This window comes from Citrobacter sp. BIDMC107, assembly GCF_001037575.1.
GTDB lineage: Bacteria > Pseudomonadota > Gammaproteobacteria > Enterobacterales > Enterobacteriaceae > Citrobacter > Citrobacter freundii.
The window spans coordinates 1-230,686 of the sequence record NZ_KQ089848.1 but is presented as its reverse complement, the minus strand read 5'-3'; the positions used below and the strand labels follow the sequence as shown (position 1 = coordinate 230,686).

General features: G+C 50.3%; 218 protein-coding genes, 2 tRNA genes and 5 pseudogenes (1 of these 225 cut by a window edge). 106 read left to right on the top strand and 119 right to left on the bottom strand.

Annotation, left to right across the window (positions count from 1 at the left end; all coding sequences use genetic code 11):
• Window positions 1-131 carry the 5' portion of a hypothetical protein gene (locus tag SK39_RS27020; protein ID WP_003832695.1) on the bottom strand. The gene continues 10 nt to the left of window position 1, outside the view, so the window shows 131 of its 141 coding nt (coding positions 1-131); the start codon lies at window positions 129-131; its stop codon lies off the left edge, out of view.
• 332 nt (window positions 132-463) lie between these two features.
• Here SK39_RS27020 and SK39_RS01105 point away from each other — a divergent pair, with 332 nt between their 5' ends.
• Window positions 464-1,945 (top strand): APC family permease, encoded by a 1,482-nt coding sequence (locus SK39_RS01105; RefSeq protein ID WP_032935886.1) that lies wholly within the window; start codon window positions 464-466, stop codon window positions 1,943-1,945.
• 21 nt (window positions 1,946-1,966) lie between these two features.
• Here SK39_RS01105 and SK39_RS01100 read toward each other — a convergent pair whose 3' ends face one another.
• Window positions 1,967-2,665, bottom strand: coding sequence for a cache domain-containing protein (locus SK39_RS01100; RefSeq protein WP_048216512.1), 699 nt, complete (start codon window positions 2,663-2,665; stop codon window positions 1,967-1,969).
• A 24-nt stretch (window positions 2,666-2,689) separates the two neighbouring features.
• Complete coding sequence (locus tag SK39_RS01095) at window positions 2,690-3,415, bottom strand: FadR/GntR family transcriptional regulator (protein WP_003029304.1); 726 nt, start codon at window positions 3,413-3,415, stop codon at window positions 2,690-2,692.
• Between the two features lie 315 nt (window positions 3,416-3,730).
• Here SK39_RS01095 and SK39_RS01090 point away from each other — a divergent pair, with 315 nt between their 5' ends.
• The 4 genes from SK39_RS01090 (at window position 3,731) to SK39_RS01075 (ending at window position 8,837) form a co-directional block, all read left to right on the top strand.
• Entirely contained in the window at window positions 3,731-5,158 is a 1,428-nt protein-coding gene (locus SK39_RS01090) for a gamma-aminobutyraldehyde dehydrogenase (protein WP_048216511.1), read from the top strand.
• Between the two features lie 11 nt (window positions 5,159-5,169).
• On the top strand, window positions 5,170-5,643 hold the full coding sequence (locus SK39_RS01085; RefSeq protein WP_053069592.1) for an ester cyclase: 474 nt from the start codon (window positions 5,170-5,172) through the stop codon (window positions 5,641-5,643).
• Between the two features lie 89 nt (window positions 5,644-5,732).
• Window positions 5,733-7,625, top strand: a complete 1,893-nt coding sequence (locus SK39_RS01080; protein WP_003843507.1) for an NAD(P)-binding protein — start codon at window positions 5,733-5,735, stop codon at window positions 7,623-7,625.
• Between the two features lie 3 nt (window positions 7,626-7,628).
• Complete coding sequence (locus tag SK39_RS01075; protein WP_016150165.1) at window positions 7,629-8,837, top strand: c-type cytochrome; 1,209 nt, start codon at window positions 7,629-7,631, stop codon at window positions 8,835-8,837.
• 43 nt (window positions 8,838-8,880) lie between these two features.
• On the opposite strand, the gene pdxR is transcribed toward SK39_RS01075, so the two are convergent.
• A complete protein-coding gene (gene pdxR, locus SK39_RS01070; protein WP_003843510.1) occupies window positions 8,881-10,356 on the bottom strand; it encodes a MocR-like pyridoxine biosynthesis transcription factor PdxR in 1,476 nt (491 codons plus the stop codon).
• A gap of 106 nt (window positions 10,357-10,462) precedes the next feature.
• Between pdxR and puuE the strand changes: the two genes are divergently transcribed.
• From puuE to SK39_RS01050, 4 genes are all read left to right on the top strand, one after another.
• On the top strand, window positions 10,463-11,725 hold the full coding sequence (gene puuE, locus SK39_RS01065; RefSeq protein ID WP_032935874.1) for a 4-aminobutyrate transaminase: 1,263 nt from the start codon (window positions 10,463-10,465) through the stop codon (window positions 11,723-11,725).
• A gap of 180 nt (window positions 11,726-11,905) precedes the next feature.
• Window positions 11,906-12,961 carry an ABC transporter substrate-binding protein gene (locus SK39_RS01060; RefSeq protein ID WP_003029285.1) on the top strand — a complete coding sequence of 352 codons (1,056 nt, stop codon included), beginning with the start codon at window positions 11,906-11,908 and terminating at the stop codon, window positions 12,959-12,961.
• On the top strand, window positions 12,948-13,952 hold the full coding sequence (locus SK39_RS01055; protein ID WP_048216510.1) for a FecCD family ABC transporter permease: 1,005 nt from the start codon (window positions 12,948-12,950) through the stop codon (window positions 13,950-13,952). The genes SK39_RS01060 and SK39_RS01055 overlap by 14 nt, the downstream gene beginning before the upstream one ends.
• Window positions 13,949-14,701, top strand: a complete 753-nt coding sequence (locus SK39_RS01050) for an ABC transporter ATP-binding protein (RefSeq protein ID WP_003836510.1) — start codon at window positions 13,949-13,951, stop codon at window positions 14,699-14,701. The genes SK39_RS01055 and SK39_RS01050 overlap by 4 nt, the downstream gene beginning before the upstream one ends.
• Here SK39_RS01050 and SK39_RS01045 read toward each other — a convergent pair.
• The 12 genes and pseudogenes from SK39_RS01045 to SK39_RS00985 all read right to left on the bottom strand — a co-directional run bounded on the left by SK39_RS01045 (window position 14,688) and on the right by SK39_RS00985 (window position 24,679).
• A complete protein-coding gene (locus SK39_RS01045; RefSeq protein WP_044712324.1) occupies window positions 14,688-15,410 on the bottom strand; it encodes a substrate-binding domain-containing protein in 723 nt (240 codons plus the stop codon). The two genes, SK39_RS01050 and SK39_RS01045, sit on opposite strands and share 14 nt — an antisense overlap.
• 169 nt (window positions 15,411-15,579) lie before the next feature.
• Window positions 15,580-15,656: transfer RNA gene (locus SK39_RS01040), tRNA-Val, on the bottom strand.
• 4 nt (window positions 15,657-15,660) lie between these two features.
• Window positions 15,661-15,737: transfer RNA gene (locus tag SK39_RS01035), tRNA-Val, on the bottom strand.
• Window positions 15,738-15,936: 199 nt separating this feature from the next.
• A pseudogene (locus SK39_RS27015) lies at window positions 15,937-16,414 on the bottom strand (glutathione peroxidase).
• 212 nt (window positions 16,415-16,626) lie between these two features.
• Window positions 16,627-17,637 carry a type I glyceraldehyde-3-phosphate dehydrogenase gene (gap, locus tag SK39_RS01020; RefSeq protein WP_016150174.1) on the bottom strand — a complete coding sequence of 337 codons (1,011 nt, stop codon included), beginning with the start codon at window positions 17,635-17,637 and terminating at the stop codon, window positions 16,627-16,629.
• A 78-nt stretch (window positions 17,638-17,715) separates the two neighbouring features.
• Complete coding sequence (locus SK39_RS01015; protein WP_003029273.1) at window positions 17,716-18,696, bottom strand: GlxA family transcriptional regulator; 981 nt, start codon at window positions 18,694-18,696, stop codon at window positions 17,716-17,718.
• Window positions 18,697-18,768: 72 nt separating this feature from the next.
• Entirely contained in the window at window positions 18,769-19,551 is a 783-nt protein-coding gene (locus SK39_RS01010) for a DUF1120 domain-containing protein (RefSeq protein ID WP_032941311.1), read from the bottom strand.
• Window positions 19,552-19,555: 4 nt separating this feature from the next.
• A complete protein-coding gene (locus tag SK39_RS01005) occupies window positions 19,556-20,107 on the bottom strand; it encodes a DUF1120 domain-containing protein (protein WP_044699932.1) in 552 nt (183 codons plus the stop codon).
• Entirely contained in the window at window positions 20,104-22,518 is a 2,415-nt protein-coding gene (locus SK39_RS01000) for a fimbrial biogenesis usher protein (protein WP_048216509.1), read from the bottom strand. The genes SK39_RS01005 and SK39_RS01000 overlap by 4 nt, the downstream gene beginning before the upstream one ends.
• A 121-nt stretch (window positions 22,519-22,639) precedes the next feature.
• The gene (locus SK39_RS00995) at window positions 22,640-23,344 is read right to left on the bottom strand and encodes a fimbria/pilus chaperone family protein (RefSeq protein WP_003029264.1); all 705 of its coding nucleotides are present in this window, start codon (window positions 23,342-23,344) and stop codon (window positions 22,640-22,642) included.
• Window positions 23,345-23,443: 99 nt separating this feature from the next.
• Window positions 23,444-24,148 (bottom strand): DUF1120 domain-containing protein, encoded by a 705-nt coding sequence (locus tag SK39_RS00990; protein WP_032949206.1) that lies wholly within the window; start codon window positions 24,146-24,148, stop codon window positions 23,444-23,446.
• Window positions 24,149-24,373: 225 nt separating this feature from the next.
• The gene (locus tag SK39_RS00985) at window positions 24,374-24,679 is read right to left on the bottom strand and encodes a helix-turn-helix domain-containing protein (RefSeq protein ID WP_032935865.1); all 306 of its coding nucleotides are present in this window, start codon (window positions 24,677-24,679) and stop codon (window positions 24,374-24,376) included.
• Between the two features lie 659 nt (window positions 24,680-25,338).
• Here SK39_RS00985 and SK39_RS27745 point away from each other — a divergent pair.
• From SK39_RS27745 to SK39_RS00975, 3 genes and pseudogenes are all read left to right on the top strand, one after another.
• Window positions 25,339-25,512: pseudogene (locus SK39_RS27745) on the top strand (DNA methylase); the annotation flags it as partial.
• 134 nt (window positions 25,513-25,646) lie between these two features.
• A complete protein-coding gene (locus SK39_RS00980) occupies window positions 25,647-26,336 on the top strand; it encodes a helix-turn-helix transcriptional regulator (protein WP_003836487.1) in 690 nt (229 codons plus the stop codon).
• A gap of 70 nt (window positions 26,337-26,406) precedes the next feature.
• The gene (locus SK39_RS00975) at window positions 26,407-27,153 is read left to right on the top strand and encodes an SDR family NAD(P)-dependent oxidoreductase (protein ID WP_048216508.1); all 747 of its coding nucleotides are present in this window, start codon (window positions 26,407-26,409) and stop codon (window positions 27,151-27,153) included.
• Window positions 27,154-27,573: 420 nt separating this feature from the next.
• On the opposite strand, the gene trpS is transcribed toward SK39_RS00975, so the two are convergent.
• The 11 genes and pseudogenes from trpS to SK39_RS00920 form a co-directional block, all read right to left on the bottom strand.
• Window positions 27,574-28,578, bottom strand: a complete 1,005-nt coding sequence (trpS, locus tag SK39_RS00970) for a tryptophan--tRNA ligase (protein ID WP_032935863.1) — start codon at window positions 28,576-28,578, stop codon at window positions 27,574-27,576.
• A gap of 201 nt (window positions 28,579-28,779) precedes the next feature.
• Window positions 28,780-30,564, bottom strand: a complete 1,785-nt coding sequence (locus tag SK39_RS00965; RefSeq protein WP_048216507.1) for a diguanylate cyclase — start codon at window positions 30,562-30,564, stop codon at window positions 28,780-28,782.
• Window positions 30,565-30,683: 119 nt separating this feature from the next.
• Entirely contained in the window at window positions 30,684-31,793 is a 1,110-nt protein-coding gene (locus SK39_RS00960; protein ID WP_044712332.1) for an AI-2E family transporter, read from the bottom strand.
• Between the two features lie 165 nt (window positions 31,794-31,958).
• Window positions 31,959-32,441, bottom strand: a complete 483-nt coding sequence (locus SK39_RS00955) for a glutathione peroxidase (protein WP_048216506.1) — start codon at window positions 32,439-32,441, stop codon at window positions 31,959-31,961.
• Window positions 32,442-32,525: 84 nt separating this feature from the next.
• A pseudogene (locus tag SK39_RS00950) lies at window positions 32,526-34,477 on the bottom strand (putative bifunctional diguanylate cyclase/phosphodiesterase).
• Between the two features lie 17 nt (window positions 34,478-34,494).
• Window positions 34,495-34,989 carry a putative pterin-binding protein gene (locus SK39_RS00945; RefSeq protein WP_003029241.1) on the bottom strand — a complete coding sequence of 165 codons (495 nt, stop codon included), beginning with the start codon at window positions 34,987-34,989 and terminating at the stop codon, window positions 34,495-34,497.
• A 409-nt stretch (window positions 34,990-35,398) separates the two neighbouring features.
• Window positions 35,399-36,040, bottom strand: coding sequence for a helix-turn-helix transcriptional regulator (locus SK39_RS00940; protein ID WP_003029239.1), 642 nt, complete (start codon window positions 36,038-36,040; stop codon window positions 35,399-35,401).
• 127 nt (window positions 36,041-36,167) lie between these two features.
• The gene (locus SK39_RS00935; protein ID WP_048216505.1) at window positions 36,168-37,136 is read right to left on the bottom strand and encodes a threo-3-hydroxy-L-aspartate ammonia-lyase; all 969 of its coding nucleotides are present in this window, start codon (window positions 37,134-37,136) and stop codon (window positions 36,168-36,170) included.
• Between the two features lie 27 nt (window positions 37,137-37,163).
• Window positions 37,164-37,559, bottom strand: coding sequence for a RidA family protein (locus SK39_RS00930; RefSeq protein WP_003029233.1), 396 nt, complete (start codon window positions 37,557-37,559; stop codon window positions 37,164-37,166).
• 222 nt (window positions 37,560-37,781) lie between these two features.
• A complete protein-coding gene (locus tag SK39_RS00925) occupies window positions 37,782-38,090 on the bottom strand; it encodes a monooxygenase (protein WP_003836470.1) in 309 nt (102 codons plus the stop codon).
• Between the two features lie 36 nt (window positions 38,091-38,126).
• Window positions 38,127-38,918 carry a PhzF family phenazine biosynthesis protein gene (locus tag SK39_RS00920; RefSeq protein WP_048216504.1) on the bottom strand — a complete coding sequence of 264 codons (792 nt, stop codon included), beginning with the start codon at window positions 38,916-38,918 and terminating at the stop codon, window positions 38,127-38,129.
• A 129-nt stretch (window positions 38,919-39,047) separates the two neighbouring features.
• Between SK39_RS00920 and SK39_RS00915 the strand changes: the two genes are divergently transcribed.
• Window positions 39,048-39,746: an RluA family pseudouridine synthase gene (locus SK39_RS00915; protein ID WP_048216503.1), complete on the top strand. Its 699-nt coding sequence runs from the start codon at window positions 39,048-39,050 to the stop codon at window positions 39,744-39,746.
• A gap of 39 nt (window positions 39,747-39,785) precedes the next feature.
• Here the strand turns inward: SK39_RS00915 and mdtK are convergent, their stop codons facing one another.
• Entirely contained in the window at window positions 39,786-41,159 is a 1,374-nt protein-coding gene (gene mdtK, locus SK39_RS00910) for a multidrug efflux MATE transporter MdtK (RefSeq protein WP_048216502.1), read from the bottom strand.
• Between the two features lie 217 nt (window positions 41,160-41,376).
• Here mdtK and SK39_RS00905 point away from each other — a divergent pair, with 217 nt between their 5' ends.
• Entirely contained in the window at window positions 41,377-42,024 is a 648-nt protein-coding gene (locus SK39_RS00905; RefSeq protein ID WP_003832752.1) for a riboflavin synthase, read from the top strand.
• A 41-nt stretch (window positions 42,025-42,065) separates the two neighbouring features.
• Here SK39_RS00905 and cfa read toward each other — a convergent pair whose 3' ends face one another.
• Together cfa and punC are read right to left on the bottom strand one after the other, a co-directional pair.
• The gene (gene cfa / locus SK39_RS00900; RefSeq protein WP_048216501.1) at window positions 42,066-43,214 is read right to left on the bottom strand and encodes a cyclopropane fatty acyl phospholipid synthase; all 1,149 of its coding nucleotides are present in this window, start codon (window positions 43,212-43,214) and stop codon (window positions 42,066-42,068) included.
• Between the two features lie 290 nt (window positions 43,215-43,504).
• Complete coding sequence (gene punC, locus SK39_RS00895; RefSeq protein ID WP_003836456.1) at window positions 43,505-44,710, bottom strand: purine nucleoside transporter PunC; 1,206 nt, start codon at window positions 44,708-44,710, stop codon at window positions 43,505-43,507.
• A 113-nt stretch (window positions 44,711-44,823) separates the two neighbouring features.
• Here punC and punR point away from each other — a divergent pair, with 113 nt between their 5' ends.
• The gene (punR, locus tag SK39_RS00890; protein WP_003029215.1) at window positions 44,824-45,756 is read left to right on the top strand and encodes a DNA-binding transcriptional activator PunR; all 933 of its coding nucleotides are present in this window, start codon (window positions 44,824-44,826) and stop codon (window positions 45,754-45,756) included.
• Here the strand turns inward: punR and purR are convergent.
• Window positions 45,753-46,778 (bottom strand): HTH-type transcriptional repressor PurR, encoded by a 1,026-nt coding sequence (purR, locus tag SK39_RS00885; protein ID WP_003029211.1) that lies wholly within the window; start codon window positions 46,776-46,778, stop codon window positions 45,753-45,755. The two genes, punR and purR, sit on opposite strands and share 4 nt — an antisense overlap.
• 297 nt (window positions 46,779-47,075) lie before the next feature.
• On the opposite strand from purR, the gene cydH reads away from it, so the two are divergent.
• Window positions 47,076-47,165, top strand: coding sequence for a cytochrome bd-I accessory subunit CydH (gene cydH, locus SK39_RS27010; protein ID WP_003029209.1), 90 nt, complete (start codon window positions 47,076-47,078; stop codon window positions 47,163-47,165).
• 176 nt (window positions 47,166-47,341) lie between these two features.
• Complete coding sequence (locus SK39_RS00880) at window positions 47,342-48,511, top strand: MFS transporter (protein WP_048216500.1); 1,170 nt, start codon at window positions 47,342-47,344, stop codon at window positions 48,509-48,511.
• A 39-nt stretch (window positions 48,512-48,550) separates the two neighbouring features.
• Here the strand turns inward: SK39_RS00880 and sodB are convergent, their stop codons facing one another.
• Window positions 48,551-49,132 carry a superoxide dismutase [Fe] gene (sodB, locus tag SK39_RS00875; protein WP_003029205.1) on the bottom strand — a complete coding sequence of 194 codons (582 nt, stop codon included), beginning with the start codon at window positions 49,130-49,132 and terminating at the stop codon, window positions 48,551-48,553.
• Between the two features lie 127 nt (window positions 49,133-49,259).
• Window positions 49,260-50,090, bottom strand: coding sequence for a C40 family peptidase (locus tag SK39_RS00870; RefSeq protein WP_003843531.1), 831 nt, complete (start codon window positions 50,088-50,090; stop codon window positions 49,260-49,262).
• Between the two features lie 334 nt (window positions 50,091-50,424).
• Here SK39_RS00870 and grxD point away from each other — a divergent pair, with 334 nt between their 5' ends.
• On the top strand, window positions 50,425-50,772 hold the full coding sequence (grxD, locus tag SK39_RS00865) for a monothiol glutaredoxin 4 (RefSeq protein ID WP_003832760.1): 348 nt from the start codon (window positions 50,425-50,427) through the stop codon (window positions 50,770-50,772).
• 53 nt (window positions 50,773-50,825) lie between these two features.
• Here grxD and rnt read toward each other — a convergent pair whose 3' ends face one another.
• From rnt to SK39_RS00845, 4 genes are all read right to left on the bottom strand, one after another.
• Window positions 50,826-51,473, bottom strand: coding sequence for a ribonuclease T (gene rnt, locus SK39_RS00860; protein WP_048216499.1), 648 nt, complete (start codon window positions 51,471-51,473; stop codon window positions 50,826-50,828).
• A gap of 95 nt (window positions 51,474-51,568) precedes the next feature.
• On the bottom strand, window positions 51,569-51,976 hold the full coding sequence (gene gloA / locus SK39_RS00855; protein ID WP_003029198.1) for a lactoylglutathione lyase: 408 nt from the start codon (window positions 51,974-51,976) through the stop codon (window positions 51,569-51,571).
• Between the two features lie 97 nt (window positions 51,977-52,073).
• On the bottom strand, window positions 52,074-53,171 hold the full coding sequence (gene nemA, locus SK39_RS00850; protein WP_003029197.1) for an alkene reductase: 1,098 nt from the start codon (window positions 53,169-53,171) through the stop codon (window positions 52,074-52,076).
• A 54-nt stretch (window positions 53,172-53,225) separates the two neighbouring features.
• The gene (locus SK39_RS00845; RefSeq protein WP_003836447.1) at window positions 53,226-53,825 is read right to left on the bottom strand and encodes a TetR/AcrR family transcriptional regulator; all 600 of its coding nucleotides are present in this window, start codon (window positions 53,823-53,825) and stop codon (window positions 53,226-53,228) included.
• A gap of 101 nt (window positions 53,826-53,926) precedes the next feature.
• Between SK39_RS00845 and SK39_RS00840 the strand changes: the two genes are divergently transcribed.
• From SK39_RS00840 to sodC, 3 genes are all read left to right on the top strand, one after another.
• Complete coding sequence (locus SK39_RS00840) at window positions 53,927-54,166, top strand: DUF1289 domain-containing protein (RefSeq protein WP_003029191.1); 240 nt, start codon at window positions 53,927-53,929, stop codon at window positions 54,164-54,166.
• Between the two features lie 49 nt (window positions 54,167-54,215).
• Entirely contained in the window at window positions 54,216-55,112 is an 897-nt protein-coding gene (locus tag SK39_RS00835) for an aldo/keto reductase (protein ID WP_003029189.1), read from the top strand.
• Between the two features lie 81 nt (window positions 55,113-55,193).
• Window positions 55,194-55,718, top strand: coding sequence for a superoxide dismutase [Cu-Zn] SodC (gene sodC / locus SK39_RS00830; protein WP_048216498.1), 525 nt, complete (start codon window positions 55,194-55,196; stop codon window positions 55,716-55,718).
• Here the strand turns inward: sodC and SK39_RS00825 are convergent.
• From SK39_RS00825 to SK39_RS00815, 3 genes and pseudogenes are all read right to left on the bottom strand, one after another.
• Window positions 55,694-57,734: pseudogene (locus tag SK39_RS00825) on the bottom strand (FUSC family protein). The gene sodC and the pseudogene SK39_RS00825 sit on opposite strands and share 25 nt — an antisense overlap.
• Window positions 57,731-58,594 carry an efflux RND transporter periplasmic adaptor subunit gene (locus SK39_RS00820; RefSeq protein WP_003836440.1) on the bottom strand — a complete coding sequence of 288 codons (864 nt, stop codon included), beginning with the start codon at window positions 58,592-58,594 and terminating at the stop codon, window positions 57,731-57,733. Before SK39_RS00820 ends, SK39_RS00825 begins: the two are co-directional and overlap by 4 nt.
• A 2-nt stretch (window positions 58,595-58,596) precedes the next feature.
• Complete coding sequence (locus tag SK39_RS00815; protein WP_003029180.1) at window positions 58,597-58,833, bottom strand: DUF1656 domain-containing protein; 237 nt, start codon at window positions 58,831-58,833, stop codon at window positions 58,597-58,599.
• Between the two features lie 192 nt (window positions 58,834-59,025).
• Here SK39_RS00815 and slyA point away from each other — a divergent pair, with 192 nt between their 5' ends.
• Window positions 59,026-59,466 (top strand): transcriptional regulator SlyA, encoded by a 441-nt coding sequence (gene slyA, locus SK39_RS00810; RefSeq protein WP_019076732.1) that lies wholly within the window; start codon window positions 59,026-59,028, stop codon window positions 59,464-59,466.
• 46 nt (window positions 59,467-59,512) lie between these two features.
• On the opposite strand, the gene slyB is transcribed toward slyA, so the two are convergent.
• Window positions 59,513-59,980: an outer membrane lipoprotein SlyB gene (gene slyB, locus SK39_RS00805; protein ID WP_003029175.1), complete on the bottom strand. Its 468-nt coding sequence runs from the start codon at window positions 59,978-59,980 to the stop codon at window positions 59,513-59,515.
• Window positions 59,981-60,254: 274 nt separating this feature from the next.
• Here slyB and anmK point away from each other — a divergent pair, with 274 nt between their 5' ends.
• The 5 genes from anmK (at window position 60,255) to pdxY (ending at window position 64,835) form a co-directional block, all read left to right on the top strand.
• The gene (anmK, locus tag SK39_RS00800; protein ID WP_048216496.1) at window positions 60,255-61,376 is read left to right on the top strand and encodes an anhydro-N-acetylmuramic acid kinase; all 1,122 of its coding nucleotides are present in this window, start codon (window positions 60,255-60,257) and stop codon (window positions 61,374-61,376) included.
• Between the two features lie 87 nt (window positions 61,377-61,463).
• Window positions 61,464-61,793 (top strand): C-type lysozyme inhibitor, encoded by a 330-nt coding sequence (mliC, locus tag SK39_RS00795; RefSeq protein ID WP_003029170.1) that lies wholly within the window; start codon window positions 61,464-61,466, stop codon window positions 61,791-61,793.
• 59 nt (window positions 61,794-61,852) lie between these two features.
• Complete coding sequence (gene pdxH, locus SK39_RS00790; RefSeq protein ID WP_003029169.1) at window positions 61,853-62,509, top strand: pyridoxamine 5'-phosphate oxidase; 657 nt, start codon at window positions 61,853-61,855, stop codon at window positions 62,507-62,509.
• Window positions 62,510-62,635: 126 nt separating this feature from the next.
• Window positions 62,636-63,910: a tyrosine--tRNA ligase gene (gene tyrS / locus SK39_RS00785; RefSeq protein WP_003029168.1), complete on the top strand. Its 1,275-nt coding sequence runs from the start codon at window positions 62,636-62,638 to the stop codon at window positions 63,908-63,910.
• Between the two features lie 64 nt (window positions 63,911-63,974).
• Window positions 63,975-64,835, top strand: a complete 861-nt coding sequence (gene pdxY / locus SK39_RS00780) for a pyridoxal kinase PdxY (RefSeq protein ID WP_003029165.1) — start codon at window positions 63,975-63,977, stop codon at window positions 64,833-64,835.
• Between the two features lie 83 nt (window positions 64,836-64,918).
• Here the strand turns inward: pdxY and gstA are convergent, their stop codons facing one another.
• The 12 genes from gstA to blr all read right to left on the bottom strand — a co-directional run bounded on the left by gstA (window position 64,919) and on the right by blr (window position 75,180).
• A complete protein-coding gene (gstA, locus tag SK39_RS00775; RefSeq protein ID WP_048216495.1) occupies window positions 64,919-65,524 on the bottom strand; it encodes a glutathione transferase GstA in 606 nt (201 codons plus the stop codon).
• 104 nt (window positions 65,525-65,628) lie between these two features.
• The gene (gene dtpA / locus SK39_RS00770; RefSeq protein ID WP_003029162.1) at window positions 65,629-67,134 is read right to left on the bottom strand and encodes a dipeptide/tripeptide permease DtpA; all 1,506 of its coding nucleotides are present in this window, start codon (window positions 67,132-67,134) and stop codon (window positions 65,629-65,631) included.
• A gap of 614 nt (window positions 67,135-67,748) precedes the next feature.
• On the bottom strand, window positions 67,749-68,384 hold the full coding sequence (gene nth / locus SK39_RS00765; protein WP_003029161.1) for an endonuclease III: 636 nt from the start codon (window positions 68,382-68,384) through the stop codon (window positions 67,749-67,751).
• Window positions 68,381-69,076: an electron transport complex subunit E gene (locus SK39_RS00760; RefSeq protein WP_003029158.1), complete on the bottom strand. Its 696-nt coding sequence runs from the start codon at window positions 69,074-69,076 to the stop codon at window positions 68,381-68,383. The genes nth and SK39_RS00760 overlap by 4 nt, the downstream gene beginning before the upstream one ends.
• A gap of 3 nt (window positions 69,077-69,079) precedes the next feature.
• Complete coding sequence (gene rsxG, locus SK39_RS00755; protein WP_032935825.1) at window positions 69,080-69,700, bottom strand: electron transport complex subunit RsxG; 621 nt, start codon at window positions 69,698-69,700, stop codon at window positions 69,080-69,082.
• 9 nt (window positions 69,701-69,709) lie between these two features.
• Window positions 69,710-70,762 carry an electron transport complex subunit RsxD gene (gene rsxD / locus SK39_RS00750; protein ID WP_032935823.1) on the bottom strand — a complete coding sequence of 351 codons (1,053 nt, stop codon included), beginning with the start codon at window positions 70,760-70,762 and terminating at the stop codon, window positions 69,710-69,712.
• The gene (gene rsxC / locus SK39_RS00745) at window positions 70,763-72,787 is read right to left on the bottom strand and encodes an electron transport complex subunit RsxC (RefSeq protein ID WP_048216494.1); all 2,025 of its coding nucleotides are present in this window, start codon (window positions 72,785-72,787) and stop codon (window positions 70,763-70,765) included.
• The gene (rsxB, locus tag SK39_RS00740) at window positions 72,780-73,358 is read right to left on the bottom strand and encodes an electron transport complex subunit RsxB (RefSeq protein WP_003029148.1); all 579 of its coding nucleotides are present in this window, start codon (window positions 73,356-73,358) and stop codon (window positions 72,780-72,782) included. The genes rsxC and rsxB overlap by 8 nt, the downstream gene beginning before the upstream one ends.
• A complete protein-coding gene (gene rsxA, locus SK39_RS00735) occupies window positions 73,358-73,939 on the bottom strand; it encodes an electron transport complex subunit RsxA (RefSeq protein ID WP_003029144.1) in 582 nt (193 codons plus the stop codon). The genes rsxB and rsxA overlap by 1 nt, the downstream gene beginning before the upstream one ends.
• A 76-nt stretch (window positions 73,940-74,015) precedes the next feature.
• Complete coding sequence (locus SK39_RS00730; protein ID WP_003832803.1) at window positions 74,016-74,456, bottom strand: DUF2569 domain-containing protein; 441 nt, start codon at window positions 74,454-74,456, stop codon at window positions 74,016-74,018.
• A gap of 91 nt (window positions 74,457-74,547) precedes the next feature.
• Window positions 74,548-74,763, bottom strand: coding sequence for a transcription modulator YdgT (ydgT, locus tag SK39_RS00725; RefSeq protein ID WP_003029138.1), 216 nt, complete (start codon window positions 74,761-74,763; stop codon window positions 74,548-74,550).
• Between the two features lie 291 nt (window positions 74,764-75,054).
• Window positions 75,055-75,180, bottom strand: a complete 126-nt coding sequence (blr, locus tag SK39_RS00720; protein WP_003029134.1) for a division septum protein Blr — start codon at window positions 75,178-75,180, stop codon at window positions 75,055-75,057.
• Window positions 75,181-75,420: 240 nt separating this feature from the next.
• On the opposite strand from blr, the gene SK39_RS00715 reads away from it, so the two are divergent.
• The gene (locus tag SK39_RS00715) at window positions 75,421-76,461 is read left to right on the top strand and encodes an oxidoreductase (protein ID WP_032935818.1); all 1,041 of its coding nucleotides are present in this window, start codon (window positions 75,421-75,423) and stop codon (window positions 76,459-76,461) included.
• Between the two features lie 101 nt (window positions 76,462-76,562).
• On the opposite strand, the gene add is transcribed toward SK39_RS00715, so the two are convergent.
• From add to malX, 3 genes are all read right to left on the bottom strand, one after another.
• On the bottom strand, window positions 76,563-77,564 hold the full coding sequence (add, locus tag SK39_RS00710) for an adenosine deaminase (protein WP_048216493.1): 1,002 nt from the start codon (window positions 77,562-77,564) through the stop codon (window positions 76,563-76,565).
• Between the two features lie 100 nt (window positions 77,565-77,664).
• Window positions 77,665-78,837, bottom strand: coding sequence for a MalY/PatB family protein (locus SK39_RS00705; RefSeq protein WP_048216492.1), 1,173 nt, complete (start codon window positions 78,835-78,837; stop codon window positions 77,665-77,667).
• A gap of 10 nt (window positions 78,838-78,847) precedes the next feature.
• Window positions 78,848-80,440 (bottom strand): maltose/glucose-specific PTS transporter subunit IIBC, encoded by a 1,593-nt coding sequence (gene malX / locus SK39_RS00700; RefSeq protein WP_003843555.1) that lies wholly within the window; start codon window positions 80,438-80,440, stop codon window positions 78,848-78,850.
• A gap of 169 nt (window positions 80,441-80,609) precedes the next feature.
• On the opposite strand from malX, the gene SK39_RS00695 reads away from it, so the two are divergent.
• Entirely contained in the window at window positions 80,610-81,638 is a 1,029-nt protein-coding gene (locus SK39_RS00695; protein ID WP_003843556.1) for a Mal regulon transcriptional regulator MalI, read from the top strand.
• 47 nt (window positions 81,639-81,685) lie between these two features.
• Here SK39_RS00695 and SK39_RS00690 read toward each other — a convergent pair whose 3' ends face one another.
• Both SK39_RS00690 and manA read right to left on the bottom strand, forming a co-directional pair.
• The gene (locus tag SK39_RS00690; protein WP_003028973.1) at window positions 81,686-83,194 is read right to left on the bottom strand and encodes a YdgA family protein; all 1,509 of its coding nucleotides are present in this window, start codon (window positions 83,192-83,194) and stop codon (window positions 81,686-81,688) included.
• A gap of 106 nt (window positions 83,195-83,300) precedes the next feature.
• Complete coding sequence (manA, locus tag SK39_RS00685; protein WP_032949235.1) at window positions 83,301-84,476, bottom strand: mannose-6-phosphate isomerase; 1,176 nt, start codon at window positions 84,474-84,476, stop codon at window positions 83,301-83,303.
• A 262-nt stretch (window positions 84,477-84,738) separates the two neighbouring features.
• On the opposite strand from manA, the gene fumB reads away from it, so the two are divergent.
• Both fumB and fumC read left to right on the top strand, forming a co-directional pair.
• Entirely contained in the window at window positions 84,739-86,385 is a 1,647-nt protein-coding gene (gene fumB, locus SK39_RS00680) for a class I fumarate hydratase (RefSeq protein WP_003028969.1), read from the top strand.
• A 141-nt stretch (window positions 86,386-86,526) separates the two neighbouring features.
• A complete protein-coding gene (gene fumC, locus SK39_RS00675) occupies window positions 86,527-87,930 on the top strand; it encodes a class II fumarate hydratase (RefSeq protein WP_048216491.1) in 1,404 nt (467 codons plus the stop codon).
• Here the strand turns inward: fumC and tus are convergent.
• The 3 genes from tus to SK39_RS27740 all read right to left on the bottom strand — a co-directional run bounded on the left by tus (window position 87,927) and on the right by SK39_RS27740 (window position 90,978).
• On the bottom strand, window positions 87,927-88,856 hold the full coding sequence (tus, locus tag SK39_RS00670) for a DNA replication terminus site-binding protein (RefSeq protein WP_048216490.1): 930 nt from the start codon (window positions 88,854-88,856) through the stop codon (window positions 87,927-87,929). The genes fumC and tus overlap by 4 nt on opposite strands.
• A 73-nt stretch (window positions 88,857-88,929) precedes the next feature.
• Window positions 88,930-90,231: a two-component system sensor histidine kinase RstB gene (rstB, locus tag SK39_RS00665; protein ID WP_003028962.1), complete on the bottom strand. Its 1,302-nt coding sequence runs from the start codon at window positions 90,229-90,231 to the stop codon at window positions 88,930-88,932.
• A gap of 228 nt (window positions 90,232-90,459) precedes the next feature.
• Window positions 90,460-90,978 (bottom strand): membrane protein, encoded by a 519-nt coding sequence (locus SK39_RS27740; RefSeq protein WP_048216489.1) that lies wholly within the window; start codon window positions 90,976-90,978, stop codon window positions 90,460-90,462.
• A gap of 234 nt (window positions 90,979-91,212) precedes the next feature.
• On the opposite strand from SK39_RS27740, the gene SK39_RS00655 reads away from it, so the two are divergent.
• On the top strand, window positions 91,213-91,557 hold the full coding sequence (locus SK39_RS00655) for a DUF1294 domain-containing protein (protein WP_003028959.1): 345 nt from the start codon (window positions 91,213-91,215) through the stop codon (window positions 91,555-91,557).
• Window positions 91,558-91,583: 26 nt separating this feature from the next.
• On the opposite strand, the gene SK39_RS00650 is transcribed toward SK39_RS00655, so the two are convergent.
• Window positions 91,584-92,375 (bottom strand): MBL fold metallo-hydrolase, encoded by a 792-nt coding sequence (locus tag SK39_RS00650; protein ID WP_003028958.1) that lies wholly within the window; start codon window positions 92,373-92,375, stop codon window positions 91,584-91,586.
• Between the two features lie 190 nt (window positions 92,376-92,565).
• Between SK39_RS00650 and SK39_RS00645 the strand changes: the two genes are divergently transcribed.
• Window positions 92,566-93,408, top strand: coding sequence for an aminoglycoside phosphotransferase family protein (locus tag SK39_RS00645; RefSeq protein ID WP_016150204.1), 843 nt, complete (start codon window positions 92,566-92,568; stop codon window positions 93,406-93,408).
• A 115-nt stretch (window positions 93,409-93,523) separates the two neighbouring features.
• The gene (locus SK39_RS00640) at window positions 93,524-94,552 is read left to right on the top strand and encodes a HoxN/HupN/NixA family nickel/cobalt transporter (RefSeq protein WP_032935803.1); all 1,029 of its coding nucleotides are present in this window, start codon (window positions 93,524-93,526) and stop codon (window positions 94,550-94,552) included.
• Window positions 94,553-94,604: 52 nt separating this feature from the next.
• On the opposite strand, the gene SK39_RS00635 is transcribed toward SK39_RS00640, so the two are convergent.
• Entirely contained in the window at window positions 94,605-95,945 is a 1,341-nt protein-coding gene (locus SK39_RS00635; RefSeq protein WP_003836391.1) for an L-cystine transporter, read from the bottom strand.
• Window positions 95,946-96,191: 246 nt separating this feature from the next.
• The gene (rstA, locus tag SK39_RS00630) at window positions 96,192-96,935 is read right to left on the bottom strand and encodes a two-component system response regulator RstA (RefSeq protein WP_170926231.1); all 744 of its coding nucleotides are present in this window, start codon (window positions 96,933-96,935) and stop codon (window positions 96,192-96,194) included.
• A 118-nt stretch (window positions 96,936-97,053) separates the two neighbouring features.
• On the opposite strand from rstA, the gene SK39_RS00625 reads away from it, so the two are divergent.
• On the top strand, window positions 97,054-97,389 hold the full coding sequence (locus tag SK39_RS00625; RefSeq protein WP_003028950.1) for a GlpM family protein: 336 nt from the start codon (window positions 97,054-97,056) through the stop codon (window positions 97,387-97,389).
• Here SK39_RS00625 and folM read toward each other — a convergent pair.
• The 3 genes from folM to ydgH all read right to left on the bottom strand — a co-directional run bounded on the left by folM (window position 97,386) and on the right by ydgH (window position 100,717).
• Window positions 97,386-98,108 (bottom strand): dihydromonapterin reductase, encoded by a 723-nt coding sequence (folM, locus tag SK39_RS00620; RefSeq protein WP_016150208.1) that lies wholly within the window; start codon window positions 98,106-98,108, stop codon window positions 97,386-97,388. The genes SK39_RS00625 and folM overlap by 4 nt on opposite strands.
• 36 nt (window positions 98,109-98,144) lie before the next feature.
• Window positions 98,145-99,527: an amino acid permease gene (locus tag SK39_RS00615; protein ID WP_003843569.1), complete on the bottom strand. Its 1,383-nt coding sequence runs from the start codon at window positions 99,525-99,527 to the stop codon at window positions 98,145-98,147.
• A 245-nt stretch (window positions 99,528-99,772) separates the two neighbouring features.
• Window positions 99,773-100,717, bottom strand: a complete 945-nt coding sequence (ydgH, locus tag SK39_RS00610; protein ID WP_003028946.1) for a DUF1471 family protein YdgH — start codon at window positions 100,715-100,717, stop codon at window positions 99,773-99,775.
• A 525-nt stretch (window positions 100,718-101,242) separates the two neighbouring features.
• On the opposite strand from ydgH, the gene pntA reads away from it, so the two are divergent.
• Both pntA and pntB read left to right on the top strand, forming a co-directional pair.
• Complete coding sequence (pntA, locus tag SK39_RS00605; protein ID WP_016150210.1) at window positions 101,243-102,772, top strand: Re/Si-specific NAD(P)(+) transhydrogenase subunit alpha; 1,530 nt, start codon at window positions 101,243-101,245, stop codon at window positions 102,770-102,772.
• A 10-nt stretch (window positions 102,773-102,782) separates the two neighbouring features.
• The gene (gene pntB / locus SK39_RS00600) at window positions 102,783-104,177 is read left to right on the top strand and encodes a Re/Si-specific NAD(P)(+) transhydrogenase subunit beta (protein WP_048216488.1); all 1,395 of its coding nucleotides are present in this window, start codon (window positions 102,783-102,785) and stop codon (window positions 104,175-104,177) included.
• Window positions 104,178-104,223: 46 nt separating this feature from the next.
• On the opposite strand, the gene SK39_RS00595 is transcribed toward pntB, so the two are convergent.
• Window positions 104,224-105,258, bottom strand: a complete 1,035-nt coding sequence (locus SK39_RS00595; protein ID WP_003028941.1) for an AI-2E family transporter — start codon at window positions 105,256-105,258, stop codon at window positions 104,224-104,226.
• A gap of 138 nt (window positions 105,259-105,396) precedes the next feature.
• Here SK39_RS00595 and SK39_RS27735 point away from each other — a divergent pair, with 138 nt between their 5' ends.
• The 3 genes from SK39_RS27735 to mdtI all read left to right on the top strand — a co-directional run bounded on the left by SK39_RS27735 (window position 105,397) and on the right by mdtI (window position 106,356).
• Window positions 105,397-105,567 carry a protein YdgV gene (locus tag SK39_RS27735; protein WP_085951052.1) on the top strand — a complete coding sequence of 57 codons (171 nt, stop codon included), beginning with the start codon at window positions 105,397-105,399 and terminating at the stop codon, window positions 105,565-105,567.
• A 107-nt stretch (window positions 105,568-105,674) separates the two neighbouring features.
• A complete protein-coding gene (gene mdtJ / locus SK39_RS00590; RefSeq protein ID WP_161799268.1) occupies window positions 105,675-106,040 on the top strand; it encodes a multidrug/spermidine efflux SMR transporter subunit MdtJ in 366 nt (121 codons plus the stop codon).
• On the top strand, window positions 106,027-106,356 hold the full coding sequence (gene mdtI, locus SK39_RS00585; protein WP_003028939.1) for a multidrug/spermidine efflux SMR transporter subunit MdtI: 330 nt from the start codon (window positions 106,027-106,029) through the stop codon (window positions 106,354-106,356). The genes mdtJ and mdtI overlap by 14 nt, the downstream gene beginning before the upstream one ends.
• A gap of 34 nt (window positions 106,357-106,390) precedes the next feature.
• On the opposite strand, the gene SK39_RS00580 is transcribed toward mdtI, so the two are convergent.
• The 4 genes from SK39_RS00580 to SK39_RS00570 all read right to left on the bottom strand — a co-directional run bounded on the left by SK39_RS00580 (window position 106,391) and on the right by SK39_RS00570 (window position 109,503).
• Window positions 106,391-107,212: a trypsin-like serine peptidase gene (locus SK39_RS00580; protein WP_003836367.1), complete on the bottom strand. Its 822-nt coding sequence runs from the start codon at window positions 107,210-107,212 to the stop codon at window positions 106,391-106,393.
• A gap of 100 nt (window positions 107,213-107,312) precedes the next feature.
• Complete coding sequence (ydgU, locus tag SK39_RS27730; RefSeq protein WP_085954017.1) at window positions 107,313-107,396, bottom strand: small membrane protein YdgU; 84 nt, start codon at window positions 107,394-107,396, stop codon at window positions 107,313-107,315.
• Window positions 107,397-107,482: 86 nt separating this feature from the next.
• Window positions 107,483-107,878 (bottom strand): acid resistance repetitive basic protein Asr, encoded by a 396-nt coding sequence (gene asr, locus SK39_RS00575; RefSeq protein ID WP_003028934.1) that lies wholly within the window; start codon window positions 107,876-107,878, stop codon window positions 107,483-107,485.
• A gap of 137 nt (window positions 107,879-108,015) precedes the next feature.
• Window positions 108,016-109,503, bottom strand: coding sequence for a carboxypeptidase M32 (locus tag SK39_RS00570; RefSeq protein WP_048216487.1), 1,488 nt, complete (start codon window positions 109,501-109,503; stop codon window positions 108,016-108,018).
• Window positions 109,504-109,546: 43 nt separating this feature from the next.
• On the opposite strand from SK39_RS00570, the gene SK39_RS00565 reads away from it, so the two are divergent.
• Complete coding sequence (locus tag SK39_RS00565) at window positions 109,547-110,731, top strand: site-specific integrase (RefSeq protein ID WP_156182972.1); 1,185 nt, start codon at window positions 109,547-109,549, stop codon at window positions 110,729-110,731.
• Window positions 110,732-110,754: 23 nt separating this feature from the next.
• Here the strand turns inward: SK39_RS00565 and SK39_RS00560 are convergent, their stop codons facing one another.
• Window positions 110,755-111,684 carry a hypothetical protein gene (locus tag SK39_RS00560; protein ID WP_048214233.1) on the bottom strand — a complete coding sequence of 310 codons (930 nt, stop codon included), beginning with the start codon at window positions 111,682-111,684 and terminating at the stop codon, window positions 110,755-110,757.
• 590 nt (window positions 111,685-112,274) lie between these two features.
• Here SK39_RS00560 and SK39_RS00555 point away from each other — a divergent pair.
• Complete coding sequence (locus SK39_RS00555; protein ID WP_156182971.1) at window positions 112,275-112,979, top strand: hypothetical protein; 705 nt, start codon at window positions 112,275-112,277, stop codon at window positions 112,977-112,979.
• On the opposite strand, the gene SK39_RS00550 is transcribed toward SK39_RS00555, so the two are convergent.
• Window positions 112,980-113,525, bottom strand: a complete 546-nt coding sequence (locus tag SK39_RS00550) for a recombinase family protein (protein ID WP_048214231.1) — start codon at window positions 113,523-113,525, stop codon at window positions 112,980-112,982.
• 326 nt (window positions 113,526-113,851) lie between these two features.
• Entirely contained in the window at window positions 113,852-114,244 is a 393-nt protein-coding gene (locus SK39_RS00545; RefSeq protein WP_231593806.1) for a hypothetical protein, read from the bottom strand.
• 481 nt (window positions 114,245-114,725) lie between these two features.
• Here SK39_RS00545 and SK39_RS00540 point away from each other — a divergent pair, with 481 nt between their 5' ends.
• From SK39_RS00540 to SK39_RS00530, 3 genes are all read left to right on the top strand, one after another.
• A complete protein-coding gene (locus SK39_RS00540; RefSeq protein WP_048216484.1) occupies window positions 114,726-115,676 on the top strand; it encodes a helix-turn-helix domain-containing protein in 951 nt (316 codons plus the stop codon).
• Window positions 115,676-115,966: a hypothetical protein gene (locus SK39_RS00535; protein WP_048214229.1), complete on the top strand. Its 291-nt coding sequence runs from the start codon at window positions 115,676-115,678 to the stop codon at window positions 115,964-115,966. The genes SK39_RS00540 and SK39_RS00535 overlap by 1 nt, the downstream gene beginning before the upstream one ends.
• A gap of 240 nt (window positions 115,967-116,206) precedes the next feature.
• Window positions 116,207-116,386, top strand: coding sequence for a hypothetical protein (locus tag SK39_RS00530; RefSeq protein ID WP_048214228.1), 180 nt, complete (start codon window positions 116,207-116,209; stop codon window positions 116,384-116,386).
• Window positions 116,387-116,641: 255 nt separating this feature from the next.
• Here the strand turns inward: SK39_RS00530 and msrQ are convergent, their stop codons facing one another.
• Together msrQ and msrP are read right to left on the bottom strand one after the other, a co-directional pair.
• A complete protein-coding gene (gene msrQ, locus SK39_RS00525) occupies window positions 116,642-117,268 on the bottom strand; it encodes a protein-methionine-sulfoxide reductase heme-binding subunit MsrQ (RefSeq protein ID WP_016150213.1) in 627 nt (208 codons plus the stop codon).
• Window positions 117,268-118,272, bottom strand: coding sequence for a protein-methionine-sulfoxide reductase catalytic subunit MsrP (msrP, locus tag SK39_RS00520; RefSeq protein WP_048216483.1), 1,005 nt, complete (start codon window positions 118,270-118,272; stop codon window positions 117,268-117,270). Before msrP ends, msrQ begins: the two co-directional genes overlap by 1 nt.
• A gap of 189 nt (window positions 118,273-118,461) precedes the next feature.
• Between msrP and SK39_RS00515 the strand changes: the two genes are divergently transcribed.
• The 3 genes from SK39_RS00515 (at window position 118,462) to SK39_RS00505 (ending at window position 121,504) form a co-directional block, all read left to right on the top strand.
• Window positions 118,462-119,184, top strand: coding sequence for a response regulator transcription factor (locus SK39_RS00515; RefSeq protein ID WP_003028928.1), 723 nt, complete (start codon window positions 118,462-118,464; stop codon window positions 119,182-119,184).
• Complete coding sequence (locus SK39_RS00510) at window positions 119,181-120,671, top strand: sensor histidine kinase (RefSeq protein ID WP_048216482.1); 1,491 nt, start codon at window positions 119,181-119,183, stop codon at window positions 120,669-120,671. Before SK39_RS00515 ends, SK39_RS00510 begins: the two co-directional genes overlap by 4 nt.
• Window positions 120,672-120,814: 143 nt before the next feature.
• Window positions 120,815-121,504, top strand: a complete 690-nt coding sequence (locus SK39_RS00505; protein ID WP_003028926.1) for a CPBP family intramembrane glutamic endopeptidase — start codon at window positions 120,815-120,817, stop codon at window positions 121,502-121,504.
• 30 nt (window positions 121,505-121,534) lie between these two features.
• Here the strand turns inward: SK39_RS00505 and SK39_RS00500 are convergent, their stop codons facing one another.
• The gene (locus SK39_RS00500; protein ID WP_003836350.1) at window positions 121,535-122,788 is read right to left on the bottom strand and encodes an MFS transporter; all 1,254 of its coding nucleotides are present in this window, start codon (window positions 122,786-122,788) and stop codon (window positions 121,535-121,537) included.
• Window positions 122,789-122,895: 107 nt separating this feature from the next.
• Between SK39_RS00500 and SK39_RS00495 the strand changes: the two genes are divergently transcribed.
• The 3 genes from SK39_RS00495 to bioD all read left to right on the top strand — a co-directional run bounded on the left by SK39_RS00495 (window position 122,896) and on the right by bioD (window position 125,964).
• Window positions 122,896-123,804, top strand: coding sequence for a LysR family transcriptional regulator (locus SK39_RS00495; RefSeq protein ID WP_003836337.1), 909 nt, complete (start codon window positions 122,896-122,898; stop codon window positions 123,802-123,804).
• A gap of 118 nt (window positions 123,805-123,922) precedes the next feature.
• Window positions 123,923-125,143, top strand: coding sequence for a sugar metabolism global transcriptional regulator Mlc (gene mlc / locus SK39_RS00490; protein WP_003028923.1), 1,221 nt, complete (start codon window positions 123,923-123,925; stop codon window positions 125,141-125,143).
• A 125-nt stretch (window positions 125,144-125,268) separates the two neighbouring features.
• Window positions 125,269-125,964 carry a dethiobiotin synthase gene (gene bioD / locus SK39_RS00485; RefSeq protein ID WP_003028922.1) on the top strand — a complete coding sequence of 232 codons (696 nt, stop codon included), beginning with the start codon at window positions 125,269-125,271 and terminating at the stop codon, window positions 125,962-125,964.
• On the opposite strand, the gene clcB is transcribed toward bioD, so the two are convergent.
• The 6 genes from clcB to SK39_RS00455 all read right to left on the bottom strand — a co-directional run bounded on the left by clcB (window position 125,920) and on the right by SK39_RS00455 (window position 132,365).
• A complete protein-coding gene (gene clcB, locus SK39_RS00480) occupies window positions 125,920-127,209 on the bottom strand; it encodes a voltage-gated ClC-type chloride channel ClcB (protein WP_048217384.1) in 1,290 nt (429 codons plus the stop codon). The two genes, bioD and clcB, sit on opposite strands and share 45 nt — an antisense overlap.
• A 119-nt stretch (window positions 127,210-127,328) precedes the next feature.
• On the bottom strand, window positions 127,329-127,943 hold the full coding sequence (dmsD, locus tag SK39_RS00475; RefSeq protein WP_003028918.1) for a Tat proofreading chaperone DmsD: 615 nt from the start codon (window positions 127,941-127,943) through the stop codon (window positions 127,329-127,331).
• A 42-nt stretch (window positions 127,944-127,985) separates the two neighbouring features.
• A complete protein-coding gene (locus SK39_RS00470) occupies window positions 127,986-128,840 on the bottom strand; it encodes a dimethyl sulfoxide reductase anchor subunit family protein (protein ID WP_048216481.1) in 855 nt (284 codons plus the stop codon).
• A gap of 1 nt (window position 128,841) precedes the next feature.
• Window positions 128,842-129,459 carry a DMSO/selenate family reductase complex B subunit gene (locus SK39_RS00465; RefSeq protein ID WP_048216480.1) on the bottom strand — a complete coding sequence of 206 codons (618 nt, stop codon included), beginning with the start codon at window positions 129,457-129,459 and terminating at the stop codon, window positions 128,842-128,844.
• A gap of 10 nt (window positions 129,460-129,469) precedes the next feature.
• Window positions 129,470-131,908, bottom strand: coding sequence for a selenate/tellurate reductase subunit YnfE (gene ynfE / locus SK39_RS00460; protein ID WP_048216479.1), 2,439 nt, complete (start codon window positions 131,906-131,908; stop codon window positions 129,470-129,472).
• A gap of 148 nt (window positions 131,909-132,056) precedes the next feature.
• On the bottom strand, window positions 132,057-132,365 hold the full coding sequence (locus tag SK39_RS00455; protein WP_096890173.1) for a DUF1161 domain-containing protein: 309 nt from the start codon (window positions 132,363-132,365) through the stop codon (window positions 132,057-132,059).
• Between the two features lie 102 nt (window positions 132,366-132,467).
• Here SK39_RS00455 and SK39_RS00450 point away from each other — a divergent pair, with 102 nt between their 5' ends.
• Window positions 132,468-133,178, top strand: a complete 711-nt coding sequence (locus tag SK39_RS00450) for a YnfC family lipoprotein (protein ID WP_080971890.1) — start codon at window positions 132,468-132,470, stop codon at window positions 133,176-133,178.
• A 7-nt stretch (window positions 133,179-133,185) separates the two neighbouring features.
• Here the strand turns inward: SK39_RS00450 and speG are convergent, their stop codons facing one another.
• Both speG and SK39_RS00440 read right to left on the bottom strand, forming a co-directional pair.
• Window positions 133,186-133,746 carry a spermidine N1-acetyltransferase gene (gene speG / locus SK39_RS00445; RefSeq protein ID WP_003032379.1) on the bottom strand — a complete coding sequence of 187 codons (561 nt, stop codon included), beginning with the start codon at window positions 133,744-133,746 and terminating at the stop codon, window positions 133,186-133,188.
• Between the two features lie 35 nt (window positions 133,747-133,781).
• On the bottom strand, window positions 133,782-134,123 hold the full coding sequence (locus tag SK39_RS00440) for a DUF1283 family protein (protein ID WP_003032382.1): 342 nt from the start codon (window positions 134,121-134,123) through the stop codon (window positions 133,782-133,784).
• Window positions 134,124-134,276: 153 nt separating this feature from the next.
• On the opposite strand from SK39_RS00440, the gene SK39_RS00435 reads away from it, so the two are divergent.
• From SK39_RS00435 to SK39_RS00420, 4 genes are all read left to right on the top strand, one after another.
• Window positions 134,277-134,603, top strand: coding sequence for a YnfA family protein (locus SK39_RS00435; protein WP_003032384.1), 327 nt, complete (start codon window positions 134,277-134,279; stop codon window positions 134,601-134,603).
• A gap of 108 nt (window positions 134,604-134,711) precedes the next feature.
• Window positions 134,712-135,926, top strand: a complete 1,215-nt coding sequence (gene rspA, locus SK39_RS00430) for a starvation-sensing protein RspA (protein ID WP_003032386.1) — start codon at window positions 134,712-134,714, stop codon at window positions 135,924-135,926.
• Window positions 135,927-135,986: 60 nt separating this feature from the next.
• The gene (locus tag SK39_RS00425; protein WP_003836325.1) at window positions 135,987-137,321 is read left to right on the top strand and encodes an MFS transporter; all 1,335 of its coding nucleotides are present in this window, start codon (window positions 135,987-135,989) and stop codon (window positions 137,319-137,321) included.
• 163 nt (window positions 137,322-137,484) lie between these two features.
• Window positions 137,485-138,951: a mannitol dehydrogenase family protein gene (locus SK39_RS00420; RefSeq protein WP_016150223.1), complete on the top strand. Its 1,467-nt coding sequence runs from the start codon at window positions 137,485-137,487 to the stop codon at window positions 138,949-138,951.
• Window positions 138,952-139,026: 75 nt separating this feature from the next.
• On the opposite strand, the gene ydfZ is transcribed toward SK39_RS00420, so the two are convergent.
• The 3 genes from ydfZ to ydfG form a co-directional block, all read right to left on the bottom strand.
• The gene (ydfZ, locus tag SK39_RS00415) at window positions 139,027-139,230 is read right to left on the bottom strand and encodes a putative selenium delivery protein YdfZ (protein ID WP_003032393.1); all 204 of its coding nucleotides are present in this window, start codon (window positions 139,228-139,230) and stop codon (window positions 139,027-139,029) included.
• Window positions 139,231-139,421: 191 nt separating this feature from the next.
• Complete coding sequence (locus tag SK39_RS00410) at window positions 139,422-140,108, bottom strand: GntR family transcriptional regulator (protein WP_003032396.1); 687 nt, start codon at window positions 140,106-140,108, stop codon at window positions 139,422-139,424.
• A gap of 86 nt (window positions 140,109-140,194) precedes the next feature.
• The gene (gene ydfG / locus SK39_RS00405) at window positions 140,195-140,941 is read right to left on the bottom strand and encodes a bifunctional NADP-dependent 3-hydroxy acid dehydrogenase/3-hydroxypropionate dehydrogenase YdfG (RefSeq protein ID WP_003032398.1); all 747 of its coding nucleotides are present in this window, start codon (window positions 140,939-140,941) and stop codon (window positions 140,195-140,197) included.
• A gap of 137 nt (window positions 140,942-141,078) precedes the next feature.
• Between ydfG and dcp the strand changes: the two genes are divergently transcribed.
• The 3 genes from dcp to SK39_RS00390 all read left to right on the top strand — a co-directional run bounded on the left by dcp (window position 141,079) and on the right by SK39_RS00390 (window position 144,755).
• On the top strand, window positions 141,079-143,124 hold the full coding sequence (gene dcp / locus SK39_RS00400; protein ID WP_016150224.1) for a peptidyl-dipeptidase Dcp: 2,046 nt from the start codon (window positions 141,079-141,081) through the stop codon (window positions 143,122-143,124).
• Window positions 143,125-143,412: 288 nt separating this feature from the next.
• Window positions 143,413-143,631: a hypothetical protein gene (locus tag SK39_RS00395; protein WP_003836310.1), complete on the top strand. Its 219-nt coding sequence runs from the start codon at window positions 143,413-143,415 to the stop codon at window positions 143,629-143,631.
• A 197-nt stretch (window positions 143,632-143,828) separates the two neighbouring features.
• Window positions 143,829-144,755 (top strand): diguanylate cyclase, encoded by a 927-nt coding sequence (locus tag SK39_RS00390; protein ID WP_016150225.1) that lies wholly within the window; start codon window positions 143,829-143,831, stop codon window positions 144,753-144,755.
• Between the two features lie 283 nt (window positions 144,756-145,038).
• Here the strand turns inward: SK39_RS00390 and mgtS are convergent, their stop codons facing one another.
• Window positions 145,039-145,134 (bottom strand): protein MgtS, encoded by a 96-nt coding sequence (mgtS, locus tag SK39_RS27000; RefSeq protein WP_003032406.1) that lies wholly within the window; start codon window positions 145,132-145,134, stop codon window positions 145,039-145,041.
• Between the two features lie 486 nt (window positions 145,135-145,620).
• Between mgtS and urtA the strand changes: the two genes are divergently transcribed.
• The 5 genes from urtA to urtE are packed head-to-tail and all read left to right on the top strand — an operon-like array spanning window position 145,621 to window position 151,088.
• Window positions 145,621-146,892, top strand: a complete 1,272-nt coding sequence (gene urtA / locus SK39_RS00380; protein ID WP_032935773.1) for an urea ABC transporter substrate-binding protein — start codon at window positions 145,621-145,623, stop codon at window positions 146,890-146,892.
• A 43-nt stretch (window positions 146,893-146,935) separates the two neighbouring features.
• Entirely contained in the window at window positions 146,936-148,510 is a 1,575-nt protein-coding gene (urtB, locus tag SK39_RS00375) for an urea ABC transporter permease subunit UrtB (RefSeq protein WP_048216477.1), read from the top strand.
• Window positions 148,510-149,583: an urea ABC transporter permease subunit UrtC gene (gene urtC, locus SK39_RS00370; RefSeq protein WP_016150227.1), complete on the top strand. Its 1,074-nt coding sequence runs from the start codon at window positions 148,510-148,512 to the stop codon at window positions 149,581-149,583. Before urtB ends, urtC begins: the two co-directional genes overlap by 1 nt.
• Window positions 149,583-150,380 (top strand): urea ABC transporter ATP-binding protein UrtD, encoded by a 798-nt coding sequence (urtD, locus tag SK39_RS00365; protein WP_032935768.1) that lies wholly within the window; start codon window positions 149,583-149,585, stop codon window positions 150,378-150,380. The genes urtC and urtD overlap by 1 nt, the downstream gene beginning before the upstream one ends.
• A 9-nt stretch (window positions 150,381-150,389) precedes the next feature.
• Window positions 150,390-151,088: an urea ABC transporter ATP-binding subunit UrtE gene (gene urtE / locus SK39_RS00360; RefSeq protein WP_003836305.1), complete on the top strand. Its 699-nt coding sequence runs from the start codon at window positions 150,390-150,392 to the stop codon at window positions 151,086-151,088.
• Window positions 151,089-151,131: 43 nt separating this feature from the next.
• Here urtE and ydeE read toward each other — a convergent pair whose 3' ends face one another.
• A complete protein-coding gene (ydeE, locus tag SK39_RS00355; protein WP_003843627.1) occupies window positions 151,132-152,319 on the bottom strand; it encodes an efflux MFS transporter YdeE in 1,188 nt (395 codons plus the stop codon).
• Between the two features lie 198 nt (window positions 152,320-152,517).
• On the opposite strand from ydeE, the gene eamA reads away from it, so the two are divergent.
• A complete protein-coding gene (gene eamA, locus SK39_RS00350) occupies window positions 152,518-153,417 on the top strand; it encodes an O-acetylserine/cysteine exporter (protein WP_048216476.1) in 900 nt (299 codons plus the stop codon).
• 30 nt (window positions 153,418-153,447) lie between these two features.
• Here the strand turns inward: eamA and marB are convergent, their stop codons facing one another.
• Genes marB through marR form a run of 3 tightly spaced genes read right to left on the bottom strand, consistent with a single transcriptional unit; the run spans window position 153,448 to window position 154,533 of the window.
• Window positions 153,448-153,666: a multiple antibiotic resistance protein MarB gene (gene marB / locus SK39_RS00345; RefSeq protein WP_003032422.1), complete on the bottom strand. Its 219-nt coding sequence runs from the start codon at window positions 153,664-153,666 to the stop codon at window positions 153,448-153,450.
• 30 nt (window positions 153,667-153,696) lie between these two features.
• Window positions 153,697-154,080: an MDR efflux pump AcrAB transcriptional activator MarA gene (marA, locus tag SK39_RS00340; protein ID WP_003032424.1), complete on the bottom strand. Its 384-nt coding sequence runs from the start codon at window positions 154,078-154,080 to the stop codon at window positions 153,697-153,699.
• An 18-nt stretch (window positions 154,081-154,098) separates the two neighbouring features.
• Window positions 154,099-154,533: a multiple antibiotic resistance transcriptional regulator MarR gene (gene marR / locus SK39_RS00335; protein ID WP_003032426.1), complete on the bottom strand. Its 435-nt coding sequence runs from the start codon at window positions 154,531-154,533 to the stop codon at window positions 154,099-154,101.
• Between the two features lie 257 nt (window positions 154,534-154,790).
• Here marR and SK39_RS00330 point away from each other — a divergent pair, with 257 nt between their 5' ends.
• Window positions 154,791-155,456 (top strand): MarC family NAAT transporter, encoded by a 666-nt coding sequence (locus SK39_RS00330; RefSeq protein WP_003032428.1) that lies wholly within the window; start codon window positions 154,791-154,793, stop codon window positions 155,454-155,456.
• Window positions 155,457-155,492: 36 nt separating this feature from the next.
• On the opposite strand, the gene SK39_RS00325 is transcribed toward SK39_RS00330, so the two are convergent.
• Together SK39_RS00325 and ptrR are read right to left on the bottom strand one after the other, a co-directional pair.
• Window positions 155,493-156,689 (bottom strand): sugar transporter, encoded by a 1,197-nt coding sequence (locus SK39_RS00325; RefSeq protein WP_003032430.1) that lies wholly within the window; start codon window positions 156,687-156,689, stop codon window positions 155,493-155,495.
• Window positions 156,690-156,911: 222 nt separating this feature from the next.
• A complete protein-coding gene (ptrR, locus tag SK39_RS00320) occupies window positions 156,912-157,787 on the bottom strand; it encodes a putrescine utilization regulator PtrR (RefSeq protein ID WP_003032431.1) in 876 nt (291 codons plus the stop codon).
• 103 nt (window positions 157,788-157,890) lie between these two features.
• Here ptrR and sad point away from each other — a divergent pair, with 103 nt between their 5' ends.
• The 7 genes from sad to SK39_RS00285 all read left to right on the top strand — a co-directional run bounded on the left by sad (window position 157,891) and on the right by SK39_RS00285 (window position 165,604).
• Window positions 157,891-159,279 carry a succinate-semialdehyde dehydrogenase gene (sad, locus tag SK39_RS00315; protein WP_048216475.1) on the top strand — a complete coding sequence of 463 codons (1,389 nt, stop codon included), beginning with the start codon at window positions 157,891-157,893 and terminating at the stop codon, window positions 159,277-159,279.
• A gap of 103 nt (window positions 159,280-159,382) precedes the next feature.
• A complete protein-coding gene (locus SK39_RS00310) occupies window positions 159,383-160,960 on the top strand; it encodes a methyl-accepting chemotaxis protein (RefSeq protein ID WP_048216474.1) in 1,578 nt (525 codons plus the stop codon).
• A 62-nt stretch (window positions 160,961-161,022) separates the two neighbouring features.
• Window positions 161,023-161,949: a glutaminase B gene (gene glsB, locus SK39_RS00305; protein ID WP_003032436.1), complete on the top strand. Its 927-nt coding sequence runs from the start codon at window positions 161,023-161,025 to the stop codon at window positions 161,947-161,949.
• Window positions 161,949-162,308, top strand: a complete 360-nt coding sequence (locus tag SK39_RS00300; protein ID WP_003836300.1) for a DUF4186 domain-containing protein — start codon at window positions 161,949-161,951, stop codon at window positions 162,306-162,308. The genes glsB and SK39_RS00300 overlap by 1 nt, the downstream gene beginning before the upstream one ends.
• A gap of 80 nt (window positions 162,309-162,388) precedes the next feature.
• Window positions 162,389-162,916, top strand: a complete 528-nt coding sequence (locus SK39_RS00295) for a GNAT family N-acetyltransferase (protein WP_032935758.1) — start codon at window positions 162,389-162,391, stop codon at window positions 162,914-162,916.
• Between the two features lie 106 nt (window positions 162,917-163,022).
• The gene (locus SK39_RS00290) at window positions 163,023-164,474 is read left to right on the top strand and encodes a tagaturonate reductase (protein ID WP_048216473.1); all 1,452 of its coding nucleotides are present in this window, start codon (window positions 163,023-163,025) and stop codon (window positions 164,472-164,474) included.
• Between the two features lie 215 nt (window positions 164,475-164,689).
• Window positions 164,690-165,604 carry a bestrophin family protein gene (locus tag SK39_RS00285; RefSeq protein ID WP_046670674.1) on the top strand — a complete coding sequence of 305 codons (915 nt, stop codon included), beginning with the start codon at window positions 164,690-164,692 and terminating at the stop codon, window positions 165,602-165,604.
• Here SK39_RS00285 and SK39_RS00280 read toward each other — a convergent pair.
• A complete protein-coding gene (locus SK39_RS00280) occupies window positions 165,601-165,978 on the bottom strand; it encodes a GFA family protein (protein WP_003836296.1) in 378 nt (125 codons plus the stop codon). The genes SK39_RS00285 and SK39_RS00280 overlap by 4 nt on opposite strands.
• A gap of 131 nt (window positions 165,979-166,109) precedes the next feature.
• Entirely contained in the window at window positions 166,110-166,868 is a 759-nt protein-coding gene (gene tam / locus SK39_RS00275) for a trans-aconitate 2-methyltransferase (RefSeq protein WP_003836295.1), read from the bottom strand.
• Window positions 166,869-166,978: 110 nt separating this feature from the next.
• Here tam and SK39_RS00270 point away from each other — a divergent pair, with 110 nt between their 5' ends.
• Window positions 166,979-167,512 (top strand): GNAT family N-acetyltransferase, encoded by a 534-nt coding sequence (locus SK39_RS00270; RefSeq protein ID WP_016150236.1) that lies wholly within the window; start codon window positions 166,979-166,981, stop codon window positions 167,510-167,512.
• 272 nt (window positions 167,513-167,784) lie between these two features.
• On the opposite strand, the gene SK39_RS00265 is transcribed toward SK39_RS00270, so the two are convergent.
• From SK39_RS00265 to SK39_RS00235, 7 genes are read right to left on the bottom strand one after another with little or no spacing between them, the layout of a single operon-like run.
• Entirely contained in the window at window positions 167,785-168,255 is a 471-nt protein-coding gene (locus SK39_RS00265; protein ID WP_016150237.1) for a hypothetical protein, read from the bottom strand.
• Window positions 168,242-169,006, bottom strand: coding sequence for a winged helix-turn-helix domain-containing protein (locus SK39_RS00260; protein ID WP_016150238.1), 765 nt, complete (start codon window positions 169,004-169,006; stop codon window positions 168,242-168,244). Before SK39_RS00260 ends, SK39_RS00265 begins: the two co-directional genes overlap by 14 nt.
• Window positions 169,007-169,061: 55 nt before the next feature.
• Window positions 169,062-169,718, bottom strand: a complete 657-nt coding sequence (locus SK39_RS00255) for a fimbrial biogenesis chaperone (protein ID WP_048216472.1) — start codon at window positions 169,716-169,718, stop codon at window positions 169,062-169,064.
• Window positions 169,719-169,725: 7 nt separating this feature from the next.
• Window positions 169,726-171,069 (bottom strand): fimbrial protein, encoded by a 1,344-nt coding sequence (locus SK39_RS00250; protein WP_048216471.1) that lies wholly within the window; start codon window positions 171,067-171,069, stop codon window positions 169,726-169,728.
• Window positions 171,066-173,543, bottom strand: a complete 2,478-nt coding sequence (locus SK39_RS00245) for a fimbria/pilus outer membrane usher protein (protein ID WP_048216470.1) — start codon at window positions 173,541-173,543, stop codon at window positions 171,066-171,068. The genes SK39_RS00250 and SK39_RS00245 overlap by 4 nt, the downstream gene beginning before the upstream one ends.
• Entirely contained in the window at window positions 173,530-174,243 is a 714-nt protein-coding gene (locus SK39_RS00240; protein WP_231593824.1) for a fimbrial biogenesis chaperone, read from the bottom strand. The genes SK39_RS00245 and SK39_RS00240 overlap by 14 nt, the downstream gene beginning before the upstream one ends.
• A gap of 14 nt (window positions 174,244-174,257) precedes the next feature.
• On the bottom strand, window positions 174,258-174,812 hold the full coding sequence (locus tag SK39_RS00235; RefSeq protein WP_016150243.1) for a fimbrial protein: 555 nt from the start codon (window positions 174,810-174,812) through the stop codon (window positions 174,258-174,260).
• 1,002 nt (window positions 174,813-175,814) lie between these two features.
• Between SK39_RS00235 and SK39_RS00230 the strand changes: the two genes are divergently transcribed.
• The 5 genes from SK39_RS00230 (at window position 175,815) to SK39_RS00210 (ending at window position 186,025) form a co-directional block, all read left to right on the top strand.
• Entirely contained in the window at window positions 175,815-181,145 is a 5,331-nt protein-coding gene (locus tag SK39_RS00230) for a peroxidase family protein (RefSeq protein WP_048216468.1), read from the top strand.
• A gap of 10 nt (window positions 181,146-181,155) precedes the next feature.
• Complete coding sequence (locus SK39_RS00225; RefSeq protein WP_048216467.1) at window positions 181,156-182,895, top strand: type I secretion system permease/ATPase; 1,740 nt, start codon at window positions 181,156-181,158, stop codon at window positions 182,893-182,895.
• Window positions 182,895-184,223 carry an HlyD family type I secretion periplasmic adaptor subunit gene (locus tag SK39_RS00220; RefSeq protein WP_170926215.1) on the top strand — a complete coding sequence of 443 codons (1,329 nt, stop codon included), beginning with the start codon at window positions 182,895-182,897 and terminating at the stop codon, window positions 184,221-184,223. The genes SK39_RS00225 and SK39_RS00220 overlap by 1 nt, the downstream gene beginning before the upstream one ends.
• 134 nt (window positions 184,224-184,357) lie before the next feature.
• Window positions 184,358-184,645, top strand: coding sequence for a VF530 family protein (locus tag SK39_RS00215; RefSeq protein WP_003843672.1), 288 nt, complete (start codon window positions 184,358-184,360; stop codon window positions 184,643-184,645).
• A 12-nt stretch (window positions 184,646-184,657) separates the two neighbouring features.
• Window positions 184,658-186,025: a glycoside hydrolase family 10-like protein gene (locus tag SK39_RS00210; RefSeq protein ID WP_003843674.1), complete on the top strand. Its 1,368-nt coding sequence runs from the start codon at window positions 184,658-184,660 to the stop codon at window positions 186,023-186,025.
• On the opposite strand, the gene SK39_RS00205 is transcribed toward SK39_RS00210, so the two are convergent.
• From SK39_RS00205 to hdeB, 5 genes are all read right to left on the bottom strand, one after another.
• On the bottom strand, window positions 186,022-186,540 hold the full coding sequence (locus tag SK39_RS00205) for a hypothetical protein (protein ID WP_003836260.1): 519 nt from the start codon (window positions 186,538-186,540) through the stop codon (window positions 186,022-186,024). The two genes, SK39_RS00210 and SK39_RS00205, sit on opposite strands and share 4 nt — an antisense overlap.
• A 54-nt stretch (window positions 186,541-186,594) precedes the next feature.
• Window positions 186,595-187,866, bottom strand: a complete 1,272-nt coding sequence (locus SK39_RS00200; protein WP_032935745.1) for a type II toxin-antitoxin system HipA family toxin — start codon at window positions 187,864-187,866, stop codon at window positions 186,595-186,597.
• Window positions 187,859-188,173, bottom strand: coding sequence for a helix-turn-helix domain-containing protein (locus tag SK39_RS00195; protein ID WP_003836258.1), 315 nt, complete (start codon window positions 188,171-188,173; stop codon window positions 187,859-187,861). The genes SK39_RS00200 and SK39_RS00195 overlap by 8 nt, the downstream gene beginning before the upstream one ends.
• A 179-nt stretch (window positions 188,174-188,352) precedes the next feature.
• Entirely contained in the window at window positions 188,353-190,296 is a 1,944-nt protein-coding gene (locus SK39_RS00190; RefSeq protein ID WP_032935743.1) for a methyl-accepting chemotaxis protein, read from the bottom strand.
• A 155-nt stretch (window positions 190,297-190,451) separates the two neighbouring features.
• Entirely contained in the window at window positions 190,452-190,781 is a 330-nt protein-coding gene (gene hdeB, locus SK39_RS00185) for an acid-activated periplasmic chaperone HdeB (RefSeq protein ID WP_003019999.1), read from the bottom strand.
• A gap of 401 nt (window positions 190,782-191,182) precedes the next feature.
• On the opposite strand from hdeB, the gene SK39_RS00180 reads away from it, so the two are divergent.
• Genes SK39_RS00180 through SK39_RS00150 form a run of 7 tightly spaced genes read left to right on the top strand, consistent with a single transcriptional unit; the run spans window position 191,183 to window position 198,100 of the window.
• Window positions 191,183-192,049, top strand: a complete 867-nt coding sequence (locus SK39_RS00180; protein WP_003020002.1) for a MurR/RpiR family transcriptional regulator — start codon at window positions 191,183-191,185, stop codon at window positions 192,047-192,049.
• A 14-nt stretch (window positions 192,050-192,063) separates the two neighbouring features.
• On the top strand, window positions 192,064-192,651 hold the full coding sequence (ddpX, locus tag SK39_RS00175; RefSeq protein ID WP_032935741.1) for a D-alanyl-D-alanine dipeptidase: 588 nt from the start codon (window positions 192,064-192,066) through the stop codon (window positions 192,649-192,651).
• A 15-nt stretch (window positions 192,652-192,666) separates the two neighbouring features.
• On the top strand, window positions 192,667-194,229 hold the full coding sequence (locus tag SK39_RS00170) for an ABC transporter substrate-binding protein (protein WP_003843680.1): 1,563 nt from the start codon (window positions 192,667-192,669) through the stop codon (window positions 194,227-194,229).
• Between the two features lie 44 nt (window positions 194,230-194,273).
• Entirely contained in the window at window positions 194,274-195,296 is a 1,023-nt protein-coding gene (locus SK39_RS00165) for an ABC transporter permease (protein WP_032935738.1), read from the top strand.
• Window positions 195,293-196,189, top strand: coding sequence for a D,D-dipeptide ABC transporter permease (ddpC, locus tag SK39_RS00160; protein ID WP_003020010.1), 897 nt, complete (start codon window positions 195,293-195,295; stop codon window positions 196,187-196,189). The genes SK39_RS00165 and ddpC overlap by 4 nt, the downstream gene beginning before the upstream one ends.
• Complete coding sequence (locus tag SK39_RS00155; RefSeq protein ID WP_003836252.1) at window positions 196,186-197,172, top strand: ABC transporter ATP-binding protein; 987 nt, start codon at window positions 196,186-196,188, stop codon at window positions 197,170-197,172. The genes ddpC and SK39_RS00155 overlap by 4 nt, the downstream gene beginning before the upstream one ends.
• On the top strand, window positions 197,165-198,100 hold the full coding sequence (locus SK39_RS00150) for an ABC transporter ATP-binding protein (RefSeq protein WP_048216466.1): 936 nt from the start codon (window positions 197,165-197,167) through the stop codon (window positions 198,098-198,100). Before SK39_RS00155 ends, SK39_RS00150 begins: the two co-directional genes overlap by 8 nt.
• 19 nt (window positions 198,101-198,119) lie before the next feature.
• Here SK39_RS00150 and SK39_RS00145 read toward each other — a convergent pair whose 3' ends face one another.
• Window positions 198,120-199,010, bottom strand: coding sequence for a LysR family transcriptional regulator (locus tag SK39_RS00145; RefSeq protein ID WP_003020016.1), 891 nt, complete (start codon window positions 199,008-199,010; stop codon window positions 198,120-198,122).
• A 142-nt stretch (window positions 199,011-199,152) separates the two neighbouring features.
• On the opposite strand from SK39_RS00145, the gene SK39_RS00140 reads away from it, so the two are divergent.
• The 6 genes from SK39_RS00140 to SK39_RS00115 are packed head-to-tail and all read left to right on the top strand — an operon-like array spanning window position 199,153 to window position 204,862.
• Complete coding sequence (locus SK39_RS00140; protein WP_003020020.1) at window positions 199,153-199,860, top strand: CoA transferase subunit A; 708 nt, start codon at window positions 199,153-199,155, stop codon at window positions 199,858-199,860.
• Window positions 199,861-199,862: 2 nt separating this feature from the next.
• A complete protein-coding gene (locus SK39_RS00135; RefSeq protein ID WP_003020022.1) occupies window positions 199,863-200,519 on the top strand; it encodes a CoA transferase subunit B in 657 nt (218 codons plus the stop codon).
• A gap of 10 nt (window positions 200,520-200,529) precedes the next feature.
• Window positions 200,530-201,735, top strand: a complete 1,206-nt coding sequence (locus SK39_RS00130; RefSeq protein ID WP_032935735.1) for an acetyl-CoA C-acetyltransferase — start codon at window positions 200,530-200,532, stop codon at window positions 201,733-201,735.
• Window positions 201,725-202,648: a 3-hydroxyacyl-CoA dehydrogenase family protein gene (locus SK39_RS00125; protein ID WP_048216465.1), complete on the top strand. Its 924-nt coding sequence runs from the start codon at window positions 201,725-201,727 to the stop codon at window positions 202,646-202,648. Before SK39_RS00130 ends, SK39_RS00125 begins: the two co-directional genes overlap by 11 nt.
• Window positions 202,649-202,685: 37 nt before the next feature.
• Window positions 202,686-204,080, top strand: coding sequence for a GntP family permease (locus SK39_RS00120; protein WP_196491835.1), 1,395 nt, complete (start codon window positions 202,686-202,688; stop codon window positions 204,078-204,080).
• Between the two features lie 11 nt (window positions 204,081-204,091).
• Window positions 204,092-204,862 carry a 3-hydroxybutyrate dehydrogenase gene (locus SK39_RS00115; protein WP_003843689.1) on the top strand — a complete coding sequence of 257 codons (771 nt, stop codon included), beginning with the start codon at window positions 204,092-204,094 and terminating at the stop codon, window positions 204,860-204,862.
• 47 nt (window positions 204,863-204,909) lie between these two features.
• Here SK39_RS00115 and osmC read toward each other — a convergent pair whose 3' ends face one another.
• Window positions 204,910-205,341, bottom strand: coding sequence for a peroxiredoxin OsmC (osmC, locus tag SK39_RS00110; protein ID WP_003020036.1), 432 nt, complete (start codon window positions 205,339-205,341; stop codon window positions 204,910-204,912).
• A gap of 227 nt (window positions 205,342-205,568) precedes the next feature.
• Here osmC and sra point away from each other — a divergent pair, with 227 nt between their 5' ends.
• The 5 genes from sra to SK39_RS00085 all read left to right on the top strand — a co-directional run bounded on the left by sra (window position 205,569) and on the right by SK39_RS00085 (window position 210,394).
• Window positions 205,569-205,709, top strand: coding sequence for a stationary-phase-induced ribosome-associated protein (gene sra, locus SK39_RS00105; RefSeq protein ID WP_003020039.1), 141 nt, complete (start codon window positions 205,569-205,571; stop codon window positions 205,707-205,709).
• A 179-nt stretch (window positions 205,710-205,888) separates the two neighbouring features.
• The gene (gene maeA, locus SK39_RS00100; protein ID WP_003020042.1) at window positions 205,889-207,586 is read left to right on the top strand and encodes a malate dehydrogenase; all 1,698 of its coding nucleotides are present in this window, start codon (window positions 205,889-205,891) and stop codon (window positions 207,584-207,586) included.
• Window positions 207,587-207,895: 309 nt separating this feature from the next.
• Complete coding sequence (locus SK39_RS00095; protein WP_032935731.1) at window positions 207,896-209,611, top strand: ABC-F family ATP-binding cassette domain-containing protein; 1,716 nt, start codon at window positions 207,896-207,898, stop codon at window positions 209,609-209,611.
• 220 nt (window positions 209,612-209,831) lie between these two features.
• Window positions 209,832-210,110 carry a type II toxin-antitoxin system RelE/ParE family toxin gene (locus SK39_RS00090; RefSeq protein ID WP_032936429.1) on the top strand — a complete coding sequence of 93 codons (279 nt, stop codon included), beginning with the start codon at window positions 209,832-209,834 and terminating at the stop codon, window positions 210,108-210,110.
• A complete protein-coding gene (locus SK39_RS00085) occupies window positions 210,110-210,394 on the top strand; it encodes a HigA family addiction module antitoxin (protein WP_003836231.1) in 285 nt (94 codons plus the stop codon). The genes SK39_RS00090 and SK39_RS00085 overlap by 1 nt, the downstream gene beginning before the upstream one ends.
• A gap of 43 nt (window positions 210,395-210,437) precedes the next feature.
• On the opposite strand, the gene SK39_RS00080 is transcribed toward SK39_RS00085, so the two are convergent.
• From SK39_RS00080 to fdnG, 4 genes are all read right to left on the bottom strand, one after another.
• Entirely contained in the window at window positions 210,438-211,040 is a 603-nt protein-coding gene (locus tag SK39_RS00080; RefSeq protein WP_032935729.1) for an inorganic diphosphatase, read from the bottom strand.
• Between the two features lie 129 nt (window positions 211,041-211,169).
• Window positions 211,170-211,826, bottom strand: a complete 657-nt coding sequence (fdnI, locus tag SK39_RS00075) for a formate dehydrogenase-N subunit gamma (protein ID WP_003020054.1) — start codon at window positions 211,824-211,826, stop codon at window positions 211,170-211,172.
• A complete protein-coding gene (fdnH, locus tag SK39_RS00070) occupies window positions 211,819-212,703 on the bottom strand; it encodes a formate dehydrogenase N subunit beta (RefSeq protein ID WP_003833024.1) in 885 nt (294 codons plus the stop codon). The genes fdnI and fdnH overlap by 8 nt, the downstream gene beginning before the upstream one ends.
• Window positions 212,704-212,716: 13 nt before the next feature.
• Entirely contained in the window at window positions 212,717-215,764 is a 3,048-nt protein-coding gene (fdnG, locus tag SK39_RS00065) for a formate dehydrogenase-N subunit alpha (RefSeq protein ID WP_096890184.1), read from the bottom strand.
• A gap of 287 nt (window positions 215,765-216,051) precedes the next feature.
• Here fdnG and yddG point away from each other — a divergent pair, with 287 nt between their 5' ends.
• The 3 genes from yddG (at window position 216,052) to SK39_RS00045 (ending at window position 219,000) form a co-directional block, all read left to right on the top strand.
• A complete protein-coding gene (gene yddG / locus SK39_RS00055; RefSeq protein WP_003020082.1) occupies window positions 216,052-216,933 on the top strand; it encodes an aromatic amino acid efflux DMT transporter YddG in 882 nt (293 codons plus the stop codon).
• Between the two features lie 460 nt (window positions 216,934-217,393).
• Window positions 217,394-218,476 carry a porin OmpD gene (gene ompD, locus SK39_RS00050; RefSeq protein WP_003836220.1) on the top strand — a complete coding sequence of 361 codons (1,083 nt, stop codon included), beginning with the start codon at window positions 217,394-217,396 and terminating at the stop codon, window positions 218,474-218,476.
• A gap of 83 nt (window positions 218,477-218,559) precedes the next feature.
• Window positions 218,560-219,000 carry a GFA family protein gene (locus tag SK39_RS00045; protein ID WP_003836219.1) on the top strand — a complete coding sequence of 147 codons (441 nt, stop codon included), beginning with the start codon at window positions 218,560-218,562 and terminating at the stop codon, window positions 218,998-219,000.
• Window positions 219,001-219,003: 3 nt separating this feature from the next.
• On the opposite strand, the gene SK39_RS00040 is transcribed toward SK39_RS00045, so the two are convergent.
• The gene (locus SK39_RS00040; protein ID WP_003836218.1) at window positions 219,004-220,488 is read right to left on the bottom strand and encodes an MFS transporter; all 1,485 of its coding nucleotides are present in this window, start codon (window positions 220,486-220,488) and stop codon (window positions 219,004-219,006) included.
• Window positions 220,489-220,604: 116 nt separating this feature from the next.
• Between SK39_RS00040 and SK39_RS00035 the strand changes: the two genes are divergently transcribed.
• Both SK39_RS00035 and SK39_RS00030 read left to right on the top strand, forming a co-directional pair.
• Window positions 220,605-221,183 (top strand): TetR family transcriptional regulator, encoded by a 579-nt coding sequence (locus SK39_RS00035; protein ID WP_016150258.1) that lies wholly within the window; start codon window positions 220,605-220,607, stop codon window positions 221,181-221,183.
• A gap of 211 nt (window positions 221,184-221,394) precedes the next feature.
• Window positions 221,395-222,141: pseudogene (locus SK39_RS00030) on the top strand (MFS transporter); the annotation flags it as partial.
• 288 nt (window positions 222,142-222,429) lie between these two features.
• Here the strand turns inward: SK39_RS00030 and SK39_RS00025 are convergent.
• Together SK39_RS00025 and SK39_RS00020 are read right to left on the bottom strand one after the other, a co-directional pair.
• Window positions 222,430-223,452 (bottom strand): IS110 family RNA-guided transposase, encoded by a 1,023-nt coding sequence (locus tag SK39_RS00025; RefSeq protein ID WP_009652586.1) that lies wholly within the window; start codon window positions 223,450-223,452, stop codon window positions 222,430-222,432.
• Window positions 223,453-223,536: 84 nt separating this feature from the next.
• Entirely contained in the window at window positions 223,537-226,551 is a 3,015-nt protein-coding gene (locus tag SK39_RS00020) for a Tn3 family transposase (protein ID WP_046051740.1), read from the bottom strand.
• A gap of 159 nt (window positions 226,552-226,710) precedes the next feature.
• Between SK39_RS00020 and SK39_RS00015 the strand changes: the two genes are divergently transcribed.
• The 4 genes from SK39_RS00015 (at window position 226,711) to SK39_RS25175 (ending at window position 230,533) form a co-directional block, all read left to right on the top strand.
• A complete protein-coding gene (locus SK39_RS00015) occupies window positions 226,711-227,277 on the top strand; it encodes a recombinase family protein (RefSeq protein ID WP_046051739.1) in 567 nt (188 codons plus the stop codon).
• A gap of 84 nt (window positions 227,278-227,361) precedes the next feature.
• Entirely contained in the window at window positions 227,362-228,555 is a 1,194-nt protein-coding gene (locus SK39_RS00010; protein ID WP_048216464.1) for an SIR2 family protein, read from the top strand.
• Window positions 228,545-230,305 (top strand): ATP-binding protein, encoded by a 1,761-nt coding sequence (locus SK39_RS00005; RefSeq protein ID WP_046051737.1) that lies wholly within the window; start codon window positions 228,545-228,547, stop codon window positions 230,303-230,305. Before SK39_RS00010 ends, SK39_RS00005 begins: the two co-directional genes overlap by 11 nt.
• A 15-nt stretch (window positions 230,306-230,320) precedes the next feature.
• Window positions 230,321-230,533: a KTSC domain-containing protein gene (locus SK39_RS25175; protein ID WP_075261940.1), complete on the top strand. Its 213-nt coding sequence runs from the start codon at window positions 230,321-230,323 to the stop codon at window positions 230,531-230,533.
• Window positions 230,534-230,686 lie beyond the last annotated feature (153 nt).

Genomic DNA, 230,686 nt, shown 5'->3' with positions numbered 1-230,686 from the left:
CAGGCGTCACCGCAATCATTATCAGCAATAATTTCTTGCGCTTTCTTGTCTGCATCTTCCAGACGTTCAGCGTTACGCTCTTGCGCTTCTTCTAGTCCATCAAAGACCAGATTATCGAGATCAATTTCCATCATTCACCTGCTCAGGTTCAGCGTTTAACATCACGTTATTATATTGCAAAAATGTTGCTTAACAGCAGCGATTCTTGCTACTTAGCATCGAACGCAATCCGCTGTGCGTATTTATCCGCCAAAGTGGCCCACGGTTCGCAATTGCTAAAGAATTGTTGGTTGTAAATACCGCAAAATTCTCGCTCTCTCTACCGTTTTATTCCCACTTTTTCATTAACGTGATGCGCGATCATTTTTAACAAATCTGCGACAAAATCACTATACATATAACTTAATATCTTTTATACATTAATTGTTCAACCCTGCGACTATTCCACAAAAGAGAAAGCTATATGGAACAGACACCTGATAAGAAAAACGATAATTTTCAAAAAGATGGCAAAGAACAGTTCAATAGATCGATCGGTTTAATTTCAAACTTTGCGTTGGGTTTTACCTACCTGTCGCCGCTTACCGCCGTCTACTCGCTGTTTGCGCTGGCCGTAACGCTGGCGGGGCCGCCTGCAGTATGGTGGATTTTAATCGTCGCATGTGGGCAACTTTTGGTGGCGCTGGTGTTTGGTGAGGTCGCTTCCCAGTATCCGATAACCGGCGGGCTTTACCCTTGGGCCAGAAGGTTGTGGGGCAAGAAATATGCGTGGATCGCCGCCTGGATCTACCTGTGGGCACTGGTGGTCACCATTACGTCGATCGCGGAATATACATCAACGTTTGTTGAATCACTCTTCCATTATGGTCAGACTCCAGCCACGATGTTGGTGACTTCCGTTCTGCTGCTGCTGTTGATGATGGCGGTTAATTTGTCCGGGACTAAAAATCTGGCCCGGGTGGCGAAAATTGGTTTCTGGTGTGAAATTGTCAGCGTGATCGCGCTGGGGATTTATCTGCTGATTTTCCACCGTTCGCAGCCGTTCTCTGTAATTTTTGACTCGATGGGTGTGCTGGCTCATGACGGCAGCTATTCCACCGCATTTATGTCTGCTGCGCTGATGGGACTGTTTATGTTCTTTGGCTTTGAGGCCTGCGGTAACGTTGCGGAAGAGGTGCAGAATCCCAGTAAAAAGATCCCAGTGGCGATGATTTTAAGCATCGTATTCGGCGCGATTTCCGCCATTATTTCTGTTATGGGTTATCTGTTGGCTTCACCGAATCTGGTCAGCATCGTGAATGGCAAAACGTCCGATCCGATCCCGGCAATCCTTAATGAAGCTCTGGGTGAAACCGGCGCGACTGTCTTTATCGTCGTCGCGATTATCGCCATGTTGTCGTGCATTTTGTCTCTCCAGGCTGCGTTAAGCCGTCTTATCTTTTCTTTCTCCCGCGACAGAATGCTGCCGGGAAGTGAATGGATGGCCAAAATCTCTAAAAATGGTGTTCCGGATAATGCCATGGTCGTCAGTTGCCTACTGCCAGTGATCATCTGTGTTTGGGTTTATTTCCAGCCAGATAACCTGTCGCGTATCACCGCGTTTGCTGTTATCGGGATTTACATCTCGTTCCAGATGGTTGTGCTGGCCGCGCTGCGTCAGCGCCTGAAAGGCTGGAAACCGGCGGGGGAGTGGACCATTGGCGGTTGGGGCGTAATCGTGAATGTGTTGGCGTTAGCTTACGGATTGTGCGGGATCTGGTTACTGGCGCAACCGGCGGACAGCAGCGACTTCATTGACCGTTGGACGGTCCTGTTCGGCCTGGCGATTGTCGTTGGCTCGGGACTTATTTATATGTTCCTGACCCGTCCGTTTGGTCGTTCAGCGGCACCGGAAAACGACGCCATTGCGTACGCCAGTAAGCTCAATATGGGGCAGGATAACTAAAAACTAAGGGCCTTCGGGCCCTTAGTTTTGATAGTGATAAAGGATAAAGTAGTCGCTCTGATACATCACGGTACTATTTGCAGGTGACAGCAATTCACCCACGCGAAAACGTGGCCAACTGGAGAAAATGATCCTGTTTTCCAGATTGGTCAGAATCACATAATTAGGATGAGCGCAGGAGAGCAGTTCGGCTTCTATCTGACTGACCAGCAAATCGACCGCGGCAACACCGAGAAACTGGTCGTTGTAGTAGACCGGGACGGCTGACGTTAGGGTATAGGAGATATTGCAAATATAGTCGACGTAGGGACCGTGGATATAGGCTTTGCCAGCCGGAGGAGAATGCTTAAACCACTCAAAGGTTCTGAAATCCAGTCGTTGTTGCGTGGCCTGATCCAAATCCAGATGCGCCTGGCTCAAACCGTTATCTTTCTTATACCACCACTCCAGCAACCAGTACTCTTTTGTGTTTGCGGTGCTCTCAATATGGCTGGCGAATCCCGCCCCTGAACAGTAATGGTTGTCACTGAGCGTGCGCTTGATGTGCTGTTGAACGGTGGATCTTACTGATGGGTCGAGAACGACCTCGGCTGAGGCCTTTTGTACCCCTGAAATCGCCTCATGGATGCTCCTCGCTAGCGCAACGGTAGAATCTACGGTAGAAACAGTTATGTCATCAATTTTACGGATTAATGCGCTTAGGGATGTCGAAGAGCTCATTGTCTGTCCTGCCTTCACTGATTGTCAGTTCGAGTTATATTTCAGCTTTTTTTCAATAAGGTAGTAGGTAAACGTGTCGATGATCCGTGTAGCAAACTGTACTGACTCTGCCTCGTTGTGAGCAGCCAGTGCATCGGCCAGCGCTGAATAAAGCGCGATAATTTCCGCATGAATACTGTCTGTGCGATAAAGTATCGCCACAAGTGATGCCCATTCAGCCTGAACTTGCAGCTCCTGATTGGCCAGTCGCGCTGAATGCGAACTGGCGGCAATCGCCAGCAGACAACGCATATCGGCCTGGGTCATCAGCTCAGGTGAGTTTGCCTTTCTGAGTACCTCGACAAACTCGCGAAATTTGGCGATATCCGCACCGGTCATCCGTCGGGAAGCCAGCCTCGCGCTATGGCTAATAATGGCACAATGCATTTCACCCAGATCAGACAGATAATCCGTACTGATCGCTTTGAACGGGTGCAGGGCGCTATTTTTGCCATCGATATTTTCGCAAACGAAGCTCCCGCCATTACGACCACGAACCGTATGGATAAGATTATTAGCCCGAAGCGTGTTTAGCGCTTCTCTGATAGTGATATGTGAGACACCCATCATTTTTGCCAAATCAGTTTCGTTGGGAAGCTGTTCTTTTGGCTCCAGCAACCCTGTGATAATGGCATTTGAAAGGCGCTGGACTATCTGGTCTGAACGACTGACCTGCCCGATAGGCGCAAATATGACCGCGTGAGTAATCATAATCTTTTCTGTACTCAATTCCCTGAAACAACGACCATTTTTAACACATGCCCGTCGGGCAAGGAAGGTAAGAATGGCCGAGTTATTTTACATGCCTGGGCGCAACGTCACTGCACAAGCGGATGTGTGTCCCGATAACCTCATGATGAGCTGAGCATAACGCGTCAACTGGCAATGAAAAGCCTTACCTTGCAAATGTGAAAATTAAGTTAAAAATGCGAGGCTTATCATAGTGTCAATGTTGCGCATTTGAAAAAAATTTACAATATATATAATACATAAGATTCTTTATGTATTAATTGGCAGGAGACAAGCATGAAAACCCTGAAGCATTTTATTAATGGGCACTATGTAGCAGGCAGCAGCGAAGATAGCTTCGAACTGGTGAGTCCGGTTGACGGTGAAACATACGCAATTTCTCCCAACGCTAACGAGGTGGAGGTAGAGCAAGCCTACTCAGCAGCGGAGGCGGCGTTTAGAATCTGGAGAAAATCGACGCCAGCACAGCGGCAAAAGGCGTTATTGCTGCTGGCTGATGAGATTGAACGCAACGTTGAGCGACTGATAACCGCGCAGAGTCAGGAAACCGGTCAGCTTCGCCATTTTATTGAGAAAGAGGAGATTGCGGCATCCTGCGATGCCATCCGCTTTTTTGCCGGCGCGGCGCGCTGTCTTGAAGGGAAGGCGGCCGGAGAATATTCCGCCGGGTTTACATCGACCATCCGTCGTGAACCGTTGGGTATCGTTGGGCAAGTTACGCCGTGGAACTACCCGTTCATGATGGCGGTGTGGAAGATTGCACCAGCGCTGGCGGCAGGCAACACGGTCGTGTTAAAGCCAAGCGACACCACACCAGTGAGTACGCTGCTGTTGGCTGAACTGGCAGCACCATTGTTCCCGAGAGGGGCGTTTAACGTCGTGTTGGGCAAAGCCAGCACTGGTTCGCTGGTGGTTTCAAATCCGAAGGCTTCACTGGTTTCGATTACCGGTTCGGTCCGCGCGGGCTTGCAGGTTGCGGCATCAGCAGCGGCGAATCTGACTAAAGCACATCTGGAATTGGGCGGGAAAGCGCCTGCAGTCGTGTTCGCCGATGCGGATATGGACAAGGCGATTGCGACAATCACTACGGCAGGCTTTTTCAATGCCGGGCAGGATTGCACAGCGGCTACGCGGATCCTGGTAGAGCAATCCATCTATGCTGAGTTTCTGGAAAAACTGATCCAGAAAACAAAAAGTATCAAATTTGGGCCGCCAGAAGATCAGAATGCGCTGTACGGCGCATTGAATAGCCGGAATCAACTGGAGCAGGTGAAAGGTTTTATTGAGCGTTTACCGGCACATGCAAAAATTGAAACCGGTGGGCGCGCCGGGCCAGGTCCGGGCTTCTATTTTGAGCCGACGATTGTCTCCGGATTGCATCAAAATGATGAAGCTATTCAGCATGAAGTATTTGGTCCGGTAATGACCATTCAGTCGTTTTCTACTGACGAAGAGGCACTACACAAAGCGAATGATGTGGAGTATGGTCTTGCCGCCAGCGTCTGGACCCGTAACCATGGTCGCGCGCAGCGCTTCAGCATTGACCTCGATTTTGGCACGGTGTGGATTAACAATCACATTCCTCTGTGTGCCGAAATGCCGCACGGCGGGTTCAAAAAATCGGGTTATGGCAAAGATCTCTCATCCTATTCACTCGAAGAATATACTCGGGTGAAACATATCATGTGTGACATTTCTGAATAGAGAGGATTACGATGAAAACAGTAAAAATTGCGGTGCTTTCATTAGTGATGCTCTCGGGCTATAGCCTTGCAGAAAGTACATCGCTGAATACCGTAAAAGAATATATGGCGGCGTGGAATGCGCATGATGCTTCAAGAGCCGCTCAATATCTTGCGGATGATGCTGTTTATTATGATGCCGCCGCGGGCGAACCGATAAACGGCAGAGAAAAAGCGGAAAAAGAGGTTATCGGCGCTTTTATTAAGGCGGTGCCAGATCTGAACTGGAAAATGGTTGGCAAACCCGTCTACGACGAAGACACCGTGGCCTTTCGTTGGGAATTTTCAGGCAAAAATAGTGGTGAATGGGCAGGGAGTCCGCCGACAAATAATCCGATCAAATTTGAAGGCGTAAGCTATATTCATGTTAAAGCAGGAAAAATCACCTGGCAGGGTGATTATTATGATTCTAAAAAACTGGATGAAGAGTTAAAGCCAGTGAAGTAGTCGGTTGTACCCCTTTATAAATAAGAAGGGGGTATTTCTCTTATTTGTGTCGTATTAAAGGCAGTGTGTAGCAATAAGGAAAAAAGTTAATGGCAATTACCAGACGTGATTTTCTCAACGGCGTCGCGGTGACTATTGCGGCGGGACTTACCCCGCTGGAGTGGGTCAGGGCGACAGGAAAGGGAAACGCATTTATAGATGGAAATTATTATCCTCCTGCGCTGACAGGGCTGCGGGGTAATCATCCTGGATCATTTGAAATGGCGCATGCGCTAGGCCGCGAGCAGAAGCATTTTGATTTAAACGCTCTGCCCGTTGAGGAAGAATACGATCTAGTGATTGTTGGGGGCGGGATTAGCGGGTTAGCTGCCGGTTGTTTTTGGCGTCAAGTTGCCGGGCAAAATAGCCGGGTCCTGATCCTCGATAACCATGACGATTTTGGCGGACACGCCAAACGTAATGAATTTACCAGCTCGGGCAAGAAATTACTCGGTTATGGCGGCAGCGAAGCATTCCAGTCACCCGCGCATAATTTCAGCCCTGAAGTACAAAAACTGATGGAAACCGTGGGCGTCAGCGTCACGCGGTTAAAAGAGAGTTTTGACGTAAACTTCTACCCCGACTGGCAGCTCAGTCGCGGGGTTTTTTTCGACAAGAAGAATTTTGGCGTAACAAAAATCGTCAGCGGCGATCCGGGCCGCGCGGTATCTGATGATATTCCGCCGGACAGGCTCAATGGCCGTAAAATTGAAGACTTTATCAATGATTTTCCGCTAGGTGAGAACGACAGAAAAGCGCTGATCGACCTGCATGTGCGCCCTGGCGATTACCTTCCGGGGATGACGGTTGATGAGAAAATGGAATGGCTGGATACCCACAGCTACAGTGAATTTTTAGCAACAAAAGTGGGTTTGAGCAAAATGGCGCTGCTCTATTTTCAGCAGCGTTCCAATGACTTCTTTGCCATCGGCATTGAAGGCATCTCCTGCAGCGATGCCAGGGCGTGCGCCTTACCCGGCATGGAAGGGATGGGGTTACCGCCGTTGGACGGAGAGTCGCTGGCCGACCTCGAAGAGCCGTATGTTTACCATTTCCCGGACGGTAACGCCGGTCTGGCCCGACTGTTAGTCAGGTATATGCTGCCGGATGCGCTACCGGGTAACACGATGGAAGACTCTGTTCTCGCCAGATTACATTATGAAAAGCTGGATCTACCAGAAAACACCACGCGCCTGCGCCTGAACAGCACAGTGATTAATGCGGCTAACGTGCAGGATGGCGTTGTGGTGACCTATCTGCGTGACGGTAAAATGCACCGTGTGCGCGGTAAGAACACCATCATGGCAGGCTATAACATGATGATCCCGTATCTGGTGCCTGAGATGCCGGAACAGCAGCAGGCGGATCTCAAACTGAACGTCAAGGCTCCGCTGGTGTACACCAACGTGGTGGTAAAAAACTGGCAGGCGTTCAAACAGCTTGGCGTACATGAATTTTATTCTCCAGCGGCACCTTACAGCCGGGTTAAGCTCGACTATCCGGTCAGTATTGGTGGGTATCAGCATCCGGCCTCCCCGGACGATCCGATGGTCATTCACATGGTCTATGTGCCGACCTACCCGGGCAGTAACCTATCGGCCAGAGAGCAGTTCCGCCTGGGACGAGCCTATTTGCTGGGGACCACTTTTGCGGCGCATGAGGAGATGATTCGCTCCCAGTTGCAGGAGATGTTTGGCTCAACAGGCTTTGATAATCAACGCGATATCTCCGCCATTACCGTTAACCGCTGGGCGCATGGCTATGCGTACTACGCCAATTCACTGTTCGATGATATGGATAAAATGCCAGAAATTATCGAGCGGGCGCGTCAGCCAGTCGGTCGCATTGCCATCGCTAACTCCGATTCTGACTGGAGTGCTTATGCCCACACAGCAATCGATCAGGCATGGCGTGCGGTTAATGAACTCAAGGATATGGGGTGATCTATGCGTAACGTAACCATTCTCGCCGCCTGTTTATTTACCGCTTCGGTAAGCGCTGCTGAATCTAACGGTGAATACATCGCGCGAATTTCAGACTGCGTCGCCTGTCATACCGCTGAAGGTGGTGCAGCGATGGCGGGGGGCAAAAAGTTTCCTACTCCGGTGGGGGATATTTATTCGACCAACATTACCCCGGACAAGGCACAGGGTATTGGTAATTACTCATACGAGGATTTTGAAAAGGCGGTACGCCAGGGAATTGCCAAAGACGGTCATCCGCTCTATCCGGCCATGCCTTATCCCTCTTATGCAAAACTTTCTGACGAGGATGTTCAGGCGCTGTATCGCTATTTTATGCATGATGTCACACCGTCTGCGCAACCCAATAAAGAGAATGCCATTCCGTGGCTACTCTCCGCCCGCTGGCCACTGCATATCTGGAACTGGCTGTTTACCGACGCGCCAGCGACGACAGTAGATAGCGCGAAACCAGATGACAACACAGCTCTGATAAAACGGGGCGCTTATCTGGTGGAAGGTCCCGGGCACTGCGGTTCTTGCCATACACCGAGAGGCATGGCGATGAATGAAAAAGCCTATACTCATGCAGATGCCGAGTACCTGAGCGGAGCGATGATTGACGGCTGGTATGCACCTTCGCTGCGGGGCAGCGGAATGTCTGAGCAGGCGTTAAAATCGCTGTTGCTGACCGGTAAGAGCAAGCATGCTGCGGTTTCAGGTTCGATGGCTGAAGTCGTCACGCAGAGCACACAGTATCTGACCGACGAAGATGCCACGGCGATCGCCCAATATCTGCTGAGTCTGAAAAGCGCGAAGCCTGAAACGGTGCGTGCTGCTGCGACTACAGCATCCTGGTCGAATTCACCTGAGGCGGGAAAAGTGACCTATAACCGTTACTGTTCAACTTGTCACGGTCTGGAAGGGAAAGGTACGGATGATAACGCACCTTCTTTGGTCAACAATCCGCTGGTCATGGTTGATGACCCGACGCCGCTGTTCAGAGTGATTGCCCACGGCGCAGAAACACCGACAACGCGTGGCAGCGTCTCCTTCAAGATGCCCGCTTACGGAGGCATGTTAAGTGACAACGAAATGCGCGACGTGATTAATTACGTGCGTAAGACCTGGGGTGAAGGGAATGGCGAAGTAAGCCATGAAGATCTGGCTGGGATTAAAAAAGCATCACATTAAACAGTATGCCGGATAAGGTGCTTGCACCACCATCCGGCAGTGCTTACACGGTGTTTACCCTGATAATATCCGCGAGTCGGGTAAACGCCGCCGACATTTCATGCTCTTCAATACTTGCAAACCCCAGCAACAGGCCGCTGCGTTTCTCTTCATTCACGTAATAGCGTGATAACGGGCGCACCAACAACCCTTGCGCATTCGCTTGTTGGGCAATGACCGCGTCATCGCTCCCTGCGGGTAACTGTAAGATCATATGCAGCCCGGCGTTGCTGCTGAAGGAACCAAGATAATGTTCACCAAGCTGGCGGCTGATAAGCTCTACCAGCATCTGGCGACGACGACTGTATAGTTGGCGCATTTTCCGAATGTGCGCTGCGTAATAACCCTCGCGAATAAACTCCGCCAGCGCGGCCTGAATCAACAGATGTCCACCACGATAGAGGTCGTTATGAACCTTTTTCAGCGGAGCGGCTAACGATTTAGGTAGCACGACATACCCGAGTCGCAGTGCGGGATAGAGTGTTTTACTGAATGTCCCGATGTAGATGACCGGTGTCTCTTCTTCCAGCCCCTGCAAAGAGGGGATCGGCTGGCCGGAAAAGCGGAACTCACTGTCGTAATCATCTTCCACTATCCAACTTCGCGTTTCACGTGCGCGAAAGATAAGTTGCCGGCGGCGACTGAGGCTCATCACCGAACCGAGAGGGTATTGATGTGACGGTGTCACAAAAATCAGTTTTGGCGGTGTTTCGCCTGCATCCGGCGGGACCATACCTTGTTCATCAACAGGAATAGCCGAAAAATTTACCGCATTGATACGCAGAATATTTTTGATTCCCCAGTAGCCCGGCTCCTCAATCCAGGCGTGATCGCCCGGGTTGCATAACGTTCGGGTCACCAGATCCAGCGCCTGGTGAATACCTTCGGTAATCAGAATTTGCTCCGGCGAACACCGCACGCCGCGAGCGGTGCGCAGATAGTCCGCCAGCGCTTCTTTCAGCTCATTCACACCGCCTGCGGCATCGTAAGTGAGAAACTCCGGGCGCAATCGTCTTGCCAGCCTGTCCTGAATTTTTTTGAGCACCCGGTGTGGGAAATGCTCTACATCAGGTACGCCTGGAATAAACGCGCCCCACTGACGGGGACTGGCGCTGGCATTACCTAACAGCTCAAGGCAGCGGGCAGATAAGCGGGTGTGATCCTCCAGAGCCGCAGCAACAGGTTCTTTATTGGGACGCAGGTTGAGATTGTCCAGCACGCTGTCAGTGACAAATGTGCCGCTACTGGTACGCGCAGAAATATAACCTTCGGCCTGCAACTGCTCGTAAACCCGCAGGACGGTATTGCGCGATAGCATCAGCTCTCCTGCCAGGTCACGCGACGGAGGCATTCGGGTAGCCGGTTTCAGGCTACCTTCGAGGATGCAACTACAAATGGCGGCATACAGGCGGCGATGTAGTTTTTCGTCAGTCTGCTGACTAAATGCATGCTTGATCACATCTCCGGCAAGTGAACGCATTTGGATCCTTAAAATAAAACGATTTGGCTCTCGATTAAAGTACCAGACGGCGTCTAAATTTAAAGGGTAATTCAACCGAAATGTATTAATGGACAAGGTGTAGAGAATGAACAATAAAAACCTGCAACAACGTCGTCTGGATGCCACCCCGCGTGGCGTGGGTGTGATGTGTGATTTTTATGCCCAGTCGGCAGAAAACAGCACGATTACCGATATCGAAGGCAATCAGTACATTGATTTTGCCGCCGGGATTGCTGTGCTGAACACCGGACACCGCCATCCTCGCCTGGTGCAGGCAGTCGAAGCGCAACTTCAGGCTTTTACCCATACGGCTTATCAGATTGTCCCGTACGAAAGCTATGTGTCTTTGGCTGAGAAAATCAACGCCGTCGCGCCAATCGATGGCAAGCGTAAAACCACATTCTTCACCACCGGGGCTGAAGCGGTAGAAAACGCGGTGAAAATTGCGCGCGCACATACCGGGCGTCCTGGCGTTATCGCATTTGGCGGTGGTTTTCATGGTCGTACTTACATGACGATGGCGTTAACTGGCAAGGTGGCACCTTATAAAAAAGGTTTCGGTCCGTTCCCTGGCTCTGTTTACCATGCTCCGTATCCTTCTGAATTGCAGGGTATTTCCACGGCGGATTCCCTAAAAGCGATTGAGCGTCTGTTTAAAGCCGATATCGATCCAACCCAGGTTGCGGCGATTATCTTCGAACCCGTCCAGGGCGAAGGGGGCTTCGTGGTGGCACCGCCGGAATTTGTGGCTGCCATCCGCCGTATTTGCGACGAGCATGGCATCGTGATGATCGCCGATGAAGTACAAAGCGGGTTTGCCCGTACGGGCCAGCTGTTTGCGATGGATCATTACGCCGATAAAGCGGACCTGATGACCATGGCGAAAAGCCTCGCGGGCGGTATGCCGCTATCTGGCGTCGTGGGCAAAGCCGAAATCATGGATGCACCTGCGCCGGGTGGTCTGGGTGGAACTTACGCCGGGAACCCGCTGTCGATCGCGGCGGCCCATGCAGTACTGGACATTATTCATGATGAACAGCTGTGCCAGCGTGCGGCGGCCCTCGGCGAACAGCTGCGCGCCGCTCTGACAGATGCGCAAGCAGGGTGTCCTGAACTGGCCGAAGTGCGTGGTTTAGGTTCTATGATTGCTGCTGAATTCTGTGATCCAGCGACAGGGGAACCCAACGCTTCCGCCGCACAACGCGTGCAGAAGAAAGCCCTTGAGCAAGGACTGCTGCTGCTGACCTGCGGTCAGTATGGCAACGTTATTCGTTTCCTTTACCCGCTGACGATTCCGCAGGATCAGTTCGCCAAAGCGCTTCAGATCATCAAAGCGGCGACGAAATAGTCCCGTATACCGCAGAAAAGACATAAAGCCGACGGTTGTCATCACCGTCGGCTTTATTATTGCCGGCATAAATTGATCTTCCTCGTGTGTAGCGCGGTATTTATCGCGAATGGGTTGCCAGTCATTACGTTATATAATTTAATGCATATCGTTTTTACTCCTCTATTCAGATGGTATCCCATGTTAACTTTCCGCTCTTTTGTGCTGGTATGCGCCAGCATGTTGTTTGCGTTTTCTGCGCAGGCCGACCGTACGATCACCGATCAGCTTGGTCGTCAGGTCACGATTCCTGACCATGTGGACAAAGTGGTCGTGCTGCAACACCAGACGTTGAATATTCTGGTCCAGCTCAATGCGCAGCAGGACATTGTTGGCGTGATGTCGAGCTGGAAAAAACAGCTCGGGCCTGAATTTGCGCGCTTTATGCCGACGATTACTACATTGCCGACGCCGGGTGATCTCACCAGCGTGAACATCGAAAGCCTGCTGGCAATTCATCCACAGGTGGTGTTTGTCGCCAACTATGCGCCCGCGGAGATGATCCAGCAGATTCAGAACGCCGGTATTCCGGTCGTGGCTATCTCATTGCGCAAAGATGCCGACGGGCAACAGAATAAAATGAACCCGACTATGGCCGATGAAGAGCAGGTCTACAACGAAGGGTTAAAGCAGGGTATTCGCCTGATTGCGGATGTCGTGGGGCGCAAACCGCAGGCTGAAACGTTAATCGACTACGTTTTTGCGGCACGAGCAAAATTCAATGCGCCGGTTGCAAACATCCCGGATGCGCAAAAAGTCCGTATTTATATGGCTAACCCCGACCTGATGACTTACGGCTCCGGTAAGTACACCGGACTGATGATGCAGCACGCGGGGGGATTGAACGTGGCGGCTGCCAGTGTGAAAGGGGCCCGTCAGGTTGCGCTGGAACAGGTATTAGCGTGGAACCCGCAGGTGATTTTTGTCCAGGATCGCTATCCGCAGGTGGTAACTCAGATCCAAAACGATCCGAACTGGCAGGGGATTGATGCGGTGAAAAATCATCGTGTCTGGTTGATGCCTGAATACGCCAAAGCCTGGGGCTATCCGATGCCGGAGGCGTTGGCGATCGGTGAACTGTGGATGGCCAAAAAACTGTATCCGGATGCCTATAAAGATGTGGACGTTGATGCGCAGGCGCAAGATTACTATCAGCGTTTTTATCGTGTGAACTGGCAGTCTGATGCAGCTAAGTAACCGTTTTTTGCCCCAGCAACCGCTCTTAATCGTTGTGGTCCTGTTGCTGGGCGTCAGTTCGCTATGCCTCGGACAATATCCGCTGTCGTTAAGCGAGGTGTTTTACCACCTGACGCACTATAGCGACGCTGAGGGAATAGCCAGCCAGGTGATCTGGACGGTCAGATTACCGCGTATTCTGATGGCGCTGCTGGCGGGGGGCGCGCTGGGGTTATGCGGGGCGACGTTGCAAGGAGTATTTCATAATCCGCTGGTCGACCCGCATATTATCGGTGTGACGTCGGGGGCGGCCTTTGGAGGAACGCTGGCCATCCTGCTCGGTCTTTCGCCCTTGCTGATGATGGGGTCAACGTTTTTCTTCGGTCTGACGGCATTGATCCTGGTGTATGCCATTGTTGCGTTACAGGGGCTGGAGAATACGCTGGTGTTGATCCTGTCAGGTATCATTTTGAGCGGCTTTTTTGCCGCGCTGGTGAGCCTGATCCAATATCAGGCTGATACCGAAGAGACGTTACCTAATATTGTGTTCTGGCTGCTGGGGAGCTTCGCGACGGCCAACTGGCATAAAGTACTGCTATTGGCGGTTCCAGTCGGTATCGCCGCGACGGTTTTGTTCCAGCTACGCTGGCGGATAAACCTGTTATCGCTCAATGACAAAGATGCCAGAGCACTGGGGGTGGCGGTGGTTCCTCTGCGACGCAGCGTTTTGGTGTGCTGCGCATTTTTGGTCGCCGCTCAGGTGGCGGTCAGCGGCAGTATTGCCTGGGTTGGGTTGGTTATTCCGCATCTGGCGCGTTTGCTGGTGGGCGTTGATCATCGTCGTCTACTGCCGTGTGCCTTCTGGTTGGGGGGCGGTTTTATGATTGTCGTGGATGATATTGCCCGCACCCTGATGCACGCGGAGATACCGCTGGGGATCATCACCGCATTGTTCGGTGCGCCGTTGTTTGCTTTCTTGCTCATTCGTACCAGCCGTCGGGAGAAATCATGATACCTGCCGCACTGCGCGTAAATCAGCTTTCTTATGGGTATCGCGCGCCGCTATTTGAGCCGCTAACGTTCTGTTGCCAGAAAGGTGATATCTGGGCCGTGCTTGGACGTAACGGTCTGGGTAAAAGTACGCTGCTTGATACGCTAACCGGCACGCTGCCTGCTTTAGGCGGGAGTATTGAAAATAACGGTGGGATAGGAATTGTGGCACAGCATAGCCATCTACCGTTTCCTTATACGGTCAGCGATGTGGTGCTGATGGGGCGAGCACAGCACGTGAAGCTTTTTGCGCAACCCAGCCAGCAGGATCAACAAAGAGCAATGCAGGCATTAGAGCAGTTGAGTATTGCGCATCTTGCCTCCAGCTCATTTGGCTCACTTTCTGGCGGGCAGCAACAGTTAGTGATGATTGCCCGGGCTCTGGTGACTGAGTGTCAAACGTTGTTACTTGATGAACCGTGTTCCGCGCTGGATCTCGCCAATCAGCAGGTGGTGCTCCAGCTCATCAGCGATTTGGCCCATCAACAGGGATGCAGCATTCTCTTTTCGACCCACGATCCGCTTCATGCGTTGCAGGTTGCTTCCCATACTTTGCTGCTACTCCCTGAAGGTAAATGGCGGGCAGGGCCAACGGACAGCATTGTGACCGAAGAGAATCTGTTTCTGGCCTATGGCTTACCGCTGCGAAAACTTAGCGTGGAGAATCACCCTACGCCGTTTATCGCACCGTTGTTTTCTATTCGGCGTTAAGCGGTAAGAATCCTGCGGCGGTAAGGAACGCCTGACCGCTGCGGGAAAGTATGAATTCAACCAGCGCCATGACTTCTTTGGATGCATCAAGCACCGCCAGTTGGTATTCGCAGCAAATATTGTGCTCGTCCGGAATAGCCACGTAATGTACGTCGGTCATCGCGTGCAGCGCGTGTGCGTAATGCGCGTAACCGATAAACAGATCGGCCAGCCCCTGGCGCAGGATCCAGGCGCTCGCCAGTTCTCCTTGCGGGATTTTTACCGTATCACGGCCACCAACCAGTGGGATAGCGCGCGCCCGAAGTTGCCGCCCGAGTCCTGGTTCCAGTACATCCATATTGTCGAAAAATGCCCAGGTATAGTCTCCGGAAGGGTCGCAGCCGGGCGTTGATGTCCCTGGTCGCAGCGTTGGGTCGCGGAGTAAATCCAGCCAAGTTCCGATTCGGTTGCTGACAAGGCTCAGTTTGTTCCAGCAAAAGGTGTGCGTTGAGACGGCTTTATTACGTACCAGCAGGTTTTGCGGATGTTCCCGGTTGGCGGAGGCAAAGAGCGCACACGGTTCACCCGTTTCAATACGCTCGCGCAGTAAACCGGCCGGACCATATTCAATCTTGACGTCTATTCCACTCATGCGCGTGAACTGGCTTATCAGCGGGGTAAATGCTGGGCGTAAACTGCCCGCGGCGAACAGGAGAATGGAAGAGGGCATGGTATCCGGGCTCTGACGAAAGACATTATACGAAGAAGATGAATGATACGCGTTGAGCATGGAATTTAGAATGATTTAACGCATTGCTATTGTAGCAACGTAGGAAATGATAAAACTGAAGATAAACGATAGTTTTGAGGGGAAATAGCACCAAATCGAAGAGATGATTTGGTGCGTCCGAGTGGACTCGAACCACCGACCCCCACCATGTCAAGGTGGTGCTCTAACCAACTGAGCTACGGACGCAAGATGGTGCGTTCAATTGGACTCGAACCAACGACCCCCACCATGTCAAGGTGGTGCTCTAACCAACTGAGCTATGAACGCAACGTTGTAGGTGACAACGGGGACGAATATTAGCGGCACAGACCGAATGAGGCAAGAGGGAAATGGCATTTTTCTTCCTGATCTCACGCGATTGCAGAGTAATTAAGCAAGTTGATTATATTTTGTTGATTTTGCAGCGTGTTTTTTATTCAGGCAGCAGGCAGGGGCATAATGGGAACGGTTTGAATGACATGAGCACTCAGTCTTTTAGCGTTGCAAGGATCGTGGCTTCTATTTTCTCTTGAGTCGTGTAGGGGGCAAAACGCTTAAGCGGCTTACCGTCGCGCCCGATCAGGAATTTAGTGAAGTTCCACTTGATCCACCCAGCACGCCGGGTAATTCATCTTTCAGGAAACGAAACACCGGATGCGTCCCAGCGCCGTTGACGTCCACTTTCTCAAACATCGGGAAGCTCACACCGTAGTTGATGTGACAGGTTTGTGCGATTTCATCGGCTCCACCAGGTTCCTGTTTACCGAACTGGTTGCAGGTGAAACCCAGCACCGCCAGACCCTGTGCGGCGTACTTCTTATAGAGCACTTTGAGGCCTGCTATTGTGGCGTGAATCCACAATGACTGGCGGTATTAACCACCAGCACCAGTTTGCCAGCGTAATCGGCCATCGTGATGGGTTGGCCATTGAGACTGGTGGCAGTAAGTTGATGAAAGGTGGTCATACCGGAATCCTCAATTAAGTTCACATTACTCATATTGCCTGCGGGTTATAGGCTTCGCTTAGTGACTTTTTATTATGGTAGCAACCGTAAGATTAATAAAATGACTAAGTTGAGAGGAATTGCTCCGCCATCAAACTCACATTTAATCTGCCGTGGCAGAGTTAAAAAATCCACGCCAGGCGTGGATTTTAAGAGGGCGTGGGAAGCAGGAGTTAGCGCTCGTTTTTTGCCATTAACAGCGCCAGGTCGACGAGCCGATTGGAGAATCCCCATTCGTTATCGTACCAGGCGAGAATTTTGACCATATTGCCACCAATTACCAACGTTGACAGGCCGTCGATAATGGATGAACGCGGGTCACCCTGGTAGTCGCTTGAAACGAGCGGTTCATCGCTATAGCCCAGGATCCCTTTCAGCGGCCCCGTCGCGGCGGCGTTACGAAATGCATTATTGACTTCTTCTTCCGTTACATCCCGCTCAAGCGTGACGGTCAGGTCGACAATTGACACTACCGGAACTGGTACGCGCAGCGAATAACCGGTTAAGCGACCATCCAGCTCAGGGATGACTTTGCCAAGCGCCTTTGCAGCACCGCTTGAGTAGGGCACTATCGACAATGCAGCGGCGCGGGCGCCACGAAGATCTTTTTCCGGTTGGTCGTGCAGCGCCTGGCTGTTGGTGTAGGCATGGGTGGTGTTCATCAGACCATGCTTAATACCGAAATGTTGGTGCAAAACCTGCGCGGCAGGTGCCAGACCGTTGGTGGTGCAGCTACCGTTGCTGACGACAAAGTGTTTATCCGCCGAGTAGAGATGATCGTTAACGCCCATCACGATGGTTAAATCATCGTTTTTACCTGGAGCAGAGATAATTACGCGCTTTGCGCCACCGCTGTGGATATGTACTGCCGCCTTGTCTCGTTCAGTGAAGAAGCCGGTTGCTTCAATGACAATATCGACTTCACGTTGACGCCAGGGGATTTTGGCTGGGTCGCGTTCGCTAAAAACAGTAATGGAATTACCGTTAACGACCAGTTGCCCCTCACTGGCGGCGACGTCGGCATCGAGTTTACCCAGCAGCGAATCGTATTTCAGCAGGTGCGCCAATGTTTTACTGTCAGTCAGATCGTTGATTGCCACAATCTGAATATCCGAGTTACCCAGTGCAGCACGCAGTACGTTACGTCCGATACGGCCAAAACCGTTAATACCGACCTTTACCATGATCAACTCCTTATCTGTTGTCTCTGGCATAAATTTAGGCCGATCACTGCTTGGCGTAAACGACAAAAAATGATCACTTTAGGCCATTTTACGACAATGAAAACGCTGGCGATATTCGCCCGGGGTCAGGTGAAGCTGTTTTTCGAATAGTCGTCGCAGGTTGATGCTGCTGCCGAATCCCGTTTGTTCGGCAATACGCTCCAGCGTCTCGTTGGTCTGCTCCAGACGCTGCCGGGCGGCGGCCAGACGAGCTTCAGCTACATAGCGCGCCGGTGAAGCTCCTGTTTCCCGGGTAAACACGCGGGTGAAGTTACGTGGACTCATGGCGACTTTTTCCGCCAGTTTATCCACGCTGAGGTCGGCGGTGAGGTTCTCAAGCAGCCAGACCAGCAGATCGTTAATCGGGCCCAGAGTACTGGTATGCTGAAGGTTGTAGCGGCTAAACTGCAGCTGGCCCCCAGGACGGCGCAGGTACATGACGAAGTCTTGAGCGACGTCGCGCGCCAGACTGAAACCATAATCCTCTTCAACCAGCGCTAGCGTTAGATCAAAGCCGGAGCTCACGCCACCCGATGTCCAGATGTGTTCGTCCTGAATATAAAGCGGACCGCTTTCGACGCGCACCTGAGGGAATTCTGCCTGCATGGTTTCAAGTAGTTTCCAGTGGGTGGTGGCTCGTCTGCCGTCCAGCAGCCCGGTTTGTGCCAGCAGCATCGCACCGCCGCAAATGGATGCAATGCGGCGGGCGTGGGGAGCGGCAAGGCGCAGCCAGTCAACCACAGCAATTCCTTCCTGCGGATTTTGACCTCTGCCGGTGATAATGATGGTATCGAGAGGTTCGCGAGGATCTATCTCATGCAGGCGATGATCTGCCAGTAGGTTCAGGCCGGACTGACCATGGATCACCTGATGTGGTTGCGTTGTGGCTAACTGAACCTGATAACAGGTTTCCGTAGCGCTTTTGGGATGCAGGCGGTTGGCCTGCATCATGATGTCGGCAATACCGGCGGATTCAAACAGCATGCCGCCATCGGGAACAATGATGAGTATCTTCTTCATGTCCTGAAAAGTAGTCTTTTTACAAAATAAGTCAACAGACATGTGTTGCGGGATACTATTCTTGTCCCAATATTACAAATAAATCAGGCTGATTGTGGCCTCGCCCTGTAACTCAGTCTCATCCTGTAAGCTCAGGCCATCGGAGGCAATGGCGGCAGAGATCCTGAGGGGGATTGTCAACTGACGAATTGCCACGGGATTATTTTTCGCATCCACCGGAGTCAGTCTCATGATGCCTGAAATCAGTGTTAGTGCTGTCCCGGCTGATTGCCACATGCTCCGTTCTTGTTCCCCCGTCTGATACCCCCATGACGCGATATCGCCTTCCACGGCGCTCTCCCCGGCTAATGCGGTTATCAGGTAACCACCAATCGGTTTTTGACCTGAGGTAACACCCAGTCCAAAGAGGGTGTCAGATGAATGCCGACCAGATGTCTTATCATCGTGAGAGTCAATTATCAGGTTACGGACCCGGGTTTCCGCTTTTTCATCATTGACCATCCATGCCACCTGTCGCAGGCTCTCGCACTGTATATGCAAGCCGATAACACGTGGCGTCAACAGATAGGGAGATGAAGAACGGATCGATGAGAGACTCAGCGTACCGTAATCCACAGTGCCGCCATTATCCAGCGATACCCGGCATGCCGCCGGGATCATTTCAGCTGAAAAGCTCACATCCACCGTATTTTCCGCATACGCCTTCGTAATCAACAGGCAAAATATCCCCCCGGCACAACAAAGCCACCGATGTATCCGGCTTTTAATAAGCGAAATCAGGCGCATCTTTCCTGTAACACTTGACTGGTGGTATATAACACGCTGAAAAATTTCCTTGAACCAAAATGAAATCATCGAGTTATTCTCTCTCTGGTACGGTCATACGTAATGACAATGTTGACGCCTGCTGATCTGAAACCTGAAAGCTGCGGGCCTGTACACGGGGAATAACCGTAAGCAGGAAAGTGGCCGACATCCCGTTCACGGGCTGATGATGCTGCTGGAGCTCAACTGTGTCTCCGTTGAGAACAGCAATAGGGGTCTGCGACCGTGATTCAGACGATTTATTAAGCTCGTGGTGAACAACGAACTGGCTGCTCTTATTATCGACAAACGCTTCACTGAACATCACCGTTGCCCGTCCCTCCTCACCGAAACTGAAGTCGAGTCCTCGACGGTCATTGTCATCAAACCGGATATGTATGGGTTGAGGAACATCACACCGCACCTGTACCTGTACCTGACGGGCGGGCAACTGCTGCCATTGTACCTGCCCGGTGGGCTCAGTATCCTGAAACCGGACTTTGCCGTATTCGTGGCGCAACTGGCTGGCAATAATATTGCACTGCGCTTGAACGACCGGACTGACAATAAAATAGATGCCGCAACATAATGATATTAAACGAATCATTCGCATACTCCCGTTAACTCTTCATATAAACCATCCTGAGGTGGTGTTGGGGGCAGGGAATACTGTAGCTGGCACATGGGGCTACCGTTGTCATCCCCCACAAAGAACGACTCACCGGGCTGCAGGTTGCTAAAGAAAACCAGGCCTTTTTCCAGAGAATTCGTCACGTACTGCCCATCGCTGTCTACGATCCCTTTTCCTTTAGACAGAAGCTTTCCGTCAATACGTCTGACTGTCATGAGTACCCTGCGGGTGTCTGATACCCTGAATTGTGTGAATGCGACGGCTCCTCGCGAAACGGTAAGCTCCGCGGCACCATTGGTTAAGTCGACATGTCTGGGCAACGTTTTAACATCAATATTGAGACGAGAGGGCTGCCACGGTGTTAAGCCGGGAACCAGCGCTTTGCCGCGATAATCAGTCCAGACGGGGCCCTGCGGGGTAGATACTTTGATCCCGGAAAGCGGAGAATTTAATGAAAGCGCGCCGTATGATTCCTGAATCGCATAAGGTGAAAAAAGTATCCCTTCCTGATTAACGGAAATCCCACCGCTTAGCGAACCGCCATACCCCCAATAATTGGCGGTCTGGCTGGCATACCCACTCATCTGGGCATAATGCAAATTCTGCCCAAAACTGCCGCTGATGGTATTTTGTGCATTTTGCCAGTCCCGTCCTGCCGATAGCGAATATGACATATCGTCCCATTGTCCGCTGGTCTGAACATCGTTATAAGTCCGGGAGCCCTGTCGACGAAGGGACAGATTTACGCGATCGTGTCCCAGAGGCAGCCCAAGTCGGATGTAAAAAACATCATCGTCACGTTGCGTACTCGTCCGGGAGCCAGAAACACGTTGCCATGTGGCCGAAAGGTTAATCTGACCATGTCCAGCCCAGCGCCAGTTTTTTGACCATGAGGCATACCATGATTTCGGTGTGGCGGCATGGTCACGCGCGGAGGAGGTCGAGTAACTCAGCGAAAACAGACCTAAATGTTCATGAGCCCAGTTACCTCCCACATTGTAGTAACTGTTCGCTGTGGAAGTCGTATGATTTACAGCGTCGCTGAGCTCACGAAATCCCGCAGATGTTGTGGTCCAGGCCGCCTGAATACTGGCGGAAGGGTTAAGCTGGTAGCGGAGACTGAGGCTTTCCTTGCTGCCCGCATGATGCGTGTACTGTTCCTGTGCCATCGTGGTTTGCAGCGACAGTGACCATGCCGGTATCGGAATAAAACTCAGGGATGCCGCCGCGGATTGATACTGTGCTGAGGCCAGAGCGCTACCGCTTAGCGTTGCCTGTCGGGAAATCCGCATTCCCTGACTTCCGGTAATGAGCCAGGGGGCCGATTCATCGCTGGCAACTGTCTCGCGCACTTTACCGAGTGCCACAGAACCATAAAGGGGAGCGTCGGCCGGAGTTTGTAAGGCCGTGACAGGTACTGAAAACGTTGTTAACTGACCATCCTGTTCCGTCACTTTCACATCCAGCGGAAACTGCGCGCTGAGCATGGAAATGTTATCTAATGAAAACGGTCCTTCAGGAACCTGTGTTGCCTCGATTAACTGTCCGTTTTGATAAACCTCAACACGAGCTTGCGCGGAACGCGCTATTCCCTGAACAGAAACGCCGCTACGAGCAGGACGCAGTGCACTATCAGGAAACAGTTGAAGCCCCGTTAATCCAGGAATGGCGAGTAGCGTCTGACGAGCGTATATCTCTCCTGCCTGAAAGGTCTGTTGTAGCGACTGAAACGTCTTCTGGACATAAGTATATAGTCGCTGAGAACGACGTGTTCCGTCACTGTACGATACCGTATGACGACTGCGAAGCAGCCAGTCATTCAGATTCAGTCCCGATTCAAATAGTCCCAGTTGATAAGTTTCGTGCTTTCCGGACTGAACTGTGGTTGACGACTGCAGATTATAATTAAGCAGCCCCGATGTGCCTCCCTGAATAATATCCTTCCGTAATAAGATGCTTTCTGGCGTCAGCGCAGATGTCGGAACTGTAATACTAATCTGATTTTTATACGGGTCTGCCGTTAACTGTGCTGCGGGATAAAGCGTCTGATAATCCAGACATCCTTGATTAAACTCATACGCAAGTCCGAGATTTCGGGATGTTTCAGGGGTTATACAGGGTTCGCCCTGCGCATTAAATCGCGTCATAAGCTGACGTTTATTGCGCCCGTTAATCATCCAACTAACAGGATATTCGCCTGGTGAAAAACGTGCGGCGTGAGAAAAATAATGACTCAGACCAGCATCCAGTCCGCGGTTTTTTAATCTTCCGTCATCAAATAGTAAAGGTTCGGCGGATAACATCATACTGTAACTACCAAGTAGACCGAGAAATAAATAATATGCATACCTGTGAACAGGCAATGTTCTGATTAAATTAAAGGGCATTTATTAACCTTATAGCTATCCTTGCAGGAGCTCGGATATAAATCGTTCTGATGCGAAATAGGTTTTTATAATAAATATTCAGCGTTGAAACCTGACATCCGGTCTGGCGCTAAAGTTTCTTTCAATTTAGCGAAGCAATAAACTCCGACACCTGAACACCGTAACGGCTGACTGGAACAAAACGTACTTCGTTATCAGCCGTAAGCGAGGATGCTGATGATAAGGTTATATGCTGGCCCGGCAGTAAATACGTTCTCCCGAGGTCAAATTGTGTCTTCGACGGTAGTGTGACAAACTGCTGGGCCAGGCGGACGACATAGGGGCCTGGATTAGTAACTTTCAGCTGATTGCCTTCTTTATGCCATGTAAGTAACGTCCAGGGATCTTTTCGTTCCGGTAATCCTTCTGGATGAATAAGTACGGGTAAATTCTGACGTATGGTAATACCAATTTTGTTACTACCGGGAATTTTTGGGGGGATACCTTCGAAAATGACACGTTTAAGATGCTCAGTAATTAGCGGCTTTTCCGTTTTAAGAATAAATCGAACTTGCTGAGTCTTACCTCCTTCAACCCGGACTACCGGCTGAGTCGGCAGGAGTTTAATCGTGTCATCCTCACCGTCAACATTAATGACCTGTGTGTAAAGCAGGGAAGGGATATTGTCTGTATTGGTGACATTCATGCTGCCTCCGCTTTCCTTTTCCTGGATCAGTAAAAGGGAACTGTCAGGCTGCATTCCGGTGGCCATACTAACCTGTGGGACGCATATCAGGAAAAGTGAAAGAATGAAAAGAACTTTCCAGAAGAAAAATGGCTGACGCATTGTAGTTATTCCAGTATATTTACCGGGCCATTAGAACATGGCCCGGTAATAAACAGAGTCGATAAAATTGATTTTATCGTATTAATTTACGGGATATTATTAAAGATAAACCAGAGAAATCGTTGCCTCACCGTCGAGATTCGTTTCATCCGTAATCTTAAGGTCTTCCCCTTTGCGAAGAACTCCTTTAATAGATAATGGAATTTTCAATTCAGAGAAAGCTGCCGGGGTTAATGTATCAGGATTTCCTAAGGTGTGTAATCTGGCCGCAACATCCACGCCGTTTACGGTGCTGCCAGAAGTCGTGCGTGACCAGTCGTCGCTGTTACCTTTACTTCCGATAAACACCAGATTGTCAGCGCTACCCGAGTAAGTCATATCAGGGAACCAGTTAATAACAGTATATGCCCCCAGTCTTGCTTCACCGTCGTTCGTAAGCCCCAGACCAAATTGATTGCTGCTCGCGGGTATATCGCCGCCATCAACGGTGGCATTTTTAATCACACCATTATAGAGAGAATCTCTACGTTCATCATGAAGGGTATACGCAACGAGTCGATCGGAATTGCATTTAATACCCATATTAATACGTTTTTCCGGCAGTTGATTGTCTTCAGTTGCAGACAGGTTCGTCATTAACATTGTTCCGTAGTCAACAACACCGGCGTTATCCAAATTGACGGTACATGCGCCAGGCACTAATTTGCCGGTGACTTTAAGCGTGGCCGTGTCTCCACCTGCCGCAAGGGCTGAGCCGGAAATAAAAGTAAGTGATAAAGCAACCAGTAGTTTATTTAATTTCATTTAAGTAATATTCCTAATTATGGATTTAAAAATACAACGCCTGTGCAGCGCCATGTTCACTTTATTCAAGTAAACATGGCGATGCGGAGCATGACTTTCTTCACGTAGCAGGTTTTAGATATTCACACCCGGTAAAAATTAGAGAAATACAAAAGCAATATGTTGTATTTAGTTTCTCTTGAAGAATATTGTCCAGTAAATGCTGTTTTTAAAAAATCAAGCTCGTTAATTAATGGTCTTAGTCATTGAATTGTTTTGGATAATGTTTCTGGCCTTGCTAAATACCTGTGAATCCTCATAGAAAACTTCACTGACAAGATGACTCAGTCTTATGTTAAAAACGTTCAGAATTCGCAGAATAAACTCTAACGTAAAAGCGCACTGCCCCCGTTCAAACCGTGATACATGCTGCTGACATATATTTAACTCAACAGCTAACTCTTCTGCGCTCATATTCATTCTTTGTCGGTTGCTACGAACGAATCGACCGATTCTGGCGTTAACGTTAGATATATTGTATTTCAAGTGCATTAGCGACTCCGTTTACTATTTGTTTATGTTGATTTATTTGTTGACATATATTTCGGCCATAAAAGTATTGCAAACATCCTTTACTCTTAAAACAAGTTAATATCGATCGGTCAGTAAATCATCAATAGAATAAAGCTATCAAAACAGGTTAAACGATTGTTTCAATAAATTAAATGAATTTGAGGTTTGGTTGTATATTCATGAAAAATAAAGATAATATATGATAACGATCTACTTATCTCACAGTCATGAATACACTAATAGTTTCACGAGCAATCATAATTACTATTATTTGGTTACTCCGTGAAATATATAGTTACACGTTACACCAATAAGGAGTAAATTACAGATGTGTTCTATAAATATCAGCGGGTATCTGGTGCTGAAAATTAGAAATAAAGCCTGTAATGACCATTGTCAGGCCTCAACAATAATGTTGGCGAGTAAACAGGAACTCGTAATTTATAGTTCAGAGTAAAAGTTGCGGTGATATCTGCCCGTTGCCTGAATTCACTCACACCCACAGCACGATATACTATCCGAACAGCTTTACGAATGTTTTGTAATGACGCCTTGCGGTTCCATGTCCATATCGCGTGATGCGTAAGGATATCCATTGTTGGCTCCAGTGTACCGCGCCTGAGTGGACACAGGACGGGCTGCTTTTCCGCTTCTTTCCGGATCGTGCCGTTGATTTCATCCCCCACAGATCCCCCGCAGTTGGTCGGAGTCCGTGGCCTTTCCGACACAGCATTGCCGGCGACAAAAGCGATGAATGGCTACAACCCACCTGCAATGAGATGAAATGTGTCCTCAAAACAGACGCACTGATGAACGCATTACGAACTTAGCGCGGTATCAGACCTTGGGGCAGTTCAACTTAGCCATCTACACTTGCTTTGTACTAAGATGCTTATCTAATAGATGCTTTAAGAAATCGTCTCAGGATCATGATGGATTTATCACTATGACTAGAACAGAAAGGCTTCTCGAATTACTACAGATATTAAGGGCACAAAGATATCCGATCACTGCATCCACACTCTCAGAAAGATTAGGGATAAGTGTGCGTTCCCTTTACAGAGATATAAAAACGCTGCAGCATCAAGGGGTATGCATTGAAGGTGGTGCTGGAATTGGTTATATCGTTAAATCTGATTTTCATTTGCCACCCTTAAACCTGTCTCATGAAGAAGTCAATGCTATTACGCTTGGATTGAATTGGGTCTCTCATAATACGGACCATGATTTCAAAATTATCGCTAAGAATGCACTTGCCAAAATACATACCGTCATTTCCGGTGAGTTGAAAAATCTTATTGAAAGCCAATCCTATCTGATTGGTCCTTCAGAAAAAAATGAGATGTTTTTTGAAGATATTCGCAATGCTATTAAAAAGCGAAAGAGAATCAAAATAAAGTATTGTGATAAGAAAGACTCTTACTCTTCTCGAGTCATATGGCCCATTGGGTTGGTATACATGGAGTCATGTTGGCTTTTGGTTGCATGGTGTGAGATGAGAAATGATTTTCGCCACTTTAGGACTGACAAAATTAAGGAAATTGAGCAACTGGATTCCTTTTATAGTGAAAGCAGGGCGGTTTTATTGAAAAAATGGAGAGTAAAAGAAGGGATTAGCGAGGAGAAAGAGTACTGACAAAAACTGTCACAGCTCATTTGTATACTAACCCAGATGAAAGGTTCAATTCTACATCTTTGGGGGGAGTATGAATTTCCAAAATAAAATTGCTGTGATAACAGGAAGCACTACAGGAATAGGTGAGGCCGTCGCAAAGCAATTACACATACATGGTGCTAAGGTCATTATTGTCGCCCGTTCGTCAGAGCAGGCTAAACAAAAAGCGAAACAATTATCTTCACAGGGTCAACAAGCGATGGGGATCGGATGTGATGTATCACAGCCCGAACAAGTACGACAAATGATCGATGAGGTTATCGAACGCTTCGGCAGACCTGATTATGCTGTAAATAATGCAGGCTTAACAGGTGATCATGGTAAAAACATAACAGAGCAAACAGTTGAGAACTGGGATAAGGTTATTGCCACCTCATTGAGCGGAGTTTTTTACTGCCTAAAATATGAAATACCTCAGATGATGAAGTTTGGTGGCTCAATAGTGAATTTATCTGCCGTAAATGGCCTGGTTGGCATTCCTGGATTAGCGCCTTACACCGTGGCTAAGCATGGTATAATTGGTTTAACCCAAACCGCAGCGCTAGAATTTGCATGTCAAGGAATTCGAGTAAATGCAGTCGCTCCTGGTTATGTCCAGACCCCGCGAATGAGTGCACTTCCTGAAAATATCGTACATAGTTTCGCCAATAGCCACCCTATGAAAAGGATGGCAAAAATGCAAGAAATAGCAGACTTCATATTGTTTTTGCTATCAGACAAATCCGCATTCTGTACCGGAGGAGTTTATCCAATTGATGGTGGATATTTAGCCGAGTAAATTTCTCTAACGTTTTAAACTATAAGCATTACCTAACCAAAGCGGTAGGTTCAATAGGAGCGTTATAATATATTTAATGCTCCTATTATAGGGGTAATGATAACAGCATCTCCAGTTTGAACTAATATGAGAATAAATGATCGACTTTCCATTGGTTTAACTCACATTGAAAAACGGGCATCTTTGTCTGTAGATACAGATGAAATGCTTCCTTTTGCCACTCGTTGAGTAGCATAGTCTCTTCGGCGACAATCCATGCCTTTTCTCAGAGGGGCCATCGCCTGAAATGAGGTTTTGATTTCGAAATAAAACATTAGTGCATTTTGCTGATAAAACGTGGGGAAGATTCTGAAAGCTCCCGGCGAAGGTAACTCGTTGGGAGCTGTCTTTATTTATTGGGCCGACTGTAATAGGTCGAGTTCAGAACACCGGCAAACCCAGCCCTTGCTTCACTTCTCTTAATGTCTGCTGCGTGATCTCGTGCGCCTGTTCACTGCCTTTTTTGAGCATTGCCATCAGCATGCCTTTATCCTGAATGTAGGTTGCCCGCAGCTCGCGCATTGGGGCGATGAGTTCCTGCAAGCACACCTCCAGCTCGTTTTTGCATGTCCGGTCACCCAGTCCACCCCGTTGGTAATGCGCTTTCATTTCCGCCACTTTTGCTTTATCCGGATGAAAAGCGTCGAGGTAAATGAATACCATATTGCCGTCGATTTGCCCCGGGTCGGATACTTTCAGATGGTTGGGGTCGGTGTACATTGCACTGACCGCGTGATGAATGGTTTCTTCGCTGGCTGACAGGAGCAATGTGTTACCAAGCGATTTTGACATTTTGGCATTCCCGTCGATCCCTGGTAGGCGGCTGGTTTCACTCAGCAGCGCTTTGCAGTGCGATAAGACGGGGGCCGGTAACAGGCTATTCATCTTGTGCACGATTTCATTAGTCTGCTCAATCATTGGCAACTGATCGTCGCCGACGGGAACCACTTCGGCTTTGAAGGCCGTAATATCTGCCGCCTGACTGATGGGATAAACCAGAAAACCAACCGGTAACGAGCGGGCAAACCCTTTCTGCGCAATTTCGTTTTTAACCGTAGGATTACGCTCTACGCGAGCCACGGTGACGATATTCATATAAAGCGCGGTCAATTCCGCAAGGGCAGGCAGGGCCGATTGCAAACAAATAGTGGTCAGTGAAGGATCTATTCCTGCGGCAAGATAGTCGGCAAGTACCTCCGGAATATTGTCGCGGATCTTTTGCGGTGTGCTGCCGTTATCGGTTAGCCCTTGCAGGTCAGCCACCAATATAAACTGCCGATAATCATGTTGCAGTGCGGCGCGCTGGCGCAATGACCCCACATAATGGCCAAGATGCAGCGGGCCGGTGGGACGATCGCCAGTGAGGATGATGGTTTTATTGTTCATGTAAGACTCCTTAGTCATAAAACCGAAAGGGGTCTCTAAATGCAAATAACCGCCTTTCGGCGGTTATCTAAAAATGGGAAAAACACATTCTGACCGCCTTTAAGAAGGCAGCCACCACAAGTTGTAATTAAAAGCGGTGATATCGTGTTTTGTGTTCATTGAATTAACATATCACCGCCTGGCGTTGAGGTAAAGCCATGTTCAACTGGCCTCCAGCATGCCAAAGCTCACGATGCGCGAACGTCCCAGCTCTTTAGCGCGATACAGCGCCACGTCTGCAGCACGCAGCAGGTTGTCGCTCTGGGCGTGCTGCGGATAGCTGGCTACGCCAATAGAGACATCGACGTGACCAATTTCAGAGACGCCAAAGCGCAGCGACAGTTCGCGTACGCCGTTATAAATATCCGTCGCAAGGCGGTTGGCAGCCTGTTCATCCGTATTGGCCAGCAGCACCAGAAACTCCTCACCGCCATAGCGGAAGGCCATGCCGCTGTCGTGAACCACGCGCTGAATGGTGGCGGCGATACTTTTTATCACGCTGTCTCCCGCCTCGTGACCAAAGCGATCATTAATATTTTTAAAATGGTCAATATCGATCATCAGGCAACTGATCGGCTCCTTGTTGCGTACGGCCTGGCTCATCTGAGTGCGTAAGGTATCTTCCAGATGATGACGGTTGCGTAGACCAGTTAGCGGATCGTAGAGCGCTTTCTCCAGCAGGGCGTCACGCAGACGCTGGTTGGCTAATGCGAGGCCGAGTGCTTCTGCCATTAGCTCCAGATACGCACGAGAGGGGGCGGAATCATCGCTAAGGTTCTGGAATGAGAGCAGACCGATGGCTTCTCCCTGGGCAATCAGCGGAACGCACAGGGTATGCTGCTGGCATGAATCCGGCAGATGGTAGCAGGCGATATCGGGTTCACCTTGTACCGGAGGGTGGCTCTGGCCGCGGCGCACAGCCCAGCATTCGTCCGGGTGGAACGCATCCGCTTTACCCTGCGGTGAGAGCCATTGTGCAACGCAGCGCATTTGCCAGGGTTCCCGGTCCAGTATGTAAAGCCGCCCGGCAATACCTGGGGCAATATTCGGTGCAAACAGTTCCGCCACATTGATGACATCGGCAAAATTCTCGCAACCCTGCAGGCGCTGCGTCATACGTGCCAGCAGATCGCGGATTGCCCAGTCGGCATCTCGCTCCTTCTCCAGTCTCTGACGAGCCAGACCGTTCTCGCGGAATATCCGGATCGCCTGTGCCATGTCGCCTATTTCGTCTATCTGGTTAAAGCTGGGCGTCTCAACGGCATAATCCTGCGATGCGAGACGGTTTACGACATCGCTCAAACGCACGACGGGGCGCAGAACACGACGCTTTAAAATGAAACCGAGAACGAATAAAAACAGCAGCGCCGTCAGACCGACCATCACTTCAGAGGCCGTCCGCAGCATGCGGGATGACTGGGTTGCATCTTCAATCGTGTTGCGTACGCGGCTATCGAGTAACTGGCGGAAATGATCTATACGGTCCTGGGCTCGCTCCAGTTCCTGTTCATAGGCTTTTCCGTACAGCAGGGCGATGGCCTGCGACTCTTCTCCACGCGCGACGCTGGCAAGCGCCTCGGCCTGCTCATCCTGCAGAGCATCCACAATCTGCAGCCCTTCGTGCAATAGCGCCAGCTCTTCATCCGTTGCACCAAGGTCTTTGAGCTTCGACAGACGATGCTCAACGGCTTTCAGCGACGCTTCTTTCTGGCGGTAGGCGTTGAGCACCTCAGGATCTTTTGCAATAACATAGTCGCGCGCCAGGTCGGACAGCGACCAGGCATCGAGTTCGACTTCTTCGGTAAGTTGATCGAACTGATAACGCTGTTCTACCACCTGGCGTTCTGTGTTATCGGCGCTGGATGCCATCAGCATGACAACGCCTGAAGCGATGGTCAGACATACCGTCGCGCTATAGGCCCAGTTGGTGATTGTGGCTATTCGCACTGATTAGTTCCTTCTGCGACGATTAATGAATACGCATGATTGAAATTATAGGAAACGTATGATTTTGCGTGAAAATAAAAAAGGCGGTCCTTAAACCGCCTTCTGTTATCGTCCTGCAATCAAAAATCTGGAGGATTTTTTCCTTCTTCCATAAAGGCTTCGTCGATTCCTTCTACGTTACCTTCATGGTCACGCCCGGAAAACAGGTTCCAGCAGGTAATGAATAGTGCGGCAACCAGGGGGCCAATCACAAAGCCGTTAATACCGTAGATCTCCATGCCGCCGAGAGTGGTAATCAAAATCAGATAGTCCGGCATTTTGGTGTCTTTACCTACCAGCAGCGGGCGCAGGATATTGTCCACTAGCCCAACGATAATCACAAAGAAGCCAACGATAAACAGCCCTTGCCATAGCTGATGGGTGGCGAACAGAAATATTGCTGCAGGTACCCAGACGATCGCTGAACCGACGGCGGGCACGAGGGAGAGAAACGCCATCAACGCGCCCCACAGAACGCTACCGTCGATATCTACAATCGCAAACGCGATGCCGCCAAGAATACCCTGAACCAAAGCGACGACCGCCGTGCCCTTGACGGTTGCCCGCGTCACGCCGACGAATTTTGCAAACAGGTGCTGTTTGGCAAAATCAGAAAGCGGTAATGAGTCCAGAATCTGGCGCACCAGGTACGGTCCGTCCTTCAGTAAGAAGAACAGTAGATACAGCATGATGCCGAAGCTAATAGCAAAGCCGAATGTTCCTTTACCAATCAGGAACGCGCTGCCGGCGAGGTACTGTCCACCCTGCAGCACGACATCGGACAGTTTTTTCTGGATCTGCGCGACATCATCCAGATTGTGTTCTGCCAGAAAACCTCTGGCCCAGTCAGGAAGATACGAAAGAACAGAAGCGACGACCTCCGGGAACTGCGTGTCATTCTGTTGCAGTTTGGTGTACACCACGTTCAGTTCAATGGCCAGCGATGACAGGATTACCATCAGCGGGATAAAGACAATCAGACAGATAATGACGATGGTAATCAACGATGCCAGTCCGTTGCGTTCGCCAAGCGCGCTGCGCAGTCTGTTTTTTACCGGGTTAAAGATAGTCGTTAATATCGCGGCCCACAAAATGGCGGAAAAGTAGGGGGACAGCACATCGAAGAACGCCCAGGTCACGAGGGCAAGTATGAAAATGAAGAAACCTTTAGTCAGTCCGTTAAATCGCATTAGTGAACCCTGTAATGAAAAGCAGTCCAGACTATAGAACCGTTCAGGGGATTTACCAACTTTAGCTGAAGATTGCCGCTTATTTTGGCTAAAACGGTGACTTACTGAAGATAAAAACCAATGAATATCCACAGTATTAATGTGATATTCGAATGACAGCAACCATTAGATTTTTAGTGCATCAAGGATGACGGTTTCTATTTTTTCTGGAGTGGTGAAGGGGGCAAAACGCTTAAGCGGTTTTCCGTCGCGTCCGACCAGAAATTTAGTGAAGTTCCACTTGATCCTCCCACCCAGTATGCCGGGTAATTCATCTTTCAGGTAACGAAATACCGGGTGTGTAGCGGCACCGTTAACCTCCACTTTCTCAAACATTGGAAAACTCACGCCGTAGTTGACGTAGCAGGTCTGCGCGATTTCGTCGGCCCCACCGGGTTCCTGCTTACCAAACTGGTTGCAGGGGAAACCAAGCACCACCAGGCCCTGTGTGTCGTATTTCTTATACAGTGCTTCAAGGCCCTCATATTGTGGCGTAAAGCCACAATGGCTGGCGGTATTAACCACCAGTACCAGTTTGCCTGCATAGTCGGCCATTGAAATAAGCTGACCATTCAGGCTGGTGGCGGTAAGTTGATGAAAGGTGCTCATTTTTTAAGCCTCAGGTCAGGGTGAGTTTAGCGTCGACATTGCCGCTCAACGCGTTACGGGCAGTTGAAGCCTGATAGAAAATCTTCATGGCATCGTTTTTCTGTTGTTTATTGGCACAACTTGACCATTTCTGATTTCCTCATTGACACAAGGTTGAGGTTTACCAAACAGATATCCTTGGGCGAAATCGCAGCCCAGCGCCTGAAGGCTTTTTAGTTGCTCCTGCGTTTCAACACCTTCAGCAACAGCCTTCATATTGAGGGATTTCGCCATGCCCGTGATCAGTTTGATGATATTAAGCGCATCTTCATGTGTGGATATTGAATGCACAAAAGACTTGTCTATTTTAATTTTATCGAAGGCAAGCTTGCTCAGGCGCGAAAGAGAAGAATATCCGGTACCAAAATCATCGATGGAAATTTTTACGCCCAGGGCTCTGAGCTTATTAAGCGTATTCATCGGCGTCGTACTCTCAGTGAAGAGAGAGGACTCTGTTACTTCCAGTTCAAGACGATCGGCTGGGAGTCCAGTTTCTTTCAGAATAGACAGTACGATACCGACAAAGGCTTTGCTGCTTAGCTGTACAGGAGAGACATTTACTGAAATTTTAGCAGGAACCGCCCAACAAGCCGCTTCCCTGCAGGCAATTTCAAGCACTGCTTTCCCCATCTCATTAATCATTCCGGTTTTTTCAGCAACAGGAATAAAGCTATCCGGCGACAGGAGGCCCTTTAGAGGATGGAGCCAACGAATTAGGGCTTCATAGCTATAAATTTCCTGGCTGAAGGAGTCAACAATCGGCTGGTAATAAACCACGAACTCTTTGTTCACTATTGCCAATGCCATATCATGCTCAAGCGTTCTGCTTTCTTGTAGCTTTTCTAACATTCGTTGTCGGAAGACTTTTATCTTACCTGAGCCTTCACCTTTGGCTTCATAAAGGGCCAGATCGGCAAATTTATAAAGATAGTCGGAACGACGTTCAGTGTCTGAGATAACAATGCCAACACAGGTGGTTATGTTGATAATCGTGTTATAAATAGTGTAGGGCTGGCTGATAAATTCACATATTTTCTGGGCCCGCGAAACGGCGTGGCTTTCTGTCAGGCCGCTTGAGAGAAACGCAAATTCATCTCCACCCAGGCGATACAGCGTATCCGAAGTAAGACTCATTGAAACCAGTCGGTCTGATATCTGGCGTAGCAACATATCACCGGCATCATGACCATACGTATCATTTACCTCTTTGAATCGATCTAAATCAAACAACATCACAGTCACAGAATCGTGATTTTTTTCTGCTATCTCAATTGTTTTATTTAAATCGCTCCAGAATAGTTGACGATTATTCATCTCGGTAAGAGAGTCATGGTAGACGTCATATTCCAGTTTAGCATTCTGGATTTGCAGCTTTTCTTTAGATTTCTGCAGTTCTTCACCTGCAGGTGCGCCCGCAGAATATTTCTGTTTTGATAGAAAATGAGCACTCCCAGAATCGCACTCAGTATTATCAGCAGCACCGAGGTTGCTGAGTAAATATAGTACAGCGTTTGAATTTTTTGGTTGGCGTTATTGATCGAGTTAACATCTTTGTTTAACGCACCAGATGAAAGACGACCCAGTGGCGCATCCAGAGTATGCATTTTTTTCAGATAAGCCTGGAGTGCTGAACGGTTCATTTTCTCTAGATTAACATCCAGAAAACTAAGGGTGTTTTCAAGTTTTACCGCCAACTCACGGTGGGCTATATTGCTTTCTATGTAGCGCCCCAGGTCACCTTCTTTTATTAAATCACTCTGGCTGAGCATAATGTCGAGGCGCATGCGTACATCATCGAGATTCATCGTATCATCGATAGTGTAAAGACCCAGCAATGACTCGAATCGGTAATATTGTGATACCAGCTGAGCAGCAGACCAGGAATCGGTGTAATGAGTCAGTTTCTGTAACTCTTGTTGCCGTTCATGCACGAGGAAAGAGATATATCCGGTAGATATAAAAAGAAAAAAGATGATGCCAGCCAGTATTCTGTTCATGATGTTCCTCTGAACGCTTACTCAATATCCATACTACTGACCTGCCATGCAGACCTTGAATAATAAATCTGATTATTCAGTTCCGGCATGCTGTCATAGGGGTACACAATGAATAAAGGACCTTTATCACGGATGCGCATATATTTTCCGTTGATTTTTAACGCAAGGATGGCATTGTATTTTTTGAAATCACTGAGAGGGATTACGGTGGTGTAGTCATTGAGCGCAGTGACCTTTACAACCGAGCCGCTCGCGCCGACGTAATCCATGAGCTTTTGTAGTGGAATACCCGTAAAAGTAGTGCGTCCATTATACCAGGGGGAGGTGGTCTGGAAACTGACCATGCCCAGCTTCTCAAGGCTGGCGGTATCAAAAACGGCTTTCCCGTCTGCATTTGTATTTTCAATATTACCGGACAGCGTTAAAAGAACTGTACCGGAAGGCTGGGGAAGTTCACCCGCCCAGAGCTGGGTGGTGAGCACAAAGCTTACTAACATGACGATTAACCGCATTCTTACCTCACCAATCAGCCGGATGTAAAAGAATTATAATTTAGATATCACTCTATTTATATATATTGCATAGGTATTATTGACGCAATAAATTCAGCTGTATTTTTATTCCTCTAAATCAATGAGTTAGGTTTTGTTTGTTTTATTATGATGTTTAATCAATGCTGATGGAGTTATTAGAGGAAAACGTAATCTCACTATGTATGTACAAAAATAAATCATTTATTGACCCAGTGCCAATAAATACCTACGAAAATAAAGGTTTATTTTTTTCCCAGCGGCGGGCGTTGTTTACTGGTTGATGGCTATATAGGATACGAAGCGGGCCAAAGTATAGCGGGAGCGCTTCGTGTCGGTAATCAAGAACAGACTTTTTATACTGCGGCTGGTGCGGTTCAACAGAACCCGTTTATTCACCCGCCTGAACTGACTGGCGGGCATACAGGTAGGCGGTGGCCCTCGATACGCCCAGATGCTGCGCCACCGTATCCATAGATTTGCGTACGTTCAGCAAACCGTCCTGGCGTAATTGTTGAATCAGCAGCTTACGGTCTTGAGGTTTAAGGGCTCGGGCCGTCGTAGCGCGTTTAGCGGCAAAGTCATCAATACGCTGGCGGATGACTTCGTTACTGCCGGGATCGATATGTTCCTTAATGGGGGAGTTTTCGGTTTCAGTAAAACGCGCAAGAGCACTCTGCATACCACGAAACAGCGTCATATCTACATTCAGACAGAGAGCTGCTACGTATCTGCCTTCTTCGTCCTTGATGCCAATTGAGGTACTTTTCACCGGGCGACCATCGGCAAACTGATTACTGTAGTTCGCAATGATGCTGGGAAAGTCAGGCGATGCGATTCTCGCCAGGCCAAGCTCTGTTGCTGGCTGGCCGGGTTGACGTCCGGACAGATTGTTATGGATGGATAAAATGGCATGTTCAGGATTTTTGAGGTCATGAACCACCACTTCGCAAAACGGAGAGAAGGTCTCACTCAATCCCCTGGCGATAGTATCAATTTGGCTGAGAAGCGAGTTATTGTCGGTTTTTGGCATGCCAGTCTCCTGCGGTGATGCCTGTTGCCATGATTGCGAGCAGTTTACAGTGACCTGGGATCGTTTTTCCAGACGGCAATGTACAGACAGTAACATTAGGGTATCTGCATGACAGATACCCTGTTTATCATCCGGCCAGAAATTCACTGTAGCGGCTGATATCCACGTTTCCGCCGCTGATGATAATGCCGACTTTCTTGCCGCGAAGTTCAGCTTTGCGCGCTCTGGCCGCAGCAAAACCCAGACACCCGGTCGGCTCAACGACGATTTTCATGCGTTCAGCGATAAATTTCATTGAGGTGATTAACTCAGCGTCTGAAACCGTCAGAATATCGTTCACGTTTTGCTGGATAATCTGAAACGTATAGTTCCCGAGATGTTGGGTCTGAGCACCGTCAGCAATGGTTTTGGGCGTATCGATATAAACAATTTTTCCGCTACGAAACGACTGTTGACCATCGTTACCCGCCTCAGGTTCAACACCATAGACGATGCAGTCAGGAGACAGATGTCTGGCCGCCAGAGCGGATCCTGAGAGCAGGCCGCCACCGCCCAGACAAACGAAAAGGGCGTCTAACTGACCCACTTCTTCAATCAGCTCTTTTGTAGCGGTGCCCTGACCTGCAATCACATGCGGATGGTCGTAAGGGGGGATCAGCGTTAACCCCTGTTTCTCTGCCAGGTCCCGACCAATTTTTTCACGATCTTCAGTGTAGCGATCGTAAGTTACCACTTTTCCGCCATAGCCTTTTGTTGCGGCAACTTTGGCCGTCGGGGCATCATGCGGCATGATAATCGTCGCCGGAATCCCCAATAATTTTGCCGACAGTGCAATGGCCTGCGCATGGTTACCGGAAGAAAACGTCACGACGCCCGCAGCACGTTGTTGTGGTGTGAACTGGCGTAGCGCATTCATAGCGCCGCGAAATTTGAAGGCGCCCATTCTCTGGAAGTTTTCGCACTTAAAGAAGACTTCCGCGCCAAATTCTTCGTTAACCGTTCGGGATGTCATCACCGGCGTTTTGTTAGCATAATCTGCGATGCGCTCTGCCGCAGCGGCAACATCGTTATAATCAGGCAGTGTCATTTCAGTCATTGTTGTTCACCTGTATGTTGTTAAACGTCACGCTTGCGGGGCCAGCGCCATAGCTTCAACTTCCAGCGCAAAACCATAATGAAGTTCCGCAACACCGGCTACTGCACGGGATGGACGGAAATCGCCGATCCACTCCCCATAGATTTTGTTAAACGTCGGCCACTGATTCATATCCGTCACATAGACGCGAACTGACACCAGATGCTGGCGGGAAACTCCAGCACCTGCCAGACAAGCATCAATATTCTGTAGCACCAGCCGGGTTTGATCTTCAAAAGAGGCATCCGCTTTTTTCTCACCGTCGAAAGTGACCGGCAATTGCCCGGAAATGAAGACGAAACCGCCAGCCGTTGTACTGTGCGAGTAATGACCTGCTGGCGGGAAGCTTCCAGCAGATGAGTTCAGTGTAATGTCCGCGGACATAATAAACCTCCAGTAGCTGATGATTCATTTTGTATAAAATAATACGATTTGTATTATTTTATACGCCTTTATGCCACATTCGGCTAGAGATAATTTTCGCGGGTGATGATTTTGTGAACTATTGCAAATGTGGCTAACGTAAATAGCTAACCTGGGTAGGAACGAAGAGGGGAAGGCAGGAGAGTGAAGAAACGCCCCGGGCGGGGCGTCTAAGGCAAAATACTAGCCGATGTGACCGTGGTTAATTTTAGTTAACGGTTCATTGATATCGAAGATTTTGAACGTCACGTCTTCCACACCCAGATGCTTCAGACGGGCGGTATGCTTTTTGATATAGGCCTGAGCGGTGTCTTCGTCCCGGAACAGGTAGATGCCACCCGCTTCGTGATTTGCTTCGTTCTCGGTCCAGATTTTCCAGATGAACCCCGGCTCCTGGTTGATTGATTCGGCCAGTTCAACGAGCTGACTCGACATCTCAGCCCCAAACGGACCATGAAAATCAAAGTGTATCTGCACGAGTTTGTTCGACATAAATCCTCCATGGATTGGTTATTTCGGGTAAGGCTGCTAGCGCAGCAGCACTTTACCGGTCAGATAAGTTATTGCCTGTCCACTGATATAAACACGCGTTCCTGCTAACTGACAGCGTAAATCCCCGCCGCGCTCAGAGACCTGGCGCGCCAGCATCTGTGTTTTATTCAGTTTTGCAGCCCAGTAAGGGATCAGCATGCTATGTGCCGAGCCTGTGACCGGGTCTTCCGCGACGGCTTCACCCGGGCAGAAGAAACGGCTGACAAAATCGTATTCCCCGTCACCCGGCGCGGTGATGCACACCATTTTCCCCAGCGGAAGCATGGCGTGGATGTTTGGGCGAACAGCCTCAACCTGCTGTTGATTTTCCAACACCACCATGTAATCGCGTGCCACGCGCATCTCTTTGTATTCGGTGATGCCTAATGTTTCCAGCAGTAAAGCGGGCGGCACGGCAGATTCGCTTTGCCAGGCAGGAAAATCGAGCGTCAGCCATTCACCGCTGCGCGTGACCGTCAGCGGTCCCACAAAGCGGGTAGCAAAATGGATTTTTGTATCCGGGTAATCCAGATGTTCAAAGATGACATGCGCGGTGGCAAGCGTGGCATGCCCACACAGATTGATTTCACCCTGAGTGGTAAACCAACGCAGCTCAAAACCATTCTCATTGGCGATAAAAAAAGCGGTTTCTGACTGGTTATGCTGCTGTGCCATCTTTAATAATGTTTCATCGGGCAACCAGTCCGTGAGCGGACAGACTGCTGCGGCATTACCGCCAAACGTCGTGGTGGTAAAGGCATCCACCATGTAAAAATCGATTTGTTGCACAGAATAACCCTCTCATCGCACTCAGGATAAATCACACTCTACCATGCCAGCCATTGGGTCAGCGCTCCGATTCGCCACTGCGGTGAAAATTCGTTATCATCCGTCCCCACACCTCATTCTGGCCGCCTGATGTCTACGATCCTCGATACCTTTATTGCCCCGCCTTGTCATGACGAGATAGAGACCCTCTATCGGGACGAGCATCTGGTGCTAATCAATAAACCCAGCGGGTTACTTAGCTTGTCGGGCAAAAATCCGCAGAATCTCGATTCGGTACATCATCGGCTGGTACAGATTTACCCTGGCTGCACGCTGGTACATCGGCTTGATTTCGGCACTTCTGGACTGATGGTGGTCGCCCGTAACAAGGCTATCAACGCTGCGCTTTGCCAGCAGTTCAGCCAGCGTACGGTCACTAAGGTGTACAGCGCACTGTTATGCGGGCATCTGGAAAACGACGAAGGAGTTATCGATGCAGCGATTGCCAAAGACCCGTCGCTGTTTCCATTAATGTCAATTTGTGCTCTCAACGGCAAACCCGCACGTTCGCGCTATCAGGTTGTCGAGCGCTTTTATCATCGTCAGGAAAAAGGGGCATTGCTCCCCTTGACGCGGGTACAACTAATGCCTGAAACCGGGCGGACCCACCAACTGCGGATCCACTGTCAGCTGTTGGGACATCCGATTTTAGGCTGTGATTTGTATGGCGGGCGTCTGCTGCCTAGCACTGAAAGGGTGCCGCGACTGATGCTGCATGCCAGTGAACTGCATTTCAGGCATCCCATTAGTGAAGCGTGGATGAACGCCCAAAACGCCAGCCCGTTCTGAGGATGTAAAAAAAGCCGCCAGACGGCGGCTATTTGGGCATTATCGTGCAGCTCGTTGCAATATAACCGCTGACGGCTGGCGTTGCAGAAAGCGCATCCGCAGCATCATCAGCACCGCCGCAGAGGTCAGGCCGATAATAAAGCCCATCCAGAATCCTGCTGGCCCCATTCGGTCAACTACCAAATCGGTCAGCGCCAGAATATAGCCACTCGGCAGACCCAGCACCCAGTATGCCGTAAAGGTAATAAAGAAAATGGAACGCGTATCTTTATAACCACGCAGGATCCCGCTGCCAATAACCTGGATAGAGTCCGATATTTGATACACCGCGGCCAGTAACATGAGCTGCGCGGCCAGGGTGACGACTTCCGGATTATTGTTGTAGAGCAGGGCAATATGCTCGCGGAATGTCACGGTGAAAAGCGCCGTTACGACCGCCATGCAGACACCGACACCCAGACCCGTTCTGGCTGCAGTTTGTGCATCCAGCGTGGAGCCCTGGCCCAGACGATAACCGACACGAATGGTGACGGCAGCAGCCAGAGACATCGGCAGGACGAACATTAACGAACTGAAGTTCAGTGCGATCTGGTGTCCGGCCACGTCGATAATCCCCAGCGGGGATACCAGCAGAGCGACCACCGCAAATAGCGTTACCTCGAAAAATAACGCCAGCGCGATAGGTAAACCCAGTTGCACCAGACGCTTCATTACTGCGGTGTCAGGTTTCTGGAAACCACGCTCATTACGGATATCGCGCATCGAGCGCGCACGTTTGATGTAAGAGAGCATGGCGATAAACATCACCCAGTAAACAGCCGCCGTAGCCACGCCGCAGCCTACGCCACCCAGTTCCGGCATGCCTAAATGTCCATAAATGAAAACGTAGTTAACCGGAATGTTCACCAGCAGGCCGAGAAAGCCCATCACCATCGCTGGTTTAGTTTTGGCTAATCCTTCGCACTGGTTACGGGCTACCTGGAAGAACAAATACCCCGGTGCGCCCCACAGTAAGGCACGCAGGTAGCCAACGGCTTTATCCGCCAGCGCCGGGTCAATGTTATGCATGGAGCGAATAATGTACCCAGCGTTCCATAGCACAACCATAATCAGCACGGAGACGCTGCCCGCCAGCCAGAATCCCTGACGTATTTGATGGGCGATACGGTCGCGGCGTCCGGAACCATTGAGTTGCGCAATGACCGGCGTCAAAGCCAGCAGTAGTCCATGACCAAACAGAATGGCAGGTAACCAGATAGAGGTACCAATGGCGACTGCCGCCATATCAGTAGCGCTGTATCCGCCCGCCATGACGGTATCAACGAATCCCATTGCGGTTTGAGCGATTTGCGCAAGAATCACCGGTATTGCCAGAGCTAATAACTGACGCGCTTCACTTACATACTTTTGCACGTGTACACCACTATATTGTTGTTATTTGAGAGACTAAAAAAGCCGCCTTATATGGCAGCAAGGAGAAAAAGCAGGGGAAATTTCAGTCTATTGTAGCGAGGAATACGTAATTCTCCAGTGAAAAAACAGGCGCTGGTGGCGCATTGCTGGCAACCTGAATTTCCACCTGCTATTGTGCTGTGCAGAGATGTCTTAATTGAGTTCAGGAGTAGGAAGTATGTTTACGGGTATTGTGCAGGGCACCGCAAAATTGGTGTCCATTGATGAAAAACCAAATTTTCGTACGCATGTTGTGGAGTTGCCTGAATATATGCTGGATGCGCTGGAGACCGGCGCATCGGTTGCCCACAATGGGTGCTGCCTGACGGTCACCGAAATTAACGGTAACCAGATAAGCTTTGACCTGATGAAAGAAACGCTGCGTATCACCAATCTGGGCGATCTGAAGGTCGGTGATTTGGTTAACGTTGAGCGTGCGGCAAAATTCAGTGATGAGATTGGCGGACATTTAATGTCGGGCCATATTATGACCACTGCCGAAGTGTCGAAAATTCTGACCTCGGAGAATAACCGTCAGGTGTGGTTTAAAGTCCAGGACCCGTCGCTGATGAAATATATCCTGTACAAAGGATTTATTGGTATTGACGGTATCAGTCTGACGGTCGGTGAAGTGACGCCGACGCGTTTCTGTGTGCACTTGATCCCGGAAACGCTGGAGCGTACGACGCTTGGCAAGAAAAAGCTGGGCGCAAGGGTCAATATCGAAATCGATCCCCAAACGCAGGCGGTGGTTGATACTGTTGAGCGTGTACTGGCGGCGCGTGAAAGCGCCATCAGCAACATAACGGGCGAAGCGGGAGCCTAAGCCTGAGAGTTAAGCCCTCGTTGATACGGGGGCGATAACGATTAACGGGGAACGCGCAGGCCGTGTTCAACGCCGCGAGAAAATACCACCTGCCATAACTGAATATCGCGAGCTCGAAACGCTCCGGCACAAGCGTTCAGATAATAGCTGAACATCCGCTTGAAACGTTCGGTATAGTTATCGGCGATTTCAGGCCAGGAGTTAATGAAACGTTCGTGCCAGGCCATCAGCGTCGTGTCGTAATCCGCGCCAAAATTATGCCAGTCTTCCATTACAAAATGTGGCTCGCTGGCGTTGGCAATCTGGCGAACTGATGGTAAACAGCCGTTCGGGAAGATATATTTATTGATCCACGGATCAACGTTATTGTCGGTCTTTTTGGAGCCGATGCTATGCAATAAAAAGAGACCATCCGGTTTTAAATTGCGATCGACCACGTCAAAATAGGTGGCGTAGTTTTTCGGCCCTACATGCTCAAACATGCCGACGGAAACAATACGATCGAATTTGTCATTCAGGTCACGATAATCCTGCAGCAAAATCGTGACATCAAGCCCCGCACACCGTGACTGCGCCATTTTCTGCTGTTCTGCCGAAATGGTTACACCCACCACGCTTACGCCATATTGCGATGCCATAAACTGGGATAAGCCGCCCCAGCCGCAGCCTATATCGAGCACCCGCATCCCTGGCTTCAACTGCAGCTTTTCAGCAATCATTTTTAGCTTCGCCTGCTGGGCAGATTCCAGGGTGTAGGCATCTTTCCAGTAGGCGCAGGAATACTGCATATAGGGGTCCAGCATGCGAGTAAAGAGATCGTTGCCTAAATCGTAATGTTCTTTGCCGACAACCCATGCACGCTTTTTGGTCTGCAAATTGAACAAGCGAGCAGCGGCAATTCGTAACGTATCTTTGAAGTGGCGGGGGAGTTGGTTTTCAAGACCGGCGCGTAGGACTTTACTAAAAAACATATCCAGCCGGTCGCATTCCCACCAGCCATCCATATAACTTTCACCCAACCCTAACGATCCTTCCTGCAATACTCGTTTGAAAAAATCGGGGTTCTTTACGCGAATATCCGCCGGTGCCGGACCATTAATGGTAATGCCTGCACGGCTCAATAATTCATTGGTGATGCGGTACCAGTCATCATCCGGTACGCTGACGTCTTCTATACACGATGAACTCATAGCTTCTCCATCACTGGTCGGTGATCAGAACCTTAAAACAGCGTAGACGCTTTTTTGGGCTTTGTGAGAAATCTCACGGAATTAATCCGTGAATCTATAATCCGACGTAGCACAGAGGAAGGGAGGAACCCTTGCCGAAAAGACCATCCGTGGGAATACGGGAACATTCTTGTCCCCGTTAACACATAAAAATTATCGTTTTTTTAACATCCGGAAATCAGTATAGGCCTGAACTTTTGACGATTCAACCGATAATTCTTAGCGGGCTAATTAATTGCCCGCGACAATTATTAGTGAGACTCTCCATGGGCAATTTGCGCGCGGTCATCTGTTTGCGGGGCGTCAGTTTTCTGCGATTGCATTTTGTAACCTACAGCAGCCAGCAATACCGTGGTCAGCATAACGCTGGTAGTGGTGAGCAGCGGGGTAGCAATCAACCAGGAAACGACAAGGCTTGCCAGGAAGCATAAACCCAGTTGCAGCGTATTCTGCAATGCGGCAGCGCGTCCAGTGGCCTGTGGGAAAGGGCGTAATGCCTGCGCGACAACGATAGGGTAGATTGCGCCGTTCGCAATCGCCATAACGCAGAATGGGATCAGGATTTCAGCCAATGCGACATGATGAATAAAGCCGGTCGCCCAGGTGCCCACAACGCTGAAGGCATACAGAATGAGTAACCAGGGCAGCAGCTGACGACCCTGCCATTTTTGCAGCGCAGCACGACAGCCGTAACCACCGATTAAAAAGGCGATAGTTTGCGGAACATAGCTCAGACCAATTACCGCTGGGCTATAACCCATTTCGCTAAGGATGAACGGGGAACCCGTCAGCCATGCAAAAAAGCTCGCGGAACAGGCGGCATAAATCAGCACGTTTCCACGGTAAGTTTTCGAGCGCAGCAAGGTGGTGAAAGTCAGTTTATCCTGGCTGTCATCGCGTGCTTTAGCTGTAGGCTTTAAACGCAGCGCCGGAAGCATCAGAATCAGAGTAATGGCGAACAGGGTGGCAAAAATGGCCTGCCAGGAAAAATGTACCAGGATCCAACTACCTAATAACGGGGCGAGGGCAGGTGATAACCCGACCAGCGGCATAATGGTGGCAAAGATGCGGTTTACTTTTTGTGAAGGATAATAGTCGGTAACCAGCGCTTGCCAGATAACCGATGCTGCACAGACGCCAACGGCCTGAACAAATCGCAGTACCAGCAGGCCTGTGGCGTTTTCAACCCACAGCATGCCCAGACTGCCCAGTGCGAAGATAGATAAACCCAGCAGCAAAATAGGCTTGCGACCATAGTGGTCAGAGAGCGGTCCCCACAGCAGTTGTGCGACGGCAAAACCGGCTAAGAACAAGCTCAGGCTAGCGCTGACGGCAGATGCAGGCGTTTGCAGATCGGACTGAATTGCGGCGAAGGCGGGCAGATACATATCTGTTGCCAGAAAGCCGAGCACGCTAAGGCCCGCCAGCCAGACTAAAAACCCTTTCCCAGGTTGCATCATCATTTCTCTTTTTTTAGCAGTAGAACAATGCCGCTGAGTGTAGTGAGTGTAATTCTCGCTGTGAAACGCTAATATTTGCTTACTGATTTCAAAATTTTTGCAGGCAGAATATGTGGTCGGAATATTCACTTGAAGTGGTTGATGCGGTTGCGCGTAACGGTAGCTTTAGTTCGGCCGCGCAGGAGTTACACCGTGTACCTTCGGCGGTAAGCTACACTGTGCGCCAACTGGAAGAGTGGCTGGCGGTACCACTTTTTGAGCGACGCCATCGGGATGTGGAATTAACGCCTGCCGGGGCATGGTTTTTAAAAGAAGGTCGCTCTGTTATCAAAAAAATGCAGATCACGCGCCAGCAATGCCAGCAAATTGCCAACGGCTGGCGCGGACAGCTGGCGATCGCAGTCGATAACATTGTCCGCCCGGATCGTACCCGACAGATGATCGTGGATTTTTACCGTCACTTTGATGATGTGGAGTTGTTAGTTTTTCAGGAAGTGTTTAACGGCGTATGGGACGCGCTGTCCGATGGACGCGTGGAGCTGGCCATCGGTGCCACACAGGCGATTCCGGTAGGGGGGCGCTATACCTTCCGCGATATGGGAATGCTGAGCTGGAGCTGCGTGGTAGCCAGCCATCATCCACTGGCGTCAATGCCCGGACCGCTAAGTGATGATACGTTGCGCAACTGGCCATCACTGGTACGTGAAGATACCTCCCGTACGCTGCCAAAGCGTATTACCTGGCTGCTGGATAACCAAAAACGCGTCGTCGTGCCCGACTGGGAATCATCCGCTACCTGCTTATCAGCAGGGCTGTGTGTTGGCATGGTACCGACGCATTTTGCCAAGCCGTGGATCGATAGCGGCAAGTGGGTTGCGCTGCAACTGGAGAACCCCTTTCCTGATGCCGCATGCTGTCTGACATGGCAGCAGAACGATACGTCACCGGCATTGAGTTGGCTGCTGGACTATTTAGGGGATAGTGAAACGTTGAACAAGGAATGGCTGCGGGAGCCAGATGAGACTCCCGCACAACAGGCTTAACGGCGGTAATCTCGGAACGGACCGTCGGCAACGGAGCGACGCTCAACCAGACGTGGATGCACCTCGATAGACTGTGACTCTTCACGTTTATTCACGATACGGTCTAACAGCATGTTGAAGGCCGTTTCACCTAGTGAATCCTTCGGCTGGTGAATGGTCGTTAAGGCCGGCGTGAAGAAGCGGGCGTTGCGCACGTTGTCGTAGCCGATGAGTGAAACATCCTGTGGTACGCGCAGACCCATTTCGTCAGCGGCGCACAGCGCACCCATCGCCATAATATCGCCACCGCAGAAGACAGCGGTCGGACGATGCGATTGCGACAGAATTTGCTGCATGGCGCGATAGCCGGACTCAGGCTCGAAATCGCCCTGGACAATCCAGTTATCAGGCACTTTAATCAGCGCTTCTTCCATCGCTTTCATAAAGCCCGCCAGACGCCCGGCCCCGGTGTTACGTTCCATTGGACCTGGGATCACGCCAATTTCACGATGACCGCGTTCTACCAGATACCGACCCGCCATGTAACCGCCTTCGAAGGCGTTATCAATGACCGTATCGGTAAAGTCGGCTTTAGCTTCGCCCCAGTCCATGACGACCATCGGAATATGGCGATACTCTTCGAGCATCGAAAGCAGCGACTCCGGATACTCAGAACACATCACCAGCAGACCATCAACGCGCTTTTGCGCCATCATCGACAGATAGGCCTGCTGCTTTTCGAGACTGTTCCATGCGTTACCCAGAATCAGCGTATAGCCTTTCTGGAAACAGTTTTTCTCCACGGCTTCGATAATTTCTGCGAAATAGGCCGCTTCGCTGCTGGTCGCCAGTAAGCCAATAGACTTGGTGTGATTCACCTTCAGGCTGCGGGCAACTGCGCTCGGAGAATAGTGCAGTTCTTTGATCGCTGCCCAGACAGCATTACGCGTTTCTTCCGCGACAAAGCGCGTCTTGTTAATTACGTGTGATACGGTTGTAGTGGAAACGTTTGCTCGCTTCGCTACATCTTTAATTGTTGCCATTACATCTCACTCCAGACCATATCCTAAGCTCCTGAGAATACTCCAGGTAAACGTTTGCCTTTACACACCCTTAGCGCAACGTAAGGGTTGCGGCACGCCGGGAAAACGACACGGAACGTCAGGAAGGGGTCAATGGCCGGTACGCTAATCAAGTAAGCGTGGAATTTTGTCTGATCTTAACGAAAAGGGGAAGAGTTAAAAGCAGTTATCAATATAAATCGTGAGAGATTTTTGCTTTCAAGTGTGTAAAAATGCGCAATATCACTTTTTGTGTGGGAATAAAAAGGAGAAAACTTGATGAGCACCGATCTGAAATTTTCGTTAGTGACTACCATTATTGTTCTGGGTTTGATCGTCGCGGGTGGCCTGACCGCAGCGCTGCATTGATTTCCCCCGAGGGAGTTAGCTCTCCCTCACTCTTTCCGCTCGTCTATCTCTTCTATTGTTTGCGAATTAGCAAAAGTCTTTTGCAATTTTGTTAACTTTATTAATTTTGCGATCAATGTCATGCTTTTGACTCTTATTTTATGTCGCGCCACGGCTCGACGTTACGGAGTCGCAATATGAAACTCAATTATCCTTTACTGGCGCTGGCGATCGGAGCGTTTGGCATTGGCACCACCGAATTTTCGCCAATGGGATTATTGCCCGTCATAGCCAAAGGTGTGGATGTCTCGATTCCGGCGGCCGGCATGCTGATCAGCGCCTATGCGGTAGGTGTGATGGTAGGTGCACCGCTGATGACATTGCTGCTGTCTCATCGCGCGCGACGTAATGCTTTGATATTCCTGATGGCAATTTTCACGCTGGGTAATGTGCTTTCGGCTATCTCGCCGGATTACACCACGCTAATGCTATCGCGTATTTTGACCAGTCTTAACCATGGGGCCTTTTTTGGTCTCGGTTCAGTGGTTGCTGCCAGTGTTGTACCCAAACATAAGCAGGCCAGCGCCGTAGCAACGATGTTTATGGGGTTAACCATCGCCAATATTGGCGGCGTTCCGGCGGCGACATGGCTTGGTGAAACCATCGGTTGGCGAATGTCATTTATGGCCACTGCGGGTCTGGGCGTCATTGCTATGGTCAGCCTGTTCTTCTCCTTACCCAAGGGTGGAGCCGGAGAGCGCCCGGATGTTCGCAGCGAACTGGCGGTACTTATGCGCCCACAGGTGTTGTCGGCGTTACTGACTACCGTACTGGGTGCTGGGGCGATGTTCACGCTTTATACCTACATCTCGCCAGTTCTGCATACTATCACTCATGCCACTCCGGCATTTGTTACCGGGATGCTGGTGTTGATAGGCATTGGTTTCTCGATCGGTAACTACTTTGGTGGCAAGTTTGCTGACCGTTCAGTCAACGGTACGTTGAAAGGCTTTTTACTGCTGCTGATGGTTATTATGCTGGCCATTCCTTTCCTTGCGAGTAATGAGCTGGGGGCGGCGATCAGTATGGTGGTCTGGGGCGCGGCGACGTTCGCGGTCGTTCCACCGTTGCAGATGCGTGTGATGCGCGTTGCCAGTGAAGCGCCTGGATTATCATCGTCAGTCAATATTGGCGCGTTTAATCTGGGGAACGCTCTGGGTGCAGCGGCCGGTGGGGCGGTGATATCAGGCGGCCTGGGCTACAGTTTTGTGCCAGTGATGGGGGCGATTGTGGCGGGTCTTGCGCTGCTGCTGGTGTTTATTTCCGCAAGAAGACAGCCAGAAGAGGCTTTCACGACCGCGAATTAATGCAAAAACGCAGAAGGAAGCCCTTCTGCGTTATCTTTTTTATGCTGCGAAGTTCTTCGCAACAAATTCCCAGTTCACCAGCGCCCAGAAATGTTCCAGGTAGCCAGGACGGGCATTGCGATAGTCGATGTAGTAGGCGTGTTCCCATACGTCAACGGTCATCAGCGGCGTCGCGTCGGTAGTCAGCGGAGTACCTGCGTTGGAGGTGGAGACGATAGCCAGTTTGCCATCAGTTCCTTTAACCAGCCAGGTCCAGCCAGAACCGAAGTTTTTGATAGCGGCATCGGTGAACTGCGCTTTGAAATCTGCAAAGCTGCCAAAGGAGGCGGCAATAGCATCGGCCAGTTTACCGGTTGGTTCGCCACCTGCGTTCGGTGCCAGGCAGTTCCAGTAGAACGTGTGGTTCCATACTTGTGCTGCGTTATTGAATACACCGCCTTCAGAGCTACGAACGATCTCTTCCAGTGATTTGCCTTCAAACGCCGTGCCTTTAATCAGATTGTTCAGATTGGTCACGTAGGTTTGATGGTGTTTGCCATAGTGATATTCCAGCGTTTCGGCAGAAATGTGCGGTGCCAGAGCATCTTTGGCATACGGTAATGCAGGTAATTCAAACGACATTGCTTCTCTCCTTATTATTTATATTGAGTACACACAATAGCCTCATTGTGAGTAAGGATAGGGTAGCAAATTGAAAGGTTATGCAAAAGAAGAACTTACCCTACAGCATGTTCTGTAGGGTAAGTTTTTAGCGAATTGTTTTTGGCGTCATTACCCGACGAGCGCCCACATAGTGGCGCTGCCAGTAATCTTCGCTCAGAGAGGTGATTTGAATTTCCTGCCCGCTACGCGGTGACTGAATAAACTTACCGTTTCCGACGTAGACGCCGACGTGATCGGCTGTTCCGCGACCCTGGGTACGAAAGAAGACCAGATCGCCATTTTTCAGTTCGCCACGTTCAATCGGTGCGGCATCACGCAGATGATACATTTCGTTCGCGGTACGCGGAATGCGGAACTTCACCAGATCTTTATAGGCGTAATAAACCAGACCGCTGCAGTCAAACCCGGTTCTTGGCGAGGAGCCGCCCCAACGATAAGGTTTACCGATTTGGTTCATCAAGGTGGACATAGCGGTTTTAGTCGCTTTCTGGACTTTCACTTTATGGGCGTCAGCAAGCGTAGTTGGTGCAGTGGTTTTCACCTTCACGCAGCGTGGTTTATGACCTTTGCGCGGTGTGCATTTTTCAGTCCAGGTAACGGCTGCGGTGTGTGCTACGGCAGTTTTACCACGACGATTTGCAGTTTTAGTCGACTTTGCCGGAGTGGCAGTGCGTTTTTTAGAAGAGGAAGCGGTTTTGGTGCTGATTTTACTGGCGGTTTTTGTCGCCGTTTTCTTGCTGGTCTTTGTTGTTTTTTGGCTGGTTGTTGCGCTTTTCTTTTTATCTACCGTTTTGATGGTGTGAGAATTGGTAGGTGTCGCCCTGGCCTGCTTGGAAGCATGAGCCATAGGCGTAAAAGGCAGTGTGGTAAAAAGTAAAGCACAGAGCGTGATCGAGATTCGGTTTATCCGCGCCACTGAGCAGTCCTCTGGTAAGGCAGGTCTATCGTGCCTGCGTGTGATTTTCAAAACTTGACGATTCTAATCTATAGAAAGAGGGAAAGTTAATAGCTTTTTTTGTTTAAAACTATGTTTCGTAACCGACCGCAAAAAAAAACATCAATTAACGTTGGAGTTGGTGAACAGATAATCAAATCCACATGTTTGAAGGGGATAAATGAGATTATGAATGCAACTTTTAGCGTCAGGGGATAAAATAATAACGCGTAATGAAAATGTTATTTTCCGTTGCCTGTCTGACCCGTTACAATGTCAGACTACTGCCGTAAAAGAAGTTTAAGGAAGCAAGATAATGAGCACCACTATCGAAAAAATCCAGCGCCAGATCGCTGAAAACCCGATTCTCCTGTACATGAAAGGTTCTCCTAAACTGCCAAGCTGCGGTTTCTCCGCTCAGGCTGTGCAGGCGCTGTCAGCCTGTGGTGAACGCTTTGCTTACGTTGATATTCTGCAGAACCCGGATATTCGCGCCGAACTGCCGAAATACGCAAACTGGCCAACTTTCCCACAACTGTGGGTTGATGGTGAGCTGGTTGGCGGTTGTGACATTTTGATCGAAATGTACCAGCGCGGTGAGTTGCAGCAGCTGATTAAAGAAACAGCTGCGAAATACAAAACCGAAGAGCCGGACGCTGAGTAATATCAACAGAAGTAAAAAAGCGACCTGAAATGGTCGCTTTTTTTATGTCGCCGTTATGCTTCTTCAGGCACGGGAAGAGGCCAACCACCGAGACGTTTCCAGCGGTTAACGATTTCGCAAAACAGCACGGCCGTACGTTCGGTGTCATACAGTGCCGAGTGTGCCTGATTCCCGTCAAACTCCATTCCCGCCGCCAGGCACGCTTTTGACAACACCGTTTGCCCCAATGACAGACCGCTTAATGCCGCCGTATCAAAGGTGACAAACGGATGAAACGGATTCCGTTTCAGCGAGGCGCGTTCTGCTGCTGCCATCATGAAACTGTGGTCGAACGTAGCGTTATGCGCCACCATGATTGCCCGATTGCAGCAGCTGTCTTTAATGCCTTTACGCACCATTTTGAAGATGGCATGCAGAGCGTCATATTCGCTGACCGCGCCGCGTAGCGGATTGTTCGGATCAATACCGTTAAAGGCGAGGGCCTCCGGCTGCAGATTCGCGCCTTCAAACGGCTCTACGTGGAAATGTAACGTCGTGTCCGGCATCAGCCAGCCTTGTTCATCCATTTTCAGTGTGATGGCTGCAATCTCAAGCAGCGCATCGGTTTTGGCATTGAACCCTGCGGTTTCGACATCAATGACGACAGGATAAAAACCACGAAAACGGTCACACAGACCGGAAAGTTGAGCGTTATCGGACATCTGGGTCTCTTAATACGGGAAAATTGCAGCGCGTATTATGGCAAAATGATGAGTATAAAACTACGGGCACAGACGATCTGCGCCCGAGGGGGAAGTTAGTCGCCCAGGCCTCGCCCGGCGTCTTTCTCTTCGATCAGCTCAATTTTATAGCCGTCCGGATCTTCAACGAACGCAATCACTGTGGTGCCGCCTTTTACCGGACCCGCTTCACGCGTTACGTTACCGCCATTCTGGCGAATACGTTCACAGGCTTCAGCCGCGTTGTCTACGCTCAGGGCAATATGGCCATAGGCAGTACCCAGCTCATACTTGTCGACACCCCAGTTATAGGTCAGTTCGATTACGGCTTCACTGGTTTCAGGACCGTAGCCGACAAAAGCCAGAGAGTACTTGTATTCAGGGTTTTCGCTGGTACGCAGCAGCTTCATGCCCAGCACGTTGGTATAAAACTCGATGGAACGCTGCAGGTCACCCACGCGCAGCATGGTATGGAGTAAACGCATCTTTTTCCCCTTCGAAAATGGCTAATACATTCAAAATGTTGTTTTAGTATAGCGGCGTTGTTACGCCGCTATCAATGGCAGAACGGAGATTGTGACGTTAGAGGGTAGGATAGTCGGTGTAACCTTCCGCGCCGCCGCCGTAGAAGCTCTCGGCACGTTGCGGATTCAGCTCCGCTTTGCGTTGCAGACGCGCCACCAGATCCGGGTTAGCAATATAGGCGCGACCAAAAGCAACGGCGTCGATCAGACCTTTCTCGATCAGCGCTTCTGCCTTTTCAGGGGTGTAGGCACCAGCACCAATGATAGGACCGTGGAAGCGCGCGCGAACTTTTTCGCGGAACGCATCGGAATACGGCTCACCACCGGCCCAATCCGGCTCAGACATGTGCAGGTAAGCGATTCCACGCTTGCCCAATTGTTCAATCAGATACAGCGCATCGGCTTCTTCGTTCGGACCGTTGTCAACGTTCTGGAATGAGCCAATCGGGGAGACGCGAATACCAATACGATCGGCACCCCATTCTTTAATACCGGCATCAACCACTTCCAGCACAAGACGCGCACGATTTTCGACGCTACCGCCGTATTGATCGGTACGCTGATTAGAGGTTGGCGACAGGAACTGGTGCAGCAGGTAGCCGTGGGCAGAGTGCAGTTCAACCATGTCGAAACCCGCTTCGCGCGCGTTGGCTATCGCCTGACGGAAGTCATTAACGATGCCCGGAATCTCTTCGGTTTCCAGCGCACGTGGCATTGAGGTATCGGCACGCGTTGCCAGGCCGTTTTCATCGCGCAGCGAGGTGCGGGTTCCAGCACTAATCGCGGAAGGTGCAACTGGAGCTTGACCATTTGGTTGCAGACTGGCGTGAGAGATGCGTCCGGTGTGCCACAACTGGACAGCAATATGACCTTGCTCAGCGTGTACGGCAGCGGTGATTTTCTTCCATGCGGCAATTTGCGCTTCGCTGTGTAAGCCGGGTGCTCCGGCATAGCCTTTCGCCTGTGCGGAAATCTGCGTCGCTTCGCTGATAATAAGACCCGCGCTGGCGCGTTGACGGTAATACTCGGCCATCAGCGGAGTAGGGATGTCGCCAGGCTCAATACTGCGCAGACGCGTCAGTGGCGCCATGAATACGCGGTTTGCTGCCGTAATGGCACCCACTTTCAGTGGGGAAAACAGTTTTTCAGATGACATGTGGTACTCCTGAATAGACCGGTCGTCTAGTAATAAAGGAAATAAAAACGCCTGTTAAACGGCAGGCGTTGTGATGATGTTTTTAACGTGCGCCAGCGCATTTTCCAGCGGAGTAGCGCTACGAGAAATCTTGGCCTGCAGGTTGGCGCCAAGCCACAGCGCATACAGTACCTGCGCCTGCTGTAACGGCTCGCCAACAAAGGACAGACAATGGCTGGCCTGACCTTTCTCCAGTGCCTGCGCTAACAGCACAATAATGTGCCGCGCGCCTTTATCCATCGCTGTGCGCATATCTTCTGACAGATCGCACACTTCGGCAGAAAGTTTTACAGTTAAACAGCCGCTAATAATGCCGTGCTGGCTAAACTGGTTCAGGGTTTCCTGATAGTAGGCCAGAATGCGGTCGCGGTAGTTTCCCGCTCCCGTATCAAAGTGTGTAGCCAGTCGCTGATGATAGGCCGCGTAGTGGCGTTCCAGCATCGCGACACCGAACGCTTCTTTAGAGCGAAAATAATGATAAAACGAACCTTTGGGCACTTCAGCGGTTTTCAATAGTTCGCTTAAACCCATGCCGGTGAAGCCGCGCTGCATACACAGCAGTTCGCCAGTCGCCAGCAGATGTTCGCGTGTGTCGTGTTCAGTGATTTTGTTCATGAAAAGGAGTGTAATAGACCAGTCGGTCTAATGCAATAGCGCTTGCGAGAAATTCAGTTAACGTCTTCAATAAGTATATCAATCTTACTAAAGGAGGGGATGTGGCCGAACAGCTGGAGTTTTTCCCCGTCCAGAGCCCATGCCGTGGAATATGTCAGTCTGACGAACGCGGATTTTGCCGTGGCTGTTTTCGCAGTCGGGATGAGCGTTTTAACTGGCAAAAGATGAGCGATGCCCAAAAGCAGGAAGTGCTACGGCTTTGTCGTCAGCGCCTGATGCGTAAATTACGTGCGAACAAAGCCAACCCTTCGGAAGAACCGCAACAACCTTCACTCTTTTAAAAGCGTAATTGCGTATACTCGAGGCACATTCACTTAAAAGGAAGCTGCTATGGTTCAGCGTATTACTATTGCGCCGCAAGGCCCGGAATTTTCTCGCTTTGTGATGGGGTACTGGCGCCTGATGGACTGGAATATGTCCGCGCGCCAGCTAGTCAGCTTTATTGAAGAGCATCTGGATCTGGGCGTGACCACCGTCGATCACGCCGATATCTACGGTGGATACCAGTGTGAAGCGGCGTTTGGTGAGGCTATGAAACTGGCTCCCCATTTGCGTGAAAAAATGCAGATTGTGACCAAATGCGGGATCGCGACGACGGCGCGCGCGGAAAATGCGCTGGGCCATTACATTACCGACAGCGCGCATATTATTGCCAGTGCGGAAGAATCGCTGAAGCTGCTGGCGACCGATCATATTGATCTGTTGCTGATCCACCGCCCCGATCCGCTTATGGATGCTGACGACGTCGCCGACGCTTTCAAAAAATTGCACCACAGTGGCAAAGTGCGTCACTTTGGTGTCTCTAATTTCACCCCGGCACAGTTCTCATTGTTGCAATCGCGTCTGCCGTTTACGCTGGCGACCAACCAGGTTGAAATCTCTCCGGTACATCAGCCGCTCCTGCTGGATGGCACTTTAGATCAACTGCAGCAGTTGCGTATTCGTCCAATGGCCTGGTCCTGCCTCGGCGGCGGTCGCTTGTTTAATGACGATGCGTTCCAGCCATTACGAAATGAACTTGCCGCGATCGCAGAAGAGCTAAACGCGCAGTCTATTGAACAGGTGGTGTACGCCTGGATTTTACGTTTGCCGTCTCAGCCGCTGCCGATTATAGGCTCAGGAAAAATAGAGCGCGTACGCGCCGCCATTGAGTCTGAGACGCTGAACATGTCTCGCCAGCAATGGTTCCGCATTCGTAAAGCGGCACTGGGTTACGACGTACCTTAATCGCGTTTTTGGTGCATCTCCGTTCAAAATTGTGTCACTGGTTTACACTTAACAATCAGACACCTTTTGGACGGAGGTCTTATGAAGCGTTTGAGTTTGGCCATCATCACTCTACTCGCCTGTGCAGGTGCGCAGGCTGCCATTGAAGAAAAAGTGACGATGAATCTGGTCACGTCGCAAGGCGTTGGCCAGGCGATTGGTACGGTCACTATTGCTGAAACTGCAAAGGGGCTGGAGTTTTCGCCCGATCTGAAAGCGTTGCCGCCGGGAGAACATGGCTTCCATGTGCATATGAACGGCAGCTGCCAACCGGCGATTAAAGAAGGGAAAGCCTCAGCCGCGGAATCGGCTGGAGGCCATTATGATCCGCAGCAAACCGGCAAACATGAAGGCCCGGAAGGCGCAGGTCATATGGGTGACCTGCCGCTGCTGGTGGTGAATAACAACGGAAACGCCACAACACCGGTCATTGCGCCGCGCCTCAAAACGCTCGATGAGGTTAAAGGCAAAGCGCTGATGATCCATGTGGGCGGCGATAATATGTCCGATCAACCGAAACCGCTTGGCGGTGGCGGAGCGCGCTACGCCTGTGGTGTTATCAAATAATCAACTACTGAGAGTGCCCGGCGGTGGCGCCTGTTCGAGTTGTGAAAGCGAGCAGTGTAGCCGCCAGACCAATGCCGATAACTCCTGTGCAGCAGGTTGATGATGGTGGGCAAGCGTATCGCAGATGCGTTGTAGCTCACTCAGCGTGGCATTCAGTGGTCGTTGCTGGACGCCACGTTCGCTCATTACATCGCGCAGCAGAGAGATACACACGTCCCTGACGCGAGCCAGCGGATCCGAACGCGCCTCCCAGGTGCGCAGTTGCCACACCACGTGCGAGCAGTTCAGCAATACGACCCCCCAACGTAATAACCAGCGTCGCGCCAGCGCATCCTGACTGCTGCTGAGCTGGCTGACGTGATGATAGGTCAGCGATTCAAATTCGTTTTCACTGAGTGATGGGTGTCGGCTGAGCTGATCGACAAAATCCCGGCGCAGGGCGCGAATATGGCGGCGACTTTTCCGTGCATCCGATCCAGGCCGCAGAATGGCGAAGGCCAGCCATGACAGCGCCACACCAGTGATTTTCGCCATATTGTCATTCAGGAAATCAGCAAAATCATATACCGGCGGATTGGTTACCGCGATAAACGAACCCATAAATACAATCAGTTGCCCCCAAAGACCTGCCAGGGCTGGCATTTGCAGCTTTAACAGTTGCATGGTGGCGAGTAGCGGGAAGAGAAAGAGAATGAATTGCCAGAGGTCGGAAATTTGCACCATCAGGCCAAACTTAACCACAAAGCTAAACAGCGACAGCAAAACCAGCGTGCGCATCAGCAAAGAAAGCGACTTGAACGGCGTGGCAACGGCGGAATACAGCACACTGCTGATGGCGGCGAGCGTGAGGGCGCCAGAGCCTGATTCCCATTGTGCGCCAATGCTCCATGCGCCGATAAGCATCAAAGTGCAGAACGTACGTAACCCGCTCCAGATAGCTTCCGCATTATCGGTATGACGGGCAAGCCCCGGCGTGCGGACGATATTAATACGCTCGGCGGTAACGCCATTTTCCAGTAAATGCAGATAATGACTGCTGCGCAGGTAGAGCCGACAAAAATAACGCAGTCGTTGCCAGAAGGCGACGTGTCGATAGTCGCGTGCATCGACGGGTCGCAGTGGGGCAATAATACGTGCAACGGTGTAGCTATTAGCATTGGATTTTATCAGTTCGCTGAGCAACTGCTCGATAATTTCCCGGGTATTGGAAGGGGGATTAGGCCAGTTCAACAGCATCCTGCGCAGACTGGAAATCACGCTGGTCATCCTTAACTGTTGATGCAACAGCGAATTGAGCAAAGCATTTTGTCGGCGAAAACGGTAGTGGCTCCAGAACGCCTGAATACGCAGCAGGTTCATGGTAAGAATCTGACCGATAACACCTTCATGGGCTGTGCGAATGGCGTCCGTGGTTTCTGGTTGCCAGAGTAGGCTGGCATGTTCCAGTAAACGTGAATGCATGTTTTTCAATGCAGTCAGTAACGTGATGCCATCGGAGGTGCTGGGCAGGATCATCATCATCACACCGCCACACAAGATACCGACGATGACTTCACACACGCGTGCCTGCGCGATATCCCATAACTGCGTAATTTCCACGGTATTGACCATGGGAAACGCAATGATCGCCGCCGTATAACCCGCCAGTTGAAAGGCGTAGGCAACGTTATTGGTGAAATGCGCACAGGCCCAGGTACAAAAACCGATCCACACCGACATGCTCAGCAAGAACAACCACGGCTCATTAAGGGTATGACCGGCAATAATCAATGCGGCGGTGGCACCCAGTAAGCTCCCCGCCACGCGACCCAGACTTTTGCTGATAACCCCGCCAACGGTGGGAAAACTGACCACCGCCGCTGAGGTCATCGCCCAATAGGGTTCGTCCAGATTCAGATAATAAGCAAAAGTTAACGCCAGACACATCGCAATGGTGTTACGCAGCGCATAACGCCACTGTGCCGCCGTGGCTTTAAACCACGGCAAATTGGCAGGTGTCAGGCGGGGTAGTTTCATTTACGCTGGCCGATGGATACGCTGCAGGTTGTACCTGATACCAGCGTGACATCCCGCGGCAGGGCGTCGAATTCGATGCGTACCGGGATACGCTGCGCCAGACGCACCCACGGCACGTTGGGCTTGATATCTGGAATCAGGCCGGAATCACTTTCCACACTTTGATCGTAGATAGCACGACCAATACTGGAAACGTGACCCTGTAACTTTATATCACCGCTGTAGAGCGTGATGAGGGCAGGTGCACCTTCGCGAATGTGGCGCAACTTAGTTTCTTCAAAATACCCCATTACATAAAAAGAGTGACTGTCGACGAGAGCAAACAGAGGTTTCCCGGTTGAAGCGTAGTCTCCGGGACGGGTTGAAAGATTGGTGACCCAGCCCGCTACGGGGGCTTTGACCACCGTTTGCGTCAATTGCCACTGTGCCTGGCGCAGACTGGCCTCTGCTGCTTCAACACTCGCCTGCATGGCTTTCACGTTGAGATTTGCGGTATCCAGATCCTCGGCTGAGATGTAATTTTGCGATAAATGACGGCGGCGGTTGGCTTCGTTATTGGCTTTCGCCAGGTCAGACTGCGCTTTTGCAAGTTGCGCTTGCGCATTCAGTTCAGCAATGTGAAATGGTGTCTTGTCGATAATAAAAAGGACATCGCCTTTATTCACAAACTGGTTATCTTTTATATAGAGTTCGCTAATGCTACCTGACACCTGTGGCGTAATGCTGACCTGCTCAGCTCGCACTTTGCCATCACGTGTCCAGGGCGATTGCATATAGTAATTCCACATCCACCATCCGGCGAAAACTGCGATTGCAGCGACTATAATAGTGGAGAAGTATTTAACGGTTTTAAGCGACATAATCACCACGCTATCAGCATAACAAAGGCCAGACATACGCAAAGCGTAAAGAGTGACAGATCCATTAACAAGGGATGCCAGATTTCGCCAGAGTAAATCCAGTCGCGCAGTAGGCGATGAACAACCAACCAGAGAATAAAGCCTGCTACAATCGCCTTGAAAACAGGAGGGAAGTAGACAGATGCGCCGATCATTAAATCTTGTAGGGGCAATCCTGTTGCATTAAACATAAACTTCACGGGCAAAATCCTTGGCGGAAGAGAGCATTGCTATAGGTTTAGCAAAAAAGAGACAATGAGTCTCCGTAACGCATGATGTCTGAAAAAATGTCAGCCGGTAAGCAAATTTGGCAATACATTTGTTTTGGGAATACAAATGCTGCACACTATTCTAAAATCAGCACAATAACTTAGCAAGCTAATTATAAGGAGATGAAATTGGAATCGCCATTAGGTTCTGATCTGGCACGGTTGGTGCGCATTTGGCGTGCTCTGATTGACCATCGCCTGAAACCTCTGGAGTTGACGCAGACGCATTGGGTTACGCTGCACAACATTCATCAGTTGCCGCCGGATCAATCGCAGATTCAGTTGGCTAAAGCGATTGGCATCGAGCAGCCTTCGTTGGTACGTACGCTTGACCAGTTAGAGGAAAAGGGACTCATTTCACGACAGACTTGCGCCAGCGATCGTCGGGCAAAGAGAATTAAACTGACAGAAAAAGCAGAGCCGTTGATCGCTGATATGGAAGCGGTTATCAACAAGACGCGTGGAGAAATTTTGGAAGGGATTTCAGCTGAGGAAATTGATCTGCTGATTAAACTGGTCGCCAGGCTGGAACACAATATTATTGAGCTGCAGTCACAGGGCTGAAGCAACAAATGACGTGTGGCCAGAGTCTGACCACACGTGAATTTGATTAGCGTGGAGACACGGTAACCTGGCTGCCGTTGTTAGCCATAACAACGCGCTGGCCGGCTGAAAACTTGGTCGCACCCTGTTTCTGAACCACCATGATGGTATTACCATCATCCTTACGGATTTCCAGTTCCACACCCTGGGTTTTATTCATCGCACCTTGTACGCCTTGACCCGCTACGCCACCGGCAACTGCGCCTGCAGCCGTCGCTAATGAACGACCCGTACCGCCGCCGACGGTGTTACCGAGGAACCCGCCGAGTACCGCACCACCAATAGCACCAATCACGTTTGCGTCATCGCCACCCTGGATTTGCACCGGACGAACATGAACAATCGTACCGTAGGTAACGTTCTGAACTTGTTTCGCTTCGGATGCGGTATACACGTCACCTGAAAGGCTATCATTGTTAACGCAACCCGCTAAAGATACGCCCATTAATGAAACAATCAGCACACGTTTAATCATTTACAAATCTCCTTTGTCACCACGAAACGCTAATAAAGCACCCTTCATGGTTAAATTATATGGCATTTGTGAGCCTAAGATCACATGTTCTACTGGAACAATATGAAAATCTTAACCGAAATCGGATCAACCGAGTATAAACGAATCATTCATGTAATTGATGTAATTAAACGATCATTGTAATGATTAGCCACCAAAAATCATTAAGCAAGCATGGCATTAGTCGACACTTTATGGTTGAGTGTCAAGGCTAATTTGCTTAAAAGGATGACCTATGAAATCGGGCCGTTTTATCGGTGTAATGTCTGGAACCAGCCTTGATGGCGTCGATGTTGTGCTGGCGACAATAGATGAAACGATGGTTGCGCAGCAGGCGAGTCTGACCTGGCCCATCCCCATTCATGTTAAACAGGCGATTCTGGATATCTGCCAGGGGCAGCAGCTTACACTTTCTCAGTTTGGTCAGTTGGACGCGCAGCTCGGTTATTTATTTGCTGAGGCGGTGAATGCGTTATTGGCGCAAGAAAAATTGAAACCGCAGGATATCGTTGCGATTGGTTGCCACGGGCAAACCGTGTGGCATGAACCGAACGGTGCTGCGCCACACACGCTGCAAATTGGCGATAACAACCAGATTGTTGCGCGTACAGGGATAACCGTAGTCGGCGATTTTCGTCGACGTGATATTGCACTTGGCGGGCAGGGTGCACCGCTCGTTCCCGCGTTTCATCAGGCACTGCTGGCACATCCAACGGAACGGCGGATGGTGTTAAACATCGGCGGGATTGCCAATCTGTCTCTGCTTATTCCGCAACAACCCGTTCGCGGATACGACACCGGGCCGGGCAATATGCTGATGGATGCCTGGATCTGGCGGCAATGCGGTCAACCTTACGACAAAGATGCGCAGTGGGCCATTTCGGGAATGGTTATCCTGCCGTTACTGCAAAATATGCTTAGCGACCCTTATTTCTCCGCGCCTGCGCCGAAAAGCACTGGTCGTGAGTATTTCAATTATGGCTGGATAGAACGTCATCTGGTGCAGTTCCCGGGGATTAGTCCGCGGGATGTGCAGGCGACGCTTGCCGAACTGACCGCGGTGACCATTTCAGAGCAGGTCTTGCTAAGCGGCGGCTGTGAACGGCTCATGGTCTGCGGTGGAGGAAGCCGTAATCCGCTGCTGATGATGCGTCTGGCGGCACTATTGCCGGGAACAGAGGTCACCTCAACGGATGAAGCCGGGATCAGCGGCGATGATATGGAAGCGTTAGCCTTTGCCTGGCTGGCGTGGCGGACACTGGCCGGATTACCTGGAAATCTGCCTTCCGTGACTGGCGCATCAGAGCCGAGCGTTTTAGGGGCTATTTATCCTGCTAATCCACGAACTCAGAGTTAACTGAAATTATTCAGCACTGTATGCCGGTAAACTAGGGATATTAGGGAGGGTTCCATTACCCTCCGGGACCAGGAAAGTCTTCAGGATATGGCTATGAAAAAACTATTGTTAGTGTGTCTGCCGGTACTGCTTAGCGGGTGTAGCGTATACAACCAATTTGTTGAGCGTATGCAAACGGATACGCTCGAATACCGCTGCGACGAAAAACCGCTTACCGTCAAGCTGAACAATACCCGCCAGACGGCAAGCTTTGTTTATGATAATCAGCTATTGAACCTCAAACAGGGCGTGTCGGCATCAGGTGCGCGCTATACCGATGGAATCTACGTTTTCTGGTCTAAAGGCGACGAGGCAACGGTCTATAAACGAGACAGAATTGTGCTAAATAACTGTCAGTTACAGAACCCGAAGCGTTGAGATTTTCACCTGGGCGGCGCACAATAGCGTCACCCACTGACAATCCGTAGCCCAACATCATGTCTGATAACGACGAATTGCAGCAAATCGCGCATCTGCGCCGTGAATACACGAAAGGCGGTCTTCGCCGCCGCGATCTTCCCGCCGAACCTCTTGCGCTGTTTGAGCGCTGGCTGGGGCAAGCCTGTGACGCCAAACTGGCCGATCCCACCGCGATGGTCGTTGCGACCGTCGATGAAAATGGCCAGCCGTATCAGCGTATCGTGTTACTCAAACATTATGATGACAAAGGGCTGGTGTTCTATACCAACCTTGGCAGCCGTAAGGCGCATCAGATCGAGAAAAATCCACGCATCAGCCTTTTATTTCCCTGGCATACGCTGGAACGGCAGGTGATGGTGATCGGCAAGGCTGAGCGTCTCTCCACGTTAGAAGTAGTGAAATACTTCCACAGTCGCCCACGCGATAGCCAGATTGGCGCCTGGGTCTCTAAGCAATCCAGCCGGATCTCAGCTCGTGGTATTCTTGAAAGTAAATTTCTCGAGTTGAAGCAGAAGTTTCAGCAAGGAGAAGTTCCGCTGCCAAGTTTCTGGGGCGGCTTTCGCGTGAGTATTGAGCAAATGGAGTTCTGGCAAGGTGGTGAAAACCGCTTACACGATCGTTTTTTATACCAACGCGAAGATAACGCGTGGAAAATTGATCGCCTGGCCCCCTAAAGATGCAAATTTCTTGTTTTAAGCGCTGGTGCTGATCAATCCGGCGCTTTATTCTATGTTTCTTTCGCATCAGGCGAAAAGTCGTGTACCGGCAAAGGTGCAGTCGTTTTATACATGGAGATTTTGATGGCAAGCAGTAACTTGATTAAACAATTGCAAGAGCGGGGGCTGGTGGCCCAGGTGACGGACGAGGAAGCGTTAGCAGAGCGACTGGCGCAAGGCCCGATCGCGCTCTATTGCGGCTTCGATCCTACCGCTGACAGCTTGCATTTGGGGCATCTGGTTCCATTGTTATGCCTGAAACGCTTCCAGCAGGCAGGCCATAAGCCTGTCGCACTGGTAGGTGGCGCAACTGGTCTGATTGGTGACCCGAGCTTTAAAGCCGCCGAGCGTAAACTGAATACCGAGGACACCGTGCAGGAGTGGGTGGATAAAATCCGCAAACAGGTTGCACCGTTCCTCGATTTCGACTGTGGCGACAACTCGGCGATTGCTGCGAACAACTACGACTGGTTTGGCGGTATGAACGTACTGACTTTCCTGCGTGATATCGGCAAACACTTCTCCGTTAACCAGATGATCAACAAAGAAGCGGTTAAGCAGCGTCTGAACCGTGACGATCAGGGGATCTCCTTTACCGAGTTTTCTTACAACCTGCTGCAGGGTTATGACTTTGCCTGCCTGAATAAGCTGCACGGCGTGGCACTGCAGATTGGTGGTTCTGACCAGTGGGGTAACATTACTTCGGGTATCGATTTGACCCGTCGTCTGCATCAGAATCAGGTGTTTGGTCTGACCGTACCACTGATTACTAAAGCTGATGGCACCAAATTCGGTAAGACGGAAGGCGGCGCAGTGTGGCTGGATCCGAAGAAAACCAGTCCGTACAAATTCTACCAGTTCTGGATCAACACCGCCGATGCGGACGTTTATCGCTTCCTGAAATTCTTCACTTTCATGGATATTGAAGAGATCAATGCGCTGGAAGAAGAAGATAAAAACAGCGGTAAAGCGCCGCGTGCCCAGTATGTTCTGGCCGAACAGGTTACGCGTCTGGTTCACGGTGAAGAAGGTCTGGTCGCGGCAAAACGCATTACCGAAAGCTTGTTCAATGGCAATCTCAGCGATTTGAGTGAAGCAGATTTCGAACAGCTGGCGCAGGATGGCGTGCCGATGATCGAGATGGATAAAGGTGCCGATTTGATGCAGGCGCTGGTAGACTCCGAGCTGCAACCTTCTCGCGGTCAGGCCCGTAAGACCATTGCGTCTAACGCGGTGACCATCAACGGTGAGAAGCAGTCCGATCCGGAATATTTCTTCCAGGAGAGTGATATCCTGTTCGGGCGCTATACCTTACTGCGCCGTGGCAAGAAGAACTATTGTCTGATTTGCTGGAAGTAAGATTGCGTTAGCAGGGGCGTGGGAAACTACGCCCCTTTATTTTTTCAGGGTTGTGATAAGTAAAATGAAGAATATCCTCGCCATCCAGTCCCACGTTGTTTTTGGCCATGCGGGCAACAGTGCAGCAGAATTTCCGATGCGTCGTCTTGGCGCAAACGTCTGGCCGTTGAATACCGTCCAGTTTTCAAACCACACGCAGTATGGCAAATGGACCGGTTGCGTTATGCCGCCGAGCCATCTGACTGAAATTGTCCAGGGCATTGCTGATATTGATAAACTCCAGACCTGTGACGCAGTACTGAGCGGCTATCTTGGCTCAGCTGAACAGGGCGAGCATATTCTGGGTATTGTACGTAAAGTAAAAGCGGCCAACCCGCAGGCAAAATACTTTTGCGATCCGGTGATGGGACACCCTGAAAAGGGGTGTATCGTAGCTCCGGGTGTGGCGGAATTTCATGTACGTCATGCGCTTCCGGCTAGTGACATTATTGCCCCGAATTTGGTTGAGCTCGAAATTCTGTGCGAGCATGCGGTGAACAATGTCGATGAGGCCGTTGCGGCGGCGCGTGAACTGATCGCTCAGGGACCTGAAATTGTACTGGTGAAGCATCTGGCACGCGCAGGTATTAGCACCGACCGTTTCGAGATGCTGCTGGTCACCGCTGAGCAGGCGTGGCATATCAGTCGCCCGCTGGTCGATTTTGGCACACGTCAACCGGTTGGTGTGGGTGATGTTACCAGTGGCTTGTTGCTGGTGAAACTGTTACAGGGCGCGTCTTTACAGCAGGCGCTTGAGCATGTGACTGCGGCAGTGTACGAAGTGATGATCGCCACCAAAGAGATGCACGAGTATGAGCTGCAGGTGGTGGCTGCACAGGATCGCATTGCCAAGCCTGAACACTACTTCAGCGCAACGCAGTTGTAATCAATGCCCGATGGCGTTCACGCTTATCGGGCATATTTTTAGCTGTAGGCCGGGCAAGCGCAAGCACCACCCGGCAGCAACAATTAATTTAACCCTTCTGCTTTAAGCGCCGCGGCAACCGCCGGGCGTTCAGCCATACGCGCCATATACGCGTCAATATGGCTTAATCCTGCCATATTCAGCTTAACCGCATAGGCCCAACGCAGTACGGTAAACAGGTAGGCATCGGCGATGCTGAAGCGCGGGCCGCAGATCCATTGGTTATCTTTTAGCGAGTCGTTCACATACTGCATTTTTTTCTCCAGCAGCGCGCGAACGGTTGGCTTGAAGTCTTCCGGCGTATCGGGACGGAACAGTGGCGTAAAGCCTTTATGCAGTTCTGTCGCAATGTAGTTAAGCCATTCGATGGTTTTGTAACGGGAGAGGCTGCTGGTAGGGGCAAGGAGCTGACGGTCTGGCACGCTGTCCGCCAGGTATTGCATGATGGCGACACCTTCGGTAAGTAGCGTACCGTCATCCAGCAGCAGTGCGGGAACTTGCCCTTTTGGGTTTACCGCGAAAAAATCATTGCCATTTTCCAGACGTTTCTTCATCAGATCAACACCATCCAGCGTGAAATCTTTACCGCTCTCACGAAGTGTGATGTGGGAAGCGAGAGAACAAGCGCCCGGTTTGTAGAACAGTTTCATCGGTAACTCCTTTTGGCTGAGGTATATCGTATGGTAGTGCTACCTCATGCAAAAAAAAAGCCGCTAACAACAGTTAGCGGCCTGAAAATGAGTTTCCCTGAGAATTACGCTGTCGCGGCCTTAGCGGCTTTCTCATCGGCTTCGTCATCCTGAGTCATACGGTTCAGTTTCGGAGCCGTCAGCAGCATCAGAACAGCGATAACAGCCGTCGCAACACCAATCTGCAGGAACACACGACCGTAGACTTCAAGGGACATCAGCGGGTCAGTCACATTCTCTGGTACAGCCATCATGTTAGCGACGTAGCCACCGATGATGTTTGCACCGGCAGTGGTCAGGAACCAGCTACCCATGATGAAGCCCATCAGGCGTTGCGGAACCAGCTGTGCCACCATTGCCAGACCCAGACCGGAGATCATCAGCTCACCGATACTTTGCAGGCCATAGCAGATAATCAGCCAGTTAACGGAAACGATGCCCGCATCGGTAGCGAATTTCGCGCCCAGCGGCAGGATCAGGAATGCACCGGAACACAGCACCATACCAATCGCAAACTTGGTCGGCATCGGCAGGGTATCGCCCATCTTGTTATAGATAGCGGCGAGGATTGGGCTACCAATGATGATCCAGAACGGATTCAGCGCCTGGTACTGTTCAGGTTCGAAAGCAATGCCAAGAATAGAGTGCTCAACGTTACGAATCGCAAAGAAGTTCAGTGAGGTCGGCATCTGGCTGTACAGCACGAAGAAGATAATCGCTTCCAGCATCAGAATGAAGGCGACGATCATTTTACGACGCGCAGCACCTTTCATGGTGAAGGCTTCTTTACCGAAGATAAACACGATACCAATGGCAATTACACCCAGAACCATACGTGCGATCTGCTGGTTGTGCAGCAGCCAGGTCGCAATCGCGATCAGAACCACAACGCCAACGATAGTCAGCAGCAGGTTACGGAAGTTGATTGGTTCAAAGTCAGGTTTAGAACCGTATTGTTTAACCCAGCGCTGACAGAATGCGAAGTTAACAACGGTAATCAGCATACCCACGACGCTCAGCGCAAACGCGGTGCTCCAGCCGTAACGCGCAGCTAACCATGGCGTTGCCAGCATAGAGAAGAATGAACCGATGTTGACGGACATGTAGTACATGGTAAATGCACCATCAAGACGCGGGTCATCTTTGGCATAGCAGGTAGAGAGCAGGGAGGATGGGTTTGCTTTAAACAGGCCGTTACCGACCGCGATAGCCGCCATGCCCATATAAACGATACCCGCATCGTGACCGGACCATGCTACCAGCGCATAACCAATGGCCAGGACAACGGCACCCAGCATAATGACGCGTTTTGTACCCAGAACTTTATCACCTAACCAGCCGCCAATCGCAACCAGGCCATATACCAGGGCGCTAAAGGAGGAGAAAAGGGTGATGGAATCCGCTTCTGACATGCCCAGTTGTTTAACCAGGTAGACGGCCATGATCCCTTGCAGGCCGTAATAACCAAAACGTTCCCACAGCTCAATAGAGAAAATGAGATAGAACGCTTTTGGTTGTTTGAAGGCGTTTAAACTTACGCTTTCTGTTGGTTTATTGTTTGCAGTAGACACTTTTACCTCTTTTTTTACATCCCATATCAACGGGGGTGTTCAGGTACGTGATGAGTCAAGTTCATCCGTCCGATTGTTATAGTGGGAGGGGAAACGGCAAGTAATGTTCACTATCTTGACCATTCAGACAAGTGGTTTGTAATAATCTGTTACATATATCATGACTGGTGAAATCGTCGGGGCTGCGAAATGTTATCTAGCGTTAAATTTCTTCATTTGTAAAATAGCAGATTTTTACACTGTTTAATCACCGCTAAAACCGCAATGTGGCGATATGTTCTGCTATTTAAGGTTGAATCCAGTGATATAGGCCATTATCTGAAAAATAGGCAGTGTAATGTTTTGTTTATAAACTGTGCAGTTAGGTCATCTAATTGTCACTTTAACTAAAAAATAAAAACTTATTAACATTGTGTTAGCTGGATGATCTGGATCACGTATAGATAGAAATTTCTTTTGCTAAAAAAACGATTAACCTGCTCAGGTGTTAATTAACAAGAATATTGCATTAGATTTGAGCAATTGAATGGCATCATTGTCGGGAAAAGAAACATTGGGGAGTGCATAACTAAACGTTATGTATGGTATGGGGCAAAGAGGATGCCCCGACAGCATTAGATATCGACTTTCTCTTTGAATTCGCAGAGATCTTCGATGATACAGGAACCACAACGTGGCTTTCTGGCTATACAGGTGTAGCGGCCATGAAGAATTAACCAGTGGTGGCAATCGACTTTAAATTCACTGGGTACGACTTTCAGTAGCTTTTCTTCTACCTGCTCGACGTTTTTACCTGGGGCGAATTGTGTCCGGTTACATACCCGGAAAATGTGGGTATCTACGGCAATAGTGGGCCAGCCAAAGGCGGTATTTAACACCACATTAGCCGTCTTGCGCCCAACGCCGGGGAGAGCTTCTAACGCAGCACGGTCTTCAGGCACTTCACCATTATGTTGTTCCAGCAGAATGCGGCAGGTTTTAATTACGTTTTCCGCTTTGCTGTTAAACAAACCGATTGTCTTGATGTAGGACTTAACACCTTCAACTCCGAGCTCCAGCATCGCAGCAGGCGTATTGGCGACGGGGTATAGTTTAGCCGTCGCTTTATTGACGCTGACATCGGTGGCCTGAGCGGATAGCAAGACCGAAATCAGCAGTTCAAACGGCGATGTAAAATTAAGCTCGGTTGTCGGATGCGGGTTGTTATCCCGCAGGCGAGTCAGTATTTCCAGACGTTTTGCTTTGTTCATGAGACATTCCCTGTTTCACCAGCTGGACTGTCCGCGACAGCCGCTTCGGCACGACGTTTCTTCATTCTCTCATCAATCAGGTACTTAACTGCCAGCATCAAGCCCAGACCAATAAACGCGCCTGGTGGCAGCATGGCCAGCAGAAACGGCGTATCAGTATGGAAGATCTCAACGCGCAATACTTTGGCCCAGTTACCCAACAAACCGTCTGCGCCATCAAACAGTGTACCGTTACCAATTATTTCACGCAGCGAGCCCAGAACAAACATGGCGCCGGTCGCCCCCATACCGATGGAAAAACCATCGAGTGCGGATAATGCAGGGCCTTTTTTGGCGGCGAAGGCTTCTGCGCGGCCAACAACAATACAGTTGGTCACAATCAGCGGGATAAAGATGCCCAGAGACTGATACAGGCCAAAGGCATAGGCATTGATCAGCATCTGCACCGCACTCACCACGGAGGCGATGATCATGACATAAATTGGAATACGGATTTCAGGCGGAGTCCAGCGACGAAGGGCCGAAATCGTCAGGTTGGTCAGCGTCAGAACGAGCGTCGTCGCGAGCCCCAGCCCCAGCGCGTTAGTGGCGGTAGAGGTAACAGCCAACAGCGGACACATCCCGAGTAGCTGCACAAGCGCGGAGTTATTTTTCCATAACCCCTGGACAATAACGTCTTTAATTTCGCTCATGGTTTATTCTCCACAGGCGCTAAGTTGAGGAAGCTGCGCGGGTAGCGTCTGCGCATACAAACCGGCGCGTTTTACTGCGTTCACTACCGCCCGCGGCGTAATGGTTGCGCCAGTAAACTGGTCAAAGTCGCCGCCGTCTTTTTTCACAGCCCAGTGGGCATCGTTACCCGTAGCGATCGTTTTGCCGCTAAAGTGGGTGATCCAGTCGGACAGTCGCAGTTCGATTTTATCGCCCAGTCCCGGGGTTTCATGATGCTCGGTTACCCGCGTACCCAACACGGTACCCGTAAAATCGACACCGACCAGCAGTTGAATCGCCCCGGAATACCCATCTGGCGCCGTAGCTTCAAGAATTGCTGCAACGGGACGGTCGTCCTGGCGGGCAATATACACGCGGTGAGCACCTTTGCCCAATGCCTGCGCATTGACCAGATAACAGCTCTCAGACAAGTTATTATTGTAGCGATCGCCAGGTAGCACCTGATCGAACAGTGCTTTTTGCTGCAGCGCGGCCTGTTCATCAATGGTGGACTTGGTTAATTGATTGATTGCCGCGGTTAATCCCGTTGAACCAGCAGCAAACAGTGCCAGCGTAATACCGTGTTTACGAATCGTTTTCAGCATTGGGAGTCCTTAGCGATGTCCGTACACGCGAGGGCGGGTATAATAATCAATCAGGGGAACCGTGATATTTGCCAGTAATACAGCAAAGGCTACACCGTCAGGATAACCGCCAAAACTGCGAATCAACCATACTAACAACCCCGCAAGTGCGCCAAAAATCAGGCGGCCGCGGTTAGTTGTCGAGGCCGTAACGGGGTCGGTAAGAATAAAAAATGCACCCAGCATGGTTGCGCCGGAAAGCAGGTGTAACTGAGGAGACGCGAGTGACTCAGGTGAGAACAACCATCCCAGAGTGGCGCAAACGGCGAGCGACAGCAGGAAGCTAACCGGGATATGCCAGCGAATCGCCCCCTGCCATAACAGAACGATACCACCCGCCAGCCAGGCAAGATTAACCCACTGCCAGCCCGCGCCTGCCAGCACACCGCTGTAAATCGAGTATTGCATCACCTGTTCAACGGTATGCCCGGCATGCAGTGATGTCTTAAAGGTATCGAGAGGCGTTGCCTGGCTGATACCATCAATGCCCATACGCAGTGTATTCATATCCCCACCGCTGACGGTATGGCCGCTAAGGATAACGTTCAGCGCGTCAAAGAACCCAGGCACTGTAGCCGCAATTTCGTGCGGCGGCAGCCAACTGGTCATCTGTACTGGAAATGAGATTAGCAGCACGACGTAACCAATCATGGCAGGGTTAAACGGGTTCTGACCGAGACCGCCATACAGCTGTTTCGCAATGATAACCGCGAATACCGTGCCCAATACCACCATCCACCAGGGGGCGAGCGGGGGAATACTCACGGCCAGCAGCAACCCGGTGAGTAACGCAGAGTTGTCTTTTAAAATCGGCACAATGGGTTGTTTACGCAGTTTAAGCACGCCCGCTTCGGCAGCGATAGCGCTGATGGCGGCCAGAACTATCTGGAACAACGTACCCCAGCCGAAGAACCACAGCTGTGCGGCGATCCCCGGCAATGCCGCAAGTAACACCAACATCATGATACGTGATGTCTGGCGCTGGTTATGGGTATAAGGGGAGCTTGCTATTCTGAATACCATTTATTCCTCGTTAACAACCTGCTGCTGTGCGGCTTTCTTTGCCTGAGCGCGTGCGATAGCGGCCGCGACGGCGGCTTTGCGTGGATCAGCCGGTTCGGCTGTTTCCGGTACCACTTGCTGCTCGAGCTTGCGGGCCTTGGCGCGGGCAATGGCCGCTTCCACGGCGGCTTTACGCGGATCAACCGGTTCGGCTGTTTCCGGTACCACCTGCTGCTCGAGCTTGCGGGCTTTGGCGCGGGCGATGGCCGCTTCCACGGCGGCTTTGCGTGGATCAACCGGCTCGGCTGTTTCCGGTACCGCCTGCTGTTCGAGCTTGCGGGCTTTGGCGCGAGCAATTGCCGCTTCGACGGCAGCTTTACGCGGATCTGTACCCGTGCTGCTGCCTTCACTTTGCGGCGAATTTTCCTTACGGGAAGCACGAGCTTGTGCCTTACGCGCCTCGCGTGCGGCAATCACTGCGCTATTGTCAGGTTTTTCACCTGCCTGAATTACTACCGGCTGCAGCGCCTGAGCCTGTTTTTCTTTTACGCGAGCCAGCGCGGCGGCAATGGCATCATGGTCTTTGGCCGCCGGTTGAGCAGCGGCGCTCTTATGGCGTTCAAGACGCGCTGCTTTTTCACGTTCAAGGCGCGCCTGTCGGGCTTCAAACCGTGCTTTCGCTTCAGCGGCTCGTTTTTCTTCCTGGCTAATGGCGTAAATCTCGGCTTTTTCCTGGCGGAAATACTGCACCAACGGAATATTGCTTGGGCATACCCAGGCGCAGGCACCGCATTCAATGCAGTCGGCGATATTGTGGGCCGTTGCTTTGTCGTGCTGTTGCCCTTTACTGAACCAATAAAGCTGTTGTGGCAGGAGATCCGCCGGACAGGCATCGGCGCATGCGCTACAGCGAATGCAGCCTTTCTCTTCCGGCGTTTCACCCATTTCACTGGCAGAGGGGGCCAGAAGACAGTTGGTAATCTTCACCACCGGGACATCCAGCCATGGCAGCGTAAACCCCATCAGCGGTCCGCCCATAATCACCATCTGGTCGGCGGAAGGGCAGAAGCCCGCGTCGTTGAGCAGATGACGAACCGGCGTGCCCAAACGCGCCCAGACGTTGCCCGGACGGCTGACGGCTTCACCGGTAAGCGTCACGACACGTTCGGTGATCGGCTCACCGTCAATTACTGCACGTTTAATTGCATAGGCGGTACCGACGTTTTGCATCAATACCCCGATATCTGAGGAGCGTCCACCGTGGGGAACCTGCTTGCCAGTCAGGATTTGTGTTAACTGTTTAGCCCCGCCGGAAGGGTACTTGGTGGGGATCACGCGCAAACTGATGTCGTGTGAATCAGCCAGCACCGCGCGCAGCATAGATATTGCCTGCGGTTTGTTATCTTCTATGCCGAGGAGGATCTCGCGTGGCTGAAGAATGTGCGCCAGGATGCGGATTCCTTCGACGACCTGCGCCGCACAGTCCTGCATCAGGCGGTCATCTGCTGTAATGTACGGCTCGCATTCAGCGGCGTTAATGATCAGCGTTTCAATTTTATCTCCGCCGCCCTGCAGTTTAACGCCGGTGGGAAAACCTGCGCCACCCAGCCCGGCGACGCCGAACTGATGAATACGCGCAATCAGCTCTTCCCGGCTGTGGGAGCGGTAATCGGTCCAGCCGTCTCGCTCAATCCAGCGGTCTTCGCCATCGGCGTCTATGATAACGCTCAACTCAGCCAGTGCCGAAGGATGTGCGGTAGAGTGCGGGGCAATGGCAACCACGGTACCTGATGTTGGCGCATGGACTGGAAGCATTTTGCCACGCCCGCGGGTTAATGCCTGACCACGCAGCACGGTGTCACCCACGTTTACGCACAGTTCACCCTCCGCACCAATATGTTGTTTCAGCGGAATAACAAAACGCGGTGCCAGCGGAACCTGTCGCAACGGTGTTCCGTTTGACTGGGTTTTCATTTCTGGTGGATGAATGCCACCATCAAAGTCCCAGATTTTATTTTTTCTGAATGCAGAGAATAACTTAAACATGTTGTTCCACGGGAATGATGCGCACAGGGATGGTGTTTAAATCCCATTTCCAGCTATCGGGTGTCTCGGCTACCGGGCGTAATTCAATGCATTGCGTCGGGCACGGGTCAACACACAGGTTGCACCCAGTGCAGAGATCGCTCATTACCGTGTGCATGGCGCGGGTAGCGCCCACGATCGCATCGACCGGGCAGGCCTGAATACACTTAGTGCACCCGATACAGTTATTTTCATCAATGACCGCCAGCATACGCACCGGCGTAACGTCTTGTTCATCACCATCAATAGGCTGCGGATCGACGTTCAGCAGGGCGGCAATTTTTAACATCACCGCTTCGCCACCGGGGGCGCAACGGTTAATTTTTTCACCCTGAGAGCCGATCGCTTCAGCGTAAGGATGACAGCCCGGATAGCCGCACTGCCCACACTGGCTTTGCGGGAGAATTTCATCAATTTTCTCCACGACCGGATCATCTTCAACGGCAAAACGTCGTGAGGCGTACCCCAAAATAGCGCCGAACGCCAGACCCAGTACACTCACTGCGGCAACGGCAATCCAGATAGCATTCATTACAACTTCACCAAACCACTAAAGCCCATAAAGGCCAATGACATTAAACCAGCGGTAATCAGCGCAATCGCATTCCCGCGAAACGGCGCCGGGACGTCCGCCACGGCGAGGCGTTCGCGGATCGCGGCGAACAGTACCATCACCAGCGAGAAGCCGACGGCGGCGGAAAAACCGTATAGCGCCGACTGTAAAAAGTTATGGCCGAGGTTGATGTTCAGCAGCGCCACACCTAACACTGCGCAGTTAGTCGTGATCAGCGGTAGGAAGATCCCTAGTAGGCGGTACAGCGCAGGGCTGGTTTTGCGCACAACCATTTCGGTAAACTGCACGACGACGGCGATAACCAGAATAAAAGCCAGCGTGCGCAGATAGATGAGATTGAGCGGGATTAGGATCCAGGTATCAATCAGCCATGCGCAGATGGATGCCAGTGTCATGACAAACGTCGTGGCAAGGCCCATACCCATTGCGGTTTCCAGTTTTTTGGAAACGCCCATAAACGGGCAGAGGCCCAGAAACTTGACCAGTACAAAGTTATTGACCAGTACAGTTCCGACAAACAGCAGCAGGTAATCAGTCATTTTTCGGCCTGAAATAAAAAAGCCGCCTATTATCTGACAATCTACAACAGGCGACAACAGGTTAACTGTAGGGTTATTACGGGTTCACAAACGTCGATTTAACGCGCTGCGATCGCTTGAAGTAGGGCACCAACAGTGCTGCGGCCAGTAATGGGAACAGCAGTTGGCGCACGGCAAAAGCGTCTGGGACGGGTGAAAATGCAAACGCTTTAATCGCCAGCAACACGGAGATCAGCAGCCACAGAATGTAATGCTTGGGCACACAGGCTCTGCGTTTGAAAAACGCAATTGTCAGCCACAGTGTGTAATACCACATGGCGATCGCGGTAACAAAGGAGACGCCCCATAACAGCAAATTTGCTGTACTTTGCTCACCCAGCGTTTTGAAGGTTTGCGGTGTTGCCAGCGCAGTGACATAAAGTAATAACGCCAGCGAAGCGCTCAACAACGCGACTAACAGCCAGGCCAGTGGCCCAAGTAGCCAGCCTCCGATACGTTGTGCCGGTGTGGTAGTCATCTCTTCTCCAGTTTTACGCGCGCAATCAATCATGCCATTCATTTTGGGGCGATTATTATAAAGCTTTTAACGTTGAGCGCTACTTTCTTCTCTATTGCACGTAATGCCAGACTGATTTAGGTACCTGACCAACATCAAACAGACGGCCTCCGGATATAAGCTCCGCACGGCGATGGTCTGCGGCACGGTACATATTGATCATGTCGCTATCGTCGGTGAGCGTGTAGTTTAAATGGTCGAAAAGTTTTTCCAGACTTTCGAGTGAACTGATTTTGCGGAATTTTAATAAGTAATCCTGAACAGTCATAAATGCAGATCCATATTAATAAAATAATACCAACGGAGTAGAAAATATAAAAATAAACAACGTGCACAGGTAAAAGCGGATTTACGTGCAAATGTAAGAAGAGTGTTCATACCTGTGAAAAAGCAGGCGCTATGCGCGTCTTCGGCAAGGGTAACGCGCTTAGCGATCGCTGGCAATATGCAGCGGAGCGGGATGCGGCATAATTCGCTTTTTTTGACAGAAAGCGATCTTTTACCGGCAAACCCTGCAACTACCAATGTTAATTGCCGGGCAATAAAAGGTTGCGGATGCTTATTTCTTCTGCACTGCCGCAACGGGCTCTGGTGGCTGGTAATTGTCAATATGATTGGCAACACCCAGCAGGATCACGGAGACGGCGAGAACAATCCAACCTGTTAATTCAATAAGACGATTCATTACTGATGACATTTGCTTTGATTTATCCATAAACACAGGCTGCAAATGTTACTAATCTCTCATTAATACAGCAAGATGGTTGGGAACGATTTCTCCCTCTTTTTCGCTGCAAGTTAAGCATAAGTGGCATATGTTTGACTTAAGTTAAAAGTAACCTTTGTAGCGCAAAGGTTATTAAACTATTGAGACGTTGCAAGGTATGGTGTGAAATAGGTCAGTCCTGAATTGAGAGGCAATAACATGAATGACAACATCCGCGTTGGGCTAATTGGCTATGGTTATGCCAGTAAAACCTTCCATGCCCCCCTGATTGTGGGCACGCCGGGCCTGGAACTGGCTGCAGTTTCCAGTAGTGATGAAGCAAAAGTGAAGGCAGACTGGCCTACGGTGGCGGTTGTTGCTGAGCCTAAGCATCTTTTTAACGATCCAAATATCGACCTGATTGTGATCCCCACGCCTAATGACACACACTTTCCATTAGCGAAAGCTGCGCTGGAAGCGGGCAAACATGTGGTTGTTGATAAGCCTTTTACTGTGACACTGTCACAAGCTCGTGAGCTGGATACGCTGGCGCGCAGCCTCGGGCGCGTGCTGTCTGTGTTCCATAACCGTCGCTGGGACAGTGATTTTCTGACGCTGAAAGCTCTGCTGGCGGATGGTGTTTTGGGAGAGGTGGCGTATTTCGAATCCCATTTCGATCGTTTCCGCCCGCAGGTTCGTGACCGTTGGCGTGAACAGGGCGGTCCGGGAAGCGGTATCTGGTACGATTTAGCACCGCATCTTTTGGATCAGGCGATTAATCTGTTTGGTTTGCCCGTCAGCCTGACGGTAGACCTGGCCCAGTTGCGTCCAGGCGCGCAGGCGACGGATTACTTCCATGCCATCCTGACGTATCCGCAGCGTCGTGTGATCCTGCATGGCACCATGCTCGCTGCCGCAGAATCGGCCCGTTATATTGTGCACGGATCGCGTGGCAGCTATGTGAAGTATGGTCTTGACCCGCAGGAAGAGCGTCTGAAAAATGGCGAGCGACTACCACAGGAAGACTGGGGTTATGATATGCGCGATGGCGTTTTGACGCGAGTAGAAGGCGAAGAGCAGGTTGAAGAAACCTGGCTTACTGTACCAGGCAACTATCCGGCGTACTATGCTGGCATTCGTGATGCGCTAAACGGTAACGGTGAAAACCCGGTACCGGCGAGACAGGCTATCCAAATTATGGAGCTGATTGAGCTGGGTATCGAATCTGCGAAACATCGTTCGACGCTGTGCCTTGCTTGATTGGACTAATGCCGGATGGAGATGCTCAGGCATCTTATCCGGCCTACAATGAAAACCAACGTAGGCCGGACAAGCGTTAGCGCCATTCAGCACTTTACCCGTTACGCTGCGGCGACTTTCTCGCGCAAGGCTTGTTTTTCTTCGTTACTCAGGAATGCCATTTCCAGACCGTTGATTTGCGCCTGGCGGATCTGTTCGTGCGTTAGGCCTGCAGCTGGTGCGGTAATGGTGTACTCGTGAATAATATCCACACCCTGAACAGCCGGGTCGTCCGTATTCAAACTAGCAATAACGCCATGCTCAAGGAACGTTTTCAGCGGATGGTTCGCTAGTGAGGCAACGGTGCTGGTCTGAATGTTTGATGTCAGGCAGGATTCGATGCCGATACGATGCTCGGCGAGGTAATCCATCAACGCACGATCTTCAACGGCTTTAACGCCGTGACCAATACGCTCAGCGCCCAGCTCTTTAATGGCCTGCCAGATGCTTTCTGGTCCCGCGGCTTCGCCCGCATGCACGGTAATATGCCAGCCGGCGTCGCGTGCCTGGTTGAAATGGGACAGGAACAGACTGCCAGGGAATCCCAGTTCGTCACCGGCTAGATCCAGTGCCGTAATATGATCTCGGTGGGCTAACAGCGCATCCAGTTCCTGCAGACAGGCGGCTTCGCCAAAAGTACGGCTCATAATGCCAATTAAGCGTGCTTCGACGCCAAAGGTCTTGCAGCCCTCGCGCACGCCTGCGATGACGGCTTCAACCACACCTGCCACCGGGAGTTGATGCGCCATCGCCATATAGCCTGGTGAAAAACGTAATTCTACATAGTGCAGACCGTTACGTGCTGCATCCTCAATATTTTCAAATGCTACGCGGCGACAGGCATCCAGCGAGGCCAGTACCTTCACGCCCCAGTCGAGCTTGGATAAAAAACTCACTAAATCTGGCTCAGTGGATGTCACTTGCACATGAGGGATCAGCGTTTCCAACGTTTGTGCCGGGAGCGTTAAATTGAACTGACGACCCAGATCCAGAATCGTTTGGGCACGGATGTTACCATCAAGGTGGCGATGGACGTCGGTCAAGGGGAGGGAAGTATCAATCATGGTCGCACTCGTGTATTTAGGTAAAGTGCGTCGTATTATAAGAAAAAATCGGGATAAAAATCTATGTTGCGCAATGAATAATTTCATTGCGCAAACTTTATTAGCGTACAGAACGTATGCCGTTAATCAACCCCTGAACGCCTTTTTCAAGTTTGGATCGTGGACATCCGGCATTCAGGCGCACAAAACCGCGTCCTTCTTCGCCGTATGTGTATCCGGGCATGATGGCGACTTTCTGCTGGTGGATGAGCGCTTCCTGCAATGCGTGGTCATCAATGTTGAGCGGACGCAGGTCAATCCATGCCAGATAGGTGGATTGCGGAACCTGCCAGTTCAGTTCGGGGAATGCGGCATTAAGCTCGCGGGCGACGTAATGCAAATTGCTGGTAAGGTAATCCCGCAGCGCATCAAGCCAGCTTGCGCCCTGATGATAGGCGGCAATATGTGCGCTCAGCGCGAGCACTGCTGGTGAGGAAAGACCATCGCGACCTTTTAATGCGCAGAGATAATCGTTACGGCTTTGAGCGTCTTCAATAATTCCGTAAGCCCCGGTCAGTGCCGGAATATTAAAACTTTTTGATCCGGAAGTGAGCAGCGCCCAGCTGTCACGCGCGACGTTACTCCAGGGGATATGTGGGTGATCCCCCCATACCATATCCATATGGATCTCATCGGAAATAACTTTTACACCATGGCGCTGACACAGTTCTGCCATGGTTTCCAGCTCATCACGCGTCCACACTTTGCCCGTCGGATTTTGTGGGCTACAGAGCAGAAGAATTTTGCTCTCTGGACGAGACAGGGCATTCTCCAGCGCGGCCATGTCGCAGTACCAACCGTCAGTGCGTTTTTCCAGTTCGACAGCGCGCACCACGCGCTGATTACCTTCAATTGCTTTGTAAAACGCGTCGTACGCCGGCGTATGAATCACCACCGCATCACCCGCAGAAGACCACTGGCGGATCAGCTCCGATACCATATAGATGACCGAGGGGCCATAAACCAGCGACTGAGGATCGATTTGGGTATTATGACGCGATAGAAACCAGTGACTAATCGCCGCAAGAAATTCATCATTTTTCCAGCGACTGTAACCCAACACGCCATGTGACAGGCGCTGAGTCAGCGCCTCCAGAATACAGGGTGCGGTGGCAAAATCCATATCGGAGATGGTGAATGGCAGCAGGTCGGCTGAACCAAAACGGTCGGCAACGTAATCCCACTGAGTGCACCAGGTACCATGCCTGTCCACAACCTTTGAAAAATCAAACATATCATTGTCCTTAAGCTTGTACGGTGTTCATCAGAACTGCGATCTCGTCTTTCACTGACTGGACCTGTGGGCCAATAACGACCTGAAGATTATGCTGATTGAGTTGCACTACGCCAATGGCGCGATTGTCCTTCAGTGCCTGTACATTCACAAGAGACATATCCTTCACTGACAAACGCAGACGGGTAATGCAGTTATCCAGGCTGACGATGTTTTCCGCACCGCCAAGCGCCGCCAGAATGGCAGGGACGTTGTAACCGGATTTACCCGGCGCTCCAGCCATTACTTTTTCGATATTGCTGGCAATTTCGACGTCCCGACCTGGTGTCTTCAAATTGAAGCGTGTGATGGCGAAACGGAAGATGACGTAGTACACCGCGAACCAGATCGCCGCCACAACAGGGACCAGATACCACTTGGTAGAGAGTCCATGCAGGATGCCGAACACCACGAAGTCAATCAGGTTACCGTCGGTGTTACCGATGGTGACGCCAAGCACTGCCATCACAGTGAAGCCAAGACCGGTCAGCAGGGCGTGGATCACATACAGAACTGGGGCAACGAACAGGAATAAGAACTCAAGGGGCTCGGTGGTACCGCCGATCACACAGGCAATAAGACCGGAAATTAATAACCCTTTAATTTTATGACGATTTTCAGGGCGAGCACAGTGGTACATAGCGAGCGCTGCCCCCGGTAAACCACCGAGGAACGCAGGCATTTTGCCCTGCGACAGGAAGCGGGTTGCGCTTTCAGAGAAACCTTGTGTTGTCGGGCAGCTCAGTTGAGCCTGGAAAATAGTCAGTGCGCCGCTCACGCTGTGACCGCAGACTTCTTGCGTGCCGCCAGCCTCGGTGAAGCGAATGAGCGCCACCAGAATATGATGCAGACCAAACGGCAGCAGCAGACGTTCACCGGTACCAAACAGCATTGGGCCAAATTCTCCCGCGCTGTTGATGATGTGGCCGAGCCCGGTAATGCCCATGGCGAAAACCGGCCAGATCAGGGGAATAACCAGCCCGACCAGCCCCATCACCACCGAGGAGATGATAGGCACAAAGCGGGTGCCGCCGAAGAAAGCCAGCGCATCCGGCAGACGAATGTTGTGGAAACGTTCATGCAGCATCCAGACGATGATCCCGGCAATAACAGCACCGAGGATCCCAGTATCGATCGACTGGATCCCCAGGATATTCTGCACGTTGTTGGCCTTCAGGATCGCGGCATCCGTGGTAGGTAAGATACCTTTCGCGGTTAACCAGAAGTTGACGGCAAGGTTCATGACCGCATAACCGACAAAACCGGCAAATGCCGCTACGCCTTTGTTCTCGCGAGCAAGGCCGAGAGGTATGGCAATACAGAACATCACCGGTAAGAAACTAAACGCAAATGAGCCTACTTTGCTCATCCAGGTAAAGATGGCCTGCAGTACCGGATTACCCAATGCCGGGATCAGTGTTAAGACATCATGGCTGCTTAACGAGCTGCCGATCCCCAACATGATCCCGCAAAATGAGAGTAGCGCTACGGGGAGCATAAAGGTTTTGCCCAACTGCTGGAAAAATTCCCATAACGTTATTTTTGGTGTAGTTCTCGTCGTCATCAAACGACTCCTCGTAAAAGCTAGCTGACTAATGATGGCGAGAAGATAAAACGTTTTACCTAATTTTAGTGCGGTATAAATCACATTATCGAACGATAATAGGGCGTATAAATATAAGTGATTGATAAAACGTTTTATCCGTCACGTTATCAGGGAGTTTTCCGTTTTTATGGCTATAGCCAAAAAAATAACCATCCATGATGTTGCGCTGGCCGCGGGCGTTTCGGTCAGTACTGTCTCATTGGTGCTTAGTGGAAAAGGTCGTATTTCATCCGCGACAGGCGAACGCGTGAATGCCGCTATTGAGCAACTCGGGTTTGTGCGTAATCGCCAGGCATCGGCGCTGCGTGGCGGGCAGAGCGGGGTAATTGGTTTGATTGTGCGCGATCTTTCTACGCCGTTTTACGCCGAGTTGACGGCGGGTCTGACGGAAGCATTAGAAACGCAGGGGCGCATGGTCTTTTTATTACATGGTGGCAAAGATGGCGAACAGCTCGCGCAGCGTTTCGCTATGTTGCTAAATCAAGGGGTTGATGGTGTGGTGATCGCCGGGGCTGCCGGCAGTAGCGACGACCTACAACAACTGGCCGCCGATAAGGGGATACCGGTGGTGTTTGCTTCTCGGGCAAGCTACCTGGATGATGTCGACACCGTCAGACCTGACAACATGCAGGCTTCGCAATTGCTGGTTGAACATCTTATCCGCCACGGGCATCAGCGAATCGCGTGGTTGGGGGGGCAGAGTTCCTCATTGACTCGCGCAGAGCGTGTCGGCGGCTATTGTACGACGTTGCTAAAGTATGGTTTACCGTTTCATAGCGACTGGGTGCTGGAGTGTTCATCCAGCCAGAAGCAGGCCGCAGAGGAGGTAACCGCGCTGTTACGTCGTAACCCAACGATCAGCGCTGTGGTGTGCTACAACGAAACCATTGCCGTTGGCGCCTGGTTTGGCCTGATGAGAGCAGGGCGTCAGAGTGGTGAAATTGGCGTAGATCGCTATTTCGAACAGCAGATCTCCTTAGCGGGATTTGCCGATGTAGCGGAAAATGCACTGGACGATATCCCCATTATTTGGGCCTGCACGCCTGCGCGTGAAATGGGATATACCCTTGCTGAGCGCATGCTGCAGCGCATTGGGCACGATGATGGTCATTCGCGTAACCTGACGCTTTCCGCCCGTCTGGTGGTGGCCAAATAAAAAAGGCCCGATAAACACACGGTTATCGGGCCTGTTGTCACGCGTATTTACTGTTGCGGGATAGCCGGGGCATCCGGTTCGCCAAGAGAAGGCATACCGAACATGCCAACAAACTCATCCAGCGGCATTTTTTGTCCGTTTAACGTAACCTGTCCGTTTGCGTATTGCAGGCTGGAGCCGATGACGTTGTCCTGCATCGTTGTAATACGGAACATCTGACCCATTGCCGCCAGGCCATTCACCTGTTGCTTCGCAAGATCGGCCGCTTGCTCCTGCTGATAGCCTTCAATTTTGGCGATCTGCGTCATGAACTCAGTCGCCATATCGACCGGAATCGTCAGCTTGGCATCCAGTGATTTGACCGAACGATCCACTTCCTGAGCCAGCGTTTGTGGTTCCTCAGTATTTGCTGTCGGATCTTTTAGCAGCAGTGACAGATTAAATGCGGTTTCACCTTTCGCATTTTTCCAGCTCAGCGGGGCAATGGTGATAACCGGCTCGCCTTTCATCAGTATCGGCAGCGCATTGAAGAAAGCTTCGGTGACTTTTTGCTGATAAAGCTCAGGATTTTGTACCACATCGATCTGCGCCATCAGCGCCTTGGTTTGGGCGCTATACTGCTGACTGAACTGATGCAGGGCTTCACCGTCAATCTGGGCAACTTTCAGCGTCAGCTTACCGCTACCCATATCCTGGCCCTGCAATTTAAGGCTGTTCAGCGTGTAATCCAGCTGGCTGTTGACAGTTTTACCGTCGTTAACCAGATCGGATTTGCCATCGATACCCATGCCTTCCAGAACCGCCAACTCTTTACCCTCGACCGAGATCGACAGTTTTTCGAGTGACAATTTCTGGTCGCCGATGCGCTCACCAAAGCTGGCAATACTGCTGGAACCCTCAGTTTTCAGATTATTGAAAGTCATTTGTACTTTCTGGTCATACTCGTTGACCGCATTGACCACGCCGCTTTGCGCATTGCCTGTCAGCGAGACAGCGTTACCTTCTTTGTCTGCTGTAAACTGGAATTCCCCGCCGCTGAAGGCTACTTTTTCGTCGCCTTTCTCGTAGTTCAGTGGTTTAAGGGAAAGATCGGAACGGGTATCGCCGCTGTAGCTGATACGGGAGTTAATGACAAATGGCGACTCACCCTTGGCAATATCAAACAGCGGTTTGGTAACGTCGTTATTCACTAGCGTCGTTTTCACGGAGGCCATAGCCGGAACCAGATTCAGTGACTTCAGTTGGGCCAGTGGGAAGGGACCGTGATCCACCGTTTCATCCAGCACAATACTTTGCCCCGGTTTCAGCCAGGAATCTGCCTGCCCGGCTATTGGTTTCACCACCAATTGCAGTTGGCTATTGAACACCCCGCGCTGGTAGTTTTGATAACTCAGTTCAATACCCGCCTCAGGGGAGAAACGTTTTAACTGATCGTTTGCCTGCGTCACCATCTCGGCGAGATGCGTTTCGAGTTTCTTTCCTGTGTACCAGGCGCCGCCCGTCCAGACGATACCCAGCGCAACCACCACACCCGCAGCTACCAGCGATTTTTTCATTTTGATATCCATAAAATAAAACCAGGCGTTTTAAGACGCCTGGAGGAGTGACATGTCTTTAACTCACTACAGCTTAGCAAGAGTTGTTAAAAATATCAGTATCTTGCTAAAGCTTGTTATAAACCCGGGCTAAACGACCTGCGCCACTGATGTTAACCGGCGATTCATTCGCGCCAATAAAGGCCGATTCACCCGGTCGCAGAACCAGACGTTGCTCGCCTTTGCTCAGTACAGCTTCACCTTCGATGCAGAACAAAATGGCCGCACTTTGCTGGCTGATATCTGCGCCACTGGTAGTAAGCTCATGCAGGGAGAACGCAAAATCGTCAACCGGGATCGGGAAATCCAGTTCGCCATCAGACTTAACCGGCGTGGTCAGTAACTGGTTTGCTGGCTTGGCGACAAACTGCACGTTGGCGACCAGTTCCGGGATATCAATATATTTTGGCGTCAGTCCGGCACGCAGCACGTTGTCCGAGTTAGCCATCACCTCAAGCGCCACACCTTGCAGGTAAGCGTGCGGGGTTTCGGCAAATAAGAACATAGCTTCGCCTGGATTGAGTTTCACCACATTGAGTAGCAGCGGGGAGAAGAGCCCACTGTCGTTCGGGTAGACGTCGGCGATCAGACGGATGGTTTGCCAGGGTTCACCCTGCTGGCTGTTCAGCGCTGATTTCAGGATCGCCAACGCATGGGATTTCTCCTCATCCTGCATATTCAGCAAGCTGGCGAAAAGATAGCTCAGACGTTCTGCACTCGGCTCTTCCAGGAAATGCGCAATAGCCGGATGTGCGGCGGAGACGGGTTGTAACAATGCAACAATGTCAGAGAACTCGCGGAATGCGTTCATCGCCAGGAAAGGCGTCAAAGCAAAAACCAGTTCCGGTTTGTGGTTAGGATCTTTGTAGTTGCGCTCAGCCGCATCCATCGGGATCCCTGCGGCGTTTTCTTTGGCAAATCCAATTTCAGAGTTGTGCTTGTTAGGATGAACCTGAATCGAAAGCGGTTGTGCAGCGCAGAGCACTTTAAACAGGAAGGGCAGCTCACCAAAACGCTGCGCAACGGCATCGCCCAGCAGTGCGGATTTATCGTGCTCGATAACGTCGCGCAGAGCAACCGTCTGGCCGTCAGCGCCCAGAACCTGCGAACTGCTTTTCGGATGCGCACCCATCCACAGCTCAGCCATCGGTTGCTGAGTGGGGTTGGCAATGCCATAGAGTTCCGTTAACGCCGTTTTACTTCCCCAGGCGTAGTTTTGCACTGAGTTGATGAGTTTTTGCATTATCAAGCCCTGTTTCAATGTGGAATTTTCTACGGCTATTAAACCAAGAAACCCTGAGGGAAGTAACCTGCACATGTAAAAAGTCGTACTTGTCTCAGTTTTTGTTAAAAAAATGTGTAGGATATGGAGACTCGCTTTTAATACCCTGAGTGATTCCGGTTGCAGACAGCCCTTCCTTCTACAACCGGATCTGCGGCAGGGAAGCAGGGCAACGGAACATCTGCCCAGAGAATAACCAGACCGAGCAGTAAGTGAGAGCACAATGTCAAACAAACCCTTTCATTATCAGCATCCTTTCCCCCTCAAAAAGGATGATACCGAATACTATCTGCTGACCAGCGACTATGTCTCTGTTGCCGAATTTGAAGGGCAGGAGATTGTTAAAGTCGCGCCACAAGCTTTAACCCTGCTGGCTCGTCAGGCCTTTCATGATGCGTCGTTTATGCTGCGTCCCGCACATCAACAGCAGGTAGCCGATATTCTGCGCGACCCGGAGGCCAGCGAAAACGACAAGTATGTGGCCCTGCAATTTCTGCGTAACTCTGACATCGCGGCAAAAGGCATTTTGCCGACCTGTCAGGACACCGGAACCGCGATTATCGTGGGTAAAAAAGGTCAGCGTGTCTGGACCGGTGGTGGCGATGAGGAGGCGCTGGCTCGAGGCGTCTATAACACCTACATCGAAGACAACCTGCGCTACTCACAAAACGCAGCGCTGGATATGTATAAAGAGGTGAACACCGGCACCAACCTGCCAGCACAGATTGATTTGTATACCGTCGACGGCGATGAATACAAATTCCTGTGTATTGCCAAAGGTGGCGGTTCGGCGAACAAAACCTATCTGTACCAGGAAACCAAAGCGCTGCTCACGCCGGGCAAATTAAAAAATTACCTGGTTGAGAAGATGCGTACGCTGGGTACTGCGGCTTGTCCGCCGTATCACATTGCGTTTGTGATCGGCGGAACGTCAGCGGAAGCTACGCTGAAAACGGTGAAACTGGCTTCGGCTAAATACTACGATGAGCTGCCGACCGAAGGTAACGAGCATGGGCAGGCATTCCGTGATGTGGAGCTGGAAAAAGAGCTGCTGATTGAAGCGCAGAATTTGGGGCTGGGCGCGCAGTTTGGCGGGAAGTACTTTGCTCATGATATCCGCGTAATCCGCCTGCCGCGTCACGGCGCGTCGTGTCCGGTTGGTATGGGCGTCTCTTGCTCAGCCGATCGAAATATCAAAGCCAAGATCAACCGTGAAGGTATCTGGATCGAAAAACTGGAACATAATCCCGGTAAGTACATTCCAGAAGAGTTGCGTCAGGCGGGAGAGGGCGAAGCGGTACGCGTTGACCTCAATCGTCCGATGAAAGAGATCCTGGCTCAGCTGTCGCAGTATCCGGTCTCTACGCGTTTGTCACTCAACGGTACAATCATCGTTGGCCGAGATATTGCGCATGCGAAACTGAAAGAACGTCTGGATAACGGTGAAAGTTTGCCGCAGTATGTTAAAGATCACCCGATCTATTACGCCGGTCCGGCAAAAACGCCGGAAGGCTACGCCTCTGGTTCGCTTGGCCCAACCACGGCCGGACGTATGGACTCGTATGTTGACCAGCTTCAGGCCGCTGGTGGGAGCATGATTATGCTGGCGAAAGGCAACCGTAGCCAGCAGGTAACCGATGCTTGCCATAAACATGGCGGCTTCTATTTAGGCAGTATTGGCGGCCCTGCCGCGGTGCTGGCCCAGGGCAGTATCAAGAGTCTGGAGTGCGTGGAATACCCGGAACTCGGGATGGAAGCCATCTGGAAAATTGAAGTGGAAGATTTCCCGGCGTTTATCCTGGTGGATGACAAAGGCAATGATTTCTTCCAGCAAATTCAGACGTCGCAGTGCGCACGCTGCGTTAAGTAACGTCAACCGCCCTTCGGGGCGGTTTTTTTTACCGCACGAACCACCAAACGACAGTTTTATCCTCGTTAATACTCATAAGACCAACGCAAGTGGGCAATGTCGAAACATAACCTAATCAATTGTTAATGTAAGGAGCAGGTAATGGTAACGGTACGCCGCGAGAATGATTCAATGGGGGCGATTGATGTTCCTGCCGATAAGCTTTGGGGCGCGCAAACCCAACGTTCACTGGAACATTTTCGTATCTCTACGGAGAAAATGCCGGTCTCGTTGATCCATGCGCTGGCGCTGACGAAACGCGCCGCAGCAAAGGTTAATCAGGATCTTGGGCTGCTGGCGGAGGATAAAGCCAGGGCTATTATGCAGGCTGCAGATGAGGTGTTGGCAGATAAACACCGCGAAGAGTTCCCGCTGGCCATCTGGCAAACTGGGTCCGGCACGCAAAGCAATATGAACATGAACGAGGTGTTGGCAAACCGGGCCAGCGAGTTGCTGGGCGGCGTGCGGGGGATGGAGCGAAAAGTACATCCCAACGATGATGTCAATAAAAGCCAAAGCTCGAACGATGTCTTCCCGACCGCAATGCACGTTGCTGCACTGCTGGCGCTGCATAAATCACTGATCCCTCAATTAAATGTGTTGACCAAAACGCTCAGTGATAAGTCCCACGCTTTCGCCGATATCGTTAAAATTGGTCGTACACATCTGCAAGATGCAACTCCACTTACGCTTGGCCAGGAGATTTCCGGCTGGGTAGCAATGCTAGAACATAACCTCAGACACATTGAAAACAGCTTACCGCACGTGGCAGAGCTGGCGTTGGGGGGAACCGCGGTAGGTACCGGACTGAACACTCATCCCGAATACGCCCGCCGGGTTGCGGATGAACTGCGGGTCATCACCTGTGCGCCGTTCGTTACCGCACCGAATAAATTTGAAGCGCTCGCCACCTGCGATGCCCTGGTTCATGCTCACGGCGCGCTAAAAGGACTGGCAGCGTCGCTGATGAAAATCGCCAACGATGTACGCTGGCTGGCATCCGGTCCACGGTGTGGTATTGGGGAAATTTCAATTCCGGAAAACGAACCGGGCAGCTCGATCATGCCAGGCAAGGTCAATCCAACCCAGTGTGAAGCGCTGACTATGCTTTGCTGCCAGGTGATGGGCAACGATGTCGCCATCAACATGGGCGGGGCGTCAGGTAACTTTGAGCTCAACGTCTATCGACCGATGGTCATCCACAACTTCCTGCAGTCGGTACGCCTGCTGGCGGACGGTATGGAAAGCTTCAATGAACATTGCGCGACGGGGATTGAGCCTAATCGTGAGCGAATCGATCAACTGCTCAACGAGTCGCTAATGCTGGTGACCGCGCTCAATACCCATATCGGTTACGATAAAGCGGCTGAAATTGCCAAAAAAGCCCATAAAGAAGGGTTGACATTAAAAGCCTCCGCTCTGGCGCTGGGATATCTAACCGAAGCGGAGTTCGACAACTGGGTACGCCCGGAGCTGATGGTTGGCAGCATGCGGCCAGGCAGTTAATCCGCAACGTACAGGTGCAGCCGGGGAATAATCAATCTCAACGGCTGCGCCTGAGGTTTAAAACGATGCTGAACGTTTTCGGCATCGTAATTCAGTAACTCACCGATATCCGGTACGGTCATACCGTTGTCGTTATTAAGCAAAGCAATCAGCGGCGTCGGGCAGGCATATTGCACCTGTTTTTGCTCTCCTTTGTACCAGACGCGGGCAATAGGCTGCACTTTTACCGGTCTTTTGATCTTCAGGCGGGCCTGCTGTGGTAAGGCAGCGATATCCTGATATTCGCGTTCAAGCTTCGCCTGCCATTCTTCACGTGTCCAGGGATGTACGCTGCGCGGTGACGTCAGGCCTTTTTCCAGTTGCTGCAGTACTTCATCGCGTTTCAGGTTTTTAATGATGTGCTTATTAGCCCAGCCAAATCGTAGGGTGGCCGGATCGCGGACTACGGTTAGCGTGCGATAGGCATTCAGAGTAATCAGCCCTGGCAGATGACGATGCACCCATTCGAAACGTGCTGCCGGCGCCAGCCCTGATTCCACTGTAACAATGCGCTCGAAGGTGGTTTTCAACTGGTTTATACGCTGGATTTGTTCTTCCAGAGTACATTGCGCCGCGTTATCAACCTGATAGCACAATACACCCGGTAGGCGGACGGCTGCTTTGCTGCTGCGGTTTTCGGACTGCTGCTGAATAAACAGGTGACGGTAATGGAGCAGTGCCAGCGCTTCAGCCTCTTTGCCTAAATGCTGCTTAACATTAATGCTCTGCAGAGGGGCATGCTCTGCCTCTTTAACCACTTCCGGTAACGAGAATACGCGCGCAATCAGCAGCGTCTGCTGCAACAGGTTTTCGTTCAAAAGTGCCAGTTCTTGTTCCATCTGGCGAAAGGTGCCGTTCAGGCGGTCAACAAGATCGTAACGGGCCATAGGTTTACCATTTTAGTTACAACATACTTTTTTATAGCACAACCTCCGCCGCCTGACCACCGAGCAGAAAAGGTCAGGCAGCTGAGATTTCGGGAATGTTATGCCAGACGGGCCAACGGAAAGTAAACCGGGCGCCGCCAAGTTCACTTTCATCACAGACGACCGTCCCCCCCATAGCCAAAGCAATTGAGTGGACGATGGCTAACCCAAGCCCACAACCCCCGGTTGCCCGGTCACGGCTGGGGTCAAGGCGTACAAACGGTTCAAAAACCTGTTCGCGAGCGTCTGGTGCAATACCGGGACCGTCGTCTTCCACTACCAGCGTGGCTTGATTGCCGTTCAGCAGCAGGCTGGCTTGCACTGTAGACTGGCAATAGCGCAGGGCATTGTTCAGCAAATTATCCAGGACACGCTCCATCAGGCGCATATCCAACGCGCCGTAGTCGCCAGTTTCGAGATGACGTAAGTGCACCGTACGGCCAGGATTCACGCTTTGCACATCCTCCAGATGGGTTGTCAACCAAACAGGCAGGTCAGGTACACTGAGCTTCAGTTCATTTTGCGGGCGATCCAGGCGGGCGTAGGTCAGTAACTCTTCGATCAACGCTTCCAGTTGGCCGATATCCCGATTAAGCGCCTGAGATTCCTGCCCGGTGAGGTTATCACTCATTTCCAGCCGGTAACGTAAACGTACCAGCGGAGTACGAAGCTCATGGGCAATACCATCGATGAGCTGTTTTTTACTGGCGATCAGCGCATTGATATTGTCGGCCATTTGGTTAAACGCTACGCCCAGGCGCTCAAAGCTGGAACCGTTGTCAAAATGAAGGCGTTCACTCAGATGTCCTTCACCAAAACGTTGTGCGGCGGATTCGAGTCTTAGCATTTCTTGCCAGTGTGGACGCATCCAGATCAGTACCGGGAAGGCCAGTGAGATAGCAATAAACGCCATCAGCGCGATGTCCAGCAGGCGCATTTGATGAAGAAAATAGAGGTAAGGAACCGGGCCGACTGCCAGCACATAATGGCTGCGAGGAATGCGTTGAATAAAGGTGTATTGATCGTCAAGAGCCACAATATCGCCTTCGCGCAAACGCTGCATGGTTGGGGCATCCAGTGTGTACTTATTCAGCGGTTCAACACGCAGGTCAAATGAGAGGTTTAAGTCCATTTCCTTCAGCGTCTTACCCCAATCGCGTGGCGGGATTTCGCGTAGTTCACTGCGCATCAGGTACAACGAGCTTTTCATCAAATCGTCGAGCGATTGTCTGCCTGCGCGTTCTGCGGTGAATTTGTATACCAGGCCGACCAACAGGGTCATCACCAAAAAGCAGACAAACAGCAGGAGGTAAAACTGCACAAACAGTTTCTTCATAAAAATCACCGAACGCTCAATAAGTTAGCGAGTTCTCGTGTCCCTCAGGGGAAAAGGGGCACAGCAGTATCTGCCGATGCGTCGGATCAGAAAGGTTATCTGATCACCATCTGGCGTGTTTATCCAGGCAGAGTACACTGTATAACTCTTTTCTGCATTCTTATGGCCCCTACGGGGGCGAAATGACCTTTCGCTTGATAACGCATTGCTTTGTAAGCGGCAAGTTAATCAAAATCGGGATGGTGTTGTTCTGGCGTATGTTACGACCGCACCTAAAAGGTTACTTCGTTTCTCAACATAGATTGTGTTGTTATATTCGTAGTTACCTTCGGGATAGCAAATTCTGATGTTAGTCCCGAGATCCGGATCGTCAACATCAGCCCCCGAACAGCTTTTAGAACTTCCTGTAGAGTAGGTGTATGGAGCAGTATAGGACGAGGGGACACCTGGAATGAACCAGGTTATCGCCATAATTGTGATCACTGAAAACAGCACCATGGCAATGCTGATGCTACCAAATAATTTCAGATAAGTTTGGAAGGGACTTTTTTTCATTATCCCATTACCTACCAGAAATAGGGTGATTAAAAATGACACTGCCAGAGAAATAAGTATGAGGTATTTTGATGTGAGTGGGTAGAGAAAAGTCGCTCTGTATATCGTTACCTTCCACCAGTAAAAAAGAAAAATTGCGCCGAGAGATAATACGGTGACAAAAAACAAATATGGATATGAGTATTTTCTCATCCCTGCGACTCCAGAACAATTTCTCCATTTGGATTTAATAAATTACCATTTGTTCTGAATAATGAAAATGATTCTCTTGTTTGAATTGTTAGGTACGCCGCAGACCAGAGAATTTCCGCTATTTCTGGGGATATAGGCATAAAAATAAAAGGGGTATTCTCACCCATGGCAGGGATGACTGACCTTGCGTATAATGGGTGACGAAACTTCCTGAAAAGTGCTGTGACTGAAAATATGAATCTCAATCGCTGTTGTTATTCGCTACTCATTTTTGCAGCGATCGGCTGCATTTTCACCGCTCACCCTCTTGTCATATGGTTTCTACTCGCCAACATACTGACGTTGCTGTTATACGGCGTGGACAAAATGGCGGCACGCAAGGACTGGCGTAGAGTGCCGGAATCCACATTGCTGGTGTTTGGCGTTGTGGGCGGATGGGGTGGCGCGATAGCGGGTCAACAAATCTTTCGCCATAAAACACAAAAGCAGCCTTTCAAAACCTACTTCATTATCAGTGTGATAGTGAGTATTTCTGTGATGGGCGTGGTTTATCAGTTCTATCCATTTTTACCTTCCTGAGTCTGGTTGGTGAATAAACTGCCGGTTTATCTGAGGCAGGAAATATACTTTTCACCTGAACGCCGCACAATTTCATCGGCATTTTGCGTAATATCTTTTCCTGCAAATGCGCCGTAAAGTTGCTTAAATTTCACTGTACTCAGTCTCTGGGTAATGTTGCTGACCGTTGCAGCTGGCAACGGTAGCATATTAGGGTAGCTCCACATAAAGGAGACGGCATGCGCACCTGGCGTAACCTGGACGATGTCGCCGGAAAGCACCACGCCTTCGTCACGCGCCCAGTGCAGGACGCAGCCGCCAGCAAAGTGTCCGCCGAGACGTATCACCGTGACGTCACGGGTTAACTCAATGGTGTCGCCATCCCAGAATCTAATCCACGGGCTGTCGCGCATTACCCACCTTCTGTCGCTGGCATGAAGGTAAATCGGTGCGTTAAATTCTGCAGCCCAGTCCTGCATGGTGGTGTAGTAATGAGGATGCGATATCGCGATAGCCTTAAGCCCGCCAAGGGACGTTATTAGCGTTTTTGTGGCATCGTCGAGCGAGGCAATGCAGTCCCATAAAATATTGCCTTCAGAGGTACGCAGAATAAACGCGCGCTGATCAATTGCAAAATCAGGAACGGTGCGGATGCTGAGGAGAGTACTGTCGTGTTGCTTCCACTTATTTGTATGCGATGCACACAGGGCGGTAAAATCGACCCATTCCTGTCCGCTCGCAGGGACATACTGGCGTTCATCCTGGCAGATATCGCACTGTTCCGGATGGGCACCAGTTACCTCATAGGATGTTCCACAGGTTTTGCATAACGTGATCATCGTGTCCTCCTTATTTACCGAACACAGTCAGCATGGCACACAGATACACAAGGATGTGCCTGTTAGTGCTCAACCCGTTAAGTCAGTGATGACGGCTGTGGGAGGTTGTAGCTCAACCAAAAGAAAACAGGAATAATACCGACACGGATCCTTTTGGTTACCATCTTCCAGAGAAAAATGAGGATATTGTTTGGAAAATCGCCTGTTCAACACCTGGCTCAACCGTTGGGGACTCACTCCAGATGGTGAACCGGTTGAAACACACACATCACAGCTTTTGCCTGTAGTGGTCATCAGGGACGGTCAGAAAGCCATACTTAAAATCACCGACGATGACAGTGAACGGATCGGCTGTGAACTCATGGTCTGGTGGAACGGAAATGGCGCAGCGAAAGTACTTGCTCATGCAGCAGGGGCGATTCTGCTGGAACGTGCGACAGGGACAGGGTCTTTAGCGGACATGTCCTGGACTGGTAACGATGCGCAGGCTTGTCGCATTATTTGCCATGCTGCCAGTAGACTCCATTTCTCCCGGAATGCGTCTACGCCAGCGTTAACACCTCTGCACCATTGGTTTAGCGACCTGGCTCCCGCCGCGAAAAAGCATGGCGGTATCCTGACGCGTTGTGCAGCGGTGGCAAATGTACTGCTATCTTCACCCCAAGATGAAGTCGTATTACACGGCGACCTACACCACGGCAATATTCTTGATTTCGGAACGAGAGGATGGCTGGCTATCGATCCCAAAGGGCTGCTAGGCGAGCGTGGCTTTGATTACGCCAATATTTTTACTAACCCTGATCTTGCCGAACCCACCAGACCTGTTGCCATTGAGCCGGAAACATTCACACAACGAGTCAACATTGTGTCTGAAATCGCAAGAATTGAACGGCAACGTTTGCTGATGTGGATTGTTGCCTGGTGTGGGTTGTCGTCCGTCTGGTTTCTGCAAGAGGGGGACAGCGCAACGGTACCTCTGCGTATCGCGGAGCTAGCGATGGCGGAACTTGCTTCAGGTGATAATCAACTTTGATCTACGACACTGGGTTAGTAATTCTTAAGAGTTATCATTAGCCTGATCAACGTTATATTAATTAATCAGTGAGTGGTGGTGTGTTGTTTAGCTCAAATTTAATTGGTGGGAAACAATGAACGCATTGTTTTCATTATTTAAAAAACGCCCGAATATTCTTTTGTTGATGGTCTTACTCATTGGGGCAAACATCGTGGCGTGGCTGTGGGCTTTCACCGCGTTTAGCAACAACACGTCATTGCTTGCACTGAGTCTGATTGCGTGGTGCTACGGTTTGCGCCATGCTGTCGATGCCGATCATATCGCCGCGATAGACAGCGCTACACGTAAACTCATGCAGCAGAAAAAACGCGCCCTGACGACGGGAGCCTGGTTTTCATTGGGACACTCCACCATTGTGGTACTGGCAAGCATAGGCATTGCACTGACCACCAGCGTGTTTAAGCAACATATGGCATGGTTTCAGAATGTCGGCGGTCTGATAGGAACTTCGGTTTCTGCCGCGTTTTTGCTGATTCTGGCTACCATTAATCTCATTATTTTCTGCCAGGTCTGGAAGGCATTCCGCCATCTTAAACGCACCGGTACTTACGATGGCACCACGGAAGATATTACAGTTTCAGGTCCTCTGAACTGGCTTTTCCGCTCAGCGTTTCGGTTGGTAGGCAAAGACTGGCATATGTATTTTGTCGGTTTTCTTTTTGGTCTGGGTTTTGATACCGCCACTGAAATTTCTTTGCTGGGAATTTCTGCTTCAAGCGCGTCCAGTGGCATGTCGGTTTGGTCAATTCTCGTGTTCCCGGCGCTGTTTACCTGCGGTATGGCGTTAATTGATTGTCTCGACAGTATTCTGATGGTTGAGGCCTACGGATGGGCGTTCAATAAGCCGCAACGCAAGCTCTATTACAATATGACCATTACCGGGACTTCCGTGATTGTAGCGCTATTTATTGGCGGACTGGAGGCGCTGGGGCTTCTCTCTGACGCGTTTTCGCTCCAGGGTGGTTTGTGGGATACCGTCAGCAATTTAAGTGACCATATGGGGAATGTCGGTTTTGCGATTATTGGCGTCTTTATCGGCTGCTGGATTATCTCTGCCGTAAATTACCGTTGGAAAAAATACGACGGGCTGACGTTTAGTTGACACAAAAGAAAGCCTTCCAGCAACAGGAAGGCTTTGATCTTTTTAGGACTGACTAATTCGCGTTCACGGGTTGTGGTTTTTCAGCACTCTTTTTCAGGAGCCTGTTAGCCAGCACGCCAGACATCATCGAACCGTTCACGTTTAATGCCGTTCTGGCCATATCGACGACAGGCTCGATAGCAATGAAAATCCCCACCAGCGCGACCGGGAAGTTCAGTGTTGAAAGGACGATCAGCGCAGCAAATGTTCCGCCACCGCCTACACCCGCCACCCCAATAGAACCCAGCGCAATCGCAGGTAGCATGGCGAGCAAAAAATGTACTGATAGCGGATCAATCCCAATTGTTGGAGCAATCATCGCCACCATAATAGCCGGATAGATCCCGGCACAGCCATTTTGACCCATGCTGGAGCCGAATGAAGCCGCAATATTGGCAATGGTGTTTTGCACGCCAAATTTTTCTTGTGCGGAAATAGCTAGTGGAATAGATGCTGCACTGCTGCGTGAAACAAATGCAAAGGTTAAAACTGGCCAGACAGTTTTAAAATAGTGAACGGGATTATTACCGCTCAGAACCAGTATCAGTGCGTGGACGATAAACATCATCAGAATCGCAAGGTAACAGGCAGCAATAAAGCCTAACAGACTGGCAAATTGTTCAAATCGATACGCGGAAAATACGCCAGCCATTAATGCCATCACACCATAAGGGGTGAGAGCAATAACGATACGCACCATTTTCATCACCCAAATCTGGATAGCGTTAATGCCAGCACTTAATTTTTCACCTTCTTGCGGGGCGTCCTGTTTGACCTTTAATAATGCCACGCCGGCAAGTAGGGTGAAGATAACAATGCCAATGACGGAAACGCTTCTTGCCCCTGTTAGATCGAGGAAGATATTCGTGGGGATCAGAGATGTAACCAGTTTAGGCAGTGAAATGGCGGCTGTTTTATTTACATCGTCTGCCGTCAGCGTGGACTGCATATGAACAAACGCACTGGCGTCCAGGCCTAATACATGCGCAGTCAACAGCCCAATAAAACCGGCAACCATTACCAGACAGAGCATGCATCCGACGATGGTTAACGACATTTTCCCAATGCCAGCGCTGTTTTCGAGCTTATTAATGGCAGAGAGAATAGAGATGAAAATCAGCGGTACCGCAACCAGCTTCAGTAAATTCACATAGCCGTTGCCGATAACATTGTACCAGTCGATAACTGTTTTTCTTTCGTCAGCAGCAATGAGATGCAGGGATAAACCGATAACGGCACCCGTAAAAATAGCGATGAAGACGCTTTTTGAAAGAGAGTGACTTTTTTGGTTGATTCTGAAAATTGCCCATGAACAAACCAAAAAGAACGCGATATACGCGAGCGAAACGAACATATTGTAGCCTCTTGCCTCATTCAGCACCTGAAATGCCGGAAAGAGTTTTGTTAGTGCGAAAAAAAATGATGAACCATAAGGGTTCAGGACCGCGACGGATTATAGGGAGGGGGGAGGGTAACAGCCACACAAAAAGTGTGGAACGGCGTCGGATGGTGTTTGTATGCCTGTTCTGTAGACGATTTTAAGTGACAGTGTAACGTATTGTGAATAATCCAGCCGATCAATGAGATCGGCCCGATGGCATTACTTCTGTGGCTCGTCGTCCCAGGCGTGAGGTGCAAAGAGATAACCTTTGTTGCGCACTGTTTTGATTCGATAAGGTTCAGTCGCATTATCGAGCAGTTTTTTGCGTAACCGGGAAATCGCGACATCTACGCTGCGATCCATGCCGTCATAGCTTACGCCACGTAGGTTCTTAAGCAACGCATCGCGGTCCATAATCTGCCCGGCATGGGTTGCCAACTCCCACAGTAATTCAAAATCAGCGGTGGAAAGAGAAACTTGCTCGCCGCCGAGCAACACGGAGCGGTTGGTTGGGTCGATAGTGAGTGTGCCGAAGCGCAGCGTTGTGTGCGGTGTGATGGTCGCCGATTGAATGCCTTTAGACTGGGTTGAGTGCTCATTCTGACGCAGGTGCAGACGCAGGCGAGCCAGCAGCACCGCTGGCGGCGTGGTTTTCAGAATATAGTCACAGGCGCCCATTTCCAGTGCCAGGATATGGTTCATGTCGCTATCCAGCGAGGTGAGCAGGACAATCGGGCCTTGCCAGCGTCCGCGTAAATCTCGGCAGATAGTCATCCCGTCTTTGCCCGGCAGCATGATATCTAATAACACCAGATCGGGTTGAACGTGCAGGATTTTCTCCTCGGCCAAATCACCACGAGGTTCAAGGATAACCTCAATATCATGCCGGGCCAAATAGGCTGCAATCAGTGAGCCAACTTCGGGATCATCTTCAACAAATACGATGGTGTTCATATCATTAATTTTTGAATATAAAACGCCAACATACACCGCCCTGATTTTTCCTTCCATTAATCTTTTCTAAACAAGAACGCTTCCGTTATGCTAGGGGCTGATGTTATTGATGTGTTAAGGCAGAGTGATGGGACTCGTTATAAAAGCGGCGCTCGGTGCGCTGGTGGTGGTGTTGATTGGCTTGCTGGCGAAAACAAAGAATTACTATATTGCCGGATTAATTCCGTTGTTCCCGACGTTTGCGTTGATTGCCCACTATATCGTGGCCAGTGAACGCGGGATCGAGGCGTTACGTACAACCATCATATTCAGCATGTGGTCGATTATTCCCTATTTTGTCTACCTCGTTTCACTGTGGTATTTCACCGGATTTATGCGCTTACCCGTTGCGCTCGGCGGATCAGTGGTGTGCTGGGGCCTGAGCGCGTGGTTGCTGATCTTTTGTTGGATCAAACTGCACTAACGCAGATGACGCCCACCATCAAGGGCAAAACTACGTCCGGTGACAAAACAGCTGGTTAACAGATAGTCAATTAAATCAATGACCTCTTTTTCACCTGGCGCGGTTTTCATCAGTGATTTGTTCAGTGCCTGCTGGCGATACTCTGCATCATCACCCTCGTTAAACAGGATAAGTGAAGGGGCGATCGCGTTCACTTTCACTTCCGGTGCCAGTTTGCGCGCGAACGAGCGGGTCATATTATCCAGCGCCGCTTTGCTGGCAGCATAAGCAATGTGCTTGTCGCTGCCGCGCTCCACAACATAATCAGTAAAATGGATTATATCGCTGGCCGCGTGTCCATGACCGCGTAGCAATCCTTCCAGTGCATGGTTGAGCAGGTAGGGCGTATTGACATGAATCTGCATCATGGCTGACAGCACATCGGTCAGCGGTGTACCAGGCTTTTCTGCAAGCCAGGCACTGGCATTATGCACAATGGCGCGCAAGCCATCCGTCTGAGCTTTGACCTCATCAGCAAAGGCCAGCACACCTTCATCCGTGGAAAAGTCAGCAGGAATACAAATTGCGCCCGCTTCTCGCAGGCCGTCAATGGCAGGATAGTGCGTACGGTAGCTGACGATAACTGGCTGTTTTTGGTTCAGAAAGTGCCATGCGACGGCGAGGCCGATACGACGACCACCTCCGGTGATAAGAATTGGCAAAGGGTTTTTTTTACCCATCGTAATCTCCATATGTCGCGAACGATGGGTATAACGTTACCCCATCAGCATCCAGGTAGCCGGCACAGCAGCAACAAGCAGCAGGCCGATCAGCGCCATCTCCTGGCGTTTTAATACGTTTTCATGCGCGTGCGTTTTACGGGCATAAAGGAAAACCAGCAGTCCTGGCGCATACAGCACTACGGACAGCAGCAGGTGCATCGGACCTGACGCATACAATAACCATATGCCATAAATACTCGCCCCGATACCGACAGCTTTATGAATCGGACGGGTTGCAATTTTTAACAGAAATGCGCCGACCAGCAAATAGGGCACCAGAATCATCTCTGAGGCGATAGTCAATAACGTATTGTAGTCGGAACCAGTAAGCCAGATCAGCACCAGGCAGAGCTGTACGCAGATGTTGGTCAGCCATAGCGACGCCGATGGCGCGCCTTGCGCGTTCTGTCGCGCAAAAATGCGCGGAAACGCTTTGTGCGTGGAGGCGAGGAACGGCACTTCCGCCGCCATAATCGTCCAGCTTAGATAGGCGCCGCACACGGAAACAATCAGACCTGCGGCAATAATAATTTCGCCCCATGGTCCCATCATTTTAACCATCAGACCGGCCATTGACGGGTTACGGATCTCCGCCAGTTCGGGACGTGCGACAACGCCCAGAGATAACAGGGTGACCAGCAGGTAAACGCCCAGCGCGGCAAGTACCGCCAGCAGCGTGGCGCGTCCGACATCGCGTTTGTTTCTGGCACGGGCAGAAACCACCACCGCGCCTTCCACACCGATGAATACCCACAAGGTGATGAGCATGGTGTTTTTGACCTGCTCCCAGACGGGAACGCCCAATGCTACGCCGGTAAAATCGAGAGTAAAGGTGTCGAGCTTAAACAGCATGAATGCCAGCACGATAAACAGACCCAGCGGCAGTAATTTCGCCAGCGTCGCGACCAGGTTAATACTGGCTGCCGTTTGCACACCGCGCAGCACAAGGAAGTGTACGATCCACAGCAGCATCGATGCGCCCACAATCGACTGCCAGGTATTACCGTCGCCAAACAGACGTAACTCAGGCGTGTCGGTAAAGAAGCTGAGTGCAGAGAAGACAATGACCAGATACGAAACGTTAGCGATAACGGCACACAGCCAGTATCCCCACGCGGAGCAGAAGCCAATCAGCTCGCCAAAACCTTCACGCGCATAGGTAAAAATACCGCCATCCAGTTCAGGACGGATACGCGTCAGGATCAGCATGGCAAAGGCGAGCAAAAGAATACCCGCACCGGTAATCGCCCAACCAATCAGTAATGCAGCCGGGCTGGCTACTGCCGCCATGTTTTGTGGCAGGCTGAAAACGCCAGCGCCGAGCATTGAGCTTAAAACCAGCGCGGTCAGTGCGCTCAGACCCAATTTCTTTTCCATTTGTATCCAGTTACAAAAACGAGAGTGAGAGAATAATTATTTTGGCAAACCGCATAAAAATGGTGAAAGCCACTAAGGCGCGGGATTTTACGGAGAGAAGAGAACGCATGCAATGGGGATAGAGAGATTTGTGACTAATAGTGTGAAAAGTCGTCTTAATACTGCTGTTTTTGTTTTGTCTGGGAGCAGAACTGCGCGAAATTATCAGGTCTACAAGGACTGTAGACCTGATAATACATTGGGTATTACTTATACAGATCGGCGCTGATCGTCACGTTGTTACCACGTTCTGACCACTGGCGGGTGATGTGATAATACTTCGCGCCTTTTTTCGCAGCGCGTTTTGCTACCTGATAAGAAACTTCCGTCATGTTGCCGTAGTTACCGGTGAACTTGATGCTGTCGAACGGTACCATCATGGCGGCGGTCGCTTTGTTCAGTTCTTCAACTTTGGTTCCATCCGGTAGCGTGACAGTGTAACGTCCGCCTTTGGTGGATTGCGTTTCGAAGAAGCGACCGACTTCAGCACTCGGAGAAGCGGTAGTCGCAACGCCTGGGATCTCAACTTTCTTCGCGGCTTCGCCACCTGCTGCTAATGCGGCGCGTCCGGCATCAGAATCTGCTGGGATTGCATCAGGGCTTTGCACGACGCGTTTTTTCGCATCAGCTTTGTAGATGAATGCGGTAATACGCTGGTTGCCGCCCTGGTTGGCATCGACCTGGCGCACGATATAGAAGGAATATGCACCTTTCTCTCTCGCAGCTTTGGTGATTGCATCGTTTACTTCAGGCTGGCTACGGTAGAAACCCTGTACCGTAACGGTATCGTAAGGTTCAATCAGAACGGCCTGATCTTTAGGCAATTCCATAACGCCGTTAATGATACGGTTTTTTGACGCTTCCGCTTTTTCAGCGTCAGCTTTATAGACGTCGGCAACAACGCGCCAGTTACCGCCGCTGCCAAAATCTGAAGTATCAACAACATAAAAGGAGGCTGCACCGTCTTTATCTGCACGGCGTGATACGGCAGCAACTGCATCACCGATAGCATTAAAACGACCGGTGACCACAATGCGGTCATAGGGTTTCAGGGCAGCCGCTTGCTCCGGCGTCAATTCTGTCGCTGCATTGACAGAAAAAGCAGTCGCAGAAATAAGTGCGGACGCCAGGAGAGTGTTCTTAAGCTTCATAAAAATAATCCTTCGCCTTGCGCAAACCAGGTACTGGTATTGTTATTGACTAGAAACGTCGCTGATTATTGCATTTAAATTGCGTCAGTGTCTGCGTCATTTTTCACTCATCGTGCCACCTGGCTTAACAACATCGATAACATTTTGTGATATGCCGAAAAATTCGGCGTTTGGTGACCAAAACTGATAAAGCAGTTGAATTTCATAAGTTAATTTAATGTTAATTAATTGTTTTTGGCAGGTACGTAATCATGTTTTGCCGCTTCGCTTAAGCGAATTATCAGCCTTTGTGGGCTATTTTTAGGGCATTTTATCTGTCTGAGGTTCGATTCATCTCTATTTTGCGAATTTCATAATAAATACTGTTTTTTGGCGCTAGATCACAGGCGTCATTTTCAGTAGGTTATACAGAGTTTGTTACTGTTTTATTTTATTGAGGTAACACTGACCTCTCTCGAGAGTGCGCGCATGCCTCGTGCGAACATTGATAAACCATCATCATAATTACAGATGGAAGGGAACATTATGCGAATTGGCATACCAAGAGAACGGTTAACCAATGAAACCCGCGTTGCAGCCACGCCGAAGACGGTTGAGCAGCTGCTTAAGTTAGGTTTCAGCGTCGCGGTTGAAAGCGGTGCAGGTCAACTGGCGAGTTTTGACGATAAGGCGTTTGTACAAGCAGGCGCAGAAATTGTTGATGGAAATGCAGTCTGGCAGTCAGAGATCATCCTGAAGGTCAATGCGCCGGAGGAGGCGGAAATTCCGTTACTCAATCCGGGCACGACGCTGGTGAGCTTTCTTTGGCCCGCGCAAAACCCTGAACTGTTGCAAAAGCTTGCAGAGCGAAACGTGACAGTTATGGCGATGGACTCCGTGCCGCGTATTTCGCGCGCACAGTCGCTGGATGCTTTGAGCTCAATGGCGAACATCGCCGGGTATCGCGCTATTGTTGAAGCTGCACATGAATTCGGTCGCTTCTTCACCGGCCAGATCACCGCCGCAGGCAAGGTTCCACCTGCCAAGGTCATGGTGATTGGTGCGGGTGTGGCAGGTCTTGCGGCGATCGGTGCGGCAAACAGCCTGGGCGCTATCGTGCGTGCTTTTGATACCCGTCCGGAAGTGAAGGAACAAGTGCAGAGTATGGGCGCCGAGTTCCTTGAACTGGACTTTAAAGAAGAAGCGGGCAGCGGTGATGGCTATGCCAAAGTGATGTCCGAGGCGTTCATCAAAGCCGAAATGGAACTCTTCGCTGCACAGGCGAAAGACGTCGACATTATTGTTACCACTGCGCTGATCCCGGGCAAACCGGCCCCGAAACTGATTACCCGTGAAATGGTCGATTCGATGAAAGCGGGCAGCGTAATTGTCGATCTTGCCGCGCAAAACGGCGGTAACTGCGAATATACCGTGCCTAATCAGGTGACAACCACCGAGAACGGGGTGAAGGTTATCGGCTATACCGACCTGCCTGGCCGTTTGCCAACGCAATCTTCCCAGCTTTACGGCACCAACCTCGTCAACCTGCTCAAACTGTTGTGCAAAGAGAAAGACGGCAATATCACCGTCGATTTTGACGACGTGGTTGTTCGCGGTGTCACGGTGGTTCGCGAGGGTGAAATCACCTGGCCTGCGCCACCTATCCAGGTTTCTGCTCAGCCGCAGGCTGCGCAAAAAGCCGCACCTGCACCGAAAGAAGAGAAAAAACCTGTCTCTCCGTGGCGCAAATATGCGCTGATGGCGCTGGTGGTGATTTTGTTTGGCTGGCTCGCCGACGTTGCGCCGAAAGAGTTCCTTGGTCACTTTACGGTGTTCGCGCTTTCCTGCGTGGTGGGTTACTACGTGGTCTGGAATGTGTCACATGCGTTGCATACTCCGCTGATGTCTGTGACTAACGCTATCTCAGGGATTATCGTGGTTGGGGCGTTATTGCAAATTGGCCAGGGTGGCTGGGTGAGTTTCCTGAGCTTTATCGCGGTGCTTATTGCCAGCATTAATATTTTCGGTGGCTTCACCGTGACTCAGCGCATGCTGAAAATGTTCCGGAAAAACTAAGGGGTAACATATGTCTGGAGGATTAGTTACAGCTGCATACATTGTTGCCGCTATCCTGTTTATTTTTAGTCTGGCGGGGCTTTCGAAACACGAAACCTCTCAGCAGGGTAACAACTACGGTATCGCCGGGATGACGATTGCGCTGATTGCCACGATTTTTGGCCCGGATACCGGCAATGTTGCGTGGATCCTGGTGGCGATGATCATCGGCGGCGCGATTGGTATTCGTCTGGCGAAGAAAGTTGAGATGACCGAGATGCCGGAGCTGGTGGCAATTCTGCACAGCTTCGTTGGTCTGGCAGCGGTACTGGTGGGCTTCAACAGCTACCTGTATCACGACACGGGCCTGGAGCCGATTCTGGTGAACATTCACCTGACGGAAGTGTTCCTGGGTATCTTCATCGGTGCGGTAACCTTTACCGGTTCTGTGGTGGCCTTTGGCAAACTGCGCGGCAAGATCTCCTCTAAACCGCTGATGCTGCCGAATCGTCACAAAATGAATCTGGCGGCGCTGGTTGTTTCTTTCCTGCTGCTGGTGGTATTTGTCCGTACCGAAAGCGTGGGCCTGCAGGTTCTGGCGCTGCTGGTGATGACCATAATTGCACTGGCTTTTGGCTGGCATCTGGTGGCCTCCATCGGTGGTGCGGATATGCCGGTGGTCGTTTCAATGCTCAACTCCTATTCAGGATGGGCTGCGGCGGCGGCGGGCTTTATGCTGAGCAACGATCTGCTCATCGTTACCGGTGCGCTGGTCGGTTCTTCTGGTGCGATCCTGTCTTACATTATGTGTAAGGCGATGAACCGTTCATTTTTCAGCGTTATTGCAGGTGGCTTTGGTTCTGACGGTTCTTCTACCGGATCAGAAGAAGAAGTCGGTGAACACCGTGAGATTACTGCGGAAGACACAGCAGAAATGCTGAAGAACTCGCACTCCGTGATAATCACCCCGGGCTACGGCATGGCAGTGGCTCAGGCACAGTATCCGGTCGCGGAAATCACCGAGAAACTGCGCGCACGCGGCATCAAAGTGCGCTTCGGTATTCACCCGGTAGCAGGGCGTTTGCCCGGTCATATGAACGTACTGCTGGCGGAAGCCAAAGTCCCTTATGACATCGTGCTGGAAATGGACGAGATCAACGATGATTTCGCCGATACCGATACCGATACCGTGCTGGTGATTGGTGCCAACGATACGGTAAACCCGGCGGCACAGGATGACCCAAACAGCCCGATCGCCGGTATGCCGGTGCTTGAAGTATGGAAAGCGCAGAACGTCATCGTGTTCAAACGTTCGATGAACACGGGCTATGCTGGTGTGCAGAACCCGCTGTTCTTTAAAGAAAACACGCATATGCTGTTTGGCGATGCCAAAGCCAGCGTGGATGCGATTCTGAAAGCGTTGTAATCGTCAGTGAAAACTAAGACGGCCTCTGCGGAGGCCGTTTTGCATTTTACTCTTTGTTGAGATCGCTCAGTAACACCGCAATGCTTTGACCGCCATTGGTTTGCTCTAGCGCGATTTTCACAATGATGGTTAGCGGAACAGAAAGCAGCATCCCAACAGGGCCGAGCAGCCAGCCCCAGAAGATTAACGACAAAAAAACCACCAGCGTAGACAGTCCAAGTCCACGCCCCATGATCCGCGGCTCGAGGATATTCCCGAATACCAGGTTGATGACCAGATAGCCTGCCAGAACCACCAGCGCATCGTAAAGGCCGCTAAATACCAGCACCTGAGCAATAGGGGGAATGGCCGCCAATACCGAACCGATATTAGGGATGTAGTTCAGGGCGAAGGCCAGTAATCCCCAGACAAAGGCAAAGCGCACATCCAATGCAGCAAGCATGCCCCAGGCGACCAACCCGGTCACAATGCTGATTGCCGTTTTAAGCACCAGATAGTGAGATACGCTGTCGATGGCGCGTTGAATCGCCGCCATACCTTCAATGGGGCGACTCATCATTTGTTTTAGTTTGTTGGGCAGTTGCGGTACTTCCAGCAGCATAAAAACTACCGTCAGTAGCAGTAAAAAGATCGATGACATAGCATTCGAAAGCTGCGCCAGCAAATTGGTCACCAGCGTCATTGCCGCGTTTGGATCGATATATTTGACGAGCTCATCCACGGAAACGCCGATCCCTGCGCGTTGTAACCATGGTTCAAGATTTTTTAGTGGAATAACCAGTGAAGAGCGATATTGCGGTAGCGTACGCGCAAGCTCATTTAAGGATGTGCCTAAATACGCTAACAGCAGTACCATTAGCATTACAATAATAACGATGAGCAATGACACCGCAAATACGCGCGGTATGCGAAGCTTGACCATCCGCTGCACCACGGGGTTCAGCACAACGGCTATAAATAACGCCAGAATAAAGGGGACGATGATATCTGCGGCAAAGCGAATGCCGCTCAGGATGATAACCAGCATGCCCAGCATAATGACTATTTTTAGACCGTTAAGCGTGATGATCGGTTTCGCCATGTGTATTCCTGCGTTTTTGATTTTTGAATCTGAATAATAGTGTGATTTGCGTCGAGCCGTTATAACAAAAATCAAACGGGGCAGGTAAAGAAGTGAAAAGACTTTGAGTTCGTATTGAAGCTATGATACAAATCATCTGTGTTTAACTACCGAGGACAATTATCATCCGCGATGATGAGAAGCAACACTGCGGATAATTGTAATATTATGGACAATATGTTCAGGATGTTTTTGCGTTTACCTTCACTTCTTCGTACCTCTTCCACTTTCTTGCTTGCGGGTGAGCAACACTGGCGCAACGCGCTTTAGTCCCTTCTTCTGCCTGAGCTGGCGCTGTGCGCTGAGCTAACTAATTTTATTTTTTGGTTTACTGCATGCAGTAGGCCCAAAGGACTATATTCTCAAGCAGGAGAAGCATCATGTTTTACTGGATATTATTAGGTCTGGCCATCGCGGCTGAAATTACTGGTACGCTTTCAATGAAATGGGCAAGCGTCGGCCATGGTAATTCGGGCTTTATTTTAATGCTGGTAATGATCGCCTTATCGTATATTTTTCTCAGTTTTGCCGTTAAAAAAATTGCCCTTGGTGTGGCCTATGCCCTGTGGGAAGGGATCGGTATTTTATTTATTACGCTGTTTAGCGTGCTGTTATTTGACGAAACCTTGTCCACATTGAAGGTGGCAGGACTGGCTTCACTGGTGGTCGGCATTGTGCTGATTAAATCCGGCACCCGAAAGCCTGTTAAACCAGGCAAAGAGGTGACCCATGCAACAGTTTGAATGGGTTCACGGTGCCTGGCTGGGTATGGCCATTGTGCTGGAAATCGTCGCTAACGTCTTTTTGAAATTTTCCGATGGTTTTCGCCGCAAGATTTATGGCGTGCTGTCGTTAGCTGCCGTGTTAGCAGCCTTTAGCGCGCTGTCGCAAGCGGTAAAAGGTATCGATCTTTCGGTGGCTTATGCCCTGTGGGGCGGATTCGGTATTGCCGCGACGTTAGCGGCAGGTTGGGTGCTGTTTGGTCAGCGCCTGAATAACAAGGGCTGGATCGGCGTGATACTGCTGCTGGCCGGAATGATAATGATAAAACTTGCCTGATATCCATGCTGCCCGTTAATGCGGGCAGCATGTGTTATTCCTGCGCTAACGCTTCCAGCTTCTCGCGAAAACCGGTCACGGATATGGCGCGATTATCTGCCCGCCAGCGATCTTTGGCTGCTGGAGCGGAGCTTTGCACACCAATCAACTGCCAGCCAGACTCTGTCTGCAACATCAATGGCGAACCGCTGTCGCCCGGGAGCGTGTCGCACTGGTGTGACAAGACGGTATTCTGCGCCCAGCCGGTCACCACACAATCCTGATGTGTGTACAGGTCGTCCAGATGATCTTCAGGATAGCCCGACTGCGTGACTTTACGATCTGCAGTTTTTAGCGCCGCGGTTAACGCGTCCTTGTCGCCATCAAACAGTGGCAGCGGTGTGATGCCAGACGGCGGATTACGCAGCACCACCAGACCAAAATCCCACGGGGCTGCGGCAGGCGGCACTATCCAGCCATCACCATCGGCTTTTAAACGTTTGGCAAGTGAGGGCGCAACCCGGCCTTCAATGTCGTGGATTTCATAGCGCCAGAGACCCTTTTTAGACACGAAGCGCAATGCGACGGCTTTGTCCGGCTTACCTTTCGGGGGGGTGAGTAAACAGTGTCCGGCCGTCAGGGCCAGATGTGGCGAAATGAGCGTGGCGGTACACAGGTTACCGCTGGCGGTTTCCAGTTGCCCGATAGCGTCCCAAGGCGATTGTGTAGGGTCAGTCACCTTTATGCGATCGTCATGACCAAAAAACAGCGTTTTTATATTTTCTGCTTCAGCGCTGTCCGTTGCAGGCTTGTCCGCATGCGCAACGACAGGAAGTAAACAAAGTGAACCCAGTAATACAGCAATGGTTTTATGCATATCACGCTCTGGTGGGGAATTATGATTATTAACAGCAAACCCTCAGTTAATACTATAGACGGGACGACGTGAAAGTGGGAGTAAAATCAGATAACTACATTCAGGCAAGATAAAAACGCATGGCGATGATGGCGCAAATTATCAGCGTAATAAGAATTAACTCAAAGCGGTAATGTGACACCATTTTACCCTCCGAAAGGCGGCGCTACATCAGGTCGATCTAGCGCCGTATGCTATGGCGTGGGGGACGCCATAGTGACTACAAATGCGTTATGCTGCAGGTTGAGCTGCTGGTTTAGCAGTGTCGTGTTTTACTGCTTTTTTGGTGTGTTTTTTAGCGGCCTGAGCTTTCTGCTCTGGCGCTTTTTGTTCTGCAGCTGGTTTGGTTGCCGCTTTTTTGGTGTGTTTTTTAGCAGCCTGAGCTTTCTGCTCTGGTGCTTTCTGTTCTACAGCCGGTTTTGTGGTGGATTTTTTAGCGTGTTTCTTGGCAGCCTGTGCTTTCTGCGGCGCTGCTTTGTGCTGTTTTTTATGATGCGTGGTTTTTGCCGGCGCAGCTTTAGTGGTTGCTGCAGCAGCCGGAGCGGTTGTAGCAGTTGTTTCAGCAGCAAATGCAGCAGAAGACAGACCCATAGCAGCGGCAACAACCAGAGCTAATACTTTTTTCATTCTCATACCCTCGATTTGGTTTTTCATTCAACCCCACTGCGGGGCCGTTGAAATAACTATATCGCTGTAATCACAGGGCTTCCGTGAGTCATTGGTATCGGCGTGTAACGATATGTACAATGACTCACGGTATGAGATTACAAATAGCGGGCTTCCAGGTGGGCGCGGAAATAACGGCTGCTAAGCGGCTCTCCGGTGGCCTGGGTAATAAGCTGTTCAGTGGTGAAACGACTGCCATGCTGCCAGATGTTCTGACGTAACCAGTCAAACAGGGGACCAAACTCACCTTGCGCAATAGACTGATTCAAATCAGGTAATGCGCGGTTAGCGGCACTGAACAACTGCGCCGCATACATAGCGCCCAAGGTATAGGAAGGGAAGTAGCCAAAGCCGCCGTCGGTCCAGTGAATATCCTGCATACAACCGTTACGATAGTTTCCGATCGTTGACAGCCCCAGCCAGGCCTGCATTTTCTCATTCCACAATGCCGGGATATCATCCACTTCAATATCGCCATTAATGAGCGCACGTTCGATTTCATAACGCAGGATCACGTGAGCGGGATAGCTCACCTCGTCGGCATCAACACGGATAAACCCGGGTTTGACCTGCTGGTTCCAGGCGATGAAATTGCTTTCTTCAAATGCAGCCTGATCGCCAAAGTAGCGCGTTACAGCAGGAATTAACCGTGTCAGAAAGGCTTTACTGCGTCCCAGTTGCATCTCAAAGAACAGACTCTGGGACTCATGAATGGCGGTGGAACGTGCCAGAGCGATAGGTTGCCCTGACCAGTTACGCGGAAGATTTTGCTCATAGCGGGCGTGACCGGTTTCATGGATCACGCCAAACAGCGCGCTGAGCAATTCGTTTTCATCATAGCGGGTGGTAATGCGAACATCTTCTGGTACGCCGCCACAGAAGGGATGTGCACTGATATCCAGCCGACCAGCGGTAAAGTCGAAACCTAGCTGTGCCATTGTTTCAAGACCCAACTCTCGCTGTACAGCTGTTGGGAAGGGGCCTACCGGGGCGATGAGCGACTGTTGAGATTGCTTTGCCACTACCTTGTTTAGCAGGTCGGGTAGCCAGGTTTTAACGTCCGCGAAAAGGTCATCCAACTGCGCGCTGGTCATTCCCGGTTCAAAGATGTCCAGTAACGCGTCATACGGCGAACAGCCTTTAGCTTCTGCGCGCAGTCGGGCTTCTTCGCGGCTATACTTCACAACCTCTTTCAGGTTTTCGGAAAATCCTTCCCAGTCATTTGCCGGTCGCTGGCTACGCCAGGCATGCTCGCAGCGGCTTCCCGCAAGTGATTTTGCTTCTACCAACGATTCCGGCAACAAGGATGCCTGGTGATGCAGTCGCGACATTTCGCGCAGGTTCGCCTGTTCTACATCGTTGAGGTCTTCCTGTTGCGCTGCGGAGATCCACCTTGCCACTTTCGGATCGGTTAACAGTTGGTGTTCAAGCACGCTCAGCTCGGCCAGCGCTTCGCCGCAGGCTTTGCTTCCTCCTGACGGCATCATGGTAAACATGTCCCAACTGGCGATTGCCGAGAGGTGGGAGAAGCGAGAGAGCCGCTGGAACGTGCGGGTGAGTGCCTGATAAGAAAGGTTTTTCTGCATAGTTCTTCTTCTCGTTAGTTGGGTATGTTTCAAGGAGTTTACCGTGATTCATACACGATTCATGCACTTTTCATGCACCCATCTTAGCTACTCTCAGAAAGATGGCTACCTCTGGAGGAAAAAACTTAACAATCGAACATTGTCGGTAAGTCTTAGGACTCGACTACCAGAGATTGCAAAATTTAGAGCACAAAAATTGACCATTCAGTATGTAAGAATCAAAGAGCTTTCTCTTCCATTTGAGAGCTTAAGAAACGTCCTTAAGTCATATCGTGACCGTTTGGTTGATGATGCTTTGTTGATGGTCTTGGAAGGTGGTTCAGATATGTCTACGATGCCGATAACCACCGTATACGAGAAAGCTGTGCATCCTGTCAGTGAGGTTCTGGAAGAATGGTGTGAAGATAATCGTGCTGATTGGAAGTTACGGACAGAGAAGCTAAATCGACGAAGCGTTAACTTATTCATCGAATGGGCTAAAAGACATTCAATAAAAAATGTTGAAGATGTTACTAAGCAGCACATAGCAGATTTTAAGCGATTTCTTGATGAACGCTACCAAGCACCAAGAAGTCGACAGGATGCCCTGATAAAACTACAGGCGTTGTTCAATTTCTGCATTGATAAGAGGGATTACTTAACAGCAAATCCTGTTAAGGGGATGACTTACTCTAAGGTCACAAGCATTAAGCATAAGACGGAGATAACTCCTTCAGAATATGAGAAGGTGATGAATACTGATTATGTGAAAGGTTATGAAGACCTAAAGTGGCTTTTAGCCATACTATGGAATACAGGAATGAGAATAGGGGAGGCCATCCAATTACGTCCCGAAGATTTCCGTATTGTTGATGGTATCAAATGTATCAGCATCAACACAGAAGATGGGAAGCAGGTTAAAAATGAAACCTCTATTCGAGACATACCAATAAGTGAAGCACTTCTTCAGATGGGGATATGGGATACCAAACCAAGATTAGGATGGACTAAAAACAATGCAGCAGGAAGCCGTATAGCATTTGCGTTTAAGCAAATTGGTATTGAGCATAGTTCACATGATTTCCGGTATAGCCTGTCAAACAGACTCAGAGACTGTGATGTAGCTGATTCGGTACGATATAGCATTCTTGGTCATGCTCATAAAACGACCACTGACCGTGTTTACAAGACCAGACAGCCACTAAAACAGATGCTTTTGGCTTTGAACAAGGCCGCTGTAATGAGCTAGAACCAGTCAAGTATAAGGGGCTGTTAGCCCCAATCTCTAAAAGTATGTCTTGCTTTAGCCTCTTCCTCAGATAAGCCTGTATATTTGGCTAACATTTTGAAATCTGGTGCAGGGGTTGGTTTCAGACACTCTATGAACAACGGTTTATTATTTTTGTACCTTGGCAACTTCCCCCATTCTTTTATTCTTTTCATCTCAATATTGCTTTCAGCTATATCTGGGAAGTTAATTAAAAAAGAATGTAACTCTTTGATTACATGGTCGGTTAACGCAATGATGAGTTCGGTTATACTCACATACTTGGCTGTTGTTGCGACACCAATAATATTGCTTAATTCTAGAAAGCTTTTCTTATCGCTGAAATCCATTCGCGAGAGTGGTTCTTTTACGCATTCACTAATCTCATTTCTTACGCGTAGGTACATCATTACCTGATTGTAGTTCCCGAACATAGAACTTATTCTGACGGTATTACGCCATGTTAAAGAAATTGCATCTGAATCGGGTGTATTAACTTGTTTTCTAAATAGTTGATACTTTAACCACCAGTATGACTTTCCAAATAGTGATTTGTTTGCGGTAGGTTCAGCTCTGATGAAATAAAAACCTGTTGCTGTGAAAGTAACCTCTTCAAGCTTAGCTAGCATTGTTGGATATGCAATTGCTCTATAAAGTGGTTCACCCCATGTGATTTTTCCAGCGTAGTTTGATTTAATGGCTATAAGATTATTTAAGCATTCGTGAGCAAGGATGAACGCTTGGTTTGATGTTGCAAAGTTATCTTTTGCTATACGCTGAAGTTCTTGTGCTCTGCTTATGCGTATAGCAACAAGCCCGCCAAGTAAGGCAGAGCAAAACATCGTGAAAATTGGGAAAAAGTAATCCTTGAGGTAATCAGGGGTTGGTTTCAATGCGGCAATTGCATTTGCAATTATCTCAGCATCATGATTCATTTAGTGAACTCCATATCTTTTAAAAGCTTCATCCATTCAGCGTGGCATTTATCACATAGCCACCGTTCCATATCGGGCTGAAGTGCTCCGCATTTAACCGTAGAACCACGGACAGGAACACCACATCCAGAAGGCTGGAGTCGTAATTGTGCTTTTGTGTAGCTACTCATGTGACCCATTATGATTTTTCCTCCATTTTGTTTATGAGCCTACTGTACATCCAATTCTAAAAATACAAAATCTGCAACGTATTAAGAAATGGCTGGCTTTTAATTACCTGTTATTTACAGGTGTTATCAGGTGACTTCCTATTCAATTTAACGGTATTTTTCCAAGCATTTATGCAGTAACACACAGATTCTATGCAGTATCAGTACAGTCTCTTTTTCATGTAACTTATTGAAATATATGAATAACCCGTACAGCTTCTGTTTAGGGAAAACTGTGTCGTATCAGTCGTCCCTCTCTCGACTCCTAGAAAATCGCTATATACAGGTCTATATAACTCTTGCTGCCATAAATTTCACTCCCTAAATTAAGCTGTTCACTATAACATTAATCCCGATTTCAAAACTTTAAGTGGTGATTAGATGAGTGAAGATAGTGTTGTGGATTCAACCATGCAGGGACTGAAAGAGAGGCTGTCAAGCCCATTATGGGGATATATCATACTTTCGTGGATAGGGTTTAACTGGAAACACATTGCAGTGATGTGCCTTAGCAAGGCTCCGGTGGAAGTCCGTATTCACCAGATTACCGCATCTGATTTTTTCTACATTAGGTACTTAATTCTCCCATGCTTGGTTGGATTCGTGTTGTCGTCTATCTTCCCGTACATTAATCAAGCCTCTGTGTGGCTTCAGTCAAAAGCGCTTGAAATGAAGATAAAGAGAAAAGTTAAGGCTGATAAACTGGAAGAGATGGAGTTAGCAACGCAGAATCTGGAAATTGAGAGAATTGTGCAAGAGAAGGAGAGGGAAAAAATAATTACTAAAGATATGGAAGAAAGAGCGGAATCTTTACGGGAGGAGGTGATGAGCATTGAAGTAGAGGTTGCTCAATTGAAATCAGAACGTTCACAGATTCAAAGTCAGATAGAAGCATCTCTTCAGTTAATTGTCCAAATTGAGGACATTGTTAAAGGGGTGGATTCCGGCAAGTATACAGACGAAGATTTTAGGTCATTGGTCAAAGAATCAGTGAACAAAAGTCTTCTTGATGAAGCCAGAAGCACTTATCAAGCACAAAAGTTTCTTGATGAAATGGGTAAAGCATCAAGCCTTGAAAACAAATAGTTATGCTTCAGATTTAATACGCTGCACAGTTGACTTAGCAACGTTGAATTGTGCAGCAACCTTAGCAATTGAGCCACCAGCAGCAAGAGCAGCTTTAATACCTTCTCTGTCAACCGCTTTACCGTTACCCCTTCCAACTACACGACCAGCAGCTTTAGCAGCTTCATAACCTTCTCTTTGACGCTCAAGCATCATTTTACGTTCAGCTTCAGCCACTGCTGAAAAGATTGTGAGAATCATCTTGGACGTGGGGTTATCGTCACCAGTTATCAGACCCTCTTTGTGAAAGTGAACTTTGATACCTCTCTGTGAGAGTTTATCCACCAGCGTTAGTACATCCACGGTAGAACGTCCCAGACGTGACAGGTCGTGTACATGGATAGTGTCGCCTTCACGAACATAATCGAGCATAGCTTTTAGTTGTGGACGGTCTGTATTCTTTCCAGATGCCTTGTCAGTGAATACCTTATCCAGTGTGACCCCTTCAAGTTGACGGTCTGTAACCTGCTGTAATGATGAAACTCGGATATAACCAATGTTAGCCATAGCGCACTCATTTACCTTACTCATTTGATGGATTGAGTATATCGTACCGATAAAGTTTTTTACAAGGCTAATCGGTATGGGTTTTACAGAGGTCTAGCTATACCTTTTTAGTATGCTATATCGGTATGCTTAAGAGGTGAGGGTGTCTTTATAGCAGCTCAAAGAGAAAGTCAATGATATTTTAAAATTTTGCAAAGGAGGCTGCTTAGGCGTAGTGACGGGTACTTAGCAGCTATACATCTATGAGGTAGATTCTACCAAATCCACTAGGAGATATTTTTGAAGCTTCCGGTAAGGATGGAATTAAGAGAGGAGGTGTTGTAATTTTATTTTTGACTTAAAGGACTACAATCACCACGTCCACGGTAAAACCCCAAGCCATAATATAGCCGCTTTATTGCTTTAATTTTTATATCCAAATAGCCACCCTCTGTAGTTGAAAGAGTCTTGAATCCTTGTTTATCCATTTCATTGGCGACCTTCTCGAAATATTCAGCCTCAACTCTATAAAGCTTATCGGTAACTCTGTCCGTCGCTTTCTGGAATGTATCGGGGGAAATTCTGTAATAGTTTTCGCCCGCTTTTGCTGTTTCCTCGTTCAGGATTAAGCACCCAGCCATATCCAGTCCCTGAAGATTGATGCTGGGTTTAATAAAATCTTTCCCAAAAGAAGGAAGCGCAAAGAGTGTAAAAAAGAGTGGAAGAAATACTTTTCTCATTTTGAATTTGTTCTAAGTATTAACGATGATTTAATAGTGTCCGTTTAAGAACTCTTAAAAGGCTTTTAAGAAGAGAGAAGAACCCCAGAAAGATGAGTCTTTTTAACAGAGTCTTCTAAGTATCTTTCAAGAGGTAAAACCTTGTCAAGACCTTTGTCAATACCCTTTAGTTTAGTTGATTAATTTGCAGGCAAATAGTGGTTGCCTTGTGAAATAATTGTTGCAATTAATAATCACATTCATTATAGTATCAATGTGAGCTGATAAAAAAGTTCATGTCTTGAAGTGGTAACACTTGGGGGAGTGTCAGATGGTTGACGTCAACAAGACCTCTCATTCAGGGTAATTACCTCAGCGTCATAATCATCGCACTGTTTCAGGCATGGGCTTCTTTATCAATCCATCAATCCCCCAGATATTTTAATTACATCAGGCTAATCGGTTTTATCCGGTTGGCCTTTTCACGTATGAGGTTTTATGAATGAAAAAAGAAACTAATGCTTTTATTATGGTAGATAAACGAGTTGCACAATTCCCTAAAACACTAAAACCAATTGACCGTTTGGTATACTTCACTATGCTTGATGGTGCTGATTATTATGAATCCAAGTTCGGTAGATATGCCCCCAGCATTGACTATCTGATGGTTATTTCTGGCGCTACACGCAATACGGTTATTGATTCTCTGAAAAGACTAGAATCACACAGGCTTATTGAGAAGACCAATATCAAAGGGCTGCAAAGTATTTTTAAAGTATTCACGTTGGATGTGCGTCCAGAAGTCTTATCAGAGCCTACCCTTGATGAGCGTCGTAGAGCTAAATTATCAGGTCAACCAGGAATTGACAGTAACCCACCCCAAAATTGGTTACCTACCCAACCAGAATTTGGTTGCCTACCTAACCAGAAATTGGTTACATGTAAGACTAAGTATAAAGACAAAAATATAAAGACTAAAGAAGAAAGACTAAAAGCGAGCTTTGAAGAAGAGTCTATTAAGATGGGAGCTTCGCTCTGTGATTCACATGAATGTGATTCTCTTGGTATTGAAGAGGCTATTAAACAATCTGACTTAGGTGACCTTGAAGTAAGTCCTGAAGAGACTACTAAACAAGATAAAGAAAACGGTGATGTGAGTGTTATTAGTGACCAGAAAGATACACCTTGCCCCTGCACAGAATCAACTGACGATGAATTACCGGATGTTGACCTTGATGAAGAGAGTCCTGAAGAAACATTAAGATGTGAACAATATAAAGCGGAGAAGAAAAAGAAATTCGAACTTGCAAAACAAAAGAACAAGATTAATGAACTGGGTGATTTTGATGATAGTGACGATGATTTTACTTTTATTCCAAGAAAGAAAGTCCACATCGAACCAAAGAAAAAAATAGTTAAAGTCAGACGCGTTTATGCTGGAGGTATGCACTAATGAAAGAATATCACGGTGAAAAACGATACAAGGATTATCTGCTAAAGCGTTATAGCATTTCTCGTGAAGGTTACTTGATGAAAGATACTCGCGGAGAGGTTTACCAGATTCGACCGAAAAAGAAAGGGAAGGATTATTTCTTTTATGATGGTGTGACAGGTTTGAAGGTTGATGCTTTGAAGTTCGCTGTATTGCATCATTATGATTTGTGGGTTACGAAACAACTTAAACTTAAGAATGGTGACCCCTATAATTTAAAAGCAACCAATATTATTGAAAAACGCTGGTGACAAACCACCAGCAATTAATCATTTTCCACCATCACCAATCGTAATAGTAAACTCATATTTCAGAAATTTAATACTTAAGCTAAACCTTGTGCTTTTAGCAATAACCATTCTAAGCAAGTTATACCCCAGAAGCACAATCAAGACAGCAAAACCCAGAGATGCTGTAAGTATCCCGTATGAGTACTGGCCTCAAAATGGCTATTTTAAGAGGTCTGAGAGCTGTTTTTAGAGGATTTGAAAATGGATTATCTAATGACAGTATTAATTGACCAAGAAACTAGTAACGTTACGGTAAAAGCTGGTGAAAGCACCTTCACAGACTCCACTAATGCTGGAGCTACAAAGACACTTGGTAATGCTGGTACAGGTGGTGCTTTGAAGAACTACAGCGTGAACCCCAACAAGAAGGGTACATACTGATTTTCTAGCTGGATTTGATAGTTTTAAAATGTAAAATCATCTAAGTTCTACATACACGATTCATGCACTAAATTGATTAGCACATTGAAAAGTATAAAGTTTAAATAATGGTAAACATGTCCCAACTGGCGATTGCCGAGAGGTGGGAGAAGCGAGATAGCCGCTGGAACGTGCGGGTGAGCTGATGGTAATTATCATTGCTACTCATTTTTTGTTCTCGTTCTGTTTAGGTGTGGTTAAGAAGTTTACCGTGATTCACTCACTTTTCATAAACACACCTTTATACCTGGTTTTTCGTAAAAGCTTTTTATAGCGAAAAGCCAACAGAACCACAAAACAGATGCCGTAGATAATAGGGAGCGGTGATAACACTTTTACCGACCACAGGTAATGCAGCGGTAGCAATATGGCGGCCAGGTAGACGTAGTTGTGCAATGTTTGCCAGCGTTTGCCCATTTTACGCTGCGCGGCTTGCGTGGAGGTCAACGTCAACAGGAATAAGATAATCCAACCGGTCATGCCCAGGGTTAGCCATGGGCGTGAAACCAGTTCACGACCCAACAATCCCAGATTTTGTATACCCAGTTCCAGTAGAGCATAGCTGGCCATATGCAGTGTGGCCCATGCAAAGCACCATAAACCTAACAACCGCCGGGTACGAAACAACAAAGGCTGCTTTGCATAGCGTGCAAGCGGGGATACCAGCAAAGTAGCAAGCAAAAACTTTAGCGCGGTAATACCCGTAAAGTGCTGGATATCTTTTCCCGGGTCGGCACCCAACCCGCCATGCTGCGCGGCCCAAAAGAGCCATAGCAGGGGTAAAAAACCGGCGAGATGCAGCAGCACTTTCAGGCCGGTTATCTGTTTTGCGGTCAACCTCACTAAAAATACTCCCGAAGATCCATACCCCGATATAACGATGCCACCTCATCGGCATAACCATTAAAGGGTAACGTGGGCTGTCGCTGCACATTAAGAATGCCACCCGAACCGATAAACCGTTCAGTAGCCTGAGACCAACGAGGGTGATCGACCTGCGGATTTACGTTGGCGTAAAAACCGTATTCATTCGGTGCTGACATATTCCAGGTCGTCGGCGGCTGCTCACGCGTCAGCGTAATACTGACTATCGATTTAATGCCCTTGAAGCCGTACTTCCAGGGTACGGTCAGGCGTATCGGCGCCCCATTTTGCGGCGGCAATGCTTTGCCATATACGCCTACGGTCAGCAGTGTTAGCGGATGCATGGCTTCATCCAAACGCAGACCTTCAACATAGGGATATTTTAACCCACCGCCAATGAAGCGATCTTTCTGGCCGGGCATTTCATCAGGGGCGTAGCGAGTTTCAAAGGCGACGTATTTGGCGTGACTTGTTGGCTCAACCAGCGCCAATAATTTATGCAAAGGAAATCCGACCCACGGCACAACCATCGACCATGCTTCAACGCAACGCATCCGGTAAATACGCTCTTCTAACGGAAAGCGAGTGGTCAGAGCATCATGATCCAAGGTTAAAGGTTTGTTGACCTCACCGTTGATCGTCAATGTCCAGGGATCGGTTTTCAGACTACCGGCATTGGCGGCGGGATCTGCTTTATCCAGACCAAATTCATAGAAATTGTTGTAGCCCGTCACCTTCTCTTCTGGCGTCAGAGGCAGGCTGTTTTGCCAGCGCCCGGGCTTTGTAAATTCGAGCGCTTTGCCTGCGGGTGCTGGTGGACGATCGTTGCCTTTAAACCAATCCAACAAATTAGCCTGTGTAGGGGAAGACAGCGTGGCCGCCGCCGCGCCTATCCCAAGTGCTTTGAGGATTTGTCGTCGTTGCATAAAAAAAACTGATTCGGCTGTAACATCAGCTTCCCGAAGTGGACGTTTTTTCTGCATAACTTTTCCTTTTTATTTTCATGTTAAGGAAAACAAAGCGACGTTTCCCTGTTGATGCCTGGTGTGTCTATAACGACATACTGCGCGTATGCGTATCCCTGGATCCTCACGAAAAGTTAAAAATTTTGTGATAACTTCCGCCCCTTGCCTGAGGTAAGCTTTCAGCACGACGAGAGGGGGATGACACTGATGGCAGGCGCGAAAAAGATATTTTTGGTGGAAGATGACAGCGATATTGCCTCACTTTTGCAGCTTAGCCTGAAGGATGAGGGTTACGAGATAGTTCATGAAGCGGACGGCACGCGAGCGCTTGAACAACTGGAGAAACACGTTTGGGATGCCGTTATCCTCGATTTGATGCTGCCAGGTGTCGACGGGCTGGAGATTTGTCGTCGCATTCGCCAAATGAGTTTTTATTTGCCCGTTATTATTATCAGCGCCCGGACCAGCGAAACGCACCGTGTATTGGGGTTGGAAATGGGGGCCGATGATTATCTGGCCAAGCCTTTCTCGGTGCTGGAGTTGATGGCTCGGGTGAAGGCGTTGTTTCGCCGTCAGGAAGCGATGAGTCAGAACCTGCGTATGGAGGCGGGGATTATCACCGTTCATGGCGTAGAGATTGACCCTTTAGCCCGGGAAGTTCGGCTGCATGGTAAATCCCTTGATTTGACACCGCGAGAATTCGATCTGCTCTATTTTTTCGCCCGTCATCCAGGCGAGGTCTTTTCGCGCCAGGCGCTGTTAGATCAGGTGTGGGGCTACCAGCATGAAGGGTATGAGCATACGGTGAACAGTCATATTAATCGTCTGCGGACCAAAATTGAAAAGGATGCTGCGGAGCCGGAAATTATTCTCACGGTTTGGGGACGAGGCTATAAGCTTGCTGCGGTTAATGCGGAGCATCAGCCATGATTTATCGCCTGTCGCTGAGCCAGCGTCTGACTCTGGTCTTTACCGCCATTATGCTGATTTGTGCGGTTGCCGTCAGTGCTGTCCAGGTTCGCAGTAGCAAACAATATGGCGACGCGATGGTGCAAAGGCTCTCGCTGGAGCTGGCGAGCAAGATTGTCAAAAGTGAGTCGCTTATTGATGCCAGCGGGCAGGTTAATCGGCAGACCTTAAAAGGATTGTTTAATCACCTGATGACGCTCAACCCCAGCGTGGAGCTGTATCTGGTTTCACCATCAGGTGAAATACTCGCTGATGCCGCACCGCCGGGGCATGTCCAGCGGCAGAAAATTAGCGTGCAGCCGATTCAGGATTTCCTTAACTCAGAGGCGTTGCCCGTATATGGCAACGATCCGCGCAGCAGCCAGCAAAAGGTATTCAGCGCCGCGCCGGTTTTATATAACGGTGAGCTGCATGGCTATTTGTACATTATTCTGCAGGGCGAAGATCTGAATATGTTGGCGAATACCGCCTGGCAAAAAACGCTCTGGAATACCGTGGCCTGGACGTTAATACTGGTTTTATTAGCCGGCGGAATTGCAGGTTTTCTGGTGTGGCGATGGGTGACGAATCCAGTGAAAAGGTTGACTGGGCAGGTGGTCAAACTGGAACAGGACAGCATTAGCGTCATCAAACAGCTGGCGCAAAAAAATTCCGATCCGGCCCCGGCAAATGAAATTGCGTTGCTGAACAATGCGTTTATCGAGTTAGCGCAGAAAATTGCGCAGCAGTGGGATCTATTAGCGGACAGCGATCGTCAGCGCAGAGAGTTTATAGCCAATATTTCGCACGATTTACGCACGCCGCTGACTTCATTGCTGGGGTATCTGGAAATGCTGTCGCTGAAAGCCGATACGATGACGCCGGAGGAAAACCGGCATTATCTTAGTATCGCGCTGCGCCAGGGACATAAAGTTCGTCATCTGTCACAACAGCTGTTTGAGCTGGCAAGACTGGAGCATGGCGGTATAAAACCGCAGCGTGAACGTTTTGCTATTGGTGAATTGATCCAGGATGTGGCACAGAAATTTGATCTCCCTGTTGCCACGCGTCATTTGCAGTTGCACCTTGACGTAATGGGGCCGTTACCGCTGGTGAATGCCGATTTATCAATGATAGAAAGAGTTGTGACGAATCTGCTGGATAACGCTATCCGTCATACGCCTGACGGAGGTGAAGTGCGGCTAAAAGTCTGGCGTGATGCAGACCGTTTATTAGCCGAAGTGCAGGACAGCGGGCCTGGGGTAGAAGAAGCTGTGCGAGAAGTATTGTTTCAGCGCCCGACCGCGTTAGTTCCCCGTGAGCAGAGGGCTGAGCGCGGCGGCCTGGGCTTACTGATCGTGCGTAGAATGCTCGAGCTGCATGGAGGGGATATCAGCCTGGTTAGCTCAACGGCAGGGGCCTGCTTCCGTTTTTCGTTGCCGCTGGCGGATTCTCCCCTGAGTAGTTGACGGTGAAGTTCCGGAGTAAAGAGGGTTTTGGCATTGCCCCAATGGGCATTGCGTAAAAGTTGGTAGGTTGTCAGTGATAATGAGAATTTTTATCATGTATCGGTAATTCATCAACTTATCTTCGATGAGCGCAAGGAGATTGTATGTCACAGGATGCCGACAACCTGTATATCGCCAGGACCAAAGCAGTAGCTGGCTGCTTTTCAATGTTTTTACTGATGTTTGGCCTCACGTTTACCCCGTTGTTTTTCCCCGCGAGTCAGGACCTGCTTGCCAAAGGGCTACTTTTCCCGCTGTTGTTTGCATTGGAATTTGTTGTGCTGGTTCCGCTGTATTACTTCTTCTTCAGAAAAAGAGAGGGGCTGGGCAAAGGCATTTTCAACGCCAGGTGGTTTACCATTTTGTTTGCGGCGCTGCTGTTTATTCAGCTTATCCTGCCATTGATTTTGGGTCTCAGACAAACCGAAGCGTGGGTGACCAGCCAAATATCTTTAAGTAGTTACGCATTGTGGTTATCTACGTTGACTCTGATATTTATTGCGCCAGTTTATGAAGAAATTGTTTTCAGAGGCTGTTTATTCAACGCGTTCCAGTACTGGTTCAATAATAAAACCTGGCTGTCGTCAGTGGTGGTATCGGTCATTTTTGCCATCATGCATACGCAGTATGTGGATCTACGGACGTTGCTGATGTTGTTTCTTGTGTCGCAGGTTTTGATCATCGCCAGACTGAAAAGCAACGGCCTGTTGATGCCGATCATGCTGCATATAGTGATGAACGGGACGGTTATTGCTCTGCAAATGGGAGCCCAGACGTTACTACCTGATTCATAAAGGCGATGCCCGGAATCCGGGCATCGGGGATTATACGTGCAGACGATGGTGCAAACGTGCGCCGACCAGCAACGCCAGCACCAGCATCAGGGCGATAAATCCGCCCACGCCGTTCCAGCCGTAGCTGTGCCAGAATACGCCGCCGAGCGTACCGGCAATACTGGATCCCAGATAATAGCTGAACAGATACAGGGAAGAAGCCTGGCCTTTAGCGCGTTTTGCCCGTGGTCCAATCCAGCTGCTTGCAACGGAGTGCGCGGCAAAAAAACCGGCTGAAAAGAGCAGCATCCCGGCGAAGATCAGCCATAGCGATGTGAACAGGGTCATCAACAGTCCAACCAGCATCACGCCAGTTGAAAAGAGCATTACCGGGCCACGGCCATAACGAGTGGTCATAGAACCTGCTTTTGGCGAACTCCAGGTCCCGGTCAGATACGCCACAGATAACAGACCGACAACCGCCTGGCTGAGTTCCCACGGAGAGAGCATCAGGCGGTAGCCGATGTAATTAAACAGCGTGACAAATGATCCCATCAGTAAAAATCCTTCCGCAAACAGCAGCGGCAAGCCTCTGTCGCGCCAGTGCAAGCGGAAGTTGATAAACAACGTTTTCGGGCGCAGCGACGTTGGTCTGAAATGACGAGATTCCGGCAGGATTTTCCAGAACATCAGCGCAGAGGCAAGGGCAAAACAGCCGATCGCCGCCAGCGCGATACGCCAGTTAAAAAAGTCGGTAAACACGCCACTGATCAAGCGACCACTCATACCGCCAATCGAGTTACCGCTGATATACAAGCCCATTGAAAAGGCGACGAAACTGGGATGAATCTCTTCACTCAGATAGGTCATCCCTACCGCCGCGACTCCGCTCAGTGAAAGACCTATCAGCGCCCGCATGATTAAAATACCGTGCCAGCTGGTCATCATTGTTGAAAGGAGCGTACAACAAGAGGCGAGCAGCAGCGCGGTAACCATCACCGGCTTGCGGCCAATAGCATCTGAAAGTGGGCCGGTAAACAGTAACCCTATCGCCAGCATCGCCGTTGAAATGGAGAGTGAAATACTACTGCTGGCAGGAGAGACACCAAACTCGTGCGAAAGCACAGGGAGTATGGGTTGTACACAATAGAGGAGGGCAAAAGTCGCCAGTCCGGCGGAAAACAGCGCCAGCGTGACGCGCATAAATGGGGATGTTCCGCGTTTGATAAAACCATCCGGCGGGGTAACTATCTGTTCATCAATATCGCTTGTTGGCGCGGTATCGACAGTTGTTGTACGGCTCACTTGAAATCCTTGCTCATCCAATTACGTCTACAGGACCAGCCTTAAGAGTATGAAAATCACAATATTCTGTCTAATATATTAATAATCTCAAATAATACTTTAAAAATATGAATATCGAACTGCGTCATTTACGTTACTTTGTGGCCGTTGCCGAAGAGTTGCATTTTGGTCGGGCGGCAGCGCGATTAAACATTTCGCAACCGCCGCTAAGCCAGCAGATCCAGATCCTTGAACAGCAGGTTGGCGCCCGGTTACTTGCCCGAACTAACCGTAGCGTGGCGCTGACCTCTGCCGGAAAGCAGTTTCTGGCAGACAGTCGGCAGATCCTCGGGCTGGTTAATGAAGCCGCCGCCAGGGCTGAGCGTTTGCATTTGGGAGAAGCAGGGGAATTGCGTATCGGCTTTACGTCGTCGGCGCCGTTTATCAAAGCCGTTTCAGATACGTTATCTCTGTTTCGTCAAAGCTACCCGGCAGTGCATATGCAAACCCGCGAAATGAACACACGTGAGCAAATTGCCCCGCTCAATGAAGGGACGCTGGATTTGGGACTTCTGCGCAATACGCAGCTTCCGGAAACACTGGAGCGTGAAATCATTCTGCATGAACCACTGATGGCGATGATCCCACGCGCGCATCCGTTGGCGCAAAAACCTGTGGTCACGTTGGCCGAGCTGGCGAATGAGCCATTTGTCTTTTTTGACCCCCATGTGGGGACAGGGTTGTATGACGATATTCTTGGCCTGATGCGTCGCTATGGACTAAAACCGACGATTGCGCAGGAGGTTGGCGAAGCGATGACTATCATCGGGCTGGTGGCTGCAGGATTAGGGGTTTCTATACTTCCTGCTTCTTTTAAACGGGTGCAGCTATATGAAATGTGTTGGATCCCGATAGCGGAAGAAGATGCTGTCTCGGAAATGTGGTTAGTGTGGCCAAAGCATCATGAGCAAAGTCACGCCGCGCAACGCTTTCGTGAGCAGCTGCTGGCGGCCGTTCAGGCGATTAATTTAGTTTAAAAATGAGTGAAAATGTGCAGTAAATCACAAGGCTAAGTAAAAAGTTGACGGGAACCATTGAAGTGCTTCACCATAGCCCGCAGATTATTTCGGAGCGCGAAAATAAAGGGAGTAAGTGGTGGTTGCTGATAGTCAGCCTGGGCATATCGATCAAATTAAGCAGACCAATGCTGGCGCGGTTTATCGCCTGATTGATCAGCTGGGTCCGGTATCGCGTATTGATCTCTCTCGCCTGGCGCAATTGGCGCCTGCCAGTATTACTAAAATTGTCCGCGAAATGCTCGAAGCGCACCTTGTGCAAGAGCTGGAAATCAAGGAAGCGGGCAGCCGTGGGCGTCCGGCAGTTGGGCTGGTTGTTGAAACGGAAGCCTGGCACTATTTATCCATCCGTATCAGTCGCGGCGAGATCTTTCTGGCACTGCGCGATCTTAGCAGCAAACTGGTGGTAGAAGATTGTCTTGAAATGGAGCTGGTCAGTGAAACACCGCTTCTGGAACGTGTTATTACCCAGGTCGACCAGTTTTTCATCCGCCATCAACAAAAGCTGGAACGCTTAACCTCCATCGCCATCACCTTACCCGGCATTATTGATACTGAAAACGGTATCGTGCATCGCATGCCATTTTACGAAGATGTCAAAGAGATGCCGCTGGGCCAGGCGCTTGAGAACCATACTGGCGTACCGGTCTATATTCAGCATGATATTAGCGCCTGGACCATGGCTGAGGCGCTTTTCGGCGCATCGCGTGGTGCGCGCGACGTCATTCAGGTGGTGATCGATCATAACGTGGGTGCCGGGGTAATCACTGACGGTCATTTACTGCATGCAGGCAGCAGTAGCCTGGTGGAAATTGGCCATACGCAGGTGGATCCGTACGGTAAACGCTGCTACTGCGGTAACCATGGTTGTCTGGAAACGATCGCCAGCGTCGACAGCGTGCTCGAACTGGCGCAGGTGCGCTTGAAGCAGTCAATGAGTTCTTCTTTACACGGGCAACCGCTGACGGTAGACGCACTGTGTCTGGCGGCAATGCAGGGTGATTTATTGGCGAAAGATATCATTAGCGGCGTCGGGACCCACGTCGGCAGAATTCTTGCCATCATGGTGAATTTGTTCAACCCGCAAAAGATATTGATTGGGTCTCCGCTCAGTAAAGCGGCAGATATCTTGTTCCCCACCATCGCTGACAGCATTCGTCAGCAGGCACTTCCGGCTTACAGTCAGCATATAGTCGTTGAAAGTACGCAGTTTACCAATCAGGGGACGATGGCGGGGGCGGCGCTCGTTAAGGACGCGATGTATAACGGTTCTTTGTTGATTCGTCTATTACAGGGTTAACATTTTTTAACTGTTGTACGAAAAATTGCGCTATCTCAAGCTGATCCTGGTCGTCATACCTTAGACTTTCTCCACTGTTTTATTTTCCTGACTTATATTTTCAAAGCATAACGGTGGAGTTAGTGATGCTGAAGCGTTTCTTTATTACAGGTACAGACACTTCTGTTGGGAAGACCGTGGTTTCCCGCGCATTACTACAAGCGTTAGCGTCAGGGGGTAAAAGCGTTGCGGGTTACAAACCTGTAGCCAAAGGTAGCAAAGAGACGCCCGAAGGTCTGCGCAACAAAGATGCGCTGGTGCTGCAAAGCGTGTCCACTATCGAACTGCCTTACGAAGCGGTCAACCCGATTGCGCTCAGCGAAGACGAAAGTAGCGTAGCGCATAGTGGTCCGGTCAATTACACCCTGTTATCCAACGGTCTCGCAAGCCTCAGCGAAAAAGTCGATCACGTTGTCGTGGAAGGCACCGGAGGCTGGCGTAGCTTGATGAACGATCTGCGTCCGTTATCGGAATGGGTGGTGCAGGAACAACTGCCGGTGCTGATGGTTGTGGGTATCCAGGAAGGCTGTATTAATCATGCTATCCTCACCGCACAGGCGATTGCCAGCGACGGACTGCCGCTGATTGGCTGGGTCGCGAACCGAATCAACCCGGGGCTGGCGCATTATGCGGAAATCATTGATGTGCTGGGTAAAAAATTACCTGCCCCGCTTATCGGTGAACTGCCTTATCTGCCTCGTGCAGAGCAGCGTGAGCTGTCGCAGTACATCCGTCTGTCAATGCTCGGCAGCGTGCTGTCGGTAGATAGAGTCGTGGCGTAACGTACGCGACAGCACCGACGCCAGGACACAGGCAATCAGTAATCCGGGGAGCAGGCGATACTCCCCGGTCATTTCACAAACCATCAAGGTCGACATTATTGGTGCATGCGTGGTAGCAGCCAGTAGTGTGGCCATCCCCGTTAAGCCCAGCAAAATAGCAATTTCATCCGAGCCCGGAAGCCATAATCCCCATACCTGACCCAGCAGCATGCCCACCGACAAGCCGACAAACAGCGTTGGCGTAAACACGCCACCTGGCGCACCGGATCCACTGCTGGCAAGCACCGCCAGTAATTTGCAGATAAAAATCCCGCTAACTACGGCCAGCAGCGGTGGCGAAAGTAAATATGACTGCACCACGCTGTAGCCATTACCCCAGACCGCAGGCGTGAGCAATGAAAGCAGGCCAACGATCAACCCACCAAGCGCCAGTTGCCACGGCGGCGAGAGTTTTAAGCGCAAAAAACCATTATGACTGGCGGTCATCAGCCACATGAAGAGCGGTCCGCAGATGCCAGCAGCCAAACCGGTGCTGACAATCATAACGTATTCCAGAGTATGCAATTCCCGAGACAGGTGAACGGTATACAGCAGCGCATTGCTGTCGCTAAGCAGATTGGTGGTGAGTAATGCGACTACGGCGGACACCACTACCGGTCCCAGTGATGCGAGGATCAGCGTGCCAAACAACACTTCGGCAATAAATAAACTGCCCGCCAGCGGGGCATGATAGGCTCCGGCCATACCCGCTGCGGCGCCGCAGGCAATCCATAACTTCCATTCTGTACGTGGGGTAAAGCGTTGAGCAAAGCAGGAAGCCGCCAGCGCCGCCAGTAAAATCATGGCACCTTCGCGTCCGATAGCGCTCCCGCTGGCGACAACCAGTAACGAGGCCAGCGATTTCACCAGGCTTGCACTGACGTCAAATTGTCCGTCGGTTTGTAGAGCTTCCATATAATCAGTGGGAGCCTGTGGGCGTAAACGGTTAAATTTTTGCCAGCCCCACAGTAGTAATCCAGCCGCCAGACCGCCGAGTGCAGGTGTCAGCATACGCCTTAAAGGCGAAAGGTTTGTCGCAGCGTTGACCAGACTCCCCGTGTTATTGCTCAGAAACAACCATTCGAGAAGCAGCATGGCATGACGAAATCCTGCGACGGCCAGCGCAGCAAGGACGCCAATCAACGCGGCGATCAGCAGACGGCGGAACATGGCGTGCAGGTCAGGATAAGCATGTAAATGATGCATGTGTGGCCAGAGAGGAAGTTTCAGACGTTTTATTTTGCGGCTATTTGACAACAGAAGCAAAAGCTCAGCGTGCGCAACATGATGCACCACAGGCAGTATGCATCCTGCCTGTGACGAAATTAACGAAACAAAGGCTTATCGGCTACCGGGATCAATAACTGTGATTGCCACTGTGCCAGCGTCAGACGCGCCAGCTCACCCAGCGCCTGGTAGAAAGGGTGATCGGCTTTTTCGATAAACACATTAAGGAAGCGCGATGACCATGGGAACAGATGCCAGGCCAGCAGCTGTTCGCACTCGGTGTGGCGTTCGTTCTCAGCAAGCCAGGCCGTCAGCAACAGTAGTGAACCAAAGTGATCTTCCGGCTCATTTTGCTGCATAGCAAACTGGATACCGTTGTCACGCATCCACTGACGCAGAGCCAGCGTGGAGTCGCCAAACAACACGTTTTCACGATCCAGCCAGACGGATCCCCAGGGCGGAGAAGGGAGCGCATAAGGGCCAACAAACAGACGTTGCCAGGCCTGCGGGAGAGACTCATCGGCCTCAGCCTGAAACTGTGCAACTAACGGCGAAAGCGTTGTCTTTTCAAGCGGCCACTGCGCCTGCCAACCATCGTTGCTTAACGCACTGACCAGTGCCGAAGCTTCGGCACTGTCTGGGGCATAGTAAAACAGCGCGCCGAGCACACGCGCTGCGGTGGAAAAGTTGTCACGTTGTGAAAAATGGGTCATGCAAACAATCCTGAACAGTGCGGGTTGCCCCGCACCCGAAAATTAACCTGCGACAGCCATTCCGACTGTCATATGTAAACCGTAAAACAAGCCGCGGCCAATGATTTCACCGGCGAGGAGGGACACTAAGCCCAGCGCCAGTCCGCCGACGGACGGTTCTTTGCGACGGACAAGCGGGCATATCCAGCAGCCCAGCCCCGCAACCAGCAGGAGGATGCGCCAGACCTGCAGGCTTGCGTAGTCGGGCACCAGCGCGCCAGCGTTTTGTACCGAACTGTGGATTTCGCCGAGCGACAGTCCCTGCAGCACAACAACAGCCACGGTCACCAGCAGGGCCAGCACGCTGATACCGGCGAATTTGGCAGGGCTGCAGGAAACACCCGCAGCCCGCAGCAGCAGGGCGGCAAACAGCGGTCCACTGAGCAGCATCGTCATGAAAAACGCCAGTGTAGTATAGCCATTATACCAGGTTGGGACGGTGTCTATCTGGTAGACGTTGGTCATCGCATAGACAAATACCAGGCCCAGCAACATGCTCAACAGCAGCCAGATTTTACCTAACGTTGCGGGCATTTTACCGAGAAACGCCACCAGCCACCACAGGCCACCGACGGCGAAAAACAGCGAACCGCTGGCAATTTCGTTACTCAGCGCCGATGCGCCAATTCTGTTCAGCGAGTTAAATGCGCGCAGCGGCGAACCTAAATGCATGACCGAGGCGAGAAAGGCGATGCCCATCACCAGCCACAGAAAAAACATGCTGCGAACGATACGTTGTTTTACCAGCTCGTCTTTAGCGGTTAGCCAGCCGTAGCCACTTACGATCAGCGCCCCGGCTACGCACTGGCCCAGCACCGTAAACAGGACCAGCGGCCATTCATGCCATCCATTTCCCATTTTACACCTCCTTTGGATTAGCCAGAAAACCCGTGGTATCCCCGGTCGGGCGGCAATTGGCGTTTGGTTTGATCACAATACTCGGTCTGGTGAAGTGCGCACCCGGCAGCGGGGCGACGGCTACCAGATCACCATGTTTTTTGCGCAGCTCATCAATGGGACCGAAGTCCAGCGCACGCAGCGGACAGGACTCGACGCAGACAGGCTTTTTGCCGTCTGCCACGCGGTCATGACAGCCATCGCACTTGGTCATATGCCCTTTGGCGGCATTGTACTGCGGTGCGCCGTACGGACAGGCCATGTGGCAGTAACGACAGCCAATACACACATCTTCATCAACGACCACAAAACCATCATCACGTTTATGCATAGCCCCGCTGGGGCAAACCTTGGTACAGGCCGGATCTTCACAGTGGTTACAGGCAATGGAGAGGTAGTAGGCGAAAACGTTCTGTCGCCAGACGCCGTTGTCTTCCTGCCAGTCACCTCCGGCGTATTCGTAAATCCGGCGGAAACTGACGTCGGGGGTGAGATCCTTGTAGTCTTTGCAGGCCAGTTCGCAGGTTTTGCATCCGGTGCAACGACTGGAATCAATAAAAAATCCATACTGAGTTGTCATGGGTTAGTCCTTAAACCTTCTCGATCTCGACCAGATTAGTGTGCTGTGGGTTGCCTTTTGCCAGCGGTGAAGGGCGCTGTGTTGTCAGCGTATTGACGCAGGCGCCATGATCAATTTTGTCGCCTGTCATATCGGCATCGTGCCATGCACCCTGGCCCATTGCGCTGACGCCGGGCAGGATCCGCGGCGTCACTTTGGCCGCAATACGTACTTCACCGCGGTCGTTAAAGACCCGCACCATATCGCCATTTGCAATACCACGCTTTTGGGCATCGACAGGGTTGATCCACACTTCCTGACGGCAGGACGCCTGCAGAACATCGATATTGCCGTAGCTGGAGTGCGTACGGGATTTGTAATGGAAGCCAAACAACTGCAGCGGAAATGCGCTGCGTTTCGGATCATCCCACCCTTCAAACGTAGAGGCGTAGACGGGAAGCGGGCTAATTACTTCGTCCTTTTGCAACTCCCTGGTGTTGGCTATTTTCGCCAGTCGACTGGAATAAATTTCAATCTTTCCGGACGGTGTTTTGAGCGGATTGGCCTGCGGATCGTCGCGGAATTTTTTATAAGCGACAAAATGCCCGTTAGGGTCTTTACGTTTATAGATCCCCATTTTTTTCAGCTCGTCATAGGAAGGCAGCGCGGGGTCTTTGGCCAGCATTTTTGCATACAAATACTGGAGCCACTGTTCCTGAGTACGGCCTTCCGTAAAGCGTTGATAGATATCATTGCCAAGGCGTTTGGCGACTTCGCTCATTATCCAGTAGATCGGTTTACGCTCGAACTTCGGTGACGTCGCGGGTTGAATAAAAATGAGGTATCCCATGTTGCCCGCATAGTCGTTAGGAATAATGTCTTCCTGTTCGACGGTCATTAAGTCCGGCAGCAGAATATCGGCATATTTGGCCGAGGATGTCATGAAGTTTTCGATGACCACTATCATTTCGCATTTCGTATCATCCTGAAGGATCTCATGCGTTTTATTGATATCTGAGTGCTGATTAGTAATGGTGTTGCCCGCGTAGTTCCAGATAAATTTAATCGGTACATCGAGCTTATCTTTCCCGCGCACGCCATCGCGGGTTGCGGTCATTTCCGGGCCACGAGCGATGGCGTCGGTCCAGCTAAAGCAGGATATCTGGGTCTTGATGGGATTCTCCGGCAGCGGCATGCGTTCAATCGTGATGGTGTAGGTTGATTCTCGTGCACCGCTATTGCCGCCGTTGATGCCAACGTTGCCGGTCAGGATAGGCAACATCGCGATCGCCCGTGAGGTCAGTTCGCCGTTAGCCTGACGTTGCGGCCCCCAGCCCTGACAAATATATGCCGGTTTTGTGCTGCCGATTTCCCGAGCCAGTTTGATAATGCGATCGGCGGGGATCCCGGTGACATGCGAGGCCCATTGGGGCGTTTTAGCGATACCGTCATCGCCGTTGCCAAGTATATAGGCCTTGTAATGTCCGTTAGCGGGGGCGTCGGCGGGTAGGGTTTTCTCGTCATAACCGATGCAATATGTGTCGAGGAACGCCTGGTCGACAAGATTTTCGTTAATCATAACCCAGGCAAGTCCCGCCACGAGTGCGGCATCGGTTCCCGGACGGATAGGGATCCACTCATCTTCACGACCCGCAGCGGTATCGGTATAGCGCGGATCAATGACGATCATCCGGGCATTAGATCGCTCCCGGGCCTGTTCAAGGAAGTACGTTATTCCGCCGCCGCTCATGCGCGTTTCGGCAGGATTATTGCCAAACATTACTACCAGTTTCGTGTTTTCGATGTCGGATGTGCTGTTGCCGTCATTTGAGCCGTAGGTATAGGGCATTGCTGCCGCGATTTGTGCGGTGCTGTAAGTGCCGTAATGGCTCAGGAAACCGCCATAGCAGTTCATCAGGCGAGCGACCAGCGAGGCATAAGGAGAGGAGCGCGTAATGTTGCCGCCTACAATGCCTGAGGTGTAATTAATATAAACAGCTTCATTACCGTATTTCTCCACGGTATTTTTTAAACTGTCACTGATGGTATCCAGCGCTTCCTGCCAGGTTATACGTTCGAATTTTCCCTCACCACGTTTGCCTACGCGCTTCATCGGATAATTCAGGCGATCCGGATGATTGATCCGTCGGCGGATTGAACGCCCACGCAGACAGGCACGAACCTGGTGCTGACCATAAAGATCGTCTCCGGTCGTATCGGACTCCACCCATACGACTTCGTCATCTTTGACGTGGAGTTGCAGGGCACAACGGCTGCCGCAGTTTACGGAACACGCGCCCCAAACCACTTTCTCTTCAGCCGGTTGTATCGCCTGTTGTACCGCAGCGGCGGCGGTGCGCATTCCAAAAGGTAATGACAGCCCGCCTGCGGCAAGCGCCAGCGAACCGATAGCCGAGGATTTCACTAACGTCCTGCGGCTGATGCCTCCATATTGCTCAGTATCAGACATAACTCACTCCATTATAGTTATCGCTATATATTAATCTCTACAGCGAAATTAATAGCATGCTAATAATGGAGTGAGTTTACCCATTTATGAGTATGTCATCTTAATGCATATCAAACTGGAGTAACCCTCCGCGCACGGAGGGTGAGATTTATTGCGGTTCGGCGACGTGTCCGTCTTGTGCAGATGTGCTATTGGCGGGGGCGTTGCCGCTGTTGGTTCGGGTATAGAGAATTTTGTGCGTATCATTTGCACAATGTCCGACTACCAGTGAGTCAGGTTGATCGGCCTGATCGTTGGGGACAATATTCAGCGTGAAGCTGGATTCAGCAACACCATTATTGATGATGCGCTGTTCGATATCGCTTTTTACGCGTTCGCATGACGCGGGTGCCGCCAGAACCTGCGGGGAAGCGACTACCAACATGATCGCGGCAATTCCTGGTATGTATTTCATCATCAGCTCCTTTATGATCGACTTAAACTAAGATTAGCATTTCTGGTGTAAATAACTGTATTTGCTAATATGATTGAGAATTATCTTCTTATCCCGGTGAAAAATGTGAAGAAACAGACCCTGTTAGGTTTCCTGTGCGTCGTGCTGGTTGGCTGTGATAACGCCAAAGGGCTGGTTTCCTTTACGCCGGAAATGGCCAGTTTTTCCAATGAATTTGATTTCGACCCGCTGCGTGGGCCGGTGAAAGATTTCAGCCAGACGCTGCTCAATGATAAAGGTGAGGTCACTAAGCGTGTCGTTGGTACGCTGTCACAGGAAGGGTGTTTCGATACACTTGAACTGCACGATATTGAAAACAATACCGGTATGGCGCTGGTCCTGGATGCAAACTACTACCGGGATGCCGAAACGCTGGAAAAACGGATCCGTTTACAGGGCAAATGCCAACTGGCGGAACTGCCTGCGGCAGGAGTGGTGTGGGATACCGACGATAACGGTTTTGTCGTTTCTGCCACGGGGAAAGAGATGAAGGTGGAATATCGCTATGATGCGGAAGGCTACCCGCTGGGTAAAACAACCGTCAATAAGGACAATACCTTACAGGTTGATGCCAAACCGTCGGTCGACCCGTTGAAGAAGCTGGATTACACCGCGGTGAGCCTGCTCAACAATCATCCGGTAGGCCACGTCAAACAAACGTGCAAATACGATGAATACGCAAATCCGGTCAACTGCCAGCTCGTTATCGTTGACGAGAGCGTGAAGCCGGCAGTTGAACACCATTACTCAATTGAAAACACCATCGCGTACTATTAGTCAGGCTTTATTGAGCTGTAGGTTGCAGCAGGTTTGGACCTGACGTTTTATGTTCTGCCAGATACTGCTGCTGGAAGATACACATACGGATAGTGTTGCGGTATTGGCCGTTGATAAAGAATTCATGAATCAGCTCGCCTTCGACCATAAAGCCAAGTTTACGGTAGATGTGGATAGCTTTTTCGTTCTCTTTATCAACGATCAGATACAGCTTATATAAATTGAGTACGGTGAAGCCGTAATCCATCGCCAGCTTAGCAGCCCGGGAAGCCAGACCTTTGCCCTGATAATCAGGGGAAATAATGATCTGGAATTCCGCCCGTCGGTGCACATGGTTAATTTCAACCAGTTCCACGAGTCCGGCTTTTTCACCGTCGCATTCCACCACAAAGCGACGTTCGCTTTGGTCGTGAATGTGTTTGTCATACAGGTCTGACAGCTCAACAAACGCTTCGTAAGGTTCTTCAAACCAGTAACGCATTACGCTGGCGTTATTATCAAGCTGATGAACGAATCGTAAATCTTCACGCTCCAGCGGGCGCAACTTAACACTGAGGGCGCTAGTCATATCGTATCCTTTCAATATCCTTCAAAGTGCAATAATTATGGGGCAACGGTGCGGCCAGTACGGCGATCAAGGCAGCGCAGTGTGTTAGGTTCCCAGTACGCATTAATATTAGCGCTCTGTTCGCATTTATCACGGCTATCAAAGGCTGTATCGGCTTTGTCCCACTCTTTCTCTGCACGTTTGTTGACTTTCTGGCGAAGCTGACGCGTATCGTTCCATTGTTCCTTTTCCATTGCTGCTTGTTGACGACTTTGCGCACTGTCCCCGGATTCAATGACCAGTTTACTGGTTTCAGCAAATGCGGAAGAGGTGTACACAGCCGCAGCCAGCGTCAGCATAGCCGTCAGGCACAGGCGTTTGGTCAGTGTAATTTTCATGGCGAATTCCTTTTATGGGAAAGGGTAAAAACGATAAAACAGGGTTAAATTCTACACTATTCCGGTTTGCGGGCATACCCACCCGGTGGATATGGATACGCTAACGAGATTCTGTCGTATCATAGTTAAACCGAAGGTAACTGAATAACATCAATGCTTAAGACCACATTTCTTTTTTTCGTCACCGCGTTATGCGAAATCATTGGCTGCTTTTTACCCTGGCTTTGGCTTAAGCGCGGGGCTACAGCCTGGTTGCTGATACCCGCCGGGATGTCACTGGCTTTATTCGTCTGGTTGCTGACACTCCATCCGGCAGCCAGCGGGCGTGTATACGCAGCCTATGGCGGTGTTTACGTGGTGACCGCGCTGCTATGGCTACGCATTGTCGATGGTGTAAAACTCAGTTTGTATGACTGGTCTGGCGCGCTGGTGGCGTTGTGCGGCATGTTGATCATTGTGGCTGGATGGGGGCGCGCATAGCGCCTTTTTTTGTGATCAAGCAGTGCTTTTTTGATCTTTATACTTGTATGGTAGTAGCTCAGTTGAGTAAATTTCCTGCATCACAAGAACAGATGTAGGGAATAAGAAATGAAGATTGTTGGGGCTGATGTTTTTGTTACCTGTCCTGGGCGTAATTTTGTGACGTTGAAAATTACGACAGAAGATGGGATCACCGGGCTGGGAGATGCCACGTTAAATGGACGCGAGCTGTCCGTGGCGTCGTATCTGAAAGATCATGTGTGTCCGCAGCTTATTGGTCGCGATGCGCATCGTATTGAGGATATCTGGCAGTTTTTCTACAAAGGCGCGTACTGGCGTCGTGGGCCGGTCACCATGTCGGCGATTTCCGCAGTGGATATGGCATTGTGGGACATCAAAGCGAAAGCAGCCAATATGCCGTTGTACCAGTTACTCGGCGGTGCTTCTCGTGAAGGGGTTATGGTCTACTGCCACACCACAGGCCATACCGTTGATGACGTACTGGAAGATTATGCGCGTCATAAAGAAATGGGTTTTAAAGCGATTCGCGTGCAGTGTGGCGTACCGGGCATGAAAACCACTTACGGTATGTCTAAAGGCAAAGGACTGGCCTATGAACCTGCCACTAAAGGGCAATGGCCGGAAGAACAGTTATGGTCAACGGAGAAATATCTCGATTTCACGCCAAAACTGTTTGAAGCCGTGCGCGATAAATTCGGTTTCAACGAACATCTCCTGCACGACATGCATCACCGTCTGACGCCAATTGAAGCGGCCCGTTTTGGCAAAAGCATTGAGCAATATCGTCTGTTCTGGATGGAAGACCCAACCCCAGCTGAAAACCAGGAGTGCTTCCGCCTGATCCGCCAGCATACCGTCACGCCGATTGCGGTAGGGGAAGTGTTCAATAGCATCTGGGACTGCAAACAGCTGATCGAAGAACAATTGATCGACTATATCCGCACCACCATCACCCATGCGGGGGGGATCACCGGTATGCGCCGGATTGCTGATTTCGCGTCGCTGTATCAGGTACGTACCGGTTCACATGGGCCTTCCGATCTATCGCCTGTGTGCATGGCCGCCGCGCTGCATTTTGATCTGTGGGTGCCGAACTTCGGCGTACAGGAATATATGGGCTATTCCGAGCAGATGCTGGAAGTGTTCCCACATAACTGGACATTTGATAACGGCTATATGCACCCAGGAGACAAACCCGGCCTTGGGATCGAGTTTGACGAAAAACTGGCGGCGAAATATCCGTATGACCCTGCATATCTGCCTGTTGCTCGCCTGGAAGATGGCACGCTGTGGAACTGGTAAATATAAATTTTACGTACGAAAGATGTTGATTAACCCAATACCCTACAGAAGGTTAAACTTATGGTTAGTTCAGTCGATATTAAAAACAACGTAGATAATAAGCCCATTATTCGCCGAGTGGCTTCAGCATCCGCAATTGGTACTGCTGCTGAGTATTATGATTTTTTTGCATATGGCACAGCAGCTGTACTCTTTTTTGGCCATTTATTTTTCCCAAGTGATGATCCGTTAATTAGTACACTCGCGGCTTTTGCTACCTATGCTGTTGGTTTCCTCGCAAGACCATTAGGCGGAATTGTCTTTGGACATATTGGCGATAAAGTTGGACGCAAAAAAGCTCTGGTGATTACGATATTAATCGTTGGCTTAGGGACATTCTGTATTGGCTTGTTACCTACATACGAAAAAATAGGTGTATGGGCCCCAGCTTTACTTATTTTTATTCGTGTATTACAAGGCTTTGGTGTTGGAGGTGAACAAGCCGGTGCAGTACTGATGACTGCTGAATACTCTGAACCCAAGCATCGTGGTTTTTTCTCCAGTTGGGTTCAAATCGGCGCTCCGGTTGGCTTCCTTCTGCCTTTGGCACTCTTTGCGTTGTTGAATGCCACGCTTTCTCCAGAGGCAATGATGGATTATGGGTGGCGTATACCGTTCCTGTTAAGCCTGCTACTGGTTATTGTTGGGCTGTTTATCCGCTTAAAAATTGATGAGTCACCAGTCTTTGCTCAGATTAGGGAGACAAAAGCAGAAGAATCGCGACCATTAGTCGAAGTCATTCGTGATTTCCCTGGTATTGTTGTTAAGGGAGTGTGCGCTAAGCTTATTGAAGCTTGCACATTTGCTATGTTTACTGTGATTGTCCTTGCTTACGGTAAAGCAAATAATCTTGATGCAAATATCTTGATGGAGACAATGATTGTCGCAGTGATAATAGAAATTGTTGCCATACCTCTAATGGGATCGCTGTGTGACAGAATTGGGCGTAAACCCGTCTATATTATGGGTGCGCTTCTTCAGGTTGTTATGATTATTCCATTCTTCCTGGCAATTAATCAGGATAATTTCTGGCTAACACAGCTTGTGATGATTCTGGTTCTGAGTTTTGGACATAGTATGTGCTATGCGCCTCAGGCCTCTTATTTCCCGGAGCTTTTCCCTACGCACATTCGCTGTAGCGGTATTGCATTAATTTGGCAGTTAGGATCGCTGATAGGTAGTGGGATCCTGGGGCTGGTGGCTGTGAAGATTCTGCAGGTTACTGGTGGGCATTATTATGGACTGGCAACCTACGTGATTGTACTAGGCGTCATCTCAGTCATTGGTTTGCTAATGATGCCTGAAACCGCGCCGCAGAGACTAAAACGTGAATACCAGCAGTGGCAGAAACACTAATCTTCTTTGGCGGCAGTGTGCCGCCATATTCATCTTTCAGGTGGTATATAGCTTAGATATTGATGTCATACCAATCACAAAAAGCTTAATGCAAATCAAAACATACAACCATACAGGCGTTACTCTGGAACAGTCCTGATTTCATTTATAAGTAGGCCATACCATGCAAAACAAGCTCTTAGCGGCAAAGGCTGCACTTCCTGACTACGATCGTACAAAACTGGTTCCGCGTATTGTTCATCTGGGGTTTGGCGCGTTTCACCGCGCACATCAGGGGGTTTACGCTGACATTTTGGCTGCAGACCACGGCAGTGACTGGGGCTACTGCGAAGTGAATCTGATTGGCGGCGAGCAGCAGATTTTCGATCTGAAACAGCAAGATAATCTGTATACCGTTGCAGAGATGTCTGCTGATGCCTGGACTGCGAGAGTCGTGGGCGTGGTGAAAAATGCATTGCATGCACAGGTTGATGGTCTGGAAAGCGTACTGGCAGCGATGTGTGAACCACAGGTCGCGATCGTTTCCCTGACCATAACGGAGAAAGGATACTGCCATTCTCCGGCGACCGGTGAACTGATGTTAGACAATCCAATGATTGCCGCCGATCTGCAAAACCCAAAACAGCCAAAAACTGCGCCAGGCGTAGTGGTTGAGGCTTTGGCACGCCGCAAAGCGGCAGGTTTAGCCGCCTTTACTGTGATGTCCTGCGACAACATGCCTGAAAACGGTCATGTAATGCGTAATGTTGTCACCGCGTATGCCAGAGCGGTGGATGAAGAACTGGCTGCGTGGATCGAACAACATGTGACGTTCCCGTCGACTATGGTTGACCGAATTGTCCCGGCAGTTACCCCAGAGACTCTGGACAAAATTGAACACATCACTGGCGTACGCGACCCGGCAGGTGTGGCATGTGAGCCTTTCCGTCAGTGGGTTATCGAAGATAACTTTGTTTCCGGTCGCCCTGAATGGGAGAAGGCAGGAGCGGAGCTGGTGGCAGATGTCATTCCGTTTGAAGAGATGAAACTGCGTATGCTCAACGGCAGCCACTCTTTCCTGGCTTATCTTGGTTATCTGGCTGGTTATCAACACATTAATGATTGTATGGACGATGAAAACTATCGTCTTGCTGCTCGTGCGCTGATGTTGCAGGAACAAGCACCCACGCTGAAAGTAAAAGGTGTTGATCTACAGCGTTATGCCGATCTGTTAATTGAGCGTTACAGCAACCCGGCACTGCGTCATCGTACCTGGCAGATCGCTATGGACGGAAGCCAAAAATTGCCGCAGCGTATGCTTGATTCCGTTCGTTGGCACATTGTTAACGGCAGTCACTTTGATTTACTGGCGCTGGGCGTGGCGGGCTGGATGCGCTACGTCGGCGGTGTGGATGAGCAGGGCCAGGCGATTGAAATTAGCGATCCGCTGTTGCCCGTGATCCAGAATGCGGTGCGTAGCAGTAACGAGGGCGAAGAGCGCGTTCAGGCGCTGCTGGCGATTGATGCTATCTTTGGTCGTGAACTGCCGCAGGTTGAATTGTTCAAAAACCAGGTTACACAAGCATATCTTGCTTTACTGGCTGAAGGAGCGAAGGCGACGGTTGCGAAGTATGCAGCAAAACTGAAGTAACGAAGATTATGTTTTATGTCGCCATCTGGCTTTCAACGGGCCAGATGGCGCTGTTTTTTCTGGCATTCACACCAATTAGTTCATGCCTAAACGAATCAGCTCGAGGGGGGCATATTTGCCTTCACACCCTTCGATTTCCACTGTTTTTCCGCGGCGAATCTGCTCAGCGGTCAGGCCATCGGTATCTATCGCTGTAATGCGGCCTGTGAGCCCGGTGTCGCTGATCATGACGCGGCTGCCAGTGGTGATTGCGTTACGGTTACGATCGTATGTTTTCATGGTGTTTTCTCCTTTCCAACTTACCGTCAAAGCCCGTGGGCTTTTAGTCCCACGTAACGGGCGCAATATAAATACGCTTCTCGTTAAGGATTTTTTTTGTTTTCGATCAAAATCACAGCTTTTTTTATGCAGTTATGCAGGAGAGGGGAAAACGCAGGAGAAACTCACCCCGGTGTGAGGCGAGCGTAGTATTAATCTTCGCTGAACCAGTCGCTATTTTCCTGACGAATAAGCTGAACGGACTCACCAATTTCCTGGAGATGGAGCATCATTGCGCGCTCGACCGCATCGCCATCATGCTTCTCAAGGGCGGCAAAGATATCGTGATGCTGGCGTAACAGCATTTCAGGCGGGGAAATATGATCCAGGCTCATATAACGAACGCGGTCAATTGTAGCCTTTATATTCTCAACGGTATCCCAGGCGAGTTGGCACTCGGCGATTAAAGCCAGTTTCTGATGAAACTCATCATCAAGCTGGAAGAAATCATTGATCTGTTTTCGGTCAATTGCTATGCGCTGCTGATGCAAATTTTGTTCAAGCTGATAGCACTGTTGGTCGTTGATCAGCGATGCGGCGCGGCGTACCACGGCGCATTCAATCGCCTGGCGGACAAAACAACCATTTTGCACCTGCGACAGCGAAATCTTGTTCACATAGCTGCCACGCTGTGGGCGGATCTGAATCAGACCGTTTTCTGCCAGTTTGATGAATGCTTCTCGTACCGGCTGGCGTGACACATTAAAGCGTACGGAAACCTCTTTCTCAGACAGCGGTGTACCGGGTGCGATCAGACAATGCACGATATCACGGCGAAGAATACGGTAAATCTGTTGATTTACTGGCTGTGTAGGGTTGAGCTGCGTTTCTACGGTCATTCATTCTTACTTTTTAGAGAGTTAACCCGGATATTTTATCACTTCTTTCAGGCTATCTATACCCGGCGCAAGGCCGGGCAGATAAATTAGCTCCGATGAATACTCAGCCCGGCAAAAGACTGTGTGACAGGCATCATTTCAAGGGTGTTGATATTGACATGAGCCGGTAAAGAAGCCACCCACCATACCGCTTCTGTGACATCTTGCGGGGTCAGCGCCGTGGTATTTTCGTAGGCTTTTTCAGCTTTGGCATCATCACCTTTGAAACGGACATTAGAGAATTCCGTACCGCCAACCAGACCCGGTTCGATGTCGGTAACGCGAATGGCAGTGCCGTGTAAATCAGTACGTAAATTCAGGCTAAACTGGCGAACAAATGCTTTGGTCGCACCGTAGACGTTACCGCCAGCGTATGGCCAACTGCCCGCTGTAGAACCGATATTGATAATATGACCGCGGTTGCGTTCAACCATGCCTGGCAGAACGGCACGGGTCATATAAACCAGCCCCTTGTTGTTGGTGTCGATCATATTTTCCCAGTCTTCAACGCTGGCCTTATGGGCAGGCTCAAGGCCCAGCGCCAGACCTGCGTTGTTGACCAGAACATCAATATTGCGCCATTCAGCAGGGAGGGCGTCCAGCATCTCTTCAATTGATGCACGATTACGTACGTCCAGTTGCGCGGTATAGAGGCGGTCACCCAATTCCTCTTTCAGTTCCTGCAGGCGCTCCTGGCGGCGTCCGGTGGCAATAACTTTATGCCCATTCTCAATAAAACGACGCGTAATGCACTCACCAAAACCTGCGGTTGCTCCGGTTACTAAAACGATCATCTCACTGTTCCTCAACGCTTTTTATGTAGTACTAACATAGCACGTCATTTCCGTTCAGAGCTATTCCTGCGTAACGCGATTGCGGTTGATTCCTGGGAAGTCTACTCTGGTAAACAAATCGTTTTCAGGAGTGAAAAATGTCGTTAACGAATCCTTTTTTACGTCACAGCACGTTGCCGTATCAGGCCCCGCAGTTTGATCAGATAGAGGTGCAGCACTATCGCCCGGCGTTCGATGAAGGCGTGCGGCAAAAACGTGCAGAGATCGAGGCGATTGTGCAAAACCCGCTAGCCCCTGATTTTGCCAATACGTTGCTGGCGCTTGAACAAAGCGGCGCTTTGTTGACACGCGTAACCAGCGTTTTCTTCGCGATGACGGCGGCGCACACCAACGATGAACTACAGCACCTTGACGAAGAGTTTTCCGCGGAACTGGCGAGCCTTGCCAATGATATCTATCTCAATGAAGCACTCTTCTCGCGCGTTGACGCTGTCTGGCAACGGAGAGGTTCTCTGAGGCTGGAAAGCGAATCATTACGCTTGCTGGAGGTCATCCACCAGCGTTTTGTACTGGCCGGCGCATGTCTGAATGAGACTGATAAAGCGAACCTTAAAGCGCTCAATACAGAGTCCGCCACGCTGACCAGCCAGTTTAACCAACGGCTGCTGGCAGCGAACAAGTCTGCTGCTCTGGTGGTGGATGATGCACGTTATCTGGAGGGACTCAGCGCTGAGGAAATTGCCGTTGCCGCTGAAGCTGCAAGGGAGAAAGGGCTCGACGCGCGTTGGGTTATCCCGCTATTGAACACGACTCAGCAACCGGCGCTTGCGGCGTTACGCGATCGCCATACACGTGAAAGTCTGTTCACCCGCGCATGGAAGAGAGCAGAAAACAATGACGCTAACGATACTCGGGCTATTATTCAGCGACTGGTCGAGATCCGGATGCAGCAGGCGAAACTACTCGGTTTTGCCAATTACGCTGCATGGAAAATTGCCGACCAGATGGCAAAAACACCGGAAGCTGCACTGACTTTCATGCGGGCGATTGTTCCTGCCGCGCGAGCTCGGGCATTAGATGAACAGGCCGAAATCCAGAATGTTATCAATCACGAACAGGGGCAATTTAACGTCGAGGCTTGGGACTGGGCATTTTATGCTGAGCAGGTTCGTCGTGAGAAATATGCTCTGGATGAGGCGCAGCTCAAACCTTACTTTGCCCTTGATACGGTGCTGAACGAAGGCGTTTTCTGGACGGCCAATCAACTCTTTGGCATAAAATTTATAGAACGGTTCGACATTCCTGTTTATCACCCGGATGTTAGGGTATGGGAAATATTTGATCACGATGGCGTAGGTCTGGCGTTATTTTACGGCGATTTCTTTGCCCGGGAATCGAAAAGCGGTGGTGCCTGGATGGGCAATTTTGTTGAGCAATCGCAACTCAATGAAACCCGGCCGGTTATTTACAACGTGTGTAATTATCAAAAACCGGCAAAAGGTCAGCCTGCATTGTTATTGTGGGATGATGTTATTACGTTATTTCATGAGTTTGGGCACACGTTGCACGGTCTGTTCGCCACTCAGCGTTACGCCACGCTTTCAGGGACCAACACTCCGCGTGATTTTGTTGAATTTCCTTCGCAGATTAACGAACACTGGGCGAGTCATCCGCAGGTCTTTGCTCGTTTTGCTCGTCATGTTGTTACCGGGGAGCAAATGCCGCAGGCGTTGCGAGATAAAATGCAGCAGGCCAGCCTGTTTAACAAAGGTTACGACATGACCGAACTGCTCAGTGCTGCATTGCTGGATATGCGCTGGCACGGTCTGGAAAATAGCGCGTTATCTCTTTCGGTCGATCAATTTGAACAACAGGCGCTGGCAGCAGAAGGTTTGGATCTCAAGGCCGTGCCACCACGTTATCGCAGCAGTTATTTTGCCCATATCTTCGGCGGCGGTTATGCCGCGGGTTATTACGCCTATCTGTGGACGCAAATGCTGGCCGATGACGGCTATCAGTGGTTTGTAGAGCAGGGCGGATTAACCCGTGAAAACGGGCAGAAATTCCGCGAAGCGATTTTGTCCCGCGGAAATAGCACTGATTTAGCTGAACTCTATCGCCAGTGGAGTGGACGAGAACCACGAATGGAGTCGATGCTGGAACATCGTGGTTTGAGCGCGTAAGGTTTGTTCAGAGGGGGAAAGTCCTCAATTCAGCTTAGTTAAACATAATGATGCCGATAAATTCATCATTGTGATGAAAAGGGAATTATGCAGTAGGCCGGATAGCGAAGCGCCATCCGGCCTACTGCTTACTGTCGCTTCGCGCATCAACAACCGGATGTGATGCCCGTTTATTTGAATTATCTAAGAAAAGAACCCTGCAATTTAACGTCCTTACCGGAAAAAGTTACTTTTACTCTGTGCGACAATCATTGTTCCAAAACGTTGAACTTCATAGAGGTCTTAAACATGCCTGAACGTACAGAACTTGTTGATAAAATCGTCCTTAACAGTCTGCAAACCTACTTTGAGAATTGGCCACTGGCGACAGCAGAGGATATTGTAATTTTTATCCTGACCGTAACAACTCTGACGGTAGCATCACTGACACTGGACATTCATAGCTATAAAAAGCTTAAGGCATACACATCAGCTTTCTTATCGGTTTTTATCTATCCGCGAAAATAAAAGGCTCAATGAACCGCGACCAATTTGAGCCAGGTATGAACTGAGTCGGCGATACTCGCTATGCCGCGACCAGTGGCATAGCGCAATGCTATTGTTAATCGCGGCTTATTAATTACTATTAAAAAATTTACATAAATTTTCTTTTTTATCGTTAAGATAATTCCATCAGAAACGCTCGAACAGGGAGAGAGAACGTGATGATGAGAAATACGAAGGAAATAGATGCAATCATAAATGAGTTGAACAACTCAATTGATGCCCACTACAAATGGCTGGTAAAAATGTTCCGCTGCGCAGTGTCCTCAGATGTTACTCATCCCGATATTACGGGTGACAACGCTCATTCTGTTTGTCGATTTGGGAAATGGATAAATGATCAATCGCTGAACAATGAGGATGGTAGTAGTTATGTGAGCAAGATTTATTCTGCTCATGAAAAAATGCATGTAATAGGAAAGGAGTTGCTATTGGCAATAGTGGAGAATCGTAGCCATCCATGGCATTTCGACAGCTTCCAGGACGCGCTATTGGCATTTACGTCTGCTGTAATGGACTACAAGATATATTTATTGAATATCCGCAGTAATATCGATGTATTAACGGGTTTACCCGGGAGAAGAATGCTTGATGAGTCATTTGACCAACAACTACTCGATGCCGAACCGCTTAATCTCTATATATTGTTGTTAGATATCGATCGTTTTAAATACGTTAACGATACCTACGGCCATTTGGTTGGTGACGTTGTATTGCGGGCTCTGGCATCAAATTTATTGTCATGGACGCGATATGATGAGGTGGCGTACCGCTACGGTGGAGAAGAGTTCATTATCATCATCAGAACAAAAACGGACGAGCAGGCATGCCAGGCGGGTTTGAGACTTTGTCGTTTGATTGGTCAGAAAAAAATTCCCTACTCTGATGGAGAGATCGCTATCACGGTAACGGCTGGCATAACCCGGGTTCAACCGGGTGAAACGCTGGATACCGCGCTTGGTCGGGCTGACAGGGCGATGTATCAGGGGAAACAGACCGGCAGAAATCGCTGTATGTTTATGGATGAAAATGAGCAGATCGCGTTGGTGGACACCAATGACGGGACCTCGTATCCCCTCAGTGCGTGAGTTTTCGAAAACGCTTTGAGGTAGTTGCGTTTCGTTTAACTTTCATTGGGGTTGTTGATGATAGGTTAGCTGACTATCCGTTATCTTCGCAGGGAATTGCCAGATAGCGTATAAAAGCAAAACACAAATCTATCCATGCAAGCATTTACCGCTGGTTTATCCGGCGGTTTTTTTTATCTGTAAATCAGGAAAAAGGTACCACGAGCGCGATTTGGGAAAAAAAATGGCCCCTTGTGCAGCTACGCAACAAGGGGCCGGGTCGGTGCAGGACTATCTCCGTTCATCAATCATCCCATCTGTGGCTAAAATACGCGGCCAGGAAACCGGAAAATAAAATAATTCCCAGAACAGCCATAAAAATATTCATATTACCCAGCATAGTAAATGCTCCTTTATCTGTGAGTTTCCTCTCTTACCTTAAGTTCACCTCGCTTATGACTATAGTAGCAATTCAATCTTAAACAAAGGCTGAACTGTGTGATTATTTCGGCTGAAAAGTAAATTTTTGACATGAGCACGTCGAATAAAATAAATAATAGTGACGAGACACATTTATCTGCGCACAAATAATCCTGTTTTTAAACCCTGAGACGCTGCTATGACAGTGTGCTGCTGACACAGATTGTTGCACGTTTATAATGCAGAGTTGTCTCATGGTGGTTCAATTTTTTGTTTGATTAACCCGTTTGGCGGGAAAATGTAATACTGATTTTTGTGCGCGAGATGCTAATCTGTTGATTTTATATGATGTTTTAATATCTGGCATCGTTTTTGCCTTATCACTTCTGAACACCTTTAATTTGCACCGTTTTGTCTGCCCGGCTGCACCGGAGCTTTCAGCAAGTTTAATTTCAGGAGTGAAACTATGCAGCGTCGTACATTTTTAAAAGCTTTTGCACTTTCTGCCTCTGTTGTAGCAATGGGCGTGAGTTTTAGCGTTCAGGCAGCCGACACCATCAAAGTTGGCATCATGCATTCTTTATCCGGCACGATGGCCATATCCGAAACGCCGCTAAAAGATGTGGCGTTGATGACCATCGATGAAATTAATGCTCAGGGCGGTGTGTTGGGTAAAAAGCTGGAACCGGTGGTGGTTGACCCGGCCTCGAACTGGCCCTTATTTGCTGAAAAAGCAAGGCAGTTGCTGAGTCAGGATAAGGTAGCGGTAGTTTTTGGCTGCTGGACATCGGTTTCGCGTAAATCGGTTCTACCAGTATTTGAAGAATTGAACGGTCTGCTGTTTTACCCAGTGCAATATGAAGGTGAGGAGATGTCGCCTAACGTCTTCTATACCGGCGCAGCCCCCAACCAGCAGGCGATCCCTGCGGTTGAGTATCTGATGAGTGAGGACGGCGGCAGCGCGAAACGCTTCTTCCTGCTGGGCACGGATTATGTTTATCCACGCACGACCAACAAAATTCTACGCGCCTTTTTGCACTCAAAAGGAGTTGCCGATAAAGACATCGAAGAGGTGTACACCCCATTCGGACACAGCGATTACCAGACCATTGTCGCCAGTATTAAAAAATTCGCCGCAGGGGGGAAAACGGCGGTGGTATCAACCATCAACGGCGATTCTAACGTTCCATTCTATAAAGAGTTGGCCAACCAGGGCCTGAAAGCCACCGATGTTCCTGTGGTGGCATTCTCCGTGGGTGAGGAGGAGTTACGCGGTATTGATACCAAACCGCTGGTGGGCAACCTTGCAGCCTGGAACTACTTTGAGTCCGTCGATAACGCTGCCAACAAGAAGTTTGTCGCGGATTACCGGGCGTATGCCAAAGCGCACAAATTACCAAATGCTGAATCGGTGGTGACAAACGACCCCATGGAAGCTACGTATGTTGGCCTCCATATGTGGGCGCAGGCGGTAGAAAAAGCCGGAACGACCGATGTGGATAAAGTTCGCGCTGCAATGGCGGGGCAATCCTTCGCTGCGCCATCAGGCTTTACCCTGACCATGGATGCGACCAACCATCACCTGCATAAACCCGTCATGATTGGCGAGATTGAGGGCAATGGCCAGTTTAACGTGGTATGGCAAACCGATGAGCCGGTCCGCGCCCAGCCATGGAGTCCGTACATCGCTGGTAATGATAAAAAATCTGAACAGCCTGTGAAAACCGCCAGCAACTGATCGTGTGCCCTCCTGCGGGAGGGTACCGCTTTGGAGAACGCTCATGAAAGCTATGCGCTTTATTCGTGGTGTGTTGTTGCTGACGTGGTTTTTGCCGTGGATAGCACAGGCATCAGATGCCGATACCTTTACAGCCGCAAATCGAACTCAGCAGGCCGCCTTGCTTGAACAATGGGCGGTGAATCCCGATGTTCAGCGCATCCCGCTGCTCAGCGCGTTGCGAGATGAGAATCTGCTGACTGATAACGCGAAAAATACCTTCATCATGAACGGCTCGCACGCACAACCGTTAGGAACAGCGACAACCCCAAACGGCGAGCTAAAAAAAATTCGCCTGACTAACCGCCTGCGTAATCTGGTGGCAGGAGCGTTGGCTGTCCATCTGTTTTTAAGTGACAGTGTCACGACAAGGTTAGAGGCAGCTCGTACATTACAGCGTGAGGCACAGCCGGATATGCTGCCGTTTTTACAGCAACGACTGGCTCAGGAGTCAAATGGTGATGTGAAATCCGCGCTGGCTATTGCACTGGCAAATCTGCAGCTGAACAGTTCCTCGCCGGAGGTCAGACGTCAGGCAATCGAACTATTAGGGTCGTCAAATGATCCTGAAACTCAGGCGCGCCTGCAACCATTCACCCAGGCTGAACATGAACCCGATACCCGCGTGCGTGCTGCCGCTGGCGAAAGCCTGAATTCCATCGCGCATCGCATGAAGATTGGCGATCTTCTTGGACAGGCCTTTATGGGGCTGTCACTGGGCTCAATTTTGCTGCTGGCGGCATTGGGTCTGGCTATAACCTATGGATTACTCGGCGTCATTAATATGGCGCATGGCGAGATGTTAATGCTCGGGGCTTACTGTACCTGGATGGTACAACAGCTGATGAGCCAGTTTTTCCCGCAATGGCTAGCCTGGTATCCGGTTATTGCGCTGCCGGTTGCCTTTTTACTTACCGCGGCGGTGGGAATGCTGCTTGAGCGCGGGGTGATCCGCCATTTATACGGGCGTCCTCTCGAAACGCTGCTGGCGACCTGGGGGATCAGCCTGATGCTCATCCAGTTGGTGCGTATGTCCTTCGGCGCGCAAAACCTGGAAGTCGCCAATCCGGCATGGCTTTCAGGGGGGATTCAGGTTTATGCCAATCTGATTTTACCGTGGAACCGAATTGTGGTGCTTGGCTTTGCCATGCTGGTGCTGTTCTTTACATGGCTGCTGTTGAATAAAACGCGTCTCGGGCTGCGTGTGCGTGCCGTGACGCAAAATCGCAATATGGCGGCCTGCTGCGGCGTACCTACCGGACGAGTCGATATGCTGGCCTTTGGCCTTGGTTCAGGCATTGCCGGACTGGGAGGCGTGGCGCTCTCGCAATTAGGTAACGTAGGACCGGAGTTGGGGCAAAGCTACATTATCGATTCTTTTTTGGTGGTGGTACTGGGCGGCGTGGGACAACTCGCCGGGAGCGTGGCCGCGGCGTTTGGACTGGGGATCTTCAATAAAATTCTGGAGCCTCAGGTGGGGGCGGTTCTAGGCAAAATCATGATTCTGGTGCTGATTATTCTGTTTATTCAGAAACGTCCGCAGGGGTTGTTCGCGCTAAAAGGGAGGGTTATTGACTGATGACGATGCCAATGACATTAACGCTGGCGCGTAAAGCGCCACGCGCGACGCGCATCCTGGGGCTGGGGTTATTGCTGGCGTTGATTACTCTGCCGTTTCTTGCGCTGTTACCTGCGGACCATCCGCTGGCTATATCGGTGTGGACGCTAACGCTGGCCGGGAAAATTCTCTGTTATGCCATTGTGGCGGTCGCACTGGATCTGGTGTGGGGCTATGCCGGCATGCTCTCGCTGGGACACGGTATTTTCTTTGCGCTGGGAGGGTATGCGATGGGAATGTACCTGATGCGCCAGGCATCTGGCGAAGGATTACCGGCCTTCATGTCATTCCTGTCGTGGAGCGAGTTGCCGTGGTTTTGGTGGGGGACGCAACATTTTATCTGGGCGCTCCTGCTGGTCGTTCTGGTTCCTGGCCTGCTGGCGCTGGTATTCGGTTGGTTTGCCTTTCGGTCAAAAATCAAAGGGGTCTATTTCTCTATCATGACCCAGGCCCTGACTTTCGCAGGAATGCTGCTGTTTTTTCGCAACGAAACGGGTTTTGGGGGAAATAACGGTTTTACCGGCTTTACCACCATTCTGGGATTCCCGGTAACCGCCACCTCAACTCGTATCGCGCTGTTTCTGGCGACGGTCATGCTGCTGGTGCTGGCATTATGGCTGGGACTGGCGCTGGCCCGCAGTAAGTTCGGTCGTATTTTGACTGCCGTGCGGGATGCAGAGAACCGTCTGATGTTCTGTGGTTACGATCCGAAAGGTTTCAAGTTACTGGTGTGGACGCTTTCCGCTGTACTGTGCGGCCTGGCAGGGGCGCTGTATGTTCCGCAGGTGGGGATCATTAACCCCAGCGAAATGTCGCCGACCAACTCGATTGAAGCGGCGATTTGGGTTGCCCTCGGCGGACGTGGAACCCTGATCGGCCCGGTATTCGGCGCCGTGTTGGTGAACGGTGCGAAAAGCCTGTTTACGGTGATTATGCCGGAATACTGGCAGCTGTTTCTTGGCCTGATCTTTATTGGCGTTACGCTGTTTTTACCCCGAGGGGTAATTGGTCTGTTTCGCAAGGGAGACAAATAATGCAACCAGATGAAGGGCTATTTACTCGCCAGATGCCGGGGGATCGGTTTCGCAACCAGACTGATCCGGTGCTACAGCTGGAAAAAATTAACGTTAACTTCGATGGATTTCAGGCGCTAACCGATCTCACGCTCAATATTGGGGTTGGGGAACTGCGTTGCATCATCGGGCCCAACGGCGCCGGAAAAACGACGTTAATGGATGTCATTACCGGCAAAACCAGGCCGCAAAGTGGTCGTGCGATATACGATCAGTCGACCGACTTAACGACGCTGGATCCCATTGCCATTGCGCGTCAGGGGATTGGACGAAAATTTCAAAAGCCCACGGTATTTGAAGCATTAACGGTGGAAGAGAACCTGGAGCTGGCGCTGAAAAATGATAAATCTGTCTGGGGTTCTCTACGGGCACGACTCTCAGGCGAACAACGGGATCGTATTGATGAAGTACTGGCGCTGTTGCGGCTGGGTAATGAGCGGGCCCGCCGCGCCGGTCTGCTTTCGCATGGGCAAAAACAGTTTCTCGAAATTGGCATGCTGCTGGTACAGGAGCCGCATTTACTGCTACTGGATGAACCCGCGGCGGGGATGACGGATGCGGAAACGGAATACACGGCGGAGCTGTTTCGCCAGCTTGCCGGTAAGCACTCTCTGATGGTTGTTGAGCACGATATGGGATTTGTCGAAACCATTGCCGATCGCGTCACAGTATTACATCAAGGACGTGTCCTGGCTCAGGGGAGTCTGCGTGAAGTGCAGGCCAACGAGCAGGTTATTGAAGTTTATCTCGGGCGTTAAGGAGTGCAGATGCTGCAGGTGAAAGAACTGAATCAATATTATGGCGGCAGTCATATTCTGCGCGGGGTGAACTTTGAAGCGCGTATCGGTGAGGTGACATGTCTGCTGGGGCGTAACGGCGTGGGGAAAACAACGCTACTGAAGTGTCTGATGGGGCTTATTCCGGCCCGCAGCGGAAGCGTGCTCTGGCAGGAGAAAAATGTCACTCAATGGAAGCCGCATCAGCGGGTCAGGGCCGGTGTGGCGTATGTCCCGCAGGGGCGTGATATTTTTCCGCGTTTGACGGTAGAAGAGAATCTGCTGCTCGGCCTTTCCCGTTTTTCAGCACCGGAGGCACGACATGTGCCGGATGATATTTACGCGCTCTTTCCGGTTTTACAGGAAATGAAGCATCGGCGGGGCGGAGATTTGTCCGGCGGGCAGCAGCAGCAACTGGCGATTGGACGAGCACTGGCAAGTCGCCCACAATTGTTGATCCTTGATGAGCCTACCGAGGGGATCCAGCCGTCGGTGATTAAAGAGATTGGTCAGGTGATTTCCCAACTGGCGCATCGCGGCGATATGGCCATTTTGCTGGTGGAGCAGTTCTATGATTTTGCCGAGCAGCTCGCCGACAAATACCTGTTGATGTCGCGGGGCAGCATTATTCAAAGCGGCGACGGTAAAAATATGGAGGCCGAGGGCGTTCGGGGACTGGTTGCTATCTGAGGTATGCGACAGAGCGACTGTGGCTCTGTCGCGAATATAATAACTAGCAGACCGCCGTCTGGCCCCAGGGTTTGGCGCGCATGCCTTTTATCATTAGCGCCCAGGCAAGAACGATCGCCACTATCAGCGCCACAAACAGCGACCAGGGTGGCAATGTGGTTAAAATGACGCCGCTGACTAATGGGTTAACCGCTGCGCCAAGCCAGCCTAACGACTGGGCAGAAAAATAGCTGGCTTTCATGCCTGCTGGGGCGATGTTGTCGATAAGCATGTATTCACCCGGTGCGTAAATGACTTCGCCGATAGTGAAAAAGGCAGCAGAAATTCCCCATAACAACAGACTGTTGCCGGAGAAAGCGAAACCGACCAGGCCAACGACAAAGAAGACTGTACCCATTGTCATTAACGGGCGGATATTCGTGGCGGTGAGCCTGCGACCAAGTGCGTATTGCAGTGATACTACGATGGCGGCGTTAACGGGCAGGACCACCGCGACGACTTTCTCGGCAAAATCGCCATCGGCGACCACCATAACGTATTGCGAAATACAGGATGCAAAGGCGCCGCCAACGAATGATGCCAAAAATGCTGACAGCGTAAACCAGAATAATGCTCTGTCGCGCAGCAGTACTGAAGGGGACCAAACAGCGGCATTTACACCTTCTGCGGTTGCCGGTGAACGTTTTACCCACGTCTGGATAAACACCAGAGGTAGCGCAGAACAGGCGGCAGCCAGCCAGAACGGCAGGTTAATGCTTTGCATAACCAGCAGCGTGCCCAGCGGCGGACCAACGGTCCAGCCGATGTTCAGCACGGTATAGTTAAGTGAGAAAATTTTCGTTTTGTTGGTCGCAGACAAGTTATCGGCAAACCAGGCTTTCAGCACCGTGGCGAAGACGGAGTAGGCGCAGTTGATCAGGGCAAAGAGCAAAACCACTATCACGACATTATGCACCAGCGGAATAGCAATAAAGCCGGAGGCAAAGCCGCAGATAGCCAGCAACATATAGCGTTTTTTATCGAACTTGTCGGCCAGAATACCAAACCCAAGGCTGAAGACGACGCCTATGGTCAGTGCAACCGTCATCGCATAACCGATCAGGTCGACGCTCAGTTGATACTGTCGACTGAGGTAAATCGTCATAAATGGCAGCGTGGCGCCACGACCAATGGTTAATAACAAAGATGACGCAAGTAACGCGAGAGTGGACCTTCTCAGAGAGATATTCATTTTCCTGCCCGACAATGCATGTTGTTATGTTTTTTTTAGATATCAGAAACAAATAGCATGCTAAAAGTGTGATGTACACCCAATAAGTTGTCCGAAAATGCCCTGTGTGGCCTACCTGAATTAATGATCTGTTACGGTACAACGATTTCCGTTACTTTAACTTGTTTACAAAAATTTAATATTTGCAGGGGCGGTGGTATGTCGCGTAAAGACGGGTTATTGGCGTTACTGGTCGTTGTGGTTTGGGGACTGAACTTTGTTGTCATTAAAGTGGGTTTGCACAATATGCCGCCGTTGATGTTGGCAGGGTTACGCTTTTTGTTGGTGGCGTTCCCGGCGATTTTTTTTGTTGCCCGCCCGAAAATTCCGCTTTCGCTTTTACTCGGCTACGGCCTGACAATTAGTTTTGGACAGTTCGCGTTTCTCTTCAGCGCCATCAAATTTGGTATGCCTGCCGGGTTAGCTTCTCTGGTATTACAGGCTCAGGCGTTTTTCACCATCATTCTGGGGGCATTCGCCTTTGGTGAACGTCTGCAGGGTAAACAGCTGGTAGGAATTGCGCTGGCGGTATTTGGTGTGCTGGTACTGATTGAAGCCAGTCTGAACGGTCAGCATGTTGGCATGCTCGGTTTTATGCTGACGCTGGCGGCGGCGCTAAGCTGGGCCTGCGGCAATATCTTTAACAAAAAAATCATGCAGCATACATCGCGTCCGGCCGTGATGTCGTTGGTGGTATGGAGCGCGTTAATCCCCATTGTTCCGTTCTTCCTGGCCTCATTACTTCTCGATGGTCCAGCGCAAATTACCCAAAGTCTGGTGGCGATAGATATGACAACCATTTTGTCACTGGTGTATCTGGCGTTCGTGGCGACCATTGTGGGTTATGGCATCTGGGGTTCGTTACTCGGACGCTATGAGACCTGGCGGGTAGCGCCGCTATCGCTGTTGGTGCCGGTTGTCGGTCTGGCGAGTGCGGCCGTACTGCTGGACGAAACGCTTAGCGGATTACAGCTACTTGGCGCGCTACTGATCATGGCTGGGCTGTATATCAAAGTGTTTGGTTTTCGGTTGCGTAAAATTGCGTCGGTGAGGGGCTAAAAAAAGCCCCGCGGTTGCGGGGCAATATAATTACAGGTTGCGCAGATTGTAATAAGGCACACCTAATTCGTCGGACTTGTCGCTGCCTGCACCCATATGATTAAAATCGAACGGGGACTGATCGTGCGCAGGGGGCATAATCATCGCGTCGCGACTGTTCTGTGTGGCAGGTTGCGCGGTCTGTTCCGCCATGCTCTGACCCGAAACAACAAACAGCAGGGCCAGCATCGCATAAGACAGAAGTTTCATGATTTCCTCGGTTACGTCGTTAACTGGCGATTAGCAATTACATTGATTGAGTGGAAGCAAATAGCGCGATTCGCCATGCATATTCGTCATACGGTATTTGTGCGGCGGAACATCAAAATAGTTTTTGAATGTCCGGGTCAGCGTCTGCTGAGACTCAAAACCGTAACGCTCTGCCAGATAAAGAATGGGCTCGTTACTCTCTTTTAATTTTTGCGCTATTTCAGTCATTTTACGGCTGCGAATGTATTGACCCAGTGAATGACCGGTTTCTTTTTTAAACATCCGTTGCAGGTGCCATTTGGAGTAACCTGAACGCTCAGACACTTTTTCCAGCGAGAGCGGCGATTCAAGGTTATTTTCGATCCAGTCCAAAATGCTATGAATAGTGATTGTGTCAGTATTGCGTCTGGACATCGTCATACCTCTTTCTGTTTACGGCAGGATTCTCTTAAGCAAGTGCTCAAGTGTGGCTACTTCATCCGCCGTTAAGTTTTTTGTTAGTTCCTGGTGCAGGTCTTGCCCTACTAATTGATGACACTGCTCGCAAATTGCTGCGCCATGATCGGTGAGTTTCACCAGCACGCCACGCTTATCATGTGGATTCGGAAGCCTTTCTATCCAGCCTTTACAGGCCAGTCTGTCCAGCATCCGCGTCAGGGCGCCAAGGTCGACAGACAGCACTTTTTTCAATTCGACAGGGGTGATGCACACCGCGCAACGGATGGAGCAGAGCACCTTGAACTGCGATGCCGTGATATCCAGCGGTGACAGATAGTCGTTTAGCAAACGATCTTTTTTCTGATTAACCATATAGATCAAACGACCCAGTGGGATGATTTCGTTAAACAGATCACTGGTGTTTTTCACAATGGTTGCCCTGGCAAGTAGTTAGTCACGGCTGATATTATTGCTTAGGCAAATATAAGTCAAACGAATGGATCCGCAAATGCCACGTTTTGCTAAATCATCAGACTCAATACCTGGCAAGTGGAATTTTAACGGTTTGATAATTATGGTTTATACGTGCGGATGAAAAATGAATCCTTACATCACGAAAATGGCTTATCTCGCGGATTTCACCGTATACTTGCCGCTGACGATTAACGCACAGGAAAGATGACATTATGATGGACTTGTTTAAAGCAATAGGACTGGGGCTGGTAGTCCTGTTACCGTTGGCAAACCCGTTAACCACCGTGGCGTTGTTCCTTGGCCTAGCCGGCAATATGAACAGCGCAGAGCGTAACCGTCAGTCACTCATGGCATCTGTCTATGTATTTGCCATTATGATGGTGGCGTACTACGCCGGGCAGGTGGTAATGAATACGTTCGGGATTTCGATTCCCGGGTTACGTATTGCGGGTGGGTTAATCGTTGCGTTTATCGGCTTCCGGATGCTGTTTCCACAGCAGAAGGCGCATGATTCTCCGGAAGCGAGAAGCAAGTCTGAAGAGCTGGAAGACGAACCGACGGCCAATATCGCTTTTGTACCGCTGGCTATGCCAAGCACTGCCGGTCCGGGGACGATTGCGATGATCATCAGCTCCGCGTCAACCGTGCGTCATGGCTCCGAATTTCCGGACTGGGTGATAATGATCGCGCCGCCGATTATTTTTGCGGTTGTCGGGATTATCCTGTGGGGCTGTTTGCGCAGTTCCGGGGGGATCATGCGGCTGGTCGGTAAAGGTGGTATCGAAGCGATTTCTCGTTTGATGGGCTTCCTGCTGGTGTGTATGGGCGTGCAGTTTATTATTAACGGCGTGCTGGAAATTATCAAAACCTACGCTTAAAACACTATGCCCGGTAATATTTACCGGGCATATTTTTTATGAATGCTGAGGCTGTTCTTCCAGTGATACCGGCCATTTACGAAAGATAATCACCGACCATATCAACGCGGCAACGGCAGGCACTGCGCCGACGTAACCAATCGTAGACATCGACCAGTGCAAACTCACCTGATTGCCTACCAGCGCGCCAGCGCCAATACCGATATTAAAGATTCCTGAGAACAGCGCCATTGCGACGTCAGTCGCATCCGGAGCAAGTGCCAGCACTTTCACCTGCATACCCAGGCCTATCAGCATGATGGCGACGCCCCAGAAAATACTCAGGATGGCAAGGTGCATTTCGCTGTCAGCGGCGGGAAGTAACAGTACCAGGCATATCGTCAACAGGGCAATGGCACTGCTAATCAGTACGGACGCATGCAGATTACCCAGCTTACCGAAAATGACGCTACCGACAATTCCCGCACCACCCAGAACCAGCAACAGGACAGTAGCAAAGTTTGCGCTCAGGCCCGCGACGGTCTGCACAAACGGTTCGATATAGCTATAGGCCGTATAGTGCGCGGTGACCACAATCACCGTCAGTAGATACAGACTCATCAATGCCGGGCGATGGAATAACACGGGCAGGCTTTTTAAAGAGCCGGAGTGCTCACTGGGTAGTTTGGGCAGGAGCTTAATCAGGCAAAGCAGGGTAACTAACGCCCCCATACCGATGGCGAAGAAGGTTGTGCGCCAGCCAAAATACTGACCGACGATACGCCCGATGGGCAGCCCCAATACCATCGCCAGCGCAGTGCCAGTGGCAATCAGGCTGAGAGCCTGTGCACGTTTCCCGGCAGGAGCCAGGCGAATTGCCAGCGATGCGGTGATCGACCAGAAAATAGCGTGCGCAAAGGCAATACCAATACGGCTAATTACCAACACGGTAAAATTCCATGCCAGGAAAGAGAGCACATGGCTGGCGATAAACACAACAAACAGACAGATCAGAAGTTTTCGGCGCTCCACCTGACTGGTAAGTAACATGAAGGGGAGCGACATCAGGGCAACAACCCAGGCGTAGATCGTCAGCATGATCCCGACCTGAGCGGTCTGCATATTAAAGCTTTGTGCGATGTCGGAAAGCAAACCGACAGGGACAAACTCTGTGGTATTGAAAATAAAACCGGCAATGGCAAGCGTAACTACCCGTAGCCACGCGACCTTGCGGGAAACAGTGTCTGTTGTCATATCAAATAAGAGGATTAGCTGCGAAAAGGTAAGGCCGCGATCTTAAAACGTTTGCTGGCGAAAATACAATCATTTTGTGATGCGGATCTCATTTCATTGGCAGGGCGCTACAATTTGCTGCCGAACATTCCTCATATTTTTAAGTATTTCAATAATAATGAAATTCCGGGCGTATGACTTCACCCGGATATACAGTTATTCATGTTCTTTGAGGATAGCCAGCTACTCCGGGCTCTGTGATAACTGAGGGTTCAACACCTCTATAAACGCTTCCAGCTGCCGCGTCATTGCGCCTCTGCGCCAGACCAGCCATGTATTCAGCCAGCGCCAGTTCTCGCTTAGCGGCCAGGCGTTGACCTGATGATGCCCTGGCATGCTCTCCAGCATCGAACGCGGGATCAGTGCGATACCCGCTCCGGCAATGACGCAGGCCAACATACCGTGATATGACTCCATTTCGTGAATGGTGCCGGGCATGGCGCGATCGGCATGAAACCAGCTTTCAAAATGGCGGCGATAGGAACAGTTGGCGCGAAAGGCGTAAATACTGCAACCGTTGACGTCGCTGGCCCGCTGAATGGGGGGATGACCGTTAGGAGTGACAATCATCATCTCTTCACGGTAGACCGGCATTCCTTCAAGGCCTGGATGGGTAATTGGGCCATCGACAAAGGCAGCGTTCAATGTACCGTCGAGCACGCCGTCCAGCATTGTGCCTGAAGGACCCGTTGCTAACGCGAACTGAATTTTGGGGTAACGCTGGTTATATTCAGCCAGCGTGGCGGGGATGCGTACTGCTGCCGTACTTTCAAGCGAGCCGAGAGAGAAGAGTCCTTGCGGCTCATCCCCGGCGACGACCATCCTGGCTTCCTCAACCAGCGCGAGGATCCGCTGGCTGTAGCGCAAAAAGTTGTGCCCGGATGGGGAAAGTCGCAGACGCTGGTTTTCACGAATAAACAGATCAACGCCCAGGTCGGCTTCAAGCTGACGTATACGGGTGGTGAGATTAGATGGCACGCGATGAACCTTCGCAGCGGCCTGCGTAATACTGCCAGTCTCCGCGACGGCATTAAACATTTCCAGCTGCGTCAGATCCATTATTTTCTCTATTCGTGAATGGTATGGTTAATATTATTCATTTTTCAGAAAGAGTAAATATGCTCATGATATAACCATACCCTGCGATAAAGAGAGGCACTTAATGACTATCACAGCAGCAACACATGCGATTTCCATTGACCCTACCAGCGGTGAAAGACTGACGGCGACGCCGTGGGCCAGCGTGGAAGAGATTGATCATGCGCTGAACCTTACAGCGAATGGCTATAGCGAATGGAAACACACTTCTGTTGAGCACCGTGCGCAAATGCTGCGCCATATTGGGCAAGCTCTGCGCCATCGTGCGGAAGAGATGGCGCAGTGTATCTCACGTGAAATGGGTAAACCCATTAAGCAGGCGCGTGCTGAAGTCGCCAAGTCAGCTGCGTTGTGTGACTGGTACGCCGAGCATGGACCGGCGATGCTCAGTCCGGAACCCACGCTGGTGGAGAATAACCAGGCGGTGATTGAGTATCGTCCGGTAGGAACTATTCTGGCGATCATGCCGTGGAACTTCCCACTCTGGCAGGTAATGCGAGGTGCCGTCCCGATTCTGTTGGCCGGAAATGGTTACCTGTTAAAGCATGCGCCTAACGTAACCGGCTGTGCTGCAATTATTGCGCAGGTTTTCGCTGATGCGGGTGTACCGGCAGGGGTTTACGGTTGGGTGAATGCCGATAACGCAGGGGTCAGTCAGATGATCAATGACCCGCGTATCACGGCGGTAACGGTGACGGGTAGTGTTCGTGCTGGTGCGGCGATTGGTGCCCAGGCGGGTGCGGCGCTGAAAAAATGCGTACTTGAACTGGGTGGTTCCGATCCGTTTATTGTTCTTAATGATGCAGACCTCGATCTGGCCGTTAAGGCGGCGGTCGCCGGGCGTTATCAGAATACCGGGCAGGTTTGTGCTGCAGCCAAACGCTTTATTATCGAAGAAGGGATAGCGGCAGAATTTACTTCACGCTTTGTGGCTGCTGCGAGCGCGCTCAAAATGGGCGATCCGCTGAACGAAGAAAACGATCTGGGGCCGATGGCGCGATTTGATCTGCGTGATGAGCTGCACCAGCAGGTTGAAGCCACCCTTGCCGAAGGGGCGCGGTTACTTCTCGGCGGGGAAAAAATTGCGGGTCATGGTAATTACTATGCCGTGACGGTACTGGGCGATGTTACTCCAGAGATGACGGCGTTCCGCCAGGAGCTGTTTGGTCCGGTTGCGGCAATTACTGTGGCGAAGAATGCGGAACATGCCTTAGCGCTGGCGAATGACAGTGATTTCGGCTTATCTGCCACGGTGTTTACTGCGGATGAAGTGCTGGCGCAGAAGATGGCGTCACGCCTGGAGTGTGGTGGCGTATTCATCAATGGTTACAGTGCCAGCGATGCCCGCGTTGCGTTTGGCGGTGTGAAGAAAAGTGGTTTTGGCCGAGAGCTTTCGCACTTTGGTTTGCATGAGTTTTGTAACGTGCAGACTGTCTGGAAAAACCGCCTTTGATGGTGTAGGTGTCTCCGCTGGAGGCACCTGTCTTATTTCTGCAATTTTTCTGTCATTTACTCTCCGTACACTCGCGTCTAACGCTTTGATACAGAAGAGCAATATGAACATAACGCAAATTTTCAGTCGTCTTATACCCCGTCAGTTTGGTCTGTTAACCGGCATTTTTTGCATTATTGCGCTGTTCTCTATTTTGCAGGTCGCGTCCTCCTTAATGCTTTCGGCCTCAGTCAGCGGCGCACAGCATAATGAAGGACGTAATCAACTTGCGCTTATACAGCAGACGAAGGTTGATGAAGCGCGGGTGGCGTTATTATCTGCCAGCGATTTACTTAACCGTGCGGGAGTTTATTTTATGCAGGATGCCGCCACCGGTTCGGACGGGAGTTGGCGTCCGTTAATGGAAGAGGCGTACCGGGCGCTGGCGCAGTCAAAAAGTGCATGGGATGCCTGGCGGGATATGAAACCGCAGCCGGAACCGGATCTAACGGAGAGCTATCAGCGTTTTTATAGCGGTATTCTGGAGCAGGCGGATGGGCTGATGCAGTCAGGTTCCATTGATGCGTTTTTTGCCGTACCCGTGCAGGCCTTTCAGACGGACTTTAACGCTAATTACGCGCGCTTTCAGCAGAACAGTGGGCGAGATGCGGAAGCTGGGCGTCAGCAGCTGTTGGCCAGTCTTGAGCGTTTACAGAATCTATTTTTGTTTATTCCTCTCGTGCTGGTGGTTATTGCCTTTCTGGTCTGGCGCAGTATGTCCCGTTGGGTGATTATGCCACTGCGACGGCTGATCGATCATATCGATATTTTAGCAGCGGGTGACCTGTCTCGCCCGGCCCCGCAGGTGAGTCAGTTCAATCGGGAAGTGACGCAATTAAGTTCGCGTATTGCTGCAATGCAGCAAGGTCTCTGCGCGCTGGTGCAGCAGGTGAACGATGCCACTACTGCAATGGTAGGAAATATCAACGAACTTGCGCAGAACAATAAACAGCTATATCAGCAGTCGGCGAAACAAAGTGAAGAGTTAAGCAGCGTGACATCGCATATTTCGTTGCTGGAAATGCATGTTGAGGATAACAGTGGCTTTGCTGAACTGGCGAATCAACGCGCTGTGCAGGCGCGAGCTGTTGCGGCAGGCGGGGATCGAATGATGGCGACGGTAAATACGTCAATGCAGGCGATTGTGACACGTTCGTCTGAAATGCGAGGTATTACAACGCTTATCGATAATATTGCATTTCAGACAAATATCCTGGCTCTTAACGCGGCAATCGAGGCAGCACATGCCGGGGAGCAAGGGCGTGGGTTTGCCGTGGTTGCGAAAGAAGTTGGGCTGCTGGCGCGAAAAAGCGGTCAGTCTACGCAAAACATTCAGACACTGATTAAACACTCGTTACAGGGCATTGAAGAGGGCTTTCACGCGGTTAACGGACTGGATAAAAATTTGCAGCAGGTTATCGAACTGGTTGAGAATCTTGGCGCGTTGCTGAACGACATTTCGACTGCAACGTTAAATCAAGGGAACAATATTCACCAGTTGACTCGAAAGCTGCATGTCCTGAACGGTGAAGCCCGGCAAACCAGCGAGCTGGTGAATGCTGCATCTGACTCTTCCTTGCAGCTACACCATGAATCCCGCCAGCTTATGCAGGCCGTGGCCAGATTCCGCCTTCCGGCCTGACGCTGCGTATTCAGCTCTGTTATACTCGCAGGCCTTTCATACCTGCGAGCAAGGAGCATGTTGTGGCCAGGGCCATGGACAATTCAATTTTAGAGACCATTGTGCAGCAGGTTCGTCCGCTGATTGGTCAGGGTAAAGTCGCTGATTATATTCCGGCATTAGCCTCTGTCGACGGTTCAAAACTGGGTATTGCTATCTGTACCGTTGATGGACAGCACTATCAGGCGGGAGATGCGCAGGAGCGTTTTTCTATTCAGTCGATTTCAAAGGTGCTCAGCCTGGTCGTGGCAATGCGTCACTATCAGGAAGAGGAGATTTGGCAGCGTGTCGGTAAAGATCCTTCTGGGCATCCTTTTAACTCCCTGGTGCAGCTGGAAATGGAGCAGGGTATTCCTCGCAATCCCTTTATTAACGCCGGGGCGCTGGTGGTTTGCGATATGTTGCAAGGGCGTCTGAGCGCACCGCGTCAACGGATGCTGGAAGTGGTACGGGCGTTAAGCGGTGTTTCGGATATCGCTTATGATGCGACGGTCGCGCGATCAGAGTTTGAACACTCGGCGCGTAATGCCGCTATTGCCTGGCTGATGAAATCCTTCGGCAATTTTCACCATGACGTGACCACCGTTTTGCAAAATTACTTTCACTACTGCGCGCTGAAAATGAGCTGTGTGGAGTTGGCGCGAACTTTTGTCTTTTTGGCAAATCAAGGGCATGCCTTTCATCTTGCGGAACCCGTGGTGACGCCGATGCAGGCCAGGCAGATCAATGCGCTAATGGCGACCAGCGGCATGTATCAGAACGCAGGAGAGTTTGCCTGGCGGGTCGGGCTTCCGGCGAAATCTGGTGTGGGTGGCGGCATCGTGGCGATCGTGCCTCACGAGATGGCGATTGCTGTCTGGAGTCCGGAACTGGACCCGGCGGGAAATTCACTGGCCGGTATCGCCGTGCTGGAGCAATTAACACAACAGCTGGGGCGCTCGGTTTACTGATGAATACGCTCGATCCTCTTTTTGCCCGGTTGGCGAAATCAACGTTTCGCTCACGGTTTCGTCTTGGTCAGAAAGAAAGGCAGTATTGTCTGGATAAAGGGGCGCCGGTTATCGAACAACATGCTGCGGATTTTATTGCTAAACGACTGGCGCCTGCGTTTCCCGCCAATGATGGTAAACAGACTCCCATGCGTGGTCACCCGGTATTTATCGCTCAACATGCTACGGCAACGTGCTGTAGAGGGTGTCTGGCGAAATGGCATGATATACCTCAGGGCGTAGCGCTAAATGATGAACAAAAACGTTACGTTGTCACGGTTATTTATCACTGGTTAGTGCTTCAGATGAACAAGCCATAGATAACATTATCCTATGATATGACCCCTTGTGTTGTGTAATTGTTAAAAGCAGTATGAAGGGGTCAATCTAAGGAGAAATCATGGCTTCCGGTAAACCCTGCTTTGTGCTGAGTGCGGCACAGATTCTGTCGCGAATCGACGAGCTCAGCGATGTTCTTGAGCGGTGCGTCAATGACGGCGCCTCCATCAGTTTTATGCTGCCCTTTAATCGCGAAAAATCAGAGCCTTTCTGGATGAACGTCGCGCAAAGTGTTTCTCGCGGAGAACGGATCGTTCTTGGTACGCAGAACGCGCAGGGGGCGCTTGTCGGTACCGTCCAACTCATTATCGATCAACCTGAAAATCAACCTCATCGTGCTGATGTTGCCAAACTGCTGGTTCACCCCTCAGCGCGACGCGGTGGCCTGGCTCGTGAATTGATGACCGAACTGGAAAGTTACGCGCGTCAACAAGGTAAAACACTGCTGGTACTTGATACGGCGACGGGCAGTGGCGCGGAGTTGTTCTACCACAATTGCGGGTGGAAAAAGGTAGGGGTGATACCTGACTATGCCCAAATGCCCGATGGGACGCTGACCGGGACCACACTTTTCTATAAAACGCTCTAATTTGTCGCCGGGGATTGATCAAAACAGGGTTTCAATGTATTAAAGTTTGCTAACATATTGGACCAATTCAATCAGGTTGTATGACTAATCATAAAGGGAACCCATTGTGCAAACACTAAATCGTCGCGATTTCCCCGGTGCTCAGTATCCTGAACGCATTATTCAGTTTGGTGAAGGAAACTTCCTGCGCGCCTTTGTAGACTGGCAGGTTGATCTGCTGAACGAACATACCGATCTGAACGCTGGTGTGGTCATTGTTCGTCCTATCGAAAGTACCTTCCCGCCATCGCTGAGTACGCAGGATGGCCTCTATACTACTATCATTCGTGGTTTGAATGAGAAGGGCGAGGCTGTCAGCGATGCTCGTCTAATTCGTTCAGTTAACCGTGAAATCAGCGTCTATAGCGAATACGATGAGTTCCTGAAGCTGGCACATAATCCTGACATGCGTTTTGTGTTCTCTAACACCACGGAAGCAGGTATCAGTTACCACGCGGGCGATAAGTTTGACGACGCGCCAGCGGTAAGTTATCCGGCTAAACTGACGCGTCTGCTGTTCGAACGCTTCAGCTATTTTAACGGCGCATTGGATAAAGGCTGGATTATCATCCCGTGCGAACTGATTGATTATAACGGTGATGCGCTGCATGAACTGGTTCTGCGCTACGCTCAGGAATGGATGCTGCCGGAAGCGTTTATTCAGTGGCTGGATCAGGCCAATGCATTTTGCTCTACGCTGGTGGACCGTATTGTTACCGGCTATCCGCGTGATGAGGTAGCTAAGCTCGAAGCTGACCTGGGCTATCATGATGCTTTCCTCGACACGGCAGAACACTTCTATCTGTTTGTTATTCAGGGACCGAAGTCATTAGCCGCAGAACTACGTCTGGATAAGTATCCGCTGAATGTCCTGATTGTGGATGACATCAAACCGTACAAAGAGCGCAAAGTGGCGATTCTCAACGGTGCTCACACTGCGCTGGTTCCTGTTGCCTGGCAGGCAGGGTTGGACACCGTGGGCGAGGCGATGAATGATGCAGAAATTTGCGCCTTCGTTGAAAAAGCTATTTATGAAGAAATCATTCCGGTACTGGATTTACCGCGCGATGAGCTGGCGTCCTTTGCCAGTGCGGTGACGGGGCGTTTCTGCAACCCGTATATCAAGCATCAGCTGTTGTCGATTGCCCTGAACGGGATGACTAAATTCCGTACCCGCATATTGCCGCAACTGCTGGCCGGGCAACAGGCCAGCGGTCAATTGCCCGCACGTCTGACGTTTGCGCTGGCGGCGTTGATTGCGTTCTACCGCGGGGAGCGTAACGGTGAGTCTTATCCGGTCCAGGATGATGCGCACTGGATTGAACGTTTCCAACAACTGTGGAGCCAACATCGCGATCGCCAGATAAGTACTGAGGCGTTGGTACGTACTGTACTGGCGGTCAAAGAACATTGGGAGCAAGACCTGACCCAGGTTTCTGGGCTGGTGGAGCAAGTTTCTGCCGATCTGGATGCCATCCTGGCAAAAGGTATGCGGGAAGCCGTTAAGCCACTGTGCTAAGACGACTACCGACAACCCGGCTCAGGCCGGGTTTTTTCTGGATATAAATTAGTTACAACATACTGTATTATTTATGTCATTAACCCAGTCTGTAACTTCCGTGCGGCTTCGTTTTGAGCAGGGCAAAAGTTGTTTGGATAATGTTGCGATTAACTTGCAACATTGATCGCTATCGCGTCTAATGTGACGGATTTCACATTTTCCCGAAGATAACCATGATCGTTCGTCCCCAACAACACTGGATGCGCCTGATATTCGTCTGGCACGGTTCCGTATTATCCAAGATTTTTTCACGTCTGCTGCTGAACTTCCTGCTTTCCATCGCCGTTATTATCATGTTGCCCTGGTATACGATGCTGGGCATTAAGTTTACCCTTGCGCCGTTCAGCATTCTCGGCGTGGCGATAGCTATTTTTCTGGGGTTTCGCAATAACGCCTGCTATTCACGTTACGTTGAGGCCCGACACCTGTGGGGGCAGTTGATGATTGCTTCCCGATCGCTTCTGCGTGAGGTAAAAACCACGTTACCTGACGATGCAGAACTGGGACAGTTTGTGCGTCTGCAAATTGCATTTGCTCACTGTTTACGCATGACGTTACGTAGAAACCCACAGGCGAAGCCGTTAGCGAAATATCTTAGCGAGAAAGATTTGCAAACGGTATTTGCCGCACAATCACCGGCAAACCGCATCTTGTTGCTGATGGGCGAGTGGTTGGCCGTACGCAGACGTAATGGTCAACTGTCTGACATATTATTTCACAGTTTAAACAATAGGTTAAATGATATGTCTGCAGTACTGGCCGGTTGTGAGCGGATTGCTAATACCCCGGTGCCGTTTGCTTATACCTTGATCCTTCATCGTACTGTGTACCTGTTTTGTATCATGTTGCCATTTGCATTGGTGGTCGATCTGCACTACATGACACCGTTTATTTCAGTGCTTATTTCCTATACTTTTATTTCGCTCGACACGCTTGCAGAAGAGCTTGAAGATCCGTTTGGCACTGAGAACAACGATCTGCCGCTGGATGCGATTTGCAATGCAATCGAAATCGATTTGCTGCAAATGAATGATGAAACAAATGTGCCAGCAAAGCATATGCCGGATAAGCACTATCAACTCACTTAGCGACGTTCGTTTTGCCACCACGCGGGCTGCATATCGGAAAACGAATGAAACTCCGGTGCAAGGTCTTCATCGTTAGGATCGTCAAAAGCACCGGCTAAAAGCGCAATGACCGGGGCGTCATCGATGGCGCCCACGGAACTGCCGCACTGAGGGCAAAAGGCCCGACTGGTCGTTTCTGATGAGCGCCAGGTTTTCGGTTTTCCGGCTTTTCCCGTCCATTCTACATTTTCTGCATCAAACTCAATCCAGACGACGGTAGGCGCGCCCGTATGTTTCCGGCATATATCGCAGGAGCAGGTATGGGAATTATTAGGACTGCTGGCTGTGAAACGGATCGAGCCACACAGACACCCACCAATGTAGACTTTAGACATAACAACCCCCGTCAGAAACATATTGCAAGACACTAGCAGAAGCCAGACATAGCCACTAGATCCTTATGATAAAAAGGCGAGGGTACGCATGGCTGATAGTTTATTCCTGTGATCTGCCAGATGATAAACGCTTAACTATTGCGTCTGGCAACAATAAACAATCGCGGAAATGCCAGTAAAATTTTGCCGTTCTCCTGCAACGGATATTGTTCCTGGAGCAGTTCATGGTAGCGCGCCAGGTAATGACGTTGCTCGCTTTCGCTCAAATCCTGCAACCAGGGGCGCAGGCCCGTCGAGCTTACCCAGTCGATAATTGCCTGATGCGAATCCATAATGTGATAATACGTTGTACGCCAGATATCTACATCACAACCCGCTTCGGTCAAAATATCATAGTAGGCGTGAACGCCAGGAAGCGGAGCACGGCCACGGTCTGGGTAATCTTGTTCATAAGCCACTTCGCGCATCAATACATGCGTTGGCTCCAGCCAGTTATCTGGCATTTGCACGGCCAGAACGCCATTGTGACTCAGTTGTGAGACCAGGTGCGGGAATAATTCATAGTGATCGGGTACCCACTGTAACGATGCATTGGCATAAAGCAGATCCACGGGGTGCTCTGCCTGAAACGTACTGATATCCGCTTCAATAAAATGGCATTTTGGTAATGTGTTGCGCGCTTCATTAAGCATCGCGGGTGAGGTATCAACCCCAGTTATTTGAGCTGAAGGCCAGCGCTGATGCAGTAATGCTGTACTGTTTCCCGGACCACAGCCAAGATCGACAACTGAACGAACACTTTCTAACGCCACTCTGCTAAGTAATTCCGCTGCGGGTCTTGAACGTTCAGTTTTATATTGCAAATAAAGCGAAGGGTTCCAGTCGGCCATGTATGAATCTCCAGTATAAGAAGAAAAGGCGGAAAGGGGGTTCATTAGTCCTTGCCGATGAGCAGCTTCTTTTAGAAGATTATATGAAAATGAATGATAAGGGCAGATTTATGCTGGAAACATCGAGACTGATTCTCCGTCAGTGGGAAGCGAAAGACAGAGCGCCATTCGCCGCGTTAAATACCGATTCCGATGTGATGCGTTTTTTTCCGGCTCCATTGCTACGGACGGAAAGCGACAATCTTGCCGCAAGATTCCAGGAAGGCATTACAGAGCGCGGCTGGGGATTTTGGGCCGTTGAACTACAAGAAACACACCAGTTTGTGGGCTGCGTAGGTTTACATCCACAACCTGATAAGTTTCATTTTTCACCCTGTACTGAAATAGGCTGGCGTCTTGCGAAATCATTCTGGCATCAGGGGTTTGCATTGGAAGCTGCTGAAGCCTGCCTGACTTTTGCTTTCGAGGAACTGGCGTTAACTGAGGTGGTTTCTTTTACTTCGGTGCTGAACAAACCGTCTGAGAACCTGATGATACGCCTTGGCATGAGTAAAGCAGAAGAGTTTGTGCATCCCGCGTTGCCGCCAGATCATCGATTAGCACAACATGTTCTGTATCGTCTGATACGCAGCAGCGCCGTTTAACACTATGTTTCAGCTGCACAAGAAGGACGACCAAAAAAACACAGGTTCTTTCTTACTCCATCTAAGTGCGCATAATGTATATTATGTTAAATTGAATTTGAACTGTATTAGGCTTCTAACCCCATGGACCTGTTCAGTCTTCGCCCCTTCTGATTTCTCTGTCGAATAACCAATCATGAAGGTCTGAGCAACAAAGTTCGCTCCTGCAGTTGAAATGCTTTGAGCACAAGCACTCTGGATGCAAACGCTATACAGAGTGCAATCTCAACGGTTTAACGCTGACAAAACACCGACGGCGAACGGCTGGTATAGAACTGCCATGTACTGCTATTGAGTCGCAATATGCTGAAATAAAATGGTTCTTTGGGTTTAAGGAAAAAATCTGGCAACGTTCTCGCTAACAATGGATGAATGTTAGTGCCACCGGAACTTGAAGCGACATTTCCGGATTCCATAAAGTAATCATCATCCTTGCGGGTAAAGGTAAACCAGACATTTTGATTTACCGCCAGCTTTTCACCGTTATTATCAGTGATTTTTCCGCGTAAAATAGCCACCCCATTGCTGCCATTAAAAACGTACCTGACTGAAATATCACCACGAATATCTGGATACTCCATTACTAATTCTCCGGAGCAATCAAAATGTGACCGCTGCCAGTTTTGTAACGTCATCGTGACTGCAATTGTTAACGCTACTGCTAAGATGATGCCAACACACCATTTTATATTACGTCCCCACATGTCTGGACTCCGCGAAATAATAATGGGTCACACAATCATTATCCTGCCAGCGGCTAAATTGCTTTCGACAGGTTAATGCGGAGATCCGCGGGAAATTAGGATACAGCGTGAGATAAACCCAGGGATAACTTTGACAATCCAGCGTATTTGTTTTGATAAACTGCTGGTGCTGATCAAATTTAAGCACATCCTGATTGACGTACCAGTGGCATCCCTCCCCTACGCCTAAAGACACATAGCGACTGAGTTTGGGATCAAACTGTGCCTCCCAGGTCACTATTGCGGCTATAACGCAGCACACAACACCCGCCAGAATCCAGCACAGTGAGCGCATACGCAGTGATTTTGTCACTGTATTTACCGGCGTTACCGATGGCGTGACAGAGAGATCGCTAAGCGGTTCTTCAATCTTCTGTTCCAGCACTTCCAGTTGTGGCTCAAGGCGGATCCCGACTTTCGGTACGGTTACGATAAGTTCTTCATTCAGGCCAAGTTCTTTAAACGCGCGACGCAGCAAGGAAATATTCTGATAGAACGTATTATTGGTGACCTGCGCACCGTTAATATACCAGACATGCTCAAAGAAATAATCACGTTCAATAACCTGCCCCTGTTGTTGAATTAATAATAGTAAACAACGGGTTGCCGGATTGCTTAATGTTATACGTTTGGTCTCATCTGATTTCGCGTAAAGTACGTTCCGCTCTGGCCAGAATACAACGGTACTGTTAAGCAAAAACACGTGTGCCATTATGTTCCCTGAATATGGATTTTTGTCAATTTAGCTAGCGCGAGCACTGCCAGCGTTAATTTACGACAGTTGAAAATCCCCAACGATTTCCTTCATCGTTAATCACAGTAAAGTTTATCTTATTATTCAGCATTTCAGGAGGTGCTGACTTAAAAATTACCTGCCGGGAACGCGGTGAAACCACTATTCCAGTTATGGAATAGTCTCCTGAAGTTACATTAGCCAGAGATATGTTCCAGGAACTCTGATTAACAGCGTAAATCCCCCCACTTTCATGGTGAAAACTTAGAAGATTGATGCTTTTTTCAGTCAACACGCCTATGTTTTTCGGTCTCCATAGGACTTTTAGCTGATTTCTTAACGTTAAGCGCACTTTTTCACCAGTTGGGCTATTTTTCAACTCCGCTGGAACCTGGTACACGTTGAGCCAGAATAACGACTCATAATCGTTGGCAAGCCCCGCCCCAGTCGTCATCACCTTTATCTCGCGTTGTTCACCGGGGAGAATTTTTAGCACCGGGGGAAGCACGATAAAAGGCGAGCTGGCCTGAGATGGCCCTTTCTCTGGCGTGCCGTCATCTACCCAACTTTGAATCACCACGGGATAATTACCGTCGTTGACTAACATCACCGAGCGTTGAGTCTCTCCGTGGTTGAAGATGACCCGAGTAGTACTGATGTTAACCGCTGCCTGCACGCCAAATGCCAACATCCAGAGGCTACTGAATACGCAATAAAACTTGTACATGTGACTGGTAGCCCCCCGCCGTTAACGTATCTGCACCAAAACTTGCCAGACGAGCTTCGAAGCTTTCGCTGTAGTAATTGATGCCATCCTGGCTGCCATTTTGCTGCGTATTGCTGCCAATGACTGGCATCCAGCCGCCTTCGCTACCGCTGCCGACAGTTGACACCGCCATAAAATTCACCGGACTACCCGCACGGTAAACACGCACGCCAACGCCGCGAGCCCGCCCGGGAGCGCCATATTGCGTATCTAATAGCCAGGTTACGGTTTTACCAGTAATCAAATTAAAACCCCAGGCGCTGTTGACGCTGCTTTCCGGTGCAAGCAGCCCCATTGCGACATTGCTCTTCCCGGTCGCCACACCGGAAACCACCGTTGATTCGCAGGCAAATCCTATCTGGAAGGGCGCTGATGAATACTCCCCCTGCTTGAGCTGGGCCACGGAAATTGGCGGCAGATGCACAACGGGCGTAAAATCGGTAACCTGACACATTGCTGCACGTTTGACGAAGATCCCGTTATTGTACAGGCTAATCACTGACGGCCAGTCATTCGCCCAGCCAGTCCAATTTCCTCCACGGTGTGGCTGACCTATCTTGATACCCCACGAAGTCGTACCGGGCCCACGAAAAACCACGTAAGCATTGGGATTCACATAACTATTGTAAGTAGCAGACTGCGCCTGGTTGGCGTAGTAGCGTGTATCCAGCGTTTTAATCAACTCGGCACTTATCGTCGAGAAGTTCTTGGCCTTAATCAGGAAGTTGCCATTGGTATCAAGATCCAGGTTTTCCAGTGGGCGTTGCTGCCAGCTGTCGGTAAAGACGCTGCCTGTCGCATCGTGCGTCAAGCGTAATGCGACGTTTTTCATGATGGTCAGATACGCGCCAGGTACATCCGTTGCTTCATACCAGCCAGCCACGGTGTCATCGCCGTTAGTTGACCAGGCTTCATAGAGTTGCCCGGCTGTGTCCGGTGTACAACGGAAAAATACCTGCTCAGGATCGTAACCGCCGCCTTTATGGGCATAAGTGGTAAAAGGGATCCCGCCGCTGGAGGTCAGGATCGTCCCTGCCGGCTGAAAACTGCTATTACTGGTGATATCGACAGACTTACTCAATCCCGGCAATAGCCCGTTCCAGGCATCGTTGCCGCCACCGGAGCGCCAGTCATTGGCAATGCCGTCCGTACTTGCACTAAGCCTGTGCGTGCCTTGTGCGCCACTACTTCCTGATTTATATGGATAAATAATGTATTCACAGGCGGCCTGTATCTGACAAGAAAACAGCGCCAGCACCAGAAAAAATAGTCTCATGAGCGCCCTTTTGTTACGCAAGCGACCGTTAATGCAATTAACGGTTCTGTACGTTGTTGTTGGTTAAGTTTCCACGGCAATGAACAATCACTGCTTTCCAGCATCAATAGTCCCTCTTCGTCTTCAACGCGGGCATATACCTGGTTCGCCTGGGCAACCATCCCGACTACACGACCTCGACCGTCGGTCACTGCCGCTCCCATCGGTAACGTCACGTCACTCTTCACAGTGATGAGTAGCGGATAGCCAGAGAGCGTTGCAAAACGCAGTTTTACTGCGGCCCCTGCCATTGGCGCAATGCGCCGTTGACTCTCCTGAAGCTCTGCGTTGGAGTTCATTTCACTACCGTCGAGAGTCACATTGTTATAACGATAAGGTGTCAATGAGGGGACCAGCGCATAACCCCCGCTGTTGACGGTTGCACCCTGTCCGCCCCCGACTCTGGCTCCCGCAGCGCCTGGCGCTTCCACCAGGGCAAATGTGTCGCCAACCCACGGGCCGGCAACAATGCCATGGCGATGTACAACGAGCGCCCCGCGTACCCCTGCAGACCATTGCTGATAGTTTTGTGACTGTGAGACGCTGCCGTTTAGCGTGCCGAAAGCCGTATTTTTTTGCAGTGAACCACCCCAGTCGGTCACGCTGTTTGACTCACCTTGCCCCTGTTGCCAGCCAGTAGACAGCGCGTAATTAAGGGTTTCATCCTGATCAAGCGCACCAGACAATGCCAACTGCGCATTGCGCCCAGCCTGTTGAGCCTGACTCGCCGACAGCGCCAGCGTATGCTCACGTTCGCCTATACCCAAAGGCATTGAGACGGTAAGCGTTGCCATGTTTTCTTTTTGCACTTGTGAACGGTCGCCGTTACGCCACCAGGTGTCCTGTCGGCTGAATGACATACCTAGTGTCATTCGTCCAAAGGTGGTGTTATACCCAGCCTGCAACTGAGTGCTGCTGCCACGGTCACTGTAGTAATCCATCATTGATCCCGACAGCCATAGGTTTCCGTAGCTGCTCAACGTTTGGTTCACAGTAACGGTAAACTGGTTTTTTTGACGCAGCGTATCCGAGCGCCATTGCGTATTGCTTCCGCTGACGCTTCGCTCACCCAGAACGTCACCGTAGTCACGATACCCTTCTGTGGAATAGCGATAACCCGCCAGCGCGACGTGAGTTCCTGTCGGGGTGAACGTTTTGCTCCAGTTGGTTTGCAGCCGCCAGCCACTCATGGTTTGAGAAGCAATCCGGGCCCGCGAACCGGTAACATCGACACCAAAAGCGCCCATCGACGTTGCCAGAACGCCTCCCATCAGCAGTGCCTGATAGTCGTCGCCGATCCGCAAAGCGCCATTAGCGGTCAGGAGATTCGTCATCCCGCGCTCCAGCGTGAAATCGGTAAACAGACCATCGGCCGCGCTGTAATCCCGGGTCTTACCTGCCACCAGACCGTAGCGCCAGACGCCGGGACGCAGTGATAAAGGTACGCTGGCATATGGCACGGTATAGCTACTCTTTTTGTTATCGGCGCCGGTGATTTCAACTTGTAAATCACCGTCCCAGGCTGTATTCGGCAAATCATCGAGTACAAAAGGGCCTTGTGGTACGCTGGTTTCGTAAAGCGTTCGACCATTCTGCTTAACCACAACGCGTGAAGGTGTAGATGCCGTACCACGAATTTCTGGGGCGTAGCCGCGTCGCGACTGTGGCCACATTCGTTGATCGGTTTCCAGTTTGACACCTGTAAACGCCATGCTGCCAAGCAGATTTCCCGAGGTGTAGCTTTCGCCTACCGTCAGTAAACTTTCCAGAGATGCGACAGGGTGTTGAAGCCAGGTTTGCAGCGCATCCCAACGTTGGCTTTCTCGATCGCCATCGCGCCGCCAGTTGGCAGACGACTGTTGGCGAAATTGCCAACTCCCCATGTTGAAGCCGCTGCTCAGTCCCAGCCAACCATAATCACTTTGCTGACCGTTATTTTTATTGTGATAGGCGTGCAGATTGTAGTTACTGAACAACACGCTCTCGCCGCTTTGCCACTGCGACGGCGGTACATAATCCATGGGGGTACGTTTTAATGCCGCCTGAGGAACGCTGAGATTCAGACGCAATAAGCTCTGGTCAAAATCCCAGCGTCCACCGCTGATCCGAGCTTCAGGGGCGAAGCAATCCTGCGCTTGTTCCGACGCTGCTGTTACGCCCTGTTCATCCCAGAATTTCGCCGGAAGACAGGGTTCGGTACGCCCTGCTGTATTCTGGCGAAACAACACATCATCCCGCCCTACATACCGTCCATTGAGCCAGACATCGACGCTATAACGTCCCGCGACCACCGCATCCGGATCGTTGAGCATTGCCAGGCTTTTTTCGTAACCACTCCCAAGCAACAATGTTTCGTCAAAGGTGTAATTGCTGGCAAAAACAGGCATCGCAGCTGGCAAAAAAAGCCACCACCAGCGTGGATTAGTTTCGGACATTGTCCTGTTTCTCCAATGCCACGCGCCCGCTTAATGAGGCTCCCTGATCGTTAATCCAGCGCATTTGCGCGTCATTCACTTGCGAAATTTTTGCAGGCCACGACATTGTCGCCCACGGTGCGATCGTTTCGCTCTGAATGCGCTGTTTTTTTCCCGCACCGCTGACGTCAAGTGACGAGAGCGCAAGATAGAAACCACTATTATTGCGTAAATGCAGCTTGCCATTCTGCAGCCAGATCCGGCTGGTGTTCGCCATCTCCAGCGGCGAACCCGCCAGCCCTTTGGGTCTTACCAATACTTTTACGCGACTACGTACCAGCACCAGAAGCTGGTTATCGTTTTGCGCATCCTTATTTATGGGCGGGATCTGAATGAAGTTAAACCACCATAGCGATTCCCTGTCCTGTGCAACGGGTTTGCCGATGTAACGCAGCCGCACAGTTTGCCCCGCGTGGGCCGCCATCCGAAAGACCGGTGGAGTGGTGACAAAAGGAGCGGCCGCAGTTTGTGGTACGGATTGTGCATCGCCATCATCAAGCCAAACCTGAACGACACCAGGGACGTCGCCGCGATTAGTTAATTGCACACTGACTTCCCGGCTGTCTGCCGGATAGATTATCCGGTTGCCGGTCATCACTATGCTTGCCTGCACGCAGAAGCACATCATCATTCCAACTAAACCAATAGCCAATCCTTTCATCACGCAGATCTCGCTTACAAATAGGAAATGGCGTATTGCACAGTGCCGACAACTGTCCCGGCGGTTGCTCCACCGTTCGGGCTAAAATACTGCACGGCAAAGTCGTGCTCACCGGAGGTATTTCCGGCCGCAACGGTGATTCCTGCAACTGGAGTTCCAGTACGCAAATCAATCGGCGTAGTGCCCGCGCTATCGGTCAGCAGTTGTAATTCAACATTTTGCGCTGTACCCGTATTAGCCAGGTTTCCACGCTCGGTCATATTATTTGCAACGAAGACGGTTTTAATATCCAACGCATTAGAATCAACAGTACAACCAGTAACGCCGAGGGTGAATGTTGTCAGGCCTGCTGAAGATGCTGCTGCCGCGAGATCGCTTTTCGCAACCGACGGCAGTAATACTACCGGCCGTGCATTTACACCGTTAACCGTGACCTCGCAAGTTTGTTCGGTCACTTCGCCTTTAAAGGTGATGGTATTTGCTGAATCAGCATACGCTATCTGCGCTAACAATAACGCAAGGCCACCAGCTGCAAATATGTAACTGGTATGAGGATTATTGATTTTCATATTGTCTGTCCTTAATTAATAAATACATCGGTATCGTAATAAATAATTCAATAGTCCCTCTCCGCTGAGAGCGGAGTATTTATTGAGGGATACAGCGACGCCAGTAATGTCTTATGACTCCGTAGGATTAACCCTACGATGACTGCTAGTTTAAGAATAATCCCAGAGATTAAAACCTTTGTTTTCTCAAATCATATTAGGTCGGTCTTAAATAAGATCTAAATCTCGATGCTATCGATATAACTCATTGTTTATATTAAATTTTATCTACAGGCATGATTTCCCTAAGAAAAATTTTCTTAACCCGAATTAAACACGATAAAGACCATATTCATCACAAGTTAATGCAGCCATAGCCAACCTTGTGACCGTTTAGTCTTAAAGTTAACCTTCGTTATTACCCGTGTTCGTACTGGTGTTAACATAACTTGCCCGGGTTAATTCAACCTGGCAAAGTAGCACATAATTTTAAGATGAGAGGAATGTTTAACCGAGATAACGTTATATTTTCCTGATAAATTGAAGCGTCAATGCAGTCTACTCAGCGTTGTCTTCGGTGTAAAAATAAATTGCCACCCCCCTAATGTAAAGAAATGAAAATACAATCTTATTCATAGAAAAGTATGAGTGAAGTCGGCAAAGGAAAAACCATAGTTATGATCATCACAGAAATGTAATGTGAGAAAAAAACAACACATCTAACCCTTACTACGCTCAAACTTGCGACGCAGCAGACCTTGAATATGCCTGATAATTCAAGAGAGCAAGTGTGTCTTTTGCACACAAATAGCAAACTTTTAAACCTGCGAACACATTATTTCGCGATATGAATATCCACGAAGATGACGCTAAATACGTCATTGATAATCTGAGCATTTTATTAAATGGAGTTGTACAAGCAATAACAACCAAGCACTAAATACGACTCATTCTCACATGTTTTTTATAAACATGAGAACGAATGATGATAGCTAATACAAGTAAAGATAGGGGTAATGACTTATGGCCTCACAATATGACTTTACTGTCACCTTGCACGATCTTGCTTTTATTCTTAAGCAGATCAAAATATCCGAAGCGGCAACTAACCCAGACGGGAGCGTTAATGCTGAAATGCTTCGGGAATTAGTCTCCAGCCCACTCTTGCCCTATGGACTTCGCACGGTAGATGGCTCATGGAATAACCTTTTACCAGGTCAGGAGTTATACGGTTCTGCCGATCAGACAATGCCGAGATTAACCGCATTAAACTGGCAGGATGCGGATCAAATGACCAGTTATATCCAAATTGGTGGCACTGTTATTGATGCCGACCCACGAATAATTAGCAATTTAATTTCAGACCAGACGGCCTCAAACCCGGCCGCGCTGGAGGCTTTTAACGCATTAAAAGATGCGCCCGGCGGCGGGACTGTTACTGGGGATGGCAGCTTATCCATTCCCAATCAGTCTCCCGATATCGGTCTCTCCCCTGCTTTTAACGGCTGGATGACCTTCTTTGGCCAGTTTTTCGACCATGGTCTGGATCTGATTCCGAAAGGAGGCAACGGTATCGTTTTCATTCCGCTCCAGCCCGATGACCCTTTATATGTTGAAGGGTCGTCGACAAACTTTATGCTATTAACCCGGGCAACGGTGGATGAAAATCGAGAGACAGTAAACCTGACGACCCCCTTCATCGACCAAAACCAAACCTACACCTCCCATCCTTCACATCAAATTTTCATCCGCGAATACGTCATTATTGATGGGAAACCTGAGCCTACCGGGAATTTATTGGGTGGTGCGAACGGTGGACTGGCGACCTGGGCCGACGTTAAAAACCAGGCTGAAACCCTGCTTGGCATTAAACTTACCGATCAGGACGTGTTTAATGTTCCCCTGCTGGCAACGGATCGCTACGGTAATTTGATTTTAAGTGAAAACGGAAAGGTACAGATTGTTACCACCGGGGGGCTGGTTGAAGCCAACGGAGGCCTGTTACCCGCGGAGACGTTCCGCACCGGTCATGCGTTTCTGGATGACATCGCTCATACTGCCGTGCCAAAAGCTGGTCTGCTGGCAGATGATGACAGCGCCATCGGCGGAGAAGGACCGCAACCGGCAGGAACCTATGATAACGAACTGCTCGATCGCCACTTTATCACCGGTGACGGGCGCGGGAACGAAAATATAGGTTTAACCGCGGTGCACGCCGTTTTTCACAGCGAGCATAACCGCCTGGTTGAGCAGTATAAAACCACTCTGCTGGAAACCGGCGATATCGACCTCATTAACCAGTGGTTGATGCCCAACCACCAAATCACGGAATTACCTGCCGATACCAATACTCTGGTATGGAACGGTGAGTACTTATTCCAGGCAGGCCGCTTCTCCACGGAAATGCAATATCAGCACCTCGTATTCGAGGAGTTTGCCCGTACCGTACAACCTGCCGTCGATCCGTTTGTCTTCTCCAACACGGCGGATATTAACCCGCTGATCTTTGCAGAGTTTGCGCATGTTGTTTACCGTTTTGGGCATTCAATGCTGACAGAAACCGTGGCGCGTACCGACATTGATATGCAAAGCGGTGATATTGACCTGATTTCAGCATTCCTGAATCCGGTAGCATTTAATCAAATCAACGGGGCCACCGTCACGGACGATCAGGCTATCGGCGCAATAGTGCGTGGTATGACGCGTCAGGTGGGTAACGAAATTGATGAATTTATTACCGATGCTTTGCGTAATAATCTCATCGGCCTGCCCCTCGATTTAGGCGCGCTTAATATAGCCCGTGGCCGTGACACCGCAATGCCGACGCTGAACCAGGCCCGCGAGCAGTTTTTTGCTTTAAGCGGCGATAGCCAACTGAAGCCTTATACCAGTTGGGCTGACTTCACTACCTACCTGAAAAATCCCGCTTCAATCATTAACTTTATGGCCGCCTATGGTCAGCACGAACTGATCCTCAACGCTACCAGCCTTGAAGGTAAGCGCGCAGCGGTTAACTTCCTGTTATTTGGTGATGCTAACAATTCCCCGCCTGCGGATGTGATGGATTTCTTTAACAGTACCGGAGCGTGGGCAACCAAAGAGACCGGTCTGAATATGGTCGATTTCTGGATTGGCGGGCTGGCTGAGCGCAAAAATGAATTTGGCGGCATGCTCGGCTCAACCTTCAACTTCGTCTTTGAAACACAAATGGAAATGCTTCAGGACGGTGATCGTTTCTACTATCTGAGCCGCGTTCAGGGGCTGAACTTACTCAATGAACTGGAGGCCAACTCGTTTTCCGCGCTGGTAATGCGTAACAGCGATCTTGGTGATGAGGGTTCCTCCCACCTGCCCGCTAATCTGTTCCAGACACCGGACCATATTTTTGAAGTGAACCGCGTGCTGCAAACGGAAATCGACCCGAAATGGGGTAATCCGCTGAAAGATCTACTCTCGCCGTTGTTGGTGCGTCGCGACCCAGGGGTGGATGTTGACGGCGATAGTTTTGCCGATGGTGGGTATCTGAAATATACCGGCGATGGGCATGTGGTGCTTGGTGGGACGGCAGGCAACGATACGTTAATCGGCGGTAAAGGGATCGACAGCCTGTGGGGCGATGGCGGAGATGACCGACTGGACGGCGGTGACGAAGCAGATGTGGTCCACGGCGGTGACGGTGATGACATTATTACCGATACCGGAACGCCTGTTGGTGATGCGGACTTCCTGCATGGCGATGCCGGACATGACGTTATCTTTTCCGGTAACGGAAACGATCTGGTCTTTGGTGGCAGCGGCAGCGACTTCGTGGTGGTCGGCGAAGATGCGCAGGAGGTCTTCTCGGGTCAGGATAACGACTTTGCGCTTGGCGGCTCGGGTGGTGATTTCCTGATGGGCAACGAAGGCAATGACTGGCTGGAAGGCGGCGACGGGTTTGACACGCTGGCGGGGGACAACTCTGAGTTGTTCTTCAACAGTACCATTATCGGTCACGATGTCCTCAACGGTCAGGGTAACGACACCGACTACGATGGCGAAGCCGGTGACGACATCATGGTTCAGGGCGCGGGGATCCAGCGCAATAATGGCATGGCCGGTTTCGACTGGGCTATCCATAAAGGCGACCCAAATGGCGCTAACTCTGACCTTGGGATCCCTATTTTCGTCAACCAGCAGGAGTTTATTCTACGCGACCGTTTTGATCTTGTTGAAGGGCTGTCGGGCTGGAAACACGACGATATCCTGACCGGAACAGAACAGCCGATAGGTACTGCACCTGTTCAGGGCGTTCCCCTCTCTAACAACCTGACCCAGGAAGGTGCGGACCGGATCAACGGTCTACAGGCTATTCTCGGTGTAGAGCGTTCTACAAATCCGGACGCGGTGCTACTGAATCCTGATGATGGTAGCGATATTTTACTCGGCGGTGGTGGTAGCGACCGCATCATGGGTAAAGCTGGTAACGATATCATTGATGGTGATGCGTGGCTCAACGTCCGTATTGCCGTTACGGGTATGGCGGGACTCACCAGCGCCGAAGGTATGGCCGAACTGAAATCGTACATGCTGGCCGGCACGCTGAAACCGAATCAATTGTCGATTGTGCGCGAAATTCTGCATGAAGGTAACGGCACGGAAACTGACGTCGCGGTGTACCGTGATGTCAGCAGCAACTATGTCTTTACCCGTATGGCGGACGGTAGCCTGCGCGTCGATCACGCTACGCCGGATGCCGCGCTGAACCTGAATGATGGCATCGATCGTCTGTTGAACATCGAAAAACTGGAGTTTGGCGATGGGAAGCAGCTGTGGGTGACGGGGCAACAAGCGACGGGCGATCTGACCATCAGCAATCCTAATCCTTCGGTGGGTGACCTGCTGCGCGTCAACGTGGCGAACTTGCTGGATGGTAACGGGCTGGCGGCGGATGTGGCCATCACTATGACCTGGCAGGCATTCGTCAACGGCCAATGGCGAGATCAGGCAACAGGCGTTGAGTTCAGAGTGCCTGGCGCTATTCAGGGCGCACCGTTGCGTGTGGTCGCCAGTTTTAACGACCGCATGGGTGACGCTGAAACCCTGGTGTCGGCACAAACTCAGGCAATCCTCCCGCGCAATCAGGCCACGACCGGTGTGCCAGTAATTAACGACCTCACCCCAACTGAAAGCCTGACGCTGACCGCGGTGGTTTCAGGCATTTCTGACGCTGATGGTCTGAGCGGCGGTAATTTCACTTATCAATGGAGAATGAGTTCGCCAACCGGATTCGTCAACATTAACGGTGCGACATCCGCTACCTATACGCCGGGCCAGGCTATGGTCGGCAGAACGTTGCAGGTGGTCGTTACAGTCGTCGACGATGAAGGCAACCCCCCTGTTGTCCTGACGTCGACCACCACCCAGCCTGTGGGCGATCTGATTGTTGGTACCAACGGGGCTAACACCCTCGTCGGTACTGCCTGGAGCGATATCCTGCGCGGTGAAGGCGGTAATGACACCTTACTTGGCGGTACAGGTGACGATCTGCTCATCGGCGGTGCTGGAAACGACAGCCTCTCTGGTCAGGCGGGACAAGATATTCTGCAAGGTGATGCCGGTAACGACACGCTTGATGGCGGGCTTGGTGCCGACAGTATGACCGGCGGCGCGGGCGATGATACCTACATCGTTGATGATTTCGGTGATGTGGTTATCGAAGGTGTGAATAGCGGTACGGACGTTGTCCGAACCAGCCTCAGCAGCTACGACCTCACCGATAACGTGGAAGAACTGGTATTTACCGGCAACGGCAGTTTTATTGGTACCGGTAATGCCATTGCAAATACCATCACGGGCGGTTCTGGTAGCGACTATCTGTTTGGTATGGGCGGTAACGACCAGTTGTTTGGTGGTATCGGGAATGACTTCCTCGATGGCGGAGATGGCGTTGATAACCTGCAAGGTGGTGTTGGCAACGACGTCATGATTGGCGGTGCGGGCGCGGATACCCTCTCCGGCGGTAGTGGAGACGATATTCTCAATGGTCAGGAAGGTAACGACATTCTGGACGGTGGTACCGGGAGCGACATCTTCGCCTTTGGGGCCAACTTTGGGCAGGACCGAATTACCGGTTTTGACAGTAACCCCAACGGCGGGCAGGACTTCCTTGATCTCGTCTTGTTAGGTATCAACGCGGGTAATTTTGCCAGCAGCGTGTCTATCACCGGAAACAATGGCAACACCATTGTGACTATCGGTACAGACACCATCACATTGGTGGGCGTCAATTCGACCACCGTGAATATTGGTGACTTTTATCTGGAAATGCCCACTACCCTTGCCAGCAACAATGGCAATAGTTCATTGATCGTATAAGGAGAAGACTATGTCGCGCCAGCATACGCCAACAGAACTGAATGATGCATTAAAGGGAACGAAACCCACTTTTCTGATGCTGCTGTTTTTTAGTTGTGTGATTAATATGCTTATGCTGGCGCCGGCAATTTATATGCTACAGGTTTACGATCGTGTGCTGGTCAGTAAAAATACCACCACGCTGTTAATGTTAACCTTATTGGTAGTCGGCTTGTATATCGTTATTGCCATGATTGAATCTGCCCGCGCGCAGGTTATGGTCAGGCTTGGCAACAGGCTGGATATAAAGCTAAGTCAGTTGGTCTTTAACGCAGCCTTTAAAAGAAAGATGGTTACCGGTGATAACAACCCGGCGCAATCTTTAGCCGAACTGGATCAGATCCGTCAGTTTCTTTCCGGGAATAGTCTGTTCGCCTTACTGGATATTCCCTGGACGCCGATATATCTGTTCATCGCCTTTTTGGTCCATCCCCTGCTGGGATATCTTTCTCTCGGCGGAATAACGTTATTATTTATTCTGACGCTGGTATCTGAAATCTCTACCAAGCGCCCGATTCAGCAAGCGCACGCCTTAACCATTAACAATGCCAGTAAACTGAATAAACAGCTGCAAAACGCCGATGCCATTGAAGCGATGGGGATGCTTTCGACCCTGAATTCCAACTGGCAGGAGCAACATAACAAAGTGCTGGCGCTACAAACACAGATTGCCGACAAAACGGCCGGGTTAAGCAGTCTCAGCCGCTTTGTGCGGGTATTGCTGCAGTCGATTGCGCTGGGCGCCGGGGCTTTACTGGTGATCGGTGGCCATATTACCCCGGGCTTGATGATTGCCGCCTCGATCATTCTTGGCCGCGTCCTCAACCCGGTAGAACAAGTCATTGGCAGCTGGAAGCAGTTCGTGCAGTTTCGTAGCGCGTGGCATCAGCTCTCAACCTTGCTGAAGGAGTATCCGGCGCCGAAAGAGGTACTGACCCTGCCGCGTCCGAATGGCAACATCAGCGTCGAAAGCGTCTTCGCTGCAGCCCCCGGCCAGCCTTCTCCGCTACTGCGTAATATCTCATTCCAGCTGGAGCAAGGTGAAGTGCTGGGAATTATCGGCCCTTCAGCCTCAGGAAAAACCTCGCTGGCAAAGGTTCTGGTTGGCGTCTGGAAACCGTTATCAGGGAAAGTCAGATTAGATGGCGCAGATATATGCCAGTGGGATAAAGCGCTGCTGGGCCCGTCTATTGGCTATCTGCCGCAGGATGTGGAACTGTTTGACGGTACCATCGCACAAAACATTGCCCGCTTCGCGCAGAATGACAGTGAGCTTATCGTCGCCGCCGCATTACTGGCAGGCGTTCATGAGATGATCCTGCGCTTGCCGCAAGGTTATGACACTCTGCTGGGCGCAGGTGGATACCAGCTCTCCGGTGGGCAGCGGCAGCGCATCGGGCTGGCGCGCGCCGTGTATAACAATCCTGCGTTTATCGTGCTTGATGAACCGAATGCCAATCTTGACGACGCGGGCGAATTTGCACTCGTTAAAGCCATCAATGCTCTGCGTACCCAGGGACAAACCACAGTCATTATCTCACACCGCCCGACGCTGCTCGGCGTGGTCAATAAGGTTTTATTGCTTAACGATGGCGTTATACAGGAGTTTGGTACCCGCGATCAGGTTTTTGCCCATTTACGTCAGGCCAACGTACTGAAACCGGTGGCTACGCCTTCTCCATCCACGACTGAACAGCAACGTGAGGCTTGATGATGAAAAAGAATCCCCACAACACGGCCTCTGCTGGCGTAGATACCAATATCTGGTCACCGATTATCCGGGGCGTGATCGTCATTGTGCTTGGTGTCGGTAGTTTTATCCTCTGGGCAGTGCAAGCTCCGTTAGATGCGGGCGTGGTCGCCGATGGTACGGTAACCGTATCGAGTAACCGCAAAACCATTCAGCATCTGAGCGGCGGTCGGGTAACCGATATCTTTATCAAAGAAGGCGACTTCGTGAAGAAAAATCAGGTCCTCGTCCGGTTGGATAAAATGCAGCTTGAAATGCGTTTCAGCGCGTTGAATGCCCAGTATATTTCTGCAAAAAGTATCGAAGATCGCCTGTTAGCAGAACGCGATGACCTGGATGTGATCCGCTTTAATACTACGCTGACGCAGCAATTCTCTGGCAATAAACGGCTATCAGAAGTCAGAAATCTGCAGGCTAAACTTTTCGATACCCGTCGCAAAACGATTCAGGATGAACTGTCGATGATTCAGGAGACGCTCGATGGTCTGGTTGGACAGACGGATAATCTCAATAAAATAAAAGGCTATCGCGACCACCAGTTTTCTCTGATTAACCGGGAGTTAGGGGCTATTCGGGCGCTGAGCGAAAAAAACTATTATCCCAAAGCACAATTACTGGTGCTGGAGCGCGAGGCAGCAGAAATATCTGGCAGCGTTTCAGAAGATATTCTTAACATTGCCAAACTGAAATCGCAGCAGAACGAATTAAAAATTAAAGCCTATCAGGTGCGTCATCAATATTTACGTGAAGTTGAGTCTGAACTGACGGAAAACCAAAAAGAAGTGGCAATGCTGGAGGATGAATTGGTATCAACGCGTCATGAGCTGGATAACACCGAGATCCGCTCACCGATTAACGGTATTGTGCTGGATGTTAAAGTCAGTACCGTGGGCGGCGTCATTCAGCCCGGAGAACATTTGATGGATATCGTCGCCGCCGGACAACCGATGCAAATTGATGCCAAAATACCCGTACATGCCATTGATAAACTGGTCCCCGGTTTAACCGTTGATGTGCTGTTCCCTGCCCTTAACCATGCGCTGTTACCTTCGGTTCCGGCCCAGGTTCTGACTATCTCTGCGGACCGTTTAATTGATGAAGCCACTCAGCAGCCTTACTACCTTGCGGAAGTACAGGTTTCAGCAGAGGGCGCGCGTTTGCTGGGCGATTACAAAATTAAAGCGGGAATGCCCGCCAGCGTGACGATCAAGACCGGTGAACGAACCCTGATGAGCTACCTGTTTAAACCGTTGATTGCCCGTCTGGAACTGGCTTTTAAAGAGTATTGAATCATCCATTGCCGGTATGACGTACGGCTTGTCGCGCCATACCGCTTTCTGCCGTTGCTGGCAGCTTTGCTTTCTTGTAACCTTCTTCCCGTCTCACTACTGACAAAATCTGGAACCACTGAACTGGACTTCATATGAATGCTCATAATTCTAAAGACCCTTTACATGGCGTGACGCTAGAAATGCAGGTCAATGCCCTGGTTGATCGTTATGGTTGGGCTGAGCTGGCGCAACGCATTAATATCAACTGCTTTAAAAATGAACCGAGCGTTAAATCCAGTTTGAAGTTTCTGCGCCGTACGCCGTGGGCACGGGCAGAAGTAGAAGCACTGTACCTGGACTCTCTACATGACCAGGCCTCAAATAACACTCCCGAACCGGCCTTCGATCCCTGGGCTAACAGCCGCAATAAGAAGAAATAAGAGCAAAATCAGATGGCAGCATCCGGTTTCTTTTCAGGAAATTATCAGAAAAAACTGGCGAAGATTATCGCCCGTTTTCGTGCCAGACTACCGCTGACCAACATGAAATGGTTTGCTGTACTTGTGGGCAGTATGTTGTTACTTGGCAGCTGTTCTTCACAACCGCCCGGCTCCAGAATTACGCCACAGCCTCCGGTGAGTAAACCGCAGCAAAGCAAGGAGCCGGTGCGTGGTATCTGGCTGGCAACGGTTTCGCGTCTGGACTGGCCGCCGATTTCATCTGTCAACATCAGTTCGCCTGCCGCTCGCATTAGCCAGCAGCAAAAAGCGCTGACGGATAAGCTGGACAACCTGAAACGACTTGGTATTAACACCGTTTTTTTCCAGGTTAAGCCCGATGGGACCGCATTGTGGAAGTCAAAGATTCTGCCGTGGTCAGATACCCTGACCGGCACGATTGGCCAGGATCCGGGTTACGATCCGCTGCAGTTTATGCTCGATGAAGCGCATAAGCGCGGAATGAAAGTTCATGCCTGGCTTAACCCCTATCGCGTGTCTGTAAACACCAAACCTTCGACGGTCACTGAATTAAACAGTACGCTGTCACAAACACCGTCCAGCGTATACGTCCTGCATCGGGACTGGATCCGCACCGCGGGCGAGCGTTTTGTGTTAGACCCCGGTATTCCCGAAGTGCGTGACTGGATAACCAGCATCGTGGCGGAAGTGGTTGAGAATTACCCGGTTGACGGTGTGCAGTTTGATGATTACTTCTATACCGAGTCTCCCGGCTCTGCGCTCAATGACAGCCAGACGTTCAGAAGATACGGCCAGGGATTCGCTTCCAAAGCTGACTGGCGCCGAGATAACACGCAACGGCTGATTGCCCAGGTATCACGGACTATCAAGAAACTCAAGCCTGAGGTTGAATTCGGTGTCAGCCCTGCGGGCGTATGGCGCAACCGTTCGCACGATCCAGCGGGCTCCGACACGCGCGGTGCGGCAGCGTATGATGAGTCTTATGCCGACACCCGCCGTTGGGTGCAACAAGGCTTGCTGGATTACATCGCACCGCAACTCTACTGGCCTTTTGCCCGCGACGCAGCGCGCTACGATGTACTGGCAAAATGGTGGGCAGATGTAGTGAAATCAACCAACACTCGCCTCTACATTGGTGTAGCGCTGTATAAAGTCGGTGAACCATCGAGAAAAGAGCCAGACTGGACGGTCAAAGGCGGTGTGCCGGAACTGAAAAAGCAGCTCGATTTAAACGAGACCGAACCGTACATTAACGGCACGATCCTGTTTCGCGAAGATTACCTTAATCAACCGCAAACGCAGGAAGCTGTGACCTATATTCGCAATCGTTGGGGACGTTAATGGTTGTTCTGAGCGGGAAGCCTGAGCCAGACGCTCACGTAGCGGGTAAATTTCCCCACAAAAATTCCGGCGAACATGCCGCCAGTAATGATAGCCAGGGCGCTCATTGCGGGTTGACGTAAAACGTCGGGGGAAATGGCGTTAAGTACGCCAAGTACGTACTTAACGCCGAATGCCATCAGCATAAATGGCAATGCGGAATAATCTGCCGGACGGTGAATACTCCGTGGTGCGCTACTGCGGCTCAAACGACCGGGGTTAATTAATATGTAGCCAATGATTGCGCCGCTGAGGATACCTATCGCCCACTGAATATACGTAATGAGGGTCGGGTCGCGATAAGTGATTAAATCGTAGATATCCCAGACTAAAAAAATAGCGGGGATCAGCGCCAGCTTTTCCAGCGTGACAGTGGCAGGTGTTCTGGCTTTAATCCCTCGATACAGTAGAAAGGCAAACAGCAGATACACCCAAACTGGCGTGTTTTTCAGCATATTCACGACAAATTCAGCCATAACGTTGCCTCGCTCAGATTTAATTCTTCGCTAAGTGTAGCGGCTGTCTCTGGATCACAGGGACATTAACCTGCGGACATTTTCATTAATCTGTTTCTGTATCGTATTCAGCGTAGTTTGTGTTATCTGATCGGCGTATTTGTCTTTGGCTGTAACGCTTAGCGCTGTTGCATGGTGGCAGATCTTGTCGATTATAGCGTTCACATGCTCAGCTGATAGCTCAGCTTCCTGTATGCCAAGCTGCTGCAGGTGCTTTCTTTCGATATCCAGCGCTTCTCCCAGCACGTCCATTTGGTGATACCCGCCGGGTCCTTCGCACCAGGTCACGTCGTAAGCCGGAGCCAAAGTCCAGTTTCCTGCGGCTGACATTAAATAGGCAAAGTTTTTGGGATGGTCATCACGGTTGTTAAATGCCACGTTGAAAACCACGCGTTCGAACGCTTTCGCTTTTTCTCTGACATCATTGGTACAAATCTGTGTGGCGCGCAGAAAATCCCGGTAATCTAAAGCACCGGGTATCTGGTAATTTGCACCGGTAAATGCCGCCAGGCTCTGCATAGGAATACGGACCGACTGGTCACGGTCGAAACGGCGGGTAGCAAATGCCGCCTGCCCGTCAGGCAGATTAAAATACGCGGTATCAGGCGTAGTGATCCCACATTGCCGCAAACATTCAGCATATACCGCTTCGATGGCACATACCTCAGCATGCTCATGCCTGGCAGGAAATTTAATCAACCAGCTTTCGCTCTCCGGGAGGGGCGCAGTGGTGAACTTTGACGTGACACTGTCACGATAGAGTAACGCTTTTGGCCTGGCCCCTTGCGGTGAACCGCCCATCTGGAGCAGTTTTTGCAAGAATTCCCCGCCTTCGCCGCTCAGGACTTCCTGAACCTCAGATGCCAGTTGTTCGAGAGGAACATCCTCTTTTGAAAGCGTCTCGACATCTGACTGAACGGGCCGGAACGTCATGGCGCCCATTGCGTTATTGCCGACCCAGGTTAACCTCTCCAGAGGTCCTATGCGCGCTGCGTTGAGTCCACGGCGTTTAAATAAACGATCCATCAACAGCATACCCCAACCATCAGGTAGCGAATCGTACACGGGTCCTGGTAATCCCAACTGATGAGCCGGGAAATCCCTGCGTAAACGAGGACCGTTCAGCGGTAACCTTAACCGGGACAGCTCCAGCCCCTTACGTATAGCGTCTTCACTGTATTCAAAGGCGATCAACGGGCGTCCGGTCAGGGCTGAGGAAGACACCAGTTTTCCCCACAACCATTTTTCACCCCAGCCTTCATAAAAGACATCGACTTGCTCAGGCATCAGTATTTTTCCTTTTCACCCGCTGGCGTGCCGCGCTCTTCTCGTAACGCAAAATATCATCCAGACTGTCGATCCTGGGTTTGAACAAGCCTTCCAGCGCGTCACCATAGCCTAACACCATCGCGACTTTGACCAGATTCTCAAATCCTACATTTTTACCTGCCTCCAGATTCGAAACGGTATTCACACCGACACCTGAACGCGCGGCAACATCTGCCTGCGTCATTTGCTGCGCGAGCCGTTCCTTACGTAATCTGTCGCAAAGTAGTTTGACGATATCGGCTGCTGTATTGAGCGTTAAATCCATAATATTGGCTCTTATTGGAATAAAAACGACTTTACACCCAATATTATAGAGTTAAGCGGAGAATGATTCAAAGTTTTGTAAGACACAATAAAGAGGAGTTAAATCAATAAATCGTGGTTAAGTACCATTATACTGGAATTATCCGGGCACAAGATCTGTACCCGGATAGGATGTGGTTATCAGGCAACGGAAGGCTCAGGTAATCTGAAAGAAGAGACCAGCAATGCCAGCTGTTCCGCTTCCTCTTTCAGCGCCTGCGTCCGTGCTGCGGCATCATCAATTAACGAGGCATTCTGCTGAACGGTGCTGTCCATTTCGGTAACGGCGAGCGTAACTTCGGAAACACCTTTACGCTGTTCTTCACCCGCAACGCGTATTTCCCCCATCAACTGGCGTACCTGACGCACATTGCTGACCAGTTCTCCCAGACGTTCGCCGGCAGTGTGAATTTGCTGACTTCCGCTACCAACATGAGAAACGGATTCATCAATCAACGCTTTAATTTCCTGGGCGGCGGTGGCACTACGCTGAGCCAGCGTACGCACTTCGGAGGCCACGACGGCAAACCCTCTGCCAGCATCACCCGCTCTGGCGGCTTCAACCGCGGCATTCAGGGCGAGAATATTGGTCTGGAACGCAATGCTGTCGATGACCGCGACAATTTCCACCATTCTGCCGGATGAGGCGCTGACGTTATCCATCGTAGAGATAACGCCCTGCATCACATCACCGCAACGGTTGGCCGTTTGCGCTGTGTTATCGGATAGCTCATCCGCCAATTGTGTATTACTGGCGTTTTGATGAACGGTCGCATTTAACTGCTCCATAGCCGCTGAGCTCTCTTCCAGCGCAGCGGCCTGCTGCGTTACGCGAGATGAAAGCTCCATATTACTGTCAGCCAGGCTAACGGCGTTATTCGCCACCACTGTGCTACTGCTTCTGACGGTGATCAGGATGGCCGAGATTTTATCGACGAACAGGTTAAACGCCTCGGCGATAGCCGAAATCTCATCTTTGCCGCGAACATCCAGACGACGGGTAAGATCACCTTCTCCCTGCGCGATGTCATCAAGAGCCTGACGAGTATCATCGAGACGTGAAATTAGTCGACGAACCACCAGCCATGATCCCACCAGCAACAGCGTCATGATAGGGATCAATACCTCCAGAACGTCCTGCATCATCACTTTGGCAAGACCGACAATACGTGATTCTGGTGTCACAAGCCCTACGACCCAGCCGGTATCTGGCATCGGGAACAGCATGACCTGTGACGCTGTATTCAGGACGAGATCATTTTCCAGCGTTATGGTCTTCACCCCATCTGTCGGGCGCAAAGATTTCAGACCGTTCTGCACCGGGATAAGCCACTGCGCGCTTTGCGCCAGATCGTTAATGGTTTTATGTTTGGCCAGGTCGGCCTGCGGGAAATAGAGAATTTGTCCCTGCTTGTCTACCACAAACGCGTAACCGCCAGTACTGTTGCCCTGCTGCTGCATGAAAGTTGCGACGTTATCCAGACGGATATCGGTGGTAGCGACACCGGCAAACTTGCCCGCCTGCTGATAAGGCACGCTGCATGTCACCATGTTGACACCTGAACTGGCATCCTGGTAAACATCAGACCATAGGCAGTTGTTTTGTGATTGCCCTTTGGCGTGCTGATACCAGCTTTCATTGTGGTATCCGCTTGATCCTTCGACGTTATAATCGTTGGAATAGACAAGCTTTCCTTCGGCATTACGCGCCCAGAAAAAGCTTCTTTTCTCCACACCTGCGGTGAAGGCGTCTGGTTCTGGCCAGATGCCGCCGCCGGTAATAATCGAGTCTTTACCTTCACCAATCAGATGCGGAACGACGCTTTGATACAGAGATTCATCGTTAGGCAACACTTCAGCCAGTCGCGACATGCTGACTGTCTCACCTTCAATTCGGGACAATACGGTACTCAACTGACGGGTTAAACCTTGCCCTGTTTCTTCGATCAGGGCGGTGTTGATTTCAACGACGCGCGGCTGACCACGCCAGAGCATAATCACCACGATAACAATAGTCGTTACTGCAAGCAGCAGAATGCCGCCGATGGTTAAACGCGTTGAAATACGAGTAGGATAACAGGCCATACAAACTCCTTCTGCAAAAGGCTAACTTTTATCCAGTATCGGCACAGGCGTTTATATCTTTATAAAGATTTCTTAAGTATTGCAAAAGAAAGAAGTGACAATGTCACAAATAACAAAACCCAGCACTTTGGCTGGGTTTTAATAACGGCTTAATTTTATTTAGATAATTCTTTTTTGATTTCGTCTTTTATTTTACTTAATTCGCTCTGCGGATGTTTCTTACAAAGTTCAACGGTCAGAGGAACTGCAGTCGTAACGGTTTCGTTATAGTCTACGTAATCGCCACCTTTGAAGTCTTCGTCTTCATTGAGCACCCAGAAGGCCACCGGAGCCATAGTTTGTGGGTTCAAATCAATAAACTCTTGACAGTTCATGCCTTTCGGAGTCACTTCAGTTTTAGCGTTATCTGTTGCTGCATTGACGCTGACACTGGTTAACAGCGCTGCGACCAGAATACCTGCTGTAGAAAGGGAGAATTTATTCATTGTAGTACTCCATGTATAATATAAATAATATCTACACTTGCGCTTAACACCGTTAATGTAGCTCGCGAAAAATAATACCCCTATCGTCATAAGAATAAAGATTGGTGTTATTGATATGGCTGAAATTTATATTTTCAATTACTGATTCTTATGTCTTAGGGATAAATGTTGCCCACAATGTGATCGTTCCGACGAAATCAGCAGATTCATACCCCGCTTCCTCTGCCGTTGCACCAAAATTGAACTACGCTGCACAAATGTTGATCATTAGTTAACGAATTTGAGCTGAATTTTAACAAAAACAGCCAGCATGCTGCTGTTACTGACATGGCACGCGTCGTGCATTGTTAATTCGCTAACAGAGATACGGAATCTGACAGACAACTAACAGCGAGAAGGTAATGACAGCCAAACCAGAGTTATTTACCCGCATAGAGCAAACCTTTAGCCAGCTGACGCCCAGCGAAAAGCGCGTGGCTGGGTGGCTGTTAGCCCATGCTGTGCAGATCCCATTTGAAACCGCGGATGGCATCGCGAAAGCAACCGGAACCAGCGGCATTACCGTCGGACGTTATCTGCGTAAACTGGGCTTTCGTAACCTGGAGGATGCAAAAGCCAGTCTGCGCGAGCTGCCTGTAGTTCCGTATCAGCCCTGGGGAATGAATGAACGACTGGATTCCTGGCACCAGCAACAAAGCCTGCCAGATCGGGCGCACCAGTCGCTGTTACTGGAAATCGACGCCATTACCCACGTCTACCAACTTGCTCAGGGTGAGACGTTTCTACGCATTGCACAGCAGTTGGCGCATGCGGAAGCCGTGTACATCCTCGGGATCCAGTCCACACGCGGGATCGCTAACGCCTTTTTTAGTCACCTGGAATATCTGCGACCTAAAGTCAGCTACTCCGAAGGCCTTTCCGGCAGTTGGGTAGAGTCGCTGAACTCGGGATTCAGCCAGCCTTACGTGGTTATTACCGATATGCGCGCCTACTCCGCTATTTCGCGACAATATTGCCGTGTCGCCACTGAACGCTGCATTCCGCTGGCGCTAATTACCGATGTGTGGTGCCCATGGGCCAGGGATTATTCCATTGATTTGCTTCAGGTAAAAACCGACACCGGACATTTCTGGGACTCACTGGCACCGGTGAGCTGTCTGTTCAACTTATTACTTTCTGCGGTGGTGGCGCAACTGGGTGACGCCCTCGCAGGACGCCTGCAAACTAATCGCCAGTTACAACAACAATTTGGTCAATTCGAACAATAAACAGGAAACGTGCTATGTCAGAACTCCCAGAACTGGTCGATCTGTCGGTGATATTTCCGTCGCTGCATATCGATCTTAAATACGCTACTGCCGACAACATTACCGGCGCACCTATCTACAGGGAAGCGCGTTGCCTGTTGCACACCGAGGCGGTAACCGCGCTGGCAAAATGCATCAGCATTGCGCAACTGGCGGGCTTGTCGCTGGTGGTGTACGACGCGTATCGCCCCCAGCAGGCGCAGGCGATACTGTGGAATGCCTGTCCCGACCCGCAATATGTTGTCGATGTTGCGATTGGTTCCAATCACAGTCGGGGTACGGCAATTGACGTCACGTTGATGGACGATCGCGGCCATCTCCTAGATATGGGGGCCGGTTTTGATGAAATGCACGACCGTTCCCATGCCTGGCATCCGTCTGTTCCTCCGGCAGCGCAGCGTAACCGCCTGCTGCTCAATGCCATTATGTTTGGTGGTGGTTTTGTCGGTATTAACAGCGAATGGTGGCATTTTGAATTACCTGATGCCGCCCGTTACCCGCTGCTTGACGATCAAATAGATTGTTACACTGTCACGTCTATAACAACACAACATCCCCTTTAATTCTGGAGCCTGGTTATGAAGACTACACCTGCGTTAAACGCTTTTTTCCGCCCCGCTCTGATAGCCGTTGCGTTAGCGGTAGCCCTGCCCGCCGCGCAGGCTGCTGTTCCCAAAGATATGTTAGTGATTGGTAAAGCCGCCGATCCGCAGACGCTCGATCCCGCTGTGACCATAGATAACAATGACTGGACGGTCACCTATCCCTCTTACCAGCGGTTGGTTCAGTACAAAACAGATGGTGGTAAAGGTTCCACGGAAGTTGAAGGCGATTTAGCCAGCGGCTGGAAAGCCTCGGACGACCAGAAAGAGTGGACGTTTACCCTGAAAAACGATGCCAAATTCGCCGACGGAACACCGGTGACGGCTGATGCGGTAAAGCAATCCTTCGAACGTTTGCTCAAGATTGGTCAGGGACCTGCGGAGGCTTTCCCGAAAGATCTGAAGGTTGAGGCCATTGATAACACCACGGTGAAGTTTACCCTCAGCCAGCCGTTTGCTCCGTTTCTGTATACGCTGGCAAATGACGGTGCCTCAATCATTAACCCGGCCATCTTAAAAGAGCATGCCGCAGACGATGCCCGCGGATTCCTGGCACAGAACACGGCAGGCTCTGGTCCCTTCATGCTGAAGAGTTGGCAAAAGGGACAACAACTGGTGCTGGTGCCTAACCCGCATTATGCAGGTACAAAACCGACGTTTAAGCGCGTCTCAGTCAAAATCATTGGTGAAAGCGCCTCTCGTCGCCTGCAACTGTCCCGTGGCGATATCGACATTGCCGATGCGCTTCCTGTTGACCAGCTTGCTGCTTTAAAACAGGAAGGCAAAGTGAACGTGGCGGATTATCCCTCATTGCGCGTGACTTATCTGTATCTCAACAACAGTAAGGCCCCGCTCAATCAGGTGGATTTACGCCGCGCTATCTCGTGGGCCACCGATTATAAAGGCATGGTCAACGGGATCCTGAGCGGCAATGGAAAGCAAATGCGTGGCCCAATCCCCGAAGGCATGTGGGGTTTTGACGATAAGGCCATGCAGTACAGCTTCGATGAAGCCAAAGCCAAAGCAGCGTGGGACAAAGTTGCCACCAAACCTGAAAGCCTGAGCTTCCTGTACTCAGATAATGATCCAAACTGGGAACCTATCGCGCTTGCTACCCAGGCAAGCCTTGGCAAACTGGGCATTAAGGTGAAGCTGGAAAAACTGGCGAACGCCACCATGCGTGACCGCGTGGGCAAAGGCGATTACGACATTGCCATTGGCAACTGGAGTCCGGATTTTGCCGACCCGTACATGTTTATGAACTACTGGTTTGAGTCAGATAAGAAAGGCTTGCCGGGTAACCGTTCGTTCTATGAAAACAGTGAGGTCGATAAGCTGCTACGTAGCGCGCTGGCTACGACCGATCAGGTGGCCAGAACCAATGACTACCAGCAGGCGCAAACCATCGTGATTGATGAAGCGGCCTACGTCTATTTATTCCAGAAAAACTATCAGTTGGCGATGAACAAAGACGTCAAAGGATTTGTATTCAACCCCATGCTGGAACAGGTCTTCAATATCTCCACCATGAGTAAATAAGCCACGTTTACGCGGAGCCGCTCTGGCTCCGCAAGGGGAAGCTAATGACGTTCTGGAGTATTTTGCGCCAGCGATGCTGGGGACTTATTCTGGTGGTTATCGGTGTTTGCGTAATCACCTTTATTATTTCACATCTGATACCTGGCGACCCCGCACGGCTGCTGGCGGGCGACCGCGCCAGCGATGAAATTGTCGAAAATATTCGCCAACAGCTGGGGCTGAATCAACCGCTGTATGTCCAGTTTTTTCGCTATGTCAGCGACATTTTTCACGGCGATTTAGGCACCTCCATTCGCACCGGGCGTCCGGTACTGGATGAACTGCGCATTTTCTTCCCCGCTACCCTTGAGCTGGCTTTCTGCTCTTTGTTGCTGGCGCTGGTGATAGGTATCCCGCTGGGTATTTTATCTGCGGTCTGGCGTAACCGCTGGCTTGATCACCTTGTTCGGCTAATGGCAATTACCGGTATCTCCACGCCTGCATTCTGGCTGGGGCTGGGGGTTATCGTGCTGTTTTACGGTCATCTGCAAATTTTACCCGGCGGTGGACGTTTAGACGACTGGCTGGATCCACCTGCTCACGTCACCGGGTTCTACCTGATTGATGCACTACTGGAAGGCAACGGCGAAGTCTTTTTCAATGCGCTTCAGCACCTGATTTTGCCGTCGCTGACACTGGCTTTTGTACATCTTGGGATCGTTGCCCGCCAGATTCGTTCCGCCATGCTGGAGCAACTGAGTGAAGATTACATACGTACCGCCCGCGCCAGCGGGTTACCGGGCTGGTACATCGTGCTGTGCTATGCATTGCCTAACGCTCTCATCCCATCAATCACCGTCCTCGGCCTGGCGCTGGGCGATCTGCTCTACGGTGCGGTATTGACCGAAACGGTCTTTGCCTGGCCAGGTATGGGCGCTTGGGTGGTGACCTCAATTCAGGCGCTCGATTTCCCGGCGGTAATGGGATTTGCCGTGGTGGTCTCGTTCGCCTATGTGCTGGTCAACCTGGTGGTGGATTTGCTCTATTTGTGGATAGATCCTCGAATTGGACGTGGAGGTGCTGAATGATGCTCACACAAGAAACGCCGACCGCCCCTCAGACAGCACGCCGCCGCACGGACTGGGCCAAACTGTTCTGGATGATGAAAAGTAGCCCGCTGACGCTGGTTGGCGGGGTCATCATCGTATTGATACTGCTGCTGATGGTGCTGTCGCCGTGGATAACGCCACACGATCCTAATGCCATCAATTTGAGTGCGCGCCTGCTGCCCCCGTCAGCCGCTCACTGGTTTGGTACCGATGAAGTTGGCCGCGATCTGTTCAGCCGCGTTCTGGTAGGAAGTCAGCAGTCGGTCGTTGCGGGTCTGGTGGTGGTGGGTATCGCCGGGGGATTGGGATCACTGCTGGGCTGCTTGTCGGGTGTCATGGGCGGGCGCGCCGACGCGATAATTATGCGGATGATGGACATTATGCTGTCCATTCCTTCGCTGGTGCTGACGATGGCGTTGGCCGCCGCGCTGGGCCCCAGCCTGTTTAACGCCATGCTGGCGATTGCCATCGTCCGTATCCCTTTCTATGTGCGCCTCGCCCGCGGTCAGACGTTAGTGGTGCGCCAGTTTAGCTATGTACAGGCTGCCCGGACCTACGGCGCTTCACGCTGGCATCTGATTAGCTGGCACATTTTACGCAATTCTCTGCCGCCACTCATTGTGCAGGCATCGCTGGATATCGGCAGTGCGATCCTGATGGCTGCCACGCTCGGGTTTATCGGTCTGGGTGCGCAGCAACCCAGCGCTGAGTGGGGCGCGATGGTCGCAATTGGCCGCAATTATGTGCTTGATCAGTGGTGGTATTGTGCTTTTCCCGGCGCGGCCATTCTGATTACCGCCGTGGGCTTTAATCTCTTTGGCGATGGTATTCGCGATCTGCTTGATCCGAAAGCCGGAGGAAAACAGTCATGACACAACCCGTACTGGAAATCGAAGATTTACATCTGAGTTTCCCCGGCTATAAAGCTGATGTGCATGCGCTGAACCATGTATCACTGCACATCAACCGCGGAGAAATCGTTGGTGTGGTGGGTGAATCCGGTTCCGGTAAGTCCGTGACCGCCATGCTCACCATGCGTCTGCTTCCGGAGGGAAGCTATCGTATTCACCAGGGCCGCGTTTCACTGCTGGGTGAAGATGTGCTCAACGCCAGTGAGAAACAAATGCGTCAATGGCGCGGCGCACGCGTCGCGATGATCTTTCAGGAGCCCATGACGGCACTGAATCCGACCCGGCGTATCGGCCAGCAAATGGTGGAGGTGATCCGCCATCACCAGGCGTTAAGCCGCACGGATGCCCGCCAGAAAGCCGTCGCTCTACTCGAAGAGATGCAAATCCCGGACGCGCCGGAGGTCATGAAACGATTTCCGTTTGAGCTTTCCGGCGGGATGCGCCAGCGCGTGATGATTGCGCTGGCCTTTTCGTGCGAGCCGGAGCTTATTATTGCCGATGAACCGACCACCGCGCTGGACGTCACGGTGCAACTGCAGGTGCTGCGTTTGCTGAAGTTAAAAGCACGGGCCAGCGGAACAGCCGTGTTATTTATCAGCCATGATATGGCGGTGGTTTCACAGTTATGCGACCGGTTGTACGTCATGTATGCCGGGAGCGTGATTGAGAGTGGCCCGACGCAAACCGTTATTCAACGTCCGACTCATCCCTATTCCATCGGCTTGCTGAAATGCGCGCCGGAACACGGCGAACCACGCGCATTGTTACCTGCGATCCCCGGCACCGTACCGAACCTAACCTGCTTACCTGCCGGATGCGCATTTCGTGAGCGCTGCTTTGCCGCTGGTCCTCGTTGTGAAGAAACGCCTGCGTTAAGTAGTCAGGGAGGCGTAGATCAACAATCTGCCTGCTGGTATCCACAACTGGAGACAACACATGTCTGATTTTTTACTGGCGCTGCAGGATGTTCATGTCAACTTTCCTGCGCGTAAAAACTGGCTTGGCAAGGTTACGGAACGGGTGCATGCGCTCAACGGCCTGGATTTACAGATTCGCCAGGGTGAAACGCTGGGGATTGTTGGCGAATCCGGTTGTGGAAAAAGTACGCTGGCGCAACTGCTGATGGGCATGCTGAAACCCAGCCAGGGAAGCTATTCTCGCCGTGGTGATAAACAGCATAACGGTATGCAAATGGTCTTTCAGGACCCTCTTTCATCGCTGGATCCTCGCTTACCGGTATGGCGCACGATCACTGAGCCGGTATGGATCCAAAAACGAAGTCCGGAACGTGAGCGCCGTATGCTTGCTGAAGATTTGGCCCAACAGGTAGGCATCCGTCCGGAATATCTCGACCGTCTGCCGCATGCGTTTTCCGGTGGACAACGCCAGCGTATCGCCATCGCCCGGGCACTATCGTCAGAACCGGATGTTATCGTCCTCGATGAGCCCACTTCAGCACTGGATATCTCTGTGCAGGCGCAAATTCTCAATCTTCTGGTGTCACTTCAGGCGCGCAGAAATCTGACCTACGTATTGATATCGCATAACGTGTCGGTGGTCCGCCATATGAGCGACCGTGTGGCGGTGATGTACCTCGGGCAAATTGTTGAGCTGGGCGATGCGCAGCGGGTTCTCACTCAACCTGCCCATCCTTACACGCGATTATTGCTGGACTCTGTCCCTAAAACGGGCGCGCCGCTGGCGGAAGATTTGGTGTTGCGGAAAACAGAACTCCCGGGGAATCGAACCCTGCCACAGGGCTGTTTTTTTCGTGACAGATGTCCGTTAGCGACCCGCGGTTGTGAGAAGAAACAGGCATTACTGAAAAGTGATACCGGATGTGACGTTCGCTGCTGGCGGGCGGTTACATGACCTGAGCCGTAGTGAAAAGTCAGGTGCGATACGCCTTTTTCAGTGAATCCACCAGCACCTCGGAAGCAGTAGATAATTTATGATGTGCCGAACGCAAAACCCCGATCCGACGCTGGATCACTGGAGTATCCAGATCGATACAGGTTGCGCCTAACTCTGTCATTTGCGTGCGGCATAGTGCAGGTACGGCGCTACCGCCCAGACCGTTAGCCACCAGACGGCCAACGGTTACTAATTGATGGCTCTCCAGCGCTACTTCCAGCGTATGTCCGCTTTGCACCAGTTGTTCTTCCAGCATCAGCCGCACGGCTGACGGACGTTGCAAGGTGATGAAATCCAGCGTCAGCAGTTCGCGCCATGCAATACGATCCCTGTCTGCCAGCCGACAGGTTGGCGGCACAATCGCGATAAAACGATCCACGCCGAGCGGCGTGAAATGCAGATGTCCCGAATAGTCCGGCTCGAAGGCTATGCCCATCTCGACCCGCCCTTCACTGACCATTTCAATCACGTGTTCATTGATCACATCATGAACCGTTACGTTGATACCGGAATAAGAATCACGAAACGTTTTCAGTACCGATGGCAGGACGTTAGCGGCAAATGAGGGCATGGCGGCGATCGAGATTTTACCACGCTGCAGCGTAAAGCGTTGGCGCATGGCTTCTTCCGTATTCTCCCAGTCCGCCAGCAGCTGTCTCCCCATATTCAGCAGCGTTTCTCCCTCCTGCGTCAGAGTCACTTTGCGGGTGGTTCTCAACAGTAACGCCCCGCCCAGCGAATCTTCCAGTCCTTTAATCGCCAGGCTTAATGCGGGTTGCGACATGTTCAGTCTTTCACTGGCATGAGCAAAATTCAGAGTGTGAGCTACCGCTAAAAACGCGCGTAACTGTTTGATGCTCATTCCCATTTCGCATTCCTTTAACTTGTTGAATACCTTTAATTAACATTAAATTGATAAAAAAACCCAATGAGTGAGTCACAAATTTAAAATTAACAAATCATTTTTCACCCCCAATGATGTCGGCAAGGACAACTGGGGAGGCAAGTGTATGGCTGGACTGGATAAACGTGTTGCCACTTATCAAGAGGCGCTGGAAGGACTGACCGACAACATGACGCTGCTGGCGGGCGGTTTTGGTTTATGTGGGATCCCTGAAAACCTGATTACCGAAGTACGCCGTCGAGAAGTACAGGGACTTACCGTTGTATCAAACAACTGTGGCGTGGATGGCTTTGGCCTTGGCGTACTGCTGGAAACGCGCCAGGTGCGCAAAGTGGTCGCGTCCTATGTAGGGGAAAACGCCCTGTTTGAGAAGCAGGTGCTTAGCGGCGAACTGGAAGCCATCCTGACGCCACAGGGTACGCTGGCAGAGCAGTTGCGCGCGGGCGGCGCAGGGATCCCGGCATTTTTTACCGCGACCGGATATGGAACCCCCGTGGCGGAAGGGAAAGAGGTTCGCGAGTTTGCCGGACGCCCTTACATCCTTGAACAGGCGATAACCGGTGATTTTGCATTGGTTAAAGGCTGGAAAGCCGACTGGTACGGCAACGTCATCTATCGCCACACCGCACAGAACTTTAATCCGCTGATGGCCGCCGCCGGGCGCATTACCGTCGTGGAAGTCGAAGAGATTGTCCCTCCCGGAGAACTGGACCCTGCAGCGATTCACACTCCAGGAATTTTCGTTAACCGCATTATTCAGGGGCAGTTTGAAAAACGTATTGAACAACGCACCCTGCGCCAGAAAGGAGCCTGACCATGTTAACGCGTGAACAAATGGCGATGCGCGTCGCCCGCGAGCTGCGCGACGGTTATTACGTCAACCTTGGGATCGGCATTCCCACTCTGGTGGCAAATTATATCCCTGATGGCATGGACGTGATGCTGCAATCAGAGAATGGTTTGCTGGGTATGGGGCCGTTTCCCACAGAAGACGAAATTGATGCCGACATGATTAACGCCGGGAAACAGACCGTGACGGCGCGCAAAGGCGCGGCGATTTTCGACTCTGCGCAATCCTTCGCCATGATCCGCGGCGGCCACGTTGATCTGACGGTGCTCGGTGCGTTTGAAGTCGATGTTAACGGCAATATCGCCTCATGGATGATCCCCGGGAAAATGGTGAAAGGCATGGGCGGCGCGATGGACCTGGTTGCCGGAGCCGACAACATCATCGTGGTAATGACCCATGCTTCCAAAAGCGGTGAGTCCAAACTGCTTCCCGCCTGCACCCTGCCGTTGACCGGCGTGGCCTGCATCAAACGCGTGCTGACCGACCTGGCTCTGCTGGAAATTGCCGACGGGGCGTTCATTCTGCGTGAACGCGCCCCGGGTATCAGTGTGGATGAAATCGTCGCCAGAACCGCCGGCAAGCTGATCGTGCCCGAAACTGTCCCCGAAATGCAATTTAACTGAGGAGCTGACCATGCAGGATGTTGTAATTGTCGCGGCAACGCGCACCCCGATTGGCAGTTTTCATGGTGCGCTGGCACCACTTTCCGCCGTGGAGTTAGGTACAGCGGTTGTCCGTTCGCTGCTGGAAAAAACGGCTGTGGCGCCTGAACAAATTGATGAAGTGATTTTAGGTCAGGTGCTCACGACAGGCTGCGGCCAGAATCCGGCCAGACAAACGGCGTTACGCGCAGGACTGCCGTCAACCACACCGGCGTTAACTATTAATCTGGTGTGCGGTTCTGGCCTGAAGGCGGTGCATCAGGCGGTACAGGCAATTCGCTGTGGCGATGCGCAAATCGTGATTGCCGGAGGTCAGGAGAGCATGAGCAATGCGCCCTATTTTCTCGACGGCGCGCGGGCCGGCCTGCGGCTGGGTCATGCCAGTATGAAAGACAGCGTGGTCCATGACGGCCTGTGGGATGCGTTCAACGACTATCACATGGGTATTACTGCCGAAAATCTGGCGGATAAGTTCGTAATCAGTCGTGAGCAGCAGGACGCTTTTGCCCTGCGCTCCCAGCAAAAAGCCGCTGCCGCCATTGAAGCGGGTCGTTTTAGCGCGGAAATCACGCCGGTTAGCGTTCCACAAGGCAAAAAGCCGCCACGTGTGGTGGACCGTGACGAACAGCCTCGCCCGGATACTCAGGCCGACAAGCTGGCGCAACTTAAACCAGCATTTCGGCCAGGAAACGGCACGGTGACCGCCGGAAATGCATCATCCATCAATGATGGTGCCGCCGCGGTGATGTTGATGAGCGCCGGCAAAGCCGCAGAACTCAATTTGCCAGTGCTTGCCCGGGTAACAGGCTACGCGGTTTCTGGTGTCGATCCCGCCATTATGGGCCTTGGGCCGGTAGAAGCGTCACTCCAGTGCCTGAAGCGAGCGGGCTGGACGTTGAATGATGTCGATCTCATTGAGGCCAACGAAGCCTTTGCCGCACAAGCGCTGGCGGTTGGCGAATCCCTGAACTGGGACAGCGACCGGGTGAACGTAAATGGCGGCGCGATTGCGCTGGGCCATCCCATCGGCGCATCTGGTTGCCGAATCCTGGTGACACTGTTGCACGAAATGGCCCGCAGTAACGCGACCAAAGGGCTGGCTACGCTGTGCGTAGGCGGCGGTCAGGGCGTAGCGCTGGCGGTAGAGCGTTTGCAGGAGGTCTCTCATGCAAAGTAAGCCTGTCTGCGTTCTGGGGGCGGGGTTAATGGGGGTCGGTATTGCCACCCACTTCGCCCGTTATGGTCACGATGTCTGGCTGTATGACACCGATAGCAGCCGAATTGCAGAAATTAGCGCCGTTGCCAGCGGTATTCTGGATGAGCTGATTACCGCCGAACAGTTTGCCGTAGACGAAAAAGACCAGGTTGTGAGTCGTCTGCACGGTACGACTTCGCTACCGGAGATTGCTGCGTGCGGGTTACTGATTGAAGCGATCCCGGAGCGGCTCGAGCTCAAGCACGCGTTGTATGCGCAACTGGAAGATCTGATCGCGCCTGAGGCCGTCATTGCCAGTAATACCAGCGGCCTGCCGCCGGATGCGCTGGCAGAAAAGCTCGTCCATCCTGAGCGGCTGCTCATCGCCCATTTCTGGCACCCGCCACATTTTATTCCGCTGGTCGAAATTGTCCCCGGCACCGCCACCAAAGCGGAATACCTGCGTGAGCTGCAACAGTGGCTGCTCTCGATGCAACTGGAAGCCGTCGTGCTCGATCGCGCCGCACCAGGGTTTGTCGGCAATCGACTGCAGTTTGCTTTGCTTCGTGAAGCGCTTCATATCGTTAAAAGCGGCATCGCCAGCGCAGAGGTGGTGGATCAGGTCATGCGTGCCTCGCTCGGACGTCGCTATGCGATGGTTGGTCCGCTGGAAGCGGCAGATATGACCGGACTCTCTACGGTGCAGGATATTTGTCGGCATCTGCTCCCGGAACTGGCAACCGGCAGCGAGATGATGTCGTTGGTCGCTGACAAGGTAGCCAACGGTGATACCGGTTTACGCAGCGGTCAGGGATTTTATCGCTGGGATGATTCGCGCAAGGAGTACATCCAGCAACGCAGAGAGCATCAACTGCGTTTTGCCCTGAAACCATAACGTCTCTTTCTGTACCCCAATATAATAATAAGGAGTCATGATGAGTGTATTAATCGCCCTGGCAGCGCTGGGCCTGCTGATGCTTGCAGCCTATCGCGGATACAGCGTCATTCTGTTTGCCCCCATCGCGGCATTAGGTGCTGTATTACTCACTGAACCCAGCGCCGTCGGCCCCGCTTTCACCGGCCTGTTTATGGAAAAAATGGTCGGTTTTGTGAAGCTTTACTTCCCGGTGTTCTTGCTGGGTGCAGTGTTTGGCAAGTTAATCGAGTTATCTGGATTTTCACGTTCCATTGTTGCCGCCGCTATCAACATCCTCGGTCGTCGTCACGCCATCCCGGTGATCGTGCTGGTGTGCGCGCTGTTAACCTACGGCGGGGTTTCGCTGTTCGTCGTGGCGTTTGCGGTGTATCCATTTGCGGCGGAGCTGTTCCGCCAGAGTAATATTCCTAAGCGCCTGATCCCGGCCACCGTTGCGCTGGGCGCATTCTCTTTCACTATGGATGCTCTGCCAGGCACGCCGCAGATCCAGAACATTATTCCGACCAGCTTCTTTGGGACTAACGCCTGGGCTGCGCCGTGGCTGGGGCTGATAGGCTCGCTGTTTATTATTTTCGTCGGTCTGGTTTATCTCGAACGTCAGCGTCGTAAAGCGCAGGCAAAGAATGAAGGCTATGGCACTGAACTGTTAAACGAGCCGGAAACGCCGGATAACATTAATCTGCCGAACCCGATCATCGCGATCTCTCCGCTGATCCTGGTTGGGGTATTTAACCTGCTGTTTACCCGCTGGATCCCACAGTGGTATGGCGCCACGCATCAACTTGAACTTCCGGGTCTTGCCAAACCAATTACCACCGAAGTCGGTAAAATCACCGCTATCTGGGCAGTGGAAGCGGCGCTGATTTCTGGGATTCTGCTGGTGGTGCTCTTCGGCTACCGCAACATTAAAGGTCGCCTGGCTGAAGGCAGCAGAACGGCAGTTGGTGGCGCGATCCTCGCGGCGATGAACACCGCGTCAGAGTACGGTTTTGGCGCAGTGATCGCCGCCCTGCCGGGCTTCCTCGTGCTGTCAAAAGCGCTGGCGGCTATTCCTGACCCGCTGCTCAATGAGGCTATCAGCATTACCACGCTTGCCGGGATCACCGGTTCGGCGTCTGGCGGGATGAGTATTGCCCTTGCCGCCATGTCTGACACTTTCATCGCTGCCGCACATGCCGCCAATATCCCACTTGAAGTATTCCACCGCGTGGCATCTATGGCCAGCGGCGGTATGGACACCCTACCGCATAACGGCGCGGTCATTACCTTATTGGCTATCACCGGCCTTAGTCATCGTCAGGCGTATGGCGGAATTTTCGCTATTACCATCATTAAAAGTCTGGCCGTACTGTTTGTCATCGGCGTCTTCTACACCACCGGAATTGTTTAAGGAGAATCATCATGAACTTAACGGGAAAAACCGCCCTGGTTACCGGCTCGACCAGTGGTATCGGATTAGGTATCGCACAGGTGCTGGCGCAAGCTGGCGCCACTCTGATCCTCAACGGGTTTGGTGATGTTGATGCTGCCAAAGACGCTGTTGCGCAGTATGGCAAAACGCCAGGCTATCATGGCGCGGATCTGAGCGATGAAGCGCAAATTGCCGACATGATGCGCTATGCAGAGAGCGAATTCGGCGGTGTGGATATTCTTATCAATAACGCCGGGATCCAGCATGTTTCACCGATAGAAACCTTCCCGGTTGATAAATGGAACGCGATTATCGCGATTAACCTCTCCTCCGTTTTTCACACCACGCGTCTGGCGCTTCCCGGTATGCGCGCGCGAAACTGGGGGCGCATCATTAATATCGCTTCTGTTCACGGCCTGGTGGCTTCAAAAGAGAAATCTGCCTACGTAGCAGCGAAGCACGGTGTGGTGGGATTAACCAAGACCATCGCGCTGGAAACCGCGCAGACGGAAATCACCTGCAATGCGCTGTGTCCCGGCTGGGTGCTAACGCCGCTGGTCCAGCAGCAGATCGATAAACGTATTGCCGAAGGCGCAGAGCCTGAGGCAGCCCGTGACGCCTTGCTGGCTGAAAAGCAGCCGTCGCGCGAATTCGTTACCCCAGAGCAGTTAGGGAATCTCGCGTTATTCTTATGTTCAGACGGTGCGGCGCAAGTGCGTGGCGTAGCGTGGAATATGGATGGCGGTTGGGTAGCGCAATAACATCATCAGGTGCCGGATAAGACATCGTCGCATCCGGCACGACTTTATTAAGACTTCAGTTTGTAATCCAGCGTTATTTCCGCTTTCAGAACCTGAGATACCGGGCATCCGGCTTTTGCTTTCTGGATGATGCCGTCAAACGTGGCGGCGTCTATCCCCGGCACGCTCACCTGACTATGCAACGCGACTTTAGTGATCGCAAACCCGGCATCTACCTTATCCAGAGAAACATCGGCAGTGGTATCAATGGCATCTGGGGTAAACCCTGCTTCGCCCAACATCAGTGAAAGCGCCATCGAGAAGCAGGCTGCATGGGCCGCGCCAATCAACTCTTCAGGATTGGTGCCTTTCTCACCTTCAAATCGTGTATTAAACCCATACGGTTGCTGATTTAACACGCCACTTTCGGTCGACACAGTGCCTTTGCCGCGCTTAATGTCGCCTTCCCAGTGTGCCTGACCTTTCTTATGGATAGTCATTACCGCTCTCCTGTGTTGTCGTCGGAGTTACTAGTATAGGACGCCCGGGAAAAAGCATGTTACATACGGGATAGTTCCCATTTGCCGCTTAAGCATTGACCTTTCAGATAAAATGACCGACCATCCAGAAAGCCGTTATGTTGAACATCGGCTTTATATCAGGTTGTATTTCGTCCGTTCTCATACGGGCTCGCCCTTGAAACCAGTAACAGGATTAAGGAGTTAGAATGAAATCGAACCGTCAGGCCCGTCATATTCTCGGACTGGACCACAAAATCTCAAATCAACGTAAAATCGTGACCGAAGGTGACAAAACCAACGTGGTCAACAATCCTACTGGAAGAAAGCGCCGCGCTGACGGCAAGTAGCCTTTCGCACGTCTGACTGAGTAACGAGATAAACACCATTGCAACCGCAGTGGTGTTTTTGCTTATAAAACCCCTTAACCCATTCACAATGCTTTATACTTCGCCCGTTTCCCTGGCGGACAGGCCACATACGATCATAAAGAGCGCCAGGGACGGTTATTCAAAAAAGAGTGAGTGACATGGAAAACGAAACTAAAAAACTGCGTTCCCTTTACATCCCTTACGCTGGCCCGGTACTGCTGGAATTCCCTTTACTGAATAAAGGGAGCGCCTTCAGTGTGGAAGAACGCCGTAACTTCAACCTGCTGGGGTTACTGCCGGAAGTCGTCGAAACGATTGAAGAACAGGCTGAACGCGCCTGGATCCAATATCAGGGCTTCAAAACCGAAATCGACAAACATATTTACCTGCGCAACATCCAGGACACCAACGAAACCCTGTTTTATCGACTGGTGCATAATCACCTGGATGAGATGATGCCAGTTATCTATACCCCAACGGTCGGCGCAGCCTGTGAGCGTTTCTCTGAGATTTATCGTCGTGCGCGCGGCGTGTTTATCTCTTATCAGAACCGCCACAATATGGACGATATCCTGCAAAACGTCCCTAACCACAATATCAAGGTCATCGTTGTCACCGATGGCGAACGTATTTTAGGTCTTGGCGATCAGGGGATCGGCGGGATGGGCATTCCAATCGGTAAACTGTCGCTGTATACCGCATGTGGCGGAATTAGCCCGGCCTATACACTTCCGGTGGTACTGGACGTGGGAACCAACAACCAGCAACTGCTGAACGATCCGCTGTATATGGGCTGGCGCAATCCGCGTATCACTGATGATGAATACTACGAATTCGTTGATGAATTCATCCAGGCCGTGAAGCATCGCTGGCCGGACGTGCTGTTGCAGTTTGAAGATTTCGCCCAGAAAAACGCTATGCCACTGCTGACCCGTTATCGCGATGAAATTTGCTCATTTAACGACGATATTCAGGGCACCGCGGCGGTTACCGTCGGTACGCTGATTGCGGCTAGCCGCGCGGCCGGAAGCCAGCTGAGCGAACAAAACATCGTCTTCCTCGGCGCGGGTTCCGCCGGATGCGGGATCGCCGAGCAGATCATTGCGCAAATCCAGCGAGAAGGTTTAAGCGAAGAAGCGGCGCGTCAACGCGTATTCATGGTCGATCGCTTCGGCCTGTTAACCGACAAAATGCCGAACCTGCTCTCCTTCCAGACCAAACTGGTGCAAAAACGCGAAAATCTGCAGCACTGGGATACACAAGAAGATGTCCTGTCGTTGCTCGATGTGGTCCGCAACGTTAAACCTGACATCCTGATCGGGGTTTCCGGACAGGTTGGTCTGTTTACCGAAGAGATCATCCGCGAAATGCACAAGCATTGTCCGCGTCCGATCGTCATGCCGCTGTCTAACCCGACTTCTCGTGTAGAAGCCACGCCGCAGGATATCATCGCCTGGACCGAAGGTAACGCGCTGGTTGCGACCGGTAGCCCGTTTGCACCGGTACTGTGGAAAGAGAAAACTTACCCGATCGCGCAGTGTAATAATGCGTACATCTTCCCGGGTATTGGCCTTGGCGTGATTGCTTCTGGCGCGTCGCGCATCACTGATGAAATGCTGATGTCGGCCAGTGAAACGCTGGCACAGTATTCACCGCTGGTGCTCAACGGTGAAGGACTGGTGCTACCGGAATTGAAAGATATTCAGACGGTTTCTCGTGCCATTGCCTTTGCCGTCGGTAAAATGGCCCAGCAGCAAGGTGTGGCGGTGAAAACCTCCGCTGAAGCGCTGCAACAGGCTATTGACGATAATTTCTGGCAGGCGGAATATCGCGACTACCGTCGTACTTCTATCTGACGGTTTGCCCGGCGGCACATTGCTGCCGGGCGTGCAAAGTTTGCGCGAAAGTGTAATTTGCGATTACACTTTCGCTACCGATCAACACTCTGAAAAACAAAAGGAGGATACTTATGCTGTACTGTGAACGTTTTATCGTTTCACATGCTTTTGGCGATCGCCAGTGCTCAAGCGTTATCGGTATCGTGCTGCGATAACTTCTGCTTGAGCGAAGCTAACTTCTAAACCCCCTTCTCTCGGGCTTACCGGGTTATCGTCAGCGATGTTTGACGAGGCGTTTTCACGCCTGTAACTCTTGAGTAAGCAACAATGAGCACATTACTAACCGCACAATCCTTACACGTTGATACGGCATTCGGCACGCTATTCGACGATCTTTCCTTTACCCTGAAAAAAGGCGACCGCATCGGGCTTATCGGTTACAACGGCTGCGGCAAAAGCACGCTGTTAAAACTGCTCGATGGCACGATTTCGCCCACCAGTGGAGCAATCGCGCAAGCGAATCACTGCCATCTCGCGCGTGTAGAACAACATCTACCTGACGATATATTGCCTCTTACACTGCAGGAAGCCGTTCTCGCTCAACTTCCTGAGCATGAGCGTGCGGCTCAACAATGGCGAGTTGAAGCGCTGCTTGCCGAAATGGGTTTCACGCCAGAGAATTTATCTCTGACAGCGCAAACGTTGAGCGGTGGCCAGCACACACGCTTGCTATTAGCGCGGGCATTGATGCGTAATCCTGACCTGCTGCTGCTGGATGAACCGGGTAACCATCTGGATTTGCCAACATTACTGTGGTTGGAGCAGTTCTTACAGAACTGGTCTGGCAGTTTTGTGGTGGTTTCCCACGACCCGCAGTTGCTGGACGCGGTGACCCACGGAACGTGGATCCTACGCGATCGCACTCTCCATGCCTTTGATCTGCCCTGTAGCGCCGCACGTCAGGCGCTGGCAGAAAGAGACGTCAGCGATGCTCTGCGCCACAAGGCTGAGCAAAAAGAGATAGACCGGGTTACCGCCAGCGGCAAACGGCTGGCAACCTGGGGGCGGGTCTACGACAACGAAGATCTCTCCCGCAAGGCCAAGCAGATGGAAAAACAGGTGCAGCGCCTGAAAGAGGTGCAGACAGAAGTGACGGCAGGAAGTCAGTGGACACTAACATTGCAGGGTGATTCCCTGCGAGCAGATCGTTTGCTGGAGATGACCAATCTGTCTGTAGCCCCTGCTCCCGACGCAGATACACTGTTTTCCATTGCCGGTATCCGGTTAAAAAGCGGCGATCGCGTGGCAATTGTCGGGCGTAATGGTTGCGGGAAATCATCGCTGTTAAGGCTTATCTGGCAACAGTTTCAATCACAGCTGGCATCGCCTTCACTGGTGTTGCACCCGCGCGTTACGCTGGGCTATTACGATCAGACGCTGCATCAGCTTGCCGATAACGATTCATTGTTTGACGCGCTGGAAGCGTTTGCCCCGCAGCCAGAGATTCGCAAGATGGCGCTGATTAGCGCGGGTTTTCCGTGGATTCGTCATACGCAGAGGGTCAGTACATTAAGCGGTGGTGAGCGCTCCCGGCTGCTGTTTGTGGGGCTGACGCTTGCGCGCTACAGTCTGCTGATGCTCGATGAACCGACTAACCATCTGGATATGGAAGGTAAAGAGGCGCTGGCAGAAACGCTACAAAGCTATAACGGCGGCGTGTTGCTGGTCAGCCACGACCGGCAGCTTATCAGCCAAAGCTGTAACCGGTTCTGGTTAATCGACAATGGCGAACTCAGTGAATGGCACGATCTGGAGGCGGTCAATGCGCGTATTAGGGAAACGTCCGCGGAGATAACCGTTCCCAAAACAGTGGTCGAAGCGAAAGCTGAAATAAGCTGTGACAGCGATGGATTGCTGGAACAACTCCTCGATCTGGAACAGCGTCTGGCCGACGATCTCGCCCGCAAGCCGAAACATCAAAAACCGCTGTTACAGGCGCAATGGCGTAAAGAGATTGAGCGTCTGAACTCACAACTGGAGTAATCTTTTTTGCCGGATGGCGCAAGCTTATCCGGCCTACACCAGCAAAATGCGCGTGTAGGCCTGCCATCCGGCAATTCTTGCGTGACGCTTTCCAGATATTCCCCTTCTCCCTTTTTCTTTTAGCGCATTCGCCGCACAATTTTAAAAATCGCAATCTTGGCGTTGCGCTTCACGGAACATTAATGGTAGTGTTCTTCTTGAAGGAACAAGGATGATACGGATGATCATGAACTTCAGACACAAGGGATTGCGAGATTTGTTTCTTCATGGAAGAACATCAGGCGTTATGGCGAAACATGTCCGACGATTACGACACAGGCTTGCCGTTATTGATGCGGCAAGCAAGGTTACAGATATCAATATGCCCGGTTATAAGCTACATCCTCTGGTAGGTGACCGTGATGGCATATGGGCAATAACTGTTTCAGGTAACTGGCGTATTACGTTTGAATTCGTCAATGGCGACGCGTACATACTGGACTACGAGGACTATCATTGATGAAGATGGCAAATCATCCCCGTCCTGGGGATATCATTCAGGAAGCGCTGGAAGAACTCAATGTCAGCCTGCGCGAGTTTGCCAGAGCTATGGAGATTGCACCTTCAACGGCAAGTCGACTATTAACCGGGAAAGCAGCCCTAACGCCTGAGATGGCGATTAAACTCTCTGTGGTGATTGGCAGCTCACCCGAAATGTGGTTAAACCTGCAAACTACCTGGAGTCTGGCAGAGGCCCAAAAAAGCGTGGATATTTCACGCCTGCGTAAGCTGGCAGTACAGTGATAAAAGTAAATGCCGGATAAACTTTTGCCATCCGGCATACCATTTATTGCTGCGGTTTTTTCTCTTTCCAGGCATCCCAGGCCTGTTTGATCTCTTGCTTTGCCGTAGCGGCGTCGTTGAAACCGTTTAATTCGACCTTCTTGCGCCCTTCCGGCAGATCTTTGTACACGCGGAAGAAAGATTCCAGACGTTGAACTTCAATATTGGGCAGATCGCTCAATTCTTTGATGTTGTCATAAGTGGGGTCAATTTTACTGGCCGGCACGGCGACAATTTTGTCGTCCTTTTCACCGCCGTCGATCATCTTCAGGACGCCTATTGCGCGCAGCTTAATCAACGTCCCCGGGGCCAGCGGCGCACGAGTATAAAAGATAACATCCAGCGGGTCGCCGTCACCGGCTAAAGACTGGGTTAGTGAACCGTAGTTGGCGGGATAGGCAACCGGCATTGACTGGAAGCGATCGGCAACGATAAACCCGGTTTTGGCGTCGGTTTCATATTTAATCATTCCACCTGCCGGGATTTCGGTTACGGCATAAAACTCTTCCGGGTTATTCTCCGGCTGAGGAAATTCGAGGATGTTCTGCGCCTGAGCTGAAGCACAAAGAAACACGCTGATTGCGAGTAGTTTTTTCACCAGATGCATTGTCTTTTAACTCTTCTATTATTGGAAAGACAACACCTTACGTTCAGCATATGACAGAAACATGACGTTTTTTTGGCAAAAAAATGGCGCTACCGATGTAGCGCCATTGCGTAGAGGGAACATCAGGGATTAGTTAACCCCTTCCTCGCTCTCTTTTTTCGCTTCTTGTCTTTCAACTTCGCGATACCAACGTGGGTGATGTTTCTTCGCCCAGCGACGGCTCACCTTCCCTTCAACCATGCCTTTAATCGAACCTTTCACCCAGAATGCCATATACATATGGATGAGGATGGCGTGCATCAGGATAATCCCCGCCGCCGCATGGATCAGCAGGCTATAGCGCACGACCTGCATTGGGAAGAACTGTGCAAAGTATGGACGCCAGATAATAATACCGGTAATCAGCAGCACGAAAATCATGCTCATGATCGACCAGAACATCATTTTCTGCCCGGCGTTGTACTTGCCCACATCCGCCACTTTGTGTTCATTGCCTTTCAGCACTTCCACAATGTTTTTCAGCCACGGAATATCTTTTTTATCCGGGATGTTGTGGTGCACAAAGCGCACAAACATGAACATTAGCGCGACGAAGATCAGTATGCCGAAGAACGGGTGCAAAATGCGTCCCATCTGCGGCGTACCGAAGGTTTGCGTCAGCCATTGCAGAGTCGGGAAGAAGAACGAAATCCCAGACAGCGCCACCAGGAAGAAGCAGATCACCACCGTCCAGTGACAGGCGCGGTCGATAAACTTCGTGCGCACAATCATTTTCGACTTACTCATGATGATCCTCCTCGTCGTCGTCCACTTCCTTATTCGGACCGATACCAATGTAGTGGTAAATCAGCCCGGCGAAGGTGGCGATAAATCCGGCAGCGGCCAGCGGTTTCAGCGCCCCTTTCCACAGATTGATAGAGGTATCGATCTGCGGATCTTTCGGCAGGCCGTGATACAGCTCCGGCTGGTTGGCATGATGCAGAACGTACATAACGTGCGTACCACCCACACCTTCCGGGTTGTAGAGACCGGCGTGTTCGAAACCGCGTGCTTTCAGTTTTGCCACACGCTGTTCGCCCATTTCCAGCATTTCCTGCTTGGTGCCGAAATGTATTGCCCCGGTCGGACAGGTCTTCACGCAGGCAGGTTCCTGCCCGACGCTGACCCGGTCGACACACAGCGTACATTTATACACGCGGTTATCCTCTTTATTGAGGCGCGGAATATTAAATGGACACCCGGCAATACAGTAGCCGCAGCCAATACAGTGTTCTGACTGGAAATCGACAATCCCGTTGGCGTACTGGATGATTGCCCCGGCAGACGGGCATGCCTTCAGGCAGCCCGGATCTTCACAGTGCATACAGCCGTCTTTACGAATCAGCCATTCCAGCTTGCCGTTCTGTTCGGTTTCGGTAAACCGCATCACCGTCCAGGACTTGGCGCTGAGATCGGCGGGGTTGTCATACACCCCGACGCAGTGGCCAACTTCATCGCGGATATCGTTCCACTCTGAGCATGCCACCTGACAGGCCTTGCAGCCTATACAGGTGGAAACGTCGATCAGCTTCGCGACCTCGGCTTTGTAATCACGGGCCTGAGGTGGCGGCGTGATGGAGTTTGTTGCGGACCGTTTGATGATGTCCTGCGTTTCCATAGACATATGTTCGCCTCCCTTACGCCTTCTCGATGTTAACTAAAAACGCTTTGTATTCCGGCGTTTGCGAGTTTGCATCACCGACATTCGGCGTCAGGGTGTTGGCGATAAAGCCTTTACGCGCGACTCCTTCAAAGCCCCAGTGGATTGGGATCCCAACCGTTTCAACCTGCTGACCGTTGACGTTCAGGGTACGCAGACGACGGGTCACCACGGCAACTGCGCGAATAAATCCACGTTTACTGCTAACTTTCACGTGATCGCCGTTGTTGATCCCTTTTGCTGCCGCCAGCGTTTCGCTGATTTCCACAAACTGCTCTGGCTGGGCAATCGCATTCAGCAATGCGTGCTTGGTCCAGGTATGGAAATGTTCGGTCAGACGATAGGTCGTCCCGACGTACGGGAAGTCCTGTTTCGTGCCCATACGGAGTTTATCCGCCTCGTACAGACGCGCTGCCGGGTTGGAGATCACATTCGGGTGCAGCGGGTTAGTACCCAGCGGCGTTTCCATCGGCTCGTAGTGTTCCGGGAACGGACCTTCCGCCATCTTATCGATAGCAAACAGACGCCCCAGCCCTTCCGGCTGCATGATAAATGGATTGGTGCCACTGCCCGGTGCCGCGGTATTGAAGTCCGGGATATCGTTACCCGTCCACTTCGTACCGTTCCACTGGATAAGCATGCGTTTTGGATCCCACGGTTTACCCTGTGGATCCGCCGAAGCGCGGTTATACAGCACGCGACGGTTCAGCGGCCATGCCCAGGCCCAGCCCAGCGTATTACCCAGACCTGACGGATCGGCGTTATCGCGATTGGCCATCTGGTTGCCCTGCTCGGTCCAGCTACCGGTATAAATCCAGCAGGATGATGACGTAGAACCATCATCGCGCAGCAACGCAAAGCTGTTGAGCAACTGACCTTTCTTCGCAACCAGTACACCGTTGGCATCATAGAGATCTTCCAGCGCATAGCCGTTGTTCTCTTTCGCCACTTCCTCTGAGTGCGGTTCGTCCGGCTGCTTATAGTTCCAGCTCATTTTCAGAACGGGTTCTACAGCTTTACCGCCTTCAGTGCGATACATGTCTCGCAGACGGTGGTAAATACCGGCCAGAATTTCGCCGTCGTTGCGGGCTTCGCCCGGTGCGTCCTGACCTTTCCAGTGCCACTGCAGCCAACGGCCGGAGTTGGCGATGGAGCCGTCCTCTTCCGCAAAGCAGGTAGAAGGCAAACGGAAGACTTCGGTCTGAATCGACGCAGGATCAACGTCGTTTGACTCGCCGTGGTTCTGCCAGAACGTTGAGGTTTCGGTCACCAGCGGATCGATAACCACCAGATACTTCAGTTTGCTGAGGCTCTGCACCACTTTGTTTTTGTCCGGGAAGGACGCAACAGGGTTAAAGCCCTGACAGATGTAGCCGGTGACTTTACCGCTATCCATCATGTTGAAGTATTTGATGACGTCGTAGGACTGATCCCACTTCGGCAGCCACTCAAAGCCCCAGTCGTTTTCTTTCTGTGCAGCATTGCCGTAGAAAGATTTCATCAAGCTGACGAAGAACTTCGGATAGTTGCCCCAGTAGTTAACCTGATCGGCCAATGTCGCTTTTGGCGTGTTCGCGGCCAGATAGGTTTGCAGATCTGTCTGTTTCTCTGACGGCAGCGTCAGGTAGCCCGGCAGGCTGGTAGAGAGCAGACCTAAATCGGTTAACCCCTGAATGTTGGAGTGACCGCGTAAGGCGTTGACACCGCCACCTGCCATCCCCATGTTGCCGAGCAGCAACTGGATCATCGCCATGGTGCGGATGTTCTGTGCCCCGACGGTATGCTGAGTCCAACCCAACGCATACAGGAACGTGGTGGTGCGATCGGCTGCGCTGGTGGAAGCCAGCACTTCGCAGACTTTCAGGAAGTCTTCTTTCGGCGTACCACAAATGTTTTCCACCACATCCGGCGTGTAGCGGGAAACGTGCTGTTTTAGCAGGTTCCAGACACAGCGAGGATGGCTTAACGTTTCATCGCGTTTCGCGTAGCCGTTTTCATCGAACTGGTAGTTCCAGGACGATTTATCATATTGGCGTTTGTTTGCGTCATAACCGCTGAACAGACCGTCTTCGAAAGCAAAGTCATCCCGCACCAGCAGGCTGGCGTTGGTGTAATGCTTAACGTATTCAGCGTTGATTTTGTTGTTTTCAATCAGGTACAGCAAGACGCCGGACAGGAACGTAATGTCCGTGCCGGAACGAATTGGCGCATAGATATCCGCCACCGAAGCTGTACGTGTAAAACGAGGGTCAACAACAATCAGCGTGGCATCATTGTTGTTTTTTGCTTCCATCGCCCAGCGGAATCCCACCGGATGTGCTTCAGCGGCGTTACCGCCCATCACCATCACGACGTTAGCGTTTTTAATATCAACCCAGTGGTTGGTCATCGCACCGCGACCAAATGTTGGAGCAAGACTTGCTACCGTTGGTCCGTGTCAGACGCGCGCCTGGTTGTCTACTGCCAGCATGCCGAGTGAGCGCACAAATTTTTGCGTCAGCATACCGGTTTCATTACTTGCCGCAGATGCACACAGCATCCCGGTTGAAAGCCAGCGGTTTACCGTTACGCCCTGCTCATTCTTCTCAATAAAGTTGGCGTCACGGTCAGTTTTCATCAGCTTCGCGATACGGGTGAATGCTTCATCCCAGCTGATACGCTGCCATTTGTCGGAACCAGGGGCGCGATATTCCGGGTAACGCAGACGGTTTTCACTGTGCACGTAATCCAGTAATCCAGCGCCCTTAGGACATAATGCCCCGCGGCTCACCGGATGATCCGGATCCCCTTCAATATGGTAAATCGACTCTTTGGCGTTTTTTGCTCCATCTCCCAGGCTATACATTAATAGCCCGCAACCTACGGAACAGTATGTGCAGGTGTTTCGGATCTCTTTGGCGCGTAACAGCTTATAGTTTCGCGCCTGAGCCAGTGCCATTTTGGGTGCAAAACCCAAAGCGGCCACTGTAGTTCCCGCCATACCGCCCGCGCAGATTTTAAAAAATTGTCTGCGGCTGACGTCCATTGCTTTCCTCTTTTTTGCAGGGGTTCGTACAGGAAATCTCTCAAATTGCGCCAGCGCGGCAGTCTGAAAGATGCCATGTACAACTTCGCGACGAAACTATCAGCTATATCCATATTTTTTTTGCGTCAAATCAATAACGAAACGGTTCCGCTACTAAATAGTGCACTTTGTTTAACTCTTGTACCCATAAGGGAGTATGGGAAAGGCAATTAATTAGCGCGCTACGGTATAAAAGTGCTATAAATTTCAGCTTAAATTTTTGCCAGTACCATGGACAGACAATCAGAATGACAAAACAAAAGGCAACGTTAATTGGGCTCATTGCCATCGTGCTCTGGAGCACGATGGTCGGACTCATGCGTGGGGTAAGTGAAGGACTGGGTCCTGCGGGCGGCGCAGCAATGATTTTTTCCTTAAGTGGTCTGTTGCTGATATTTACCGTCGGCTTTCCGAATATCAGAAAAATTCCTGTGCGTTATTTAATCGCTGGTAGCGTGCTTTTTGTTACCTATGAAATATGTTTAGCGCTGGCTCTCGGTTATGCGGCTACTCGTCACCAGGCTATTGAAGTCGGTATGGTCAATTATCTCTGGCCAAGTTTGACAATATTGTTTGCTATTTTATTTAATGGTCAAAAAACAACCTGGTTGGTAATCCCTGGATTAATTATCGCATTGACCGGGGTTTGTTGGGTATTGGGTGGTGAAAACGGTCTTAACCTTGATGAAATTATCAGCAATGTTGCCAGCAGTCCGCTGAGCTATTTTCTCGCCTTTCTCGGCGCTTTTATCTGGGCAACGTATTGCACGGTGACCAATAAATATGCAAAAGGCTTTAACGGCATCACCGTGTTCGTTTTACTAACAGCCGCAAGTTTGTGGATTTACTATTTTATGACTCCGCAACCAGAAATGATATTCAGCACTTCGGTGACTATTAAAATGTTCTCAGCGGCATTAACGTTAGGATTTGCCTATGCGGCGTGGAATATTGGCATTTTGCATGGCAACGTGACCATCATGGCCGTAGGATCCTATTTTACCCCTGTGCTCTCTTCTGCACTGGCTGCTGTGTTACTCAGTGCACCGCTTTCGCTATCTTTCTGGCAGGGCGCACTGATGGTCTGCGCGGGTTCGCTACTTTGTTGGCTGGCAACGCGCCGCGCCTGAAAAAAAACCGGGTTTTATCACAAACAAATAAAACCCGGCTATACTTTAGACAAATTGGTGAATAATAATTGTTCATTCTACTTGCGATTTATGTTTGTATTTGTTTAATTAAATGTTAAATATATGGTAATTAGTTAACACGCGAAAATATTATGCGGTTATCTATATCCCTTCATATGCATATATTACACATGCGGAACTAACGCCATTTAAATCATAGCCCTGACAATAGTCCCCTACGTAAATATACCCATTCAGATTTGTCACATATAAAGATTAATACAATCAACCATATTATGTAGATCTGGATCACACAACTTCAAATATTTCGCAATATTATGAAACTTATTATTGAACTTATACCACTGCGTCATTTAAAAATAGTTTGCCATTGACGAACCCCTTCGTTTAGCAATGGTTTAGGAAACACACCAAGAAAAAATTATAAGGATTATTTAGAATGAAACTTAAATTAGTTGCAGTGGCAGTGACTAGCCTGTTGGCGGCAGGTGCGGTAAACGCAGCTGAGGTATATAACAAAGACGCAAACAAACTGGATATCTACGGAAAAGTTCACGCTCAGCACTACTTCTCTGACGACAACGGCAGCGATGGCGACAAAACCTACGCGCGTCTGGGCTTCAAAGGTGAAACTCAGATCAATGACCAGCTGGTTGGTTTTGGTCAGTGGGAATATGAATTCAAAGGCAACCGTTCTGAATCCCAGGGCTCTGAAGCAGACAAAACTCGTCTGGCATTCGCTGGTCTGAAATTCGCTGAATACGGTTCTTTCGACTACGGTCGTAACTACGGCGTGGCCTACGACATCGGCGCATGGACCGACGTCCTGCCTGAGTTCGGTGGTGATACCTGGACCCAGACTGACGTATTCATGACTGGCCGTACTACTGGCGTTGCAACCTACCGTAACACCGACTTCTTCGGTCTGGTTGAAGGTCTGAACTTTGCTGCTCAGTACCAGGGCAAAAATGACCGTGACAACCTGAAAGAAGCTAACGGTGACGGCTTCGGTCTGTCTACCACTTATGAGTATGAAGGCTTTGGCGTAGGTGCTACCTATGCGAAATCTGACCGTACCGACAAACAGTCTGTCGGTAACGGCGGTTTCATGGCTTCCGGTAAAAACGCTGAAGTATGGGCCGCTGGTCTGAAATATGATGCGAACAACATCTACCTGGCAACCACCTACTCTGAAACCCGCAACATGACCACCTATGGTGGCTCCGGTGTTACTGGTATTGCAGATAAAGCACAAAACTTTGAAGTAGTTGCTCAGTACCAGTTCGACTTCGGTCTGCGTCCGTCCGTTGCTTACCTGAAATCCAAAGGTAAAGACATCAACGGTTACGGCGACCAGGATCTGGTTGAATACGTAGACCTGGGTGCTACTTACTACTTCAACAAAAACATGTCCACCTTCGTTGATTACAAAATCAACCTGCTGGATGACAACAACTTCACCAATGCAGCGAAAGTGTCAACTGACAACATCGTGGCTGTTGGTCTGAACTACCAGTTCTAATTTTGTTGTAGTCAGAATACAAAGCCAGTCCTTCAAGGGCTGGCTTTTTCTCTTGATGTAGACTCGGTCATAAGGAGTATGCCGTGCAGACATTCACTGGTCGTTGTCTTTGCGGACAGAGTCATTTTACCGTCGACGTCGAAATGCTGGATGTCTATGCCTGCCATTGTACGCTGTGTCAGAAATGGTCTGGCGGCATCGCCATGTATCTGGAAGCCAGCGCTCACCCGCTGATGTCACCAGAATCGGTAGAACCTTCGCACTTTCCTTCCTCAAATCGTGGTGAACGGTTCTTCTGTTCCGGCTGCGGATGCCCACTGTGGTTTACGTTGACGGACAGCGATCGCTACTTTATTCCGTGGACACTTCTGGAGCTTAATGAGGTAGATCGCCGCCGCCTGATATTAGCAGCAGAAATCTATACGGAAACACAGCCTGCGTTCTGGAGATTGACGGGGCAATACGCTCGACTGAGTGGGAAAGAAGTCGAAGAGATGGATTACCCCTGTCATTTAGCTCACTAGTTATTAACGTTGTACCTTTGCCAGACTGAACCACATTCCTATCGCTAATACGATAAGCATGCTGCCGGCGCTGCTTAAGGCCACGCTATGTGACCAGGTGAACGCTTCTCTGGCAGCCGTCAGCAATGCCTCACTCAGTGACGACGGGAGCGAGTGCGCCAGTTGTACCGCCTCCCCCATTGACGATGAGGCACGTTCCATTTCCTGCGGATTAAGTCCGGCTGGCGGCAGAATCGATGCAGAAAAGCTACGGCTCAACAGCAAACCAAAGATAGCGATCCCAAGTCCGGCTCCCAGTTCATAAGCCATTGTCTCGATGGCACCCGCGGCCGCGGCTTTTTCCGCAGGTGCTGCTGCCATGATAGCCGCTGTTGAAGCCAGAAGCGCACTGGCGGCGCTGAAGCCGAGCAAAGCCATCAAAATCCAGGCTTGTACCTGTTGACTACTGAAATCCGTCATCGCCAGGCCGTAAAAGCTAACAGCGCTCAGCGCCATACCCGCAGTCGCCACACAACGTAATCCCAGACGTGAAACCAACATACCGGCAATCGGTCCGCTGAAACCACTTGCCAGCATCACCGGCAGCATGAACAACCCTGCCTGATACGGTGTTAAGCCGTGGACAAACTGTAGCTCCTGAGCCATCAGTAACTCGAAACCCACCAGCGTTATCATCGCGGTCATCGCCATCACTACGCCACTTAAGATTATGCGATGCGTGAACAACCGCATATCAATCATCGGGCGGGCTGCCGCAAGCTGGATGCGGACAAACTGCCACAACAGCAAAGCGCCGGTTAACAGCGTCAGGGCGATGGCAACGGTCGCCGTATGCCCTTTCAGTGCGGTTTTGGCGCTGTAAACCAGCAGCAGAATGGCAACAATCAGCATTATCGCATGACCAAAATTTAACGATTGATCGCGACGTCCAGCCTGACGCGGCACTAAGCGTGCGGTTAAGGCCATTACCACCAGGACAATCGGTACATTAATTAAGAATACTGATCCCCAGTAGAAGTGCTCCAGTAGCATCCCGCCAACCAGTGGGCCAAACGCCGCACCGCCGGAACCAACCGCGGCCCAGACGCCGAGCGCCATATTACGATGCCGTTGCTCAGCGAACGTGGCGCGAATCCCCGCAAGCGTTGCCGGCACAATCATCGCCGCGCCAATCGCCAACACGGCCCGGGTGACAATCAGCCAACTGGCGCTATGAGCAAAAGCGGCCGCCAGTGATGCCAGACCAAACAAGCCTCCACCTAACAGCAGCAGGCGTTTAAAGCCGATGCGATCGCCCAGCGCGCCCATTGGCAATACCATACCGGCCATTACCAGGGAATAAATATCAATGATCCACAGCAGCTCGTTGCCACTGGCGCCCAGCGTCATACTCAGCGTGGGCGCGGCAACGTGCAGCACCGTTGCATCAATCGCAACAGGGATGTAGACCAGCACAATAATCACTAACGTTAACCACTGACGAAACATAAAACTCCCTTCAAAACTGAAACTGGACACACGTCCAGGTTCGGCGATCCTACGGAAATTTGAACGTATGTCCAACTTTTTGTTAGACTGCGTGCTAAACGGATATGGGAGGAACGATGAGCTATCTAAATCGGGATGAACGTCGGGAAGTGATTCTGCAGGCGGCAATGCGCGTCGCGCTTGAGGAAGGATTTACCGCCATGACGGTGCGGCGTATTGCCACGGAAGCTCAGGTGTCAACCGGCCAGGTGCATCATCACTTTACGTCTGCCGGCGAGTTAAAATCCCTCGCTTTTGTGCAACTGATCCGTACTCTTCTGGATGCCGAACTGGTCAGCGCAAACGCCAGCTTCCGTGAACGGCTGCATGCCATGCTGGGCAGCGAAGATGGCGGGTTCGAACCCTATATAAAACTATGGCGTGAAGCGCAGGTTCTGGCGGATAAAGATCCGGAAATCAAAAGCGCTTACCTGCTGACCATGCGGATGTGGCACGAAGAAACCGCCGCTATCATCTCTCAGGGACAGAATGCCGGTGAGTTTTCTCCAGGCCCGGATGCTGCCGATGTGGCGTGGCGTTTAATTGCGTTGGTATGCGGTCTGGATGGCATCTATGTATTAGGCATTGAAGAAATGGCCGATCCTGCATTCGAACGCCACCTGGATCGTATGATTACGTTAGAGTTAGTTAATTGATGTTATAGATGAATTAATAATACATCTTTTATATTTACAATTGGTAACACTTAAGCAACGTGTAATTCCCTCATCACGCCGCGTTATTGCGCTTTTTTATCTATTCTTTCAGTCAATATTCCCAAAACTTTTCAATAGTTTCTAAAAGAACTCGCGCGGCGCTGTATGCGTTTATTTCTTTTTCATGAACGGCATGTGCATGGAGAATAATATGTCAGCATCAAATGAGAAAAATAATCGTTATCTTTTAACTGACTGGAAACCCGAAAATCCTGCCTTTTGGGAAAACAAAGGTAAGCACATTGCCCGAAGAAACCTCTGGATATCAGTGAGTTGCTTGCTGCTTGCGTTTTGCGTCTGGATGTTGTTCAGCGCTGTTGCTGTCAATCTGAATAAAATTGGTTTTAATTTTACCACCGATCAACTGTTTTTATTAACGGCATTACCTTCTCTTTCTGGTGCAATATTGCGCGTTCCCTACTCCTTTATGGTACCTATATTTGGGGGGCGCCGTTGGACCATTTTTAGCACCGTCATTCTGGTTATTCCCTGCGTCTGGCTCGGTTTTGCCGTGCAAAATACCGCTACTCCGTTTGGCGTATTTATTATCATTGCGCTGATGTGTGGGTTTGCTGGCGCTAACTTTGCCTCCAGCATGGGCAATATCAGTTTTTTCTTCCCCAAAGCGAAGCAAGGCAGCGCACTAGGCATTAACGGTGGCCTCGGCAACCTCGGTGTCAGCGTGATGCAGTTGATCGCGCCGCTGGTGATCTTTCTCCCCATTTTTACCTTCCTGGGCGTGCAGGGCGTACCACAAGCTGACGGATCGTTACTGTCACTGGCCAATGCCGCATGGATTTGGGTGCCGCTACTGCTGATAGCGACCGTGGCAGCGGGCATAGGAATGAACGACATTGCCAGTTCGAAGGCCTCAATTGCCTCCCAGCTACCGGTCCTGGGGTTTGAGGTCCAATGGGGCGAAAACCTACTATAAGGGCTTCCCCGAACAGTCAACGCCGGTTTTTAATTTCTGTCTGTTCATCAATGAAGGGCAAGGGATAAGACTGCGCTACTATAAACGGTCACGTTGAATCTCTATTGATTCGGACCCTGATGAAAGACGCTCGTGAGATCCTCCTTCGCTAATCGGATAGGGATATCCAGTAGGATATGCAGATACTTCTCACGGGGGTCTAACCCTTTACCATCAACGAGTTGCAGTTCAGTTACTACACAGTTAAATTTTTCATGTTGCCGAATACAGTTTGAAGTCATCGCCGTAATGTAATGATGCCCAGCACAACCTCGCATTCTTGGCAGCGATTGCAACGACAGCACGCCAGTATCCCCGCCTGCCAATCAACGAGCAGACCCAACGGCTAAACGAGTCCGTTCTATTCTCTGCCCCTATCATCACAGAACGAGCTCCCTGTACCAGCAGCGTTCTCAGATATGAATCACCGGCTTTCGTTATTCTGCCAAGCTTTGATTTTCCACCACTGCTGTATTGCGATGGCGTTAACCCCAGCCAGGCTGCCAGTTGGCGCCCGTTTTTAAAATCATGTGCGTTGCCAATACTGGCGACCAGTGCGCTCGCTGTTGTGGGGCCAATACCTTTCAGTTCCATTAACTGCTGGCTGCGATGGTCTGTTTTGGCCACACGAGATAATACCCTGTCATATTCGGCGATTTTTTCTTCAATATTAGTTATATGAGCCAATAGATCATCAATGCAAAGCCTGACCTGTACTGGCAGAGTTTCCCTCTGGTCAGAAACAATATGACGTAGAGCATCAGTGCTTTGTGGGGCGATAATCCCAAATTCGGATACCAGACCCCGAAGACGGTTATACGTTGCCGTTCTTTCCTGGATAAATCCCTGCCTTGTCCGATGCAAGCACTGCATTGCCTGCTGACTTTCGTCTTTGACGGGTACAAAGCGCATATGCGGCCGCTGCACAGCCTCACAAATAGCTATTGCATCAGCTGCATCATTTTTCCCGGTCTTACCCGCCATGCGATAGGGTGAGACAAATTTTGGGGCCATCAACCGGACATCATGGCCATACTGCCTGAATAATCTTGCCCAATAGTGGGCACCCGAGCAGGCTTCCATTCCAATTACACAGGGAGGTAAACCTGCGATGAGTTCAGGAAGTGCTGCACGTGACACCTTGGGTTTAACCAGAACTGCTTTACCATTTTGGTCAACGCAGTGAACTGCAAACACATTTTTAGCAAGATCGATACCGACAGTAGTGATGGTCATAACGAATCTCTCTGGGTCAATATTTACCCCATGATTGCACGAAAGTTAATCAGGTGCATATCCAGGGGAAGTCCCTTCCATTCGCTAAGAGTCTACATATTCATTAACATGTTGATTTAAAGGCCTTAATTCACCATTCATCACGTTTTCAGACAAGGTGAATGAGTAATGCCCTAACATATTGATATGACCGTGCATCAGCGGTGATAATCTGGATATATCTTCTTCGTTAATTTCAGTAGGCTGGCTATCTGTATTAATATGTCCAAGGGCTTCCTGCATATACAGCGTATTCCATAAAACAACAGTATTTGTTACCAGTCCCAATGATCCAAGTTGATCCTCTTGCCCTTCGCGATAGCGTTTTCTGATTTCACCACGTTGACCATGGCAAATGGCGCGAGCCACACTGTGTCTCCCTTCACCCCGGTTTAGTTGCGTTAGTATTCGGCGACGATAATCTTCATCATCAATATAATTCAGCAGGTATAGCGTTTTATTTATTCGCCCAGCTTCAATGATGGCCTGCGCCAAACTAGACGGGCGCGTGCTCTTCAATAAACTACGGATTAGCTCTGATGCTTGTACAGTTCCCAATTTAAGAGAACCCGCAATCCGCATCATATCGTCCCAGTTAGCCTCAATCAGTGCTAGATTGATGCAACCACGGGCCAATTCATCGAGAGGGCCGTAATTCGCATTTTTATCCACTCGCCAGAAAACGGCATCTCCGGCATCCGCCAGACGTGGGGAAAACTGGTATCCCAACAACCAGAACAGACCGAATATCAAATCACTGGCACCTGCTGTATCAGTCATAATTTCCTGTGGATTTAACCCCGTTTGCTGTTCAAGTAAACCCTCCAGAACAAAGATTGAGTCTCTCAACGTACCTGGGACAACAATGCCGTGAAAACCAGAAAACTGATCGGAGATAAAGTTGTACCAGGTAATTCCACGATCAGAGCCAAAGTATTTTCTATTGGGTCCGGCGTTAATCGTTTTTACTGGCGTAACAAAACGCATACCATCAGCAGATGCGACCTCTCCACCACCCCATCGCTGAGCGAGACTGAGCGTAGCCTGGTAATCAACCAGGCGAGCATTCGCTTTGATAAGGGTTTCTGACCGAAAATAATTTTGTTTCACCCAACTAAGACGATGCCGGGTTAATGATGGAATATTGTGCTTAATTAATGGTTCAAAGCCAATGTTGCAGGCTTCTGCCAGTAATACAGCACAAATGCTGATATGCAGATCTTTCGCTCGCGCATTAGACTCGCTGACATGAGTAAATTCTTCGGCAAATCCTGTATGGGCATTGATTTCCAGTAAGAGCTCAGTCAGATCCACCAAAGGTAAAAGACCTCTGACTTGTCTGTTGAGAGCTATCAGACTTGGTGATTCATCCAGTTTCTCTAGGCTGCTGATAGTCAACGTAGGATGTTTCCCCCCGTATTCGATATGGACTGACGCATTATCATCAAAGCTATCAGCTACCGCTTTCCAGGCAAAATCTAACTGCTGAGCAAGCTTTTCTGTTGCCTGCTGAGCATTGACAGGGTGGCCTAATGCTCGACAGACAGAGACGCGTTGAGCTTGCCATTCTGTCCCTTGTAATAGCTTTGACCGTGGATCTCCCCAACGATCGCTATTCTCAAGATAAATATCCCGCCGCCTTAATGCATCCTGAAACCGCTCAAGTAGACATAGTGAATAGCCAGGCCGTCTTACTCGGCCTTCTTCGTCAAAAACCAAACGCTTCCAGGGGCCGGTAATAATATTTTTTGGAGCATCGTCAAGGATGTGCTTTCTTGAAGCGCCTAGCGACGATAAATAGTTAAAAGCTGCCAGAGTATGTTCTCCCGCCGGGGCGGCCAGAAAAGTTAATTCCCGAAGAACTCTGGGTAGAAAACGGCGAACGCGCCCATATTGTTCAATCATTTCATCTTGGAAATTATTGTCTGCCGGTCGGGCCAACTCATTGACCATTTTTACCGACTCAGCCAGTCTTTCTTTGGAAATGCAGGAAAAAATTGATTTTCGGAGGTGGGAATCATCAGTTACCTCATCCAGCAGGAGTGCACAGGCTTTTGCCAGTATCAACGAAGAGCGGTCCAAATCCTTCAACGTCCTCAACCGCTTCTTTTGCCCTGCTTTTTTAGCCTCTCCCGCAATATTAGTGATTAGCATATCCAAAACATCGATGGCTTCATCCAGCGCAATGACCTCCAATGATTTAACAAAGGCAATAAGTATCGCTGTACGTTTCTTCATGGGGATACGAACTATCTTTTTTACCGAGGTTACATTGGCATAGCGAGCAAGACTTTTTAGCTGAGCCGGTGGAAGGCCTGTAAAATCAAGTTGCTGAAAACCCAGTTGGTGCAATTTGTTATAACGATCAAGTGCATCGTTAAATGCAGGACTACTGACTGTCACAGGACCTTTTTTCAGTTGCTCGAACATGGATACTCTCTGACCTTCACTAAAGCTCAGTAATTCATCCAGTTGTCGTTTCTGTTCATCATTGGGCAATGCCAGTAATCTTTGCCAAAGACGGTTTGCTGCTCGTTCGCGGATTTCGGTGATCACTCTGGAGAGTGTTGTGGTTCCTGGTAATAAAATTTTATGCTGTACCAGCCATGCGGTGGCGAAATCGAACATCAGGCTGGGGCGTTCATTGCTAATCCAGGCTCGGGTATACAGCAACCGGTTCAATCTGAATGTCCACGGAAACTCCCCGAACTCATGATAGTGATAATATTTTTTGATTTGAGCATAATGCTCCCAGCGGGTTGGTTCTCGTTTTGCGTATTCAGCCAGAATATCAGTCCGACTGATTGAAAGCTGCGTGGCAACAAAGGTTTGTACATTGTGCGGAACCAGAGCCAAATCAGGCAGGAACGCTCCTAAAAATCGGACGGATGTTAGTTGAAGGGCTATACCAAGACGGTTTTGGTCCCCGCGCCTTTGTGCGATGAATATCAGGTCATTTTCATCCAGAATAAAATAACGGGAAAGTTGTACCTCGTTCGGCTCTGCCGCATAACGCCCATAATTTTGCTTCTGCTCTTCAGTCAAAAAATCGATAGGCATCCAGCACTCCTTGCGTAACTATGACTTAGGTCTATTTTTAACTATCTCAAATGTTATAAGTTTTGAGACCACTCAAAACGATTTCAAACATGAGTATCAAAAATCGCGATTTATACTTTATGATACTACGCAGTATCAATATCGATTTGTGAGACCAATATGGCATTACTGGGATATGCAAGAGTATCAACCAGCCATCAGAAACTGACGGTACAGATTACGGAGCTGAAATCTGTAGGTGTCAGAGATGACCGGATTTTTACTGATATGATGTCAGGAGCCACGGATGAGCGCGAAGGGTTACAACGGCTGCTTGCCCGTGCAGAAAAGGATGACATCATTATTTGTACCAAAATGGATCGGCTTGGCCGCAATACCGTAGACATGATCCACATTGTTGATGCTTGCTATAAAAAGGGAATAGCCATTCGTTTTCTGGAGAACGGACTAAGTACAGAAGGAACTATGGGGAAAATGGTGATTCAAATTTTGGCGGCTGTTGCAGAAGCAGAACGAGAACGTATTCTGGAACGCACTAATGATGGCAGAATTGTTGCTATGGCATCCGGTGTCAAATTTGGACGGAAACCGCACTCGAAAGCAGCACTTGTCAGACAACTTATCAATCAGAAGCTATCAGAAAAAATAATTCTAGAAAAGACAGGGGTTTCTCGGGCTACTTATTTTCGGTTAAAAAAATCGGAAAACAATCAGAAATCATCATAAAGATAATATTAACCATGATTTAAAAAGAATTATTCTAAGCAGAGATCAAGTCATACAACAAATTATGATAGGGAATTAAAAGCTATGGAAGAAATAAACCTACTTAAAGAAATTCGTGAGCTAAAAAGTCAACTATCCTACGCTAAAAATATTGGTTTCTTTATGGGGGCTGGTACCTCCTGTGCTTTAGGCTTGCCAAATATATCTCAATTGACTATTCAAGTCGAAAGTGCATTAACCGGATCATTGTTGGATTATTTTAATGTTATTAAAACAGACTTATCGAAGCCTGATGAAACAATTAGCATTGAAGATATTCTTAATCAGATAAGACGGATTCGCGAAATAACTGAAGAAAGGCCTGATAGAGAATTCCTCGGGGTTTCTGGCATAAGCGCGTGTGATCTGGATATTGAAATTTGCAAAAATATTTATAATCTAATCACGGAGAAAGAAGTTAGTGCTAATCTGACTGCTCCAAAGAAATTTTTTGCGTGGTTAAACATGCAAAACAGAGATTTTTCGAAAGAGATTTTTACTACAAATTATGATCTGGTAATAGAAAAATCTCTTGAAGCAATTCGTGCGCCGTATTTTGACGGTTTCGTTGGTTCTTATGAACCATTTTTTTGGCAAGAAAGTGTCGAAACACTTGTTCGTAGAAATGATCTAACTCAGAACTGGATTCGATTATGGAAGATACATGGTTCTCTTAGTTGGTTTTGGAAAAAAAGAGAGAATCTGAAGTCGCATAAAGTTATACGCCTTGGGAAAGTAGATAAAATTGAAGAAGAGAAAAATGAGATAGTCATTTACCCATCAAAAGAAAAATATGATCTATCTCGTAGACAACCTTTTTTAGTTTACTTCGACCGCCTTAAAAACTATTTACTAAATGGTGAGCTTCTATTCATTTTCACCGGATACTCATTTTTAGATCAGCATATAAATGAAATTATTTTTAATTGCTTGAGGCAAAACAACAGGCTTAGTGTTGTAGTCTTTTTTTATGCAGACAGTGAAGTTAAAAAATTGCATTCCCTTTCGGCAGGATATCTAAATCTATCTGTATTCGGACCAACAACTGCGATTATAAACGGAACATTAGGGAAATGGTCCTTTGACCAATCCGAGCTAAAAAACAAAGAAAAATGTGATAGTTTTTGGAATGCTGAAGGTGAAAAATTCTTGCTTGGTGATTTTAATTATTTGGTTGAGTTCTTAGTTGGTAATTCTGGTCGTAGTAGTGAGATTGAGGTATCTATAAATGAAGACTGATTCTACATATTTAGGAAAGGTTATTCGTGTGGATTCCAGTACTGTAGAGGTAGAAGTTTCATCAGAAATACCTTCCGCTGCGCCAATAATAAATGGACGATTGTATAAAATTGGCCAGATCGGCACATTTGTAAAAATGCCAATGGGAAATATTACTATCTACGCTATCGTTGCTGCGGTAAGTGACAGACCGTTCACAGATAGTAGCGATGATGAGTATAGAGTAAGCTCAAAATTTCTTTCAGTACAACTGATTGGCGAAAAAATAGGTGACAGTGAGTTTGAAAAAGGAGTGGGTACTTATCCTACAATAGGTGATGAAGTACACCTTGTAATCGAACACGACTTATTTGCAATTTATGGTGAAAAGGATGCCGGTTCCATTGAAATTGGAAAACATTCTTCATCTGAAAATTTAGGTGTTCATGTAGATACTCATAACTTAATTTTACGTCACTGTGGTATTTTAGGCTCAACAGGTAGCGGGAAATCCAATACTACCGTCAGTATTTTGAAATCTATTCTACATGGTTACGTTGGTTCAAGAATTATATTGGTTGACCCACACGGTGAATATGCTTCTGCATTTCCTGATGCCAAAGTACTTCGAATTAATGAAGTAGCATCCCCATTGGTGATACCATTTTGGCTTATGACCTTTGAAGAACTTGCCTATTTTCTTGTAGGTGCTGATCATCGCGATGAACAAAGAATAGAATATCGTTTACTGAGAGATCTTGTAACAAAGCTTAAGAAAGAAAACTTAAATTTAAAAGCTGGGATTGTTAATGAAAATCTTATCACAGCCGACTCACCTATTCCTTTTAGCGCTAGGCAGCTATGGTATGAGATGAATTGGTTACTTAATGCATCATTTTCTTCTGCAAAGAAAGATGAACAAACTAGAGATACAGCAAATGAACTGGCTGCTGGGGATGCAGAAACATTGACTCCGGCAACCTTTGAAGCATATGTAATGGGAAATACAGCTCCATATAAATCTCAACACGCAGAGTATTTTTCTTATGAAAAAAAATTACTTTCTCGACTCAGAGATACCCGATACGATTTTCTGTTCAATCCAGGTGATTACAAAACAGCAGATTCTGAAAAAGATTTGCATGATTTACTAGCTGACTGGATAGGCTGTGAGCAGCGATTAACAATACTAGATCTTAGCGGTGTACCATTTGAGGTGTTAGATATAACCATAGGCTTGATTACAAGATTTGTTTACGACAGCATGTTCTGGGGGCGTAAAGAGTCATATACCGGTAAGCAAAGGCCAATACTCTTAGCATTTGAGGAAGCTCATACGTATTTAGGGAAAAATGACAAGAGTAATTATTCAAAAGCCGCAGTTGAGAAAATATTTAAAGAAGGGAGAAAATTTGGCGTAGGAGCGCTAGTCATTTCTCAACGCCCCTCAGAGTTGTCAGAGACTATAATTTCCCAAATTGGCACGTTGATAGCTCTTAGGCTTACCAATTCAAGTGATCAATCCATAGTGAAATCATCAGCCCCCGATAATCTAAATAGTCTTATGGATCTTCTTTCATCTTTGCGTATAGGTGAGGCAGTTATTTCAGGTGAGGCTATAAAAATTCCATCTAGAGTTCGATTGAAATTGAATCACCCAAGACCTACAAGTGAAGATCCAAAGTTAATTGAATGTTGGACAAAAGCATTTTCTTTCGATGCTGATAATTATAAAATTGTTGTAACTAAAATACGTGAACAGAAAATATAACCAAAGGAGTGTAAAATGGAACGAAGAAGTATTTCATCAAGCATGATTCGTAGTATTGGGTACGACGAATCTATTTCTACATTAGAGATTGAATTCAATAGTGGTGCAGTATGGAATTACCATGATTTTCCTATTACATGTTGGTATGAATTTGATGGAGCAGAATCGCACGGTAAATTTTTTCATAGCTTCATAAAGAATAATTATCGAGAGTCTCAAGTGGGATAACCTATGAATGAACTGTCACCGAAGCATAATAAAGGTCGGTGGCAGTCACAATTAGCGTCTTATGGTAACAGCACAACTCATTGTTTAAAAAAAATTTGAATTTGGTTTCCTATCGCTTAGCGTAGGTTTTCGCCCCATTGGACCTCAAACCCC

Excerpts from the sequence above, each read along its gene's own strand:
- SK39_RS00280 (WP_003836296.1), bottom strand. The coding sequence starts at position 165,978 with ATGTCTAAAGTCTACATTGGTGGGTGTCTGTGTGGCTCGATCCGTTTC.
- SK39_RS00470 (WP_048216481.1), bottom strand. The coding sequence starts at position 128,840 with ATGGGAAATGGATGGCATGAATGGCCGCTGGTCCTGTTTACGGTGCTG.
- SK39_RS00025 (WP_009652586.1), bottom strand. The coding sequence starts at position 223,452 with ATGACCATCACTACTGTCGGTATCGATCTTGCTAAAAATGTGTTTGCA.
- SK39_RS01100 (WP_048216512.1), bottom strand. The coding sequence starts at position 2,665 with ATGAGCTCTTCGACATCCCTAAGCGCATTAATCCGTAAAATTGATGAC.
- rsxG (WP_032935825.1), bottom strand. The coding sequence starts at position 69,700 with ATGCTGAAAACGATTCGTAAACACGGTATTACGCTGGCACTGTTTGCT.
- SK39_RS00150 (WP_048216466.1), top strand. The coding sequence starts at position 197,165 with ATGTCTGATTTTTTACTGGCGCTGCAGGATGTTCATGTCAACTTTCCT.
- cydH (WP_003029209.1), top strand. The coding sequence starts at position 47,076 with ATGAGCACCGATCTGAAATTTTCGTTAGTGACTACCATTATTGTTCTG.
- SK39_RS00015 (WP_046051739.1), top strand. The coding sequence starts at position 226,711 with ATGGCATTACTGGGATATGCAAGAGTATCAACCAGCCATCAGAAACTG.
- SK39_RS00180 (WP_003020002.1), top strand. The coding sequence starts at position 191,183 with ATGACAGCCAAACCAGAGTTATTTACCCGCATAGAGCAAACCTTTAGC.
- add (WP_048216493.1), bottom strand. The coding sequence starts at position 77,564 with ATGATTGATACTTCCCTCCCCTTGACCGACGTCCATCGCCACCTTGAT.
- SK39_RS01000 (WP_048216509.1), bottom strand. The coding sequence starts at position 22,518 with ATGCCCTTTAATTTAATCAGAACATTGCCTGTTCACAGGTATGCATAT.
- SK39_RS00925 (WP_003836470.1), bottom strand. The coding sequence starts at position 38,090 with ATGTCGAACAAACTCGTGCAGATACACTTTGATTTTCATGGTCCGTTT.
- SK39_RS00295 (WP_032935758.1), top strand. The coding sequence starts at position 162,389 with ATGGCTTCCGGTAAACCCTGCTTTGTGCTGAGTGCGGCACAGATTCTG.
- SK39_RS00995 (WP_003029264.1), bottom strand. The coding sequence starts at position 23,344 with ATGCGTCAGCCATTTTTCTTCTGGAAAGTTCTTTTCATTCTTTCACTT.
- SK39_RS00225 (WP_048216467.1), top strand. The coding sequence starts at position 181,156 with ATGTCGCGCCAGCATACGCCAACAGAACTGAATGATGCATTAAAGGGA.
- SK39_RS00125 (WP_048216465.1), top strand. The coding sequence starts at position 201,725 with ATGCAAAGTAAGCCTGTCTGCGTTCTGGGGGCGGGGTTAATGGGGGTC.
- SK39_RS01055 (WP_048216510.1), top strand. The coding sequence starts at position 12,948 with ATGCAGCTAAGTAACCGTTTTTTGCCCCAGCAACCGCTCTTAATCGTT.
- SK39_RS00140 (WP_003020020.1), top strand. The coding sequence starts at position 199,153 with ATGGCTGGACTGGATAAACGTGTTGCCACTTATCAAGAGGCGCTGGAA.
- SK39_RS00165 (WP_032935738.1), top strand. The coding sequence starts at position 194,274 with ATGACGTTCTGGAGTATTTTGCGCCAGCGATGCTGGGGACTTATTCTG.
- SK39_RS00195 (WP_003836258.1), bottom strand. The coding sequence starts at position 188,173 with ATGGATTTAACGCTCAATACAGCAGCCGATATCGTCAAACTACTTTGC.
- SK39_RS00845 (WP_003836447.1), bottom strand. The coding sequence starts at position 53,825 with ATGAACAAAATCACTGAACACGACACACGCGAACATCTGCTGGCGACT.
- slyB (WP_003029175.1), bottom strand. The coding sequence starts at position 59,980 with ATGATTAAACGTGTGCTGATTGTTTCATTAATGGGCGTATCTTTAGCG.
- mdtI (WP_003028939.1), top strand. The coding sequence starts at position 106,027 with ATGCAACAGTTTGAATGGGTTCACGGTGCCTGGCTGGGTATGGCCATT.
- SK39_RS00095 (WP_032935731.1), top strand. The coding sequence starts at position 207,896 with ATGAGCACATTACTAACCGCACAATCCTTACACGTTGATACGGCATTC.
- SK39_RS00655 (WP_003028959.1), top strand. The coding sequence starts at position 91,213 with ATGAATCTCAATCGCTGTTGTTATTCGCTACTCATTTTTGCAGCGATC.
- eamA (WP_048216476.1), top strand. The coding sequence starts at position 152,518 with ATGTCGCGTAAAGACGGGTTATTGGCGTTACTGGTCGTTGTGGTTTGG.
- SK39_RS00010 (WP_048216464.1), top strand. The coding sequence starts at position 227,362 with ATGGAAGAAATAAACCTACTTAAAGAAATTCGTGAGCTAAAAAGTCAA.
- clcB (WP_048217384.1), bottom strand. The coding sequence starts at position 127,209 with ATGCATCATTTACATGCTTATCCTGACCTGCACGCCATGTTCCGCCGT.
- ydgH (WP_003028946.1), bottom strand. The coding sequence starts at position 100,717 with ATGAAGCTTAAGAACACTCTCCTGGCGTCCGCACTTATTTCTGCGACT.
- SK39_RS00085 (WP_003836231.1), top strand. The coding sequence starts at position 210,110 with ATGAAGATGGCAAATCATCCCCGTCCTGGGGATATCATTCAGGAAGCG.
- SK39_RS00120 (WP_196491835.1), top strand. The coding sequence starts at position 202,686 with ATGATGAGTGTATTAATCGCCCTGGCAGCGCTGGGCCTGCTGATGCTT.
- pdxY (WP_003029165.1), top strand. The coding sequence starts at position 63,975 with ATGAAGAATATCCTCGCCATCCAGTCCCACGTTGTTTTTGGCCATGCG.
- SK39_RS00390 (WP_016150225.1), top strand. The coding sequence starts at position 143,829 with ATGATGAGAAATACGAAGGAAATAGATGCAATCATAAATGAGTTGAAC.
- SK39_RS00465 (WP_048216480.1), bottom strand. The coding sequence starts at position 129,459 with ATGACAACTCAGTATGGATTTTTTATTGATTCCAGTCGTTGCACCGGA.
- SK39_RS00200 (WP_032935745.1), bottom strand. The coding sequence starts at position 187,866 with ATGCCTGAGCAAGTCGATGTCTTTTATGAAGGCTGGGGTGAAAAATGG.
- manA (WP_032949235.1), bottom strand. The coding sequence starts at position 84,476 with ATGCAAAAACTCATCAACTCAGTGCAAAACTACGCCTGGGGAAGTAAA.
- urtD (WP_032935768.1), top strand. The coding sequence starts at position 149,583 with ATGCAACCAGATGAAGGGCTATTTACTCGCCAGATGCCGGGGGATCGG.
- tyrS (WP_003029168.1), top strand. The coding sequence starts at position 62,636 with ATGGCAAGCAGTAACTTGATTAAACAATTGCAAGAGCGGGGGCTGGTG.
- SK39_RS00145 (WP_003020016.1), bottom strand. The coding sequence starts at position 199,010 with ATGGGAATGAGCATCAAACAGTTACGCGCGTTTTTAGCGGTAGCTCAC.
- SK39_RS01060 (WP_003029285.1), top strand. The coding sequence starts at position 11,906 with ATGTTAACTTTCCGCTCTTTTGTGCTGGTATGCGCCAGCATGTTGTTT.
- speG (WP_003032379.1), bottom strand. The coding sequence starts at position 133,746 with ATGACTAGCGCCCTCAGTGTTAAGTTGCGCCCGCTGGAGCGTGAAGAT.
- SK39_RS01095 (WP_003029304.1), bottom strand. The coding sequence starts at position 3,415 with ATGATTACTCACGCGGTCATATTTGCGCCTATCGGGCAGGTCAGTCGT.
- malX (WP_003843555.1), bottom strand. The coding sequence starts at position 80,440 with ATGACGACGAGAACTACACCAAAAATAACGTTATGGGAATTTTTCCAG.
- SK39_RS00555 (WP_156182971.1), top strand. The coding sequence starts at position 112,275 with ATGAGTGAAGATAGTGTTGTGGATTCAACCATGCAGGGACTGAAAGAG.
- SK39_RS00730 (WP_003832803.1), bottom strand. The coding sequence starts at position 74,456 with ATGACTACCACACCGGCACAACGTATCGGAGGCTGGCTACTTGGGCCA.
- SK39_RS01105 (WP_032935886.1), top strand. The coding sequence starts at position 464 with ATGGAACAGACACCTGATAAGAAAAACGATAATTTTCAAAAAGATGGC.
- SK39_RS00285 (WP_046670674.1), top strand. The coding sequence starts at position 164,690 with ATGATCGTTCGTCCCCAACAACACTGGATGCGCCTGATATTCGTCTGG.
- SK39_RS00240 (WP_231593824.1), bottom strand. The coding sequence starts at position 174,243 with ATGAAAGGATTGGCTATTGGTTTAGTTGGAATGATGATGTGCTTCTGC.
- SK39_RS00695 (WP_003843556.1), top strand. The coding sequence starts at position 80,610 with ATGGCTATAGCCAAAAAAATAACCATCCATGATGTTGCGCTGGCCGCG.
- SK39_RS00615 (WP_003843569.1), bottom strand. The coding sequence starts at position 99,527 with ATGGAAAAGAAATTGGGTCTGAGCGCACTGACCGCGCTGGTTTTAAGC.
- sodB (WP_003029205.1), bottom strand. The coding sequence starts at position 49,132 with ATGTCGTTTGAATTACCTGCATTACCGTATGCCAAAGATGCTCTGGCA.
- SK39_RS00035 (WP_016150258.1), top strand. The coding sequence starts at position 220,605 with ATGAGCTATCTAAATCGGGATGAACGTCGGGAAGTGATTCTGCAGGCG.
- SK39_RS00905 (WP_003832752.1), top strand. The coding sequence starts at position 41,377 with ATGTTTACGGGTATTGTGCAGGGCACCGCAAAATTGGTGTCCATTGAT.
- ydfZ (WP_003032393.1), bottom strand. The coding sequence starts at position 139,230 with ATGAAAACATACGATCGTAACCGTAACGCAATCACCACTGGCAGCCGC.
- SK39_RS00985 (WP_032935865.1), bottom strand. The coding sequence starts at position 24,679 with ATGCACTTGAAATACAATATATCTAACGTTAACGCCAGAATCGGTCGA.
- SK39_RS01075 (WP_016150165.1), top strand. The coding sequence starts at position 7,629 with ATGCGTAACGTAACCATTCTCGCCGCCTGTTTATTTACCGCTTCGGTA.
- folM (WP_016150208.1), bottom strand. The coding sequence starts at position 98,108 with ATGGGTAAAAAAAACCCTTTGCCAATTCTTATCACCGGAGGTGGTCGT.
- SK39_RS00595 (WP_003028941.1), bottom strand. The coding sequence starts at position 105,258 with ATGGCGAAACCGATCATCACGCTTAACGGTCTAAAAATAGTCATTATG.
- nth (WP_003029161.1), bottom strand. The coding sequence starts at position 68,384 with ATGAACAAAGCAAAACGTCTGGAAATACTGACTCGCCTGCGGGATAAC.
- rsxB (WP_003029148.1), bottom strand. The coding sequence starts at position 73,358 with ATGAATGCTATCTGGATTGCCGTTGCCGCAGTGAGTGTACTGGGTCTG.
- fumC (WP_048216491.1), top strand. The coding sequence starts at position 86,527 with ATGGTAACGGTACGCCGCGAGAATGATTCAATGGGGGCGATTGATGTT.
- SK39_RS00020 (WP_046051740.1), bottom strand. The coding sequence starts at position 226,551 with ATGCCTATCGATTTTTTGACTGAAGAGCAGAAGCAAAATTATGGGCGT.
- SK39_RS00625 (WP_003028950.1), top strand. The coding sequence starts at position 97,054 with ATGGGACTCGTTATAAAAGCGGCGCTCGGTGCGCTGGTGGTGGTGTTG.
- fdnI (WP_003020054.1), bottom strand. The coding sequence starts at position 211,826 with ATGAGTAAGTCGAAAATGATTGTGCGCACGAAGTTTATCGACCGCGCC.
- rspA (WP_003032386.1), top strand. The coding sequence starts at position 134,712 with ATGAAGATTGTTGGGGCTGATGTTTTTGTTACCTGTCCTGGGCGTAAT.
- pdxR (WP_003843510.1), bottom strand. The coding sequence starts at position 10,356 with ATGCGTTCACTTGCCGGAGATGTGATCAAGCATGCATTTAGTCAGCAG.
- SK39_RS00960 (WP_044712332.1), bottom strand. The coding sequence starts at position 31,793 with ATGCGATTTAACGGACTGACTAAAGGTTTCTTCATTTTCATACTTGCC.
- SK39_RS00425 (WP_003836325.1), top strand. The coding sequence starts at position 135,987 with ATGGTTAGTTCAGTCGATATTAAAAACAACGTAGATAATAAGCCCATT.
- pdxH (WP_003029169.1), top strand. The coding sequence starts at position 61,853 with ATGTCTGATAACGACGAATTGCAGCAAATCGCGCATCTGCGCCGTGAA.
- SK39_RS00090 (WP_032936429.1), top strand. The coding sequence starts at position 209,832 with ATGATCATGAACTTCAGACACAAGGGATTGCGAGATTTGTTTCTTCAT.
- SK39_RS00515 (WP_003028928.1), top strand. The coding sequence starts at position 118,462 with ATGGCAGGCGCGAAAAAGATATTTTTGGTGGAAGATGACAGCGATATT.
- SK39_RS00215 (WP_003843672.1), top strand. The coding sequence starts at position 184,358 with ATGAATGCTCATAATTCTAAAGACCCTTTACATGGCGTGACGCTAGAA.
- SK39_RS00530 (WP_048214228.1), top strand. The coding sequence starts at position 116,207 with ATGGATTATCTAATGACAGTATTAATTGACCAAGAAACTAGTAACGTT.
- pntA (WP_016150210.1), top strand. The coding sequence starts at position 101,243 with ATGCGAATTGGCATACCAAGAGAACGGTTAACCAATGAAACCCGCGTT.
- dcp (WP_016150224.1), top strand. The coding sequence starts at position 141,079 with ATGTCGTTAACGAATCCTTTTTTACGTCACAGCACGTTGCCGTATCAG.
- sra (WP_003020039.1), top strand. The coding sequence starts at position 205,569 with ATGAAATCGAACCGTCAGGCCCGTCATATTCTCGGACTGGACCACAAA.
- ptrR (WP_003032431.1), bottom strand. The coding sequence starts at position 157,787 with ATGGATCTGACGCAGCTGGAAATGTTTAATGCCGTCGCGGAGACTGGC.
- urtC (WP_016150227.1), top strand. The coding sequence starts at position 148,510 with ATGACGATGCCAATGACATTAACGCTGGCGCGTAAAGCGCCACGCGCG.
- msrP (WP_048216483.1), bottom strand. The coding sequence starts at position 118,272 with ATGCAGAAAAAACGTCCACTTCGGGAAGCTGATGTTACAGCCGAATCA.
- SK39_RS00930 (WP_003029233.1), bottom strand. The coding sequence starts at position 37,559 with ATGTCCGCGGACATTACACTGAACTCATCTGCTGGAAGCTTCCCGCCA.
- cfa (WP_048216501.1), bottom strand. The coding sequence starts at position 43,214 with ATGAGTTCATCGTGTATAGAAGACGTCAGCGTACCGGATGATGACTGG.
- SK39_RS00915 (WP_048216503.1), top strand. The coding sequence starts at position 39,048 with ATGTCTACGATCCTCGATACCTTTATTGCCCCGCCTTGTCATGACGAG.
- rsxD (WP_032935823.1), bottom strand. The coding sequence starts at position 70,762 with ATGGTATTCAGAATAGCAAGCTCCCCTTATACCCATAACCAGCGCCAG.
- urtB (WP_048216477.1), top strand. The coding sequence starts at position 146,936 with ATGAAAGCTATGCGCTTTATTCGTGGTGTGTTGTTGCTGACGTGGTTT.
- SK39_RS00265 (WP_016150237.1), bottom strand. The coding sequence starts at position 168,255 with ATGTGGGGACGTAATATAAAATGGTGTGTTGGCATCATCTTAGCAGTA.
- grxD (WP_003832760.1), top strand. The coding sequence starts at position 50,425 with ATGAGCACCACTATCGAAAAAATCCAGCGCCAGATCGCTGAAAACCCG.
- gloA (WP_003029198.1), bottom strand. The coding sequence starts at position 51,976 with ATGCGTTTACTCCATACCATGCTGCGCGTGGGTGACCTGCAGCGTTCC.
- SK39_RS00190 (WP_032935743.1), bottom strand. The coding sequence starts at position 190,296 with ATGGCCTGTTATCCTACTCGTATTTCAACGCGTTTAACCATCGGCGGC.
- SK39_RS01080 (WP_003843507.1), top strand. The coding sequence starts at position 5,733 with ATGGCAATTACCAGACGTGATTTTCTCAACGGCGTCGCGGTGACTATT.
- marA (WP_003032424.1), bottom strand. The coding sequence starts at position 154,080 with ATGTCCAGACGCAATACTGACACAATCACTATTCATAGCATTTTGGAC.
- mgtS (WP_003032406.1), bottom strand. The coding sequence starts at position 145,134 with ATGCTGGGTAATATGAATATTTTTATGGCTGTTCTGGGAATTATTTTA.
- SK39_RS01010 (WP_032941311.1), bottom strand. The coding sequence starts at position 19,551 with ATGATTTCATTTTGGTTCAAGGAAATTTTTCAGCGTGTTATATACCAC.
- tus (WP_048216490.1), bottom strand. The coding sequence starts at position 88,856 with ATGGCCCGTTACGATCTTGTTGACCGCCTGAACGGCACCTTTCGCCAG.
- SK39_RS01050 (WP_003836510.1), top strand. The coding sequence starts at position 13,949 with ATGATACCTGCCGCACTGCGCGTAAATCAGCTTTCTTATGGGTATCGC.
- marB (WP_003032422.1), bottom strand. The coding sequence starts at position 153,666 with ATGAAACTTCTGTCTTATGCGATGCTGGCCCTGCTGTTTGTTGTTTCG.
- SK39_RS00115 (WP_003843689.1), top strand. The coding sequence starts at position 204,092 with ATGAACTTAACGGGAAAAACCGCCCTGGTTACCGGCTCGACCAGTGGT.
- SK39_RS00230 (WP_048216468.1), top strand. The coding sequence starts at position 175,815 with ATGGCCTCACAATATGACTTTACTGTCACCTTGCACGATCTTGCTTTT.
- punR (WP_003029215.1), top strand. The coding sequence starts at position 44,824 with ATGTGGTCGGAATATTCACTTGAAGTGGTTGATGCGGTTGCGCGTAAC.
- nemA (WP_003029197.1), bottom strand. The coding sequence starts at position 53,171 with ATGTCATCTGAAAAACTGTTTTCCCCACTGAAAGTGGGTGCCATTACG.
- SK39_RS00250 (WP_048216471.1), bottom strand. The coding sequence starts at position 171,069 with ATGAGACTATTTTTTCTGGTGCTGGCGCTGTTTTCTTGTCAGATACAG.
- rstB (WP_003028962.1), bottom strand. The coding sequence starts at position 90,231 with ATGAAGAAACTGTTTGTGCAGTTTTACCTCCTGCTGTTTGTCTGCTTT.
- SK39_RS00395 (WP_003836310.1), top strand. The coding sequence starts at position 143,413 with ATGCCTGAACGTACAGAACTTGTTGATAAAATCGTCCTTAACAGTCTG.
- dmsD (WP_003028918.1), bottom strand. The coding sequence starts at position 127,943 with ATGACCCATTTTTCACAACGTGACAACTTTTCCACCGCAGCGCGTGTG.
- rsxA (WP_003029144.1), bottom strand. The coding sequence starts at position 73,939 with ATGACTGATTACCTGCTGCTGTTTGTCGGAACTGTACTGGTCAATAAC.
- SK39_RS00650 (WP_003028958.1), bottom strand. The coding sequence starts at position 92,375 with ATGATCACGTTATGCAAAACCTGTGGAACATCCTATGAGGTAACTGGT.
- SK39_RS00005 (WP_046051737.1), top strand. The coding sequence starts at position 228,545 with ATGAAGACTGATTCTACATATTTAGGAAAGGTTATTCGTGTGGATTCC.
- SK39_RS00300 (WP_003836300.1), top strand. The coding sequence starts at position 161,949 with ATGAATACGCTCGATCCTCTTTTTGCCCGGTTGGCGAAATCAACGTTT.
- SK39_RS00205 (WP_003836260.1), bottom strand. The coding sequence starts at position 186,540 with ATGGCTGAATTTGTCGTGAATATGCTGAAAAACACGCCAGTTTGGGTG.
- SK39_RS00640 (WP_032935803.1), top strand. The coding sequence starts at position 93,524 with ATGAACGCATTGTTTTCATTATTTAAAAAACGCCCGAATATTCTTTTG.
- SK39_RS00880 (WP_048216500.1), top strand. The coding sequence starts at position 47,342 with ATGAAACTCAATTATCCTTTACTGGCGCTGGCGATCGGAGCGTTTGGC.
- SK39_RS00325 (WP_003032430.1), bottom strand. The coding sequence starts at position 156,689 with ATGACAACAGACACTGTTTCCCGCAAGGTCGCGTGGCTACGGGTAGTT.
- SK39_RS00760 (WP_003029158.1), bottom strand. The coding sequence starts at position 69,076 with ATGAGCGAAATTAAAGACGTTATTGTCCAGGGGTTATGGAAAAATAAC.
- gstA (WP_048216495.1), bottom strand. The coding sequence starts at position 65,524 with ATGAAACTGTTCTACAAACCGGGCGCTTGTTCTCTCGCTTCCCACATC.
- SK39_RS27740 (WP_048216489.1), bottom strand. The coding sequence starts at position 90,978 with ATGAGAAAATACTCATATCCATATTTGTTTTTTGTCACCGTATTATCT.
- SK39_RS00435 (WP_003032384.1), top strand. The coding sequence starts at position 134,277 with ATGCTTAAGACCACATTTCTTTTTTTCGTCACCGCGTTATGCGAAATC.
- SK39_RS00540 (WP_048216484.1), top strand. The coding sequence starts at position 114,726 with ATGAAAAAAGAAACTAATGCTTTTATTATGGTAGATAAACGAGTTGCA.
- urtA (WP_032935773.1), top strand. The coding sequence starts at position 145,621 with ATGCAGCGTCGTACATTTTTAAAAGCTTTTGCACTTTCTGCCTCTGTT.
- sodC (WP_048216498.1), top strand. The coding sequence starts at position 55,194 with ATGAAGCGTTTGAGTTTGGCCATCATCACTCTACTCGCCTGTGCAGGT.
- ydfG (WP_003032398.1), bottom strand. The coding sequence starts at position 140,941 with ATGATCGTTTTAGTAACCGGAGCAACCGCAGGTTTTGGTGAGTGCATT.
- SK39_RS00535 (WP_048214229.1), top strand. The coding sequence starts at position 115,676 with ATGAAAGAATATCACGGTGAAAAACGATACAAGGATTATCTGCTAAAG.
- mliC (WP_003029170.1), top strand. The coding sequence starts at position 61,464 with ATGGCTATGAAAAAACTATTGTTAGTGTGTCTGCCGGTACTGCTTAGC.
- SK39_RS00455 (WP_096890173.1), bottom strand. The coding sequence starts at position 132,365 with ATGATGAAATACATACCAGGAATTGCCGCGATCATGTTGGTAGTCGCT.
- trpS (WP_032935863.1), bottom strand. The coding sequence starts at position 28,578 with ATGAACAATAAAACCATCATCCTCACTGGCGATCGTCCCACCGGCCCG.
- SK39_RS00980 (WP_003836487.1), top strand. The coding sequence starts at position 25,647 with ATGACTAGAACAGAAAGGCTTCTCGAATTACTACAGATATTAAGGGCA.
- SK39_RS25175 (WP_075261940.1), top strand. The coding sequence starts at position 230,321 with ATGGAACGAAGAAGTATTTCATCAAGCATGATTCGTAGTATTGGGTAC.
- SK39_RS00835 (WP_003029189.1), top strand. The coding sequence starts at position 54,216 with ATGGTTCAGCGTATTACTATTGCGCCGCAAGGCCCGGAATTTTCTCGC.
- SK39_RS00155 (WP_003836252.1), top strand. The coding sequence starts at position 196,186 with ATGACACAACCCGTACTGGAAATCGAAGATTTACATCTGAGTTTCCCC.
- SK39_RS00080 (WP_032935729.1), bottom strand. The coding sequence starts at position 211,040 with ATGCATCTGGTGAAAAAACTACTCGCAATCAGCGTGTTTCTTTGTGCT.
- ddpX (WP_032935741.1), top strand. The coding sequence starts at position 192,064 with ATGTCAGAACTCCCAGAACTGGTCGATCTGTCGGTGATATTTCCGTCG.
- SK39_RS00635 (WP_003836391.1), bottom strand. The coding sequence starts at position 95,945 with ATGTTCGTTTCGCTCGCGTATATCGCGTTCTTTTTGGTTTGTTCATGG.
- ydeE (WP_003843627.1), bottom strand. The coding sequence starts at position 152,319 with ATGAATATCTCTCTGAGAAGGTCCACTCTCGCGTTACTTGCGTCATCT.
- SK39_RS01085 (WP_053069592.1), top strand. The coding sequence starts at position 5,170 with ATGAAAACAGTAAAAATTGCGGTGCTTTCATTAGTGATGCTCTCGGGC.
- rsxC (WP_048216494.1), bottom strand. The coding sequence starts at position 72,787 with ATGTTTAAGTTATTCTCTGCATTCAGAAAAAATAAAATCTGGGACTTT.
- SK39_RS00510 (WP_048216482.1), top strand. The coding sequence starts at position 119,181 with ATGATTTATCGCCTGTCGCTGAGCCAGCGTCTGACTCTGGTCTTTACC.
- SK39_RS00570 (WP_048216487.1), bottom strand. The coding sequence starts at position 109,503 with ATGCAGAAAAACCTTTCTTATCAGGCACTCACCCGCACGTTCCAGCGG.
- SK39_RS00945 (WP_003029241.1), bottom strand. The coding sequence starts at position 34,989 with ATGCGGTTAATCGTCATGTTAGTAAGCTTTGTGCTCACCACCCAGCTC.
- SK39_RS00705 (WP_048216492.1), bottom strand. The coding sequence starts at position 78,837 with ATGTTTGATTTTTCAAAGGTTGTGGACAGGCATGGTACCTGGTGCACT.
- SK39_RS00270 (WP_016150236.1), top strand. The coding sequence starts at position 166,979 with ATGCTGGAAACATCGAGACTGATTCTCCGTCAGTGGGAAGCGAAAGAC.
- SK39_RS00330 (WP_003032428.1), top strand. The coding sequence starts at position 154,791 with ATGATGGACTTGTTTAAAGCAATAGGACTGGGGCTGGTAGTCCTGTTA.
- hdeB (WP_003019999.1), bottom strand. The coding sequence starts at position 190,781 with ATGAATAAATTCTCCCTTTCTACAGCAGGTATTCTGGTCGCAGCGCTG.
- rnt (WP_048216499.1), bottom strand. The coding sequence starts at position 51,473 with ATGTCCGATAACGCTCAACTTTCCGGTCTGTGTGACCGTTTTCGTGGT.
- SK39_RS00410 (WP_003032396.1), bottom strand. The coding sequence starts at position 140,108 with ATGACCGTAGAAACGCAGCTCAACCCTACACAGCCAGTAAATCAACAG.
- SK39_RS00580 (WP_003836367.1), bottom strand. The coding sequence starts at position 107,212 with ATGCATAAAACCATTGCTGTATTACTGGGTTCACTTTGTTTACTTCCT.
- SK39_RS01015 (WP_003029273.1), bottom strand. The coding sequence starts at position 18,696 with ATGAAGAAGATACTCATCATTGTTCCCGATGGCGGCATGCTGTTTGAA.
- SK39_RS00715 (WP_032935818.1), top strand. The coding sequence starts at position 75,421 with ATGAATGACAACATCCGCGTTGGGCTAATTGGCTATGGTTATGCCAGT.
- SK39_RS01045 (WP_044712324.1), bottom strand. The coding sequence starts at position 15,410 with ATGCCCTCTTCCATTCTCCTGTTCGCCGCGGGCAGTTTACGCCCAGCA.
- pntB (WP_048216488.1), top strand. The coding sequence starts at position 102,783 with ATGTCTGGAGGATTAGTTACAGCTGCATACATTGTTGCCGCTATCCTG.
- SK39_RS00210 (WP_003843674.1), top strand. The coding sequence starts at position 184,658 with ATGGCAGCATCCGGTTTCTTTTCAGGAAATTATCAGAAAAAACTGGCG.
- ydgT (WP_003029138.1), bottom strand. The coding sequence starts at position 74,763 with ATGACTGTTCAGGATTACTTATTAAAATTCCGCAAAATCAGTTCACTC.
- urtE (WP_003836305.1), top strand. The coding sequence starts at position 150,390 with ATGCTGCAGGTGAAAGAACTGAATCAATATTATGGCGGCAGTCATATT.
- maeA (WP_003020042.1), top strand. The coding sequence starts at position 205,889 with ATGGAAAACGAAACTAAAAAACTGCGTTCCCTTTACATCCCTTACGCT.
- fdnH (WP_003833024.1), bottom strand. The coding sequence starts at position 212,703 with ATGTCTATGGAAACGCAGGACATCATCAAACGGTCCGCAACAAACTCC.
- SK39_RS00255 (WP_048216472.1), bottom strand. The coding sequence starts at position 169,718 with ATGTTGGCATTTGGCGTGCAGGCAGCGGTTAACATCAGTACTACTCGG.
- SK39_RS00820 (WP_003836440.1), bottom strand. The coding sequence starts at position 58,594 with ATGTCGCTTAAAACCGTTAAATACTTCTCCACTATTATAGTCGCTGCA.
- blr (WP_003029134.1), bottom strand. The coding sequence starts at position 75,180 with ATGAATCGTCTTATTGAATTAACAGGTTGGATTGTTCTCGCCGTCTCC.
- SK39_RS00505 (WP_003028926.1), top strand. The coding sequence starts at position 120,815 with ATGTCACAGGATGCCGACAACCTGTATATCGCCAGGACCAAAGCAGTA.
- SK39_RS00420 (WP_016150223.1), top strand. The coding sequence starts at position 137,485 with ATGCAAAACAAGCTCTTAGCGGCAAAGGCTGCACTTCCTGACTACGAT.
- ompD (WP_003836220.1), top strand. The coding sequence starts at position 217,394 with ATGAAACTTAAATTAGTTGCAGTGGCAGTGACTAGCCTGTTGGCGGCA.
- SK39_RS00135 (WP_003020022.1), top strand. The coding sequence starts at position 199,863 with ATGTTAACGCGTGAACAAATGGCGATGCGCGTCGCCCGCGAGCTGCGC.
- punC (WP_003836456.1), bottom strand. The coding sequence starts at position 44,710 with ATGCAACCTGGGAAAGGGTTTTTAGTCTGGCTGGCGGGCCTTAGCGTG.
- SK39_RS00940 (WP_003029239.1), bottom strand. The coding sequence starts at position 36,040 with ATGCCAAAAACCGACAATAACTCGCTTCTCAGCCAAATTGATACTATC.
- SK39_RS00245 (WP_048216470.1), bottom strand. The coding sequence starts at position 173,543 with ATGTCCGAAACTAATCCACGCTGGTGGTGGCTTTTTTTGCCAGCTGCG.
- SK39_RS00955 (WP_048216506.1), bottom strand. The coding sequence starts at position 32,441 with ATGAGCACCTTTCATCAACTTACCGCCACCAGCCTGAATGGTCAGCTT.
- SK39_RS01090 (WP_048216511.1), top strand. The coding sequence starts at position 3,731 with ATGAAAACCCTGAAGCATTTTATTAATGGGCACTATGTAGCAGGCAGC.
- ynfE (WP_048216479.1), bottom strand. The coding sequence starts at position 131,908 with ATGTCTGATACTGAGCAATATGGAGGCATCAGCCGCAGGACGTTAGTG.
- SK39_RS00560 (WP_048214233.1), bottom strand. The coding sequence starts at position 111,684 with ATGAATCATGATGCTGAGATAATTGCAAATGCAATTGCCGCATTGAAA.
- SK39_RS00310 (WP_048216474.1), top strand. The coding sequence starts at position 159,383 with ATGAACATAACGCAAATTTTCAGTCGTCTTATACCCCGTCAGTTTGGT.
- SK39_RS00260 (WP_016150238.1), bottom strand. The coding sequence starts at position 169,006 with ATGGCACACGTGTTTTTGCTTAACAGTACCGTTGTATTCTGGCCAGAG.
- SK39_RS00690 (WP_003028973.1), bottom strand. The coding sequence starts at position 83,194 with ATGAAAAAATCGCTGGTAGCTGCGGGTGTGGTGGTTGCGCTGGGTATC.
- osmC (WP_003020036.1), bottom strand. The coding sequence starts at position 205,341 with ATGACTATCCATAAGAAAGGTCAGGCACACTGGGAAGGCGACATTAAG.
- SK39_RS00170 (WP_003843680.1), top strand. The coding sequence starts at position 192,667 with ATGAAGACTACACCTGCGTTAAACGCTTTTTTCCGCCCCGCTCTGATA.
- gap (WP_016150174.1), bottom strand. The coding sequence starts at position 17,637 with ATGGTAAAGGTCGGTATTAACGGTTTTGGCCGTATCGGACGTAACGTA.
- SK39_RS00545 (WP_231593806.1), bottom strand. The coding sequence starts at position 114,244 with ATGAGAAAAGTATTTCTTCCACTCTTTTTTACACTCTTTGCGCTTCCT.
- SK39_RS00550 (WP_048214231.1), bottom strand. The coding sequence starts at position 113,525 with ATGGCTAACATTGGTTATATCCGAGTTTCATCATTACAGCAGGTTACA.
- sad (WP_048216475.1), top strand. The coding sequence starts at position 157,891 with ATGACTATCACAGCAGCAACACATGCGATTTCCATTGACCCTACCAGC.
- yddG (WP_003020082.1), top strand. The coding sequence starts at position 216,052 with ATGACAAAACAAAAGGCAACGTTAATTGGGCTCATTGCCATCGTGCTC.
- SK39_RS00220 (WP_170926215.1), top strand. The coding sequence starts at position 182,895 with ATGATGAAAAAGAATCCCCACAACACGGCCTCTGCTGGCGTAGATACC.
- purR (WP_003029211.1), bottom strand. The coding sequence starts at position 46,778 with ATGGCAACAATTAAAGATGTAGCGAAGCGAGCAAACGTTTCCACTACA.
- SK39_RS00040 (WP_003836218.1), bottom strand. The coding sequence starts at position 220,488 with ATGTTTCGTCAGTGGTTAACGTTAGTGATTATTGTGCTGGTCTACATC.
- SK39_RS00935 (WP_048216505.1), bottom strand. The coding sequence starts at position 37,136 with ATGACTGAAATGACACTGCCTGATTATAACGATGTTGCCGCTGCGGCA.
- anmK (WP_048216496.1), top strand. The coding sequence starts at position 60,255 with ATGAAATCGGGCCGTTTTATCGGTGTAATGTCTGGAACCAGCCTTGAT.
- SK39_RS00990 (WP_032949206.1), bottom strand. The coding sequence starts at position 24,148 with ATGAAATTAAATAAACTACTGGTTGCTTTATCACTTACTTTTATTTCC.
- asr (WP_003028934.1), bottom strand. The coding sequence starts at position 107,878 with ATGAAAAAAGTATTAGCTCTGGTTGTTGCCGCTGCTATGGGTCTGTCT.
- tam (WP_003836295.1), bottom strand. The coding sequence starts at position 166,868 with ATGGCCGACTGGAACCCTTCGCTTTATTTGCAATATAAAACTGAACGT.
- ddpC (WP_003020010.1), top strand. The coding sequence starts at position 195,293 with ATGATGCTCACACAAGAAACGCCGACCGCCCCTCAGACAGCACGCCGC.
- SK39_RS00130 (WP_032935735.1), top strand. The coding sequence starts at position 200,530 with ATGCAGGATGTTGTAATTGTCGCGGCAACGCGCACCCCGATTGGCAGT.
- SK39_RS00495 (WP_003836337.1), top strand. The coding sequence starts at position 122,896 with ATGAATATCGAACTGCGTCATTTACGTTACTTTGTGGCCGTTGCCGAA.
- bioD (WP_003028922.1), top strand. The coding sequence starts at position 125,269 with ATGCTGAAGCGTTTCTTTATTACAGGTACAGACACTTCTGTTGGGAAG.
- SK39_RS00235 (WP_016150243.1), bottom strand. The coding sequence starts at position 174,812 with ATGAAAATCAATAATCCTCATACCAGTTACATATTTGCAGCTGGTGGC.
- SK39_RS00440 (WP_003032382.1), bottom strand. The coding sequence starts at position 134,123 with ATGAAAATTACACTGACCAAACGCCTGTGCCTGACGGCTATGCTGACG.
- SK39_RS00975 (WP_048216508.1), top strand. The coding sequence starts at position 26,407 with ATGAATTTCCAAAATAAAATTGCTGTGATAACAGGAAGCACTACAGGA.
- puuE (WP_032935874.1), top strand. The coding sequence starts at position 10,463 with ATGAACAATAAAAACCTGCAACAACGTCGTCTGGATGCCACCCCGCGT.
- ydgU (WP_085954017.1), bottom strand. The coding sequence starts at position 107,396 with ATGGTGTCACATTACCGCTTTGAGTTAATTCTTATTACGCTGATAATT.
- slyA (WP_019076732.1), top strand. The coding sequence starts at position 59,026 with ATGAAATTGGAATCGCCATTAGGTTCTGATCTGGCACGGTTGGTGCGC.
- fumB (WP_003028969.1), top strand. The coding sequence starts at position 84,739 with ATGTCAAACAAACCCTTTCATTATCAGCATCCTTTCCCCCTCAAAAAG.
- SK39_RS01005 (WP_044699932.1), bottom strand. The coding sequence starts at position 20,107 with ATGATTCGTTTAATATCATTATGTTGCGGCATCTATTTTATTGTCAGT.